Source organism: Microbacterium shimangi, assembly GCF_043556445.1.
Classification (GTDB): domain Bacteria; phylum Actinomycetota; class Actinomycetes; order Actinomycetales; family Microbacteriaceae; genus Microbacterium.
This window is the reverse complement of sequence record NZ_JBIGII010000003.1, coordinates 570818-792629: the sequence shown is the minus strand read 5'-3', so window position 1 is coordinate 792629 and position 221812 is coordinate 570818. Positions and strand designations below refer to the sequence as shown.

General features: G+C 68.2%; 222 protein-coding genes, 3 tRNA genes and 1 pseudogene (2 of these 226 cut by a window edge). 97 read left to right on the top strand and 129 right to left on the bottom strand.

Annotated features, from left to right (window positions below; all coding sequences use genetic code 11):
• A protein-coding gene (locus tag ACFXQA_RS05440) for a metal ABC transporter solute-binding protein, Zn/Mn family (protein ID WP_394518776.1) crosses the window boundary here: on the bottom strand, nt 1-886 show its 5' portion. The gene continues 98 nt to the left of window position 1, outside the view; only the first 886 of its 984 coding nucleotides appear in the window; the start codon lies at nt 884-886; its stop codon lies off the left edge, out of view.
• A 591-nt stretch (nt 887-1477) separates the two neighbouring features.
• On the opposite strand from ACFXQA_RS05440, the gene ACFXQA_RS05435 reads away from it, so the two are divergent.
• Both ACFXQA_RS05435 and ACFXQA_RS05430 read left to right on the top strand, forming a co-directional pair.
• A complete protein-coding gene (locus tag ACFXQA_RS05435) occupies nt 1478-2485 on the top strand; it encodes a DUF1852 domain-containing protein (RefSeq protein WP_394519083.1) in 1008 nt (335 codons plus the stop codon).
• Entirely contained in the window at nt 2482-3510 is a 1029-nt protein-coding gene (locus tag ACFXQA_RS05430) for a methionine synthase (protein ID WP_394518775.1), read from the top strand. The genes ACFXQA_RS05435 and ACFXQA_RS05430 overlap by 4 nt, the downstream gene beginning before the upstream one ends.
• 26 nt (nt 3511-3536) lie before the next feature.
• Here the strand turns inward: ACFXQA_RS05430 and ACFXQA_RS05425 are convergent, their stop codons facing one another.
• The 4 genes from ACFXQA_RS05425 to ACFXQA_RS05410 form a co-directional block, all read right to left on the bottom strand.
• On the bottom strand, nt 3537-4916 hold the full coding sequence (locus ACFXQA_RS05425) for a dihydrolipoamide acetyltransferase family protein (RefSeq protein ID WP_394518774.1): 1380 nt from the start codon (nt 4914-4916) through the stop codon (nt 3537-3539).
• Between the two features lie 102 nt (nt 4917-5018).
• Nucleotides 5019-5984 (bottom strand): alpha-ketoacid dehydrogenase subunit beta, encoded by a 966-nt coding sequence (locus ACFXQA_RS05420; protein ID WP_394519082.1) that lies wholly within the window; start codon nt 5982-5984, stop codon nt 5019-5021.
• Between the two features lie 8 nt (nt 5985-5992).
• Nucleotides 5993-7090 (bottom strand): thiamine pyrophosphate-dependent enzyme, encoded by a 1098-nt coding sequence (locus ACFXQA_RS05415; RefSeq protein ID WP_394519081.1) that lies wholly within the window; start codon nt 7088-7090, stop codon nt 5993-5995.
• A 116-nt stretch (nt 7091-7206) separates the two neighbouring features.
• Nucleotides 7207-8301 (bottom strand): histidinol-phosphate transaminase, encoded by a 1095-nt coding sequence (locus ACFXQA_RS05410; protein WP_394519080.1) that lies wholly within the window; start codon nt 8299-8301, stop codon nt 7207-7209.
• Between the two features lie 96 nt (nt 8302-8397).
• Here ACFXQA_RS05410 and ACFXQA_RS05405 point away from each other — a divergent pair, with 96 nt between their 5' ends.
• Complete coding sequence (locus ACFXQA_RS05405; protein ID WP_394518773.1) at nt 8398-8820, top strand: phage holin family protein; 423 nt, start codon at nt 8398-8400, stop codon at nt 8818-8820.
• On the opposite strand, the gene ACFXQA_RS05400 is transcribed toward ACFXQA_RS05405, so the two are convergent.
• Nucleotides 8762-10078: a hypothetical protein gene (locus ACFXQA_RS05400; protein ID WP_394518772.1), complete on the bottom strand. Its 1317-nt coding sequence runs from the start codon at nt 10076-10078 to the stop codon at nt 8762-8764. The two genes, ACFXQA_RS05405 and ACFXQA_RS05400, sit on opposite strands and share 59 nt — an antisense overlap.
• Nucleotides 10075-10368, bottom strand: a complete 294-nt coding sequence (locus ACFXQA_RS05395) for a hypothetical protein (protein ID WP_394518771.1) — start codon at nt 10366-10368, stop codon at nt 10075-10077. The genes ACFXQA_RS05400 and ACFXQA_RS05395 overlap by 4 nt, the downstream gene beginning before the upstream one ends.
• A 182-nt stretch (nt 10369-10550) precedes the next feature.
• Here ACFXQA_RS05395 and ACFXQA_RS05390 point away from each other — a divergent pair, with 182 nt between their 5' ends.
• A complete protein-coding gene (locus ACFXQA_RS05390; RefSeq protein WP_394519079.1) occupies nt 10551-11003 on the top strand; it encodes a low molecular weight protein-tyrosine-phosphatase in 453 nt (150 codons plus the stop codon).
• Nucleotides 11004-11025: 22 nt separating this feature from the next.
• Nucleotides 11026-12405, top strand: coding sequence for an adenylosuccinate lyase (gene purB, locus ACFXQA_RS05385; RefSeq protein WP_394518770.1), 1380 nt, complete (start codon nt 11026-11028; stop codon nt 12403-12405).
• A 107-nt stretch (nt 12406-12512) separates the two neighbouring features.
• On the opposite strand, the gene ACFXQA_RS05380 is transcribed toward purB, so the two are convergent.
• From ACFXQA_RS05380 to ACFXQA_RS05370, 3 genes are all read right to left on the bottom strand, one after another.
• Nucleotides 12513-12851: an amino acid transporter gene (locus ACFXQA_RS05380; RefSeq protein ID WP_394518769.1), complete on the bottom strand. Its 339-nt coding sequence runs from the start codon at nt 12849-12851 to the stop codon at nt 12513-12515.
• Nucleotides 12848-13480, bottom strand: coding sequence for a DUF308 domain-containing protein (locus ACFXQA_RS05375; protein WP_394518768.1), 633 nt, complete (start codon nt 13478-13480; stop codon nt 12848-12850). Before ACFXQA_RS05375 ends, ACFXQA_RS05380 begins: the two co-directional genes overlap by 4 nt.
• Before the next feature lie 69 nt (nt 13481-13549).
• The gene (locus tag ACFXQA_RS05370) at nt 13550-14254 is read right to left on the bottom strand and encodes a cyclase family protein (RefSeq protein ID WP_394518767.1); all 705 of its coding nucleotides are present in this window, start codon (nt 14252-14254) and stop codon (nt 13550-13552) included.
• Nucleotides 14255-14405: 151 nt separating this feature from the next.
• Here ACFXQA_RS05370 and ACFXQA_RS05365 point away from each other — a divergent pair, with 151 nt between their 5' ends.
• The gene (locus ACFXQA_RS05365; RefSeq protein ID WP_394518766.1) at nt 14406-14831 is read left to right on the top strand and encodes an iron chaperone; all 426 of its coding nucleotides are present in this window, start codon (nt 14406-14408) and stop codon (nt 14829-14831) included.
• Nucleotides 14832-14837: 6 nt separating this feature from the next.
• Here the strand turns inward: ACFXQA_RS05365 and ACFXQA_RS05360 are convergent, their stop codons facing one another.
• The 5 genes from ACFXQA_RS05360 to ACFXQA_RS05340 form a co-directional block, all read right to left on the bottom strand.
• Nucleotides 14838-15050 (bottom strand): putative acetyltransferase, encoded by a 213-nt coding sequence (locus tag ACFXQA_RS05360; RefSeq protein WP_394518765.1) that lies wholly within the window; start codon nt 15048-15050, stop codon nt 14838-14840.
• Nucleotides 15044-16453: an SDR family NAD(P)-dependent oxidoreductase gene (locus ACFXQA_RS05355; RefSeq protein ID WP_394519078.1), complete on the bottom strand. Its 1410-nt coding sequence runs from the start codon at nt 16451-16453 to the stop codon at nt 15044-15046. Before ACFXQA_RS05355 ends, ACFXQA_RS05360 begins: the two co-directional genes overlap by 7 nt.
• Nucleotides 16454-16553: 100 nt before the next feature.
• The gene (locus ACFXQA_RS05350; protein ID WP_394518764.1) at nt 16554-17921 is read right to left on the bottom strand and encodes a hypothetical protein; all 1368 of its coding nucleotides are present in this window, start codon (nt 17919-17921) and stop codon (nt 16554-16556) included.
• A gap of 59 nt (nt 17922-17980) precedes the next feature.
• The gene (locus tag ACFXQA_RS05345) at nt 17981-19321 is read right to left on the bottom strand and encodes an APC family permease (protein ID WP_394518763.1); all 1341 of its coding nucleotides are present in this window, start codon (nt 19319-19321) and stop codon (nt 17981-17983) included.
• An 87-nt stretch (nt 19322-19408) separates the two neighbouring features.
• The gene (locus tag ACFXQA_RS05340) at nt 19409-20002 is read right to left on the bottom strand and encodes a nitroreductase family protein (protein ID WP_394518762.1); all 594 of its coding nucleotides are present in this window, start codon (nt 20000-20002) and stop codon (nt 19409-19411) included.
• A 203-nt stretch (nt 20003-20205) separates the two neighbouring features.
• Between ACFXQA_RS05340 and ACFXQA_RS05335 the strand changes: the two genes are divergently transcribed.
• Nucleotides 20206-21117, top strand: a complete 912-nt coding sequence (locus tag ACFXQA_RS05335; protein ID WP_394518761.1) for a helix-turn-helix transcriptional regulator — start codon at nt 20206-20208, stop codon at nt 21115-21117.
• Here ACFXQA_RS05335 and ACFXQA_RS05330 read toward each other — a convergent pair.
• Nucleotides 21104-22324 (bottom strand): MFS transporter, encoded by a 1221-nt coding sequence (locus ACFXQA_RS05330; protein ID WP_394518760.1) that lies wholly within the window; start codon nt 22322-22324, stop codon nt 21104-21106. The two genes, ACFXQA_RS05335 and ACFXQA_RS05330, sit on opposite strands and share 14 nt — an antisense overlap.
• Before the next feature lie 198 nt (nt 22325-22522).
• Between ACFXQA_RS05330 and ACFXQA_RS05325 the strand changes: the two genes are divergently transcribed.
• On the top strand, nt 22523-23431 hold the full coding sequence (locus tag ACFXQA_RS05325) for a UbiA family prenyltransferase (protein WP_394518759.1): 909 nt from the start codon (nt 22523-22525) through the stop codon (nt 23429-23431).
• A gap of 34 nt (nt 23432-23465) precedes the next feature.
• Nucleotides 23466-24875 (top strand): phytoene desaturase family protein, encoded by a 1410-nt coding sequence (locus tag ACFXQA_RS05320; RefSeq protein ID WP_394518758.1) that lies wholly within the window; start codon nt 23466-23468, stop codon nt 24873-24875.
• A gap of 147 nt (nt 24876-25022) precedes the next feature.
• Here the strand turns inward: ACFXQA_RS05320 and ACFXQA_RS05315 are convergent, their stop codons facing one another.
• The 3 genes from ACFXQA_RS05315 to ACFXQA_RS05305 all read right to left on the bottom strand — a co-directional run bounded on the left by ACFXQA_RS05315 (nt 25023) and on the right by ACFXQA_RS05305 (nt 26989).
• Nucleotides 25023-25670, bottom strand: a complete 648-nt coding sequence (locus ACFXQA_RS05315; protein WP_394518757.1) for a dihydrofolate reductase family protein — start codon at nt 25668-25670, stop codon at nt 25023-25025.
• On the bottom strand, nt 25667-26008 hold the full coding sequence (locus tag ACFXQA_RS05310; RefSeq protein ID WP_394518756.1) for an ArsR/SmtB family transcription factor: 342 nt from the start codon (nt 26006-26008) through the stop codon (nt 25667-25669). The genes ACFXQA_RS05315 and ACFXQA_RS05310 overlap by 4 nt, the downstream gene beginning before the upstream one ends.
• Before the next feature lie 99 nt (nt 26009-26107).
• Nucleotides 26108-26989 carry an SDR family oxidoreductase gene (locus ACFXQA_RS05305; protein WP_394518755.1) on the bottom strand — a complete coding sequence of 294 codons (882 nt, stop codon included), beginning with the start codon at nt 26987-26989 and terminating at the stop codon, nt 26108-26110.
• A 203-nt stretch (nt 26990-27192) separates the two neighbouring features.
• On the opposite strand from ACFXQA_RS05305, the gene ACFXQA_RS05300 reads away from it, so the two are divergent.
• On the top strand, nt 27193-27798 hold the full coding sequence (locus tag ACFXQA_RS05300; RefSeq protein WP_394518754.1) for a TetR/AcrR family transcriptional regulator: 606 nt from the start codon (nt 27193-27195) through the stop codon (nt 27796-27798).
• A 93-nt stretch (nt 27799-27891) separates the two neighbouring features.
• Here the strand turns inward: ACFXQA_RS05300 and ACFXQA_RS05295 are convergent, their stop codons facing one another.
• Nucleotides 27892-29076, bottom strand: coding sequence for an FAD-dependent oxidoreductase (locus tag ACFXQA_RS05295; RefSeq protein ID WP_394518753.1), 1185 nt, complete (start codon nt 29074-29076; stop codon nt 27892-27894).
• Nucleotides 29077-29113: 37 nt separating this feature from the next.
• Between ACFXQA_RS05295 and ACFXQA_RS05290 the strand changes: the two genes are divergently transcribed.
• Entirely contained in the window at nt 29114-29704 is a 591-nt protein-coding gene (locus ACFXQA_RS05290) for a TetR/AcrR family transcriptional regulator (RefSeq protein ID WP_394518752.1), read from the top strand.
• A gap of 15 nt (nt 29705-29719) precedes the next feature.
• On the opposite strand, the gene ACFXQA_RS05285 is transcribed toward ACFXQA_RS05290, so the two are convergent.
• The gene (locus tag ACFXQA_RS05285; protein WP_394518751.1) at nt 29720-30919 is read right to left on the bottom strand and encodes an MFS transporter; all 1200 of its coding nucleotides are present in this window, start codon (nt 30917-30919) and stop codon (nt 29720-29722) included.
• Nucleotides 30920-31136: 217 nt separating this feature from the next.
• Between ACFXQA_RS05285 and ACFXQA_RS05280 the strand changes: the two genes are divergently transcribed.
• Both ACFXQA_RS05280 and ACFXQA_RS05275 read left to right on the top strand, forming a co-directional pair.
• Nucleotides 31137-31835 (top strand): hypothetical protein, encoded by a 699-nt coding sequence (locus ACFXQA_RS05280; RefSeq protein WP_394518750.1) that lies wholly within the window; start codon nt 31137-31139, stop codon nt 31833-31835.
• Nucleotides 31832-32344, top strand: a complete 513-nt coding sequence (locus ACFXQA_RS05275; protein ID WP_394518749.1) for an RNA polymerase sigma factor — start codon at nt 31832-31834, stop codon at nt 32342-32344. The genes ACFXQA_RS05280 and ACFXQA_RS05275 overlap by 4 nt, the downstream gene beginning before the upstream one ends.
• A 218-nt stretch (nt 32345-32562) precedes the next feature.
• On the opposite strand, the gene ACFXQA_RS05270 is transcribed toward ACFXQA_RS05275, so the two are convergent.
• A complete protein-coding gene (locus ACFXQA_RS05270) occupies nt 32563-33105 on the bottom strand; it encodes a GNAT family N-acetyltransferase (RefSeq protein ID WP_394518748.1) in 543 nt (180 codons plus the stop codon).
• A gap of 260 nt (nt 33106-33365) precedes the next feature.
• Entirely contained in the window at nt 33366-34259 is an 894-nt protein-coding gene (locus ACFXQA_RS05265) for a helix-turn-helix transcriptional regulator (RefSeq protein WP_394518747.1), read from the bottom strand.
• Between the two features lie 149 nt (nt 34260-34408).
• On the opposite strand from ACFXQA_RS05265, the gene ACFXQA_RS05260 reads away from it, so the two are divergent.
• Nucleotides 34409-35248, top strand: coding sequence for an SDR family oxidoreductase (locus tag ACFXQA_RS05260; protein ID WP_394518746.1), 840 nt, complete (start codon nt 34409-34411; stop codon nt 35246-35248).
• 232 nt (nt 35249-35480) lie between these two features.
• Here the strand turns inward: ACFXQA_RS05260 and ACFXQA_RS05255 are convergent, their stop codons facing one another.
• From ACFXQA_RS05255 to ACFXQA_RS05230, 6 genes are all read right to left on the bottom strand, one after another.
• Nucleotides 35481-36281, bottom strand: a complete 801-nt coding sequence (locus ACFXQA_RS05255; protein ID WP_394518745.1) for a carboxymuconolactone decarboxylase family protein — start codon at nt 36279-36281, stop codon at nt 35481-35483.
• A 44-nt stretch (nt 36282-36325) separates the two neighbouring features.
• Nucleotides 36326-36886, bottom strand: a complete 561-nt coding sequence (locus ACFXQA_RS05250) for a (R)-mandelonitrile lyase (RefSeq protein WP_394518744.1) — start codon at nt 36884-36886, stop codon at nt 36326-36328.
• 355 nt (nt 36887-37241) lie between these two features.
• The gene (locus ACFXQA_RS05245) at nt 37242-37496 is read right to left on the bottom strand and encodes a hypothetical protein (protein WP_394518743.1); all 255 of its coding nucleotides are present in this window, start codon (nt 37494-37496) and stop codon (nt 37242-37244) included.
• A 144-nt stretch (nt 37497-37640) separates the two neighbouring features.
• Nucleotides 37641-38837, bottom strand: a complete 1197-nt coding sequence (locus tag ACFXQA_RS05240) for an MFS transporter (protein WP_394518742.1) — start codon at nt 38835-38837, stop codon at nt 37641-37643.
• 151 nt (nt 38838-38988) lie between these two features.
• Nucleotides 38989-39390, bottom strand: a complete 402-nt coding sequence (locus ACFXQA_RS05235; protein WP_394518741.1) for a cupin domain-containing protein — start codon at nt 39388-39390, stop codon at nt 38989-38991.
• Between the two features lie 12 nt (nt 39391-39402).
• Entirely contained in the window at nt 39403-39723 is a 321-nt protein-coding gene (locus ACFXQA_RS05230) for a carboxymuconolactone decarboxylase family protein (protein WP_394518740.1), read from the bottom strand.
• A gap of 173 nt (nt 39724-39896) precedes the next feature.
• Between ACFXQA_RS05230 and ACFXQA_RS05225 the strand changes: the two genes are divergently transcribed.
• Together ACFXQA_RS05225 and ACFXQA_RS05220 are read left to right on the top strand one after the other, a co-directional pair.
• Complete coding sequence (locus tag ACFXQA_RS05225; RefSeq protein ID WP_394518739.1) at nt 39897-40508, top strand: TetR/AcrR family transcriptional regulator; 612 nt, start codon at nt 39897-39899, stop codon at nt 40506-40508.
• 22 nt (nt 40509-40530) lie between these two features.
• Nucleotides 40531-42147 carry a Na+/H+ antiporter gene (locus tag ACFXQA_RS05220; protein WP_394518738.1) on the top strand — a complete coding sequence of 539 codons (1617 nt, stop codon included), beginning with the start codon at nt 40531-40533 and terminating at the stop codon, nt 42145-42147.
• A 144-nt stretch (nt 42148-42291) separates the two neighbouring features.
• Here the strand turns inward: ACFXQA_RS05220 and ACFXQA_RS05215 are convergent, their stop codons facing one another.
• The 7 genes from ACFXQA_RS05215 to ACFXQA_RS05185 form a co-directional block, all read right to left on the bottom strand.
• Complete coding sequence (locus tag ACFXQA_RS05215; protein WP_394518737.1) at nt 42292-42786, bottom strand: DUF6644 family protein; 495 nt, start codon at nt 42784-42786, stop codon at nt 42292-42294.
• Nucleotides 42787-42795: 9 nt separating this feature from the next.
• Nucleotides 42796-43557, bottom strand: coding sequence for a hypothetical protein (locus tag ACFXQA_RS05210; RefSeq protein ID WP_394518736.1), 762 nt, complete (start codon nt 43555-43557; stop codon nt 42796-42798).
• 117 nt (nt 43558-43674) lie between these two features.
• Nucleotides 43675-44709, bottom strand: a complete 1035-nt coding sequence (locus ACFXQA_RS05205) for a zinc-binding dehydrogenase (RefSeq protein ID WP_394518735.1) — start codon at nt 44707-44709, stop codon at nt 43675-43677.
• A 24-nt stretch (nt 44710-44733) separates the two neighbouring features.
• Nucleotides 44734-45867 carry a PQQ-dependent sugar dehydrogenase gene (locus ACFXQA_RS05200; protein ID WP_394518734.1) on the bottom strand — a complete coding sequence of 378 codons (1134 nt, stop codon included), beginning with the start codon at nt 45865-45867 and terminating at the stop codon, nt 44734-44736.
• 43 nt (nt 45868-45910) lie between these two features.
• A complete protein-coding gene (locus tag ACFXQA_RS05195) occupies nt 45911-46576 on the bottom strand; it encodes an SDR family NAD(P)-dependent oxidoreductase (RefSeq protein ID WP_394518733.1) in 666 nt (221 codons plus the stop codon).
• 34 nt (nt 46577-46610) lie between these two features.
• Nucleotides 46611-47159, bottom strand: coding sequence for a cyclophilin-like fold protein (locus ACFXQA_RS05190; protein ID WP_394518732.1), 549 nt, complete (start codon nt 47157-47159; stop codon nt 46611-46613).
• A gap of 73 nt (nt 47160-47232) precedes the next feature.
• Entirely contained in the window at nt 47233-48483 is a 1251-nt protein-coding gene (locus tag ACFXQA_RS05185) for a multidrug effflux MFS transporter (protein WP_394518731.1), read from the bottom strand.
• Nucleotides 48484-48627: 144 nt separating this feature from the next.
• Between ACFXQA_RS05185 and ACFXQA_RS05180 the strand changes: the two genes are divergently transcribed.
• From ACFXQA_RS05180 to ACFXQA_RS05165, 4 genes are all read left to right on the top strand, one after another.
• Complete coding sequence (locus ACFXQA_RS05180) at nt 48628-48993, top strand: cyclophilin-like fold protein (RefSeq protein WP_394518730.1); 366 nt, start codon at nt 48628-48630, stop codon at nt 48991-48993.
• A 130-nt stretch (nt 48994-49123) separates the two neighbouring features.
• Complete coding sequence (locus ACFXQA_RS05175) at nt 49124-49687, top strand: Rossmann-fold NAD(P)-binding domain-containing protein (RefSeq protein WP_394518729.1); 564 nt, start codon at nt 49124-49126, stop codon at nt 49685-49687.
• Between the two features lie 98 nt (nt 49688-49785).
• Nucleotides 49786-50667, top strand: a complete 882-nt coding sequence (locus ACFXQA_RS05170) for a helix-turn-helix transcriptional regulator (protein ID WP_394518728.1) — start codon at nt 49786-49788, stop codon at nt 50665-50667.
• A 232-nt stretch (nt 50668-50899) separates the two neighbouring features.
• A complete protein-coding gene (locus tag ACFXQA_RS05165; RefSeq protein WP_394518727.1) occupies nt 50900-51391 on the top strand; it encodes a hypothetical protein in 492 nt (163 codons plus the stop codon).
• Between the two features lie 79 nt (nt 51392-51470).
• On the opposite strand, the pseudogene ACFXQA_RS05160 reads toward ACFXQA_RS05165, so the two are convergent.
• The 4 genes and pseudogenes from ACFXQA_RS05160 to ACFXQA_RS05145 form a co-directional block, all read right to left on the bottom strand.
• Nucleotides 51471-51845: pseudogene (locus tag ACFXQA_RS05160) on the bottom strand (cyclophilin-like fold protein).
• Between the two features lie 200 nt (nt 51846-52045).
• On the bottom strand, nt 52046-52384 hold the full coding sequence (locus ACFXQA_RS05155; protein WP_394518726.1) for a MoaF-related domain-containing protein: 339 nt from the start codon (nt 52382-52384) through the stop codon (nt 52046-52048).
• 28 nt (nt 52385-52412) lie between these two features.
• On the bottom strand, nt 52413-53102 hold the full coding sequence (locus ACFXQA_RS05150; RefSeq protein WP_394518725.1) for an NADPH-dependent F420 reductase: 690 nt from the start codon (nt 53100-53102) through the stop codon (nt 52413-52415).
• Nucleotides 53103-53122: 20 nt separating this feature from the next.
• Nucleotides 53123-53503, bottom strand: coding sequence for a DUF2255 family protein (locus tag ACFXQA_RS05145; protein WP_394518724.1), 381 nt, complete (start codon nt 53501-53503; stop codon nt 53123-53125).
• A 159-nt stretch (nt 53504-53662) separates the two neighbouring features.
• Here ACFXQA_RS05145 and ACFXQA_RS05140 point away from each other — a divergent pair, with 159 nt between their 5' ends.
• The 3 genes from ACFXQA_RS05140 to ACFXQA_RS05130 all read left to right on the top strand — a co-directional run bounded on the left by ACFXQA_RS05140 (nt 53663) and on the right by ACFXQA_RS05130 (nt 57163).
• The gene (locus ACFXQA_RS05140; RefSeq protein ID WP_394518723.1) at nt 53663-54556 is read left to right on the top strand and encodes a helix-turn-helix transcriptional regulator; all 894 of its coding nucleotides are present in this window, start codon (nt 53663-53665) and stop codon (nt 54554-54556) included.
• A 554-nt stretch (nt 54557-55110) separates the two neighbouring features.
• A complete protein-coding gene (locus ACFXQA_RS05135; RefSeq protein ID WP_394518722.1) occupies nt 55111-56181 on the top strand; it encodes an NAD(P)-dependent alcohol dehydrogenase in 1071 nt (356 codons plus the stop codon).
• Between the two features lie 40 nt (nt 56182-56221).
• Nucleotides 56222-57163 (top strand): quinone oxidoreductase family protein, encoded by a 942-nt coding sequence (locus tag ACFXQA_RS05130; protein WP_394518721.1) that lies wholly within the window; start codon nt 56222-56224, stop codon nt 57161-57163.
• 691 nt (nt 57164-57854) lie between these two features.
• On the opposite strand, the gene dnaB is transcribed toward ACFXQA_RS05130, so the two are convergent.
• The 5 genes from dnaB to rpsF all read right to left on the bottom strand — a co-directional run bounded on the left by dnaB (nt 57855) and on the right by rpsF (nt 61614).
• Nucleotides 57855-59222, bottom strand: a complete 1368-nt coding sequence (gene dnaB / locus ACFXQA_RS05125) for a replicative DNA helicase (RefSeq protein WP_394518720.1) — start codon at nt 59220-59222, stop codon at nt 57855-57857.
• Between the two features lie 655 nt (nt 59223-59877).
• Nucleotides 59878-60330, bottom strand: a complete 453-nt coding sequence (rplI, locus tag ACFXQA_RS05120) for a 50S ribosomal protein L9 (RefSeq protein ID WP_394518719.1) — start codon at nt 60328-60330, stop codon at nt 59878-59880.
• A gap of 10 nt (nt 60331-60340) precedes the next feature.
• A complete protein-coding gene (rpsR, locus tag ACFXQA_RS05115; protein WP_116646937.1) occupies nt 60341-60595 on the bottom strand; it encodes a 30S ribosomal protein S18 in 255 nt (84 codons plus the stop codon).
• Nucleotides 60596-60701: 106 nt separating this feature from the next.
• The gene (locus ACFXQA_RS05110; protein ID WP_394518718.1) at nt 60702-61232 is read right to left on the bottom strand and encodes a single-stranded DNA-binding protein; all 531 of its coding nucleotides are present in this window, start codon (nt 61230-61232) and stop codon (nt 60702-60704) included.
• Between the two features lie 4 nt (nt 61233-61236).
• Nucleotides 61237-61614 (bottom strand): 30S ribosomal protein S6, encoded by a 378-nt coding sequence (gene rpsF, locus ACFXQA_RS05105; protein WP_394518717.1) that lies wholly within the window; start codon nt 61612-61614, stop codon nt 61237-61239.
• Between the two features lie 222 nt (nt 61615-61836).
• Between rpsF and ACFXQA_RS05100 the strand changes: the two genes are divergently transcribed.
• Nucleotides 61837-62988 (top strand): hypothetical protein, encoded by a 1152-nt coding sequence (locus tag ACFXQA_RS05100; RefSeq protein ID WP_394518716.1) that lies wholly within the window; start codon nt 61837-61839, stop codon nt 62986-62988.
• Between the two features lie 235 nt (nt 62989-63223).
• Here the strand turns inward: ACFXQA_RS05100 and ACFXQA_RS05095 are convergent, their stop codons facing one another.
• Nucleotides 63224-64666 carry a CCA tRNA nucleotidyltransferase gene (locus tag ACFXQA_RS05095; protein WP_394518715.1) on the bottom strand — a complete coding sequence of 481 codons (1443 nt, stop codon included), beginning with the start codon at nt 64664-64666 and terminating at the stop codon, nt 63224-63226.
• 9 nt (nt 64667-64675) lie between these two features.
• Nucleotides 64676-66199, bottom strand: coding sequence for a DUF7059 domain-containing protein (locus ACFXQA_RS05090; protein ID WP_394518714.1), 1524 nt, complete (start codon nt 66197-66199; stop codon nt 64676-64678).
• A 68-nt stretch (nt 66200-66267) separates the two neighbouring features.
• Between ACFXQA_RS05090 and ACFXQA_RS05085 the strand changes: the two genes are divergently transcribed.
• The 4 genes from ACFXQA_RS05085 (at nt 66268) to trxA (ending at nt 71478) form a co-directional block, all read left to right on the top strand.
• Nucleotides 66268-68442: a DUF6049 family protein gene (locus tag ACFXQA_RS05085; protein ID WP_394518713.1), complete on the top strand. Its 2175-nt coding sequence runs from the start codon at nt 66268-66270 to the stop codon at nt 68440-68442.
• The gene (murJ, locus tag ACFXQA_RS05080) at nt 68439-70037 is read left to right on the top strand and encodes a murein biosynthesis integral membrane protein MurJ (protein ID WP_394518712.1); all 1599 of its coding nucleotides are present in this window, start codon (nt 68439-68441) and stop codon (nt 70035-70037) included. The genes ACFXQA_RS05085 and murJ overlap by 4 nt, the downstream gene beginning before the upstream one ends.
• A gap of 71 nt (nt 70038-70108) precedes the next feature.
• Nucleotides 70109-71095 (top strand): thioredoxin-disulfide reductase, encoded by a 987-nt coding sequence (gene trxB / locus ACFXQA_RS05075; RefSeq protein WP_394518711.1) that lies wholly within the window; start codon nt 70109-70111, stop codon nt 71093-71095.
• Nucleotides 71096-71154: 59 nt separating this feature from the next.
• Nucleotides 71155-71478: a thioredoxin gene (trxA, locus tag ACFXQA_RS05070; RefSeq protein ID WP_394518710.1), complete on the top strand. Its 324-nt coding sequence runs from the start codon at nt 71155-71157 to the stop codon at nt 71476-71478.
• Nucleotides 71479-71580: 102 nt separating this feature from the next.
• Here the strand turns inward: trxA and ACFXQA_RS05065 are convergent, their stop codons facing one another.
• The 9 genes from ACFXQA_RS05065 to rpmH form a co-directional block, all read right to left on the bottom strand.
• Nucleotides 71581-71928 (bottom strand): tryptophan synthase subunit alpha, encoded by a 348-nt coding sequence (locus tag ACFXQA_RS05065; protein ID WP_394518709.1) that lies wholly within the window; start codon nt 71926-71928, stop codon nt 71581-71583.
• Nucleotides 71929-71999: 71 nt separating this feature from the next.
• A complete protein-coding gene (locus tag ACFXQA_RS05060) occupies nt 72000-72962 on the bottom strand; it encodes a ParB/RepB/Spo0J family partition protein (RefSeq protein ID WP_394518708.1) in 963 nt (320 codons plus the stop codon).
• Nucleotides 72962-73816, bottom strand: coding sequence for a ParA family protein (locus ACFXQA_RS05055; RefSeq protein WP_394519077.1), 855 nt, complete (start codon nt 73814-73816; stop codon nt 72962-72964). The genes ACFXQA_RS05060 and ACFXQA_RS05055 overlap by 1 nt, the downstream gene beginning before the upstream one ends.
• A 230-nt stretch (nt 73817-74046) precedes the next feature.
• Nucleotides 74047-74673: a 16S rRNA (guanine(527)-N(7))-methyltransferase RsmG gene (gene rsmG, locus ACFXQA_RS05050; RefSeq protein WP_394518707.1), complete on the bottom strand. Its 627-nt coding sequence runs from the start codon at nt 74671-74673 to the stop codon at nt 74047-74049.
• A 21-nt stretch (nt 74674-74694) separates the two neighbouring features.
• The gene (locus ACFXQA_RS05045) at nt 74695-75195 is read right to left on the bottom strand and encodes a Jag family protein (protein ID WP_394518706.1); all 501 of its coding nucleotides are present in this window, start codon (nt 75193-75195) and stop codon (nt 74695-74697) included.
• 23 nt (nt 75196-75218) lie between these two features.
• Nucleotides 75219-76313: a membrane protein insertase YidC gene (yidC, locus tag ACFXQA_RS05040; protein ID WP_394518705.1), complete on the bottom strand. Its 1095-nt coding sequence runs from the start codon at nt 76311-76313 to the stop codon at nt 75219-75221.
• Between the two features lie 3 nt (nt 76314-76316).
• Nucleotides 76317-76673 (bottom strand): membrane protein insertion efficiency factor YidD, encoded by a 357-nt coding sequence (gene yidD, locus ACFXQA_RS05035; protein ID WP_394518704.1) that lies wholly within the window; start codon nt 76671-76673, stop codon nt 76317-76319.
• Nucleotides 76670-77005, bottom strand: coding sequence for a ribonuclease P protein component (gene rnpA, locus ACFXQA_RS05030; protein ID WP_394518703.1), 336 nt, complete (start codon nt 77003-77005; stop codon nt 76670-76672). Before rnpA ends, yidD begins: the two co-directional genes overlap by 4 nt.
• 9 nt (nt 77006-77014) lie before the next feature.
• A complete protein-coding gene (rpmH, locus tag ACFXQA_RS05025) occupies nt 77015-77152 on the bottom strand; it encodes a 50S ribosomal protein L34 (protein ID WP_394518702.1) in 138 nt (45 codons plus the stop codon).
• Nucleotides 77153-77450: 298 nt separating this feature from the next.
• Here rpmH and dnaA point away from each other — a divergent pair, with 298 nt between their 5' ends.
• From dnaA to ACFXQA_RS04965, 12 genes are all read left to right on the top strand, one after another.
• A complete protein-coding gene (gene dnaA / locus ACFXQA_RS05020; RefSeq protein WP_394518701.1) occupies nt 77451-78896 on the top strand; it encodes a chromosomal replication initiator protein DnaA in 1446 nt (481 codons plus the stop codon).
• 458 nt (nt 78897-79354) lie between these two features.
• Nucleotides 79355-80497, top strand: a complete 1143-nt coding sequence (dnaN, locus tag ACFXQA_RS05015) for a DNA polymerase III subunit beta (protein WP_394518700.1) — start codon at nt 79355-79357, stop codon at nt 80495-80497.
• 28 nt (nt 80498-80525) lie between these two features.
• Nucleotides 80526-81683, top strand: coding sequence for a DNA replication/repair protein RecF (gene recF, locus ACFXQA_RS05010; RefSeq protein WP_394518699.1), 1158 nt, complete (start codon nt 80526-80528; stop codon nt 81681-81683).
• Nucleotides 81676-82167, top strand: coding sequence for a DciA family protein (locus tag ACFXQA_RS05005; protein WP_394518698.1), 492 nt, complete (start codon nt 81676-81678; stop codon nt 82165-82167). The genes recF and ACFXQA_RS05005 overlap by 8 nt, the downstream gene beginning before the upstream one ends.
• 122 nt (nt 82168-82289) lie before the next feature.
• A complete protein-coding gene (gene gyrB / locus ACFXQA_RS05000) occupies nt 82290-84329 on the top strand; it encodes a DNA topoisomerase (ATP-hydrolyzing) subunit B (RefSeq protein ID WP_394518697.1) in 2040 nt (679 codons plus the stop codon).
• Between the two features lie 14 nt (nt 84330-84343).
• Nucleotides 84344-86947, top strand: a complete 2604-nt coding sequence (gene gyrA / locus ACFXQA_RS04995) for a DNA gyrase subunit A (RefSeq protein ID WP_394518696.1) — start codon at nt 84344-84346, stop codon at nt 86945-86947.
• Nucleotides 86944-87348, top strand: a complete 405-nt coding sequence (locus tag ACFXQA_RS04990; RefSeq protein ID WP_394518695.1) for a DUF3566 domain-containing protein — start codon at nt 86944-86946, stop codon at nt 87346-87348. Before gyrA ends, ACFXQA_RS04990 begins: the two co-directional genes overlap by 4 nt.
• 92 nt (nt 87349-87440) lie before the next feature.
• Nucleotides 87441-87514, top strand: a tRNA-Ile gene (locus ACFXQA_RS04985).
• 9 nt (nt 87515-87523) lie between these two features.
• Nucleotides 87524-87596: transfer RNA gene (locus tag ACFXQA_RS04980), tRNA-Ala, on the top strand.
• Between the two features lie 219 nt (nt 87597-87815).
• Nucleotides 87816-88877, top strand: coding sequence for an ABC transporter substrate-binding protein (locus tag ACFXQA_RS04975; RefSeq protein WP_394518694.1), 1062 nt, complete (start codon nt 87816-87818; stop codon nt 88875-88877).
• A 29-nt stretch (nt 88878-88906) separates the two neighbouring features.
• Nucleotides 88907-89917, top strand: a complete 1011-nt coding sequence (gene add, locus ACFXQA_RS04970) for an adenosine deaminase (RefSeq protein WP_394518693.1) — start codon at nt 88907-88909, stop codon at nt 89915-89917.
• A complete protein-coding gene (locus ACFXQA_RS04965) occupies nt 89887-91239 on the top strand; it encodes an NtaA/DmoA family FMN-dependent monooxygenase (RefSeq protein ID WP_394518692.1) in 1353 nt (450 codons plus the stop codon). Before add ends, ACFXQA_RS04965 begins: the two co-directional genes overlap by 31 nt.
• Before the next feature lie 2 nt (nt 91240-91241).
• On the opposite strand, the gene ACFXQA_RS04960 is transcribed toward ACFXQA_RS04965, so the two are convergent.
• Nucleotides 91242-91841, bottom strand: coding sequence for a TetR/AcrR family transcriptional regulator (locus ACFXQA_RS04960; RefSeq protein WP_394518691.1), 600 nt, complete (start codon nt 91839-91841; stop codon nt 91242-91244).
• 35 nt (nt 91842-91876) lie between these two features.
• Between ACFXQA_RS04960 and ACFXQA_RS04955 the strand changes: the two genes are divergently transcribed.
• Nucleotides 91877-92299 (top strand): NUDIX hydrolase, encoded by a 423-nt coding sequence (locus ACFXQA_RS04955; RefSeq protein WP_394518690.1) that lies wholly within the window; start codon nt 91877-91879, stop codon nt 92297-92299.
• Here ACFXQA_RS04955 and ACFXQA_RS04950 read toward each other — a convergent pair.
• Entirely contained in the window at nt 92296-92778 is a 483-nt protein-coding gene (locus ACFXQA_RS04950; RefSeq protein WP_394518689.1) for an aminoacyl-tRNA deacylase, read from the bottom strand. The two genes, ACFXQA_RS04955 and ACFXQA_RS04950, sit on opposite strands and share 4 nt — an antisense overlap.
• A complete protein-coding gene (locus ACFXQA_RS04945; protein ID WP_394518688.1) occupies nt 92775-93356 on the bottom strand; it encodes a DNA helicase in 582 nt (193 codons plus the stop codon). Before ACFXQA_RS04945 ends, ACFXQA_RS04950 begins: the two co-directional genes overlap by 4 nt.
• A gap of 100 nt (nt 93357-93456) precedes the next feature.
• On the opposite strand from ACFXQA_RS04945, the gene ACFXQA_RS04940 reads away from it, so the two are divergent.
• Both ACFXQA_RS04940 and ACFXQA_RS04935 read left to right on the top strand, forming a co-directional pair.
• Nucleotides 93457-94014, top strand: coding sequence for a peptidylprolyl isomerase (locus tag ACFXQA_RS04940; RefSeq protein ID WP_394518687.1), 558 nt, complete (start codon nt 93457-93459; stop codon nt 94012-94014).
• A gap of 10 nt (nt 94015-94024) precedes the next feature.
• Nucleotides 94025-94954: a rhomboid family intramembrane serine protease gene (locus ACFXQA_RS04935; RefSeq protein ID WP_394518686.1), complete on the top strand. Its 930-nt coding sequence runs from the start codon at nt 94025-94027 to the stop codon at nt 94952-94954.
• Nucleotides 94955-95010: 56 nt separating this feature from the next.
• Here the strand turns inward: ACFXQA_RS04935 and ACFXQA_RS04930 are convergent, their stop codons facing one another.
• Nucleotides 95011-95250: a cell division protein CrgA gene (locus ACFXQA_RS04930; RefSeq protein WP_394518685.1), complete on the bottom strand. Its 240-nt coding sequence runs from the start codon at nt 95248-95250 to the stop codon at nt 95011-95013.
• A 53-nt stretch (nt 95251-95303) separates the two neighbouring features.
• Here ACFXQA_RS04930 and ACFXQA_RS04925 point away from each other — a divergent pair, with 53 nt between their 5' ends.
• From ACFXQA_RS04925 to ACFXQA_RS04915, 3 genes are read left to right on the top strand one after another with little or no spacing between them, the layout of a single operon-like run.
• Nucleotides 95304-96104 (top strand): class E sortase, encoded by an 801-nt coding sequence (locus ACFXQA_RS04925; RefSeq protein ID WP_394518684.1) that lies wholly within the window; start codon nt 95304-95306, stop codon nt 96102-96104.
• Nucleotides 96104-96259, top strand: coding sequence for a hypothetical protein (locus ACFXQA_RS04920; RefSeq protein WP_394518683.1), 156 nt, complete (start codon nt 96104-96106; stop codon nt 96257-96259). The genes ACFXQA_RS04925 and ACFXQA_RS04920 overlap by 1 nt, the downstream gene beginning before the upstream one ends.
• Nucleotides 96256-96906, top strand: a complete 651-nt coding sequence (locus ACFXQA_RS04915) for an anthranilate synthase component II (protein ID WP_394518682.1) — start codon at nt 96256-96258, stop codon at nt 96904-96906. The genes ACFXQA_RS04920 and ACFXQA_RS04915 overlap by 4 nt, the downstream gene beginning before the upstream one ends.
• Here ACFXQA_RS04915 and pknB read toward each other — a convergent pair.
• The 7 genes from pknB to ACFXQA_RS04880 form a co-directional block, all read right to left on the bottom strand.
• Nucleotides 96887-98629: a Stk1 family PASTA domain-containing Ser/Thr kinase gene (gene pknB / locus ACFXQA_RS04910; protein ID WP_394518681.1), complete on the bottom strand. Its 1743-nt coding sequence runs from the start codon at nt 98627-98629 to the stop codon at nt 96887-96889. The two genes, ACFXQA_RS04915 and pknB, sit on opposite strands and share 20 nt — an antisense overlap.
• On the bottom strand, nt 98626-100365 hold the full coding sequence (locus ACFXQA_RS04905) for a serine/threonine protein kinase (protein WP_394518680.1): 1740 nt from the start codon (nt 100363-100365) through the stop codon (nt 98626-98628). The genes pknB and ACFXQA_RS04905 overlap by 4 nt, the downstream gene beginning before the upstream one ends.
• Nucleotides 100362-101816 carry a peptidoglycan D,D-transpeptidase FtsI family protein gene (locus ACFXQA_RS04900; RefSeq protein WP_394518679.1) on the bottom strand — a complete coding sequence of 485 codons (1455 nt, stop codon included), beginning with the start codon at nt 101814-101816 and terminating at the stop codon, nt 100362-100364. The genes ACFXQA_RS04905 and ACFXQA_RS04900 overlap by 4 nt, the downstream gene beginning before the upstream one ends.
• 67 nt (nt 101817-101883) lie before the next feature.
• On the bottom strand, nt 101884-103281 hold the full coding sequence (locus ACFXQA_RS04895; protein WP_394518678.1) for an FtsW/RodA/SpoVE family cell cycle protein: 1398 nt from the start codon (nt 103279-103281) through the stop codon (nt 101884-101886).
• The gene (locus ACFXQA_RS04890) at nt 103278-104516 is read right to left on the bottom strand and encodes a PP2C family protein-serine/threonine phosphatase (RefSeq protein WP_394518677.1); all 1239 of its coding nucleotides are present in this window, start codon (nt 104514-104516) and stop codon (nt 103278-103280) included. The genes ACFXQA_RS04895 and ACFXQA_RS04890 overlap by 4 nt, the downstream gene beginning before the upstream one ends.
• Before the next feature lie 16 nt (nt 104517-104532).
• Complete coding sequence (locus ACFXQA_RS04885) at nt 104533-105072, bottom strand: FHA domain-containing protein FhaB/FipA (RefSeq protein WP_394518676.1); 540 nt, start codon at nt 105070-105072, stop codon at nt 104533-104535.
• Complete coding sequence (locus ACFXQA_RS04880) at nt 105072-105806, bottom strand: FhaA domain-containing protein (protein WP_394518675.1); 735 nt, start codon at nt 105804-105806, stop codon at nt 105072-105074. Before ACFXQA_RS04880 ends, ACFXQA_RS04885 begins: the two co-directional genes overlap by 1 nt.
• Nucleotides 105807-106070: 264 nt before the next feature.
• Between ACFXQA_RS04880 and ACFXQA_RS04875 the strand changes: the two genes are divergently transcribed.
• Both ACFXQA_RS04875 and ACFXQA_RS04870 read left to right on the top strand, forming a co-directional pair.
• Nucleotides 106071-106154, top strand: a tRNA-Leu gene (locus ACFXQA_RS04875).
• A 188-nt stretch (nt 106155-106342) separates the two neighbouring features.
• Nucleotides 106343-106684 (top strand): DUF7882 family protein, encoded by a 342-nt coding sequence (locus ACFXQA_RS04870; protein WP_394518674.1) that lies wholly within the window; start codon nt 106343-106345, stop codon nt 106682-106684.
• A 19-nt stretch (nt 106685-106703) separates the two neighbouring features.
• Here ACFXQA_RS04870 and ACFXQA_RS04865 read toward each other — a convergent pair whose 3' ends face one another.
• Both ACFXQA_RS04865 and ACFXQA_RS04860 read right to left on the bottom strand, forming a co-directional pair.
• Complete coding sequence (locus tag ACFXQA_RS04865) at nt 106704-106985, bottom strand: hypothetical protein (protein WP_394518673.1); 282 nt, start codon at nt 106983-106985, stop codon at nt 106704-106706.
• A 53-nt stretch (nt 106986-107038) separates the two neighbouring features.
• Nucleotides 107039-107968 (bottom strand): LysR family transcriptional regulator, encoded by a 930-nt coding sequence (locus ACFXQA_RS04860; protein ID WP_394518672.1) that lies wholly within the window; start codon nt 107966-107968, stop codon nt 107039-107041.
• Nucleotides 107969-108064: 96 nt separating this feature from the next.
• On the opposite strand from ACFXQA_RS04860, the gene ACFXQA_RS04855 reads away from it, so the two are divergent.
• Nucleotides 108065-108889 carry an SDR family NAD(P)-dependent oxidoreductase gene (locus tag ACFXQA_RS04855; protein ID WP_394518671.1) on the top strand — a complete coding sequence of 275 codons (825 nt, stop codon included), beginning with the start codon at nt 108065-108067 and terminating at the stop codon, nt 108887-108889.
• 7 nt (nt 108890-108896) lie between these two features.
• Here ACFXQA_RS04855 and ACFXQA_RS04850 read toward each other — a convergent pair whose 3' ends face one another.
• Nucleotides 108897-109133: a GNAT family N-acetyltransferase gene (locus ACFXQA_RS04850; protein ID WP_394518670.1), complete on the bottom strand. Its 237-nt coding sequence runs from the start codon at nt 109131-109133 to the stop codon at nt 108897-108899.
• Nucleotides 109134-109442: 309 nt separating this feature from the next.
• Between ACFXQA_RS04850 and ACFXQA_RS04845 the strand changes: the two genes are divergently transcribed.
• Both ACFXQA_RS04845 and ACFXQA_RS04840 read left to right on the top strand, forming a co-directional pair.
• Nucleotides 109443-109649 carry a cold-shock protein gene (locus tag ACFXQA_RS04845; RefSeq protein WP_394518669.1) on the top strand — a complete coding sequence of 69 codons (207 nt, stop codon included), beginning with the start codon at nt 109443-109445 and terminating at the stop codon, nt 109647-109649.
• A 167-nt stretch (nt 109650-109816) separates the two neighbouring features.
• On the top strand, nt 109817-111052 hold the full coding sequence (locus ACFXQA_RS04840) for an MFS transporter (RefSeq protein WP_394518668.1): 1236 nt from the start codon (nt 109817-109819) through the stop codon (nt 111050-111052).
• Nucleotides 111053-111081: 29 nt separating this feature from the next.
• On the opposite strand, the gene ACFXQA_RS04835 is transcribed toward ACFXQA_RS04840, so the two are convergent.
• On the bottom strand, nt 111082-112056 hold the full coding sequence (locus ACFXQA_RS04835; protein ID WP_394518667.1) for a LysR family transcriptional regulator: 975 nt from the start codon (nt 112054-112056) through the stop codon (nt 111082-111084).
• Nucleotides 112057-112157: 101 nt separating this feature from the next.
• Between ACFXQA_RS04835 and ACFXQA_RS04830 the strand changes: the two genes are divergently transcribed.
• The 6 genes from ACFXQA_RS04830 to ACFXQA_RS04805 all read left to right on the top strand — a co-directional run bounded on the left by ACFXQA_RS04830 (nt 112158) and on the right by ACFXQA_RS04805 (nt 118367).
• Nucleotides 112158-113168, top strand: a complete 1011-nt coding sequence (locus tag ACFXQA_RS04830) for a VOC family protein (protein ID WP_394518666.1) — start codon at nt 112158-112160, stop codon at nt 113166-113168.
• 69 nt (nt 113169-113237) lie between these two features.
• Complete coding sequence (locus ACFXQA_RS04825) at nt 113238-114206, top strand: fumarylacetoacetate hydrolase family protein (RefSeq protein WP_394518665.1); 969 nt, start codon at nt 113238-113240, stop codon at nt 114204-114206.
• On the top strand, nt 114203-115201 hold the full coding sequence (locus ACFXQA_RS04820) for a cyclase family protein (protein WP_394518664.1): 999 nt from the start codon (nt 114203-114205) through the stop codon (nt 115199-115201). The genes ACFXQA_RS04825 and ACFXQA_RS04820 overlap by 4 nt, the downstream gene beginning before the upstream one ends.
• A gap of 45 nt (nt 115202-115246) precedes the next feature.
• The gene (locus ACFXQA_RS04815; RefSeq protein WP_394518663.1) at nt 115247-116380 is read left to right on the top strand and encodes an FAD-dependent monooxygenase; all 1134 of its coding nucleotides are present in this window, start codon (nt 115247-115249) and stop codon (nt 116378-116380) included.
• On the top strand, nt 116377-117399 hold the full coding sequence (locus ACFXQA_RS04810; RefSeq protein ID WP_394518662.1) for an amidohydrolase family protein: 1023 nt from the start codon (nt 116377-116379) through the stop codon (nt 117397-117399). Before ACFXQA_RS04815 ends, ACFXQA_RS04810 begins: the two co-directional genes overlap by 4 nt.
• Nucleotides 117396-118367 (top strand): fumarylacetoacetate hydrolase family protein, encoded by a 972-nt coding sequence (locus ACFXQA_RS04805; RefSeq protein WP_394518661.1) that lies wholly within the window; start codon nt 117396-117398, stop codon nt 118365-118367. Before ACFXQA_RS04810 ends, ACFXQA_RS04805 begins: the two co-directional genes overlap by 4 nt.
• A 10-nt stretch (nt 118368-118377) precedes the next feature.
• Here ACFXQA_RS04805 and ACFXQA_RS04800 read toward each other — a convergent pair whose 3' ends face one another.
• Complete coding sequence (locus tag ACFXQA_RS04800; RefSeq protein ID WP_394518660.1) at nt 118378-119067, bottom strand: HAD hydrolase-like protein; 690 nt, start codon at nt 119065-119067, stop codon at nt 118378-118380.
• A 224-nt stretch (nt 119068-119291) separates the two neighbouring features.
• Nucleotides 119292-119987, bottom strand: coding sequence for an endonuclease NucS (gene nucS / locus ACFXQA_RS04795; RefSeq protein ID WP_394518659.1), 696 nt, complete (start codon nt 119985-119987; stop codon nt 119292-119294).
• Nucleotides 119988-120125: 138 nt separating this feature from the next.
• On the opposite strand from nucS, the gene ACFXQA_RS04790 reads away from it, so the two are divergent.
• Complete coding sequence (locus tag ACFXQA_RS04790; protein ID WP_394518658.1) at nt 120126-120992, top strand: AraC family transcriptional regulator; 867 nt, start codon at nt 120126-120128, stop codon at nt 120990-120992.
• A gap of 25 nt (nt 120993-121017) precedes the next feature.
• On the opposite strand, the gene ACFXQA_RS04785 is transcribed toward ACFXQA_RS04790, so the two are convergent.
• A complete protein-coding gene (locus tag ACFXQA_RS04785) occupies nt 121018-122451 on the bottom strand; it encodes an aldehyde dehydrogenase family protein (protein WP_394518657.1) in 1434 nt (477 codons plus the stop codon).
• Between the two features lie 56 nt (nt 122452-122507).
• Here ACFXQA_RS04785 and ACFXQA_RS04780 point away from each other — a divergent pair, with 56 nt between their 5' ends.
• On the top strand, nt 122508-123023 hold the full coding sequence (locus tag ACFXQA_RS04780) for a DUF1569 domain-containing protein (protein ID WP_394518656.1): 516 nt from the start codon (nt 122508-122510) through the stop codon (nt 123021-123023).
• Nucleotides 123020-123631 carry a TetR/AcrR family transcriptional regulator gene (locus tag ACFXQA_RS04775; protein ID WP_394518655.1) on the top strand — a complete coding sequence of 204 codons (612 nt, stop codon included), beginning with the start codon at nt 123020-123022 and terminating at the stop codon, nt 123629-123631. Before ACFXQA_RS04780 ends, ACFXQA_RS04775 begins: the two co-directional genes overlap by 4 nt.
• A gap of 17 nt (nt 123632-123648) precedes the next feature.
• Here the strand turns inward: ACFXQA_RS04775 and ACFXQA_RS04770 are convergent, their stop codons facing one another.
• Nucleotides 123649-124437 carry a GAP family protein gene (locus ACFXQA_RS04770; protein WP_394518654.1) on the bottom strand — a complete coding sequence of 263 codons (789 nt, stop codon included), beginning with the start codon at nt 124435-124437 and terminating at the stop codon, nt 123649-123651.
• 117 nt (nt 124438-124554) lie between these two features.
• Here ACFXQA_RS04770 and ACFXQA_RS04765 point away from each other — a divergent pair, with 117 nt between their 5' ends.
• Nucleotides 124555-125766 carry a sensor histidine kinase gene (locus tag ACFXQA_RS04765; RefSeq protein ID WP_394518653.1) on the top strand — a complete coding sequence of 404 codons (1212 nt, stop codon included), beginning with the start codon at nt 124555-124557 and terminating at the stop codon, nt 125764-125766.
• Complete coding sequence (locus ACFXQA_RS04760) at nt 125763-126410, top strand: response regulator (protein WP_394518652.1); 648 nt, start codon at nt 125763-125765, stop codon at nt 126408-126410. The genes ACFXQA_RS04765 and ACFXQA_RS04760 overlap by 4 nt, the downstream gene beginning before the upstream one ends.
• 6 nt (nt 126411-126416) lie before the next feature.
• On the opposite strand, the gene ACFXQA_RS04755 is transcribed toward ACFXQA_RS04760, so the two are convergent.
• On the bottom strand, nt 126417-127655 hold the full coding sequence (locus ACFXQA_RS04755) for an MFS transporter (protein WP_394518651.1): 1239 nt from the start codon (nt 127653-127655) through the stop codon (nt 126417-126419).
• Between the two features lie 57 nt (nt 127656-127712).
• On the opposite strand from ACFXQA_RS04755, the gene ACFXQA_RS04750 reads away from it, so the two are divergent.
• The 7 genes from ACFXQA_RS04750 (at nt 127713) to mnhG (ending at nt 135187) form a co-directional block, all read left to right on the top strand.
• Nucleotides 127713-128783 carry a LacI family DNA-binding transcriptional regulator gene (locus ACFXQA_RS04750; RefSeq protein ID WP_394518650.1) on the top strand — a complete coding sequence of 357 codons (1071 nt, stop codon included), beginning with the start codon at nt 127713-127715 and terminating at the stop codon, nt 128781-128783.
• 100 nt (nt 128784-128883) lie between these two features.
• Complete coding sequence (locus ACFXQA_RS04745; protein ID WP_394518649.1) at nt 128884-131823, top strand: Na+/H+ antiporter subunit A; 2940 nt, start codon at nt 128884-128886, stop codon at nt 131821-131823.
• The gene (locus ACFXQA_RS04740) at nt 131820-132395 is read left to right on the top strand and encodes a Na(+)/H(+) antiporter subunit C (RefSeq protein ID WP_394518648.1); all 576 of its coding nucleotides are present in this window, start codon (nt 131820-131822) and stop codon (nt 132393-132395) included. The genes ACFXQA_RS04745 and ACFXQA_RS04740 overlap by 4 nt, the downstream gene beginning before the upstream one ends.
• Nucleotides 132392-133948 carry a Na+/H+ antiporter subunit D gene (locus ACFXQA_RS04735; RefSeq protein ID WP_394518647.1) on the top strand — a complete coding sequence of 519 codons (1557 nt, stop codon included), beginning with the start codon at nt 132392-132394 and terminating at the stop codon, nt 133946-133948. Before ACFXQA_RS04740 ends, ACFXQA_RS04735 begins: the two co-directional genes overlap by 4 nt.
• Nucleotides 133948-134529, top strand: coding sequence for a Na+/H+ antiporter subunit E (locus ACFXQA_RS04730; protein ID WP_394519076.1), 582 nt, complete (start codon nt 133948-133950; stop codon nt 134527-134529). Before ACFXQA_RS04735 ends, ACFXQA_RS04730 begins: the two co-directional genes overlap by 1 nt.
• Entirely contained in the window at nt 134526-134795 is a 270-nt protein-coding gene (locus ACFXQA_RS04725; RefSeq protein ID WP_394518646.1) for an MrpF/PhaF family protein, read from the top strand. The genes ACFXQA_RS04730 and ACFXQA_RS04725 overlap by 4 nt, the downstream gene beginning before the upstream one ends.
• Nucleotides 134792-135187 (top strand): monovalent cation/H(+) antiporter subunit G, encoded by a 396-nt coding sequence (mnhG, locus tag ACFXQA_RS04720; RefSeq protein ID WP_394518645.1) that lies wholly within the window; start codon nt 134792-134794, stop codon nt 135185-135187. The genes ACFXQA_RS04725 and mnhG overlap by 4 nt, the downstream gene beginning before the upstream one ends.
• A 96-nt stretch (nt 135188-135283) precedes the next feature.
• On the opposite strand, the gene ACFXQA_RS04715 is transcribed toward mnhG, so the two are convergent.
• Genes ACFXQA_RS04715 through ACFXQA_RS04705 form a run of 3 tightly spaced genes read right to left on the bottom strand, consistent with a single transcriptional unit; the run spans nt 135284 to nt 138383 of the window.
• Nucleotides 135284-137179 (bottom strand): YhgE/Pip family protein, encoded by a 1896-nt coding sequence (locus ACFXQA_RS04715; protein ID WP_394518644.1) that lies wholly within the window; start codon nt 137177-137179, stop codon nt 135284-135286.
• The gene (locus ACFXQA_RS04710; RefSeq protein WP_394518643.1) at nt 137176-137769 is read right to left on the bottom strand and encodes a hypothetical protein; all 594 of its coding nucleotides are present in this window, start codon (nt 137767-137769) and stop codon (nt 137176-137178) included. Before ACFXQA_RS04710 ends, ACFXQA_RS04715 begins: the two co-directional genes overlap by 4 nt.
• A complete protein-coding gene (locus ACFXQA_RS04705; RefSeq protein WP_394518642.1) occupies nt 137766-138383 on the bottom strand; it encodes a TetR/AcrR family transcriptional regulator in 618 nt (205 codons plus the stop codon). The genes ACFXQA_RS04710 and ACFXQA_RS04705 overlap by 4 nt, the downstream gene beginning before the upstream one ends.
• Before the next feature lie 285 nt (nt 138384-138668).
• Between ACFXQA_RS04705 and ACFXQA_RS04700 the strand changes: the two genes are divergently transcribed.
• A complete protein-coding gene (locus ACFXQA_RS04700; protein WP_394518641.1) occupies nt 138669-141200 on the top strand; it encodes an Ig-like domain-containing protein in 2532 nt (843 codons plus the stop codon).
• Between the two features lie 190 nt (nt 141201-141390).
• Nucleotides 141391-141819, top strand: coding sequence for a hypothetical protein (locus tag ACFXQA_RS04695; protein WP_394518640.1), 429 nt, complete (start codon nt 141391-141393; stop codon nt 141817-141819).
• A gap of 92 nt (nt 141820-141911) precedes the next feature.
• On the opposite strand, the gene argG is transcribed toward ACFXQA_RS04695, so the two are convergent.
• Complete coding sequence (argG, locus tag ACFXQA_RS04690; protein ID WP_394518639.1) at nt 141912-143354, bottom strand: argininosuccinate synthase; 1443 nt, start codon at nt 143352-143354, stop codon at nt 141912-141914.
• Between the two features lie 365 nt (nt 143355-143719).
• Between argG and chvE the strand changes: the two genes are divergently transcribed.
• From chvE to mmsB, 3 genes are all read left to right on the top strand, one after another.
• Complete coding sequence (chvE, locus tag ACFXQA_RS04685) at nt 143720-144841, top strand: multiple monosaccharide ABC transporter substrate-binding protein (protein WP_394518638.1); 1122 nt, start codon at nt 143720-143722, stop codon at nt 144839-144841.
• A 68-nt stretch (nt 144842-144909) separates the two neighbouring features.
• Nucleotides 144910-146454: a multiple monosaccharide ABC transporter ATP-binding protein gene (gene mmsA, locus ACFXQA_RS04680; protein WP_394518637.1), complete on the top strand. Its 1545-nt coding sequence runs from the start codon at nt 144910-144912 to the stop codon at nt 146452-146454.
• 77 nt (nt 146455-146531) lie between these two features.
• On the top strand, nt 146532-147656 hold the full coding sequence (mmsB, locus tag ACFXQA_RS04675) for a multiple monosaccharide ABC transporter permease (protein WP_394519075.1): 1125 nt from the start codon (nt 146532-146534) through the stop codon (nt 147654-147656).
• 55 nt (nt 147657-147711) lie between these two features.
• Here the strand turns inward: mmsB and ACFXQA_RS04670 are convergent, their stop codons facing one another.
• The 7 genes from ACFXQA_RS04670 to ACFXQA_RS04640 form a co-directional block, all read right to left on the bottom strand.
• Nucleotides 147712-148344, bottom strand: a complete 633-nt coding sequence (locus tag ACFXQA_RS04670; RefSeq protein ID WP_394518636.1) for a peptidylprolyl isomerase — start codon at nt 148342-148344, stop codon at nt 147712-147714.
• 105 nt (nt 148345-148449) lie between these two features.
• Entirely contained in the window at nt 148450-149205 is a 756-nt protein-coding gene (locus tag ACFXQA_RS04665) for an ABC transporter ATP-binding protein (protein ID WP_394518634.1), read from the bottom strand.
• On the bottom strand, nt 149202-149996 hold the full coding sequence (locus ACFXQA_RS04660; protein WP_394518633.1) for an ABC transporter ATP-binding protein: 795 nt from the start codon (nt 149994-149996) through the stop codon (nt 149202-149204). Before ACFXQA_RS04660 ends, ACFXQA_RS04665 begins: the two co-directional genes overlap by 4 nt.
• Nucleotides 149993-150871 carry an ABC transporter permease gene (locus ACFXQA_RS04655; RefSeq protein ID WP_394518632.1) on the bottom strand — a complete coding sequence of 293 codons (879 nt, stop codon included), beginning with the start codon at nt 150869-150871 and terminating at the stop codon, nt 149993-149995. The genes ACFXQA_RS04660 and ACFXQA_RS04655 overlap by 4 nt, the downstream gene beginning before the upstream one ends.
• Nucleotides 150868-151830 (bottom strand): ABC transporter permease, encoded by a 963-nt coding sequence (locus tag ACFXQA_RS04650; RefSeq protein WP_394518631.1) that lies wholly within the window; start codon nt 151828-151830, stop codon nt 150868-150870. The genes ACFXQA_RS04655 and ACFXQA_RS04650 overlap by 4 nt, the downstream gene beginning before the upstream one ends.
• A gap of 96 nt (nt 151831-151926) precedes the next feature.
• Nucleotides 151927-153420, bottom strand: coding sequence for an ABC transporter substrate-binding protein (locus ACFXQA_RS04645; RefSeq protein ID WP_394518629.1), 1494 nt, complete (start codon nt 153418-153420; stop codon nt 151927-151929).
• Between the two features lie 31 nt (nt 153421-153451).
• Nucleotides 153452-154150 (bottom strand): DUF1684 domain-containing protein, encoded by a 699-nt coding sequence (locus tag ACFXQA_RS04640; RefSeq protein WP_394518628.1) that lies wholly within the window; start codon nt 154148-154150, stop codon nt 153452-153454.
• Between the two features lie 202 nt (nt 154151-154352).
• Between ACFXQA_RS04640 and ACFXQA_RS04635 the strand changes: the two genes are divergently transcribed.
• Nucleotides 154353-155639 carry an adenylosuccinate synthase gene (locus ACFXQA_RS04635; protein ID WP_394518627.1) on the top strand — a complete coding sequence of 429 codons (1287 nt, stop codon included), beginning with the start codon at nt 154353-154355 and terminating at the stop codon, nt 155637-155639.
• Between the two features lie 58 nt (nt 155640-155697).
• Complete coding sequence (locus tag ACFXQA_RS04630) at nt 155698-156927, top strand: lactonase family protein (RefSeq protein WP_394518626.1); 1230 nt, start codon at nt 155698-155700, stop codon at nt 156925-156927.
• 24 nt (nt 156928-156951) lie between these two features.
• On the opposite strand, the gene ACFXQA_RS04625 is transcribed toward ACFXQA_RS04630, so the two are convergent.
• Nucleotides 156952-158097, bottom strand: coding sequence for an AI-2E family transporter (locus tag ACFXQA_RS04625; RefSeq protein WP_394518625.1), 1146 nt, complete (start codon nt 158095-158097; stop codon nt 156952-156954).
• 96 nt (nt 158098-158193) lie between these two features.
• On the opposite strand from ACFXQA_RS04625, the gene ACFXQA_RS04620 reads away from it, so the two are divergent.
• The 4 genes from ACFXQA_RS04620 to ACFXQA_RS04605 all read left to right on the top strand — a co-directional run bounded on the left by ACFXQA_RS04620 (nt 158194) and on the right by ACFXQA_RS04605 (nt 162073).
• Entirely contained in the window at nt 158194-158511 is a 318-nt protein-coding gene (locus ACFXQA_RS04620) for a chorismate mutase (protein WP_394518624.1), read from the top strand.
• Between the two features lie 382 nt (nt 158512-158893).
• Nucleotides 158894-160195: a quaternary amine ABC transporter ATP-binding protein gene (locus ACFXQA_RS04615; RefSeq protein ID WP_394518623.1), complete on the top strand. Its 1302-nt coding sequence runs from the start codon at nt 158894-158896 to the stop codon at nt 160193-160195.
• Complete coding sequence (locus ACFXQA_RS04610; RefSeq protein WP_394518622.1) at nt 160195-161124, top strand: ABC transporter permease; 930 nt, start codon at nt 160195-160197, stop codon at nt 161122-161124. Before ACFXQA_RS04615 ends, ACFXQA_RS04610 begins: the two co-directional genes overlap by 1 nt.
• A gap of 46 nt (nt 161125-161170) precedes the next feature.
• The gene (locus ACFXQA_RS04605; RefSeq protein WP_394519074.1) at nt 161171-162073 is read left to right on the top strand and encodes a glycine betaine ABC transporter substrate-binding protein; all 903 of its coding nucleotides are present in this window, start codon (nt 161171-161173) and stop codon (nt 162071-162073) included.
• A 58-nt stretch (nt 162074-162131) separates the two neighbouring features.
• On the opposite strand, the gene ACFXQA_RS04600 is transcribed toward ACFXQA_RS04605, so the two are convergent.
• The 9 genes from ACFXQA_RS04600 to ACFXQA_RS04560 all read right to left on the bottom strand — a co-directional run bounded on the left by ACFXQA_RS04600 (nt 162132) and on the right by ACFXQA_RS04560 (nt 170439).
• On the bottom strand, nt 162132-162827 hold the full coding sequence (locus tag ACFXQA_RS04600) for a hypothetical protein (RefSeq protein WP_394518621.1): 696 nt from the start codon (nt 162825-162827) through the stop codon (nt 162132-162134).
• Entirely contained in the window at nt 162824-163750 is a 927-nt protein-coding gene (locus tag ACFXQA_RS04595; RefSeq protein WP_394518620.1) for an ABC transporter ATP-binding protein, read from the bottom strand. The genes ACFXQA_RS04600 and ACFXQA_RS04595 overlap by 4 nt, the downstream gene beginning before the upstream one ends.
• A complete protein-coding gene (locus ACFXQA_RS04590; protein ID WP_394518619.1) occupies nt 163747-164133 on the bottom strand; it encodes a GntR family transcriptional regulator in 387 nt (128 codons plus the stop codon). Before ACFXQA_RS04590 ends, ACFXQA_RS04595 begins: the two co-directional genes overlap by 4 nt.
• 102 nt (nt 164134-164235) lie before the next feature.
• Nucleotides 164236-164970: a YqjF family protein gene (locus ACFXQA_RS04585; RefSeq protein ID WP_394518618.1), complete on the bottom strand. Its 735-nt coding sequence runs from the start codon at nt 164968-164970 to the stop codon at nt 164236-164238.
• A complete protein-coding gene (locus ACFXQA_RS04580; protein WP_394518617.1) occupies nt 164967-165986 on the bottom strand; it encodes a hypothetical protein in 1020 nt (339 codons plus the stop codon). The genes ACFXQA_RS04585 and ACFXQA_RS04580 overlap by 4 nt, the downstream gene beginning before the upstream one ends.
• Nucleotides 165987-166036: 50 nt before the next feature.
• On the bottom strand, nt 166037-166786 hold the full coding sequence (locus ACFXQA_RS04575) for a hypothetical protein (protein WP_394518616.1): 750 nt from the start codon (nt 166784-166786) through the stop codon (nt 166037-166039).
• Between the two features lie 39 nt (nt 166787-166825).
• On the bottom strand, nt 166826-166960 hold the full coding sequence (locus ACFXQA_RS04570; protein WP_394518615.1) for a hypothetical protein: 135 nt from the start codon (nt 166958-166960) through the stop codon (nt 166826-166828).
• Nucleotides 166961-166970: 10 nt separating this feature from the next.
• Nucleotides 166971-169301: a phosphoribosylformylglycinamidine synthase subunit PurL gene (gene purL, locus ACFXQA_RS04565; protein WP_394518614.1), complete on the bottom strand. Its 2331-nt coding sequence runs from the start codon at nt 169299-169301 to the stop codon at nt 166971-166973.
• Between the two features lie 160 nt (nt 169302-169461).
• Complete coding sequence (locus tag ACFXQA_RS04560; RefSeq protein ID WP_394518613.1) at nt 169462-170439, bottom strand: alpha/beta fold hydrolase; 978 nt, start codon at nt 170437-170439, stop codon at nt 169462-169464.
• Nucleotides 170440-170490: 51 nt separating this feature from the next.
• On the opposite strand from ACFXQA_RS04560, the gene ACFXQA_RS04555 reads away from it, so the two are divergent.
• Entirely contained in the window at nt 170491-170856 is a 366-nt protein-coding gene (locus tag ACFXQA_RS04555) for a bleomycin resistance protein (RefSeq protein ID WP_394518612.1), read from the top strand.
• Here the strand turns inward: ACFXQA_RS04555 and ACFXQA_RS04550 are convergent.
• Nucleotides 170853-172271, bottom strand: a complete 1419-nt coding sequence (locus ACFXQA_RS04550; RefSeq protein ID WP_394518611.1) for an HNH endonuclease signature motif containing protein — start codon at nt 172269-172271, stop codon at nt 170853-170855. The two genes, ACFXQA_RS04555 and ACFXQA_RS04550, sit on opposite strands and share 4 nt — an antisense overlap.
• A 154-nt stretch (nt 172272-172425) precedes the next feature.
• On the opposite strand from ACFXQA_RS04550, the gene ACFXQA_RS04545 reads away from it, so the two are divergent.
• The 5 genes from ACFXQA_RS04545 to ACFXQA_RS04525 all read left to right on the top strand — a co-directional run bounded on the left by ACFXQA_RS04545 (nt 172426) and on the right by ACFXQA_RS04525 (nt 182212).
• The gene (locus ACFXQA_RS04545) at nt 172426-172815 is read left to right on the top strand and encodes an ArsR/SmtB family transcription factor (RefSeq protein WP_394518610.1); all 390 of its coding nucleotides are present in this window, start codon (nt 172426-172428) and stop codon (nt 172813-172815) included.
• 25 nt (nt 172816-172840) lie between these two features.
• Nucleotides 172841-173818 (top strand): SRPBCC family protein, encoded by a 978-nt coding sequence (locus ACFXQA_RS04540; RefSeq protein ID WP_394518609.1) that lies wholly within the window; start codon nt 172841-172843, stop codon nt 173816-173818.
• A gap of 84 nt (nt 173819-173902) precedes the next feature.
• Nucleotides 173903-175150, top strand: a complete 1248-nt coding sequence (locus ACFXQA_RS04535; RefSeq protein ID WP_394518608.1) for an ROK family transcriptional regulator — start codon at nt 173903-173905, stop codon at nt 175148-175150.
• A gap of 298 nt (nt 175151-175448) precedes the next feature.
• A complete protein-coding gene (locus tag ACFXQA_RS04530; RefSeq protein WP_394518607.1) occupies nt 175449-181574 on the top strand; it encodes a ThuA domain-containing protein in 6126 nt (2041 codons plus the stop codon).
• Nucleotides 181575-181660: 86 nt separating this feature from the next.
• Nucleotides 181661-182212, top strand: a complete 552-nt coding sequence (locus ACFXQA_RS04525) for a hypothetical protein (RefSeq protein WP_394518606.1) — start codon at nt 181661-181663, stop codon at nt 182210-182212.
• Between the two features lie 15 nt (nt 182213-182227).
• Here ACFXQA_RS04525 and sufU read toward each other — a convergent pair whose 3' ends face one another.
• The 4 genes from sufU to ACFXQA_RS04505 are packed head-to-tail and all read right to left on the bottom strand — an operon-like array spanning nt 182228 to nt 186084.
• Complete coding sequence (sufU, locus tag ACFXQA_RS04520; RefSeq protein WP_394518605.1) at nt 182228-182662, bottom strand: Fe-S cluster assembly sulfur transfer protein SufU; 435 nt, start codon at nt 182660-182662, stop codon at nt 182228-182230.
• Nucleotides 182659-183957 (bottom strand): SufS family cysteine desulfurase, encoded by a 1299-nt coding sequence (locus ACFXQA_RS04515; protein ID WP_394518604.1) that lies wholly within the window; start codon nt 183955-183957, stop codon nt 182659-182661. The genes sufU and ACFXQA_RS04515 overlap by 4 nt, the downstream gene beginning before the upstream one ends.
• 40 nt (nt 183958-183997) lie before the next feature.
• Nucleotides 183998-185137 carry an ABC transporter permease subunit gene (locus tag ACFXQA_RS04510; protein WP_394518603.1) on the bottom strand — a complete coding sequence of 380 codons (1140 nt, stop codon included), beginning with the start codon at nt 185135-185137 and terminating at the stop codon, nt 183998-184000.
• Nucleotides 185134-186084, bottom strand: a complete 951-nt coding sequence (locus ACFXQA_RS04505; protein WP_394518602.1) for an ABC transporter ATP-binding protein — start codon at nt 186082-186084, stop codon at nt 185134-185136. Before ACFXQA_RS04505 ends, ACFXQA_RS04510 begins: the two co-directional genes overlap by 4 nt.
• 244 nt (nt 186085-186328) lie before the next feature.
• On the opposite strand from ACFXQA_RS04505, the gene ACFXQA_RS04500 reads away from it, so the two are divergent.
• A complete protein-coding gene (locus ACFXQA_RS04500; RefSeq protein ID WP_394518601.1) occupies nt 186329-186820 on the top strand; it encodes a hypothetical protein in 492 nt (163 codons plus the stop codon).
• Nucleotides 186821-186908: 88 nt separating this feature from the next.
• Nucleotides 186909-187373: a hypothetical protein gene (locus ACFXQA_RS04495; protein WP_394518600.1), complete on the top strand. Its 465-nt coding sequence runs from the start codon at nt 186909-186911 to the stop codon at nt 187371-187373.
• A 123-nt stretch (nt 187374-187496) separates the two neighbouring features.
• On the opposite strand, the gene ACFXQA_RS04490 is transcribed toward ACFXQA_RS04495, so the two are convergent.
• From ACFXQA_RS04490 to ACFXQA_RS04450, 9 genes are all read right to left on the bottom strand, one after another.
• Nucleotides 187497-188171, bottom strand: a complete 675-nt coding sequence (locus tag ACFXQA_RS04490; RefSeq protein ID WP_394518599.1) for a response regulator — start codon at nt 188169-188171, stop codon at nt 187497-187499.
• Nucleotides 188168-190687, bottom strand: a complete 2520-nt coding sequence (locus ACFXQA_RS04485) for a DUF4118 domain-containing protein (protein WP_394518598.1) — start codon at nt 190685-190687, stop codon at nt 188168-188170. Before ACFXQA_RS04485 ends, ACFXQA_RS04490 begins: the two co-directional genes overlap by 4 nt.
• A 252-nt stretch (nt 190688-190939) precedes the next feature.
• Nucleotides 190940-191536 (bottom strand): potassium-transporting ATPase subunit KdpC, encoded by a 597-nt coding sequence (gene kdpC / locus ACFXQA_RS04480; protein ID WP_394518597.1) that lies wholly within the window; start codon nt 191534-191536, stop codon nt 190940-190942.
• Nucleotides 191537-191547: 11 nt separating this feature from the next.
• A complete protein-coding gene (gene kdpB, locus ACFXQA_RS04475) occupies nt 191548-193734 on the bottom strand; it encodes a potassium-transporting ATPase subunit KdpB (RefSeq protein WP_394518596.1) in 2187 nt (728 codons plus the stop codon).
• A gap of 2 nt (nt 193735-193736) precedes the next feature.
• Nucleotides 193737-195419, bottom strand: a complete 1683-nt coding sequence (gene kdpA / locus ACFXQA_RS04470; protein WP_394518595.1) for a potassium-transporting ATPase subunit KdpA — start codon at nt 195417-195419, stop codon at nt 193737-193739.
• Nucleotide 195420: 1 nt separating this feature from the next.
• Complete coding sequence (locus tag ACFXQA_RS04465; protein ID WP_394518594.1) at nt 195421-195510, bottom strand: potassium-transporting ATPase subunit F; 90 nt, start codon at nt 195508-195510, stop codon at nt 195421-195423.
• Complete coding sequence (locus ACFXQA_RS04460; protein ID WP_394518593.1) at nt 195507-195659, bottom strand: hypothetical protein; 153 nt, start codon at nt 195657-195659, stop codon at nt 195507-195509. The genes ACFXQA_RS04465 and ACFXQA_RS04460 overlap by 4 nt, the downstream gene beginning before the upstream one ends.
• Before the next feature lie 190 nt (nt 195660-195849).
• Nucleotides 195850-197910: an APC family permease gene (locus ACFXQA_RS04455; protein WP_394519073.1), complete on the bottom strand. Its 2061-nt coding sequence runs from the start codon at nt 197908-197910 to the stop codon at nt 195850-195852.
• 163 nt (nt 197911-198073) lie between these two features.
• Entirely contained in the window at nt 198074-198343 is a 270-nt protein-coding gene (locus ACFXQA_RS04450) for a helix-turn-helix domain-containing protein (protein WP_394518592.1), read from the bottom strand.
• Nucleotides 198344-198387: 44 nt separating this feature from the next.
• On the opposite strand from ACFXQA_RS04450, the gene map reads away from it, so the two are divergent.
• Nucleotides 198388-199161, top strand: coding sequence for a type I methionyl aminopeptidase (gene map / locus ACFXQA_RS04445; RefSeq protein WP_394518591.1), 774 nt, complete (start codon nt 198388-198390; stop codon nt 199159-199161).
• Between the two features lie 11 nt (nt 199162-199172).
• On the opposite strand, the gene ACFXQA_RS04440 is transcribed toward map, so the two are convergent.
• The 12 genes from ACFXQA_RS04440 to ACFXQA_RS04385 form a co-directional block, all read right to left on the bottom strand.
• Nucleotides 199173-200387 (bottom strand): amidohydrolase, encoded by a 1215-nt coding sequence (locus ACFXQA_RS04440; RefSeq protein WP_394518590.1) that lies wholly within the window; start codon nt 200385-200387, stop codon nt 199173-199175.
• A gap of 52 nt (nt 200388-200439) precedes the next feature.
• Nucleotides 200440-202116 carry a glycoside hydrolase family 13 protein gene (locus ACFXQA_RS04435; RefSeq protein WP_394518589.1) on the bottom strand — a complete coding sequence of 559 codons (1677 nt, stop codon included), beginning with the start codon at nt 202114-202116 and terminating at the stop codon, nt 200440-200442.
• A gap of 257 nt (nt 202117-202373) precedes the next feature.
• A complete protein-coding gene (locus ACFXQA_RS04430) occupies nt 202374-202892 on the bottom strand; it encodes a tetratricopeptide repeat protein (RefSeq protein WP_394518588.1) in 519 nt (172 codons plus the stop codon).
• Nucleotides 202893-202915: 23 nt separating this feature from the next.
• Nucleotides 202916-203254, bottom strand: a complete 339-nt coding sequence (locus ACFXQA_RS04425) for a hypothetical protein (RefSeq protein ID WP_394518587.1) — start codon at nt 203252-203254, stop codon at nt 202916-202918.
• A gap of 106 nt (nt 203255-203360) precedes the next feature.
• The gene (locus ACFXQA_RS04420) at nt 203361-203579 is read right to left on the bottom strand and encodes a hypothetical protein (RefSeq protein ID WP_394518586.1); all 219 of its coding nucleotides are present in this window, start codon (nt 203577-203579) and stop codon (nt 203361-203363) included.
• Between the two features lie 81 nt (nt 203580-203660).
• Nucleotides 203661-204194 carry a putative immunity protein gene (locus tag ACFXQA_RS04415; RefSeq protein ID WP_394518585.1) on the bottom strand — a complete coding sequence of 178 codons (534 nt, stop codon included), beginning with the start codon at nt 204192-204194 and terminating at the stop codon, nt 203661-203663.
• Nucleotides 204195-204246: 52 nt separating this feature from the next.
• Complete coding sequence (locus ACFXQA_RS04410) at nt 204247-204543, bottom strand: hypothetical protein (RefSeq protein WP_394518584.1); 297 nt, start codon at nt 204541-204543, stop codon at nt 204247-204249.
• Nucleotides 204544-204687: 144 nt separating this feature from the next.
• Entirely contained in the window at nt 204688-205350 is a 663-nt protein-coding gene (locus ACFXQA_RS04405) for a hypothetical protein (RefSeq protein WP_394518583.1), read from the bottom strand.
• A 35-nt stretch (nt 205351-205385) separates the two neighbouring features.
• Nucleotides 205386-205628, bottom strand: a complete 243-nt coding sequence (locus ACFXQA_RS04400) for a hypothetical protein (protein ID WP_394518582.1) — start codon at nt 205626-205628, stop codon at nt 205386-205388.
• A gap of 2 nt (nt 205629-205630) precedes the next feature.
• Nucleotides 205631-205876 (bottom strand): hypothetical protein, encoded by a 246-nt coding sequence (locus ACFXQA_RS04395; RefSeq protein ID WP_394518581.1) that lies wholly within the window; start codon nt 205874-205876, stop codon nt 205631-205633.
• A gap of 43 nt (nt 205877-205919) precedes the next feature.
• Entirely contained in the window at nt 205920-206756 is an 837-nt protein-coding gene (locus ACFXQA_RS04390; protein WP_394518580.1) for a lysophospholipid acyltransferase family protein, read from the bottom strand.
• Nucleotides 206757-206942: 186 nt separating this feature from the next.
• Nucleotides 206943-209525: a metallophosphoesterase gene (locus ACFXQA_RS04385; protein ID WP_394518579.1), complete on the bottom strand. Its 2583-nt coding sequence runs from the start codon at nt 209523-209525 to the stop codon at nt 206943-206945.
• Between the two features lie 249 nt (nt 209526-209774).
• Here ACFXQA_RS04385 and ACFXQA_RS04380 point away from each other — a divergent pair, with 249 nt between their 5' ends.
• Nucleotides 209775-210101: a hypothetical protein gene (locus ACFXQA_RS04380; protein ID WP_394518578.1), complete on the top strand. Its 327-nt coding sequence runs from the start codon at nt 209775-209777 to the stop codon at nt 210099-210101.
• Here the strand turns inward: ACFXQA_RS04380 and ACFXQA_RS04375 are convergent.
• Nucleotides 210098-210712, bottom strand: coding sequence for a CGNR zinc finger domain-containing protein (locus tag ACFXQA_RS04375; RefSeq protein ID WP_394518577.1), 615 nt, complete (start codon nt 210710-210712; stop codon nt 210098-210100). The genes ACFXQA_RS04380 and ACFXQA_RS04375 overlap by 4 nt on opposite strands.
• A 196-nt stretch (nt 210713-210908) precedes the next feature.
• On the opposite strand from ACFXQA_RS04375, the gene ACFXQA_RS04370 reads away from it, so the two are divergent.
• Nucleotides 210909-211457, top strand: coding sequence for a LysE family translocator (locus tag ACFXQA_RS04370; RefSeq protein ID WP_394518576.1), 549 nt, complete (start codon nt 210909-210911; stop codon nt 211455-211457).
• Here the strand turns inward: ACFXQA_RS04370 and ACFXQA_RS04365 are convergent.
• On the bottom strand, nt 211400-212671 hold the full coding sequence (locus ACFXQA_RS04365; protein WP_394518575.1) for an MFS transporter: 1272 nt from the start codon (nt 212669-212671) through the stop codon (nt 211400-211402). The genes ACFXQA_RS04370 and ACFXQA_RS04365 overlap by 58 nt on opposite strands.
• Complete coding sequence (locus tag ACFXQA_RS04360; protein ID WP_394518574.1) at nt 212668-213216, bottom strand: helix-turn-helix domain-containing protein; 549 nt, start codon at nt 213214-213216, stop codon at nt 212668-212670. The genes ACFXQA_RS04365 and ACFXQA_RS04360 overlap by 4 nt, the downstream gene beginning before the upstream one ends.
• Before the next feature lie 152 nt (nt 213217-213368).
• Between ACFXQA_RS04360 and ACFXQA_RS04355 the strand changes: the two genes are divergently transcribed.
• A complete protein-coding gene (locus ACFXQA_RS04355) occupies nt 213369-213896 on the top strand; it encodes an adenine phosphoribosyltransferase (protein ID WP_394518573.1) in 528 nt (175 codons plus the stop codon).
• Between the two features lie 107 nt (nt 213897-214003).
• Here ACFXQA_RS04355 and pucL read toward each other — a convergent pair whose 3' ends face one another.
• Genes pucL through uraD form a run of 3 tightly spaced genes read right to left on the bottom strand, consistent with a single transcriptional unit; the run spans nt 214004 to nt 215792 of the window.
• Nucleotides 214004-214921 (bottom strand): factor-independent urate hydroxylase, encoded by a 918-nt coding sequence (gene pucL / locus ACFXQA_RS04350; RefSeq protein ID WP_394518572.1) that lies wholly within the window; start codon nt 214919-214921, stop codon nt 214004-214006.
• 2 nt (nt 214922-214923) lie between these two features.
• Nucleotides 214924-215274, bottom strand: coding sequence for a hydroxyisourate hydrolase (uraH, locus tag ACFXQA_RS04345; RefSeq protein WP_394518571.1), 351 nt, complete (start codon nt 215272-215274; stop codon nt 214924-214926).
• On the bottom strand, nt 215271-215792 hold the full coding sequence (uraD, locus tag ACFXQA_RS04340; RefSeq protein ID WP_394518570.1) for a 2-oxo-4-hydroxy-4-carboxy-5-ureidoimidazoline decarboxylase: 522 nt from the start codon (nt 215790-215792) through the stop codon (nt 215271-215273). Before uraD ends, uraH begins: the two co-directional genes overlap by 4 nt.
• Nucleotides 215793-215885: 93 nt before the next feature.
• Between uraD and allB the strand changes: the two genes are divergently transcribed.
• The 5 genes in view from allB to ACFXQA_RS04315 are tightly spaced (at most 19 nt apart) and all read left to right on the top strand, a layout consistent with a single transcriptional unit that may run on beyond the window.
• Entirely contained in the window at nt 215886-217235 is a 1350-nt protein-coding gene (gene allB / locus ACFXQA_RS04335) for an allantoinase AllB (RefSeq protein WP_394518569.1), read from the top strand.
• Between the two features lie 9 nt (nt 217236-217244).
• Complete coding sequence (locus ACFXQA_RS04330) at nt 217245-218444, top strand: acetamidase/formamidase family protein (protein WP_394518568.1); 1200 nt, start codon at nt 217245-217247, stop codon at nt 218442-218444.
• Nucleotides 218441-220036 (top strand): AtzH-like domain-containing protein, encoded by a 1596-nt coding sequence (locus ACFXQA_RS04325; protein WP_394518567.1) that lies wholly within the window; start codon nt 218441-218443, stop codon nt 220034-220036. Before ACFXQA_RS04330 ends, ACFXQA_RS04325 begins: the two co-directional genes overlap by 4 nt.
• A gap of 19 nt (nt 220037-220055) precedes the next feature.
• A complete protein-coding gene (locus ACFXQA_RS04320; protein WP_394518566.1) occupies nt 220056-221297 on the top strand; it encodes a pyridoxal-phosphate-dependent aminotransferase family protein in 1242 nt (413 codons plus the stop codon).
• Between the two features lie 3 nt (nt 221298-221300).
• Nucleotides 221301-221812: the beginning of an allantoate amidohydrolase gene (locus ACFXQA_RS04315; RefSeq protein ID WP_394518565.1), read on the top strand. The gene runs 793 nt beyond the window's last position; 512 of the gene's 1305 nt are visible here — the first part of the coding sequence; its start codon is at nt 221301-221303; its stop codon lies beyond the right edge, outside the window.

Here is a 221812-nt window from a genome sequence, read left to right as displayed (position 1 = left end):
GAATGCCTCGGCCGTCAGCGTCGTCGACGACCTGCGTGGTCTCTGCTCCACCGGTCTGCGCGTTGGTGATGACGACGCGCACACCACCCGATTCGAGGAGTCCGAGCGCCTCGAGGAGGGTTGCGGGCGGCACGTCCTGCCCTTCTTCGACGGCCTCGCTGAAGGCGTCGGGGGTGACGTTGGCGAGGCCGGCGGCCCTGACGAGGTATCCCGGAACGGGTTCGGTCACGAAGACCTCAGCTCCGGCGTCCGACGCCTCGATCTGCCCCAGCGCGTCTTCGATGCCGGCGACCCCGCCGGTGAAGTCGGCCAGATTGGTCGAGATGGCGTCGGCGTCATCGGGCAGCAGCGCGGTGAGCTGTTCGGCGATGGCCTCGGCGACGTGCTCGACGGTGTGCGGGTCGTACCAGACGTGCTCGTTGAACCCCTCGACGTGGTCGTGCCCGGCATGGTCGTGGTCGTCGGTCTCGGGCTCACTGCTCGCGTCGTGTCCGCCGTTCTCGGGCCAGTCGTGCGAGTACTCCACCGCCGTCACCACCGGCGCGTCGACACCCGACGAATCGATGAGCGCCTCGATGAACGCGTCGTACCCCCCGCCGTTCTCGATGACGAGATCGGCGCGGCTGACCGCGAGCTGGTCTTGCGCGCTCGGTTCGAACGAGTGCGGATCCTGCGACGTCGAGGCGACGATCGACGTGACATCGATCAGGTCGCCGCCGATGGCCTCGGCGATCTGCCCGTACACGTTCGTCGACGCGACGACCTGCACCCGATCACTCTCCGACGCATCGCTTCCCGGTGAGCCAGAGGCAGTGGAGCAGCCGGCGAGAGCGAGGGCGGATGCGGCGACGAGCGCAGCGGGAACGAGGAGACGGTTCTTGATCACATCTCGACTGTACTGTTACTGATAATCGTTCTCAACTCGAGTGGTTTGTTTCGGTTGATCGGATGAAGGCAGACGGAGTGGATCGGGGGGCAACCCAGGTCCGATCTGGGAGGCGCCCCTGGTTTCTTGGTAAGGGTGAGTGGGGCGCCCGCGCCCGAGGTAGGCGTCGGAATATCCGTCTGATGCGTAGAGATCGCTATCCCCACCCGTGTGGCGTGGTCGGAACGCGAGGAGGGAAACGACGACCAGCGCGGCGGCCGGTCCGACGAAATGGACCCAAATCGGCCAGCGAAGCGCCGTGGCCGCGAGCAGGAGAGCAAGTCCACCAACGACCGCGGTCGTGACCGCGATTCGACGCCACAGGATGCCCATGCCTCACGGTAACCCCGATCACCGCGGACTACCACGGGGCCTCCGGGATGGGACAAGCTGGCCGCGAGCCGTCCGCTGAGGCGTGAGTGCATCGCGATGTTACGCCGCACTTTGCGGGCATGCGCCGCAGCCGTGAGGATCGGAGCGATCGTCGCCGCGCGAGGCCTCGATTCCGCGGGTCACCCCGGCTCGCTCGAACAAGATCGGTTGATCGTGCGTCTGACTTCTCCGTACTCTCCCGCGTTCTCCCTCAAGCGCACGGCCTTTGACGAGGACTATCAGCCGTCCGGCGATACCCGCATCACGACGAACTTCGCCAACCTCGCCCGGGGTGAGAACCGTCGAGCGAACCTTCGCAATGCGTTCAAGATGATCGACGACCGCTTCAATGAGCTCGCCCATTGGGACAACGAGAACCGGGATCGCTATTCGCTGGATCTCGACATCATCAGCGTGGGAGTCGACATCGACCGAGGAGGCACGGACGACGCCTTCCCCGTCATCGAGGTATTGCAGACGACGATCGTGGATCGACGGTCGGGAAACCGTATCGAGGGCATCGTGGGGAACAACTTCTCGTCGTACGTTCGCGACTACGACTTCAGCATCCGTCTTCCCGAACACAACGAAAGCCGGTCGGAATTCGCCGTCCCGGCCGGTTTCGGAGAGTTGCACGGAAACCTGTTCCGGAGCTTCCTGCACTCGGACACCTACGCGCAGCATTTCAGCAAGCCGCCCGTGATCTGTCTGAGCGTGTCGAGCACCAAGGCCTACCAGCGAACGGACAATCGACACCCCATCCTGGGCGTCGAGTACCGCCAGGACGAGTTCTCTCTCACCGACGACTACTTCAGCAAGATGGGGCTGCGGGTCCGCTATTTCCTGCCCCCGCGCAGCACCGCGCCGCTGGCTTTCTACTTCGTCGGCGACCTGCTCGACGGCTACACCAACCTGCAGTTGATCTCCACCGTCAGCACGATGGAGACCTTCCAGAAGATCTACCGACCGGAGATCTACAACGCCAATTCCCCGGCGGGAAAGAGCTACCGACCGAGCCTGGAAAATCTGGACTACTCCACGACCCGGATCGTCTACGACCGCGAAGACCGCAGCCGACTGGCGCTGGAGCAGGGCAGGTTCGCCGAAGAGAAGTTCATCACGCCCCATAGGGCGGCTCTGGAGGAATGGTCCGCCCAGTACACCGCCCACCACGGGAGCCAGTCATGACGAACTCGCTTCCGACGTCGATCGCGGGGAGCTTGCCGAAGCCCTCCTGGCTCGCGCAGCCCGAGACGCTGTGGTCGCCCTGGAAACTGCGCGATGACGAGTTGGCGGAGGGCAAGAAAGATGCCCTGCGCCTCTCGTTGGCCGACCAGCGGGAGGCGGGCATCGACATCGTGAGCGATGGCGAGCAGACACGCCAGCACTTCGTCACCACCTTCATCGAGCACCTCAGCGGAGTGGATTTCGAGAAGCGTGAGACCGTCCGGATCCGGGATCGCTACGACGCATCCGTCCCCACGGTCGTGGGCGCCGTGAGCCGCGAGAAGCCCGTCTTCGTCGACGATGCCCGCTTCCTACGCGCGCAGACAGACCAGCCCATCAAGTGGGCTCTCCCGGGGCCGATGACGATGATCGACACCCTCTACGACGCGCACTACGGGAGTCGCGAGAAGCTCGCGTGGGAGTTCGCCGCGATCCTCAACCAGGAAGCCAGGGAGCTTCAGGCCGCCGGCGTCGACATCATCCAGTTCGACGAGCCCGCATTCAACGTCTTCTTCGATGACGTGAAGGACTGGGGCGTCGCCGCACTGGACCGGGCCGTCGAGGGACTCACGTGCGAGACCGCCGTGCATATTTGCTACGGCTACGGCATCACCGCGAACACCGACTGGAAGAAGACCCTGGGGTCGGAGTGGCGTCAGTACGAAGAGACCCTGCCGAAACTGCGCGATTCGCGCATCGACATCGTCTCGCTCGAGTGCCACAATTCGCACGTCCCGATGGATCTGCTCGAGCTCATCCGAGGGAAGAAGGTCATGGTCGGGGCCATCGACGTGGCCACCGCCGATATCGAGACACCCGAGGAAGTCGCCGACACCCTACGGAGCGCACTTCGGTTCGTCGAGGCGGACAAGCTCTACCCCTCCACCAACTGCGGAATGGCGCCGCTGGGACGGGGCGTCGCCCGCGGCAAGCTGGCCGCGCTGGGGGCGGGCGCCGAGATCGTCCGACGAGAGCTCTCGGCCTAGTCGAGGCGTATCGACGCCGAGCGACCTCAGTCGAGCAGCAGCGCCGGCTCTTCCAGAATCGACGCGACATCGGCGACGAACCGGCTCATGCCGTCGCCGTCGACCACGCGGTGGTCGAACGAACCCGACACGGTGGTCACCCAGCGGGGGCGCACCTCGCCGTCGACGACCCAGGGCTTCTGGCGGATCGTGCCGAGGGCGATGATGCCCGCCTCGCCGCCGTTGAGGATCGGGGTGCCCGCATCCATTCCGAAGACGCCGATGTTCGTGATCGTGATCGTGCCGCCGCGCTGATCGGCCGGCGTGCTCTTGCCCTCGCGGGCGGTGGTCGTCAGCGTCTGGAGCGCGCGGGCGAGCTCGCGCATGCTCATGTCCTGCGCGTCCTTGATGTTCGGCACGAGCAGCCCGCGCGGGGTGGCGGCCGCGATACCGAGATTCACGTAGTGGTGCAGGCGGATCTGCGCCCCGTCGTCGCCGTCGACCCACGCCGCGTTCACCATCGGTGTGCGGCGCGCGGCCCAGATCACGGCGCGCGCGACGATCAGCAGGGGTGAGACCTTCACGTCGGCGAAGTCGGGCGAGGTCTTCAGACGCTTGACGAGTTCCATCGTGCGGCTGGCGTCGACGTCGGTCCACACCGTGACGTGCGGGGCGGAATAGGCCGTTCGCACCATGCCCGACGCGACGGCCTTGCGGACGCCCCGCACGGGGATCGACTCCTCACGACCGTCCGTCTCGGCGACGGGCTGGGCCCGCGGAGGGGCGGATGCTGCGGGGGGCGCAGCATCCGGTGCACCGGCCTCGACGGGGATCGTCTCTTCGCGCACCTCGCCCCACGCGGGGGTCTCGATGTTGCGGAACACGCTGGCCTGCGAGGCGTGCTTCATGACGTCGTCGCGCGTGACTTCGCCCGAGGTTCCGGTCGGGGTGACCGTGGTGAGGTCGATTCCGAGGTCTCGAGCGAGCTTGCGGATCGGCGGCTTGGCCGTGACACCCGCGACACCCGCCGACACCGCCGCCGGGCGGGCGTCGGGCGCGGCCGGGCGACGGCGCGAGGCCACGTGACCCGTGCTGCCGTAGCCCACGAGTACGGCGCCACCGGGCGCTTCGGGCTCGGGCACCGTGGTCGGCGCGGCTGCGGCACCTCCGGTCGCCGAGCCGGCCGAAGAATCGGCGATCGTGATGATCGCCGAACCCACCTCGACGGTGTCGCCCTCGCCGGCGAGAAGCTCACCGACCGTGCCCGCGAAGGGGGAGGGCAGCTCGACGAGCGACTTGGCGGTCTCGATCTCGACGAGCACGTCGTCGATGGCGACGGTATCGCCCGGGGCGACGCGCCACGAGACGATCTCGGCCTCGGTCAAACCCTCGCCGACGTCGGGGAGGAGGAACTTCTGCGTGCTCATCGGTTGTCCTTTCGGCCCTTCGAAAAGCTCAGGGACCGGGTTGCGGGGGAAAGCTCAGGGACCGGGTTGCGGACGGAAAGCGGAGGTGGTGAGGGGGACGTGTCAGTAGGCGAGGGTGCGATCGACGGCCTCGAGGATGCGGTCGGCATCCGGGAGGTATTTGCCCTCGAGGTTCGCCGCGGGGAACGGGGTGTCGTATCCCGACACCCGCAGCACCGGGGCTTCGAGGGAGTAGAAAGCCCGTTCGGCGACGGTCGCGGCGATCTCGCTGCCGAGGCTGACGAACCCCGGCGCTTCTTGGGCGTAGACCATCCGCCCCGTGCGCTGCACGGATTCGAGGATCGGGCCGTAGTCGACGGGCGAGAGCGACCTCAGGTCGATGACCTCGCAGCTGGTTCCCTCGTTCTCGGCGAGCGCGGCCGCCTGCAGCAGCGTCGCGACCATCGCCCCGTGCCCGACCAGGGTCACGTCGGTTCCGCGCCGGACGACGCGGCTCGCGTGCAACGGCAGGGCCGGTGCGGCGAGATCCACTTCCCCCTTGGGCCAGTAGCGGCTCTTCGGCTCGAGGAAGACGACGGGATCAGGAGAGGCGATCGCCTCCTGGATCATCCAGTAGGCGTCGTTCGGGGTCGAGGGGCTCACCACGCGCAGACCGGGCGTGTGGGTGAAGTAGGTCTCGGGGCTCTCCTGGTGATGCTCGATCGCACCGATGTGTCCGCCGTAGGGGATGCGGATGACGACGGGCATCTGCAGCGCGCCCTCGTGCCGGTAGGTGAGCTTCGCCAACTGGCTGGTGATCTGGTCGAACCCTGGAAAGACGAAACCGTCGAACTGGATCTCGCAGACAGGCCGGAACCCGCCCATGGCCAGGCCGATCGCCGTGCCGATGATGCCCGACTCCGCCAGCGGGGTGTCGATGACCCGCTGGGCGCCGAAGTCGGCCTGCAGACCCTCGGTGACGCGGAACACCCCGCCGAGAGGGCCGATGTCTTCGCCCATGAGCAGAACGCGGTCGTTCTCTTCCATCGCGCGACGAAGCCCGGCGTTGAGCGCCTTGCCGAGTGACATCTCGGTGCTCACGATGCGCCTCCCTCGAACGATGCCTCATAGGCATGGAACCAACGGCGCTCTTCTTCGACGAGCGGATGCTGCTCTGAGTACACGTTCGTGAAGATCTGATCGGGATCGAGACCCCCGAGCGTCGTCGTCCGCGCACGGGTGTCTTCGGCGACGGCGAGAGCCTCGGCCTCGACGTCGGCGAAGAACTCGTCTGACGCACCGAGGCCGCGGAGGTAGGCGCGCATGCGGTCGATCGGATCGCGTTTGCCCCACGCCTGCTCTTCGGCCGTGGTGCGGTACTTCGTCGGGTCGTCGCTCGTGGTGTGCGCGCCCATGCGATACGTCATGGCCTCGATCGCGCGAGGGCCACCGCCGGCGCGCGCCTCGTCGAGGGCCGTGCGGGTGACGGCGTAGCTGGCGAGCACGTCGTTGCCGTCGACCTGCACGCTCGGGATGCCGTACCCGGCGCTGCGCCGGAACAGCGGCGAGCGCGACTGCGTCGCGACGGGCACTGAGATCGCCCACTGGTTGTTCTGGAGGAAGAAGACCTCGGGCGCGGCGAAGCTCGCGGCATAGACCATCGACTCGTGCACGTCGCCCTGGCTCGAAGCGCCGTCGCCGTAATAGACGATGACGGCCTCGTCACGGTCGGGGTCGCCGGTTCCGCTCTTGCCATCGAGGGCCATCCCCATGGCGAGGCCTGTCGCATGCAGCGTCTGGGCGCCCAGGACGAGCGTGTAGAGGTGCGTGTTGCCGTTCTTCGGATCGAACGGATTCCATCCGCCATGGGTCAGCCCGCGCATGAGCCGCACGATGTCGACCGGATCGACGCCGCGGATGCGGGCGACGACGTGCTCGCGGTACGAGGGGAACAAGTGATCCTGGCTGCGGGCGGCCCTGGCCGAGCCGACCTGCGCGGCCTCCTGGCCCCAGCTCGGCGGCCACAGCGCCAGTTGCCCCTGGCGCTGCAGCAGCGTCGCCTGCCGATCGAACGCGCGGATCGACACCATGTCGCGGTAGAACCGCTCGACCTCGGCCTCGGGCAGAGCGTCGATGAGAGGCAGGTAGCGCTCGGCGGCCGGCGTCGGCGCGAGGGATCCGTCGGCACCGAGGATGCGGACGAGCTCCGGGTCGTCGACGGGAACCGAAGCGTCGAGGGTCGCGTCGTCGAGGACTGCTTGTTCGGGCACGGGTGCGGGGGGCACGGTGGAATCGGGCACGGTCACGGTTCCTACGCTAACCCTCGGCCCGAGTGGCCTTCTGGGAGGGTCTGGACAACGGATGCTGCAATCCGTAGGACCTTCTCGACAGACTCTTCTTCACCCACCGAGATGCGGATGCCATCGCCCGCGAACACGCGGACGATGAGGCCCTCCTCGTCGAACGCCTCCGCGAAGGCGGCCGCGTGCTGGCCGGCGGGGAGCCACACGAAGTTGCCCTGCGCATCGGGCACCCGCCATCCCGCGTCGCGAAGACCGGCGACCAACCGGTCGCGTCGCGCGGCGATGACCCGCACGCGCTCGAGCAGCTCCGACTCCGCCGCGAGGCTGGCGAGGGCGGCGGCTTCGGCCTGGCCGGTGACCGCGAGCGGTATCGCCGTCGACCGTGCGGCGTCGAGGACTCGGCGATGACCGACCGCGTAGCCGATGCGGAGGCCGGCGAGACCGAACGCTTTCGAGAACGTGCGGAGCGCCACCACGTTGGGGCGGTCGAGGAGGCCGAGGACCCGCATTCCGTCCACCGCGTCGGGGGCGGTGACGAACTCCGCGTACGCCTCGTCGAGGATGACGAGGACGTCGCTCGGCACGGCGTCGAGGAAGGCCGCGAACTCGTCGTGAGTGACCACGGGCCCCGTCGGGTTGTTCGGACTGCAGACGATCACGACGCGCGTGCGATCGCCCACGCGGGCGGCCATTGCCGGAAGATCGTGCCGAGCATCGGGCGTGAGCGGCACTTCGACGGGGGTCGCCCCCGCGACGCGGACGAGGCCGGGGTAGGCCTCGAACGATCGCCACGCGTACACGACCTCGTCGCCCGGGCCGGCCGCGGCGAGGATCAGCTGTGCGAGCACCGAGACGCTGCCCGCGCCGATGTGCACTTCGTCGACCTCGACCCCGAACCGCGCAGCGAGCCTCTCGCGCAGACGGCGGGCCGAAGCATCCGGGTACCGATTCACATCCACCGCGGCGCTCATCGCCTCGATCACGCCCGGGAGCGGATCGAACGGGTTCTCGTTGCTCGAAAGCTTGAATCCGTCGTCGCCGGCGGGCTTGCCCTGGCGGTACGGCGGGAGGGCGGCGATCTCGGGGCGGATGCGGACGGGCATGTCGTCTGTCACGCACCGAGTCTAGGTCGACCCCCGCGCCCGGGCCGGGAGAACCCGGCCTCGCCCCGCCCCCTGCACCGTGCCAAACTCGGACGCATGGGATTCTTCGCCCGCGTCGTCGTGAACGCGTTCGCCATCTGGATCGTGACGCTTCTTCCGGCGCTGCAGGTCGTGCTGATCCCCTTCGCCCCCGGCGAGTGGCTCCAGGTCGCCCTCACACTGCTCGTCGTCGGTGCCATCTTCGCCCTGGTCAACACCGTCATCGGCACCGTCGTCAAAGTGCTGGCGTTTCCGCTCTACATCCTGACGCTGGGGCTCATCTCTTTCGTCATCAACGGGTTCTTGCTCTGGCTCACCGCGTGGATCACCGGGTTCTGGGACTGGGGGCTGAGAGTCGACGGTTTCTGGTGGACCGTGCTCGCGGCCCTCATCATCGGCGTCATCAACTGGGTGTTCGGCCTCATCTTGCGCCCCCGCCGCCACGACCGGGAACGAGCCGCTCGGCCGCGAACTCGGTGACTTCTGCGCTCTCCGCCGTCGCGAGAGCGTCGAAGATCTCGCGAAGCGTCGCCGCGCGCGGGTCGGGGGAAGCGTCGACCATGGCGGCCGTCTCGGTGTACGACGCCATGCTGTGGGCGGGGATCTTCAGGTCGTGAAGACCCGCCGACGGGTCGTCGAGCCGCTCGACCACGAAGCTGCCGGGTGCCCCGACGCCCGCCGGGTGACCGCCTGACTGCAGCGCCGCCACCGGGTCGTCGGTGTGGCGGAGCGACACGCTGAACGTGTCGGCGCCGACGTCGGCCTGCACCGGGGACCCGAACGAGACCACCGTGCGCGTGTCGTAGGTGCCCTCGAGCGCGAGCCGCTCGAGCACCATCGCGCCCTGCGAGTGCCCGAAGCCGTGCACCACGTCTCCCTCCCGGGCGCCGGCGTTGTGCAGCGCCGCGGTCACCGCCGCGTACGAGGCGCTGCGTTCACCCCCGTAGAGGGAGATGTTCGAGCGGTTGTCGAACGGCTCCGACGCACCCCCGCCCGTTTGCGTCCCGGCGACGTACACCCCGAACTGACGCGTCCCGTCGGGCATCGCGTAGCGCTCGACCCGCACCTGCGCATCCCCGCCCGACGGAATGCGCTGCGCCGCAGCGGCCAACGTCGCCGGCGGCGCCGCAGGACCCGTCGACACCGCGCGCACCCGCACGCCGACGTCCGCGCCCGGGGTCAGCCGCGCTCCCGCGGGAACGGTGCCGTACCGGAGGGCATCGACGATCCCGAACACCGCGGGGAAGGCGAGCCACGGGCCCCATGGGCCGAGCGACTGCGCACCGAGGAACGCCTGCCCGTAGAGGTCGCCATGGCCGGCCGGTGCGTCGTCGAGCGCGCGACGGCCCTCGACGACGGCGCCGGGGTGCAGCGCCGCCAACCTCGCGAGCCGGGCGTCCATCCGGTCGACTCGGGCCTCATCGCCCGCCGCGGCGGCCGCGTCGCGCTGGAGGTACAGTTCGACCGCCTCGTACAGGGCGGCCGCCGCGCGTACCCCCTCGACGATCTCTTCCCCCTCCCGCTCTCCCCTCTCGAGCGCCGAGCGCAGCACCGTCGCCTCCAGAACGGCGGCGAAGGCGGTCGGCTGCGCCTCGGCGGCGAGGTCTGCGGCCGTGGCGACACGGGCCACAAGCGCACCGGCATCGCGGACGACGACAGAAAGAGCCTGCGCCACGCGACGCAGCGACTCGGTGTCGACCTCGACGACCGAACCGCTGCGGATCGTGATCGCGCTCACCGCAGTTCCGCCCAGGCGCGGGCGTGGATCTCAGCGCGCGCACGGCCGAGCGCGTCGCAGACCTCGTCGGTGCGCGCCTGCGCGGTCACCAACGATGCCCGCCATCGATCGAGCCGTTCGTGAAAGGCGGCTGCCGAGGGGGCCTGCCAGTCGGCGTCGATCGCGACGTGTTCGACGCGGGCGGCGAGATCGCCCAGCCGTCCACGCGTATCGCGGAGGATTCGCACCGCCTCGTCCACGGCCTCGAGCGCCCGGAGCGCAGTCGGAGAGAGGGTCACATCGATCGGCATGCGTCGAGGGTCACCCATCGGACGGGCTGCGTCGCGCGCTGCGGGACGGCTCGGGGAGGGCCGGTGCGATACCTCGCCTGTGCAGGAGGCGACGCTCCCGGCAGAATGGAGCGGTGAGTGCACGAGACGGCCAGACCTTTCGCGTCGTGTTCGTGTGCAGCGGCAACATCTGCCGGTCACCGATGGCCGCAGAGGTCTTCCGAGAGCTGGCCGACGCCGCCGGCCTCGGCGACCGCATCGTCTCGACCAGCGCGGGCACCGGCGACTGGCACGTGGGCGAGCGAGCCGACCACCGCACGATCGATGCGCTCGCCCGGCACGGCTACGACGGGGCGCGGCACCGGGCCCGGCAGTTCACCGCCGTTGATTTCAGCGACAACGACCTCGTCGTCGCCCTCGACCACACCCACGAGCGGATCTTGCGGGGGTGGGCCAAAGACGAGTCGGAGGCGGGCAAGATCTCACTGCTCCTGACGTTCGATCCCGCGGCGAAGACCACCGACGTGCCCGACCCGTACTACGCGGGCCCCGCGATGTTCGACGAGGTGCTCGGTATGATCGAGGGCGCGAGCCGGGCGCTTTTCCGCCAGCTCGAACCCGCGATCCGGTCGAGGTCTGAACCCCCGACCCCCTGATCGCACGACTCCGGGAGCCTCCGTGACCGCTCTGCCCTCTCAGCCGCTCAGCCCCCTCGACGGGCGTTACCAGGCCGTCGTCTCACCGCTCGCGGACTACCTCTCGGAGGCGGGGCTCAATCGGGCCCGTGTCGAGGTCGAGGTGGAGTGGCTCATCGCCCTCACCGACCGATCGCTGTTCGGCACCGCCCCGCTCTCCGACTCCGACAAGGAGCGACTGCGGGCCCTCTACGTCGATTTCGGTCAGGCCGAGATCGACTGGCTCGCCGAGCGCGAGGCCGTGACCCGTCACGACGTCAAGGCCGTCGAGTACCTGGTCCGCGATCGCCTCGGCTCGCTCGGCCTCGATGCTGTCGCAGAACTCACCCATTTCGCCTGCACGAGCGAAGACATCAACTCCGCCTCCTATGCCCTCACCGTTCAGCGCGCGGTCACGCGGGTGTGGCTGCCCAAGCTCTACGCGGTCATCGACACCCTCACGGCGATGGCCGCGACCCATCGCGACGCCGCGATGCTCGCGCGCACCCACGGCCAGCCCGCGACCCCCACGACGATGGGCAAAGAGATCGGCGTCTTCGCCTGGCGCCTGCGTCGAGTCGCACGCCAGATCGAAGCATCCGACTTCCTGGCGAAGTTCTCGGGCGCGACCGGAACCTGGTCGGCACACGTCGCCGCCGACCCCGCCGTCGATTGGCCCGAACTCACGACCGCGTTCATCGAGTCGCTCGGCATCGGGGCCAACCCGGTGACGACCCAGATCGAGTCGCACGACTGGCAGGTCGAGCTCTACGACCGCGCCCGCCATGCGGGAGGGATCCTCCACAACCTCGCCACCGACGCGTGGACCTACATCTCGCTCGGGTACTTCACTCAGATCCCCGTCGAGGGGGCGACCGGCTCGTCGACGATGCCGCACAAGATCAACCCGATCCGTTTCGAGAACGCCGAGGCGAACCTCGAGATCGCCGGGGGCCTGTTCGCCACGCTCGCGCAGACGCTCGTGACCTCGCGCCTGCAGCGCGACCTGACCGACTCGACGACCCAGCGCAACATCGGGGTCGCCTTCGGCCACTCCCTCCTCGCCCTCGACAACCTGCAGCGCGGTCTCGGCGAGATCTCACTCGCGCCCGACGTGCTCCTCGCCGACCTCGACACGAACTGGGAGGTGCTGGCCGAGGCCATCCAGACCGTCGTGCGCGCCGAGATCACCGCCGGGCGTTCGCAGATCACCGACCCTTACGCGTTGCTGAAAGACCTCACCCGCGGCCGGCGCGTGGGCGCCGCCCAGCTGGCCGAGTTCGTCACCGGGCTCGACATCGGCGAGGCCGCGAAGCAGCGCCTGCTGGCGCTCACCCCCGCGACCTACACGGGCCTGGCCTCTGAGACCGTCGACCGGCTCTGACCCCCTCGGTCGGCGAGACCGCTTCCCGGCGGCGAGACCCTGACATTCTGCGCGGGTTTCGTCGCGCAGAACGGGTCTCGTGGGAAGGAGGGGGCGGATGCTGCGTGCTACGGGCGCGCGTCGGGCGCGGGGTCGTCGGGCGCGGCGGCGGGGGGCGCGTCGCTCTCGTCGTCGGGGAGGAGCACCGGGCGATCGAGGGTCTTCGTCACCTGGGCCGGATCGACCGCGAGCAGCAGCAGCGCGACCATGACGAGCACGACGATGAAGGTCACGCCGGCGACGATGGCCGCGATGACGAGCGCGCGCTGGATCTGGTCGCCGGGCTTGGACTGGAAGAACCCCATCGACACGAGCGTGACGATACCGGCGAACAGGGCGGCGACGAATGCGAGCCCGAGCAGCTGCACGGGCTTCATGAGGTCGCGACGCGTCGGACGATCGGTCACGGAATGCTCCTGTCGGCCGCGCTCGGGGCGGGTGCCCGGCGAGGCGAGAACCCCGCGATACCGAGGAACACCGCGACGATCGCGGCGTAACCGCCGAACACACCCACGGCGATGACGATCCCGGTGAGGGTGAACGAGCGTCCGGCGTCTTCGATGTAGTAGTCGAGGGCGTACTGCGGCTGCACGAGAAGCAGGGCCAGGCCCAGCACGATCGTCAGCACGCCGATGGTGAGTCCGTCGCGCGCGTTCTGCCGCGACGCAGCATCCGCTCGCCCCCGGAAGGCGACGACGGCCTCGAAGATCCCGCTCACCAGGGCCCACGTGATGACGACGGCGAAGAACGCCGCCGTGCTGCGCCACGGGCCGACGCTCGCGATCAATCCGGCGAGCAACGTCAGCACGCCCAGCACCATCGACGGCCAGCGTCGTCCGGCCGGGAAGACCAGCCACGCGGCGACGCCGAAGACCAGGCCGGTGGCGATCGCGAAGCCGCTGAACACCGACAGGCCGACCGTCGCCGAATGGTCGGGCGAGAAGGTCACCATGATCGCCGCCACCGCCGCGAAGGCGGCGCGGGCGAGCTGAAGGTGCCGCACATCGAGAGTGCGGGCGGGAGCGATCGGGGTCACGGCAGATCCAGGAGAGGTGGAGAAGATGCCCCCAGTCTACGTCGGCGTACCTGCGGGCCCCCGTGGCGGTCAGTCGACGTCGAAGGGGTCTGCTCCGATTTCGGCGAAGGCCCGCACCGGAAACGTGCCGAACCCCTCGAACGCAGGGGGCACGGCGGTGAAGCGGGCGCCGCGCTCCGGCAGATCTTCGAGCCGGGTCAGGTGCTCCACGACGTGGACGCCCGCGCCGAGGAGCAGCGAGTGCGCCGGACGCTCGCCCCCCGACTCGGTGTCGTCGATGTTGAGCGCGTCGATACCGACCAGTACCGCGCCCCCGTCGATCAGCCAGCGCGTCGCGGCCTCGGTCAGGAACGGAGAGCCGACACCGTACTCGGGGGTTCCGAACAGACGGTCCCACCCGGTGTGCAGCAGCACCGCTGCCCCGCGCACGTCCCGGCCGGCGAGCGCCTCGACGTCGATCCCCCGGTTCGCCGCATGCCCCGCGCCATCGAGGTGGAACACCTCGGCCCGCAGGCCCACCAGGGTCGCAAGATCGAGGCCGGCGAGATCGGGGCCGTCGGCATAGCGGTGGAAAGGCGAGTCGAGGTAGGTGCCGGTGTTGCCGATCATCGTCACGATGTCCATCGCGAACTCCGTGCCCGGCGCGTACTTTCCGCGAGAAGCCTCTCGGGTCAGGTGCGACGTGATCTCGGGGGCGGGCAGCCCCGGGTAGGTCACCAGGCCCGCGCGAATCGGGTGGCTGAGGTCGACGATGCGGCGTGCGTTCTCGGGCATGGATCCCACGCTACGGGCCCTCCACCGCCGCATCGGCCGGTGGGGGCGTCAACCTTCGGCAGATGCCTGCCATCGAACCGGTCATGAATCGAGAAGTGCCGACGGATGCTGCGCTCTACCGTGGAACGAAACCCGAGCCGAAGGAGTCCGCATGGCCGAAACGAGAAGCACGTCGAACTTCACCGCGGAAGAGCGCGCCGCGATGAAGGAGCGCGCCCGCGAAGTGAAGGAGGCGAAGAAGGGGGCCGACGCCGAGAAGACCGTGTTGGCGGCCATCGAGAAGATGGCCGACCCCGACCGGGAGATCGCGCAGAAACTGCACGAGATGGTGCGAGAGGTCGCACCCCACCTCGTACCGAAGACGTTCTACGGTTCGCCCGGCTATGCCAAAGACGGCAAGGTCGTCTTCTTCTTCCAAGACAAGGGCAAGTACAAGACGCGCTACTCGACGCTCGGGTTCCAAGAGACCGCGGCCCTCGACGACGGCGAGTTCTGGCCCACGTCGTTCGCGGTGACGGGGTGGTCACCGAGCATCGAAGAAGAGATCGCACGCCTGATCGCACGCGCCGCGGGGTGACGCGGGTCAGCTTCGCCGTGGCCTGGGGGCGGGCGGCGGCGGCACCGCTTTCGCGGCGATGATGTCGGCGACCGCGATGCGCTCCACGCCCCTCTTGCCGTCCACCACGACGAACTCACCGTCGGCACTCACCAGCTCGCCGAGCGCATCGGTCGCCTGACCCGTCGACAGCAGATGACGCACCACCACTCGGGTGCCCGGGGCGGGCAGTCTCACCACGAGCCGGGCGCGTAGTCCTTGAGGAAGACGCCGAAAAGGTCTTCGCCCGCCTCGCCGCGGACGATGGGGTCGTACACGCGTGCCGCACCGTCGACCAGATCGAGCGGGGCGTGGAACCCCTCTTCGGCGAGACGCACCTTGGTGGGGTGTGGACGCTCGTCGGTGATCCAGCCCGTGTCGACGCTCGTCATGAGAATGCCGTCGGTCTCGAACATCTCCCTCGCGCTGGTGCGGGTGAGCATGTTGACGGCGGCCTTCGCCATGTTCGTGTGGGGGTGACCGGGGCCCTTGTATCCGCGCCCGAACACGCCCTCCATCGCGCTCACGTTCACGATGTACGTGCGGCCTGCGGGGCTTGCCGCCAGCGATGCGCGGAGCTTCGAGATCAGCAGAAACGGCGCCGTCGTGTTGGCGAGCTGCACCTCGAGCATCTCGAGAGGATCGACTTCGTCGACGCGCTGCGTCCACGAGTTGATGTCGTGGAGGTCGGGCAGAAGGCCCCCGGCGTCGATGGCCGTGCCCGCCGCCAGCCGCTCGAGCGAACTCGACCCCGCCGCGAGCGCCTGCTCGGTCAGCTCGTCGGCGCGCGACGCGGCGGCGGCGAGCACCGGGTGCGCGGCCACGGACCGCTCGAGGGCCTGCGGGTGCTGGTCGTTGGTGTGCCCGAACGTGATGAGTTCCGGCAGCGGGCCATCGGGCAGCGGGGCGAGTTCGGCATCGACGAGCGGCTGGTACGCGCCGGTGGATCGGCGAACGGTCTGCGTGGCGTTGTTGATGAGGATGTCGAGCGGGCCCGAGGCCGCGACATCGTCGGCGAGCCCGATCACCTGGGCCGGGTCGCGCAGGTCGATGCCGACGACCTTGAGCCGGTGGATCCACTCGGCGGAGTCGGGGAGGCCACTGAACCGCCGCACCGCGTCGCGCGGAAAGCGAGTGGTGATGGTCGTGTGCGCGCCGTCGCGCAGCAGACGCAGCGCGATGTACATGCCGATCTTCGCGCGACCGCCGGTCAGCAGGGCACGACGACCCGTCAGGTCGGTGCGTGCGTCGCGCTTCGCGTGGCTCATCGCTGCGCAATCGGGGCAGAGCTGGTGGTAGAAAGCATCCACCACCGTGTACTGCTGCTTGCAGATGTAGCATCCGCGAGCCTTCAGAAGCGTGCCGGCGGTCGGGGCCGTCGTGGCGGTGCTGATCGGGATGCCCCGCGTCTCATCGTCGATCCGATCCGGGGCGCCCGTTGCCGTCGCGGCGATCACCCCGCGATCGGCCTCGGCGATGGCATCGCGGATCTCGCGGCGACGCTCTTTCTTCGCGGCCTTGAACATCGCCGCGGTGGCACGGCGGATGGCGATGAAATCGGGGTGCGTCTGATCGATGTGCGCCATGCGGGCCAGCACATCCATCGTCACCGCGAGTTCGGCGGGTTCGATCCCGCTCGGCGGGAGGTCGGGGGTCGCGTTGGGCACACGAGATTCTACGTTGCCGCGCGACCCCCTCGTCGGGTCAGTCCCAGCGCACCACGGGCGTGCCCGAGGTGAAGTCGACCACCGGTGCGCCCAGGCTCGGTCCGAACAGCAGGTCGCCGGTGCCGCCGCCTTCCAGACCCGCGGTCACGTTGATGCCACCGATGTAGTCGCCGGGCACCAGGAGGGGTTCGCCGAAGGTCTCGCGCGGCTGGATGTTGTCGAGCTTCGCTTGCGCTTCGGCCGTGAGCGAGCGCGTCAGGGTGCCCTCGGCGAGCCGGTTGCCGTCGTCGAGCACCTGGGGCACGTCGATGCCGCACCCGGCGACGAAGTTCTTCGACGCGATGCACGCGGCGACCGCGTCTTTCACCGCCTGCTGGAAGACGAGCACGCCCTCGGCCGAGAGCGTCACGGTGGTGTCGCTGAGGCTGGGGTAGTCGAAAGGCTCGCGCACCGTCAGGGCGGTCTCACCGGTCACGGCGAAGTGGGGGGTGGTGGTGGCGACTTCGTAGGTGCCGGGGAAAACCACGACAGACGACGACTCGAGCGGCTGCCCGTTGAGAGTCATGTCGAAGCCGTCGAAACGGTCGCCGAACTCGAGTTCGGCGGTGACGGCGGTCATCTTCCACAACCCGTCGCCCTCGTACTCGTTCACCGAGAACTCGGTGGTGACGGGCACGTCTCCGACCGAGTAGCTCGCCGCAACGCGGGCCGAGAAATCGGCGTCCGTGGGCGCTGTCACCTCGATGTCGGTGATCGGGCCGAGGGCGTTGGACGCAGCGAGGGCCTCGTCGGTCAGGAACGGCGAGTCGGGAACGGACTCGTCGACGAACGACAGCGCGGTTTCGGCGTCCGAGGCCGCGAGAGCGTCGAGGTATCCCTGCACGACGCCGGCGGGTGTGGTGGTGCCGGTTTCTTCGCCCTCTCCACCGGCAGCGGGCGCGCCGGCTGCGAGTCGCGAGACGATCAGAACGATCGCGATGACGCCCACGAGCACGACGAGGCCCGCCGCCACGATCGCGATGATCACTCCAGCGCCGAGCCCCTTCTTGGGCGGCTGGCCACCGGTGGGCGGATGCTGGCCCCCGGGATGCGCGGAGGGGTACGGCTGTCCGGGAGCCGCACCCGGGTACCCCGGCTGACCGTATGGCTGCTGTCCGGGGGCTGCGCCCGGATACCCGGGCTGCTGCGCGGAGGGCGGCTGCTGCGGGTAGGGGGACTGCTGCGCATAGGGAGGCAGCTGCGGAGCTGCCGGTTGCTGCGGTGCTGCCGGTTGCTGCTGCGGAGGCTGCGGGGCAGCCGGCTGCGGCGGGGCGTCCGCAGTGGGCTGCGGGACCGGTGGCGGGGGCGGGGGCGGCGGGTAACCGCCCCCGGGTCGCTGTTCGTGGTCGTCAGGTGCGTCCGTCACGATGGCGGCCTCCAGTGTTCGGGTGTGCGCTCAGGCTATGGGCTCGCACCGCATCCGTTTCACTTGTCCGACGCGCGCTCCTCGCGCTTGCGCCCGACCCGCGCGATGAAGAAGAGCACCGTGCCGACCGCGATGTAGGCGAGAGCACCGAGCCAGACGATGCCCGACTGCTGGGTCAGCAGCACGATGCTCGCGATGATCGCGAGCACGGGCACGACCCTCGGGACGCTGAAGTGGGCGTGTTCGACCTTGTCCTTCTTGAGCACCAGAACGCTCACGTTCGCCGCGAGGAACACGAGCAGCAGAAGCAGCACCGTCGTCTCGGCGAGCGTGGCGACGTCTCCGAGGAAGCTGAGGCCGATCGTGGCCGCGGAGACCACCAGGATCGAAACCCACGGGGTGCGGCGCTTCGGCAGAACGCGGGCGAAGGCCCGCGGCAGCAGACCGGAGTCGGCCAGGCCGTAGCCCACCCGGCTGGCCATGACCATGAAGAGCAGGGCTCCGTTCGCGATCGCGACGAGGGCGATCAGACCGAACAGCCAGGAGGGGAGGGCGAACCCGGTTGCCGCGACGACGTCGAGCAGGGGTCCGCTGGAAGAGGCGAGATCCTCGGCCGGCAGAATCATCGCCGCGCCGAGCGCGATGAGGATGTAGACGACCGCGGCCGTACCGATCGCACCGAACAGGGCGCGGGGGTAGGCCTTCGAGGGGTTCTTCACTTCTTCGGCCATATTGGCGGCCGCCTCGAACCCGAGGAAGGAGAAGAACGCGATGATCGATGCGGCGAACACGCCCTGTACGGGCGGCACGTCGGGGGCGAACTCGAAGATGCGTGCCGGATCGCCGCCCCCGCCGCCGAGGAAGAGCGCGGCGAGCACGATCACGATCACCAGGCCCGACACCTCGATCACCGAAGCGACCAGGTTGGCGCCGAGCGACTCGCGCACGCCGCGCAGGTTGATCAGCGTCAGCAGGATGATGAAGACGACGGCCGTCGGTGCGGGCGGTACATCGATGAGTGCGGCGAGGTAGTCGCCGGCGAAAGCGTTGGCGAGAGCTGCAGCCGTCGTGATCCCCGACGCCATCATGAGGAACCCCACGAGGAACGACAGGTACGGCTTGTCGAACGCGCGGTCGACGTAGCGGGCCGCGCCTCCCGCGTGCGGGTACTTCGTGATGAGCTCGGCGTAGGTTCCCGCCGTGAGAAGCGCGATGATCAGAGCGACGACCAGCGGAAGCCAGATCACGCCGCCGACGTCGCCGGCCATCGAACCGACGAGGGTGTAGATGCCCGCGCCGAGAGTGTCTCCGACGATGAACGCGAAGAGCAGGGGGGTGCCGATGGCGCGCTTGAGCCCGCCCTCGGTGCTCGGCGCGGTGGCCTCGGTGTCTTTGGTCATCGCACTACTCGACCCGTCGACGCGGCCGAGCGCAACCCCTTGGCGATCAGGCGCCCCGTGCTTTATGAGGGAAGCAATCCAGACGCTCTACTCGTCGACGAGCACGATCTCCGACAGGGGTCGCCGCACCCGGGGCGCGCTCTCGCGGGCGATGAGGGCCTCGTCGGCGAGTCGTTCCGCGGGAGCGAGCGCTCCGACGGCGGTGACGGTCAACGGACGGATGTTCTCGGGCAGGGCGAAGGTTTCGGCGAGCGCGTCGGCATCGAACCCGCCCATGGTGTGCACGTGGAGTCCACTGCCGTGCGCCTGCACGCTGAAGTGCGCCATCGCCTGACCCAGGTCGTATTGCGCCCAGGGTCGAGCCTCACCCTCGGGCCCCGTCACCTCGTACGCCGCAACGACGAGCGCCCCCGCAGCATCCGCCCACACGCTGTTGAAGCCCTTGAGGCTCGACACGATCCGAGCGAACGATTCCGAGCCTCGGCGGGCGACGATGAAGCGCCACGGCTGCGTATTGGCGGCAGACGACGACCATCGCGCCGCCTCGAGGGCGGCGGTGAGCTTCTGCTCGTCGATGGCCTCGTCGGCGACGAACGACCGGGGGCTCCAGCGTTCGGCGAGAACCGGCAGGATCGGGGTGGCGGTCTGTGCGACGCGATCAGTGGCGGTATCCATGCTCATGGCTTGCTCTTTCCTCGGGAATAAGGGAGTTGCGCGCTTCATCGAGCGACCGGCGCCGGGGCGCCATGAGGCTCAACATGCGGCGGGCGGGTGTATTCCCGCGCATGCACACCTCGAGGGGGATTCCCCCTGCTCTCTTTTGTCACCGACCGCCGCCTCCTCGGCTCAGGAATAGGGGCCCACCGGCGATGGTTGCGCCGATCATGACGACGATCGATGGGGCGGTTCTCGAGCGTGTGCTCTCGGCCGTCGACCTCCGTCTCGGTGCCGCACGGCGTCTCGAACTCGCGCCCCGCGCCCGCGCAACGCTTGCGCCCGACGTGTTCACCCTGGTCTACGTCGCCGCGGGCAGCGCGCACGGGCAGCCGCCACTGTCGGAAGCGTGCGTGTACGACAGTGCGTCTCGCACGGTCGACCTCACGCCGGTCGCGACCCCCCGGGGATTGGTCGAGGGCGACGCGTTCCTCACCCTGGGTCGCGCGCCCGTCACCCTCGAGTCGCAGCCCGGCGCGAGCCTGATGATCGCCGAACTGCATCTCTCCGACGCCGCGGTGATGCTCACCGACGTGCTGCCCGATTTCGTCACCGTCACCGACTTCGCCGCGCTCGAGCCCGCCGCGGCCGCGCTCGCCCGGGTCATGGGGCAGAACGACCCCGACACGCACACGCTGCGTTCCGGTGACCCGGTGATCTGCCGCATGATGCTGACGACCGTGCTGTTGTCGGTGATCCGGGCATGGGCCGAGAACGGCTGCGCTCCAGCCGGATGGCCCTCCCGGTCGAGCGACCCGTTCCTCGACCGCGTCGTGGCCGCGATCCACACCCAGCCCGGACGCGACTGGACGGTCGAGACGCTCGCGGGTGTGGGCGCGATGTCGCGGTCGGTGTTCGCCGAACGCTTCCGCGCGGCGACCGGCCGCTCGCCCGCGAGTTATGTCACCGAGGTGCGGATGGACGAGGCGAAGCGGATGCTGGATTCCGGGCTCTCCGTCTCGGCCACCTCGCGAAACCTGGGTTACGCCTCTGACGAAGGATTCAGCCGGGCATTCCGTCGAGCGACCGGCGTCGCCCCGTCCGCCTGGCGGGCGGCCCACCGCACACTCACGCCGGCGTAGCTTCGACCTTCGCCCGGTTCGATGCGCCGAACAGCGCCGCTCCGATGACCAGGGTCACCGCCCCGATCACGTAGACGACCTCCACCCCGACGTTGTCGACGAGGAACCCACCGAGACCGGCGGCGATCATGATCGCGCCCTGGAAGCCGACCACGACGAGGCTCCCGCCGGCCTCCAGGCGGTCGGGCATGCGGTGTCCGACCCAGGTGTTCGCCACGATCAGCCACGATGCGAAGAAGAAACCCCAGATGAACGCGGCCACCGCGACGGCGGCGAGTGAACCCGAGAGCAGGATCACCGCGGCAACCGTCGCCGCGATCACGAGCGGTGCGATAACGGCGAAGAACGCGAACGAGCGGTCGATGACCATGCCGATGACGACGTTGCCGATCAGCCCACCGGCGCCGAACAATGCCAGCAGCAGGATCAGGGTGCCGCTGTCGACCGGCACCCCCTCGGGGCCGGCCTGGATGCGTTCGAGAGCGAGGCGGATGTAGGTGTAGGCGAGGAAGTGCCCGAGCACCACGAGGATGTGGCCGACCAGACCGAGCGCGATCCCGGGGCGCCGCAGAGTGTCACCGAGGATCGCGAAGCTGGCCGACTCTGCCGGCGGGACGGAGGGCAACAGCATCCGCAGAACGATCGCCAGCAGTCCGGTCGCGACGCCCGCGAGGGCGAACACCACACGCCAGTCGACCAGTTCGCTGAGGAAGACACCGATCGGAACACCGGCCACGGTCGCCAGCGATGCCCCGGCAGAGGCGAACATCACCGCCCGCCCGAGCCGCTCCGGGCCGGCGATCCGCGCGGCCACGGTGATCGACATCGTCCAGAAGGCGCTCAGTGCCGCGCCCAGGAAGAAGCGGGCCAGCAGCACGAGGATCAGGTTCGGCGAGATCGCCACGACGAGGTTCGACAGCGCGGCAGCGAACGCCATCCACACCAGCAGCGTGCGGCGGTCGAGGCGGGGGAAGACGAGCCCGATGGTCGGCGCGACGATCAGTCCGACGAGGGCGGTGACCGTGACCGTCTGCCCGGCCTGACCGGGGGTGACGCCCAGGCCGTCGGCCATCTCGGTGAGCACCCCGTTGGGCAGGAACTCCGCGGTGACGAGCAGGAAGCTCAGCAGCATCATCGCGATCAGCCCGCCGTACCGCGTCCGCTGTGCGGTGGGCGAAGCGACGGGTATGGGTGCGGTCGTTGTCATAGCTCCACGATCCCAGGGAAGACGCGGTCTCGCCCGACCGTGCGTCCGCGGCATCCGACCGATCGTCCGTACGCCCCGGCCCGGACGTGCGGGACCCAGGCTAAAGTCGCGTAGTACGTATCATCGGACGCGCCGTTGATCGAGAGGTCGAGAGGCACGGCGATCGACGACCACAGCGCACCGACAGAGCGCCCATCCGTGGGGGCCGTCGTCACTGATCATTCCGGGGTCACCCCCCGCGCCCGCACCTCCGGGGCATTGTCGAACGTTGCCCGTCTGATACACATCTCGCGTCCCGTGCTGTGGATCAACACCATCGGCACCGGTGTCGTCGGCATGTGGCTGACCGGCCAACTGCTCGACCCGCAGGCGCTTCCGATCCTCCTCTGGCTGACGCTGCCGTTCAATCTGCTGATCTACGGCGTCAACGACATCTACGACCAAGACACCGATGCGCTGAACCCTCGTAAGGGGTCGATCGAGGGCGCGCGGATCGAGCCGCGGGAGGTGCGGCTGATCGCCTGGGCGGTCGCCGTTTCGAACCTCCCCTTCCTGGTCTACTTCGTCCTCGCCCTTCCGCCGGTCGCGGTCGCCCTGATCCTGCTCTACATGGGTGTGTTCGTCTTCTACTCCGCGCCGCCGCTGCGTTTCAAGACGCGTCCGTTCCTGGATTCTCTGAGCAACGCTGCCTACGGGTTGCCCCTCCTCATCGTGCCCGTCGCACTCGGCGAACCACCCGTCTGGCCCGCCGTGATCGGGCTGCTCGCCTGGAGTGTCGCCAAGCACGCCTTCGACGCGGTCCAGGACATCGAAGAGGATCGCGAGTCGGGCATCACGACGACGGCGGTGCGGCTCGGTCCACGCGGGACCGCCCTCTGGAGCGGTGCGTGGTGGCTGGTGTCCACGGTCTTCTTCGCCGTCCTGAGTCTGCCCGTCGCGGCCGTGAACCTGGTGATCGCGGGCGTCTTGATCGTGCTGCTGATGCGGCGACCCACCCCCACGACCGCGCGGCGCCTCTATCCGCTGTCGGTCGCGTTTCCCTACGTGGCGGGCTCCGTGGCAAGTGGGCTTCTCCTCACCGCCATGTTCTTCGGCACGTACCCGTGATGGGGCGGTCGCGCACCGCCGACGAAGGAGCAGCATGAGTCGCGTCGTGGTCATCGGTGGCGGTCTGGGTGGGCTCGCGGCCTCCGCGCTGCTCGCCCGAGCGGGTCACCGTGTCACCCTGCTGGAGTCGGCACCGACCCTGGGCGGCAAGAGCCGACGGATCGAGCTCGACGGCCAACGGATCGACACGGGCCCGTCGCTGGTCACCTTTCCGGGGGTGTGGGACGAACTGCTGCGCCGTTTGGACGAAGGACGCCACCCGATCGCGCCCGTCGGAGGGCTCGATCTGGTGCGACTGCCCGAGGTGGGCCGCTATTACTACGACGGCGAAGTCGTCTCACTTCCGGTCCCACCGGAGCATCCTTGGTATCCCGCCTGGAAGCGGTTCAGCGATCTGCACGCACCTCTCGCCGACGATGTCACCGCGCTGCTGCTCGCCGATCCTCTCGACCGGGCTTCCCTCCCCGCTCTGCGCCGGCTGCTCGCGGTCTACGGCACGCGACTGACCACCCGCGTGTACCTCGACGGCCTCGAGTGGCTGCCCGACGGCCTCCGCGAGATCATCGCGATCCACACGCTCAACGCGGGCGTCTCGCCGGCACGGACCCCGGCGCTCTACGCGAGCATGCCGGCGATCATGGCCGAGAGCGGTGCGTGGGTGCCCCGCGGGGGCGTCTTCGAGGTCGTGCTGGCTCTGCAGAGACTGGCGGATGCTGCGGGCGTCGAGCTGCGCACGGGCGAGGCCGTGACGCGCGTCGAGCGCGGCCGGGTCACGACAACGCTCGCCGAATACCCCGCCGACCTCGTCGTCAGTGCGCTCGACACCGATCGCCTGAGCGCGCTGCTCGGTCGATCCGGTGCCCGAGAATCCCGCACCCTCTCGTGCTCGGCGATCGCGATCTACGGCGTGCTGCGAGACGCTCTGCCGTCCGACATCGCGGCGCACAGCGTGATCCTCCCCACGAAGCCCGCGGCACTGCATCGCAGCCTCGCCGCAGGGGACGAGCCCGCTGACACGATGACGTTCGTCAACCACTACCGCGCCGGTGAGATCTACCCGAACGACCGGAGCACCCTCGGCGTTCTCTTGACCGGCCCGGCGGACGGTGGCGAATACACGCTGGAGCACCCCTTCGTACGCCGCGAGATCGAGCGCGTCTCGACCACGATGGGCCTCGATGCTCCGCTCACCGACGGCATGGTCGAGAGCGTCGTGCTCGACCCGCAGTACTACGGCTCCTTCGGCGAACCCCACGGTGCCCTGTACGGCGCATCACGGCCGCTGTGGATGAGCGGGCCGCTTCACCAACCTGCCTACCGTGACCTCCGCAGGCCCTGGCTCTGGCGGGTGGGAGCGTCCGTGCACCCGGGCGGAGGAATTCCCGCCGTGCTCGGCGGAGCGATGATCGCCGTGTCGAAACTGCTGGCGAAGAACCCCGCCTGACGCGAGCGTGCGACGGTCGAACGTGTCGCCGTCACCGAACCAGTCGCGCTCGTGGTCCTCTTCGCCGAGCGAGCCATACGTCCGCGACCGGTACCGGGAAGTCACGGGTAAGCGTGAAACCGGAGTGGGCGAGACGGCGCTCGACGCTCATCGCGTGAACGTCACGTGGATCGTGCCGCTCTCCGCGACGGAGGTGCTCACGGTGTGCGTGTGCTCGAGTCCGCGGAGGTCCTCCCACACCCGATTGCCGCGGCCGAGCACGATCGGAGCGATCGCGACGTGGAGTTCGTCGACGAGCCCGGCGCGCAAGAAGGCTCGCGCTGTGCGGATGCCGCCGCCGACGCGCACGTCGAGGCCGCCGGCAGCCTCGGCCGCCTCGTCGAGGACGTCCTCGACGGCCGCATTGCGGAAGTGGAAGGTCGTGCCGCCTGCCATCTCGAGGGATGGTCGCGGCACCGAATGGGTGAGGACGTAGACCGGACAGCCGAACGGGGGCTCATCGCCCCACCAGCCCTGCCACGTGTCATCGTCTGGGTGGGAATGGAGTCCGAACATCGCGGCCCCCATGATCTCAGCGCCGATGCCCTGGAAGAACGCGGCAGCGAAGTCCTCGTCGATCCCGGTGGTCCCCGCCCCGCTCGTGTCTCCCAACACAGTGCGGCGGAAGGTTCGCGTCGCCGCATAGGCAGCGGTCAGCGGCCCCCAGTCCTCGCCCATCGGGTTGCTCACCGTGGGGTCGGGTGCGGCGGTGAAGCCGTCGAGCGAGGCGAACAGATCGATGCGTAGGCGGGTCACGTCAGTTCCGTAGAAGGGGTGCGAGCGAGATGACCGCCGAGGCGGTCCGCGCGCTGCTCGGCGGGTGATCGGCGTTGGTCGAGCCAGAGATGCAGCACGTGCAGCCCACCGGGACGGAGAGTCACGGTGCGGACCCGACCTTGCTTGCTGGAGGTGATCACGCGAGCCTCCTCGAGGACGCGCAGGTGCTGGAGAAGGGAGGGCAGCGCCATCGAGAACGGCGCCGCGAGCTCTGAGACGACCGCAGGCGACAGCGAGAGCCGCTCGACGATCGCACGGCGGGTCGGATCCGCGAGTGCGCGGATCACCGAATCCACCTCGTCGGAATAGTTAGGCACATGCCTGACTATTCAGAGGAGGTGGATTCCCGTCAACCCTCCTACCCCGCTGAGTCCGCGCGTAGTCTCGGCTAGACGGACGAGCCGCTGCAGCCAGGCTCAGGAGGTGTAGTAGCCGGCCTCGAGGTCCTCCAGCAGGGTCGGTCCGGTCGGTTCCCAGCCGACGAGCTGCCGGGTGGCGGCGTTGGAGGCGGGCTGGTCGCCGCCGAGCAGTGCGCCGAAGACGCCCAACAGCTCTGGGTCGACGGCGGCGGCGGTCAAGCCGGTTCTCCTGGCGATGGCCTCGGCGACGTCGCGCATCGCCACGCCCTCCTCGGCGACGGCGTGCAGCACGGATCCCGCGGGTGCCGTCTCCAGGGCGATCCGGAACAGGCGCCCCGCGTCACTGATGTGCACCGCGGGCCACCGGTTGGTTCCGTCGCCGACGTAGGCCGCGACCTCCAGCTGGCGATCGATGCCGACGAGCACGGAGATGAGGCCGTTGTGGTCGCCCTCACCGTGCACGGTGCGGGGCATGCGCACGAGTCCGGAGCGGATGCCGCGCTCCGACAGGGCCAAGACCGCTCGCGCCGTACGGGACCGCGCCCCGGCTGGTCCGGCGGGATCGAGTTCGTCCTGCTCGGTGGCCAGCTGCCCGAGGCTCGTGGGGGTCCCGGATGCTGCAAAGAACGCCTTCCCTGTGCCCTCCAGCGCCACGCCCATGCGCTCGAGGAGGCGCACCTCGTTGTCGACGGTCTCCTCGAACGCCTCGAAGTCGAGGGTGAAGGCGAGGTGCGCAGTGGCGTCCGCGTTCCTCGCTTCCTCCACCAGCAGGTCATGATCGGCCATGTCGCCCATGACGGGCGTGACCCCGGCCCGGCGAACCTTGTCGGCGGAGGCGTCCGAGCGGACCAGGCCGCGGACCTCGTGTCCCGCGGCGACGAGCTCGGTCGTGAGGGCGGTGCCGATCCAGCCCGACGCTCCGGTGATGAATACGCGCATGTACGTGCTCCTGTTCCTTGGGCGATCGCCGCACTCTGCGGAGACCCGTCCGAGCACGTCGCGGTGATGTGACTCAGGTGCATGACTCTATACCTGATGTTACAAGGTGTCATCACCGGGTTGCGAGTGAGGCGCCATCCCGCGGTGCGGCCGGACCGCGCCGTACTCCTGATGCAACGCGATCGCATTACTAGACTCATCTCATGGCGCGATGGGAACCGAACACGCGCGGCAGGCTCCTGCAAGCCGCGGTCGAACTGTTCGCCGAGCGCGGATACGACGCCACGACGGCGGCGGAGATCGCCGACCGCGCGAACGTGACCAGGACAACCCTCTTCCGGCACTTCGCCGACAAGCGCGAGATCTTGTTCCAGGGGCAGGATGAGCTGGTCGCTCTCGCGCTCGACGGAGTGCGGAGCGCGCCGCCGCAGAGCACGCCGTTCCGAATCCTTCGCGCCGGAATCCTGCCGCTGTGCGCAGTCCACACCGAGGACCGGCGAGAGATCCGGCAGCGACTCGCCTCCATCATCCCCGCGAGCCTCGAGCTCCGAGAGCGTGCTGCGTTCAAGCGATCCGCCGTGACGGACGCACTCCACGGTGCCCTCACCGCCCGTCTGGGCGACGCCCGTCAGGCGGGCACCCTCGCAGACGTCGGGGTACGCGCCTACTACGACGGCTACACAGCATGGATCGACTCCGACGAGAGGGAGCCGCTCACCGACGTCGTCGGCGCAGAGCTCGAGGCGGCCGAGTCGGCACTTGTCCGGCTGGCGTTCTCGACGCTGGCGGCCACCGCGCCCCGCGGCTGAAGTCAGCCGGCCAGCGAACCCCGTAGCGTCCGCGGCCGAGACCGCGGGCGTGCGGAGAGCGGGAACGCACCCGAGGCGCGCACGCATCGAAGTTCAGCGGATGTGCTCCGGCTGCGCGCCCAATCCGACGAACCGCCCGGTGATCCTCGCCAGAGCGGGGTGGTCACGCAGCATCCGCAGCGGCAACGGTAACGGGGCTCCGGGCGCGTGGGTGGAGAGCAGCGGACCCTGTAGTCGTCGTTGCACCATCTGGGTGACGCGCGCGGGCCATGAACGCCGATGCTGCACACGACGGAGATCGGCGAGGCGAGGCGTGCCGCGACGCAACACGGGGGCAAGGATCCGCGCGCTCGCAACAGCATCCTGAATCGCAAGGTTTATGCCGACACCCCCAGCCGGCGACATGGCGTGAGCGGCGTCGCCGATGCAGATGAACCCGTCGACGCTCCAATGACGCAGGCGTTCCAGTCGCACGTTCAGTAGGTGCACGTCTTCGACGGTGACGGATGCGACGGCATCTGTCATTCGTGGGGAAATGACGGCGATCCGTTGCCTCATCCGGGCAACGTCATCCGCCGAGCCTTCCCAGCTTCCGGCCGGGACCACGTGCGCGATCTGGAGGAAATCGTCCCGGTCGATCGTGATGATCATTCCCGCACCCGCCTGAATGAACGGGTATACCTCGCCGGCCCGCTGGGGGAGTCGAAACCACAGCACATCCATCGCCGCCGCAACCCCGACCGGGGCCAACCCGGCCTCGGCGCGAACAACCGAGTCGCGACCAGAAGCATCGACGACGAGTCGCGCCCGGATGCTCACGTCACCGTCAGGTGAAGAACCTGTCACTCCGACGATCCGTCCGCGCTCGCTGGTCAACCCATCGACCCTTGTCGAGCGAAGGAGCCGGAAACCGGGATGCTTGGCGCACGCGCCGGCGAGCAGATCCAAGAAGTCCCACTGCGGCATGAACGTCATCATCTTGCGGCGAGTGCGCAGATGCGTGAAGTCCGCCAGCACGACCTCGGTTCCGTGCCAGCTCAAGGTCACACGCTCCATGTCTGCGTGAGGGCGGGCGAGAAACTCGTCGAGAAGACCCAGTTCGTCGAGCAGCTCCTGTGTGGACGGGTGGATCGTGTCGCCGCGGAAGTCGCGGAGGAAGTCCTCGTGCTTCTCCACGACGGTGACATCCACACCGCTCCGCAGCAGCAGCAGCGCCGTCATCATTCCGGCAGGGCCACCGCCGACGATCACGCAATCGGTCTCCGAGGTCTTGTCCATGCGAACAGAATCCCTCCCCACGTGCGACCATGCGAGGGTGGTCAATAACGCACGCGGACGACCTCGAGGACCAGCATCCGCCCGTGCACGCCTGCTGGACGCGGCCCATCGCCACTTCGACGCAGGTGACCTCGCTGAGATCTCCTCCCGGGACCTGGCCGCGGAAGTCGGGGTCAGCCACACTTTGGTCAATTATTACTTCGGGTCGCGCAACGCTTTCATCGCCGCAGCCGTCTCGCTGCGAGTAGCTCCTCATCATGTGATCGCCGCGGCGACGATGCTCGACGGCACGCTCCATCTCCCGCGCCTCGCACGCGGACTCATCGCCGTGTGGGAGCACCCGGAACATGGCCAGCTGCTCGCCGGGTTCGCCCGCCAGCTCACCGCGGGCGGCCCGCACGCACAAGCGTTGTCGTCGTACCTGCAACACACCGTTCTCGAAACGCTCACGGCAGAGTTCGGCCAAGAGCGGGCCCGGCGCATGACCACGGCGCTCGTCGGTGTGGTCTTCTCGCGCTATGTGATCAGGCTGCCGGGGATGACGGCATTGACCGCAGACCAGACCGCGACGCATCTGCTGTCGATGATGCGCTCGGCGGGGCCTTCATCGGGCCGCCCGCAGGCATAACGACGCCTGGCTCTGCTATTCGCTGAGCGGCTTCGCGAGGGCGAGGAACATCAGTCCTGCTATCGCGACGACGCTCAAAGCGACGAAGAGGCCCGCGATCTCGGCGAGTCCGCCGATGAGGAGCGGCGAAGCCAGCACTCCGACGCGGAACACCCCAGATATCAGGCCGGTGCCCGAGTCCGCGGGGAGGCCAACACGTGCGGCGAGGTGGCTACTGCGGTCGAAGAGCAGGGGGACGGCGACGCCCGCTCCGACGCCAGATATGCCCAGGCCGATGAGAAGCGGAACGGCGTTGTCGGTTGCGGCGCTGAGACTGAGACCGGCGAGAATACCGGCGGCGGTGGTGGCGCCTGCCCACCGGCTGATGGGGAGCCATCCAAATGCGTTGACCGCGTGGTCGAGGCCGAGCCGTCCTATGAGCACTCCAGCCGTTGCGAACAGTGGTCCGAGCCCGGCAAGCACGGGCCCAGCTGAGAGCTCAGTGGACAGGAGCAGTGCCGACCACTCCTGCGCAGGAATCTCGACCAGCACGGCTGCGAGGCCCGCGATGATCAGCACCGCCCACCACAGCGACCGCTTGCGGGTCTGGCCGTCGGCAGGGCTGGACGCCGGACGAGGGTGCCGAGGTTTATCGGCGTTCGCATTCACGTCTTCGGTCGGGGGCTCAGCCCGCAGCGTGCGTAGGGCAACCAGCAAGACCACGAGAAGGAGAGCGGCAACAACGCAGATGTGAGGCAGGACGGGCACGCTCGCCGCGACGAACGCGCCCACGGCTGTGGCGGCCACCGTTGCGGCTGCAAGAGATGCGTGCAGCCGTCCCATGACAGACGTGCCGTGACGGGTCCGCATCGCCGTGCCCGCCTGGTTCATCGCTGTGTCCACAAACCCGTCGAACAGCCCCAGAGCAACGAAGGCGAGGACGAGGGTCCTCAAGGTCGGGGCCGCGGCGACAGCAACAGCGGCGGCAAGAAAGGCGGTCCCCACGACGAGGAGCGCACGAACCGGCCCGCCCAACAGTCGTATCGTCCGGGTGGCGATGAGGGCGCCAGCGATTCCGCCGACCCCGATGCCTGCTAAGGCGACACCGAAGTCACCGACGGAGGCACCGGCCTGGTCAGCGAGCTGGGGGTAGCGGGGAAGAAGGCTGCCGTACACGGCGCCGTTCATTGCGAAGATCGCGGCAAGGGGCGCAAGCCGCGCGCTGCTGGCAGACAAGGACTGACTCCACTCGTCCGCACGACCTGCCCGGCACACAGCACGTTACCGGTGTCCGGTCTCGGCGGCGAGCGGGACGCCCACGTGGGTGGTTCCTCGAACCAGGTCTCCCAGATGGCATCCGAATCCGCCGCCCTGATCTACTTGACCCCGTCGTGGACATTTCGATCATCGCCGGACGTGTCAGAGGTAAGAGACACCGAAAGAAGGAGCTTCCATGAGCACCCCGCATGATTCCCTCGACGACCTGCTGAACCGGTCTGCACCAGCGCACGGCGAGACTACCGACCTGCATGCGCGGTTCTCGCTGATGGTCCGCGACGCCCAGCGCGAAGCTGCGCCGACGCGCACACCCCGGGCTTGGCGCGCTGCGGTCGGCGCGGGGCTCGGTGTGCTCCTCGTCGGCGGTGCTGGCGCCGCCTTTGCCGGCGGCATCTTCAACTGGGAGCCGTGGGCCGAAGATCCCGATATCTCCTACAGCTTCACTCTCCCCAGCGGTATCGACTGTGAAACGCGAATCCTCATCGATTCTGCGCCCGCTCAGGGCGGGAACGGCATCCCCACGCCCTCAGTCGGCGCTGAGCAGTTCCGTTCCTGGGCTCAAACGACTGACCTTTTCGCGCTGGCCGACGTCGACGCGCGACTTGCTGAGCTCGAGCAGAACGGTGGCATGCCCGCCGACATGGCTCCGATGCAGCCGGGCGAGCAGGAACTCATGGTCGTCGTCGAACCCGGGGGTGGGCTCGACGTCGTTCCCAAGACCGACGGCGGTCCATCCGCCGATGACCTCTACGCGCATGCGGTCGATCTCGCGATGACCGACGTGCTCACGTCGAAGTCCGCTGAACTCGGGTTGGACGGGACCGCCGGCAACGGCTGGAGCACGTCGCAGCAGATGTTGTGCGGCTCGGAGTGAGCAAGGAGCAGAGGCTGAAGGTCGCGCTCCTGGAGGCGTCGCCCGACCTTCTCGCGTACTTCCGACGACGGGTAGCTCCCCAGGATGCGCCAGACCTTCTCGGCGAAGTCTTGGTCACCGCGTGGCGATGCGTGAGAGATGTCCCCGTGCCGGCCGAGGAGGCTCGCATGTGGCTGTTCGGGGTGGCCCGCGGGGCGCTGCGCAACTATGAGCGAGGCGACCGTCGACGATGGGCGCTGGCCGACCGGATCCGGGATCACGCGCCCACCGCGCACGCGCCTGCCGCCGACACCGGAATCGAGATTCGAGACGCGATCTCGCGTCTGCCTTCCGACCTCGCCGAGGTCGTGGCACTCGTTCACTGGGAAGGGATGTCTCTCGCAGAGGCGGCGCAAATCGTGGGGGTGCCGGCCTCTACTGCGCGCGGACGCTACCAACGTGCGAAGGATCTGCTACGCGAAGCACTGTCGGTGAGCACCGCGCCCATATCCACTGACGCCGAGTCGTGAAACGGGTGCTCCGCCATAGTCGTGCGGAGTACCCCGTTTCGGTCACGATCCTCTTCCGGACACTCGTCGAAACCTGTCACCGTCGGGTCTCGTCTGCTTCGGGCCACGACAGCAACCCGAAAATGACCCGACATCCACGCGACAGTGCGCGAAGAGCGGTCGCGGCACCACAACGAAAGTGACGGGAACTGAGCAAGGAGCGCCCGGTGAGGGATCGTTCATTTCAACAGATCAGCACGATGGGGGCCCGCTTGGAAGAGCTGGTACTCCGCGTCGTAGTAGCGAGTCGTCCGCCCCTGGTCCGTCATCCCGAGACGCAGACAGACTCGGCGCGACGCGGCGTTCTCGACATGGGCAACCGCGATGATCCGGTCTAGTCCGGATGCGGAAGCGTGCTGCATGAGTAATTGCGCCGCTTCCGTTGCGCATCCGTGGCCCCACGAATCCGGATGGAAGTGCCAGCCGATCTCGACCTCCGTAGAAGGTTCCCGCGTTCCCGAAAGCCTGATGTGCTGCAGCATGACGGTGCCGACGAGGGTGCCTGTTGCCGTGGCCTCGACCGCCCAGTAACCCAGTACCGGGCCGCTCCGTCCGCGGAGACGATCGATCAAGGCGTGAGCCGCTTCGATGTCCTCCATGACTCTGGGCTCGTGCCCGAGGTAGCGCTGTACTTCCCACCGGGAATACAGGTCGAACACGAAGGCAGCGTCCCCGGCAATCCAGGGCCGCAGGCGGACGCTGCTCCCGGTCAAATTCGGCACCCTCTGAGCCTATTCATCTGCTCGTTGGAGAGCCGTCTCGATAGGTGGTCCACCGCATCGCTGTCGCGAAACACCTGTAAATTCCGCGGACAGATGTCTCAACACGCCGGCTTTGACGCGGCAAATGTCCCGGTGGCAACGCAGAGATTCCGAGGACACATGTCCCAAACGTGCATTCGCGGCATCTCTCACTGAAAATCCGGCGGCCGTCGCCACCGGCTCGAGGTAGCGCGGGAAATTCTAGAGCGCCGGCAAGTGAGTTAAGCGTCCCGGGCCGGGGCGGCCGCCGGGATAGGACTTGGAGTGGTTGCAGCCCAATTGGCGAGCATCTGCAGTCGGTCGTGGGATGCCGACCCGGGTTTGGCGGAGAACACTAGCATCTGCAGCCCGCGGTCAGAGGCGAGATCCATGCTTTGGAACGTGAGATCGAGGTCGCCCACGATCGGGTGGTGAATACTCTTGGTGCCGGTGCGGTGTTCTTTGACGTCGTGGGCGCCCCAGAGTGTGCGGAATAGGTCGCTGCGGGTGGAGAGTTCGCCGACGAGGTCGCTGAGCTGCCGGTCGTAGGGTGACCGGCCTGCTTCGGCGCGGAGGATCGCGACGATCTGGCGGGTGTTGGCTTCCCAGTCCTGGTAGAAGTCCTGAGCTCTCCGGTCGAGGAACAGAAACCGGGCGGCGTTGACTGGGGGCCTGACGTCGTCGAACATCTCGGAGAACAGTGCGCGTCCGAGCCGGTTAGTGGCAACAGCATCGAGTCGGCCGTTCTGGATGAACACCGGCACGGTCGACATGGCATCAATGGTCTGCTGCATGCCCGCCGTCAGCTGCGTCTTCCGAGTGGTGGCTCGGCGCCGTTGCGGATGGGCGCCGGCGTTGGCGGTGCGGATCAGGTCATACAGGTGGGCGTGCTCGGCGTCGTTGAGCTGCAGGGCGCGGCTGATCCCGTAGATGACAGCTTCGGAGACACCGGATGCGTTGCCGCGTTCGAGGCGCTTGTAGTATTCGGCGCTCATGCCTGCCAGCAGCGCGACCTCTTCGCGGCGGAGGCCTGGGACGCGGCGTCGGCCACCAAAGTCGGGTAACCCGGCCTGGATGGGGGTGAGTTTCGCTCGCCTCGAGGTGAGGAACTCGCCGATGTCGTCGTGGGTGTCCATTTCACCGACGGTACGCCGATCACCGGCGTGGTGAGGGTCTCTGATGGGGCACCTATAGGTGGGGCCACGCTAAAGCTCGGCGAACCGCGTTGACTCGAACCATCAGCCACCCGCACGGGTCGGCGAACGACTTCGAGAAGGGCAACATCATGGCCACCAACGTTTGGTTCATCACCGGAGCGGGCCGCGGCCTCGGCATCGACATCGCACAGTCCGCCCTCGCCGCCGGTCACTCCGTGGTCGCCACCGGCCGTAACGCCGCCCAGGTGGAGACCGCGATCGGCGCGCACAAGAACCTGCTCACCGTCGCGTTGGACATCACCGTCCCGGACGCCGCCGAGAAAGCCGCCGCCGCCGCGGTAGAGCGGTTCGGTCGCATCGACGTGCTGGTCAACAACGCCGGCAACTTCTACGCGGGGTACTTCGAGAACGCCAGCCCGGCCCAGGTGCGCGCGCAGATGGAGACCAATTTCTTCGGGCCCCTGAACGTTTCCCGCGCCATCCTCCCCGTGATGCGGAAGCAGCGCTCGGGCCAGGTCATCACGATCACGTCCGCCGCCGGCCTCATGGGCCAGGAGTTCGTCGCCGCGTACGCCGCGTCGAAGTTCGCCCTTGAGGGCTGGATGGAATCCCTGCGGTTCGATCTCGAGCCGTACGGGATCAAGACGATGATCGTCGAGCCCGGGTTCTTCCGCACCGAGCTGCTCGTGGAGGGGTCCTCAACAATCTGGCCCGAGCTAAATGTAGAAGATTACGCCGACCGCACCGCGCAGACCATTGAGGTGTGGAGGGGCATGAACGGCCTGCAGGGCGGTGACCCCCGCAAGCTCGGCCAGGCCCTCGTGACACTCTCCGACTCGGACGAGCTGCCGCTGCGGTTCCTCGCCGGCGCCGATGTGATCGGCGGTCTCGAGCAGAAGATCGCCACCCTGCAGGCGCAGATCGCTGCGCACCGCGACCTGTCCTCCTCGCTCGCCTTCGACGCCTGAGCCGACCCGCCCGATCCCCCCTCGAACCCTCTACGAACGGAAACGCGCAACGAGTGCTACGGATGCCGCTGCGGGAACGCCTGTCGCGACGTATGTGGCGGCTGTAACGGAACCCTCGATTGTGCCTCAGTCCATCGGCTGGGCTGATCCACCGAGGATGCCCCGGCCCTGCTGCGGAGGCCAGGGCATCCTTCTGTTCCGGGCGTGGCGGCACGGATGCTGCAGCGCTGGGTTAGTTGCGTGCGTCCAGGGTGTCTCGGACTACTGGCATGGCGGAGAAGATTCGTGGCCATCCCGCAAAGAAGGCGAGGTGGTTCAACGTCTCGGCGACTTCTTGTTCGGTGAGGCCGTTGTCGACCGCCCGGTTCAGGTGGAACGGGATCTGCTGCACTTGTCCAGAGCTGATCAGAGCGACAACCGTTATGAGGCTTCGGTCCCGGGGGGCGAGGTCGGGACGCAGCCACAGATCTTGGAAAAGGACATCGGTTGTGTTCGCCACGACCCCGGGCGCGGTCGCACCGAAGTCCGATTCCACTTGATCTGCCCGTGCTGCCTCGGCGGTTTCGTCGAGTGGAAGTAGCTCCGGATCGAGTTCGGGGAGCTCGTCGGCTGAGACGCCGCGCCGATCGTAGACGGCCGCTAGCACTGGGACGGCGGTCATGGCGTTCTGCCATCCGCTGTAAAACGCCAGATGAGTCACCGCCTCGGACAACTCGGCCGGCCGCACGCCGTCCTCAAGCGCTCGTTCCACGTAGCGGTCGAGGTCGGTCTCCTGACCTGATGCGACGAGTTGCGCGACGGTGACCAGGCTGCGATCGCGAGCAGAGAGTTCTTCTCGCTGCCAGAGGGCCTGAACAACTTCTGCGTCGTACGCCGCAAGGGCGGGCGACACCGCGGAGAGATCAGCTTCGACGGATCCGGAAGGGGTGCTATTGCTTTCAGGCTGCTGTGTGGCGGTGCAGCCACTGAGGACGAGGGCGGCGGCGAGAGCGGCGCTGGCGAGGTAAGCCGGGTGAGCGGATCGACGTGTCATGGTGTTCCTTTCGCGGGGAGAGTGACGCGGGGTGTCTTCGTGGGTCACGGCGTGCCTGCGTACTCTTCGTCGGTGACAAGGTCCCCCCATTCGGCGTTCACGCCGTCCACCACGCCGGTGAGGGGGATGTGGGTCATCGAGGTGGAGTCGGTGGCTCCGTGCCAGTGTTCGACTCCCGGTGGCGTCCAGATGACGTCGCCGGCATGAATCACTGCACGCGCTTCACCACGGGGTTGGATCCAACCCTCACCCTCAGTAACGATGAGCGTTTGACCCGCAGGGTGAGAGTGCCAGGCGGAACGAGCTCCGGCTTCGAAAGCCACCTCGCCTGTGCTCGCGGGAATGGAATCCGACGCTTCGGACCAGGGAGTGACGGTGACGGTGCCGGTGAAGATCTCTGCCGGCCCGGGGGCAGGTGGGCGGTCGCTGCTGGGGGAGATGGTCATCGATTCGGCCGGCGTCGACGCAGCGCGCGTCGCGGCTTGCGTGGGTGTGTTAGTCGCCATGGTCGAGCAACCAGCGAAGGCCAACGAGCCGCCGATCACGGCAGCAAGAACGGCTAAGGGGCGTAGCCACGGGCGGGAGGTAGCAGTGCTGTCGGTCATGTCGGCTCCAATGGGTCGTTGTGATCGGACGAATCATGCTGCCTAGCCACTCAACCTCTCTTCGTGCCGGTAAAGGAGTCCCTAACGTGGGGTGTACCGACGGGGTACCCCTCAGACAGTCGACCAAGGAAGTCACGACCGCGCTTGATTGAGCGCGTCGGGGTTATCGCGGCTGGCAGCCATTCTCGGGTGCGGTGGCTGTGCTCGAGACTGTCGGGTGCGATGGCGCCCCCTTCTGCAGGTGGGGACCCACCCGGGGTCCACGGCGTTGGAGATAAGTCCGGGTGGAGGCGTGCGATGGCTGCGGCGAGGGTGCTGACGTAGGGCGTGCTGTCGATGTACGACCCAGCGTTGGTCAGCGGCCGACGGTATCGGCGCGATTGATGGCGATGTTGAAGTCGAAGGTGCCGAAGGTGCCGACGATCTGAATCAACAGGTGCGCACACATTTCCGGGCCGAGGGATGCCCGGACCTCGCCGAGGCGGTCCGCCGACCCGAGGTCGTGGAGGAATGATCGGACGGTGTTCTTGGCTTCAGCGTCGTTGCCGGTGACGAGTACGACGTGGTCTCCGGGAACGCGGCTCGGATCAACCTTGAGCGCTGCTGCCATCGTGTTCAACGATTCACCACGTGCACGTCCGGGTGGGCGAGTTGGATCTCGTCGGCGAGGCTGCGCTCTTCCAGCCCGGCCATGCCGGCGGTTAGGCCCTCACAGCGGTTGAGCGGCAGTGCAGTGTCGAAGGGGCGCCGTGCCCTAGCGTGCGAGCGCGCCGGTGCGGGTGATCGCCCAGGTGAGGAGGGCGAATGCGACGACGACGATTGCGGCGATCATGACGGGGATCCAACCGCCGAGCTGCCAGAACGTCCCGGCGAGGGCGGAGCCGAGGGCCCCGCCGATGAAGTTGCCGCCGACGAACGCGGTATTGAGACGGCTGCGGGCGGCGGGGTCGATGGACACCATCCGGGTTTGGGCAAGGATTTGCACCGTCTGCAGGCCGACGCCGAAGATGACGGCGCCAACCAGGAGCACGATGATCGACGTGGATCCGAAGGCGGCGATGACGAGTCCGGTGGCAGTGACGGCTAATCCGAGCCCCATTGCGGGGATGAATAGGCCTCGGTCGAAGAGCACGCCGACGCGTTGCGCGGCGAGGGCGCCGACGACACCGACGAGGCTGACCGCGCCGATGAGCGAAACGGAGTAGTTGAAGGGTGGGGCGGAGAGCAGGAAAGTCATCCCGGTCCAGAACATGGTGAACACTGCCATCGCGCTGGCGCCGATCAGCATGGTGACCTGCACGGTCCGGTTGCTGGTGATAGTGCGGAACACGGAGCCCAGAAGCTGCCCGTAGGGCACCTTTCCGCGGGGCTGGAGGGTGGGGATGCGGGGGCCGAGGATGGCAGCGAGGGCGACCATGATGACTGCGGCCATGAGGAACACGGCACGCCACCCGAAGTGCTCGGCGACGAGGCCGCTGAGAGCGCGAGCGATAAGGAGGCCGATCATGATGCCGGCAGCGACGGTGCCGAGGACTCGTCCGCGTTGGTCGTCACGGGCGAGGTCGCCGGCGAGCGGGATGAGGAATTGTCCCGCGACGGCGCTGAACCCGATTAACCCGAGGGTGGCGAGCAGCACCGGGTAGGTGGGGGCGGCGGCGGTGGCGAGCAGGAACACGGCGGTGAGCAGCATGAGCGCGGGGATGAACCACTTCCGATTCACCCTGTCGCCGAGGGGTAGAAGGAGGAACACGCCGATGGCGTAGCCGATCTGGGTGACGGTGACGATGAGTCCGGTGGATCCGGTGGGGACGGTGAAGTCTTCGCCGATGATGCCGAGGAGGGGTTGTGCCCAGTAGAGGTTTCCGACCGCAGCGCTGGCGGCGATGGCGAACAGGAGGGTGAGCCCGCGGCTCATCCCCGGCGCCCGGGTGCGGGTGGGTGCAGTGGTCATGGGGATGGCGTCTCTCTTTCGTGGCCGGACGGTCGGTTGCGCGTGAGGATGCGTCGGCGGGTGGCAGGTCAGTGGTCGGCGGCACGAGGAGTGTGCGGAGCGGGCCGAGGATGATGTGAGTTAGGGGCGCAAGAGTGCGGGCCGCCCGGATTCAGCGGCCTTCGTATTCGTCGTCGGTGATCTGCTCGCCCCACCAGGAGGCGTGATCGGCGCCGTCGTCGGCTTCCAGGAGCACGAGGTGTTCCATGAACACACCCGGTGCTGCGGCGTGCCAGTGCTGCTGACCCGGGGGCGTGTACAGGGTCTGGCCCGGGTGCACCTCGATGATGTTGCCGTCCCGGTCGCCGAACCGTGCGATGCCGTCGGTGACGTGCAGGTATTGGCCGCGGGCGTGGGAGTGCCATGCGGTACGGGCACCAGGCTGGAACCGGACCTTCGCCATGGTGGCTCGCTGCTCCGGTCCATGCGGGGCGGCGAGGACGTCGAGCCAGACCCCGCCGGGGAACTGTGCTTCGGGGTTCAGGATGGTTTCGCGCTGGGGTTCGATGATCATGGTCGTGTCTCCTTAGTCGGTGAGAATTTTCTGGGCGAGGGTGAGGGCGGACACCGCGCGGGGCCAGCCGGCGTAGAACGCGACATGGGTGATGGCCTCGATGATCTCGTCCTTCGTCAGACCGTTCTCGATCCCCATCGGGATGTGCGCGCTGAGCTGCTCGGTGTTGCCGGCGGAGACGAGGCTGCTGATCGTGACCAGGCTGCGGTCGCGCTTGGACATGTCGGGGCGGGACCACACCTGCCCGAAGAGCACATCGTCGGTGAGGGACACGAAGGTCGGGGCGAAGTCGCCCATCATCTTCTGCATCGGGGTCTGTTCGGCATCGGTCATTGCCAGTCCTTCTCTCTTCATGAGGTGGCCAGTCGCGGACGCTGGAGGCAAGCCTTCGAGGCTCAGTTCTCTCTGTACTTCCAGTGACAGTCATTATCCAACGTTGACGTTGGACTCCAATGTAGTACCGTTAGGAAAAGAAAGCAACGCCAACGTTGGAAGTGGGAGTCGGTATGGCTTGGGATGTGGAGGGCACGAAGCGGAAGATCATTGACGCGGCGACCCGGGAGTTCACGGAGCGTGGGCCTGATGGGACCACGATGGAGCGGATCGCGAAGCTCGCGGGGGTGAACAAAGAGCGCGTCTACAACTACTTCGGCAGTAAGCCGGAGCTTTTCGAGTTCGTGCTGCGCGAGAAGCTCGCTGTTCTCGCTGAGACGATCCCCGTGGACTCGTTTACGCCGGATGGGATCGGGACGTATGCCGGGCAGTTGTTTGACTACAACAGCGAGCACCCTGAGCTGGTCCGCTTGGTGCTGTGGGAAGCGCTCTCGTTCACCTCCGTGGTTCCCGAGGAGCAGCTGCGGCGTGACTACTACGCGCAGAAAGTCGGCTCTCTCGGTGGTGCGCAGGCGGCGGGGACTCTCGCGGGGAGTCTTCCCCCGGATCACCTGAACTTCCTGCTCCTGGCCCTCGCTGGATACTGGTCCGTCGTGCCGCAGGTGGCGCGGATGATGACGGGGGACAGTAACCCAACAGAGCTCGAGCGGCGCAGGTCGAGTGTTGTTGAGGCTGCTCGCCGGCTCGTCGTGATGCAAGAACCTTTGGCGACCGGTCACCCGTGATCTCGTTGGGAGAAGGAGCGCCGTGGAGGGTTTAGAGCTGGTCGTCCTGTTAGGAGCGACCATCCTTATCGGTGCGCTCGTGGCGCCCCGGATTCGCGTGGCCACTCCGCTCTTGCTGGTCGTGTTCGGGCTGCTGCTGGGCTGCATCCCTGCGCTCGGTGCGGTCGAACTGCCGCCCGAGACCGTGCTGCTGTTGTTCCTGCCAGTGCTGCTGTTTTGGGAGAGCCTGACGAGCTCCCTGCGGTCGATCCGCCGGGATTTCCGAGGCGTCGCGCTGATGAGCACCCTGCTCGTGGTGGCCTCCGCGTTCGCTGTCGCGGGAGTCGCGCACCTGATGGGGCTGGCCTGGGGCGCTGCACTTATCCTGGGCGCCGCGGTGGCCCCACCCGACGCAACAGCTGTCTCCGCGCTCGGCAGAATGCTGCCCCGACGCAACTTCATGCTCCTCAAAGCGGAAAGCCTCACCAACGACGGCACCGCACTGGTGATCTATTCGATTGCCGTCGGCACCGCAGTGGGCGGCAACTACACCCCGCTGAACATCACCGGCCTCGTCCTGCTGTCCTACCTCGGCGGCATCGCTGCCGGCGCCGCTGTTGCCGGGATCGCGTTTGTCGTGATGCGGCGGATACGTGATGCCCTACTGATTAACGTGTGTCTGCTCCTCGCCCCATTTGCGGCGTTCCTTCTCGCAGAATCGGTTGGCGCGTCCGGGGTGCTCGCCGTTGTCGTGGCGGGACTCATCATCTCTTTCAGCGTCGCTCGCATCAGCACCGCCGGGTCGCGGCGCCAAACCGAAGCCGCCTGGCCTCTCGGGACCTTCCTTCTCAACGGCGCCCTCTTCGTTCTGATCGGCCTCCAAGTGCCGCACCTGCTCGCAGAGATCAGTGCCGACAGGATCGGATGGCTGGTCCTCATGAGCGTCGCTGCCTGGCTGGTCTTGATCGCTGTGCGATTCCTTTTTCAGAACGCGGCGATTGCCGGCATCCGGTTACTGGAATGGCGATCTTCTCGGCGCACCAACTTCATCTCGTATCGAGCCCGAATCGTCAGCGCATTCAGCGGCTTCCGAGGAGCCGTGTCCCTCGCCATCGCCTTGTCGGTTCCCATGACGGTCGCATCTGGAGACCCGTTTCCCGACCGCAACGACATCATTGTCGTCACGGCGGGCGTCATCATCCTCACCTTGCTCGTGCAAGGCCCGCTGCTCCCCGCCGTCGTGAAATGGGCACGCTTCCCCGCAGACACCTCAGCCGGCGAGGAGTTACGCCTCGCCGAACATGTCCTCCGTCACGCCGCCCGGGATGCGCTTGCTGATGTTGTCGAAGAGCATCACATCGATGACGCCGATCGCGATCGCCTCGCCCGCGACTACATCCACGACGACGGCGACCAGTGGACAGCGCTGCATGGTGCGGACCCAGAGGACACCGCCGGAGAACTACCCGTGGCCCCCACGCGTGAGGATCGCACGAGCCGGTACGCGGCGGCCGGACTCACGCTCATCGACCGCCAGCGCGAAGCGCTTGTCCGATTGCGCCGAGAAGGAACAATCGATGACACAGTCTCTCGCACTCTCCAGAACCGACTCGACGTAGAAGAGATCCGACTCACTAGCGGTGACCCACACCAGTCGTAAGCACGCGCGGGTCATCTGGACAAGCCAGCCAGCAGCGTCGTTTCAGGGCGGATGAGGACCTGCGCACACTTGCGCCCCGGTTTGTTGGCCTCCTCCGGCATGGTGCTGTCGGACTTTGACGCCGCGATAAGCCGCCGTGGCGCGTCAGATGTAGGCGAGGAATCGTCCGGCGAAAATGACGCCCGTCCACGCGGTCAACGACACGCCTCCGGCAATGCGCGCCGCAACGGGCGTCGCATCAGCGTCCGTCCATTCGTGGACGCGGCGGTACACGCCGCGGTGAAACACCAGGACGTTCAGGCCGGCGACGAGCAGGAGACCGAACTTCCAGGGTGCGGCGTCGGACCCGGCGACCACGGTTGATTGCGCGCTGAGCAGCGCAACACCCGTGATGAGGGAGATGACGAGGCCGATGTGGGAGACGGGCAGCAGGTAGCGAGCGGCTGTTGTTACGGGCACGGTGCGGCGCCCGACACCCAGCAGTCGAAGGTCGAAGACGAAGGCCGGCCCGACGAGGACAGCGATCCCGAGGATGTGGACGCTTTCGAGTGTGGGGTACAGGAATGGGGTGCCCCGCACCGCTTCGCCGAGCGCTGAGCTCTGCAGCCAGCTCAGTAACGCTTCCAGCCAGGCTGGCATTGTCCGCTCTCAGCTCTGCCGCGTGCGGCGGCGAAGGTAGAGGAAGCCGACGACGACGGCTGCGACGACGATGGCCCCGAACACCGTCCAGACAACCCATGTGCCGGCGCCTGCGTCTTCGGAGGAGGCTTGTGCGTCTGCCGAGGGTGCTTGGGTTTCGAGGGGGTCTGCCGCCGTGGAGGTTGTCGACGGGGCCGGCGTGGTCGCCTCGCCGGATGGCGCGGCCTCGTTGGGTAGCGGTGCGCGGACCGGGAGTGTGTTGCCGAGCACTTGGTTGACCGGCACGGAGTTCTCCCCGTACCAGAACACGACGGGGCGGAACAGGCCGTCGTCGGTGCGGTTGATGTAGCCGACGGCGTGGAAGCGCTCCTCGGTGGCGAGCGGACGGTCCAGGCCCCACCGGCCGGACCATGCCGGGGGTGCGATGATGACCTCTAGGCCGTCGTGGGGTCCGTCATACGAGAGCGCGGATGCGACCCGGATGCTGTCCTCCGGTCCTTGCAGTTCCTCGGGAATCGCCAGCTCGGGGGTATCAGCGGGGAGTTCGATATCCAGGGTCACATCGAAGTACGAGTGCGGTTCACCCCAGCTGCCGTCGGAGGAGACCGTGCCCGAGAGATAGATGAGGTGGTCGGTGTCGAAGCCGTCCCAGCCGTGGTGCGCGGCGGCCGGCGATGCCGGAATCAGCACGATCGCTGCGATGGCCGCCGCGGTCAGTGCGACGCCGAGGCGTGGTGTGAGGCGGCGCTCGGTGGTGGTGGTGTGTTTCATCGTCAGCCCTCTCTGCGTGAGTTGATCTGAATCAAAGAGGGGGGTCGCGTCGCGAACGCCGACCCGGCGTCTCCGCGGTGGGGGTTCGCGGAGACGCCGAGTCTTCTGGGAGGTGGGTCAGGGGCGGATGAGCACCTTGAGGGCTTCGCGGGAATCCATCAGCCGGTAGGCCTCGGCGATGTCCTCGAGGGGCAGTTCGCGGTCAAAGACCCGGCCGGGGTTGATGGTGCCGTCGATGACCTGAGGGATGGCGGCTTCGAGGTAGGCGCGGACGGTCGCAGGTCCGCCGGTGAGGGTAGCGTTCTTGCCGAACAGGGACGCGAACCCGACCGGGGCGTCCTCGTACTGCGGGACGCCGACGCGGGAAATCACCCCGCCGGGGCGGACGATCCCGTAGGCCTGCTCATAGGCGGGCATGTGGCCGACGGCTTCGAGGACGACGTGCGCGCCCTCACCGCCGGTCAGCTCGAGAACCTTCGCAACACCCTCCTCGCCGCGCTCAGCGACGACGTGGGTGGCACCGAACTCTCGACCCAGGTCGGTGCGGTCGGTGTGACGACCCATCAAGATGATGGTCTCGGCGCCGAGCTGCTTCGCGGCCAGCACGGCGGACAGGCCGACAGCGCCGTCGCCGATCACGGCGACGGTCTTGCCGGCCTCGACACCACCGCGGATCGCTGCGTGATACCCGGTCAGGTACACGTCGGACAGGGTCAGCAGGGACGGCATGAGAGCTTCGTCGGTGTCGGCGGGGATCGCGACAGCGGTGCCGTCGGCGAAGGGGATGCGGAGCTTCTCTGCCTGGGTGGCGGAGGGGGCGGCGTCGAAGAACCCGCCGTGCACGCATGATGTCGTGATCCCGTCGCGGCAGTAGGCGCAGGTCCCATCGGACCAGGCGAACGGCACGATGACGGTGTCCCCGATCGCGAGGGTGGTGACCTCGGCGCCGATCTGCTCGATCACGCCGATGGCTTCGTGTCCCATATGGCGGCCTTCGGGGGTGTCGCCGAGGTCGTGATAGGGGTGCAGGTCGGAGCCGCAGACGCAGGCGTAGGTGACGCGGATGATCGCGTCGGTGGGGGCTTCGATGGTGGGTTCGGGGACGTCGACGACGCGGACGTCGCCGGCGGCGTACATGAGTGTTGCGCGCATGAGGGTGTCTCTTTCTGTGTGGGGTTAGTTGGTGAGGGGGACGGTGAGGAGCCGGTCGTCTCCGTCGCGGGGGCCGTCGCCGTAGCCGTCGGTATTACTGGTGAGGAACCAGAGCGTTCCGTCGGGGGCTTCGGTGACGTGGCGGATCCGCCCGTAGGTGCCGGTGTAGTAGTCCGCGGATGTGCTGGGGTCGGCGACCGGGACCGCGCGGAGGGTCTGCCCGCGGAGGTTGGCGATGAAGACGGTCCCGCCGATCACGGCGATCCCGCTGGGGCTGGCCTGGTCGGGGGTCCACTGCTGGACCGGGTCGGTGAAGTCCGGGGTTCCGCCGATGCCTTCCACGACGGGCCACCCGTAGTTGCCGCCGGGGGTGATGATGTTCAGTTCGTCCCAGGTGTTCTGACCGAACTCGGCAGCGAACAGGGTGCCGTCGTCTGCCCAGGCGATACCTTGCGGGTTGCGGTGCCCATAGCTGTACACGAGCGAACCGGGGAACGGGTTATCGTCCGGCGCGGCACCATCCGGGGTCATGCGGAGGATCTTTCCGGCGAGGCTGTCCAAGTTCTGGGCGTTGTCTCGGCCGCCGGCGTCACCCGCGGTGGCGTACAGCATCCCGTCGGGGCCGAACGCGATCCGCCCGCCGTCGTGGTAGCTCGCCGCGGGAATGCCGTCCAGGATCGTCTCCGGTGCGCCCAGGTTTAGGGAACCGGGCGCTCCGGTGAGGGCAAACCGTTGAATACGGTTCCCGTCGGGGCCGGTGGAGTACGCGTACAGGCGCTGCTGGTCATCGACCGCGATTCCGAGGAGCCCGGATTCTCCCTGCTGGAGGACATCGGCGAGGGTGCCAACCACACGGGTGGTGTCACCGACGAGTTCGAGGATGTTGCCGGTGTTCCGTTCACTGACAACTGCCGTGTCTCCGGTGAACGCGATCGACCAGGGTGTCACCAGCCCACTGGCGAGCACCGTCGGATCACCCTGCGGAGTCACGGCGACTGCGGGGGTTCCGGTAACAGTGGCAGTCGGGGCAGGCGCCATTGTTGGTGAGGTGGGGGTGGGCTGCGCCTGCGGGGTGGGAGCACAGCCCGCAACTAGAAGACCTGTGGCGGCGAGAGTTGCAAGGGTGATGGCGAGCAAACGGGAGCGGTGTTTCGTCATGGGGTGGGTCTCCGAGTTCTGTCCTGAAGGCGCGGGGCGTCTGTCAGCTGTCGAGTGTGTCGGCGTAGCGGCGGAACTCTCCCCGCTCGGTGTGCATCTCCCACAACAGGGCGGCGAGGACGTCGGGGTCGTGGGTGGCATCGCCCGGAGTGATCCCTCGCGGGATGATCAGCTGCCCGATATGGATGCCCTCGGGCTCGAGGGTGTCGTGCAGCATCTGCCCGTACGCGCTCTGCCCGGCGAACGCGATCGACGTGCCCGCATACGACGCGTTGGGTTGGACGGCGCTACCGCCGTTGACGAACAGGATGCTCCCGGTCCCCAAGAACCGCATCCCCTGCAGCACCTGATGGGCGGCGGCGACAGGGCCGTAGAGGGAGAACTCCGCCGCGCCGATGAGGTCCTCCGGGGTTGTCTCCAGGACGGGGCGGAGGAACTCTTTCTGCGGCAGCGGGTTGTAGGTGAGGACCTCGATCGGCCCGAGCTCCTGGCCGGCACGATCGAGCACTTCCCGGATGCTGGCGGTGTCGCGGACGTTCGCGGTGTACCCGCGGGCGGTGATTCCGGTCTGGGTGAGTTCCGCGGCGAGGGCGTTGAGGCGGTCCTGGTTGCGGGCGATGAGGGCGATGCTGTGGCCATCGCTGCCGAAGCGGCGGGCGATCGCTGCGCCGAGGCCGGGGCCGGCGCCGATGATGGCGGTGGTGGTCATGTTGGTGACTCCGTTCTGTTGCGTCGTGCGCGGTTCAGTCGGCGAGGGTGATGGTCACGGGGCCGCCTTCGAGCAGCGAGAGCTGTTCTGCGGTGGCGGCGTAGGTGCCGACGTGCAGGGTGGCGTCGGAGTATCCGACACCGGTGGTGTCGTAGTAGAACGCCACATTTCCCCAGGGGGCGTAGTAGATGAGGTCGCCGTCCTCCGGGTCTGACCCGGGTGAGCCGGCGTAGTTCAACTCACGGGGCAGGTACGCGATCTTCTCTGTACCGGCGAACTCCTCCACCGTCAGCTCCAGCGGGAGCAGGGAGAGGAAATCTCGCACCGCAGGGGTGTCGTCGCCGATGGTCACGTCAACGGAGGTGCGATCGGAGGTGAACCGGACCACCGTGCCGGCAACCTGCTCCGGTGCATCCTCGACAGGGGCGCTTGTCGAGGCGGTTGGTGCAGGGGGCGTGGAGGGCGTCGCGGTGGCGGTGGGGGTTCGTGTGCTGCCCGGCGAGGTCGCGGGAGTCGACGCGCACGCCGTGATTGCTCCGATGAGCAGGACGGCCGCGGCGAACAGGAGCGGTCGGTGTGTCATGGGAAGGTACTCCGTTCGTGTTCGGGTTGCGGCCGGCGTTTGCTTGCTGACTCCACGCATGTGTGGCGGCCTTTCAGCGGGTGAGGTGGGACGAAGGGTGGGTCGACCCGGCGGTCGCGGATGGGGTGTGGCGGCGGGCGAGGAACAGGTAGGAGGCGGCGGCAAGGAGGACGGCGACGGTGGTGACCACTCCGAGGGGCAAAATGCTGAGCGCACCGGCCACCCCGACCAGGGGTGCGGCGATCCCGCCGAAACCGAACCGGACCATGCCCAGCAGAGACGAGGCGGTGCCGGCTATCTGCGGGTATTCGACGAGGGCGAGGGTGGTAGCGGGAGGGGAAGAGATCGCGACACCACCGGCGAGGAGGAACAGGGAGACGATCACCACCCAGAGAGGCATCACGGTGAGCCCGGATGCGAGCAGTCCGAGGGCGCCGATACCGGCGACCAGGATGCCGGTGGTGAGGGTGCCGGGGATGCTCCACTTCTCCGCGGCGCGGCCGGCGAGGTACCCGAAGGTCATGAACCCGGCGGAGTTCAGCCCGAAGGCGAGGGCGTACCCGAGAGGGGTGAGCCCATAGATGTCCTGCAGCACGAATGTCGACCCGGCGAGGTAGGCGAACAGCGCGGCGTAAAGGAAGCCCTGGTTCAGGACCGCGCCGACGAACACGCGGTCGGAGAGCAGGGTGCGGAAGTCGTGCAGCGTGTGTGTGAGACCGCCGGTTGTGCGGTGATCGGCGGGGAGGGTTTCACGGAACAGCAGCAGGGTGATGATCAGGATTCCGGCGCCGATGGCGGCGAGGAAGGCGAACAGTCCCCGCCAGTCAGTGAACGTGTTCAACACCCCGCCCAGCAGCGGGCCGATGATCGCGGCGCATCCGCCCACGACGGTGAGGCGCCCGTAGAACCGGATCAGCGCACCGCCGGTGTAGATGTCACGCCCGGCGGCTTGGGAGATGACGATACCGACGCCGCCGGCCAGTCCCTGCACGAACCGGGCCGCGATAAGCAGTTCCATGCTGGGGCTGATCGCGCACAGCGCGGAGGTGAGGATGTAGGCAATGATCCCGATAAGGAGGATCCCGCGCCGCCCGAACCGGTCGGAGAGAGGTCCAGCGATCAGCTGCCCCGCAGCGAGCCCGATCAGGCACGCGGTGACTGTCAGTTGCGCCACCGAGGTGATCGCGCCGAGGTCGGTAGTCAGGGCGGGAAGCGCGGGCAGGTAGAGGTCCATCGAGATCGGGCCAAACACGGTCAGCAGCAAAAGCAGGGTGGGAAGGATCCGGCTGAACCCGGGCCGCGACGGATCGATCTGGTCGGTCATGTCACCCAGCCTCATCTTCTCCCTTGCTGTGTGGGAGTCCCTGACGAGGGGTGTACCGACAGGGGACCCTTCAAGCGTGCGCTGGTTGCGTGGATGAGAAAAGGTGGATCACCAACCGCTAACTGGACCAGCAGGAGGATGGGTGTGCGTGTTCACGTGACGTTGTCGGTAGGAATCGAATTCGATGCCGAGCTGTATCCGAACCCGGTCGCCGCCGACTTTGCCGCCCGGCTCCCGCTGACAGGGACGTTCGCCGATTTGAACCGGGTTGAGAAGGTCGCGACGCTGGACCGGCCGTTGCGGGTTCGCGGGGTGCCGGAGCGGGACTCCCCAGAGCCGGGTGAGATCGGCTATTACGCACCCTCGCAGTCGCTCGTCCTCTACTACGGGCACGTAGGCCCCTGGCCGGGACTGGTCCGGATCGGCCGGTTCGACCTTGACGCGGACACGTTGAGGGTTCTGCCCGACGGGTTCACCGCCCGTGTCACCCGGCTCGACAGCGGCGGCTGATGGCGCTGATCTTCGTCACCGGCGCGTCCGTCGGTCTGGGACCGCCGCCGCCCTCTCCGCTGACGGCCACGACGTGGTTGTGCATTCGCGGACTGCGGCGCGCATACCGCCCGGACGCTGGTACGGGACGGTGACCGGTGACCTCACTGACCCGGTGCAGACCGTTCGCGCCGGTCACGCGGCGAACAAGCACGGCCGGTTCGACGCGGTCATCCACAACGCCGGCGCCCTTCACCCACCCGACGCCGTGCGCGTCAACACGATCGCCTCGTACCTGCTCACTGCTGTGATGGCAAAGCCCGGCAGGTTGGTCTACGTGAGCAGTTCGATGCACCGGGGCGGGTCCACGGACCTGACGCGGCTGACCTCCGAGGCCGGGTCCTACAGTGACAGCAAACTGTGGGTCACCGCGCTCAACGCCGCGATCGCCACACGGTGGCCCGGGACGAGCAGCCATGCGGTGGACCCAGGCTGGGTGCCCACCAGGATGGGCGGCGCGGGTGCGCCCGATGACCTCACCGAAGGACACCGCACCCAGAGGTGGCTCGCCACCACACCCGAGATCACCGCGTCCACCGGCGGGTATTGGCACCACCATCACACGCAGACCACCGCCCGCGCAGTGCAGGACACCGAATTTCAGAGCAGCCTTCTCGCAGTCCTCGAGGATCTCACCAGGGTCCCACTGCCTTGACCGAAACCTACTTTCCGCCGAAAACCGCGATGGGGTGTGTGGATGGGTGCACTGACAGGGCATCCCTCTTCGCGGGTTCCTCGACCTAGCCTGAGGGTATGGACAATCGAGTGGAGGTTCGCGAGTTCCTCATGACCCGCCGTGCACGGGTGTCACCGGACGCCGCCGGGATCCCCGCCGGGTCAAACCGGCGGGTGGACGGGCTACGGCGCAGCGAGGTGGCGGCCCTCGCCGGGGTGAGCGTGGAGTACTACGCGAAGCTGGAACGCGGAGCCATCGCGGGCGCCTCCGGCGCGGTGCTGGACGCGGTCTCGCGGGCGTTGCAGCTGTCCGACGCGGAACACGCGCACCTGCTTGATCTGGCGCGCAACGCGGATGGGATCCCGTCCTCGGGCCGTCACCGCCGACGCAGCAGCAAGCCCGGACCTCCCCGGGCGAGCCTGGAATGGGCGCTCGCCTCGATCACCGACGCCGTCGCGGTGGTCCGGGACCAGCGGCAGAACCTGGTCGCGTTCAACGACCTCGGAAAGGCGTTCTACTCCCCGTTGATCGGCGACGGCGGGCGGATGCCGAACTTCGCCCGTTTCCAGTTCCTCGACCCCGCAGCCCACGACTTCTACCCCGACTGGGACCTGTTCGCTGACATGTGCGTCGCGGTGGTCCGCGCCGAAGCCGGCCGCGACCCCCACGACAAGGGCATACAGGACCTCGTCGGTGAGCTCTCCACCCGCAGTGACATGTTCCGCACCCTGTGGGCCGCGCACAATGTCCGCTCCCACGGATCCGGCAAGAAGCGCTTCCATCACCCGGTTGTCGGCGATCTGACCCTCGTTTATGAGGAGCTCGCGATCACCGCCGAACCCGGGCAGGTTCTGCTGATCTACTCCGCCGAACCAGGATCACCCTCCGCCGAACGTCTGCGACTGCTCGCCTCATGGGCTGCGGAGTCCGCCACCACCAGCGAGACCGCAACTTCCTGACCTGACTACGCCCACAGCGGCTACCTGTCCAGGTCTGACCTTCGCACGGGATCCGGCCGCATGCCCTCGGCCACCGCCGAGAGGGGCTGCCGTCGTCATTGCAGGCGGCCGGAGTCGCTAGCCACCGTGAAGGGTGCTCTGAGAGTACGTGCCTTGTCAGGGACTCCCGCCGGTGCGGGTGGGTTCGTAGCGTCGAAGCTACGACTCCCCACGAACCTTGAGAGGTCGCACCATGAACAAGAAACTCCGGATCGCCGCACCCACCCTCGCGCTGGGCCTGCTGCTGACGACCACAGCCTGCGCCGCACCTGCCGCGCAGACCACCCCCGCGCCGAGCGAGGTCACCGCCGGGTCCGACCCGATCATTGGTGAATGGACGATGAGCACCCTCGAGTTCGAGACCGACGGCGAATTCGACGTCGTCCCGTTCGCGGGGCAGATCATCTTCACCGACGCGGGCACCGTCGCCGTTCAGGCACAGAACCCCGACACCACCGCCCCCGACACCGCCTACACCGTGCAGGGTTACGAAGCGTTTTACGGGGACGCGACCATCGACCAGGATGCCGGAACGTTCTCCGTGGACGTAGTGTCGGCTGCGGCACGGGACCTGATCGGGCAGACCCTGGTCCGCAACTTCGAGGTCACCGACGACACCCTCGTCCTAACCCCCGTCGACGCATCCGAGGGATGGCGCGTCACCTACGAGCGCGCCACCGAGTAGCCTGCAGCACTGGTCGAACGTGCGCCCCCTTCATTCTCCGGCCGTGCAGGCCGTGCAAATGAAGGGGGCGCTTTCGTGTTCAGTCGGCGACTGTGACCGTAACGTCACCGCTTTCCAGCACGACGAGTCGCTCCGCGGTGGCGTCGAAGGTGCCGATGTGTGCGATCGCGGTAGTGGGTTCTCCTCGGGCCCCGGCGTAGAAGAAGGCGATGTTGCCCCAGGGGGTTTAAATCGCCACGTCCCCCGCGCCGGCCGCTGACGGTGGCGCCCCCGCCACGGTGATCTCCCGTGGCGGGTAGGCGATCTTCTCGGTCCGCGCAAAGTCCTCGAAGGTGAGGGTGAGGGGCAGCATGTTCAGCAGGTCGCGAGTGGCGACGTTGTCCTCATCGATCGTCACCTCGATGGTCTCGTCAGGAGCGGTGAAGCGCAGGACGGTTCCGACAACTGATTCCACGGGTTCCTCCAGAGCGGGGGTAGGCGTCGCCGGGGAGGTGACGCCGGGATTGGCTGCTTGCGGAGTTGGTGTGCCAACGGGTGCGGTGGCGGTGGGAGTGCATCCGGTGAGGACGATGCCGAGCAGGCCGAGAGTGAACGACGTTCTCGCTCTCGGCCTGTGTGCACGCTGCGGGTGCGGGTGCATTGGTGGGTGCGGGGTTAGCGGACTTTGGTCCAGGTGCCGTGCAGCTGCACGAATTCGCCGCCGATGACGGAAGAGGCCATGCAGGCGCCGTTGGTGTAGTCCTCGATGTGGGTGACGTGGTCGAGGGAGTCCGGTTCGGTCCATCGCACTACATAGAGGCCGTCGCGGACCTGGGTGGTGGTGTAGTCCATCGTTTCGGTGCGGCCCTTGATGGCGCCTCCGGTGACGAGGAACGACACTCGGGTGGCAGTTTCGAAGGTGATCTCGACGGTGAAGTGGCCGAGCGGGGTGTTCGGGCCGAGGTCGGCGAGCCAGGTCTCTCCGACGCTGGGCAGGGTGGCGGTGTTATCCATCAGGGTTCCTTCTTGTTGAGGAGTGGGGTTAGCGGGCACGGGTGACGTTGATGTTGAAATCGAACGTCCCGAACGCGTTGTAGAGGGTGAAAAACAGGCGGGCGTACATCTCGACACCGCGGGCGCCGGTGATATCACCGAGATCGATGATCGACTCGGACGGCCACCCGAACTCGGTGAGCAGGCCTTCCACGGTGCGCTTGGCGTCCGCGTCGTTCCCGGCGACGAAGATGCTGTGGGGGCCGGGGACGCGGGTCGGGTCGATCATCACCTCGTAGTAGACGGAGTTCAACGACTTCACGACCCGGGTATCCGGGTAGGCGCGTTGGATCTGCTCACCGAGGCTGTCGGTGTTGGAGACCGTCAGGGTCGGCGGGAACCCGTTCGACAGATCCAGCGGGAGAGCTAGATCCAGCAGCACCTTCCCGATGAGTGGTTCCGCACCGATACCCTCGAGGGCGGCCATCACGTGCTGGCCGTTAGCAGCGTTGATGACGACGTCTCCGTGAGCTCCTGCCTGAGGCAAAGTGACGAGGCTGATTGCGGGGTTGTCCTGCTGCCACTGGGCGTAGGGAGAGGTGCCCAGGGTTCCGGTTTCAGTGCGGGCGAGGGTGTCGGCGGGGTTGCGGGTGCCGATGACGACGTCGTGGCCGAGGTCCGCGAGGCGGCCCGCGAGGCCGCGGCCGACCATCCCGGTGCCGATGACTGCGATCTTCATGGTGATTCTCGTTTCGTTGATCACGCGGTAGCGCGTGGGGTGATCTCGACGGTCGCGGCCTGGGGGCCCGCGGCGAGCATCGGGGGGAGGTAGTTGCTGCCGGCGTACTTCTCCCGGTACGCGGCATCAATGCGGTCCTGTAGAGCTGCGTCGGCGGGGGCGAAGGCGACCTCGAAGGTTTCCCCGGCCGCGGTGATCCGCCCGGCTCTCTGGGCGAACGCGGACCGGTACCAGCGGGAGCGCGTGCCGTTCCAGGCGCGGACGAATAGTCGCTCGTCCACGACAACTGACCAGATCCAGGTGAGTGTGCCGTAGGTGGCGCCATCGGCGCGGAACGGTGCGATGTGCAGATCGTCGGTTGCCGCGATGCGCGTGATGTTCTCAGATGACCAGGACGTCATGATGGGTTCCTCTCTCGCCCGACGGGAACGCGTCTGCCCCTCAGGTGTCGAGGAGGTGGGGCGCGGTGGGCGTGAACCCATCGTGCGTGCGACCGGTGTCCGTGTGGCAGTCCCCGTCAGGGAACCCCACATTCGGAATACCGGTCGTAGCCTGCATACATGCAGATCGAGCAAGAGATCCGGGACTTCCTGATGACCCGTCGCGCGCGGATCACCCCCACACAGGCGGGGTTGCCGTATGTCGGCGGCGACCGGCGGGTGCCGGGCCTGCGCCGCGAGGAAGTTGCGATGCTCGCCGGGCTCAGTGTCGAGTACTACACCCGGATGGAGCGCGGCAAGATCGGCGGCGCCTCCGAGGGCGTCCTCGACGCGATCGCCCGGGTGCTGGAGCTCGACGTGGACGAGCGTGCGCATCTGGATGACCTCGCCCGCAACGTCGCGCCCAGCCCGCGCCGCAAACCACCCGTCCCGGCCTCACCGATCTCCCCTTCGGTGCAGCAAGTCCTGGACTCGATGACCGTCCCCGCGGTCGTGCAGAATGAACGCCTCGATATCCTCGCCGCCAACGCCCTGGGCCGTGCGCTCTACGCCCCACTCTTCGACGGCGGGCAGCGGCCGAACTTTGCCCGTTTCGCGTTCGTGGACAGCCGCGCCGCGGAGTTCTACACGAAACTTGATGCCGCCAGGGACCTGTGCGTGGCCGTGCTTCGCGCGACGGCAGGACGGAATCCGCTGGATCAGAAGACCACCGAGCTGGTGGGCGAGCTTTCGACCCGCAGCGACGATTTCCGGCAACGGTGGGCCAAGCACAACGTGCACCGCCACCTCCGCGGCCAGAAGATCATCAACCACCCCATCGCCGGACGCCTCGACGTCACCTACAACGACTTCGCCCTCCCCGGAGACCCGCACATCTCCATCACCACCTACACCGCAGACCCCGGCACCCCCAGCGCCGACAACCTCACCCTGCTCACCACATGGGTGGACACGCAGGCTGCAGCGCCCGCCACCACCAGCCGGACCCCGACGACTGCGCGACCTCCTCACTGACCGCCCGGTAGGGGGAACGCAGGCACAGCTAATTGTGCAAGCAGACGGTGGGCGACGCGATCTTTGAGCAGCGGATCGAGGAGCTCGAGTGAGTTCTTCGCGAATCTCTTGCTAACCCGATGCGTGGACGGGTCTCGTCGCGTACTTGAAGCGGTCTCTGGAATTGCAGACGCGGGACGTGGGGATGGCGCAGGTGCTGTCCGGCCGGCGGGTTCGTCCAGAACAGCACGACTCGGAGAGAGACCGTCTTGCACCGCCGGTGAATGACCTCATTGAACACGCCAAAGCGCAGGGCGGAGTCCGATCCGCGGCGGACGCCGTCAACAGCTACGCCACCGACCGGCTCGCGCCCGCGCGTGAACTCGTCCAATCAGGGCGCGGCTTTAGTCGAAGCTTCGCCGCGTGACAAGTCTCTCGCGGCCCCTCGTGCTTAGCCGCACGCTGCCGAGAGGTATACCAACAGGGAACCTCTGGGAGGTTCCTTCCGCACCCCGCTCGGCGTACGGTCAGACGCCTCCCCCGTGAAATCTCCCACTACTACCGAAGGACATCTCGTGACGAACATCGGCTACGCAGCGACCAGCAAGACCACTCCTCTCGCTCCTTATACATTCCAGCGGGGCCCTGTCGGCGCGGAAGACGTCCGCATCACCATCGAGTTCTGTGGCGTCTGCCACTCCGACGTGCACCAGGCGCGGGACGAGTTCGGCGGAGCGCTGGGCACCCAGTACCCGTGTATGCCCGGTCACGAGATCGTGGGGACGGTCGCTGAGATCGGGGCAGAGGTCACGCGGTACACCGTGGGGGACCGGGTTGGGGTGGGTTGCATGGTGTTCTGGGGATCCGAACAGCAGCGTGGTGTGGTCGAGGAGCAGTATCAGGTGCCGCCTCCGGTCTTCACCTACAACGCCGCCGACCCGGACACAGGGGAGATCACCTTCGGCGGATACTCCGACGAGATCGTCGTCAATGAGCATTTCGTGCTCCGCATCCCGGAGTCCATTCCCTCCGAACAGGCCGCTCCGCTGCTCTGCGCCGGGGTGACCACATGGTCGCCGATGGAGCACTGGAACGTGGGACCCGGGCACACGGTCGCTATCGCAGGTATTGGCGGGCTCGGACACGTCGCGGTCAAGCTGGCGAAGGCACGCGGTGCAGACCGGGTGATCGCGTTGACCACCACGGCCGAGAAGAAGGACGAGATCCTCGCCCTCGGCGCTGACGAGGTCATCCTGATGACCGATGACGACGCCCTCGAACAGCACGCCGGCACCGTGGATTTCCTCCTGACCACCATCCCTACCCCGTTCGATTTCAACCCGTACATCGGACTCCTCGCTCACGATGGCGCTCTTGTCACCGTCGGCATGCTCGAACCCATTCATGAAGGCGGCATCGACTTCGCCGCTGTGGCGATGAAGCGCGCCACGATCGCCTCCTCGATGATCGGCAGCATCACCGAGACGCAGGAAGTGCTCGACTTCGCCGCCGAGCACGGCACGCTGCCGGACGTGGAGATCATTCCCATCCAGGACATCAACGCCACATTCGACCGGATCGTCGACAACGACGCTCGCTTCCGTTACGTCATCGACATCGCCACACTCGCCTCCGACCGCACCTGACCCAGCCGCAACAAGCGCCGCTCTCCACCTGAAAGGCCCCATGCGCGCCATCATCTCTGATCACGGCACCCCCACCTTTGTGGACCGTCCTGAGCCCACGACCGGCCCTGCACAAGTGCGGGTACGCACTCATGCCGTTGCGCTCAACAACGCTGACCTGACTGCCAGCGGCGACGCCATCGCCGGCTTCGAGTTCGCCGGCATCGTGGAAGCAGCAGGAGACGGAGTTCCCCAAACCCTCATAGGTAGACGGGTGATGGGCATCGCGGAAGGCGCTTTCGCCGAGGTCGTAGCTGCCGACTACAGACACATCCTGACCATCCCCGAAGGACTCGCCTTCGCCGATGCGGCAGCGCTCCCCACCGCCCTCTCCACGGAATACGGAGCGTTGCGGCGCGCCGGGCTGCGAGACGGGGACACCGTCCTGATCACCGCAGCCACCTCCGGGATCGCCCTCGTGGGCCTCCAGGTCGCACAGGCACTCGGCGCCGGGGTCGTTATCGGCACGACTCGCAGCGCGGGTCGCGTTGACCTGCTGCGTCGCGCAGGTGTCGACCACGTCGTCGTCCTCGAGGGCGACGTAATCCTGGCCGACCGTGTCCGAGAGCTCACCGGCGGAGACGGCGCAGATGTCGTCCTCGATCACGTCAGCGGCCCCGGACTCGGCGACGCCATCGACGCCGCGCGGAAAGGTGGCGCAGTCGTAAGCGTGGGACGCGTCTCCGGTCCGACCGCTGAGATCAACCTGTTCCGCCTCGCTCAACAAGGGATCGCCCTGCGGTCGGTGTCCTACGGCCTCAACCCACCAGAAACCATCGGACACCTCATGGCAGGAGTCACGGTCGATCTGATGGAGGACGTCGCAGTCGGCCGGATTCGCCCCATAATCGACGTACAGGTCCCGTTTCGCGACGCCGGCCGAGCATATGAGCGACTTGGCAGCGGTACCGCTGAAGGCAAGGTCGTACTCACTCTGTCCTGAGCTTGCGGCGCCCTACCCCCGACGGGGGCACCACCGCATCGCGCGTACCCGCACCTCGACCATCGAGCTCGCAGGCGAAGCGTAGTTGCGCGATCGGCGGCGTTCTTCCAGGGCCTACAGCGCACCACTCCATCACCGCATCTCCCAACGCGCCCGTCACGCCCGGCACCCTCAGTCCCGCCTCGGGGTCGGGTCGCCCGGTTCCGGATACCTCAACGTTGGCGAGAACTTCGGCGCCGCTTGCAGTTTGCTGAGGCCCATGAAGAGGTCGGACATGGCAGAGCCGCGACACTTGGTGCACGCAACAAAGGTTCGCCGTAACAGTCGCGACCAGCAGGTCAGGCTGTGCCTGCCGCTCGCTCTGGATCAACGTCTCGACGCGCCTGCTGAGCGCGCGACCGACGCAGGCGAGCAAACCACCAGAGCGTAGCTCCTGCAGGCGCTCGTCCCGGATCGCGGGCTGGATGGCGTCAAGCCAGGAAATCGACTGCGCCACGTTGGCGCCGCCACGTGCGGTTATGCAGTGTTTGACCATTCCGTCCCCGGCGACAACGTCCTGCAGTTCTCGGGTCACAAGCCCGGACCGCACACGGCACGCGTGAGGCTGTACTGCCTGAGCCGAGTCGACGAACTGCCGCACCAACTGGCTTTTTCAAAGATCGTTAGCGACCAGCCGGAATTTACAGCAGACCTACATCCCCGCTGCCATGTCGGCGAAGCGGGAGTAGTGGCCCTGGAACGCCACGGTGATCGTGTCGGTCGGACCGTTACGGTGCTTGGCCACGATGAGGTCGGCCTCGCCCGCGCGGGGACTGTCTTTCTCGTAGGCCGCCTCACGGTGCAGCAGCACCACGAGGTCGGCGTCCTGCTCGATCGAGCCCGACTCACGAAGGTCTGACAGCGCGGGCTTCTTGTCGGCGCGCTGCTCGGCGCCACGGTTCAGCTGCGAAAGGGCGATGACCGGCACGCCGAGCTCTTTCGCGAGCAGCTTCAGCGCACGCGAGAACTCGCTGACCTCTTGCTGGCGCGACTCGACGCGCTTGCCGCTCGTCATCAGCTGCAGGTAGTCGATGACGACCATCTTGAGACCCTCGCGCTGCTTGAGCCGCCGGCACTTGGCGCGGATCTCGACGAGCGTCATGTTCGGGCTGTCATCGATGAAGAGGGGCGCCTCGTTGATGCGGCCCCGGGTCGCGGCGATCGTCGTCCAGTCGCGTGAGTCGAGCGTTCCCTTGCGCATGTTCTGCAGGGGGATCGCACCCTCGGCGCTCATGAGACGCATCGCGATCTCGCTTCGCCCCATCTCGAGCGAGAAGAAGATCGTGGGCATGTTGTTCTTGATCGCGGCGGCACGGGCGAAGTCGAGCGCGAGAGTCGACTTACCCATCGCGGGTCGCGCCGCGATGATGATCATCTGACCGGCGTGCAGGCCGTTCGTGAGCTGGTCGAGGCCGGCGAACCCGGTGGGGATGCCGGTCATCTGGCCGTCGCGACCGCGCGCGGCCTCGATCTCGTTGACGGCCGCGTCGACCGCGATCGTCAGCGGTACGTAGTCTTCGGCCGTCTCAGTGCCCGAGACGTTGTAGATCTCGGCTTGAGCGCTGTTGACCAGGTCGAGCGCGTCGCCCTGGCCGTTGTAGCCCATCTGCACGATGCGGGTTCCGGCCTCGACCAGGCGCCGGAGGAGGGCGCGCTCCGCCACGATCGACGCGTAGTACCCCGCGTTCGCGGCGGTGGGGACGATCGACGTCAGGGTGTGCAGGTAGTCGGCCCCGCCGGCTCGCTGCAGCTCGCCCGTCTTGATCAGCTCGTCGGTGACCGCGACGACGTCGGTGGGCTCTCCGTGCGAGTAGAGGGTCAGCACGGCGTCGAAGATGAGCTCATGCTTCGGCACGTAGAAGTCGGCCCCGCGCAGCGTCTCAATCACGTCGGCCACCGCATCCTTCGACAGCAGCATGCCACCGAGGGCGCTCTGCTCCGCGAGCAGATCGTGGGGCGGCGTGCGTTCGTACTGCCGGGGTCCGCCGAGGCGGTCCTCCGAGATGTCGGCAATCGACACGTGGTCTCCGTTCTTCGCTCCGCCGGCGCGATGACCTGCACGTCGGCGCGTGCGGGGCACGCCGAACGGTGTTCGGACACCGTGCCAAATCGTGTCTCGAATAAGACCACGAACCGCCGACACGGTTCCGAACTCACGTCTCGGCGGGTTTCTCCGATGGGTTGCCCCCACGCTATGGAGGGGTTTCCGGCGTCGCAAACCAGCCTGTGGATAACTCTGTGGAGAGAACGAGAGAAACGCCGCACACCCTGTGCACAACGCCTGTGGAGAACGGAGGACGAACTACTGACTTGTTGGCATTTATATCCCTCTCATCAGCACTTTGTATTTCCACACCCTGCGGCTGCGAGAGGACTTGAAGTGTGGGTTTAAGGTTGCGTGTTGAGTGTTGCCGCATGTGCACAACTTCGGGGATAACTTCGGCCAAAACTTGACAGCGGCCCTCCGGGCACTCGCTCGGCGCGCTTCGTGCCGCCGCTCGAGAGAGTCTTCCTTCGCCGGCTTTCACGATCGGCACGACCGCCGACACTCGGCGCCGGAGAGCCGTCGTCCTCCGGTTCCGTCGCCGCCTGGTGTGACCGCGGGTTCCACGTGAAACGACAAATGCCGCGGGCCCTTTCGGGTCCGCGGCATCCGTCGTGCAGTGAAGCGGGTCCTACTTCGCAGCGACCACCTGGAGGGTGATCACGGCGGTGAGGTCGTCACGCAGGCGAATCGTCGCCTCGTGCTCGCCGACGTTCTTGATCGGCGAGGTGATCTGGATCTTGCGCTTGTCGAGGTCACCGAAACCGGCAGCCTTGACAGCATCCGCGATGTCACCGGTCTTGACGGCGCCGAACAGGCGACCCTCGTTACCGGCCTTGATCGCGAGCTTGACCTTGTTGGACTCGAGGGTGTTCTTGAGCGCCACGGCCTCTTCGTGATCGTGGATCGCACGCGAATCGCGGGCCGCGCGGATGGACGCGACCTGCTTCTCGCCGCCACGGCTCCACGACACGGCGAAGCCCTGCGGGATGAGGTAGTTACGGGCGTACCCGTCCTTGACCTCGACTACGTCTCCGGCGCTACCCAGCCCGGAAACCTCGTTCGTGAGAATGAGTTTCGACATGGGTTGCTCCTTAGCGGCCGGCGCCGGCGTAAGGCAGAAGTGCCATCTCGCGCGCGTTCTTGATTGCACGGGCGATGAGACGCTGCTCCTGCACCGAAACACCGGTGATACGACGGGCGCGGATCTTCCCGCGCTCCGAAATGAACTTGCGGAGGGTCGCGACGTCCTTGTAGTCGATGAGACCGACGCGGATCGCCTTCGCGGGGGCCGCGTTCTTCGCGCCCTTCCGCGGTTTCCGGCGGTCGCCGGTGGCTTTTCCAGCCATGTTTCCTTCTTTCATGAACGGATGCTGCACGCATCCGGCAGGTTGTGAGTGAGTGCTTCGTCTCGCCGAACCCGCTCAGCGAGCGGCGGAACGAAGCGCCCGAGAATCAGAACGGAGTGTCGTCGCCGTAGTTGCCGGGCGTCGACCACGCGTCGGCTCCGCCGGCGGCAGGTGCACTGCCTCCGGTGGAAGAGCCCGGCGTCGACCACGGTTCGTCGGCTGCGACCTGGGGACGGGACTGCCCGCCACCGGTAGCGCCGGCTCCGCCGCCGCTCGCCGCGCGTGTGACCTGTGCGGTCGCGTAGCGGAGCGAGGGGCCGATTTCATCGACCTCGAGCTCGATCGACGTGCGGTTCTGGCCTTCGCGGTCTTGGTACGAGCGCTGCTTCAGGCGGCCGGTCGCAACGACCCGCGCACCCTTCGTCAGCGAACCGGCCACGTGCTCGGCGAAATCGCGCCACACCGAGGCACGCAGGAAGAGCGCCTCGCCGTCCTTCCACTCGTTCGCCTGACGGTCGAACGTGCGGGGGGTCGACGCGATGGTGAAGTTCGCCACCGGGAGCCCGCCCTGCGTGTAGCGCAGTTCGGGGTCGGCCGTGAGGTTTCCCACGACGGTGATGATCGTTTCACCGGCCATGGCGCTACGCGGCGTCCTGCTTGGGCGGGCGCGCTGCCTTGCGGGCAGCCTTCTCGTCGGAGCGCTGCTTCTCGGACTCGATCATTGCGATCGCTTCCTCGGCACGGAGAACCTTCGTTCGCATGATCTGCTCGTTCAGCTTCAGCTGACGGTCGAGCTCCTGCGTGGCCTCGCTCGTCGCGGTGAAGCTGACGACGGCGTAGATGCCTTCGTTCTTCTTCTGGATCTCGTATGCGAGACGGCGGCGGCCCCAGATGTCGACCTTGTCGATCGAACCGCCATCGTTCGTGATGACCTTGAGAAAACCGTCGAGCTTCGGAGCGACCTGGCGCTCGTCGACTTCGGGATCAAGGATGACCATGAGTTCGTACTGGTGCGTCACTAACCCACCTCCTTCGGACTAGAACGGTTTCCGGGCATTTCCCGGAAACAGGAGGGTGTGTGCACGTCGTCGGGGCTCATGCAGACAGACTGCTGCCAGACAACCTGAACAGTCTAGCGGATGCTGCCTCTCAGTCCCACCGCGGGGTTCGGGGCGATTTCCACGTCGCCGAAGCGATGGGCAGCCGTGCGATCGGAATGCCGAACGTGGTGAACTGAGGCCATGAGCACCCCTGGCGTCGGCTTCGACGCACGCCCCCTCATCGAACCGGTCGATCCCGCCGCCGCGCGCGCATTCTCGAAAGCCCTGCGCGCGCAGGGCCGCGCACCGAGCTCGAACGCGGCCGGTGTGGTGATCGCGGTGGGTGCGGTCATCGTGGCCGTCTTCGTCTTCCTCAGTGCGGGCGCGGGCGTCATCGTCTCCCTGCTCGACGGGGGTGCCGCCGCCGCCGGCGCCGCTGTGGTCCCCGGGCTCATCATCGTGGGGATCATCGGCCTCACCACGTTCCTGGTGATCTTCGGAAACCGCCGGCGCAATGAGCGGTGGGTGAAGCTCGATCGGTTCGCGCGGGCGAACGGCATGACGTTCGTCCCGACCATCGCCGACCCGCGGTTGCCCGGCATGATCTTCAACCGCGGGAGCAGTCGGGAGTCATCCGACATCGTGCGCGGCGCGCAGCCCCGGTTCGTGGAGTTCGCGAACTACCGGTATACGACCGGAAGTGGCAAGAACCGCACGACCCATGTCTGGGGATACGTCGCGGTGAAGCTCGACGTGCCACTGCCGCACATCATCCTCGATGCGGTCGGAAACAACGGGCTCTTCGGCTCCAACCTGCCCACCATCTACGATCGCGACCAGCGCCTGAGCCTCGAGGGTGACTTCGACCGCTACTTCTCGCTCTTCTGCCCCGCCGGGTACGAACGCGACGCGCTCTACCTCTTCACGCCCGACATCATGGCGCGTTTCATCGACAACGCCGCGCAGCTCGATGTCGAGATCGTCGACAACTGGCTCTTCCTCTACGCCAAGCGCGACGTGTCGACCCTCGATCCCGCCACCTGGGGCTGGATGTTCACGGTCGTCGCCGCCCTCCTCGACAAGCTCGCGCAGTGGGCGCGGTGGCGCGATGATCACCTCGCCGCGACGACCACCGCCCCCGTGCAGGACTCGGTCGCCTCCGGCATCCCCGGCGCCCAGCCGGGCCCGCCCCCCGCTCTGACCCCGCCGCCCCCGGGTGTCGCCGTTCCAGGACGCCGGCTCAAATCGGGCGTGCCGTGGGTCGCCATCATCATCTTCGGCGGCTTCGGGTTGCTCTGGCTGTTCTCGGTCTTCGGCGGCTGGGGCTTCTTCCTCTCCCTCCTCTCCCGCTGATCCCCGCCCTGAGCCCGGGCACTCGCAGCATCCGCACGTCACCGACGCCGGACGACCCCCCGAGAACCCGCCGAGCTAGCAACCTCCTCCGCCGAGCGGAGGGGATATGCGGGGCGGAGGATGCGTGCCCGGCGGGTTCATCCTCCGCCCGCCGTATCCCCTCCGCCGAGCGGAGGGACGAGCGGACGCGGCGGCCACCCAACCCCCGGCCGGGCGGCGAGCGGGGCGCGGGCGCTCAACCGCGCGCAGCCCACCAGTCGCGCAGGCGCTGCTCCGCAGCATCCGTCCCCAGAGGGCCCTCGTCGAGGCGCAGGTCGAGAAGGAACCGGTAGGCCTCGCCGACCTCGCGACCGGGCCCGATACCGAGGATCTCCTGGATGCGGTTGCCGTCGATCTCGGGGCGGATCGCGTCGATCTCCTCCTGCTCGCGCAGGGTGTCGATGCGCGCCTCGATGTCGTCGTAGGCCGAGGCCAGGCGATCGGCCTTGCGCCGGTTGCGCGTGGTGACGTCGGCTCGCGTCAGGATGTGCAGCCGGTCGAGTTCGTCGCCCGCGTCGCGCACGTAGCGGCGCACGGCGGAATCGGTCCACGCACCCTCGGCGTACCCGAAGAACCGGAGGTGCAACTCGACCAGTCGCGACACGACTCCGATGGTGTCGGAATCGAAGCGCAGCTCTTGCAGCCGCTTGCGCGCCAGCCGCGCCCCGCGCACGTCGTGGTGGTGGAAGGTCACCCCGCCGCCGGGCTCGAGGCGCCGGGTCGCGGGCTTTCCGATGTCGTGGAGGAGGGCCGCGAGTCGAAGCGGAACGTCGGGCGCCGAATCGGGGTGCCGCGCACGCTCGAGCTCGATCGCCTGCCGCAGCACGGTCAGCGAGTGCTCGTAGACGTCTTTGTGATGGTGGTGCTCGTCGACCTCGAGGCGCAGCGCCGGCACCTCGGGGAGGAAACGCCCCAGGAGGCCGGTCTCGTCGAGGATGCGGATGCCGCGCACCGGGTCGTCGCTCTGCAGCAGCCGCACGAGCTCGCCCTGCACCCGCTCCGGGCTCACGATCCGCAGGGAATCACCCAGTTCTGCCATCGCGGCGAGAGTCGCCGGGTCGACCTCGAACCCCAGTTGCGCCGCGAACCGGGCCGCGCGCAGCATGCGCAGGGGATCGTCGCCGAAGCTGACCGAGGGATCGGCGGGGGTTCGCAGCATCCGCCCCACGAGATCTTCGACACCGCCCGTCGGATCGACGAGCGTTTGCGCGGGCACCCGCAGCGCCATGGAGTTCACGGTGAAGTCCCGCCGAGCCAGGTCTGCCTCGAGCGTGTCGCCGAATTCGACCGTGGGTTTGCGCGTGACGCCGTCGTAGCTGTCGGCGCGATACGTCGTGACCTCGACCTGCTCGGCACCGCCGCCGGAGAGGGCGATGCGCGCGCCGATCGTGCCGAACTCCCGGCCGATGTCCCAACGGGCGGTCGAGATGGGCGTGATGATGCGCAGGATGTCGTCGGGCCGGGCATTCGTGGTGAAGTCGAGATCGTTCACGGCGCGCCCGATGAGCGCGTCGCGGACGGGCCCGCCGACGATCGCCAGCTCGAATCCGGCATCAGCGAAGGCCCGCGCCAGCGTGGCCACGGTTGCAGACGTGGCGAGCGCGCCCAGGCGCGCCACACCCTCGGCCATATTGAGCATTGGTCGAGCCTATCCGGGCGCCCAGCCGAGGAATCCGGTGAGCACGAGTTCGCGCACCCGGGGCAGCAGGTCCCGGCGAAGCGCGACCGCGTCGACCTCGAGCAACTGGGCGATCGCGTCGATCAGCGGGCCGACCGGCAGGTCTCCGTCGCACGCACCGACGAGGGCGGCAAGGCCCGGATCGACCGACAGCACACGGCCGAACCCGCCCCCCTGGCGCAGCTCGATGATCGTCGGTTCTTCGTCACCGGGGCGATGGTGGCGCGCCTCGGTGACGTCGGGCGCGACGACCTGCCGCGAGGCGGCGAGCACATCGTCGGAGGCGGCGGCCAGCCGGTCGTGCGCGGCCAGCACCGCATCGACGTGGGCCCCGAGCGCGCCGTCGCCCGCGCCGAACGCCGTCTCGTATCGGGAAAGCGTGCCGGTGCCCGATGCTGCGCGCCGCAGGATGATGTAACCGAAACCGATGCCGGTGACCCCGCGCGCGGCGAAATCGTCGAGCCACGCGTCGACGAGGTCGGCGAAGCCCGCCGATCCCGGCAGTGTGCCGCCGTCGCGGATCCACAGCTCGGCGTAGGCCACGGGGTCGAGCCACTCGCGTTCCACGACCCAGGCATCGAGCGCGACCGGCGAGGCGGCGACCCACTCGCGCACCCGGTCGAGCCCCTCCACGCCGTCGCGGGTCTCCCAGTTGCCGAGCAGCTGCGCGATGCCGCCCGGCACGAGGTGCTGCCCGACCCCTCGCACGAACGTCGAGACCAGGTCGTCGCCGACCATGCCGCCGTCGCGGTACTCGTACGCCGGGACGCCGGTGACGCGCGGGGTGATGACGAACGGCGGGTTCGACACGATCCGGTCGAAGGTCGCACCGCGCGCGGGCTCGAACAGGCTGCCGAGGCGCGTCTCGATGCCGTCGATGCCGTTGAGCAGCGCGTTCAGCTCGGTGAAGCGCAGGGCGCGCTCCGACACGTCGGTCGCGACGACCCGGTCGACCACGCGGCGCATGCGCAGGGCTTGGATGCCGCATCCGGTGCCGATGTCGAGACCGGATGCTGCGGGAGCCACCGACTGCAGACGGGCCAGTGTGACCGACGCCCCGCCCACGCCGAGAACGTGGTCCTCGGGCAGCGGACCGCCGACGGCGGCCTCGTCGAGATCGCTCGCGATCCACCATTCGCCGTCGCCCGTGTCATCGGCGAAGGACTGCGGCCGGACGAGGGCTGCGGCACGCACGGTTGCCCCGTCGATCGACGCCAGCCCGAGGCGCTCGAGCCCCGCCGCACCCGCGGTGGGAAGGGCCCTGTCGACGTCGACGAGCGGCTGCGGGACACCGAGGTAGAGAAGTCGGCCGAGCACTGCGAGAGCATCGGTGCGCCCGGCGAGAGCACGCAGTGCGGGGGTCTGGAGGCCCCGAGGAATGGCGGTGTCGGCCTCGTCGCCCCAGGCCGCGCGAAGCGCGTCGGTCGTATATCCCGCCGCCGTGAGATCGGCGGCGAGGGCGGGTGTCGCGACGGGGTCGGGATGCGGCAGCATCCGTCCATTCTCCCGTTTCCGGCCCCGCGCGCAGGGCACGCTGAGTCGCGGACCGTACAATCGCACCGGTGCGGCCTCCATCCGTCCCCGAGCAGAAGCCCCGCATGATCGTGACCTCCAGCGTTCCGCGCTCTCGCGCATCGCGTCGTCGACCGTTGCGACTCCTCGCGGCGACCGGGGCGATCCTCGCCCTCCTCTTCGCCGGGGCTGTTCCGGCGATCGCGGCCGCATCGCCCGCGCCCGACGCGACAGCCACGAGCAGCGAGCCCGCGCTGACCCTGGTTCCCGCGGCGAACGGGGTGCTGCAACCCGGGAGCGACCTCACCGTCTCCGTCACGCTCACCGGCGGCAGCGGGGCATCGACCGTGTCACTGGCGATCGGTGAGCAGCCGCTCGCCGATCGCGCGGCGCTGACCGCATGGACCGCGGGCGACCGCGGCGGCGTCACCGTGACCGAGATCGGGACGGGCGCGCTCGACGCGCCGGCATCGGGCGGCGCGACGAGCGTGTCGATCGGCGTGGTCTCGACCGAACCGGGTCTGCTCGACCGGCCGGCCGGCGTCTACCCGATCGTGGCGACGGCCACCGTGGCCGGCGTACCGCTCGCCTCGACGAGCGCCGTCGTGATCCCCGGGCCCCGCACACCCGTCGACGTGGCTGTCGTCGTCCCGATCACCGCCCCTGCCATCTCGCAAGGACTCCTCCCCGCCGACACCCTCGCCGAACTCACCGCCGCCGACGGTGCGCTCACCGCCCAGCTCGACGCGGTCTCCGAAACCCCGGCGATCCTCGCCGTCGACCCCGCGATCCCCGCGGCGATCCGCGTACTCGGAGACGCCGCTCCCGGCACCGCCCGCGCGTGGCTCGACCGACTGCTCGCACTGCCCAACTCGAGGTTCGCTCTGCAGTTCGGCGATGCCGATATCGCGACCCAGCTGCAGTCGGGTCTCGCTGAGCCCCTGAGCCCCCTCTCTCTCATCTCCTACCTCCCGGCCGGCACCGTGGCGCCCGCCGGCGATCCCTCGCCCGCCGCGTCGGACACCGCGGCGCCGACCGCATCACCCAGCCCGACGCCCGACGCCACCCCCCTCGTGCCCGACCTCGCGTCGCTCACCGACATCGGCGATGACCGGTCATCGGTCTTCTGGCCCGTGGGCGGCACGGCGGGCGCGGGCGTCGTGACCGCGCTCGGGTCCTTGGGCAGCCCGGAAACCCCCGCGTTGACCCTGGTCCCCTCCGCCTCGACGACGGCCGGGGCCGACGGCACCCGCATCGGTGCGCGGGTCGACTCCAGCGGATCCGCTCTCCTGGCCTACGACTCCACCGTCTCCGACCTGCTGCGCTCCGCCGCCGACGCCACCGAGCCCACGAGCCGCGATGCGAGCCTCGCCGCCGTCACCGCGCAACTCGCGCTCGTCGATCCGTCGTCCCCGATCCTCGTCACCGTCGATCGCGGGCAGGACCGATCCCGCACGAACCTTCGCGCGGCGATCGATGCGGCGTCCGGCGCTCCCGCAACGGTCCCCGTCACCCTCGACGACATCGCCGCAGCACCGGCCGCGGCCGCGGTGGACGTGCCGGAGGTCGCCCCCGACGCCGGTCGGGTCGCCGACCTCACCGGCCTTCTCGCCGACGTGCCGGGCCTCGAGCGGTTCGCGACGATCCTCGACGACCCCGCGCTGTTGACCGGCCGCGAGCGCGCCGAGATCCTGCAACTGCTGGGGGCCGGCTGGCGAGCGGATGCCGATGCCGCCCAGGCCGCGGTCACCGCGCATCGCGCGGCCACCGTGACGACGATCGAGTCGGTGACCCTCCTGGCCTCCGACGTGAACCTCCTGAGCTATAACGCCAACTACGGGCCGTTCGTCCGGAATGCGCTGCCCTGGCCGGTGAACGTGACCCTCATCGCCAACCCCAATGACGCCCGGCTCATCGTGCAGACCCGCACCGTCGCCGACTCCCTTCCCGCCAACGCGAACACCCGTGTGGTCGTACCCGTCGAGGCGCAGATCGCGAACGGGCAGGTCGACATCGACATGCGTCTGGTCAGCCCCACCGGAGACCCGATCGGTTCACCCCTGACCGTCGCCGTCGAGGTGCACGCCGACTGGGAGAACATCGGTCTCGCCATCCTGGGCGGTCTGCTGGCGCTCTTCGTCGCCGCCGGAATCGTGCGCACCGTGCTGCGCCGCCGGGCGGCCCGCCGCGCACCGGGCGAGCCCGATGTCGAGGCGACGGCGTGAGCGGGCTCGGCCGCGCGAGTGCCCTGATCGGTGCCGGCACGATCGTCTCGCGCCTCACCGGCCTTCTCCGCACCATCGTGCTCGTGTCGGCCATCGGCAGCGTCAGTAAGGCCGCAGATGCCTGGGCCGTCGCCTATTCGCTGCCCAACAGCGCCTACGCGATCATCTCGACGGGCTTGCTGACGGCGGTGATCGTCCCGCAGATCGTCAAAGCCACCTCTCACGCCGACGGCGGGCACGCCTTCATCTCGAAGCTCTTCACGCTCGGAGCGAGTGTCCTCGTGGCTGCGACGGGCGTCGCCGTCCTCTTCGCTCCGCTGCTCGTGAGCCTCTACGCCCGCGAGTTCCCGCCCGAACAGCAGGCCCTCGCCACAGCATTCGCCTACTGGCTGCTGCCGCAGATCTTCTTCTTCGGACTCTTCGCGCTCCTCGGCGAGATCCTCAATGCGCGACGGGTCTTCGGTCCGTACACCTGGGCACCGATCGTGAACAACGTCGTGTCCATCTCGGGTTTCCTCGTCTTCCTGGCCCTCTTCGGAGGACCGATCACTCTCGTCGAGCAGTGGACGCCGCAGATGATCGCGGTGCTCGCTGGCTCGGCGACCGCCGGCATCATCATCCAGTGCCTGGTGCTGGTGCTGTTCTGGCGTCGTGCCGGCCTGCGGCTCCGCCCCGACTTCCGGTGGCGCGGCGTCGGGCTCCGTCACATCGGTCGCCTGGCGGGATGGACCTTCCTCATGGTCGTCGTCGGCCAGGTAGCGGGCATCGTGCAGTCGAACGTGCTCGCACCGGCATCGGGCGACGCCCCCGCCATGTTCGCCTCCGCCAACGCATGGCTCGTATTCATGCTGCCGTATTCGATCATCGTGCTGTCGATCGGAACCCCCTACTTCACGCGCCTGAGTGAGCACGCGAACGCGCAACGGCACGACGGCGTGCGCGCCGACATCGTCAGCAGCATCCGCACCCTCGGACTCTTCACGGTGGTCGCGACGGCCGCCCTCGCTGTCGCGGCCGTACCCGCTTCGCGCATCTTCACCGACACGGCCGCCCAGGCACCCGCCGTTGCGGCCGTTCTCGTCGCATATCTGGTCTCGCTGGTGCCCCTTGCAATCCTGTTCGTGGTGCAACGCACGTTCTACGCCTACAACGACACCCGCACGCCTTTCTTGTTCACGCTCTTCCAGGGCGCGCTGGTCGTGACAACGGCCCTCGTAGCCGGGGCGACCCTTCCAGCGGAGCAGGTGGCGGTGGGAGTGGCGCTCGGACAATCGCTCGCCAGCATCGCGCAGGTGATCGTCGCCATCTGGCTGCTGAACCGAAAGCTCGGAGGCATCGCTGTCGGATCGTGGATGCTGTCGATCGGCCGCTTCACCCTCGCCGCCCTCCCGGCGGCGGCGGCGGGCTGGGGCGTTTTCCTCCTCACCGGCGGCGCCGCCGGCTGGACGACGGCCGACAGGATCTTCGGCGCCCTCGGCGCCGCTCTCATCGGCACCGTGACCCTCGTCGTGTATGTCGCGGTTCTCGCGATCTTCCGGGTTCCGGAGCTGCGTCCGGCGATCGACATCGCGCGGCGGTTCCTCCCCCGGCGCTGACGCCGACCCGCGGAATACCCCGGGTCTACGATGAGTTCTACGCCGTAGGACCAACGAAGGGGGCGACGCACGTGCGTCACGTCATCATCATCGGATCGGGACCGGCGGGATACACCGCCGCGATCTACGCTGCTCGAGCCAACCTGGAGCCGCTCGTCGTCGCGAGCTCGGTCGAGGCCGGCGGCGAGCTCATGAACACCACCGACGTCGAGAACTTCCCCGGATTCCCGGAGGGAATCCAAGGTCCTGACCTGATGACCAAGATGCAGGAGCAGGCCGAGCGCTTCGGCGCCGAGGTTCTCTACGACGACGTCGTTTCTCTCGACCTCACGGGTCCGGTGAAGAAGGTCACCCTCGGAAGCGGCAAGGAGTACGAGGCCTACTCGGTCGTCTACGCAACGGGTTCGGCGTATCGCAAGCTCGGTCTCGCCGGCGAAGACCGCCTGTCGGGACGCGGCGTTTCGTGGTGCGCCACGTGCGATGGGTTCTTCTTCCGCGACCGCACCATCGCGGTCGTCGGCGGCGGCGATTCGGCCATGGAAGAGGCCACCTTCTTGACCAAGTTCGCCTCGAAGGTCTACATCATCCATCGCAAAGACAGCCTGCGCGCATCGAAGATCATGCAGGAACGGGCCATGGCGAACGAGAAGATCGAGTTCGTCTGGAACAGCGAGGTCATCGACATCCTCGGTGACGACGCCGTCAACGCCGTGGAACTCCGCGACACGGTCGACGGGTCAACTCGCCGACTCGAGCTCGACGGCCTGTTCGTCGCGATCGGCAACGACCCGCGCACCCACCTGGTGCACGGCACGCTCGACCTGACGCCCGAGGGCACGATCTGGGTCGACGGTCGGTCATCGCGCACCTCCGTTCCCGGCGTCTTCGCCGCCGGCGACGTCATCGACCCGACCTACCGCCAGGCCATCACCGCCGCCGGCACCGGCACGGTCGCCGCCCTCGACGTCGAGCACTTCCTCGCCGCTCGCGGCGAGGCCGGCGCACCCGAGGTGAACGCCGACCAGATCGAGAACCTCGCGGGCGCTGACGCGTCCTGAGGAACATTCCGACTCCGACCGGCGTTATTACCGGCAGAACTTCCCACTAAGGAGATGCAATGAGCGCTAAGGCGACGACGTCCGCCACATTCGAGCAGGACGTCTTGAACGCAGAAGGACCGGTCCTGGTCGATTTCTGGGCGGAGTGGTGCGGCCCGTGTCGCATGGTCGGCCCAATCCTCGACGAGATCCAGTCTGAGAACTCCGAGAAGATCACCGTTCTGAAGCTCAACGTCGACGAGAACCCCGATCTGGCCATGAAGTACCAGATCACCTCGATCCCCGCGATGAAGGTCTTCCAGGGCGGCGAGGTCAAGACCACGATCATCGGCGCCAAGCCCAAGTTCGCTCTCGAGAAGGATCTCGCAGCGTTCATCGGCTGAGACGGCACGTGAGTTTCACGTGAAACATGAAATCCCCGGCGACCACATGGTCGCCGGGGATTTCTGCATCTCGGATGCTGCGCCGACTCGGGCCCGCTTCCGTCAGGAAGCATCGAGGCGAACGGCCGCATCCCATCGACGATGCGATTCTTCGCTACCCAGCAGACGCCAGACGGCGCGAGTGAGCGGTGGGTAGTCCAGCGAGATCTGCCGGAGGACGCGGTAGTGGCGCGCGTGATTGGGTCGCGCCCCGCCGTTCTCGGCGATGTTCTCCGCCCGCAGAATCAGTACGACCAGCTCATCGACGGTCGGGAGGTCCTCCATGAAATCCCAGGGATCCTCGCCGTCGCGAAGCCTTTCGTCCACGAGCACCGAGAGCTCATCTGCGGCCTCGGCTCTCAGGAGTTCGAGGCTCGCCCTCCTCCGGGGCTGGTCGTCTTGCGTAGCCATTCATCCAGCGTACGACGACCCGAAACAAGGGGGGCGACGGGGAAGAAAACTCGTCGCAAACGAACTGCTTCTCAGGCGCCGTAGCCCTCTTCGCCGATCTCGGTGAGAATACGATTCAGATCCTGGATCGTCGCGAAATCTATGCTGATCTGGCCTTTACGAGAACTGAGACCGATGCGGACCTTGGTGTTCAGTCGATCACCCAGCCGCTCGGCGACCTCATCCAGGTGGCCACGTCGACTACCGGCCTTGGGTGCGGGTCGCTTCGATTCCGGACCCTTGGCAGCGGCCTCGGCCGCACGCACCGACAGGTCTTCGTTCACGATCTTGTCGGCCAGACGCTGCATCGCGTCGACGCTCTCGACCGACAGGATGGCGCGGGCATGACCCGCGGTGAGCACCCCGGCCGCGACCCTCTGCTGCACCGGCACGGGGAGCCTCAGAAGGCGGATGGTGTTGCTGATCTGGGGCCGCGATCGTCCGATGCGGGTGGCGAGTTCTTCCTGGGTGATGCCGAAGTCCTCCAGGAGCTGCTGGTAGGCCGATGCTTCTTCGAGCGGGTTCAGCTGGGAGCGATGGAGGTTCTCCAAGAGCGCATCGCGCAGGAGGTTCTCATCCGCCGTATCGCGCACCACGGCCGGGATCGTTGCCAGGCCGGCCTCCCGGGAGGCCCGCGTGCGCCGCTCCCCCATGATGAGTTCGTAGGTGCCGTCACCCAGCGCACGGACGACAACCGGCTGCAGCACCCCGAACTCGCGAACACTGTGGACGAGTTCAGCGAGATCGTCGGCATCGAAGTTCATCCGCGGCTGGCGCGGGTTCGGGACGATCTTGTGAGGATCGACCTGGATCAGACGCGCCCCGGGCACAGCGACCAGCTGCGCATCGTCCTCCGCGCGCGCCACTGCCGCTTGGTCGGCGGCGGCCTGAGCAGGACCGTCGGGGAAGAAGACGTCGACCGGACGTGATTCGTTCGGCTCCGCCGTCGGAATCAATGCGCCGATGCCCCTCCCGAGGCCAGTCCTTTTCGCCATCAGGCTTCCTTCCGGTCAACGGCGCTACGCCGGACGATCTCGACAGCGGCCTCGCGATACGCGACGGCACCGGCCGACTGCCCATCGTAAGCGATGACGGTCTGCCCGAAACTCGGCGCCTCTGAAACCCGCACGGAACGGGGGATGACGGCGTTCAGGACCTCTGTAGGAAAATGCTCCCGCACTTCGTCGGCCACCTGCTGCGCCAGGCGCGTGCGTCCGTCGTACATCGTCAGCAGGATCGTCGAAAGACGCAGGTTCGGGTTGAGGTGCTTCTGGATCATCTGGACACTTCCCAACAGTTGACTCAACCCCTCGAGCGCGTAGTACTCGCATTGAATCGGGATCATGACCTCGCGCGCCGCTGTGAAGGCATTGATCGTCAGGAGCCCGAGCGATGGCGGGCAGTCGATGATGACGAAATCGATCCGCCGGGCCGGATCGGCGAGATACTCGTCGAGAGCGGTACGCAGACGGTGCTCTCGCGCGACCCGAGAGACGAGTTCGATCTCTGCCCCCGCAAGGTGGATCGTGCTCGGCGCGCAGAACAACCGCGGCGACTCCGGGCTCTGCTGAATGATTTCGGCGAGCGGCATGTCGTCGATGAGCACGTCGTAGACGCTGGGTACGTCTGCGTTGTGCGGCACGCCGAGCGCGGTTGAGGCATTTCCCTGCGGATCCAGGTCGACGACCAGGACCTCGGCTCCCAGCTGCGCGAGAGCCGCGGCGATATTGACGGCGCTGGTGGTCTTCCCCACCCCACCCTTCTGGTTGGAGACGGTGATCACACGCGTCTCACCCGAGAACTCCACCTCGACGCCATCGAGTACACGCCGGCGGGCGGAGAGGTTCATGATCTCGCGCGCAATGGGCGAATCGTCGAACGCGTCCACTGGCGACCGGTCATCGGGATGTTTCACGTGAAACTTTCTCCTTTACCGCCGGTTCGGCACATCCGCTCGAGTCTACGTCAGCCCCGGCAGCACCAATCAGTCCCGCGATGTTTCTCGTGAAACACCGTGCGATGAACGGCCGACCTCGGGGCCAATCCCGATGCATGTTTCACGTGAAACACACGCAGCCATCATCTGGCGACGCGGGCGCGCACCACTCGGGTAGGTTCATCCAAGATCTCTGCGCCGATCAGCTCCACCCGCACATCCGTCAGGCGGTGAGCCCGGATCTGCTTGGCCGCGGCCGTGATCTCGTTCTGCGCGTTCGCACCCTTCAGGAGGACGAGTTCGCCGCTATCCTTCACCAGCGGAGCCGTCAGGGGGAGGAGGGTCTTGAGGGCGCTCACCGCTCGGGCGGTAACCATGTCGAGCGTCCCCGCGCCTTCCCAGTCCTCGCCGCGGGTGCGGACGATCTCTACGTTGTCGAGCCCGAGGTCGCGCACCTGTTCTGTCAACCACACCGTGCGGCGCTCCATGGGCTCGATGAGGATCCACTCGACATCGGGCCGGGCGATCGCAAGCGCGATGCCTGGCAAGCCGGCCCCGGAACCCACGTCACCGACCCGCCCTCGGAACAGTGGCGCGACGATGGCACTGTTCAACACGTGCCGGGTCCACAGACGCGGTAGTTCCAGGGGTCCGATAAGACCCCGTTCTTCGCCGTGTTCCGCTAGTGCCACGGTGAACTGCCGAGCAAGATCGACCCGGTCACCGAAAACGGCTCCTGCTGACCGTGGTTCCGCCTCGAGCGTCGTCATCGATGTTTCACGTGAAACGGCTTACGCGCGACGGATGACGGGGTGTCGATCCGCGCCCTCGCCGAACGATTCGGACGAGAAACCGCGGTCGGCGGCGATGTCGTGAATCAACTTCCGCTCGTAGCTCGACATGGCGGGGAGGGATGCCTGCGTCGAACCCTCATCCAGCCGAAGGATCGCGCGGTCGACGAGCTGCTCCAACTCGCGCTGCCGCGCATCCCTGGATCCACCCACGTCCAGGATCAAGCGGGAGAAGCGGCCCGTGCTGTTCTGCACCGCCAACCGCGTGAGCTCCTGGAGCGCTCGGACGGTCTCGGGGTCGGCGAGTCGCGCGATCGGCCCCGCCGCATCCGCCTCCACCGAGACGTAGGCGCGCCCGGCTCTGACGTCCATCGCGAGGTCACCATCGATGTCGGCGATATCGAGGAGAGCCTCGATGTAGTCCGCGGCGACGTCACCCTCTTGTTCGAGCTGTTCGTCGGTCGCGGGGGGAGGCGTCTCGAGCTGGTCGGGAGTCGTCATGTTCGTCTTTCCGGAGAAGGCGGTCAGCGGGAGGAAGGTGCGTCAGGCGTGGTGGTGGCCCCGGGGGAATCGGGGGTCGAGCCGGTCGGACGGGGAACCGCTGCTTTCGTCCCCTGCTTCTTCGACCGCTGCTTGCCCACCGGCTGCTGACGCTTGGGTGCGACGGCGCGGGCGCGCTCCGCCTCCTCGAGAAGTCGCTGCTGTTCGGCCTGGTACTTCTCCATCGTGATGACCTTGCCGTTGGCGTCGATCGCCTTGCCCTTGCGCGCCAGACGCTCTTCACGAGCCTTGGCGGCATCGGAGCCGGGCGTCGGCATCTCACGGATGACGATGAACTGCTGCGCCATCGTCCACAGGTTGCTCGCGAACCAGTAGATGACCACGCCGAGCGGGAAGAAGACTCCCGAGAAGATGAATCCGAGCGGCAGGATGAACAGCATGATGCGCTGCATCTGGTAGGCCTGGCCGGTCTTCGCCTCGGGGGACAGGTTCTTCGAGATGATCTGAAGCTGGGTGAAGAACTGCGACGCGATCATCAGCACGACGAGAATGATCAGGATGATGACCGAAACCTGGCCGTCGGGCTGACTCCATGCCGTCGTGAGGTTGACGTGCAGCGATGCCACATCGAAGAGCCTCGCGTCGTAGAACTCGCGGGTGAGCTCGTTGTCGAGAAGCCCGACCCCGCTGAAGTTGGGGTTGGCGGCGATCTTCTGCACGTCGTTCAACACGCTGAAGAGCGCGAAGAACACCGGCATCTGCACGAGGAGCGGAAGGCAGCTCGACACCGGCGTCGTGCCGTGCTTCTTGTACAGCGCCATCGTTTCGCGGCTCATCGCCTCGCGAGAGAGCTGGTCTTTCTTGCCGCGGTACTTCTCCTGAACTTTCCGCAGTTCAGGGGCGATTTCCATCATCTTTCGCTGGCTCTTGATCTGCTTCACGAACAGCGGGATCATCGCTGCGCGAACCACGACCACCAGCCCGACGATCGCGAGCACCCAAGTGATACCCGCCGCGGCGGGCAACCCGATGGCCGTGAACACCCAGTGCCAAGAAACCAGCACGAGCTCGACCAGCCACTTCAGTGGCCAGAGGACGATTCCAATGAGATCCGGCACGGATCAGTCCTTTCCAGGGGGCACGACGAATCCGTGCGGGGTGAGCTCATAACGGAAGGCACGATGTGGCGGCACGTCGTCGATGCCACCCTGAGCCCAGGGATGACAGCGGGCGAGTCGCGCGGCCGCCAGAGCCACGCCCTTCACGACCCCGTGCTGCTGCACCGCACCTACCGCGTATGCCGAACAGGAGGGGTAGTACTTGCACACGTCGCCATAGACGTGAGAGATGGTCGCGCGGTAGCCGTGCAGCACCGAAAGTGCCGCATTGCGCGGAAGAAGAGGGGCAGACCGACCGAGATCGGACGCCAGCCAGTGTGCTGTGCCGGTCGCCGAGGTCGGCAGGGTCGAGGCGCTCACGCGGCTCTCCGTTTCAGACAGCGGACCACGTCGTCGCGCAGATCGGCGAACTCCGCCGTCGCAGAGCCCGGAAGCGCCCGGATCACCACGTCGGCTCCGGGGCGAACCGACGTCAACGCCTCGGCACAGACGGCCTTCAATCTTCGACGCACGAGGTTGCGCGTCACCGCTGAACCGACCTGCCGGCTGACGATGAATCCGAACCGTGCCGGTGCGTCGCCGCCGGTGCCTCCCACGTACGTCACGGTGTGCGTTCCCGCACACCGAGCACCCCGCCGGACAATGGCTTTATAGTCCGATCCGCGGGTGAGTCGGTTCGGCTTCGCGAGCACCGCGTGAGGTCAGGCCGAGAGCTCGGTGCGCCCCTTGGCGCGCCGAGCCGAAAGGATGGAGCGACCGGCACGCGTGTGCATGCGGGCGCGGAAACCGTGCTTCTTGGCGCGGCGGCGGATGTTGGGCTGGAAAGTACGCTTCGTCATGAGATAACTCCGGGATCGGATGCCGCCCGGGCGATCATCCGGGCCGAGACAACGGGGACTGCCTCGAGGGCATAAGTCAACCGACTAAGACTAAGCCCGGCTTCTCGAGAAGACAAACCGACACGAGGCCAAAGAGCGATTATCCACAAGGTCGCGCCCTCGCCCTGGCAATGACACGCCGCACCCACCTACAGTGGGTTTTGCTCTCGCGACGACCGCTGACTAACGTGTCTCCGATAGTTATCCACAGGTTTGACGCGTTCCGTCGATCTGCGAAGCGCGAGTTCCCGGGGGGACGATGTCACCGAACGAGGCCGCCGACGTTCCCATCTGGCCCGCCGTGCTCGAGATACTCGACCGAGACGATCGCGTCACCCCTCAGCTTCGGGGCTTCCTCAATCTCGTGGTTCCGAGCGGCGTGTACGCCGGGGTGCTCTACCTCGACGTTCCGAACGACTTGACCGCCGCCCAGATCAACAAGCGGTTGCGTCTGCCCCTCCTCGAAGCCCTCACCACAGTCGAGGCGCCGGAACCCGCCGCATCGTTCCGTGTTGCGGTGAATCCCGACCTGATCGATGCGCACCTCACCTCGTCGGCCAACTCACCCCACCCCGAGATCGACCACACGCCGCCTCCCGTGCCCGTACCGGTGCCGAACTCGCGCCCGAACATGGACGACACCTCGGAATCGGCGTCGCCGGCGTCGCGGAGCGATACGCGACTGAACCCGAAATACACCTTCGACAACTTCGTCATCGGCCAGTCCAACCGGTTCGCCCATGCCGCTGCGGTCGCCGTGGCCGAGGCTCCCGCGAAGGCGTACAACCCGCTGTTCATCTACGGCGACTCCGGCCTCGGCAAAACACACCTTCTCCACGCGATCGGCGACTACGCGGTGAGCATGTACGCCGGTATCAGGGTGCGATACGTCTCGAGCGAGGAGTTCACGAACGACTTCATCAACTCGATCGTCAACAACCGCGGATCCGCCTTCCAAGCCCGCTACCGCGATGTCGACATCCTCCTGATCGACGACATCCAGTTCTTGCAAGGGCGTGCAGAGACCCAAGAGGCGTTCTTCCACACCTTCAACACCCTCCACGATCACGACAAGCAGGTCGTGATCACCAGTGACGTGCCGCCCAAACACCTCACCGGGTTCGAGGATCGTATGCGCAGCCGCTTCGAGTGGGGTCTCATCACCGATGTGCAGGCACCCGACCTCGAAACCCGTATCGCGATCCTGCGGAAGAAGGCGCAGAGCGAGCGACTGCAGATTCCCGACGAGGTGATGGAGTACATCGCCACCGTCGTGTCGTCGAACATCCGCGAGCTCGAGGGTGCTCTCATCCGGGTCTCGGCCTTCGCTAGTCTGAACCGTTCCACCCTCGACATGTCTCTCGCACAGACGGTTCTTCGCGACATCATCGATCAGGACGACCAGAACGTCGTCTCGCCGACCGACATCATCACGGCCACCGCCCAGTACTTCAAGCTCTCGGTCGACGACCTCTACGGGTCCAGCCGGTCGCAGTCGATCGCCATCGCCCGCCAGATTGCCATGTACCTCTGCCGAGAACGCACGAGCCTGTCGCTGCCGAAGATCGGCCAACTGTTCGGGAACCGCGATCACACCACGGTCATGTACGCCTACAAGAAGATCAGCGACCTCATGAAAGAACGTCGCTCGATCTACAACCAGGTCACCGAGATCACCACGCAACTGGGCCGCTCAGCCCGCTGACTCGCGTCGTCGTCCGTTCGGGCCCGGTTGCGCGCCCCTGGGCGCCGCCCTCGCTCGACGCGCCCGGATGACATCGAGGTTTGACATCGGCACCCGTCCGGCGTCAAAATCGCGCGTTCTACACATGTGGAAAACGTGTGGATAACTTTCGTTTCCGTTGCACAAAATGTGGTTCGCAGACCCGAAGCTGTGGAGAGACGACCGGATGCTGGCGACGAGGCCCCCGACGTCGCCTCACACTTTCCGCAGCGACTGCACATCTCACACGCGTGTAGTTCCCATGCGCTCGCACGCTTCGCCGGAGTTGTCCACAGTTTCCACAGCTGTTAACAAGATGAAGAACAAAATCCTTAATCAAAGCCAGTTCGATGACCTTTACGGCGAACGGTGCTTTTCCGGATCACCCCGGGGCGGGCACTAGCATGAGTAACCCAGGCCCGACGTCGAGGGAGCCGCCCGTGAAATTCCACGTCAATCGTGATGTGTTCAGCGAAGCTGTGTCGTTCGTCGTCAAGCTCCTCCCGCAGCGCAATCCTCAGCCGATCCTTGCCGGGGTTCTGATCGAAGCCGGCGAGAACGGACTCTCCCTCGCAGCGTTCGACTACGAAGCATCCGCCCGCACGACGATCGAGGCCACGGTCGATGAGCCCGGCACGATCCTCGTCCACGGCCGACTGCTTTCCGAGATCGCCAGCCGCCTGCCCAACGCACCGATCCAGATCGCGGTCGACGACGACGGTGGCATCGTGCTCACCTGCGGCTCAGCGCGATTCACCCTCGCATCGATGCCGGTGCAGGAATATCCGGCGATCCCCGAGGTCAACGGCGAATCCGGGCTCGTTCCCGCCGAAGACTTCGCCACCGCGATCGCGCAGGTCGCTTTCGCTGCGTCACGCGACGATGTGACCCCGGTCCTCACCGGTGTGCAGCTCGAAGTCTCCGGCACGCGGCTGAGCCTCGTCGCCACCGACCGCTACCGCGTCGCACTGCGCGAGATCCCGTGGGACGGCGGGTCCGCCGCCTCCGACGAACCGACCACGGCTCTCGTCCCCGCGCGGACTCTGCAGGAAGTCGGGAAGACCTTCGCCCACGGCGGCGACATCTCGATCGCGTTCTCGGGGTCGGGCGACCGCGAGATCATCGCGTTCACCGCCGGCAACAAGACCGTCACCTCGCTGTTGATCAAGGGCAACTTCCCCCCCGTTCGCCGTCTGTTCCCCGAGGCGACCGAACACCACGCCGTGGTGAACACGGCCGAACTCGCCGAGGCCGTTCGACGCGTCGCCCTCGTGCTCGACCGGTCGGCTCCCCTGCGGTTCACGTTCTCCGGAGACGGCGTATCGATGGACGCCTCGGGCACCGAGCAGGCTCGCGCGTCGGAGTCGGTCGACGCGACTCTCGTCGGCGACGATGTGACACTCGGTCTCAACCCGCAGTACCTCCTCGAGTCGCTCGGCGCTGTGCGCAGCGAGTTCGCACGCGTCACGTTTACGTCGAGTGAGAATGCCAACAAGCTGAGCCCCGTGCTCATCACGCCGCAGACGTCGGGTGGCGAGCAATCGTTCAAGTACCTGTTGCAGCCGAACCTCCTCCTCCGCTGAGGTCGGACGTCGCGGGTAGTCTGACCCGGTGATCGTGGAGCAGCTGAGTCTCATCGACTTCCGCAACTACGCGGTTGCCGATGTCACACTCGGACCCGGTGCGAATGTCTTCGTCGGCCGCAACGGTCAGGGCAAAACGAACCTGGTCGAGGCGATCGCCTACCTCGCCACACTCGGTTCCCATCGTGTCTCGAGCGATGCGCCGATGGTGCGAGACGGCGCGGAGTCGGCGATCGTGCGGGCGCGTCTGACGCACGGTGAACGCCGGGTGCTGCTCGAACTGCAGTTGAATCGCCAGGGTGCGAACAAGGCGCGCATCAACGGCGCGGCGGTCAAGACGGCCGAACTGCCGCGCTATGCGCAGGTCATCTTGTTCGCTCCCGAAGATCTGCAGATCGTGCGCGGTGATCCTTCGTCTCGGCGACGATTCGCCGATCAACTCCTCATCCAGCGCACGCCACGGATGGCCGGCGTCCTCAGTGACTACGACCGCGTACTCAAACAGCGCACGGCGCTGCTCAAATCGGCGAGAGCTCGGGGCATCAAAGGTGGAGGCCTGTCGACGCTCGACGTCTGGGACGACAAATTGGTGACGTTGGGCACCGAGGTCATCGAGGCGAGGCTCGCCCTCGCCCGGGATCTCACCGCGCCGGTCGCCGCGGCCTACACCGCCATCGCCGGCGCCGATCACGACCCCCGCCTCGACTGGGCGCTGTCGGTGCGCGGGGGCGACCCCGAAGACGACGAATCGGTCGAAAATGATTCCGGGTCGGCAGGGTCGCTGTCGGATCAGTTCCGTGCAGCGCTCGCGGCGCGGCGTCCGGCAGAGCTCGAACGCGGGTTGACTCTCGTCGGCCCCCACCGCGACGACCTCGTGCTGCGGGTGCGAGGGCTGCCGGTGAAGGGATATGCCTCTCACGGGGAGTCGTGGTCGGTCGCACTCTCTCTTCGCCTGGCGTCCGCCGAACTCCTGCGCGCCGAGTCGAGCCTCGGTGACCCGGTCTTGATCCTCGACGACGTGTTCGCAGAGCTCGACGTCGGACGACGTTCGCGTTTGGCCGATCTCGTCAGCGGGTACGAGCAGGTCATCGTGACGTCAGCGGTCGAAGAAGACGTTCCCGACGCACTCCGTGCCCGAATGGTGCGCGTCGACGCGGGCCGGATCGTCGAGGGCACCGATGGCTGACGACGCCGATCTCCCGGAGTCGATCGCCACCTACCTGCGCCTGCGCGGTCTCGAACCTTCGCCTTATCGCCGCCGCCGGCGTCAGCGCCGCACCACCGATTCCGACGAGAACATCCCTTTCACGTCAGGACGCGATCCTCGTGGCGTGGGCGACGTGCTGTCGGATCTGACGCGCACCGCCGGGTGGAACTCGGTGCTCGCCCGGGAAGACCTGGTGCGCACCTGGGACGACGTCGCCGGAGCCGAAACGGCGCAGCACACCCGCCCCGTCGCACTCGATGCGGGGATGCTGACCGTTCAGGCGGACTCGACGGCCTGGGCGAAGCAACTGCAGCTCATGCGCGCGCACATCCTTTCGGAGATCGTCCGGAAGTTCCCGGAGGCGGGTGTCGACAGCATCCGCTTCATCGGCCCTGACGTCCCCTCCTGGAAATGGGGTCCCAGAGCGATTCAAGGCCGTGGTCCGCGCGATACCTACGGGTGAGCTAGGTCCGATCGAGGTTCCGGTCTTTTGATCGCGTCACAGAGGCGTATAGGCATCGAGATCCGTCTCGTCAGGGTAGAGTGTCTCTGTTATCCCAGACCGATGTGGAGTGCGCGAAACCTATGACGTCCGTGAACCCCGACAGCGTTCCTGAAGAACCCGAATCCCAGCCCGTAGAGAAGGTTCACAACGACTACGGTGCCGATGAGATCCAGGTACTCGAGGGTCTCGAGGCGGTTCGCAAGCGCCCCGGCATGTACATCGGTTCGACGGGTGAGCGCGGCTTGCACCATCTGGTGTACGAGATCGTCGACAACTCCGTCGACGAGGCGCTGGCAGGCTACTGCGACACCATCGAGGTGACCATCCTCGAAGACGGTGCCGTACGCGTCATCGACAACGGTCGAGGCATTCCCGTCGACATGCACCGCAGCGAGGGTAAGTCGACCGTCGAGGTCGTGCTGACCGTCCTTCACGCCGGCGGCAAGTTCGGTGGGGGCGGTTACGCCGTCTCGGGTGGGCTGCACGGTGTCGGTTCATCGGTGGTCAACGCGCTGTCATCGCGCCTCGAGGTCGCGGTCCAGCGGCAGGGATTCGTCTGGCGTCAGGTGTACCGCAACGGCGGCGTGCCCGAAGCTCCTCTCGCGCAGGCGGAGCCGAGCGACGCCACGGGAACGACGATCACCTTCTGGCCGGATGAAACCATCTTCGACACCGTCGACTTCGACTACGAGACGCTCCGCACACGCTTCCAGCAGATGGCGTTCCTGAACAAGGGTCTTCGCATCACGCTGCGGGACGAGCGCGTGAACGCGATCTCGGTGGAAGCCGGATCGGACGGCGAAGAGACTCCCCACCACCCGCACGACAGCTTCCTGTACGAGCGCGGTCTGGTCGACTACGTCGAGTACCTCAACAAGGTGCGCCGTGCAGATGTCGTCAATGACGAGATCATCGACTTCGAGTCCGAAGACACCGAGCGCAAGATCGCCCTCGAAATGGCGATGCAGTGGACGACGAGTTACACCGAGACCGTCTTCACCTTCGCCAACACGATCAACACGCACGAGGGCGGCACCCACGAAGAAGGTTTCCGTGCGGCGCTCACGGCGCTCGTGAACAAGTACGCGCGAGCGAACAACCTTCTGAAAGAGAAGGACGAGAACCTCTCCGGCGAAGACGTGCGCGAGGGTCTCACCGCCGTCATCTCGGTGAAGCTCGCCGAGCCCCAGTTCGAGGGGCAGACCAAGACCAAACTCGGCAACACCGAAGCCAAAGCGTACGTGCAGAAGGCTGTCGGCGATCGGCTGGGTGACTGGTTCGACCGGAACCCCGTGCAGGCCAAGAACGTCGTGCGCAAGGCGATGGACGCCAACACCGCTCGCTTGGCGGCCCGCAAGGCGCGCGAGACCGCTCGACGCAAGAGCGTGTTCGAATCGGCGTCTATGCCCGACAAGCTCAAAGACTGCACGAGCAAAGACCCGAAGATCAGCGAGGTGTTCCTCGTCGAGGGTGACTCCGCCGGCGGTTCGGCCGTGCAGGGTCGCGATCCGCACATCCAGGCCATCCTCGCCCTCCGCGGCAAGATCCTGAACGTCGAGCGCGCACGTCTCGACCGGGCTCTCGGCAACAACGAGGTACAGGCCATGATCCAGGCCTTCGGCACGGGTATCGGCGAAGACTTCGACATCGAGAAGGCGCGCTACCACAAGATCGTTCTGATGGCGGATGCCGATGTCGACGGTCAGCACATCACGACGTTGCTGCTTACGCTCCTCTTCCGCTACATGCGGGGTCTCATCGAGGCGGGTTTCGTCTACCTCGGACAACCGCCGCTGTACCGGTTGAAGTGGTCGAACTCGCCCCACGAGTACGTCTACAGCGACCGCGAGCGTGATGCGCTCCTGGCGGAGGGCGTCGCGAGCGGCAAGCGCATCCCCAAAGACAACGGCATCCAGCGCTACAAGGGTCTCGGTGAGATGAACCCCAAGGAGCTGTGGGAGACCACGATGAACCCGCAGACGCGCACCCTGCTGCAGGTGACGATCGACGACGCGGCTGCGGCCGACGAGATCTTCTCTGTGCTGATGGGCGAAGACGTCGAATCGCGACGCGGATTCATCCAGCGCAACGCTAAAGACGTGCGCTTCCTGGACATCTGAGGAACTGAGAACACATGGCTGACGAAGAACGCCCGACGCCCGAGCACGATCACGGCAGGATCGACCAGGTCGATCTGCAGCTCGAGATGCAGCGCAGCTACCTCGACTACGCGATGAGCGTGATCGTCGGTCGCGCCCTGCCCGACGTGCGCGACGGCTTGAAGCCCGTGCACCGCCGCGTGATCTACGGCATGTACGACGGCGGCTTCCGCCCCGACAAGTCGTTCTCGAAGTGCGCTCGCGTGGTCGGCGAGGTCATGGGGCAGTACCACCCTCACGGTGATGCCCCGATCTACGACGCCCTGGTGCGACTCGTTCAGCCGTGGTCGCTGCGCTACCCCCTCGCTCTCGGGCAGGGAAACTTCGGCTCTCCCGGTAACCAGGGAGCCGCCGCCCCCCGGTACACCGAGACCAAGATGGCTCCGCTCGCGCTCGAGATGGTGCGCGACATCGAAGAAGAGACCGTCGATTTTCAGGACAACTACGACGGTCAGACGCAGGAACCCGTCGTGCTGCCCGCGCGGTTCCCGAACCTGCTCGTCAACGGTTCCGTCGGCATCGCCGTCGGTATGGCGACGAACATCCCCCCGCACAACCTCCGCGAGGTCGCGGCCGGCGCCCTCTGGGCGCTCGATCGTCCCGAGGCAGGCCGCGAGGAACTCCTCGAGGGGCTGATGGAGCTCATCCACGGGCCCGACTTCCCGACGTCGGCGCAGATCCTCGGCACCCGGGGCATCAAAGACGCGTACCGCACGGGTCGTGGCTCGATCACGATGCGGGCCGTCGTCAGCGTCGAAGAGATCCAGGGGCGAACCTGCCTCGTCATCACCGAGCTGCCGTACCAGGTGAATCCCGACAACGTCGCGGTGAAGATCCGCGATCTCGCCCGTGACGGCAAGATCACGGGCATCGCCGACATCCGCGACGAGAGCTCCGACCGCACCGGTCAGCGTCTGGTCATCGTGCTCAAGCGCGATGCGGTGGCGAAGGTCGTGCTGAACAACCTCTACAAGCACACGCAGCTGCAAGACAACTTCGGCGCGAACATGCTCGCCATCGTCGACGGTGTGCCTCGCACCCTGCCGCTCGACGGGTTCATCACCTACTGGATCGCGCACCAGGTCGAGGTGATCGTCCGACGCACCACCTTCCGGTTGCGCAAGGCCGAGGAGCGCGCGCACATCCTGCGCGGGTACCTCAAGGCGCTCGACGCGCTCGACGATGTCATCGCGCTCATCCGGCGGTCGGCGACCGTCGACGACGCTCGAACCGGACTCATCGAGCTTCTCGACATCGACCTCGACCAGGCCGATGCGATCCTCGGAATGCAGCTGCGGCGCCTCGCCGCGCTGGAGCGCCAGAAGATCATCGACGAGGCGACCGAGCTCGAGCTCCAGATCGCCGACTTCAAGGCGATCCTCGCCGACCCGGTTCGCCAGCGCGCGATTATCCGCGACGAGCTCACCGAGATCGTGTCGAAGTACGGCGACGATCGCCGCACCGAGATCTTGCCCGGCTACGACGGCGACATGTCGATCGAAGACCTCATCCCCGAAGAAGAGATGGTCGTCACCGTCACACGCGACGGCTACATCAAGCGCACTCGGAGCGACAACTACCGCTCGCAGCACCGCGGCGGCAAGGGCGTGAAGGGGGCGCAACTGCGCGCCGATGACGTCGTCGAGCACTTCTTCGTCACCACCACCCACCACTGGTTGTTGTTCTTCACCAACAAGGGACGCGTCTACCGCTCGAAGGCCTACGAGGTTCCCGAGGCCGGCCGCGATGCGAAGGGGCAGCACGTCGCGAACCTGCTCGCCCTGCAGCCGAACGAAGAGATCGCCCAGATTCTCGACATCCGCGACTACAGCGTTGCGACCTACCTCGTTCTCGCCACGCGCGGCGGGCTCGTGAAGAAGACGCGCCTGACCGAATACGACACGAACCGTCAAGGCGGGGTCATCGCGATCAAACTGCGCGGCGCCGATGAGGTCGATGGCGACGAGGTGGTCAGCGCGTTCCTCACCAACGAGGGCGATGACGTTCTGCTCATCAGTCGCCACGGTATGTCTCTGAGGTTCACCGCCACAGACGATTCGCTGCGCCCCATGGGTCGTTCCACGGAGGGTGTGAAGGGAATGTCGTTCCGCGGAGACGACAGCCTGCTGTCTGCCTCCTTCGTCAGTGACGACGGATTCGTCTTCGTCGTCACCGAAGGCGGGTACGCGAAGCGCACGGCCGTCGACCAGTACCGCACCCAGAGCCGAGGCGGACTCGGCATCAAAGTCGCACGTCTGAGCGACGATCGCGGCGATCTGGCGGGCGGTCTGATCGCCTCCGCGGACGACGAGATCCTTGTGGTTCTTGCCAGCGGCAAGGTGGTACGCTCTGCCGTGGCCGAGGTGCCTGCGAAGGGTCGCGACACGATGGGAGTCGTGTTCGCCCGCGCCGGGGGCGACGATCGCATCATCGCCATCGCCCGTAACGGTGAGCGCCGCCTGGCCGAAGCATCCGAATCCGATGCAGACCCGGCAGACTCCGCAGACACTGTCACCGAGCCCACCACCGAGCCTGTCGAAGGGCCGACCGAGACCCCCGAGGAAAGCGCGGACGCATGAGCACGGTAGCCGACAAACTCGCCAAGAAGTCGACGCACAAGACGACCGCGAAGCAGGTTCGCCTGCGCCTGGTCTACGTCGACTTCTGGTCGGCCGTGAAGCTGTCGTTCCTCGCCGCGGTCGCGCTCGCGATCGTGACGGTCGTGTCGTTCTTCCTGGTGTTCATGGTCGTGCAGACCACCGGCCTCATCGACCAGGTCGACGAGTTCTTCACGAGCTTCTCCGACGGGGGTGTCTCGATCCGCCAGTTCGTCGGGCTGCCCCAGGTCATGGCATTCGCGGCGATCGTGGCGATCCTGAACCTCATCGTCGTGACCGTGCTCGGCGCGGTCGTCGCGGGCATCTACAACCTCGCCGTGAAAGTCAGCGGCGGGCTGCTCGTCGGGTTCACCTCGAACTGACCGGTCGAGCTCCGCGGCGAGACCGATTCGTGAATTCGCGGGGGGTCGGGTAAAGTCTTCGAGGTTGACCACTTGTCGTGTCAACGAAGATCGGGGCTATAGCTCAGTTGGTTAGAGCGCTTCACTGATAATGAAGAGGTCCCAGGTTCAAATCCTGGTAGCCCCACACAGCCCCGGGGCCTTAACTCAGTTGGTAGAGTGCCTGCTTTGCAAGCAGGATGTCAGGAGTTCGAATCTCCTAGGCTCCACATCCGGATAAGCGACCGGCCCGTCAGGGCAGGTCGCTTTTTCATTTCCCCACGTCGCGCGAACTGTCAGGCGCTCGTTACGGCGCCGTCGAGGCCGCGTCACGCCCGCGTAACACCGGCGGCCTAGCGTGTGAACTGATCGATTCATTTCTGATCGATCTTCCCGGCGGCTCATGCTCCACCGTCCTCTTCGCCGGGCCGACACGAGTGGAGACCCGCATGAAGATCCGCACCGCCCCCCGTCTTACCGCGGCTGCCGCCGTCCTCACCGCGATGGCGACCCTTGCCGCGTGCAGTGGCGGGCCGGCCCCCGAGGCCTCATCGTCCGCCGCATCCAGCGACCACGGAGACCTGACGCTGCAGCTGAGCTGGATCTTGAACGAGGAGTTCGCGGGCGAGTACTTCGCCGACAGCCGCGGGTACTTCACCGACGCGGGTTTCTCGTCGGTGAACATGGTCCCCGGCCCGTCGAGCGGAGTGTCGGAGGTCGCCAGCGGTACGGCCGACGTAGCGATCGGCGACGCCGTCGGTGTGGGCGCGGCGATAGCGAGCGAGGGTGCACCACTGAAGATCATCGGCACCACGTTCCAACGCAATCCGCTGACGATCGTCTCGCTCGCGACGGGCGCCGACATCGCCACCCCCGAAGACATGATCGGAAAGCGCATCGGTGTGCAGGATGCCAACACGTCGTCGTTCCAGGCGCTTCTCGCGGCGAACGACATCGATGCGTCCGAACTCGAGATCGTGCCCGTGCAGTACGACGCCTCGCCTGTCGTCAACGGCGAAGTCGACGGCATGGTCGCGTTCGTGACCAACCAGTCGGTGATCATCGAGGCCCAGGGGGTCGACGTTACCGACCTGCTGTTCGCCGACAACGGATTGCCTTTCGTTGCCGAGAGCTTCGTGACGACCGACCAGGCCATCGCCGAAGACCGCGAGCGGCTCAAGGCCTTCCTGGTGGCCGAGATCCGCGGGTGGACCGACGCGGTCAACGACCCCGCCGAGGGTGCGCGCCTCGCCGTCGAAGAATACGGCGCCGATCTCGGTCTCGACCTCGACACCGCGATCGCCGGGGCGACGGCTCAGGCGGAGCTGCTCGTCGTCTCGGACGACACGGTGGAGAACGGGCTCTTCACCATCTCGGACGACCTGCAGGCAGAGACCATCGACAGCCTGGCGCGATCGGGGATCGTCATCGAGCCCGACGCCCTGTTCGACATGAGTCTCCTCGACGAGGTGTACGCAGAGAACCCCGACCTGATCGCCTACGCCGACTGAACCGGCACGAATTGAACGACGGGAACCCCATGAACGCCCCCACCATGACGAGAGACCTGCGCGCGCTCCCCAAAGGTCATCTCCATCTTCACCTCGAGGCGGCCATACGCCCCGACACCCTCGCCGAACTCGCACGCGCGAGCGGGGTCGACACCCCACCCACCCGCGGCTACGCCGACTTCACGGGATTCGTCGGCATGTACGGCGGTATTGCGGCCGTGCTCGGCGCGGAAGCACACCTCGAGCGGCTCGTCGACGAAGCGGTGGCGGATGCGGCGGCCGATGGCGCGGTCTACGTGGAGTTCGGCGTCAGCCCGCATGCCTATGTCGACCGGTACGGGTCGGTCTTGGCGGCGCTCGATCGCCACATCGAGTTGACGCGCGAGGCGGGCACCCGGCACGGCGTGAGTATCGGGCTCATGGTGACGGTCGACCGCACCCTCGGGCACGACCTCGCGATGGAGGTCGCGCGCGCGGCGTCGCGCAGGGCCGGTGCCGGCGTCGTCTCGCTCGGTCTGGCGAACGAAGAGCGGGGCTTCCCTGCCGCCGACTTCGCCGAGCCGTTCGCTCTGGCCAAGGCCGCCGGGCTTCAATCGACACCGCATGCCGGCGAGCTCGTCGGGCCCCAATCGGTCTGGGAGGCCATCGATGTGCTGCACGCCGATCGGGTGATGCACGGCGTGCGGTCGATCGAAGACCCCCGATTGGTAGCCGAGCTGGCACAACGGGGCATCCCCCTCGATGTCTGCCCCACTTCGAACCTGCTGCTGCACGTCGTCGACGATCTCGCGCAGCATCCGCTCCCCTCACTCCTCGCGGCCGGTGTCCGTTGCTCGATCAACGCCGACGATCCGGTGCTGTTCGGTCCGGGCATTCTCGAGGACTACCAGGTCGCGCGCTCGGAGATCGGACTCACCGACGAGCAGTTGGCGGAGTGCGCGTGGACCTCGATCGAGACGACCCTCGCCCCGGAAGACGTGAAGCGGGCGGCGAAGAAAGGAATCGACGCATGGATCGGCACGACGGGGGAACCGCGATGAGCCTGCATTTCGGCGTCTTCGAGGTCTACGGCCCCCAGGTCGGCGGTACGTTCAGCTGGCCGCACCCGCTCAGCGATTCGATCGATTTCGCCGACCCCGCGCACTGGGTCGAGATCGCCCGCATCATGGACCGCACGGGGTACGACTTCTTGTTCTTCGCCGACGGGTTCGGCTACCCGATCCTGGGTGACGACATCGCCCTCGGCGCCGTCGAGCGCGGCATCAACTTCTCGGGATACGACCCGGCGGGTCTCGTTCCAATCCTCATGCGCGAAACCACCGACCTGGGTTTCGTGATCACCTCGAACACCGGGGTGGACCATCCGGTGCAACTCGCTCGACGCTTCGCGACCCTCGACGCGATCTCGCAGGGGCGGTTCGGATGGAACGTCGTCACCGGGTCGTCGCAGAACGCCGTTGCCGAGTTGTTCGGTCACGACGGCATGGTGCCCCACGACGTGCGGTACGCGATGGCTGCCGAGTACGTCGAGCTCGCCAAGAAGTACTGGGAAGAAGCGTGGTCCGACGGCGCCCTCGTCGCCGACCGCGACCGCGGCATCTACGCGGAGCGCGCCGGCATCAACCGGGTGCAGTACAACGGCACCCATTACCGCAGTGACGGCTACTTCGGTGCACCTCCGACCCCGCAGCGCACCCCCGTCATCTTTCAGGCCGGCACATCACCCGCGGGCCGGGCTTTCGCGGCCACCCACGCCGAGTGCGTCTTCGTGCAGGGGACCGTCCCCGCTCACACCGCGGTGAACGTCGCCGACATCCGCCGCATCGCGCAGGAGCAGGGACGCGCCGATCCCCGCATCATGTCGGGTCTCACGGTGATCGTGGCCGAGACGTCGGAAGAGGCGCACCGCCTCGCCGCGGAGTTCGACGCGATGCAGACCGATGACGTCGTCGCGACGCTCTACGCGGGCAACACCGGCATCGACCTCCTCGCACTCGACCCCGACAAGACGCTCCACCAGGTGCTCGAGGCCGGTGGGCCCGTCGGTCAGATGGGCACGAGCAACATCGAGCGTTTCCTCGGCAAGAACGGGGCACCCGCGCCGACCGTGCGCGAGATCATCGAAGACTTGAAGGGAAAGGGCACCCGCGGGTTCCGCATCGTCGGCGACGCGCACGAGGTCGCCGACCAGGTCGAGGCGCTCGCCGCCGCCACGGGACTGGATGGGTTCCTCATCGAACCGGTATTCGGAACCCGGGATATCGCCGCGTTCGGAGAGCTCGTCCTCCCGCTCCTCCGCGACCGCGGACGAGTCTCCGTACCGACACCGGGTGAGACGCTGCGCGAGAAGATGCGGCGGTGACGTCAGTCGGCTGACGCCCGGCCACGGTCGCCCGTGCCGAACATGGCGGCGATCGCGCGATCGTGGGCATTGTCGAGCTCGCTGACCCCCGATCCCTCCAAGAGGAGGAACTGGAGCCCCCGCCACAGCGCGAGAAGCTGGACGGCGGCGAGCTGTGCTCGTTCGGGGTCATAGCCATGGGTCGCGAAGAGCCGGGTGAGCCCTCGCGGCCACTCGGATCCGACGGCGGCGAGCTGCGTGCTGTTGCTCTCGGGGTCGCGCACGGCCAGGGCGAACGACTCGAAGACCAGCGCGATGTACGGACGGTTCTCTGCGGCGCGGATAGTGCGCCACCCATACCCGACGCGCTCCTCGAGCCCACCGCCGACCTCTTGCAGAGCGGTCATCAGGCCGTGGAGGCCGGGGAATCGCCTGTACGCCTCGAGGATCGCCGCGGTGAACAGCTCGTCCTTCGAACCGAAGTAGTACAGCAGCATGCGGTTGTTCGATCCGATGTCTTTCGCGAGCCTCGACAGTGAGACGCCGCCGATCCCGTGCTCGAGCATGTAGTCGGCCGACAGGGCGAGAAGTCGGGCGGCCTCGGGTGAGCGCTCGACCGTCATGGAGCCAGCTTATGTACCTGAGTAGGGTGAGACGGATGGATACCCGGGTCGCCGCCTACGCCGTCATCATCGACGCCGAAGACCGGATGCTGCTGGCCCACTGGAATGAGGGACGCCGCGCCGCGTGGACCCTGCCGGGAGGCGGTCTGGAGGCAGGCGAAGACCCCGAGCACGCCGCGCGGCGAGAGGTGCGCGAAGAGACGGGGTACCGAGTGGCCCTGCACGGACTTCTCGGCATCCACTCACGCGTCATTCCGGCGTCCGCTCGGCTGAACACCGATGCCACCGGGCCGCTCCACACGCTCCGTATCGTCTACCGGGCGCAGATCGTCGGCGGGCGGCTCCGCAACGAGGCCGCCGGGTCGACCGACCGCGCCGGGTGGTTCACGTTGCCCGAGGTGCGGCGACTTCAGAAGGTCAAGCTCGTCGACATCGGCCTGGGAATGGCCGGACGTTAGCGCGTCGGCGGTTCCGCCGAGATGTCGGCGACCGTTGCTCCGTACGCCTCGATCAGCGCGTCGGCGTCGACGAAGAGACTGAAGCCGTGCGCGCCTGCGCCCATCGCGATGCGCTTTCCGACGATGCGCTCGTCGGCGAAGACGGGCCAGTCGTGGGAACTGCCGATGGGCACGATCGTGCCACGCTCGTACCCTGTCGCGTCCAGCGCGATCTCGGGCTCGGGAAGACGGAGCTTGTTGACACCGACCACCGCGCGCAGCTTCGGCCACGAGATGACGAAGTCACCCGGTACGAGAGCGAACAGAAAAGTGTCGTCCGATCGTTTGACCACCAGGGTCTTCACGATGTCGGCCGGACGGATCCCCAGGAGCGCGGCTGCTTCCGGCAGGGTGTTCGCCGCGGGGCGCTCGCGCACCTCCACGTCGAGACCTCGCTCGGCCGCCGCCGAGCGCACGCGCTCCGTGGGGTCGTCGGTCACGCGTCGGGAGCCCGCAGCGGGTCGTCGGCCACCCAGAGCTCGTCGTCGGCGCGCAGCGTCTGCCATGCCGCGTACGCGACGCCGAGAGCGGCGGCCACACCGAGGATGATGGCGATGACGCCACCGGCGCCGATACCGTCGTTCTGGGGCTTGACGTCGAACTTCTTCGCCAGCTGGCGCGTCGCCTTCTTGCTGTACTTGTCAGCCTTCTTGGCATAGGTCTTCGCGTCGGGCAGCTGGAGGCCGCGACCCTTCGCCAGACGCGTGCGGGTGTCACCCGCGGCATCCCACACCGACAGCGCGGAGCCGACGACGGCGCCCGCGGCCGGTACGACCTTGTCTGAGAGGACGTGCTTGGAGTAGTTCACGCTGCGATCGACGTAGGGAGCTGCGTACTTGTCGTACGAGGTCTGAACGGTCGGTACGACCTGCTCACGACCGAAGTAGCCCAGCTGACGGCCGGCTTCGCGCGCAACGTGGGCGCTTTCTCCGACGAGTACCTGCTGCGACTCCCAGAGCTTCGATGCCTGATCCTGGAGCTTGCGGAGTTGCTTCTTGCGCTTACGGCTAAGGCTCACGATGATGCCCTCCCTGTAGTTGGGACGTGTGCTCCCATACTGTCAGAATCGACCTTCCACGGGCGGAGGGGCTTGCACATAACTCTGCGAGAATGTAGCCATGCCCATCCACAGCGCGGTTGCCACCATCCACACGAACCACGGCGACATCGTCGTCAACCTCTTCGGAGATCACGCACCGCGCACGGTGCAGAACTTCACCGGCCTCTCCGACGGATCGCAGGCCTGGACCGACCCCGCCACCGGCAAGCCGGGCGAGGGTGCCCTCTACACCGACGTCATCTTCCACCGCATCATTCCGAACTTCATGATCCAGGGCGGCGACCCGCTCGGTCAGGGCGTCGGCGGCCCCGGGTACAACTTCAACGACGAGATCAACGCGGAGCTCGACTTCTCCGCTCCCTACAAGCTCGCCATGGCCAACGCCGGACTCCGTCGTAACGCCATCACGGGTCAGGCCGAGGGCACCAACGGTTCGCAGTTCTTCATCACGACCGACCCGACCCCGTGGCTCAACGGCAAGCACACCATCTTCGGCGAGGTCGCCGACGACGCATCGAAGGCCGTCGTCGACGCGATCGCCGCCGTTCCGACCGGCGCCGGGGACAAGCCGGTGGAGCCGGTCGTCATCTCGTCGATCGACGTCGTCTCGGTCTGATCGCACCCCGGTGACCACGGACGACTTCCGTCGCAACCGCGACAACTTCTGTTACCGCCACCCCGATCGGCAGAGCTTCGTGCTGTGCCAACGGTGCATGCGGACGATCTGCCCGGAGTGCCAGACCCAGGCAGCCGTCGGTGTGATCTGCCCGGAATGCATGGCGGAGCAACGGAAGGCGCAGACGCCCGTGCAGAAGAAGGCCGAGCGACGCTGGGCGCGGCGTCCGCAGGTCGTCGCCGCCGCCTCGAGTGGTCGGCCCGTGGTCACCCTGACGATCATCGCCATCACGGCGCTGGTCTACGTCATCACGCTGATCCCGGGCTACGGCCCGGCCATCGAAGCAGCGCTCGCATACAACAGCGTGTTCGTCACCCCGGCGTACGGCTTCGGGATCGAGCCGTGGCGCTTGCTGACGACCGCCCTCGTGCACGGAAACTTCCTGCACATCGCCCTGAACATGCTCACCCTGTGGGTGCTCGGCCGGAGCCTCGAACCACTGCTCGGCACATGGCGCTTCCTCGCGCTCTATCTGATCAGCGCACTGGGCGGATCCGTCGCCGTCACGCTGCTGTCACCATTGACGACGGTCGTCGGAGCCTCGGGCGCGATCTTCGGCATGTTCGGCGCACTGCTCGTCATCGGCCGGCACATCGGGGCTGACATCCGGGCGATCGCCGTGCTGATCGGAATCAACTTCGCGTTCCCCTTCGTCTTCGCGCTGATCAACTCGATCGGATCGGGATCGTTCGCGGCCTCGCTCGATGCCGTGGGCATCTCGTGGCAGGCCCACCTCGGCGGGCTCGTCGTCGGTGCTCTCGTCGGATTCGTCTACGCCCAGACGCGAACGGTCAAGAGACGACCCCTGCAGATCGGGATGCTGATCGGGCTCAGCGTCGTGCTGGTCGCGCTTCTCGCCGTACCGACTCTGGTCGGCTGAGAGTTATCCACAGATTCATCCACACCTGGGGATGAATCACACGCGTGTAATTCGCGTCAGCGCCAGCGGGTCGTCATGAGGAACCCGACGAAGGCGATGCCGAAGCCGATCACGAGGTTCCAGGCACCGATGCCGGGGATCGGGAAGAGCATGCCGCTCAGGTAGAAGAAGATCACCCAGACCAGACCGATGACCATCAGTCCCACCATGACGGGCTTGAACCACACCGCGTTCGGTGCGGCGTCGGTCTCGCTGCGTTCGGCGATCGGGTCTTCGCCACTCGTCGTTCGTGCCATGCCGCCAGTCTAACTCCCCGCTGGCATCCATCACGGTGTGCGAGAATCCGAGCGTGCAGACCCTGGAGGACGCCCCGCCGGCCACGCGCCGCGAGCGCCGCGCGACACCGACCCCGAAACGCCGACGACGGGTGTCGGTGATCGGCGTGATCGGTGAAGTGCTGATGACCGCCGGCGTGATCATCTTTCTCTACGTCGCCTGGCAGATGTGGATCGGCGACCTGATCACCGGGGCGCAGGCGAACGCCGACGCGCACTCCCTCTCGCAGCAGTGGGAGGAGGAGTACGAGGATCAGGCCGATCCCGTGCCCCCGACCGAGCAGTCCGAGACCGAGCCGGTCTTCGCCGAACCGCCCGTTCTGCCTCAGCCCGCCGACGCCGAGACGTTCGCGGCGATGTACATCCCGCGCTTCGGTGCCGACTACACGCGCGAGATCGCGGGCGGGACGACGCGGCCGCGCACCCTCGACACCAACCGCATCGGTCACTACACCGATGCCGCCATGCCCGGCGAGGTCGGCAACTTCTCGCTCGCCGCGCACAGAACCACGTACGGCGCCCCCTTCAATCGGCTGGCCGAGCTCCACGTCAACGACGCGATCGTGATCGAGACGCCCGACGGCTGGTACACCTACCGTTTCCGTACCCTGCAGTACGTGAAACCGAGTGAGGTCGACGTCTTGCTCGACGTACCGCAGGCGCCCGAGGTGCCCGCAGGCGAGAGATACATCACCCTGACGAGCTGCAGTCCGATGTTCTCGCTGGCCGAGCGCATCATCGGCTACGGCCTGTTCGAAGGATTCACCCCGCGGTCGGCCGGCCCGCCCGCCTCACTGACAGAAGTGGTGGCCTGATGTACGGCGCGTTGTGGCGAGTGCTCCCCGGACCCTGGTTCGTGCGGCTCTTCATCGTTCTGGTTCTGGTCGCGGCCGCGCTCTACGGCCTGTTCTTCTACGCGTTCCCGTGGGTGAGTTCTTTCGTCAACCCGCAGGACGCCACCGTCGGGTGAGCGCGCCGCGCATCCTCGTCGTCGACAACCACGACAGCTTCGTCCACACCCTCGTCGACTATCTGGGTGAGCTCGAAGCATCCGTCACGGTCATCGAAGCCGACATCATCGACTCCGCGCGCGAGGTGCCGCGTCACGACGCTGTGCTGATCTCTCCGGGACCGGGCGACCCTTCCGACGCGGGTGCCTCGGTGAGTGTGGTGCAAGACGCTGCCCGCAGCGGCGTGCCGCTCTTGGGCGTATGCCTCGGACATCAGGCGATCGGGGCGGCTTACGGTGCGCGCATCGTGCACGCGCCCGAACTCATGCACGGCCAGACGTCGCGGGTGCAGCACGACGGGAGCCCGCTCTTCGCCGGGTTGCCCGATCCCTTCACCGCAACCCGGTACCACTCTCTGGCCGTCGACGCATCGTCGCTTCCTCCCGAGCTCGAGGTCACGGCGACCACCGAGTCGGGCGTCGTGATGGCCATCGCCCACCGCACTCTGCCCGTCTGGGGCGTGCAGTTCCATCCCGAGAGCATCCTCACCGAGGGCGGCTACCGACTCCTCGGCAACTGGCTCGAGGCGGTCGGCGGTGAGGGTGCGGCGGAGCGTGGACGGATGCTGCGCCCGCGCGGCGCCGAGATCACACGCCCGAGCAGCTGACGAGGACGATCTCGGAATGAACCGGCACTTCGCCCGGGGCGAGTGACTGCGTGCGAACAGTCGGCGGATTGCTGGCGGGGCAACTCGGGTCTTGCTCGGTGCGGACGATCAGGTCGAGCTGAGGACTCTCGAGTAGCCGCGTCGCGGCGTCGACGGTGTAGCCGGTGTAATCGACGATCACGATGCGTCCCGTGGCGATCACGAGATTGACCGTGCTTCCGACGCCCACCTCGGCGCCGGCGGCCTGGTCGGCCTCGAGAACGGTACCGGCGGCGACCGCGGGATCGTTGCGGGAGGTGATCGTCCCGACGTTCAGCCCCGCGTCGGCCAGAGCTGCCCGCGCTGCGTCCTCTGAAATACCCGAGAGGGGCGGAACGGTTGCGGTCTCTTCGCCCTGGGAGACGTACACCGTGACGTCCTGCGAGGGCGCGACCGTCTCACCGACGCCGGGAGAGGTGCGCACGACGTTGCCCTGTGCCACCGTGTCGCTGGGCTCGTTCACCCGGACCGCCGTCAGGCCGCTCTCGGAGAGCGTGACTTCGGCGCGGTCGTAGGCCATATCCACGATGTCGGGCACGACGCGCGCCGTGTCGGGAATGTCTTCGGCCGGCCTGATCGAGAGCACCCAGAACAGGACGGAGACCAGAAGCACTGCCAGCAGTGCGACACCCGCCCAGATCCAGGCGACGGGCGGACCGGGCTGCGTGCGGCGCATCGTCGTGTCGGTGCTGAGCTGGCGCAGCGATCGCGCGGTTTCGGCCGCTTGACGCGGGTTGGGTCCGTACAGCTCGCTCGTGAGTGCGCCGAGCTGACGCTTCGTGGGGGCCTTGCCCCCGACCGCGGAGTCGAGAGCTTCGCGGAACGCCGCAGCATCCGGGTATCGCTGGAAGGGATCTTTCGCGAGCGCCCGGAGCACGACCGCGTCGAGACCGCGCGGCACGGTCTCATTGACCTCCGACGGCGGCAGCGGGGTCTCGCTGACGTGCTGGTATGCCACAGCAACGGGCGATTCGCCGCGGAAAGGCGGACGGCCCGTCAGCAATTCGTAGAGGACGACGCCCGCCGAGTAGAGGTCGGCTCGCGCATCGACCGGCTCGCCTTTCGCCTGCTCGGGCGAGAAGTAGGCAGCGGTGCCGATGATCGCGGTGGTCTCGGCGACCGTCGACGAGGAGTCGGAGACCGCGCGGGCGATGCCGAAGTCCATGACCTTGATCTCGCCGCGCCCGGCTTCGCTGGACGACCCGGCGCTGTGCTCCTCGGACGCGTCGGTGATCATGACGTTGCCGGGCTTGATATCGCGATGCACGACACCCGCCCGATGCGAGTATTCGAGAGCCTCGAGGATGCCGTCGACATAGCGAATGGCGTCGGCCGTGGGAACCGGTCCCTTGTCGATGACGTCTTTCAGCAGGGCTCCGTGAACGAGCTCCATGACGATGTACGGAACGGGCCGGGTACGACCGTCGGGGCCGACCTCGGCATCTTCTCCCGCGTCGAACACCCGCACGATCGTGGGGTGCGCCATACGCGACGCCGCCTGGGCCTCGAGGCGGAACCGCGTGCGGAACGCGGCGTCTTCGGCGAGATCGCGTTTCAGGATCTTCACGGCCACGGCGCGGCCGAGGGTCAGGTCGTACCCCCGGTACACCGTCGCCATGCCACCGCGACCGATGAGGTCGTCGACGCGGTAGCGCCCCGAAAGGATGCGCGGCTCGGGGGTCACGGAAGCGATGCGCTCGGGCTCGGGCTCGGCGGCGCGGTGATCTGGGCGTTGGCTTCGGGAGACTGCCCGGAGTCGCGCTGCTGGTTGTTGCCCGAGCACGAGACCGTGTAGCTGACCGTCAGGGTTTCACCGGCGGCGTTCGCGACCTCGATCTGCGCGTTGCGGTCGTTGGGTCCGAAGACGGCGGTGGATTGTCCGGTCGTGGCGAACGTTCCGTTGATGACCGTGAGGTTGTACGCGCTGACCGAGCCGGTTCCGGCAGGGCAGCTGTACCCGGTCCAGCCGACCTGGGCGTTCGCCGAGGGTTCCACGGTGGCGGGCAGCGTGGGGTTGCCGGGCGTCGGCATCGCGGTCTGCTCGCCGTACGTGGTCACGGTGATCGGAGTGCCCTCTTCGACGCGACCCGTCGGGTTGACGGAGTAGATGACACCGACCTGATCGGCGGACGACGCCGCGTTGCCGGGCTGGCAGTTGGCGACGAGCCCCGCGTTCGTGAGCGCCGTGCGCGCCTCGTCGCAGGTCTGACCCTCGAGGTTCAGGGCGTCGACGTCGACCCTCGTCTCGGTCTGCGTCGGGGTGGGCGTCGGCGTGTTGCTCTGCGGCGGCGTCTGCGTCGGAGCCGACGATGAAGTGGTCGGCGCCGGGTCGGGGGCGCGGTTGACGAACATCGCGATGACGGCGCCACCGATGACCAGCACCAACAGCACGATGAGCGCGACGAGGGGCCAGGTCCACGGGCTGCGCTTCTTCTTCGGCTCGTCGTCGACGAGCGGCTCATCGCCGAGCGGAACCGGCGCCGGGGTCGGCATGAGGCGCGTCGCGGCCGACGTGTCACCGGCGGGGGTGAGCAGCTGGGTCAGTTCATCGGGGCTCGTCGCGCCGGCGATGGCCGGAACGGCGGCGGTGGCCGCGGCGAGGTCGCCTCGACGGAGGGCGGATGCTGCGCGGGCGACCGCCGCGGCGGACGCGGGGCGTTCGTCGGGTTTCTTCGCGATCATCGCCATGACCAGGTTCTGCACCGGGACGGCGACGGTCGGCGGAAGAGGGGCCGGCGTCTCGTTGATCTGCGCCATCGCAATGGCGACCTGCGACTCCCCCGTGAACGGGCGCTTGCCGGCCAGAGCTTCGTAGGCGACGATTCCGAGCGAGTAGATGTCGGTGGCCGGGGAGGCCGCGTGACCGGATGCCTGCTCGGGCGAGAGGTACTGCACGGTTCCCATGACCTGACCGGTCGCCGTCAGCGGCACCTGGTCGGCGATACGAGCGATGCCGAAGTCGGTGATCTTCACACGACCGTCGGGGGTGATCAGCAGGTTGCCGGGCTTGATGTCGCGGTGCACGAGGCCCGCCGCGTGGGCGGCCTGCAGTGCCGAGGCGGTCTGCGCGACGATGTCGAGTGTCTTGTCGGTCGAGAGCGAACCCTCGCGTTCGATGATCGTCGATAGAGCCTCGCCCGGGACGAGTTCCATCACGAGGAAGGCGCTGCCGTCTTCCTCGCCGTAGTCGAAGACGCTCGCGATGCCCTCGTGGTTGACGAGGGCGGCGTGACGGGCCTCGGCGCGGAAGCGCTCGAGGAATCCCGGGTCGCCCATGTACTCGTCTTTGAGGATCTTGATCGCGACCGTTCGGCCGATGACGTGGTCGGTTGCCTCCCAGACCTCACCCATCCCGCCGATCGCGACACGAGAGTCCAGTTCGTAGCGTCCTCCGAAGGTCGCACCCTGTGTTGGTCTCATCTTCCCAGCACCGCCTCCATGACCTTCTTCGCAATCGGTGCCGCGAGGGTGTTCCCGCTGCCCGACTGTCCTTGTCCTCCGCCGTCTTCGACGACTACCGCTACCGCGACCTGGGGATCATCCGCCGGGGCGAACCCGGTGAACCACAGCGAGTACGGCCGATCGCCGTTCTCTGCCGTGCCGGTCTTCCCGCCTACCTCGACCCCGTCTATTCTTGCACCGGACGCCGCGCCATCACTGACATTGGCGACCATCATGCGCGCCATCTCGTCGGCGAGACCCTCGTCGAGAGCCCGGCCGAACTCGGTGTTCTCCGTGGTCCGCTGCACCGACAGATCGGGTGCGATGACGGAGTCGATCATGTGGGGGTTCATCACCAGGCCGCCGTTGGCGATACCCGCGGAGACCATCGCCATCTGCAGCGGCGTCGCGAGCACGTCGCCCTGTCCGTAGCCCGAGAGCGCGACGCGGTCGTCTCCGCTCATCGGGGGGTACTGCGACGCCTCCGAGGTGAGGGGGAGCTCGAACGTCGCGTTGAAGCCGTATTTCTCGGCCTCCGCGCGTACGACGTCCTGACCCAGTTCGACCGCGAGTTCGGCGAAGGGGATGTTGCAGCTCAGCCGCAGGGCGTCGGCGATCGTCACGGTGCTGCCGCCCCCGCAGGTACCACTGCCGGCGTTGCTGATCGACGTGCTGGTGCCGGGGAGCGTGTAGCTCGAGAGGTTCGGCAGGGTCGACTGCGGCGTCCACTCGCCGGTGGCGAGGGCGGCCGAGGCGACGACCAGCTTGAAGGTCGATCCGGGCGGGTTCATGTTGCCGCCGAGGGTGCGGTTGAAGAGCGGATTGCTCGGATCGGCGACGAGCTGGTCGTAGGCGGTCTGCACCGCGTCGGTGTCGTGCGACGCCAGCGCGTTGGTGTCGTAGCTCGGGCTCGTCACCATCGCGAGTACCCGCCCGGTGGACGGCTCGATCGCGATCACCGCACCCTGCTTGTCGCCCAGCGCGTCATACGCCGCGCGCTGCACCGTGGCATCGAGCGAGAGCTCGAGGTTCGCGCCGCGGGGGGCCTGACCCGTCACGAGCTGGTCGATGCGCGAGAAGAACTGCTCGGGCGCCGTGCCGCTGAGCGCTTCGTTCTGCGCCTGCTCGAGACCCGTGCGCGAGTCGAGCACGGGGTTCAGGTAGCCGGTCACGGGTGCCCACATGTCGGCGTCGACGTAGACGCGCTGCCACCGGTAGACGTCTTCGGCGGGCGTCGAGGAGGCGATGGCCGTGCCGTCGACGATGATCGAACCGCGCTGCACCTCGTAGGAGTCGTAGCGCGTGCGCGTGTTCTCGGAGTTCTGGGCGAGAGCGTCGGCCTGCACGACCTGGATGACGCTCGTGGAGGCGAAGAGCGCGACGAACATCAGGAGCATCACGATGCTCAGACGGCGGAGTTCCTTGGTCATCGGGTCGTGCCTCCTTTCGTCTGATCGTGCGAGGTCTGATCGGGTGCGGTCATGGCGGGTCGCGGGATCATCCGATGACCACCCGGGGGCGGCTGCGCACAGCATCCGAGATTCTGAGGAGCACCGCGACGATCAGCCAGTTCGCGATGAGGGAGGAACCGCCGGCGGCGAGGAACGGCGTCGTGAGTCCCGTCAGCGGGATGAGGCGGGTGACGCCGCCGACCATGATGAACACCTGCAGGGCGATCGTGAACGACAGCCCGACGGCGAGCAGCTTGCCGAAGTCGTCTTGTCCGGCGACGCCGATGCGGATGCCCCGGCTGGCGAAGACCATGTAGAGCGCGAGGATCGCGAAGACGCCGATGAGCCCGAGCTCTTCACCGAGGCTCGGGAAGATGTAGTCGCTCTCGGCGACGGGGGTCAGGTACGGCCGGCCACGGCCGAGGCCGGTGCCGATGAGCCCGCCCTGGGCGAGACCGAAGATGCCCTGCACCAGCTGAAAACTGCTGTTGTCCATCAGCTCGGGGTTGAAGGCGTCGAGCCAGTTGTTGAAGCGCGCGCCGACGTAGGGCAGCACTCGCGAGGCGAAGAAGGCGCCGGTCGCGACGAGGACGACGCCGATGAGCACCCAGCTCGTCTTGCCCGTGGCGACGTAGAGCATCGCGACGAACATGCCGAAGATGAGCAGTCCGGTGCCGAGGTCGCGCTGCAGCACGATGATGCCGAGCGAGATCAGCCAGAGGACCAGCAGCGGACCCAGCTCGCGCGCGCGGGGCCAGGTCATGCCGAGGAACCGGGTTCCGACCGAGGTGAGACTCTCACGCGTGCGCACGAGGTAGCCCGCGAAGAAGATCGCGAGGGCGATCTTGGCGAGCTCGCCGGGCTGGAAGGTGAACAGGCCACCGACCGAGACCCAGACGTTCGCGTTCTGGTTCGTCCCGAGGCCCGGAACGAACGGCAGCATGAGCAGCCCGATGCCGACGAACCCGAAGATGTAGGTGTAGCGGAAAAGCACGCGGTAATTGCGGAGCAGCAGAACGACGGCGAGGGCCCCGGCCGTGGCGATCGCCGCCCACGCGAGCTGCTTGGCCGAGAAGGCATCCCAGCCCTGCTGCTCGTTGGCGATGTCTATGCGGTAGATCTCGGCGATCCCCAGGCCGGTCAGCAGGGTCGCGATGGGGAGCACGAACGGGTCGGCGTCGCGCGCCTGGAACCGCAGCACCACGTGCAGGGTGATGGCGAGGGCGGCGGGGATGCCGGCGTAGACGAAGATCTGCGGGTTGAGCGTTCCGGAGGTTCCGAGCTCGACGAGGGCTACGGCCGCGGCGATCACGATGAGCGCGAAGACGAGCAATCCGAGTTCGCGGTTGCGCTGGGTCTGGGGAACCCTCAGGCGTCGGAGCGCCCGCATCACCGTCGTGTCGGTGGTGGGCGACTTCTCCCGCTCGGTCGCGGTGGCGGTCATTCTGCGACTCCCGAGGTCTCGCGCAACCGCGCGACGATGAGCTGGGCGTCGGAGAGCGACCGTGCCGAGATGGTGCCCTCGACGGTCGCGCGATCGACGTCGCGCAGGTCGGCCAGCGCGATCTCCGTGTCTTCGTAGGGTGTCGAGAGAGTCAGGGGTCCGAGCGACTGCTGGATTCCGCGGTAGACCACGACGGTGTCGTCGTCTGCCCCGACGAAGTAGCGCGTCTGGGTCCAGTTGTAGGCGACGAACAGGCCGGCGCCGATCGCGATGAGAACCAAGGCGAACCCGACGAACCAGCCCACGCGGCGCAGGCGCGCGCGGCGACGGTCTTCTTCGATGAGCTCCTCGAGGAACTCGACGGCGGGTTCGAAGTGCGTCGGCTCGTTGGCGGCCTGACGGTTCGGGTGCAGCCAGCCACTACGCCCGACGCGCGCGGCCGGCACCTCGATGCCCGTCGGGTTCGACGCGGACCCGACGATCGTGGGGGTGCCGATGAAGAGCGGATGCTGCCCGCCGACGTCGACGAGCACGATCGTGACGTTGTCGGGGGCACCGCCGTCGAGGGCCTGGCGCAGCAGGAGGTCGGCGGTTCGCCCGGGGGCGAGCCCGCCGGCGAGGGCCTTCGCCGTCTGCGTGTCGTCGACGACCCCCGACAGGCCGTCGGAGCACAGCAACCAGCGGTCGCCGGGCTGGGTCGGCATGATGAACGTGTCGACCTCGGGGTCGGGATCCATGTCGCCGAGCACCCGCATGAGCACGGAACGCCGCGGGTGGTACCTGGCTTCTTCGGGCGTGATGCGCCCCGAGTCGACGAGTCGCTGGACGAACGTGTGATCGGCGGTGATCTGGGTCAGCGCGTCGTCACGGTAGAGGTAGATGCGCGAGTCGCCGATGTGGGCGATCACGGCGTATTCGTCGACCATGATCAGCGCGCTCACGGTCGTGCCCATGCCCGAGAGCTCGGAGCGGCGGGCGACGGTGTCGATCAGCGACACGGCGGTGTCGGCGATGCCGTCGCGGAGAGCGCGCTCGGCGTCGGCGGTCGAGGTGTAGGGCTGGTCGAGGTCGGCGAGGTGCGCGATCGCGAGGCTCGACGCGACGTCACCGCCGGCGTGGCCACCCATGCCGTCGGCGACGACGAAGAGATTCGATCCGGCATAGGCGGAGTCCTGGTTGTTGGACCGCACCTTGCCGGTATGCGAGATCGCCGCGCTCGAGCCCTGAAAGACCATGGTGGGTGCGCCGCCACTACTTCCGCAGCTCGAAGGTCGTCGCGCCGACCTTGATGGGCGCGCCGATCTCGATGGCGACGGGAGACGAGACGCGTGCCCCGCCGTGCCAGCTGCCATTGGTCGAGCCGAGGTCTTGCAGCATCCATTGCTCGCCCCACAGCACCAGGCGTGCGTGGTGGCTCGAGGTGTAGTCGTCGCGGATCACGAGGCCCGACTCGCTCGAGCGCCCGATCGTGAGCGGCTCGTTGCCCAGCGGAAGCTCGAGGCCGGCCTTCGGCCCGCTCGTGATCACGATGCGCGACACCGAGTCGGTCGTGGCCTTGCCGGTCGCTGCGGCGGAGGCGCGGGGGGCGGCCGCGACGATCTCGGTCTTGTCGCCGGGGCGCGAAACCGCGGCCGCAGCAGCCGGGGCGGCGGCCGCCACCGGCTCGGGCATCTTTCTCACCTTCACGCCGAAGAGGTCGGCCCGCAGTGAGTAGACGACGGCGAACACGAAGAACCACAGCAGCACCAGAAAGCCGATGCGCAGCAGCAGAAAGGTCAATTCGCTGGGCATCAGCGGGGGTCCCCTCGTCGGGCGTCGAACGCGCGCGTCGTATCGGGGATCGGCGGCCGGGGCGGCGGTGACGCCTGCGCGACGATGCGGAAGACGATGTTCGTGCGGCCGATCGTGACTGTCGCGTCGGGGGGCAGGGGGGCTTCGGATACCTTGCGGCCCTGCAGCTGCGTGCCGTTCGTCGAGCCGAGGTCGCGCACCATGGCGCGCTCGCCGTCCCAGAGGATCTCGACGTGCTTGCGGCTGGTACCCGCGTCGGGGATCGTGATGTCTGCGTCGCTGCCGCGTCCGATCACGGTGCGGGCGGCGACGAGCGGGTGACGCTGCCCGTCGATGTCGACGACGGCCCGCCACGACACCGAGCCGCTGGCGGTCTCGGATTCGACGCGGAGGGTTCCGGTCGAGAGGCTCTCATCGCGCTCGAGGGTGATCGTGACCGGACCGGCGAAGGAATAGCCCTGGGTGCGCGCGTGCTTCTTCACGAGACCGTCGAGTTCTTCGACGAGCGTGGTGCCGAGGCCCCGCATCTTCTCGTCGTCGGCAGCCGACAGCCGGACGACGAACGTGTTCGGCGTCAAGATACGGTCGCGGCTCACGACGGCCGCCTTCTTGTCGAGTTCGCTGCGCAGCGCCGATGCGATCTCCACCGGCTGGATACCACTGCGGAAGGTCTTCGCGAACGCACCGTTGACGGCACGTTCGAGACCCTTCTCGAAACTGTCGAGTAGCCCCACGAGACTCCTTCAGGCAGGCAGATGGTGGCTTCATCGTAGTTGCCACGGCTGGATGCCCCATGGACATGACCATTTCGACCGCTCGCGCGCCGCTTCGCCGGTGCCCGGGCGTGCGCCCTCGCCGACGATCGAGGGGATCCCGAACGTCGAGGACCGGTGCGCGGGCGAAGCATCCTCGATCTTCGGGATCCCCTCGATTCGCGATGCGGAGTAGCGTGATATTCTCGGCAGGTTGACTACGCAGGATCTCGGATGCTGCGTGACGCGCGAGTGGCGGAATAGGTAGACGCGCTGGCTTCAGGTGCCAGTGCCCGCAAGGGCGTGGGGGTTCAAGTCCCCCCTCGCGCACAGAACGAGAAAAGGGTCCCGAAAGGGGCCCTTTTTGTCGTCCGCCCGAGGAGGTGACGCCGAACCGGTGCCGCAGCCAGCGCACGACGACGGCCTATCACCCGCGGGTCGCGAGAGCCAGCCCTTCGCGCAGAACCGTTTCGAATAGGTATGTTCTTTCGCCGCAACGACATCATGTGGAGGTACCGGTGGGGAAGTTCTTGTTCGAGGGACAGCTGAAGGCCGACTTCGAAGACCGGTTGCTGCTGCACCTGCAGACCGTCATCGGTGCGAAGCTCCGGCGCGGTGAGTCGTTCCATTTCTCGTGGAAGGACGACATCAGCATCGGCGACGGCCGCACGTCCATCTGGGTGCACCCCGGGAGTGTGATCACGTACAAGTACTACGGAGGGCGCGAGCCCGCCGTGAACCGCGCGTGGATCGACGCGCTGATGTACACGGCGAACTCACCGCGCGGGCTCTATGTAGTGCCCGAACCCGCGCCGGCCCAGGTGAGACAGGGCAAGCCTGCGACCGACGAGGCGTACTGACCCGCGACCGTCGGGAGCGTCAGAGCTCGTCGAAGAAGGTGCCGAACGGTGCGTCGACGTCGCCGGTGTCACGGGCGTCGAGCGGAACCGTCTCGATACTGAGGATGATGCTGTCACGGCCGGTCAGCAGTGCGCTGACCGTGCGGTTTCCGACGACGACGAATTCGACGAAGTCACCGCCCGCCTGCACGGCGGTGACGATGTCTTGTTTCAACGCATCGAGATCCGCGTCTTGGGCGAGGAGGAAGTTCGCCTCGCCGATAGCGATGGACGTTCTCACCATTGTCTGCGCAGTGCTCATTCGGCGAAGGTAGACGACGCGCGGCGTCTACCGCGAACGGGTTGACAGCGGAGCTAGCGAGAACCTCCCGCGGCGCCGCGAGCAGCGAGGGCCTCGGCTTCGGCGATCACCGCCTCCCTGACGGCCCCGCCCGCCGGGTCGAGTTCACCGCGCCGGGCGAGCTGCATCGATCGTCCTCGCCAGCCGAGGTCGGTGACCATGACCGTCGTGACGCCCCGAGGGAGCGCGTCGACCGACATCGACGGCACGGTGGTGATGCCGAGGCCCGCTGCCACGAACCCGAGTCTCGCCGACCATTCGCTGAGCTCGGCGACGATACGGGGTTCGCGGATCGTCGGCCAGGCGCCGAACTGGGGTTCGCCACGGGCCCCGCGCCCCGCGATCCAGTCCTCCGCATCCAGATCCGACACGTCGACCCGCACGGCACCCGCGAGGCGATGATCCTCGCTGACAGCCACGACGAGGTGTCCCGACGGGAGCGGTTCGAGTTCGATGCCCGACGTGCCCCAGTCGGGAAGATCGTCGCCCGCGGCGATCACCGCGAGATCGAGGCGTCCGGCGCGCAGCCGTCGAATCTGCACGGGTGTCGACGACTCGGCGAAGTCGACCGCGATCGACGGATGCTGGTGGTGCAACCGGGCGATCGCTCGCGGGATCAGGCCCATCGCCGCGGCCGGGAACCCCCCGAGGACCACTCGGCCGCCGAGCGGGCGTTGCAGTTCGTCGAGCTCTCTGGCGGCGACATCGAGCTGATCGAGCACGGCCGCCGCGTGGATCGCGAGCCGCCGGCCGGCGGCGGTGGCGGTCACTCCCCGTGCGCCCCGCTCGAGAAGCCGCACTCCGGCCGCGGCCTCCAGCACCGCGATCTGCTTCGACAGCGCCGATTGGGTGAAGCCCAGTCGTTCCGAAGCCGCGGTCAACGATCCCGTGTCGAGCACTGCCCGGAGGGCGCGGAGCAGTTGGGGGTGAACGTCGAGCGGCATACCGAGCAGTATTCCATCGGGGAATGCTCATTGTGCCGAACATTCGCTGGTGTCATGGATGCCGCCGGCGCACCGTAGAAGGAAAGGAGGTCGACAATGAGCAAGACCTGGTTCATCACCGGCGCAGCGGGCGGTTTCGGCAGACTCTGGGCGGAGGCGGCGCTGGAGCGCGGGGATCGCGTGATCGCGACCGCTCGCAGCGCAGAGCGCCTGGCCGACTTCCCGGAGCGCTTCGGCACTGCCGTCGTGACGGTCGAGCTGGACGTCACCGACCGGGAGGGTGTCTTCGCGGCGGTCGAGCGAGGACTCCGCGCCTTCGGGCGCATCGACGTGGTCGTCAACAACGCCGGCTACGGACAGTTCGGCATGGTGGAAGAGGTGACCGAACGCGAACTGCGCGAGCAGATGGAGACGAACTTCTTCGGCGCGACGTGGGTGACGCAAGCGGTGCTTCCTGTGTTCCGGCAGCAGCGTTCGGGCCACCTGCTGCAGGTCACGAGCGAAGGAGGCGTTCGCGCGTATCCGGGTATCGGCGCGTACCACGCCTCCAAATGGGCGCTCGAGGGACTCTCGGAGTCGCTGGCGCAGGAGGTCGCGGTCTTCGGCATTCACGTGACCTGTATCGAGCCGGGACCCTACGCCACGCAGTGGCTCTCGCACGGCTCACGCGTGAGCGACGAGCTGCCGGAGTACGCCGAAGCGCGCGCGGCGAACACCGTCGAGTTCGAAGTCGGCGATCCCGCCGCCACCTCGGCCGCTGTGCTCGCGCTGGTCGATACCGAGCATCCGCCGTTGCGCCTCATTCTCGGCCTCACCTTTCCCGAGATCGAGGCCCTCTACGAAGAACGCCTCGCGACGTGGCGTGCGTGGGAACCCGTGGCGCGAGAAGCGTTCGGCGCACCGCGCATCGCGCCCGCCTGAGGCTGCCCTACTCGAGGGTGGGAGGCAGCGCGAAGACGATCTCTTCGTCGGCTCGACCGAGCCCCGGGGCGGAAGCAGGGCCGCGCGAGACCTCGGCGAAGCCGAGCTTCGTCAACAGGGCGAGGGACGCTTCGTTCGTGGCCGAGACGCGCGCATAAAGAGGACGCTCGGCCTCACGAGCGATGAGCAGTCGCACGGCGTCGAGGTCGGCGTTCTCGAGGTCGCGCGGATCGATGTGGGCCACGTCGTCACCCTACGCGGAGGTGCCCGGTGCGGCACTGCGCAAAGCCGCAACAAATTGCTGTCGCGGGAACCTTCAATCATCAGTAGAGTGATCGGCAGTCACGCATCGCGTGGCCTATCCGGGGGGATCCGTCGACGCCCGGGCCTCAGAGCTCTGCTCGGCCCGGGCGTCGTATGGTTTTCGGCGTCGATTTCGCCGGCGTTACTTCGTGCAACGTTTCCGTCACCATCCTTTCGGCGTCGACACGTCGACCATTAGCGTGTGAATCGTTCGGCGTATCAGGCGTCGACACGCACAGAACGGCACGTCATGGCAACGCAGGGCACGGTCAAGTGGTTCAACTCGGAGAAGGGTTTCGGGTTCATCGCTCCCGACGACGGCAGCGCGGACGTCTTCGCGCACTACACGGCTATCCAGGCGTCGGGTTACCGCGCCCTGGAAGAGAACCAGCGAGTCGAATTCGATGTCGCGCAGGGCCCCAAGGGTCTGCAGGCGGAGAACATCAACCCCATCTGAACCCCGCCCGCAGCGCGCGGGATTCATCGGTCCGCACCGCCGCAGAGGCGGTGCGGACCTTCGTCTGCGGTCCCGCGGCATCACCGGGGCCTATGACGTCTATAACGCATCTCTCCTTCACAGGGCGGAAGGTGCGCGGTCGAATGATCGGGAACAAAGGAGTTCCCATGTCGAATTCGACTTCGGTCGGCCGGACCGCCGACGCCACCCGAACAGCCGGCGCCCTCCAGGGCATCCTGTTGCTCGCCGGAAGCTGCATGCCCGTGCTCGGCTCAGTGCTGATCACCCCGGTACTGCCCCAACTCTCGGCGCACTTCGCCGACGTCGCGGGGTCCGAGATCCTCGTGCCGATGATCGTCGCCATCCCCGCGCTGATGATCGCCATCTTCGCCCCGTTCGCGGGTCAGATCGTCGACCGGCTCGGTCGGAAGAACCTGCTCATCGGGGCGATGATCGCCTACGCCCTCGTGGGCACGGCACCCGCCTGGCTCGAGGGGCTGCCCGAGATCCTCTTCAGTCGCGTGCTGGTCGGTGTGTGCGAGGCCGCCATCATGACCGTCTGCACGACTCTCATCGTCGACTACTTCTACGAGGAGCGTCGGCGCAACAAGTACCTCGGCCTGCAGACGGTGACGACGACGCTCGCCGCGACGGTCTTCATCGTGCTGGGCGGCGCGCTCGGCGTCGGCGGCTGGCACACCCCGTTCTGGGTCTACGCGATCAGCATCCTGGTCGCCGTACCCATGATCTTCGCGCTCTGGGAGCCGCGCGGCGGTGCGGAAGGCGACCGTCACGCGGCGGCGGGCGAGAAGGTGCGCATTCCCTGGCGTCAGATCGCGGCACCGCTCGTGGTCACCGTCTTCGGTGGCTTCGTCTTCTACGTCTTGATCATCGAGGTCAGCTACCTCGTCGTCGGTACCGGTGTCGACGCGGGGGACACCCGGGTGATCGGGCTGGTTTCGGCCGTCGCATCGCTCGCGACCGCGGTGGCGGGCTTCATCTTCTCGCGGCTGGCGCGGGTGCGCCCCGGGTCGTTGCTGCCGCTCGCTTTCGCCTTGCAGGCGGTGGGAATGATCGTGATCTGGGTCGTCCCCGCGCTCGGTGGTGTCGTCGCGGGCGCCGTGATCGCTTCGTTCGGATCGGGTCTGCTGCTTCCGTCGCTCGTCACCTGGGTCGTGGCATCCACCCGCTACGAGGAGAGGGGGCGTGTCACCGGATGGTGGACCGCGTCGTTCTACCTCGGCCAGTTCATCACGCCGATCATCGTCGGGATCCTCGCGGGGATCGTCGGCACGCTCAACGCCGCGGTCGGGGTGGTCGGCATCGCCGCGCTCGTCGTCGCCGGCCTCACCATGCTGCTGCTCCGGGCCCGCGCCCGCGAGGACGCCCCCGCCGCACGCTGAGGGAACGGATGCTGTGAGCCGCCGCGTCGTCAGGACGCGGCGGCTTCGGCGAACTGTTCCCGCATCCAGATGTGCTCCGGATCGTGCGTGTGGACGGGGTGCCACCACAGCGCATTCGTGATGGGTGTCGCCTCGAACGGCGGCTCCATCGCCCTGACCCCGCCCATCCCCACGATCAGGTCGGCGAGTCCTGCCTGCGCCATCGCGAGGCGCCGCGTTCCCGCGACGAACGGCGCCAGTGACAGGAAGCTTTCGACGACGGCTTCGACGTGGGGTTCGACCCCGAGCTCCTGCAGCTGCCGACTGGCCGAGGTGAAGGCCGTGCGCGACTGGTAGGTGAACACCCAGGGAGACGTTCTGATGTGCTCCATCGTCACCTCGTCGCCGACGACGTCGTTGGCGGTGGCGACGATCACGACCCAGCGGTCTTTCCGCAGGTTGAGATGCGGGAGGTCGGTGACGAAACCGTGCGGGATGAGAAGCGCGTCGGTGGAGCGGAGGCGATCGTCGACGTTCTCGATGATCTGCGGGGTGTGGAGGAGGAAGCGGAACTTCACGTTGGGTGCGCGCATCGCCGCGAGCTTGGAGACGGCCTGACCCGCGGTCGCGAAGCCGTAATCCGACCCGAAGACCGAGAACTCCCTCGTCGACGTGCTGGGCACCCAGTCGGTCTGGCTGTCGAAGACCCGACGGGCCATCTCCAGCGCGGTCGAGGTGTGCTCGAGCAGTCGTACGGCGAGAGGCGTCAGGTCGTACTCGTTGCCGCGGCGAGCGAGGATCGGATCGCTGAAATGCGTGCGGAGTCGGGCGAGTGAGGCCGACAGGGCGGGTTGGCTCAGCTGCAGTCGTTGCGCAGCCTTGGTGACACTGCGTTCGCTCAACAGGGCGTCGAGGGCGATCAGCAGGTTGAGATCGAGGCGGGAGAGCGGCGGTTCCGCGGTCATGGAGTCCTCTTCGGCGAGTACATCGTCGACGACGGCGTCGACGACACGACTATAAGTCATGTCGATGCGTGGCATAGAGAACCGGGCGTTCCCTGATGGCTAACCCCGACCGATAGTGGGAACAGGCCCGCTGATGGGCCGGTGTTCCTGAAAGGTCGAAGATGATCAAGCTGCTCTCCCACCTGTCGTACGTGGCCATCACGTCTCCCGATGTCGAGGCGTCGGTGGAGTTCTACAAGACGCAGGTCGGCCTCACCGAGGTCGACCGTGTCGACGGCGCCGTCTACCTCCGCTGCTGGGGCGACTACTACTCGTACTCCCTCGTCGTACTCCCGGGCGACGAAGCCGCGCTCGCAACGATGGCCTGGCGCACCTCGAGTGCCCAAGCGCTCGAAGAGGCCGTGAAGAGCATCGAAGCGGCGGGCGTGACCGGCGAGTGGATCGACGCGCACCAGATCGGCCGCGCGTACCGCTTCGTCGGCCCCTACGGCCACGACATGACCCTGCACTGGGACGTCACCCGGCACCGCGCCGAGCCGAACGTCGCCTCGATCTACCCCGACCGTCCCGAGAAGCGCAGCCACGTCGCCGGCGCTCCGCGCCAGCTCGACCACGTGACGGTCGCCGCCAGCGATGTCGACGGCTTCGCGAAGTGGTACAACGACGTTCTCGGCTTCCGCATCATGGCGCGCACCGTGCTGGATGAGGCGCCCATCTCGGTCTTCTCCGTGCTGACGACGAACGAGAAGTCGCACGACCTGGGTGTCGTTCTCGACGGCTCGAGCCGTGCGGGTCGCGTGAACCACTACGCCTTCTGGGTCGACACCCGCGAGGAGCTGCTCATCGCCGCCGACGTTCTGATGGAGCGCGGCACGGGCATGGAGTACGGCCCGTCGATCCACGGCATCGGTGAGCAGAGCTTCCTCTATTACCGGGAGCCCTCGAGCATGCGCATCGAGCTGAACACCGGCGGATACCGCAACTACGTGCCCGACTGGGAGCCGCAGACCTGGAAGCCGTCGTTGGGTTCGAGCAACCTCTACCGCAACGGTGCCATGCCGATGTCGATGACCGAATCGTTCCCGGCGGCCGACGGCCCGAGTGCGACCGAGGAGGGCGTGCCCGACGAGATCAAAGACGCGCTGCTCAACCCCTACACGCAACACGGCTGAGCCGCACGCTTCCCGGGGCGGTCGTCGCACCGCCCCGGGACACCATCTGTCACGACTCGAGGAGGACTCATGACGAACGCCCGCACCACCGCACCTTTCGCCCTCGCCCGCTACCGGCGGGGCGAAGACATCGCCCTCGGTCTCGTCGCGGGGGAGCGGATCCGTCCCCTGGATGCTGCCGACCTCGGCGCCAGCGATCTGAACGCCTTTCTCGCGACAGCCGACTGGGATCGGTTGGGCCGGCTCGCGCAGCAGGACGGACCGTGGTCGCCGCTGGCCGACGTCACGCTCGTGGCCCCCGTCGAACCCCGACAGGTGCTGCAGGCCGGGGCGAACTACCGCACCCACGTCGTGCAGTTGATCATGGGCGGCCTGACCAAGGGCGACCCCACCGGTTCTCCGGAGGAGATCCGCGCGCGCGCCGAGAAGATCATGGACGTCCGCGCCGCCAGCGGCCGCCCGTTCATCTTCTTGGGCCTCGCGCAGTGCGTGGTCGGCGACGATGTGCCGCTCTCGCTGCCGGCGTACAGCGAGGTGCACGACTGGGAGCTCGAGCTCGCCGTCGTCATCGGCCGCGAGGCGTTCCGCGTCTCGAAGGACGATGCCCTCTCCCACGTCGCCGGCTACACGATCTCGAACGACGTCACCACACGCGACCTCGTCTTCCCGCCCGACGTGGGCGACATCGGCGCCGACTGGTTCCGCGCGAAGAACGCGCCGGGGTTCCTGCCGACGGGCCCGTTCCTGGTGCCCGCCACGTTCGTCGACCCGTCGGATCTGTCGATCACCCTCGAACTGAACGGCGAGGTGATGCAGGATGCGACGACCGCCGAGCTGCTCTTCGATGTCGCGTCTCTCGTCTCGACCGCCTCGCAGACGCTGCCGCTCCTGCCCGGCGACGTACTCCTCACCGGCAGCCCCGCCGGCAACGGCCAGCACTGGAAGCGGTTCCTCCGCGACGGCGACGTGATGACGGGCACCGTCGAGGGCCTCGGCACCCAGGTCGTCCGGTGCGTCGCCGAAGAGGTGTCGGCATGAGCTCGCTCACCGAGAACCCGGCCGACCTCGACCGGCAGAACCCCGAGGCCGAGATCGGCGTGCGGGCCGAAGCCTTTCGCAACTGGGGTCGCTGGGGCCAGGATGACGCACTCGGCACCCTGAACTTCATCGACGAGGCCAAGCGCGTCGAGGCGGCGGCACTCGTGACCCATGGTCGCGTGGTGTCGCTGTCGCAGTCGTTCGACACCGACGGCCCGCAGAAGGGATGGCGCCGCCGGATCAACCCGGTGCACACGATGACCGACACCGGCACCGACGCCGAGCGGGGCAACCAGCCGTTCCCGCACGGCATCGGGGGCGCCGACGACTACATCACGATGCCGCTCCAGTGCTCCACGCAGTGGGACGGACTCGGCCACATCTTCGACCACGGGATGGCGTGGAACGGCCGGCGTGCCGGCGACGTCGTCACGAGCGACGGCGACCGGCTCACGGGCGTCGAGCACGCAGCATCCGTCATCGTCTCGCGTGGGGTGCTACTCGATGTGGCACGCCACCTGAACCCCGACACGGGTGAATTGCCCGACGGCTACGGGATCACGGCGGCCGACCTCGACGCGACCATCGCGGCTCAGGGCGGGTCGAGTCGAGTGGGACGCGGCGACATCCTGCTCGTGCGCACCGGGCGGTTGACCCGGGCTCGGCGCGAGGGGTGGAACGACTACGCCGGCGGCGATGCCGCGGGCATCTCGATCACGGCCGCGGGGTGGCTGCACCGCTCGGAGATCGCGGCCGTCGCCACCGACACGTGGGGGTTCGAAGTGCGTCCGAACGAATTCGACGCGCCCGCCTTCCAGCCGCTCCACCAGATCGCCATCCCGAACATGGGTCTGACGATCGGCGAGATGTGGGACTTCGACGAACTCGCCGCCGCCTGCGTCGAGCGCGGGCGCTGGGACGTCTTGCTGTCGGCACCACCCCTCCCGATCACGGGGGCGGTCGGCTCGCCGATCAACCCCGTCGCGGTCTTCTGACGTCCGCAGAGTTTCGAGCAACGAACAGAACAGAGAGGTTCTGACATGACCGCAGTGAAGAAGGTCGCTATCGCCGGGTCCGGCGTCGCCGGGCTGGCCGCCGGCATCCAGCTGGCGAGGGCTGGTGTGGAGGTGGACCTGTTCGAAGGGAAGCCCGAACTGGGGATCGGGGGATCGGGCATCTCGCTGCAGGGCAACGCGCTGCGCGTCTTCGACGCTCTCGGGGCGTGGGACGACATCCGGGCGGCGGGATACGCGTTCGACGGGCTGAATCTGCGGGCGCCGGGCCCCGGGGCGCCGGTCGTCGCGGCGCTCCCCGAGTTGAAGACCGGGGGCCCGGACTACCCGGCAGGAATGGGCATGCCGCGGCGGGACCTCGCCCGCATCCTCTTCGCGCACGCCGAGAAGGCGGGCGTGCACATCACGTTCGGTGCGCACGTGACCGCGATCGAATCGGACGACGACGGAGTCGAGGTCTTCATCGACGGGGTCTCCGCCGGGCGTTACGACCTGCTCATCGGCGCGGACGGGCTGAATTCGACCGTGCGAGCGCTCATCGGCATCGACACCAAGCCGGCCTCGACCGGGATGGGCATCTGGCGCACGTTCGTCTCGCGCCCCGATGACGTCGTCAAGAGCGAGTTGTACTACGGCGGCCCGGCCTATATCGCGGGGTACACCCCCACGGGCGAGGACTCGATGTACGCCTTCCTCGTGGAGAAGGCCCAAGACCGTGTCGGCGTCAGCGACGAGGAGGCGACGCGCATCATGCTCGATGCCTCCCGCGCCTACGACGGCCCCTGGAATGCGATCCGCGCCGACCTCGAGGCGGGAGCCCCCGCGAACTACACCTGGTTCACCTCGCACATCGTTCCCGCCCCCTGGAACCGCGGGCGGGTCGTCGTGATCGGAGACGCCGCGCACAGCTGCCCTCCCACCATCGCCCAGGGCGCAGCGCAGGGTCTGGAAGATGCGTTCGTCCTCACCGAGCTGTTGATCGCCAACGACACGATCGAGCAGAGCCTCTGGGATGAGTTCCACGCGCGGCGGTTGCCTCGCGCGACGGCGGTGGTCGAAGCATCCACCCAACTCGGTCAGTGGCAGCTCGACGGCGATCGCGACGCGGATGCGGGCGGACTCATCTACGGCATCGCGCAGAAGATGGCGGAACCCGCATGACCGCCGGATCGGCGCCCGTCACCGACGTGCACGCGCACCTGCTCATGCCGAGCCTGCACGCCGAGGTGACTCGGCGCGCACCCGACCAGGTCGCGGCGGCCGCCGAGCTGGAGTTCCGCCGCAACGGAGCCGAGAGCCAGGCGGTATCGGGCCCGATGGTCGGGGCCCGCATTCCGAAACTCACCGACGTCGGTGTGCGCCTGTCGGAGATGGACGCTCAGGGCGTCGACGTGCAGTGGGTGAGCGCTTCGCCGAACCACTTCTACCCGTGGGCGCCCGAGGGTCTCGCGGTGTGGTCGGCGATGGAGGCGAACCGCCTCATCGCAGAACACGTCGCGGCCGCCCCCGACCGGCTCCGGGGTCTCGGACTGGTTCCGCTGCAGCATCCGGCCCGGATCGTGGAGTACCTCGACGATGCCGTGCTCGGGCGGGGCCTCGCGGGCGTCGAGATCTCGTCGTTCGCCGGCGACGTCGAACTCTCGGACGAGCGCCTCGAGCCCTTCTGGGCCCGCGCGGCAGAGCTCGGCTGCGTGGTGTTCCTGCACCCCTTCGGGTGCTCGCTCGACGAGCGGCTCGACCGGTTCTACCTCGCGAACACCGTGGGTCAGCCGACCGAGAACGCCGTCGCCCTGTCGCACCTGATCTTCGCGGGGGTGCTCGACCGACACCCGGGTCTGCGGCTGATCGCCGCCCACGGCGGCGGGTACCTGCCGACGGCGATGGGCCGCAGCGATCACGCGTGGCGGGTGCGCCCCGACGCCCGGCGCTGCGCTCACGAACCGTCGAGCTACCTGCAGAAGCTCTGGTTCGACACGGTCGTGCACGACCCGGTGGGCTTGCGTCACCTCGTCGAGCTCGCCGGGAGCGACCGGGTCGTTCTCGGCAGCGACTACCCGTTCGACATGGGGCTCGACGACCCCGTCGGCTTCGTGCGTTCGGCGGGGCTGCCCGACGAGGCGGTCGAGGCGATCCTCGGCGGCAACGCCCGGGCACTGCTGACGAGCGGGGTCGCGGTATGAAGATCGCCCGTTGGACCCACGGCGAAGTCGACCGCGAGGGATTCGTGATCGATCGGCGGGTGGTGCCTTTTCCGGACGGATTGACGGTGGCCGACGTTCTCGCCCGCGGTCTGTCCGCGGCATCCGACCTCTTCGAGACCGTGGCGGATGCTGAGGGCGCGCCCCTCGGCGACGTGCTCCTTCGGGCACCCCTCGCGCCGACCTCGGTCCGCGACTTCGTGGCGTTCGAGGAGCACGTCGAGGGGGTCAGCGCGGGCGTCGAGGGCAAGAGCCACGTCGCCGACGAGTGGTACGAGGCCCCGACGTTCTACTTCGGCAACCCGCACACGATCCTGGGCCCGGTCGACGAGGTCTCACCCCCGGTCACCGAGCGGCTCGACTTCGAGCTCGAGGTCGCGGTGGTCATCGGGGCATCCGGCGACTCGGACGGCGCGAACCTCACGCCGGACGCTGCGGCGACGCACATCTTCGGGTACACGATCATGAACGACTGGTCGGCGCGCGACCTGCAGGCCCGTGAGATGAAGGTGCGGCTCGGGCCCTGCAAGGGCAAGGACTTCGGCACGACGCTCGGGCCCTGGATCGTCACGGCCGATGAGGTCGCCGGATTCGTCGACGACGACGGCTTTCTCGCGGTGCGGGCCGAGGTCTACGTGAACGACCGTCTCGTCGGCGAGGATCTCGTCTCGAACGCCGGTTGGACGTTCCCCGAGTTCGTGGCCTACGCCTCACGCAATTCCCGCGTGGTGCCCGGTGACGTCCTCGGCTCGGGAACCGTCGGCAACGGGGGGTGTCTCGGCGAGCTGTGGGGCCGCAATCAGGGGCTCACGCCGCCGCCGCTGCAGGCGGGCGACGAGGTGCGCATGGTCGTCGAAGGCATCGGCGAGATGACCGGCCGCGTCGGGGAGGCTGTCGTGGCGCCGAAGATCGCGCGCGCCCGGGAACGGTCGCGCGCGCGGCACAGGTGACGGTCGGGCCTCAGGCGCTCTCGACAGGATCGGCGACGAGGAGGAGCGCGCGCAGTTCGTCGGCCGTCTCGACGGCGGCGACCGCGCCCTCGGATTCGTGCGGCCAGCTGAAACCCCACCGCACGAAGATGACGGGCACGTCGTTCGCGATACCGCCCTCGACGTCGTGGTGGCGATCGCCGATCAGCACCGGGCGGCTCGTGTCGACGCCGGCGACCTCGAGTCGGCGCAACGCCTCGGCCACGATGTCGGACTTGGCGCTGAGCGTTCGCTCGTCGGGGCTTGCGCCGACCATGGCGGTGAACGCCGGGGAGAGCTCGAAGAACTCCATGAGCGCCGTGACCTGCACCTCGGGCTTGGAGCTCGCGGTGGCCTGCGGAACCCCCGCGGTGTGCAGTTCGCCGATGAGTTCGGCAACGCCCGGGAACAGCTTCGCGCTCGAGGTGTACCCTTCGGCCTTGTTCAGCCCGCGGTAGAACGTGACGGCCTCGGTCGCCTGCTCGGGGGTCATGCCGACGTTCACCTGGAACGACTCGAACATGGGCGGCCCGATCCAGTGCGACAGCTCGCCTCGGGTGGGCGGCTGCTTCTCGAAGTGGGTCAGGGTCGTGGTCAGACGCCGGAGGATGCCCTCGGATGCATCGACGATCGTGCCGTCGACATCCCACAGGACGCAAGAGAAGGGGGAGCGTTCGGGCATGGTCACCACGCTACCGGCCGCGCGGGGCTGCCAGATTCAGGCTGCTGCGCGTAAAGGGTCGGGCGCTTCGTGTCGCAGCCGAGGGCTCTGCATCCCGCTACATTTCCCGTCATCCGCGCCGTTGATTTGTGGCGCGGATGACGGCAATGCCGCGCTGTCGCGCCGCGGGTGACGGGAAGTGACGCGGATGCTGCGAAGGGCAGCGACCAGGTGGTGCTCCCGCGTCAGAAGAGCCGCGGGGCTCCGGAGTCGATGCCCTTCATCTCGTCGTAGTCGAGGGTGACGCACCGGATGCCGCGGTCGGCGGCGAGCACGCGGGCCTGGGGTTTGATCTCCTGGGCGGCGAAGACGCCCGTGACGGGAGCGAGTCCCGGGTCGCGCCCGAGCAGTTCGAGGTAGCGGGTGAGCTGTTCGACGCCGTCGATGTCGCCGCGACGCTTGACCTCGACGGCGATGGTTCCGCCCGCCGCGTCGCGCAGCAGCAGGTCGACCGGGCCGATCGCGGTCGGGTATTCGCGACGCACGAGGGTGAGGCCCTCGCCCATGAGCGAGACCTGCTCGGCCAGCAGCCGCTGCAGGTCGGCCTCGACGCCGTCTTTGATGAGCCCGGGGTCGATGCCGAGCGCGTGGGTGGAGTCGTGCAGCACCTCGTAGAGGCGCACGACCAGCGCATCGCCCGATTTGGCATGGGTGACACGCCACTGCTGCACGACGCCCTCTTCGGCGGCCTCGGCATCGGGCGTCTCGACCGTCAGCGTGCACGGCGGGCTCATCCAGTTGAGCGGCTTGTACGAGCCGCCGTCGGAGTGCACGAGGAGGCTGCCGTCGCCCTTGTGGACGAGGAGGCGGGTGGCGAGGGGGAGGTGCGCGTTCAGGCGGCCGGTGTAGTCGACCGAGCAGCGCGCGATGACGAGACGCACTGACTCAGCGTAGTAGTTGAGCCAGGCCCCCAGCGCATGGTCAGCAGGTGACAGCGCCCGGCACCCGATCGGATCGAACCGCGATAGTGGGGTCTGAGGATGGACGGCCAGGCAGGCTGGATGTCGAAAGGGGACACCGTGATCGCACACCTCAACCGACTCGTCGAGCTGGTCGAAGACGACCTCGCCGCGGATATCGATCTGGTCGCTCTGGCGTCGAAGCTCGGCACAACCGAGTACCACCTTCGGCGAATGTTCTCGTCGTTGGCCGGCATGCCGTTGTCGGAGTACGTCCGGCGGCGCCGCATGACGGTCGCGGCGGCAGACGTTCTCGGTGACGGGGATCTGTTGGGAATCGCGGTGCGCTACGGGTACGGCTCGGCGGAGGCATTCGGCCGAGCGTTCCGGGCGGTGCACAGCGCCGGTCCGGGCGTCGTGCGGCGAGATGGTGGCCCCCTTCGCACTCAACCGCAGCTCAGGTTCCGCCTGACCGTAGAAGGGAACAGCCCCATGGACACCCGCATAACCAGTCAGAACGCGTTCCGACTCGTCGGACATTCGGCCCGAGTGCCACTCATCCACGAGGGGATCAATCCGCACATCCAAGCCCTGATCGCCTCTTTGCCTCGAGACGAACACTCTCGCCTCAAGAAGCTGAGCGACACGGAGCCCGCCGGCCTTCTTCAGGTGAGTGCCGACGTCGATCCTGACTACTCGGAAGGCAGTGAGCTCACGTACCTGCACGGGGTAGCCGTCAGCGAGGAGGTCGTCATTCCCCGCGACCTCGACGTCATCGAGGTCGCGGCGGGGGAGTGGGCGGTGTTCGGCGCGACGGGCCCGTACCCGCAGACGCTCCAGTCGACGTGGGCGGCCACGGCGACGGATTGGTTTCCGTCCAACCCGTGGCGGCTCCGTCCTGGGCCCTCGATCGTCACGGTGCTCGACCGAGCCGAAGACTTCCGCACCGCAACCACCGAGATCTGGTTGCCGGTCGAACGAGCCTAGGGTTCGAGGTTCGGCGGGCGCTCCGTCAGCGGCGGGCGATCAGGCGCGTGGCGAGGCGACGGGTCAGCGGGGTGAACGGCGGCCGGATCACGCGCAGGGTGTCGAGGAACAGGGGTTTGTCGAGCACCGACTTCTCGTGGCTGAACGTCCGCACGGAAGCTTCGCCGTGGTACGCGCCCGTTCCGCTCGCGCCGACCCCGCCGAACGGCAGCGCCGGTGCGCTGAGCTGCAGCAGCGGAGTGCCGAAGCTGACACCACCCGAAGACGTTTCGGCCAGCAGCCTCTTCTTCGCGCGCTTCGACGCGGTCAGGGCATAGAGCGCCAGTGGCTTGTCGCGCGCGGTGATGAAGGCGATGGCCGCGTCGAGGGACGGCACGGTGATGATCGGCAGGATCGGGCCGAAGATCTCCTCGGTCATCACGGGGCTGTCCGGACTCACGTCGGTGAGTACCGTGGGGGCGATGTATCGGGTGTCGGAGTCGGTGATGCCGCCCGTCACCACGCGTCCGTCGCCCAGCAGGGCTTCGAGCCGCGAGAACTGCTTGTCGTTGATGATCCGGCCGTAGTCGGGGTTGTTGCGCGGGTCCGCTCCGTAGAGCGCGCTGACGGCGTCGGTGAGGGCGCGCTCGAGTGCGGGTGCTGCCTCGGGTGTGGTCAGCACATAATCCGGCGCGACGCAGGTCTGCCCGGCATTGATGAACTTCGCCCACGCGAGCCGAGTGGCGGCCGCGGTCGCGTCGACCGTGCCGTCGACCCACGCCGGGGACTTCCCGCCCAGCTCGAGCGTCACCGGGGTGAGGTGTTTCGCCGCCGCCGTCATCACGATGCGCCCGACCGCGCCGCTGCCCGTATAGAAGATGTGGTCGAAGCGCTCCTCGAGCAGTTCGGTGGTTTCGGGTACGCCCCCTTGCACGATCGCGACCGCGCGGGGATCGAGGTAGAGCGGAATCAGGCGTGCCAACGCGGCCGCAACGGCCGGAGCGAGTTCGCTGGGCTTGAGCACCACGGCGTTTCCGGCGGCGAGGGCGCCCACGAGGGGTGCCAGCAGGAGCTGCACCGGGTAGTTCCAGGGCGCCATGACCAGCACCACGCCGAGCGGCTCGCGCACGATGCGCCCGAAGGCGGGGGCGAGGACCATCGGGATGGGGACGCGACGCGAAGATGTCCACCGCCGCAGGTGGGAGAGGGTGTGGTCGATATCGCGCACGACGAAGCCGATCTCGGTCAGCTGGGATTCGACGCGGCTCTTTCCGAGGTCGCTGGCGAGGGCATCCTCGAGTTCGGATCCGTGGTCGCGGAGGAGGCGACGGAGGCTCTCCAGCTGGCGGCGACGCCAGGCGAGGGGGCGAGTGAGGCCGCGATCGAAGCCACCCCGCAGTCGTGGCACCAGCTGAGCGGGCCGGGCGGCGGACTCGGCGAACGCATCGGCATCGGCCAGGGGCAGCTCGTGACGGGTCATATCTCGATGGTATACGAAACAAGTTGGTTTCGTTTCGTAAGTGTTACGGTGGGTCCATGGATTCCCTCGACACCACCCCCGCGGGTGAGAGCAGCCGCTCCGACTTGCGAATCGTCCTCGACGACCTCGCCCGCGCGATCGCCGCCGACCCCCGCGGCAGTTCGCTGACTTCGGGCGGCACCTTCACTCTGACCGAGACGCTGCAGCACGCCGCGCAGAGCATCGAGTACTCGCTGAGCGGGTATCCCGTTCTGAAGCCCGTGGGTTTCCGCACGACCATCGGGCGGGCGGCGAAGCATCTGTTCCTGCGCCGAGGCGCGATGAAACACAACCTCGCGGCTCCGGTCGACGGAGCTCCCGAGCTCGACCCTCACCTGGCCGTGACCGCGGCGCTGCGCCGGTTGGAGATCGCCGCCACGGCGCTCCTCGCGCACACGGGCTCGCTGCAGCCGCATCCCACCTATGGCGTATGCACGCCCGAGCAGGGCGCGCGCCTGCAGGCGATGCACCTGCGCGAGCACCTTCCCGGCCTCGAGGTCGCAGGCGCAGAACCCGTGACGACCGACCGGTGAGTGCATCGGCCTCCGACACCGTCGCAGACACGCCCCAGGGTCGTCCGCGCGATTCCCGTCTCGACGCCGCGCTGCTCGAGGCGACCGTGCTCCTCATCGAAGAGAAGGGATACGCAGCTCTGACGACTGCCGCCGTCGCTCAGCGTGCCGGTGTGTCGACGGCGTCGCTGTATCGCCGGTGGGCGTCCAAAGAAGAACTCGTCGCCACCGCTGCCGCGGCGCTGATCGCCGACTTCGCCGTCGACCACAGCACGGGAACCCTCGACGGCGACCTGACGGCGCTCCTGGAAACGAAGGTCGCTCTTCTGGGCGGTCGTACGGGCAGCGTGTTGCGGTCGCTGTCAGGGCGCGCGACCCACGATCCCGAACTCGCCGCCATCATCGAGCGGGACGTCTACGGCCTGGCCCGCGATCACGTCGCGGCGGTCTTGGAGCGCGCCGCCGCGCGCGGTGAGATCACTGGAAGCGTGGGCACGGCGGTGGCAACCGATCTCGTGATGGGAATGGTGGTCGTTCCGCTCTTCCTGGCGGCCGACGGACCCGACGCCGTCGCGGCCATCGATGTTCCGCAGCGCGTCGCGGTACTGCGTCGCGCTCTCGGCGCGTAGTCGCTCGGCACCGAGGGTCAGCCGAGCGATCCGAGCCACTCGAAGATGCCGAGTTCTGTCGCCGCGGCGCGCAGCACGAGAAACCCCACGATCCCCAGAATCCACGCCGTGTTCTCGGCTGCCGTGCGCTGCAGCCAGCCGGCGAGGCGGCGAAGCGGTGCGTCGATGACTCGAGCGGCGACGAGGCGGAGGACGAGTAAGAAGAGAGCGGGCGCGACCATCACAGCGCAGTAGCCCGTCAGTCCCGCGATCTGGGCGGGCAACGGCACGGATGCGTCGGCGAGCATCGTCATGCCGACGATGTAGGGCACCATCGTGGCGACCTCGACGACTCCGGCCCCCACGGCGATCCCGACGATCGCGAGGGGCGGGGTGCGGTCCGAGAGCAGGCGTTCCCGCCACCGCGTGAGTCTGCCCGGAGGGTCGGGAGGACCCTCGGCGGCGGGGGCGGATGCTGCGGGGGCGGTCGCTGCGACGCCCTTCTTCACGCGCGGCCCGGTCGGCATCAGCAACGCCGTGCCCAGGAGCGCTGCCCCCGCGACCAATCTCACGATCCGGCCGGGCGACGAGGAAAGGAAGTCGCCCGCGACGTCGACGATGTTGACGAGACCGAAGAGGAAGAGAACTCCGACGAGAAGGTAGAACAGCGCGATGGTGCCGAGGTAGAGCAGCATCCGCCCCCCGCGCACGCGCCCGGGCACCAGGAGGAAGAACAGCGGGATGAGCAGCGTGCCGATGCTGAGCCCGTCGAGCAGCGCGAGAAGGGTCAGGGCGAGGGGCAGCGGAACGCCGGGGAGGATGTCCATGGCACCACCCTCGGATCGACCCGCACGGAACGCATCGGGCGGAGGATGGAGGACCGCGGCTGCTCTCTCGTCCTTTCGAACGAGGACGCCCGCGCCTCGGCATGGTTGCATGAGTCGATGACGACCGGATCAGCGCGAAGGGCGAGGCGAGTGCGTCGGTGGGTGCGGGGGCACCGGTCGGTCGTCGACCCGGTCGTCTACGCACTGTGCGCCGTCGCGTCGGCGGCGCTCGGTGTTTCGGGTCTGTGGAACCTCTTCTCGTTCGTTCCGCCGGACGCCTCACCGTGGTGGACCCTCGTGACAGCGCTCCCCGCCTGCGCGGTGGTGCTCCTGCGCGACCGGTTCCCCCTCGCGGCGCTGCTCGCCGCCACGGCGATCGGGCTCGTCGACCTCGCGACCGTGGGCGGCCTCGTCCCTCTCCTCGTCGTGCTCGACACCCTCTACGTCGCCACCCGTGACGCGGCAGCTCGCCGGCGTCGCATGATCCTGTTCGCGGTGGCCGTCACCGTTGCCGCGATCGGCACCGCCGCGCTCGCCGCCGTGGGGGAGGTTCGCGTCGCGGCCGTCATCGTTCTGCAGGTGGGAGCACTGCTCGGCACCACCTACTGGTACGCCACTGCCGTCGCGCAGTCGCGAGAGCTCGTCGCCCTGCACCGGCAGCGGGCCGAAGATGCCGAGGCGCTGGCCGCACGGGCCCGGGAGGCCGCCGTGCAGGACGAGCGCGAGGCGATGGCCCGCGAACTGCACGACCTCGTCGCCGGGCACGTGTCGGCCATGGCGATCCGGGCGGAGGCGTCACTGGCATCGCCGTCCGATGGCGAGCGCGACCGGGGGGCACTCCGCGCGGTGCGGGATTCGGGGCTCGAGGCCCACGAAGCGCTCCGCTCGATGATCTCTGTGCTGCGTTCGCCGAGCGGGTCGCCTCGCACCTTCGCCCTACCGCGGGGTCGAGACACGGTCGCCGCGTCGGTCGATGCCGCGCGCCTGTCGGGTCTCAGGGTCACGCTGCACGACGAGATCCGCGGCCCGGTCGCCGACCCGGTCGATCAGGCGATCGCCCGGATCGTGCAGGAGTCGCTCGCGAACTGCCTCCGCCACGCGGCGGGCGCCGTCGTCGAAGTCCACCTGTCCGAGGGCGACGGCGAGGTGCGTGTGCGCGTCACGTCGCAAGGCGGGGTGGCTCTGCGGCATCCGCCCCTCGAGGGCAGCGGCTGGGGGCTCGAACTCATCCGAGAACGGGCGCGCGCCGTCGGCGGCGAGCTGCAGGCCGGGGAGGACGGCTCGGGATGGACGGTGCAGGCGCGTCTTCCGAAGGTGGCGCCGATATGACCGCGCGAGAGGATCGCCGGACCACGGTCATGATCGCCGACGACCACGGGGCGATCCGAGAGGGTCTGCGGATCATCCTCGAGTCGCACGGGTTCGACGTGGTGGGCGAGGCCGCCGACGGGGAGGTGGCGGTACGCAACGCCGCGGCGCTGCGGCCCGACGTCGTGCTGATGGATCTGCGCATGCCGGGCACCGACGGCGTGGCGGCCACGGCGCGGATCGTCGACGCCGGGTCGAGCGAAGTGCTCGTGCTGACCAGCTTCGACGAGGACGACCTCGTCGCCGGGGCGCTCGCCGCCGGGGCGGTGGGCTTTCTGCTGAAGACGGCCGATGCCGCCACTCTCGTCGACGCGGTGCGCCGCATCGCGAGGGGCGAGGGGGTGCTCGACCCGCGCGTCACCCGTCGCGCGCTCGAACTCCTCACACGGGAGCCCGAACCGGCCGCCCCCTCGACGATCGGAGGCCTGACGCCTCGCGAGGCGGAAGTGCTCGACGCGATGGCCGACGGCTTCTCGAACGCCCAGATCGCCGAGCGGCTGCGGATCACGGTGCCCACCGTGAAGACGCACGTGTCGAGCGTGCTCGCCAAGCTCGGCGCCCGGAGTCGCTCTCACGCCGTGGCCATCGCCCGATCGGACGGGTGACCGGGCTCAGCGCTTCGCTGGGGCCTTCGGTTCGGAGACCGTCGGCACGATCGGGCGAGCGGCGCCGGAGAAGAGCCCCGACGCGACGATCAGGCCGACGATGATGAACAGCGTGTTCAGCAGCCCGACGTGCTCGCTGATGAAGCCGAGGATCGGCGGACCGCAGAGGAACGCGACGTACCCGATGGTCGCCGCAGCGCTGACGCGAGCGGCGGCATGCGCCGGGTCGTCGGCCGCCGCCGACATGGCGAGCGGAAAGCCGAGCGATGCCCCGGCGCCCCAGAGCGCTGCGCCGACGAAGACCAGTGGCAGGTTCGGCGCGAGGATGAACAGCAGCAGGCCCACCGCGGCGGTGGCGGCGAGCACCCGCAGCACCGGGACACGGCCGAAGCGGTCGACGAGCGGGCCACCGAAGACCCGCACCACCGTCATCGCGATCGAGAAGACGGTGAGGCCGGCGGCGCCGAGCGCCTGATCGGCGTCGTGGCCCTCGACGAGGGCGAGAGGCAGCCAGTCGTTCGCGCCGCCCTCGGCGAAGGCCATGCCGAGCATGACGACGCCGAGCGCATAGGTGCGCGGCTCCCGCCACGCCGACAGCGCGACGTGCAGGCGTTCGCGCCACGCGGTCGGTGCGGCATTCGCCTGATCTTCGTCGGCGATCTCGTGCGCCGGCACGTTCGCGATGCTCACGAAGGCGATCACCACGATCACCACCGCGATGATGCTCGCGTGGGTCACCACGGCGAGGCCGATCGCCACGGCGGCGACGCCGAGACCCGCGCCGATGACGGTGCCGAAGCTGAAGAAGGCATGGAAGAGGGGGAGGATCGTCCGGCCGGTGTGCTTCTCGATCGCCGCGCCCTCGACGTTCATCATGACGTCGACCGATCCGTTGCCGAATCCGAACAGGGCGAGCCCCAGGAGGACGACCGGGTACGAGTGGACGAAATCGGTGCCGACCCCGATGATCGTGACGCCGACCGCCACCAGGAGCAGTCCCGCGAGCATTCCCCGACGTGCGCCGATGCGCGCGAGCACCACCGGAGCCACCGAGAGTCCCACGATCGAGGCGACGCCCATGCCGAGGAGCAGGAGCCCGACCTGGATGTTGTCGATGCCCAGCGAAGCCTTGATCGCGGGGACGCGCGACGCCCAAGTGGCGATGCTGAGACCGCTCGCCAGGAAGATGGCGAAGATGGCGGTGCGCCAGCGCACGATCTGCGATCGGGAGAGTTCGGTGTGCATGCGACGAGCGTACCGAATCGATTCGATGAATGTCACGCCCGGGGGTAGCATCGCTTCATGAGCGCTCGCCGAGCCACTATCGCCGACGTCGCCCGCGAAGCGGGTGTCTCGCCGTCGACCGCGTCGGTCGTCTTCAGCGGGCGCACGCCGGTCTCGGATGCGACCCGCCAGCGGGTGCTCGCCGCGGCCGGTTCGCTCGGGTACACCGGTCCCGACCCGCGCGCGGCGTCGCTGCGGCGGGGAAAGTCGGGCATCGTCGGCGTGGTCTTCGACAGCCCGCTCGGTGCAGCGTTCCTCGATCCGGTGATGACGCTCATGATGGACGGGCTCACCGAGGGAGTGGCCGAGCTCGGAGCGGGCGTGCTGCTGCTGCGCGACAACTCGGCGACCGCCGCCGGCGACTCCGATGCGCAGCCGACCCTGATGACCGCCCCGATCGACGCCGCCGTGCTGATCGGCTGCAGCACCGTCATGCGCGAGTCGCTCGACGTCATGCGCGCCCGCAACATCCCCGTGGTCGTCATCGAGGGCGATGCCGGCGAAGGGGTGCCGCAGATCAGGCTCGACAACCGCGAGGCGCAACGGCAGGCCGCGAGCCACCTCGCCACCCTCGGGCATCGCCGCGTTTCGATCGTGACTCTTCCGAGCGGGCCGGATCGCGCTCGCGGATGGCTGGATGCTGCCGAGGAACAGCGCATTCGGGTCGATGTGACCCGCGACCGGCTGGCCGGGGCGCGCGACGTCTATCCCGAAGCGCCGGCGTACGCCGCCGCCGCGAGCTCGATCGACGAGGGGTTCGCCGCCGGGCGCGCGATCTTCGCCGCCGCCGACCATCCGACGGCCGTCATCGCGCAGAGCGATCTGCTCGCCACGGGGGTCATCCGCGCGGCCGAAGAAGCGGGCCTTCGCGTCCCCGAAGACGTGAGCGTCACCGGGTTCGACGGCGTCGTCGTCGACGGGCTCGCGCCCTACGCCCTGACGACGCTGGTTCAGCCCTCGACCGAGAAGGGGCGCGCGGCAGGAGACGCTGTGGCCGCGATGCTCGAGGGTCGCGAGGCGGCGTCGTTGCGCTTCACCTGCGTCTTCCGCGCCGGCAATACGACGGCGCCCGTCACCCGTTCGCACTGACCTCGCCACCGCCCGGGCGCCGGGTACGGATGCGGCGGGTAGAATAGACCCGACACCCCGAGCGCCCGGGCAACCGCCCGTCGACCCCCGAGGAGGCCGCATGTTGGTACTCCTCGCCGCGTTCGCCGTGGTTCCTCTTCTTCTTCCCTGGCTCGTTGCGCGTCTGGGAGCCCGGGCGTTCTACGTGGCGGCGCTCCTTCCGATCGTCGCGTTCATCCACACTGCTCTGTCGACGTCGTCGGTGTTGAACGGCCAGATTCCTTTCGAGGCATACGACTGGATACCGCCTCTCGGGATCGCCCTGTCGATGCGCATGGACACCCTGGGCTGGGTCATGGCCCTCGTCGTCACCGGCGTCGGGGCGCTCGTGCTTCTCTATTGCCGGTGGTACTTCCGCGGGAAAGACGAGGGGCTCGGCCAGTTCTCGGCGGTGCTGCTCGCTTTCGCCGGCGCGATGTACGGGCTGGTGCTGACCGACGACCTCGTCGTGCTGGTCATGTTCTGGGAAGTCACCAGCATCCTGTCGTACCTGCTGATCGGCTATTACCACCGCCGCGGTGCGAGCCGTCGCGCAGCGCTCCAAGCGCTGCTCGTCACCTCGCTCGGCGGTCTCGTCATGCTCATCGGCGTGGTGCTGCTGGTGGTCGAGTCGGGCACGTCGAGCATCTCGGCGATCCTCGCGCTGGCCCCGACCGGCCCGATCGTCGATGCCGCGCTCGTGATGCTGCTGGTGGGTGCGCTCAGCAAGTCGGCGATCTTCCCCTTCCATTTCTGGCTTCCGGGGGCGATGGCCGCTCCCACCCCCGTCAGCGCGTACCTGCACGCCGCGGCGATGGTCAAGGCCGGGATCTACCTCATCGCCCGTCTTGCGCCGGTCTTCGCGTTCGCCCCGGGCTGGCGGCCGATTCTGCTCGCGCTGGGTATCTTCACGATGCTGCTCGGTGGTCTCCAGGCCCTCCGCGAGACCGACCTCAAGCGCATCCTCGCCTTCGGAACGGTGTCGCAGCTCGGGTTCCTCACGGTGGTGCTCGGGTACGGCACGCGCGAGGCCGCACTTGCCGGACTCGCGTTGCTCATCGGCCACGCGCTCTTCAAGTCGTGCCTCTTCCTCGTCGTCGGTGTGATCGACCGTCAGCTGTCGACCCGTGACATCAGGGAACTCAGCGGGGTGGCGCGTCAAGCCCCCGTCATCACGATCGCATCGACGATCGCGGTGGCCTCGATGGTGGGCATCATCCCCACCCTGGGGTTCGTCGCCAAAGAGGGCGCGCTGACCGCCTTCATCGAAGAAGCGGTGCACGGCGAGGCCTGGGGTCTCGTGGCTCTCATCGGGGTCTCACTCGGTTCGATCCTGACCGCCGCCTACGGGGCGCGATTCCTCTGGGGGGCCTTCGGCACGAAGAAGGACGCCGACGGGCAGGCCAGGGAACGCACCGAGTGGCCGGATCCGCCGATCGGATTCTTGTCCGCACCGGTCGCGCTGTCGGTGCTCACCGTCGCCGGTGGCTTCGGGGCGTCGCTCCTCGACGTCGTGCTGCAGCCCTACGCGATGACGGCCGCCGCGGCGAGCCCGGGTTTGGCCGAGCCCGAAAGCGCACCGCACCTCGCGCTCTGGCACGGTTTCGAGCCCGCCCTGTGGATCTCGTTGGCGACGCTCGCGATCGGCCTGGTCCTGTTCTGGTTCACGCGGAGCGCCACCCCCGCCACGGCCCGCCGCGTACTGCCCTTCACCGCCGTCGACGTCTACAACGCGGTGCTGCGCTTCATTGCACGCGCCTCGGTGTTCGTCACGAGCCTGACCCAGCGCGGATCGCTGCCCGTCTACGTCGGGATGATCTTCCTCGTGTTCGTCGTGGCAGAGGGCACGGTGCTGCTGTCGAACCCGACGTGGCAGGCGAAGCTCGACGCCTGGCAGACGCCCGCGCAGCTCGCTGTCGCCCCCGTGATGATCGCCGCCGGCGTGCTCGCCGTCAACGCACGCAAGCGGTACACCGGTGTCGTGCTGGTCTCGGTCACGGGCCTCGGCATGGTGGTGCTGTTCGCCACGAGCGGCGCCCCCGACCTCGCACTCACCCAGATCCTCGTCGAGACCGTGACTCTCATCGCCTTCGCCCTCGTGCTGCGACGCATCCCGGCGCGGATGGGCGACCACAACGCCTCGGTCTGGCCGCTGGCCCGAGCGGTGCTCGCCATCGGAGTGGGCGCGACCATGGCCGTGGTCGCCATCGTCGCGACCGGAGCGCGTCAGGTGCGGCCGATCTCCGACAGCTTCCCGATGCTCGCCTACGAGATCGGGCACGGGAAGAACGTCGTCAACGTCGCCCTGGTCGACCTGCGCGGGTGGGACACGATGGGCGAGCTGTCGGTGCTGGTCCTCGCGGCGACGGGCGTGGCCTCGCTCGTCTTCGTCACCCATCGCTCCGACACCCTTTCGAAGCTGACCACGCGACTGCCGCGGCTGCACAAGCGCGGCCGCGGGGCTCTCGTCGAGACGACGGAGGGCGTGCGCGCGCGCACCGACGACACCAGCGACAGTCCGCAGGCCTGGCTGTTCGCGGGCCAACGGGTGCGCCCCGAGAACCGGTCGATCATCCTCGAGGTGGTCGTGCGCGTGCTCTTCCACACGATCATCATCGTGTCGCTCTACCTGCTCTTCGCCGGACACAACCTGCCCGGCGGCGGCTTCGCGGGTGGACTGGTGGCGGGCATGGCGCTAGTCATGCGTTACGTCGCGGGCGGTCGCTACGAGCTGGGAGCCGCGGCCCCCGCAGACCCCGGCCGACTGCTCGGCGTGGGGATGGCGCTCGCGGTCGGCTGCGCCCTGGTGCCGCTGCTGTTCGGCGAGGCCCCGCTGACGAGCACCTTCTTCGAAGCCGACATCCCCGTGCTCGGGCACGTGGAGTTCGTGACCTCGACGATCTTCGACATCGGCGTGTATCTCGTCGTGATCGGCCTCGTGCTCGACGTGCTGCGCAGCCTCGGCGCCGAGGTCGACCGTCAGACGCAAGAGATGCGCGCACAGGGGGTCATCGCCCCGTGAACGTCTCCCTCGTCCTCATCATCGTCATGGCGGTGCTCTTCGCCTGCGGCGTCTACGCGATGCTCGAACGAAGCCTGACCCGCGTGCTGATCGGGTTCCTGCTGCTCGGCAACGCCGCGAACCTCCTCCTCCTCATCGTCATGGGCGACCCGGGGGTCGCCCCGTTCTTCGGTGATGCGTCGACGCCCGACGACTACTCCGATCCGCTCCCGCAGGCCCTGACGCTGACGGCCATCGTCATCACGTTCGCCGTCTCGGCCTTCCTCCTCGCCCTGATCTACCGGTCGTGGCAACTCGGCCAGGCCGACACGGTCGAAGACGACGCGGAAGACGTCGCGATGCGGGCACGAACGGCGCAGGACGACGGGGTCATGGACGTCGAGGTCGGTGACGAGGACGACGACGCCACCACCGACTTCGTCGGCATGGCCAGCTCGCCGCTGCGTCTTCTGGGCAACCGGGACTATACGAAGCTCCGCGACGACGCCCCGTCGGACCGCCCCGCCCCCACCGGCAGTCCGACAGCATCCGACAGCCCACCCGATGACCGAGAGAGCGAGGACGACCGATGAGTTCCCTCGTCCCGCTCCTGGTCACCCTGCCGCTCCTCGGTGCGGCCATCGCCCTGATCGCGGGCCGCCATCGGCGCACCCAGGTCACGGTCTCGATCGCCACGCTGACCCTCACCATGGTCATCGCGGCGGTGCTGCTGGTCTACGTCGACGTCTCGAACACCCCGATCGCGGTGTCGGTCGGCGGGTGGCCCGTGCCCTTCGGCATCGTCCTCTACGTCGACCGGCTCGCAGCCCTCCTGGTGCTCGTCTCGAGCGTCGTGCTGCTCTCGGTGCTGCTGTTCTCGGTGGGCCAGGGTGCGGAGGACGGCGACGAAGACACCCCCGTGTCGATCTTCCACCCGTCGTATCTGATCCTCGCCGCGGGGATCTTCACGGCGTTCATCGCGGGCGACCTGTTCAACCTCTACGTCGGTTTCGAGATCCTGCTCGTCGCCTCGTACGTGCTCATCACGCTCGGCGGCACCGAGAACCGCATCCGCACGGGCGTCGTGTACATCGTCGTGTCGCTCGTCTCGTCGATCCTCTTCCTCGCGGCGATCGCGGCGATCTACGGCGCCCTCGGCACCGTGAACATGGCGCAACTGTCGGAGCGCATGACCGAACTGCCGCAAGAGACGCAGCTGGTGCTGCACCTCATGCTCGTCGTGGCGTTCGGCATCAAGGCCGCCGTGTTCCCGCTGTCGTTCTGGCTGCCCGACTCGTACCCGACGGCTCCGGCGCCGGTCACGGCGGTGTTCGCAGGGCTCCTGACGAAGGTCGGTGTCTACGCGCTCATCCGCACCGAGACCGAGATCTTCCGCGAGAACGACATCAACCTGCTGCTCTTGATCGTGGCACTGGCGACGATGATCGTCGGGGTTCTCGGTGCCGTGGCGCAGGCCGAGCTCAAACGCATCCTGTCGTTCACCCTGGTGAGCCACATCGGCTACATGATCTTCGGGTTGGCGATCGCGACCCCGGCCGCGATCGGCGCGACGATCTACTACATCGTCCACCACATCGTCGTGCAGACCACCCTGTTCCTCGCGATCGGTCTCATCGAGCGTCGGGCGGGCAGCACGTCGGTGCTGCGCGTGCGCGGACTGATGCGCGCCGCGCCCGTGATCGCCGTGCTTTATTTCCTCCCGGCGATCAACCTGGGCGGGCTTCCTCCGTTCTCGGGCTTCATCGGCAAGTTCGCGCTGTTCGACGCGGCGGCCGAGGTCGGCACCCCGATCATGATGGTGCTGATCGTCGGCGGCATCGTCACGTCGCTCCTCACGCTCTACGCCCTCATGCGCGCGTGGAACCTCGCGTTCTGGCGAGAAGAAGAAGATTCGGCCGAGACCGATGACCGCATCTCGTACCTCGGCGACTCGCCCGAGGCCGAGGTCAAGACCGAGCGCCGCGCGATTCCTCGCATCATGACGGCGGCGACCGCCGGCATGGTCGTGGTGACCGTCGCCCTCACGATCTTCGCCGGCCCCCTCTACGAGGTCTGCGCCCGGATCGGTGAGACGCTCCTCGACCCGGTGTCGGTCGTGCAGCTCGAGCAGGAGGCGACTCCGTGATGCGCGAGAAAAAAGACGCGTTCCACCAGGTGTGGCGCCAGCTGCCGTTCTTCGCGTGGCTCGTGGCGTTGTGGATGCTGCTGTGGGGCCAGTTCACGGTCGTCGCATTTCTCACGGGGCTGATCGCCGCGGTGATCGTCACGCGTGTGTTCCGGCTTCCGCCGGTGCAGCTTTCGGGCCGACTGAACCTCTGGTACGGCCTCGTTTTCGTCGTGACGTTCTTCGCCGCCCTCGTCCGCGGTTCGCTCCTGGTGGCCTGGCAGGTGCTCGACTTCCGTCGACAGCCCAGCAGTGCCGTGATCGCCGTGCAGCTGCGGACCGACGACGACCTCATCATGACCCACACCGCCGTGACGGCATCGCTCATTCCGGGTTCGCTCATCGTCGAGGCCGACCGAGATCGCCGCATTCTCTACCTGCACGTCATCGGAATCGACAGCGACGACGACGTCGAAGCACAGCGACGGGCGGTCCTCGGCTGGGAGGCGCGCATCGTCCGCGCCGCCGGCTCCCGCAGTCAGCTCGCGATCGTCGACGAGGCCGTCGTCGGCACGCCGCGCCAGGGGGCGACACCGTCATGAACGTTCTGCTGCTCGTCATCTTCGTCGTCTTCGCGGTCGCCGCCATCCTCACCCTGTGGCGGATCGTCGTCGGTCCGTCGATCCTCGATCGCGCCGTGGCATCCGATGTCCTGCTCACCGAGGTCATGTGCGTGCTGGGGGCCGAAATGGCCATCAACCAGCACACCCGCACGCTGCCGGTGCTGTTGATCATCGCGGCGGTGGGCGTCTTCGGCTCGATCTCGATCGCACGCTTCGTCGCGCGGAAGGACAACGCAGACCAGTGATCCTCGCATCCGCCCCCATCGAAGCGACCGTGTCGCCGCTCGACGCGGTGCTCGACACCACCGCCCTCGTGCTGATCCTCATCGGTGCCGTGCTGTGCCTGACCGCGGCGATCGGCCTGCTGCGCTTTCGCGACGTGCCCAGCCGCCTCCACGCGGCGACGAAGCCCCAGGTGCTGGGACTGATCGTCATCTGTCTCGCGGTCGCCCTGTCGCTGCGCTCGTGGGAGGTGGTGGCCTTCATCGTGCCGATCGTCCTCATCCAGCTCGCGACGGCGCCGCTGTCGGCGCACATGGTGGGCCGACAGGCGTATCGCAACGGCACGCTCGATCGGGCTTCGCTGTACACCGATGAGCTCCGCGCCTCGCGCGAGACTCCGCCCGCCGCCGGCTGACCCGAACGTCGGAGAAGACGCCGACGGAGGACGATCCGTGCGCAGACGGCCTACGCCCGGTTCATCTCCTTCGCTCGCGTACCGAGCCGCTGATCTTCAGCCGATGACGCTCGGCTGAAGATCGCGCAGCGTGCGGAAGCGGGTCATGCGACCCACCCCGATCGCCGCCGCGATGCCGGCGCCGACGAGCCAGGCTCCGAGCACGGCCAGGTCGAGCCAGACCCGATCGAGGTCGCCGCCGTACATGACCTGGCGCATCGCGTCGACGACGTAGCCCATCGGCAGCACGTGGTGCAGCGCCGCGAGGGGCGCCGGAAGCGTCTGCCACGGGAAGGTGCCGCCGGCCGTCACGAGCTGCAGCACCATGAGCACGAGGCCCAGGAACTGTCCGACCGAACCCAGCCACACGTTCAGCGCCAGCACGATGGCGGCGTAGGTCGCTGTGCCGAGCAGGAGGATCCCGAGGGTGGCGAGGGGGTTCGCGAACGAGAATCCGAGGGCGAAGGCGAGCACCCCGAAAAGCCCGAGCATCTGCACCCCGCCGAGGAGGGCCGGGGTCAACCAGCCGGCGAAGGCGACGCGGACGGGGGAGTTCAGCGCGGTCACCGCGCGACGCGAAACCGGTTTCACGATGAGGAACAGCGCGTAGATGCCGATCCACGCCGCGAGTGCCGCGAAGAACGGGGCGAGTCCTGCGCCGTAGTTCTGCGCCTGGGTCAGCGCACTGGAGGTGACGGACACCGGGTCGGAGAGCGTCGAGGCTTGGCTCGCCCGGGTGGCGTCGTCGGTGTCGGGAATCTGGTTCACCCCATCGGCCAGCCCCGACTGCAGTTGCGTCGCGCCGTCGGCCAGCTGGGCGATGCCGCTGTCGAGCGAGCCGGCCCCGTCGCGCAATCTCGCCGCACCGTCGGCGGCGGTGGCGGCGCCGTCGGCGAGGGTGGCCGAACCCGAGGCCAGTTGTCCGGCTCCGTCCGAGACCTGTTGCGCGCCGGTGGAGACCTGTTGCGCACCGGCGGCGAGTTGATCGATCTGACCGACGGCCGTCTGTACGCGCGCGTTGGTGGTCGAGAGTCGCTCCGCGACGGGGTCGAGGGTTGCGAGCACCTCGGTGATCTTCTCCGGGGCGACCCCCGCATCGGTCAGCCTTCGTGAGATGTCGGCGCGCACGGTCGGGAGGAGGGAGGTGGCTTCGGTGGATGCTGCGCCCACCCGATCGGCGATCGCGTCGACCTGCTGGGTGCCGGTCGCGACCTGTTGCGCACCCGAGCTGACCTTCGCCGCACCGTCGTCGAGCGCCGCGGCCCCGTCTCGGAGCGTGACGGCGCCGTCGCGCAGCTGCGCGGTGCCGGTCGCCAACTGCCCCGCGCCGTCGGCGAGGCTGGTCGATCCGTCTCGGGCGGTGCCCAGACCGTCGACGAGCTGCTGAGCCCCGGTCGCTGCATCCGTCAGCTTCACGCGGATCGTCGCGAGGGCGTTGAGCAGCGTCAGCCCACCCTGATCGACGACCTTCGCGGCCACCGTCGACTGGATGCGGGCCACGGCCTGCGTGCCGATCGTCGAGGCGAGGTAGTTGTTGGCGTCGTTGGTGCGCAGAATGATGTCGGCCTGGCGGGGCTCGTCGGTCGAGATCGACGCGATCGAGGCGGAGAAGTCCGACGGCAGTTCGACGACGAAGTCGAAGTCGCCGTTCTCGAGACCCGCGGATGCTGCATCGGAACCCACCTGGTGCCACTCGAAGGTGTCGCCGCCGAGCAGTTCATCGGCGACCTCGTCGCCGAAGTTGCGGTCTTGCCCGTTGAGGTTCGCGCCGGTGTCGTCGACGACGAGGGCGACGGGCACCCGCGACAGGTTGCCGTAAGGGTCTTGGTTCGCCCAGAGGTAGAGACCGCCGTAGACGATCGGCACGCAGAGCAGCGCCACCAGGGCGATCAGCGACATGCGAGTAGAGGTGAGCCGCCGCAGCTCTGCCGCGATCATCTGCGGAACCTTCATCGTTCTTCCTCCAGTACCGACTGCGAGGCGCGCCCCGCGATCACGAGCACGGCGTAGCCGCGTTCGGCAAACTCTTTCGCGAGCCGCCACCAGTTCTGGGGCTCGCCGCCGTGCCGATCGGGTGAGGTCAGCACGAGACCCTCGATGCCTTTTCGCAGCGCGGCCAGCTCGAGCAGGATGCGCAGGCGTGCCGCCGGCTCGATGTTGCCGATCGGGGTACCGGCGAGGTCGCCGAGACCGAGCCCGTCGAGCCACCGGCGCGCGGCGAACGGGTTCGGCGAGGCGCCCGCGAACATCAGCTCCTCGGCGACGACCCCGGCGACCGTGACCGCCGCCTCGGGGTCCGAGACGCCGAGCGCATCGACCAGCGCGACCCGCCGCCGGATGCCCGCCGCGTTCTTCTTGCCGTCGAGCAGCACCTCGCCGCTGTCGGCGCGCATGCGCCCCGACGCGAGCAGCCCGAGCACGGTGGGGCGTTGCTCGGTCTCGGCGGCCGCGAGGGTCGCTCGGCCCGTCTCGTAGGTGAGCGCGGTCTCGGGGAGCGCGCGCTCCGCGCGCCCCTTGCTCACGTCGCGCAGCTCGATCCTCATTCGCCCGCCTCCGGCAGCTCGGCCAGCAGCGCGACGGTTTCGCGCCACGAGAGCCCGGCGATGCCGAGAACCGCTTTGACGGCCACCTCGGCCGTGGCCTCGGGGTGTGCGCCCATGCGAGCCACGATCGAGCGGCCGGTGTACTCGATGAGCTCGGCGAGTTCGGGCCCGGGGATGTCTGTGCGCAGCACCCCCGACGCCTGGCCGTGGTCGACGATCTCGGCGATGCGGTGCCGCAACGGCGCGAGGGCCGCCGCGGTGCCACCGACGTGGGTCTCGTCGAGCGCGATGGCTGCCGAGGCACGCACGTGCGAGGCCTCCTGCCAGAGACCGGCGGTGAGGCGAGCGAGAGCCCGACGGGGGTCGGTGTCGGAGACGCGGGCGGCGATCGCGTTGAACCGCGCGGCACCGGCGACCAGCACCTCGGACACCAGAGCGTCGCGGTCGTCGAAGTGTCCGTACAGAGCGCGGCGGGAGAGTCCGGCGGCCCGGGCGATGACGTCGAGCGAGGCGTGGGGGTCGCGGGCTATCTCGTCTGCGGCCGCTGCGAGGATTCCGGCGCGGTTCTCTCGGGCGTCACGGCGCGGACGGCGCACAGGTGAAGAAGTCGGCATCAGGCGATTCTGCCACGAAACTGCACATCATGGTGCAAGTTATAAACCAGTGCCACGGATGCTGGCGGTGTGAGACCGAAATGCGTTACGGTCGCGCATGTTCTGGACCACGCGCAACATCTGAACGGTCGCAAATTTAGATTACGTGTCCAAAAGCTTCGCTTTCGGCGTGTTGATGACTAAAGTAAGACCGACCGCTGGGTATACGCATAGGAAACGCACAGTTCAACTATGCAATCACCCCGTAACCCGACGATCCACTTCCCACAGATACAGAAAGATACGATGACGCCTTTCACCAGACGCACCGCGACGGTGTGCACGACCGCCGTTCTCGGGCTTTCGCTGGCTCTTGCCGGCGCGGTCTCTCCCGCCCTCGCCGTGACGAGCGAATCGACCACCGACGTCGTGGCCCCCACGGCCGCCCCCACGGCCGCTCCTTCGGTCGAGTTGACGACCGAAGCTGTCGAGGCCATCGCTGGAGCGACGGCCGAGTCGGCCGCCGCCACGGTCGCGCCTTCCGCCGAGCCGACCGCCGAGGCTGCCACGCCTTCGGTCACTCCGTCTGCTGAAGCGACCGCCGAGACTGTCGAGACCTTCCCCGAAGCAGCCGAGTTCAACGCAGGGTCCGACAAGTACGAGCTCGCCGCGGCTTTCTCCGGCAACTCGGTCGGCGAGCTGAAGCAGCTCGAGAAGTCCGGCGCCATCGAGATCTCGGAGAACGGCTTCGTCCTCCACATCGACGACGCCAAGACGAGCGGATCGTCCAGCGCCGAACGCCGCGCCGCCGAGGTTCTCGAAGGTGCGATCCCGGGTGACGCGGCCGCCGGTTCACGTCCCGGTGCGCCGGTGACGGTCTACCTCGACTTCGACGGTGAGGTCCTCGAGGGGACCAACTGGAACGCCGAGAACGACGAAGAGACGCTCACCTTCGAGCCGGCCGCCTCGGCGAACGCCGCCTTCCGCGAGCGTGTCTGGGCCGTCGTCGCCGAGGACTACGCGCCGTTCAACGTCAACGTCACCACGACGCGCCCGAGCGACGAAGCGCTCTACAAGACGGCGGCCGACGACAACACGTACGGCTCACACGTCATCGTCACCGACTCCTACACCGACGTGCTGCCCCAGGCAGCCAACAGCTCTGGTGTCGCGTGGGGCGGCGGCGCCGGATCCGAGTTCCTGAGCGGTGCCTTCGTGTTCACCGAGGGCCTCGGTGGCGCGCAGGCGACCTCGAAGACCGTCGGTGACACCGCGTCGCACGAGTCGGGTCACAACTTCGGCCTGATGCACGACGGCATCGAGGGATCCACGACGGGTGAGTACTACTACCCGACCGAAGGCGTGTGGGCCCCGATCATGGGCGCATCCTTCGAGGTGCCGGTCACCCAGTGGTCCAACGGCGGCTACGCCGGCGCGACCGAGCTCGAGGACGACCTTTCGGTCATCACCGACCGATCGGCTGTCTCGGCGATCTTCACGGGCGCCACGACACCCGACGGACAGCCCTACACCGGACCGGTTTGCCCGGTCGGCGACGCCGACCCGAACAACCCGCAGCCCGGCGACCAGTTCATCGTGCCCAACGCGCAGAACCAGTGCGACCCCGCCGGCACGCAGCTGACGCTCATCTTCTCGTACACCGACCGTGCCGACTTCGCGGCCGACCAGGTTGGCAACACGCCGGCTGAAGCGACCACGCTCGAGAACACCACCGGCACCTTCAGCATCGCGGGCGTCATCGAGACCACCGCCGACGTCGACGTGTACGCCATCGTCGCCGCCGAGGGTCCGTTCACGGCCACGGTCGACGTCGCCGACATCTCGCCGAACCTCGACACGAAGCTCACGCTGGTCGACTCGGAGGGCACCGTCATCGACGAGAGCGCGCCGGTCACGACGCGCGCCTCGGACACGACGGCCGCCGGCCTGAACGCCACGGTCACGGCTCCGGGTGGAGTCGACACCGGTGCCTTCTACCTGATCGTCGACGGCGTCGGCGAGGGTGACCCCACCACCGCCACCCCCGAGAACGCCAACGGGTACACCGACTACGGCAGCCTCGGCAACTACACCCTCTCGGGTGCGGCCGTCGAGTTCGTCGCTGAGGAAATCGTCATCGAGACTCCGACCGAGGGCACCGAGGTCGTCGGCGGCTCTGACGTCGCCGTCACCGGTACCGCAACGCCCGGCGTAACTGTCACGCTCACCTTCGGCGGACAGAGCGTCACCACCACCGCTGATGACCAGGGCGACTGGGAGGCGACGATCACGGCCAACGCTTACGGCAACACCGAGATCGTGGCCACGCAGAGCGTCGACGGTCTCGACCTCGCGGGCAGCGACTCCGTCACGGTGACCGCTCCGGTCGACGCGCCGGTCATCTCCAGCCCGGCTGCCGGCACCACGACCGCAGACGTCACCCCGACGATCTCGGGCACCGGTATCGCCGGAGCAACCGTGACCGTCACCGTCACCGATGCGAGCGGCAACGCCACCACCGGCCAGGCACTGGTCACCGACGCGGGAACGTGGGAGCTGATTCTCGGCAACGAGTTCGCCGCCGGCGCCTACACCGTCGCCGCTGTCCAGACCATCAACGGTGTGACGTCCGCCGTCACCGGTCCCATCGCGTTCTCGGTCCTTCCCGCTGCCCCCACCGGCAACGAGAACCCGGGCGATGACGGTACCCTCGCGGCAACCGGTAGCGACTTCGCCGGCGCCCCGTTCGCCCTCATGGCTGCCGGGCTCCTGATGGGCGGCGTCTTCATGACGGCGTTCGCTCTCCGTCGCCGTAACAAGCTGTCGCTGCAGAGCTGAATACCACGGTGAGGCCATGAGAGTGGTCTAACCGACGTGGGGCGGGAATCACGAAAGTGGTTTCCGCCCCACGTGCATTTCCGGCCGCAGCACGCGGTCGCCGGAGGTGTTGTTCAGGAACGGGGCATAGTGTCTGCCGCAACCGGCGTGACACCGTCAGACATCAGGCAGTCCGAAGCTGGAGGGCAAAATGGCCGAGAACATCGAACGCAGAGGCTTCCCGCGGGCGGCCGTCATCACCGCCGGCGCCCTCGCCGTCGCGATCGTCGCCCTGGTCATCGTGGGGGTGGTGAATCTCTCCGCGAACGACTCCGCAACGCCGTCGTCCGAGGTCTCGCCGACGTCATCCTCCGACGGCGAAGCGACGCCCATAGAGCAGCCCACCCCTGAACCGGAGAGCACCGTGACCACGCCATCTTCTTTCCCGTCCAGCGTCTTGCCCGAGGCGATGAGCGGCCAGGCCGCGATCGATGCCCTCGGCGACAGGATCGACGTCGTCGCGAATCGCAACGGCAAGTCGGTCGAAGAGCTGACCGACCTGCTGCTCCGCGACAAGACGGTGCACATCTCGACCACCGGCAACATCTTCTTCCAGGATGACTTCGGCAGCGACGGCTGACACCGCCTGACCCGGTTCCGGGCAGGCATCCGCCTACGACGAGAGCGCCGCACCCCCTCAGGGATGCGGCGCTCTCGTCGTCGTGACAGTGGTCAGTCGGTGCCGGAGTCGAACGCGGCGGCTTCGCCCGCAGCATCCGTCGCCTCTTTCAGGCGCTCGTGCGCGGCATCGGGGCGGAGGGCAGGTTCGGTGATGCCGTCGGCGCCGCCCGCGGTCACGCTGCCGACGAGTTCGGCCGTCGGACCCCCGAGGAGCCCCAGCCCGGCGTACTGCTCGAGGCGCGTGCGCGAGTCGGCGATGTCGAGGTTGCGCATCGTGAGCTGGCCGATGCGATCGATCGGCCCGAAGGCGGCGTCGCCGACGCGCTCCATCGAGAGCTTCTCGGGACCGTACGACATGGTCGGGGCGGTCGTGTCGAGGATCGTGTAATCCTCGCCGCGACGCAGACGCAACGCCACCTCGCCGGTGATGGTCGACCCGACCCACTTCTGGATCGACTCGCGCAGCATCAGTGACTGCGGCTCGAGCCAGCGGCCCTCGTACATGAGTCGCCCGAGCCGGCGTCCCTGCTCGTGGTACGTGGCGAGGGTGTCTTCGTTCAGGATGCTGTTGACCAGGCGCTCGTATGCGATGAACAGCAGCGCCATGCCGGGCGCCTCGTAGATGCCGCGCGACTTGGCCTCGATGATGCGGTTCTCGATCTGATCGCTCATGCCCAGGCCGTGGCGACCCCCGATGCGGTTCGCCTCGAAGACGAGGGCGACCGGGTCGGCGAACTCGACGCCGTTGAGGGCGACCGGGCGACCGCGGTCGAACGTCACCGTGACGTCTTCGGTCGCGATCTCGACCGAGGGGTCCCAGAAGCGCACGCCCATGATCGGTTCGACGGTCTCGAGCGACACCTCGAGGTGCTCGAGTGTCTTGGCCTCGTGCGTCGCGCCCCAGATGTTCGCGTCGGTCGAGTAGGCCTTCTCGACGCTGTCGCGGTACGGGAAGCCATGCTCGACGAGCCACTCGCTCATCTCTTTGCGGCCGCCGAGCTCGGTGACGAAATCAGCGTCGAGCCACGGCTTGTAGATGCGCAGCGCGGGGTTGGCGAGCAGGCCGTAGCGGTAGAACCGCTCGATGTCGTTGCCCTTGTAGGTCGAGCCGTCGCCCCAGATGTCGACGCCATCGTCTTTCATGGCGCGCACGAGCAGCGTGCCGGTCACGGCGCGGCCGAGCGGGGTGGTGTTGAAATAGGTGCGTCCGCCCGAGCGGATGTGGAAGGCGCCGCACGACAGGGCGGCGAAACCTTCTTCGACCAGGGCCGTCTTGGCGTCGACGAGGCGGGCGACTGCGGCGCCGTACTCGAGCGCACGGCCGGGGATCGACGCGATGTCGTCTTCGTCGGGTTGCCCGAGGTCGCCGGTGTAGGTGCAGGGTACGGCGCCCTTGTCGCGCATCCAGGCGACGGCGACCGACGTGTCGAGTCCGCCCGAGAAGGCGATGCCGACGCGCTCGCCGATGGGCAGGGATTGCAGGACTTTCGACATGCGTCGATTCTATCGAGAGTGGGTGCCGCGCCCCGTCTCCGTCGGCGGCATGGCGGCGGTGGGTCCCGGGCCTCTGCGGGAGCGCTCCCGCGTCGCGCCCCGACCGCGCCGAGGTCGTACGCCGATACCAAAATGTGACCGTTCTCATTCGAAGATTTTCGTGACTCATCGGGCGCAGTCCGAGTATGTTGATGCGCGCAACGTACGTCCCGTGGGTGGGGCCGCGGTGCGTTCACAGCAGCAATCCGAAAGACAGCGTCGTTAACGGAAACAGACACCGACGTCTCCTCTCCCGCAAAGCACAGTCGCCAGCGGGGGTGAGCGATGTGGGTCGACGCGGACCCGTATTCCTTGGAAGGACTTTCATGTTCAAAGGCAGAACACTCCTCTCTCTCGTCGCGGTGGGTGGCCTTGTCGCCACTCTCGCCGCGTGTGCCCCGGCGGGCACCGCGGGGGGCGGGGGCGGAGAAGAAGGCGCCGCCGACTGCAACGTGGGCATCTCGATGCCCACCCGCAGCCTCGAGCGGTGGATCAACGATGGCGAGGGACTCAAGACCAAGCTCGAAGAAGACGGCTGCACGGTCGACCTCCAGTACGCCGACAACAAGACCGACCAGCAGATCAGCCAGATCCAGAACCAGGTCGCCGGCGGCGCGAAGATCCTCGTGGTCGCCGCGATCGACGGTCTGACCCTCGGCCCCGTGCTCGAAGACGCGGCTTCGCAGGAAGTCAAGGTCATCGCCTACGACCGTCTGATCAACGGCACCGAAGCGGTCGACTACTACGCGACCTTCGACAACTACCAGGTCGGGACCCTCCAGGGTCAGTACATCGAGGAGCAGCTCGGCCTCGCCGACGGCGAAGGTCCCTTCAACCTCGAGCCGTTCGCAGGAAGCCCCGACGACAACAACGCCGGGTTCTTCTTCCAGGGCGCCTGGGACGTTCTGCTTCCTTACGTGGAGAGCGGTCAGCTGGTCATCCCGTCGGGCAAGCTCTCGGCGACCAACGACGACTGGAAGTCGATCGGAATCCTCGGCTGGGGATCGGATGACGCGCAGGCCGAGATGGACAACCGGTTGCAGTCGTTCTACACCGGTGGACAGAAGGTGCAGGTCGTCCTGTCTCCGAACGACAGCCTGGCGCTCGGCATCGAGCAGTCGCTGCTCTCGGCGGGTTACGTCGCGGGGACCGACTGGCCGATCATCACGGGTCAGGACGCCGACAAGGCCAACGTCCAGGCGATCCTCGCAGACCAGCAGTCGATGACGGTCTGGAAGGACACGCGCGAGCTCGGCGACCAGGTTCAGATGATGGTGCAGTCGATCGTGGCGGGCGAAGAGCCGGAAACGAACGACGACGAGACGTACGACAACGGAGTGAAGGTCGTCCCGGCGTACCTGCTCGACCCCCAGGTCGTGGTGAAGGACGACGTCCAGTCGCTTCTCATCGACTCGGGCTTCCTCACGGCGTCTGACGTCGGACTCTGATCACCTGACCACGATCGGCGGCGGCCTCGGCCGTCGCCGATCGTGGTCCCGTCGCTCGAAGGGGCAGCATGAACAACGCCATACTCACGATGCGGGGCATCGTGAAGGACTTCAGCGGCGTGAAGGCATTGAACGGCGTCGACCTCGAGGTGCAGCGCGGCGAGGTCCACGCCGTCTGCGGCGAGAACGGCGCGGGTAAATCGACCCTGATGAAGGTGCTGAGCGGGGTGTACCCGCACGGGTCTTTCGACGGCACCATCACTTTCGAGGGCAACGAGGTCGCCTACAAGTCGATCAACGACAGCGAACGCGACGGCATCGTCATCATCCACCAAGAACTCGCGCTCAGCCCGTACCTGTCGATCGCCGAGAACATCTTCCTCGGCAACGAGAACGCGCGCGCGGGCGTCATCGATTGGAACCAGACGAACGCGGAGGCGTCCAAGCTCATCGCTCGCGTCGGCCTTCAAGAGAATCCGGCGACGAGGGTGCTCGAGCTCGGCGTCGGCAAGCAGCAGCTCGTCGAGATCGCCAAGGCCCTGTCGAAGCGGGTGAAGCTGCTCATCCTCGACGAACCGACCGCTGCCCTCAACGACGACGACTCGGCGCACCTGCTCGACCTCATCAAGCACCTGCGCGGTCAGGGCATCACGTCGATCATCATCTCGCACAAGCTGAAGGAGATCCGGGCGATCGCCGACACCGTCACGGTCATCCGTGACGGGTCGACGATCGAGGCCTTCCCGGTCGACGACTCGCACGAGATCGAGACGCGCATCATCCGCGCCATGGTCGGACGGTCGCTCGACAGCCAGTTCCCCCACCGCGAACCCGACCTCGGCGAGGAGAAGTTCCGCGTCGAGCACTGGAACGCCTACCATCCCGTCGACACCGCACGGAAGGTCGTCGACGACATCTCGTTCTCGGTGCGCGCCGGCGAGATCGTCGGCTTCGCGGGACTCATGGGCGCGGGGCGCACCGAGCTCGCCATGAGCATCTTCGGTCGTTCTTACGGCAGCGACATCTCGGGCAAGGTCTTCAAGGACGGCGTCGAGATCTCGACGAAGACCGTCGACGAAGCCATCCGCCACGGCATCGCCTACGCGACGGAAGATCGCAAGCGCTACGGCCTCAACCTCATCGGCAGCATCACGGTGAACGTCTCGGCGGCAGCTCTCGGCAAGCTCGCGCGGCTGGGTGTGATCGACCGCAATCGCGAGTATGCGGTGGCCGAGGATTACCGCAAGCAGATGAACATCAAGACGCCGTCGGTGTCGACGCTCACCGGCTTCCTCTCCGGCGGCAACCAGCAGAAAGTCGTCCTCAGCAAGTGGATCTACTCCGGTCCCGACGTGCTGATCCTCGACGAACCCACGCGCGGGATCGACGTGGGGGCGAAGTTCGAGATCTACGGGATCATCAACGAACTCGCGGCGGCCGGAAAGGCGGTCATCGTGATCTCGTCCGAGCTGCCCGAGCTCATCGGCCTCGCCGACCGCATCTACACGATCGCCGAGGGCCGCCTCACCGGCGAGATCGCTCGTGCCGACGCGACGCAGGAAGAACTCATGCGTCATATGACCGCAGGTAGACCCGAAGGAGTAACGCCGTGACCATCACCGCCCCCGAGCAGTCGCGTCCTGCCGAACCGATTCGTCCCGGCAAGGCGCGCCGCCGCTTGCGGATCGACATGCGCCAGTACGGGATCCTCGCAGCCCTCGCGATCATCATCATCCTGTTCCAGGTGCTGACCGGCGGCCGCCTCCTCTACCCCGGCAACGTCAGCAACCTGATCCAGCAGAACGCCTATGTGCTGATCCTCGCGATCGGCATGGTGATCGTGATCATCGCCGGTCACATCGACCTGTCGGTCGGGTCGATCGTGGCGGTGGTGGGTGCGATCGCCGCGCTGTCGATGCAGTCGTGGGGCCTCCCCTGGTGGGCAGCGGTCGTGATCGCGCTCGTCGCCGGTGCCGCAATCGGTGCATGGCAGGGCTTCTGGGTCGCGTTCGTCGGCATACCGGCGTTCATCGTGACGCTCGCGGGCATGCTCGTCTTCCGCGGACTCGCGCTGGTCCTCCTCACCGGCGGCACGATCAGCGGGCTTCCTCCGGAGTTCAACGCGATCGGCTCGGGGACGCTCCCGACCACCGGCACCCCCGACCTGATCACGTTCGCGATCGCGGGAGTCGCCGCCCTCGCGTTGGTCGTGCAGCAGGTGCGCACCCGCGCGACCCTCCGGCGACTCGAGCTGCCGCGCGAGCGCGCGCTCTCGGCGTGGATCAAGGTGGGGATCGCGGTTGCCGCGATCATGTACATCGCCTACCTGCTCGCCTACAACCGCGGCACGCCGGTCATCCTGATCATCCTCGCCGCGCTGATCCTCGTCTACTCGTTCATCCTCAGCCGCACGGTCTTCGGTCGCCACGTCTACGCGATGGGTGGCAACCTCTTCGCCGCCCAGATGTCGGGCGTCAAGACGAAGTGGGTCACCTTCTTCATCTTCGTCAACATGGGGCTTCTCGCCGGTCTCGCGGGCGTCGTCAGCACCGCGCGTGCCGGCAGCGCCGTCGCCTCGGCGGGCGGCAGCTTCGAACTCGACGCGATCGCCGCCGTCTTCATCGGCGGCGCGGCCGTGCAGGGCGGTGTCGGGACCGTCATCGGTGCCGTCATCGGTGGCCTCGTGATGGGTGTGCTCAACCAGGGGCTGTCGATCCTGTCTGTCGACGCCGCCTGGCAGCAGGTGATCAAGGGGCTCGTGCTTCTGCTCGCGGTCGCCTTCGACGTGCTCAGCAAGCGCCGCTCGGGGCGCTGACAGCCAGGAAGAGCGAAGGGACGGCCGCGCGCGGCCGTCCCTTCGTTGTTCCCCGTCAGTCGATCGCGACGCCGGTGATGGTCACCGGGGTCGCGGGCGCGCCGTCGCCGGCGCCGCCCTCTGCGCCGACCGCAGCGATCTCGCGAACGACCTCGAGGCCGGCATCATCCATCTGTCCGAAGACGGTGTACGACGGGGGCAGCTGCGAGTCCTCGTAGACGAGGAAGAACTGCGAGCCGTTCGTATCGGGGCCGGCGTTGGCCATGGCTACCGTGCCCGCGGGGTAGGTCTCCGATCCGTCGACCTCGTCGCCGAAGCTGTAGCCGGGGCCGCCCGTACCCGTGCCCGAGGGGTCGCCGCACTGCAGCACGTAGATGCCCGATGTGGTGAGACGGTGGCACTGCGTCTCGTCGAAGTAGCCCTGCTCGGCGAGCGAGACGAAGCTTCCGACGGTGCAGGGGGTGCGCTCGGTCTCAAGGGATACGGCGATCTCGCCTGCGGAGGTCTCGAGTGTGACGGCACCGACCCCGGTGGGTTCGGTCGGGGGCAGCTCCGCCTCCCGCGCGGCCTGCCCGTCGCTCACGTACGAGCACGCCGCGGCGTCGGGCGTCTCGGCGGGGGCGGTGGTCGAACACCCCGTGAGGAGCAACAGGGCGAGAGCGGCGGGGGCGAGGTGACGGATGCGCATACCTTCAGCGTAAAGCGACCGCACCACCGGCGAGTTGCGTCCAATCGTCGAAATCCGCCCCGAACAGCGGCGGTTCGGCACGATTCACCGCGGGTGGATCGCGTGTCAGCGGGGGAGTCGCGGCACGGCGGCGACGAGCTGTCGGGCGTAGGGCGTTTCGGGCGCGGTGAGGATGCGCGCGGTGGGGCCCGCCTCGACGACACGGCCGTGCTGCAGGACGACGGTGCGCCCGCAGACCGAGGCCACCGCGCTGAGGTCGTGCGAGACCATGACGAGGGTGAGCCCGTTCTCGCGGCGGAGGCGGTCGAGCAGCTCGATGACCTGCACCCGCGTGGTGACGTCGAGGGCGCTGACCGGCTCGTCGGCGAGCAGCACCCGCGGGCGCGACACGATCGCGCGGGCGATGGCGATGCGCTGGCGTTGTCCGCCCGAGAACTCGTGCGGGTACCGGGTGAGGGTGTCGGCGTCGAGGCCGACCGCGGTCACGGCCTCGGCGACACGGGCCGTGGCGTCGGCGCCGCGGGCGAGGCCGAGCGAGCGCAGCGGTTCGCCGACGATGCGGTCGATGCGCTGCCGCGGGTCGAGCGACGAATACGGGTCTTGGAACACCGGCTGCACGCTCGCGCGAAAGCGCCGCATGAGCGCGCGATCCCGAATGTCGAGGGGGGCACCGTCGAACAGGACGGCGCCGTCGCGGGGGGCGGCGAGCCCCAGCATGAGGCGCAGGATCGTCGACTTGCCCGCTCCCGACTCGCCGACGAGTCCCACCGACTCTCCCTCGCCGACGTCGATCGACACGTCGTCGAGCACGCTCTGCGACCCGTAGGCGAAACCGGCCTCACGCAGTTCGATGACGCTCATTCGGCACCTCCGGCGTCGAGGGCGGCGTCGAGCGCGCGGGCGCTGGCGACGAGTGCTCGGGTGTACGGATGCTGCGGGTCGCGCAGCACGCGGTCGACCGGGCCTTCTTCGACCGCGACCCCGCGTTGCAGCACGACGATCCGATCCACCATGCGGGCGACGACCGCGAGATCGTGGCTGACGAACAGGAGCGCCATCCCCCGCTCGGCGATGAGCCGCTCGAGGAGGGTGAGCACCGCGTCTTGCACGGTGACGTCGAGGGCTGTGGTCGGTTCGTCGGCGATCAAAAGCCGCGGGCGTGCGGCGAGGGCGATCGCGATCGCGACCCGCTGGCGCTGACCGCCCGACAGCTCGTGCGGGTAGGCGCGCGCGATCCGTGGCTCGGTGAGCGCGACCTCGGTCAGAGCCGCGCGCACGCCCTCGCGAAGCGCGTCGCCCCGCAGGTGCAGATGCCGCTGCAGGGGCTCGGAGATCTGCTTTCCGACCCGCATCAGCGGATCGAGCGCCGTGAGCGGTTCTTGGAACACGACCTGCGCCACCGGACCGCGGAGCGCCCGCAGTCGTGCGTCGGGGGCACCGACGACCTCGTTGCCGTCGAGGCGCACCGATCCGGCGGCGTGCAACGACGCGGGGAGCAGCCCCACCGCCGCCAGCGAGGTCAACGACTTCCCCGACCCCGACTCGCCGATCAATCCCAGGCGTTCCCCCGCGTCGAGCGAGAACGAGACGCCGTCGACGAGGGGCGCGGCATCCGCCCGCACGGTCAGGTCGGTCACTGCGAGGAGGGTCATCGTGCGCGCCGTCTCGTCGGGTCTGCGATGTCGCGCAGACCGTCGGCCAGGAAGTTGACGCCGAGCACGAGCGCCACGATCGCGAGCCCCGGTGCGATGGCCCCGACGGGCGCGTTGAGTACCGTGCCCTGCGCTTCTTGCAGCATCCGCCCCCACGAGGCGTTCGGCGGCGGAGCGCCGAGGCCGAGGTACGACAGGCTCGCCTCGGCGAGCACCGCGACACCGAACTGCAGCGCGAGGCTCACCCCGAGGGTGGGCGCGATGTTCGGCAGCACGTGGTGCCAGACGATTCCGAGCAACCGCGTGCCGCTCGTGCGGGCGGCGGTCACATACTGCTCCTGCAGGACGCGGCGGGCGAGGATGCGGGTGAGGCGGGCGATGACCGCCGACATCGCGAGGCCGATCGCGAGGGTGGCCGACCACAGCGATGCCCCCTGCACGGCCACCACGAGCATCGCGAGGAGCAGCACGGGGAACGCGATGACCACGTCGAGCGCCGAGGAGAGCGTGTCGTCGAGCCACGGACGCGCGAGCGCCGTCGCCAGCCCGACCAGCGTGCCGAGGATCGCCGCCAGAATCACCGCGCCCGCGCCCACCAACAGGGCGATGCGCGCCCCGACCATCAGCTGCGAGAGCAGGTCGCGGCCGAGGCGGTCGGTGCCGAGGAGGTGCGCCGGGTTCGGCCCGTCGAGCCGTCCGCCGCTCACGTCGCTCAGCGGGTACGGCAGCCACACCAACGAGACCACCGCGGTCAGCACCACGAGCGCGGTCAGGGTGATGCCGACCACGAGCGTGAGAGAACGGCGCCGCGGGGTGGTGGGCGCAGCCTCCGCGATCAGCGGCTTTCCGGTGCCGTCCATCAGCGCCGCGCTCATCGGTTGCCCGAGACGCTCGTGCGCAGGCGCGGATCTATCAACCGCTGCGCGATGTCTGCGGCGAAGCCGACCAGGAGGACAAACAGGGTGCTGACGACGAGCACGCCCTGGATGTTGGCGTAGTCGTGCTGCTGGATGCCGGTGAGAAGCAGGCTTCCCAGCCCGGGGAGCGTGAAGACGCTCTCGACGACGACCGCGCCCAGAAGAGTGGTCGACAGCTCGACCCCGAGAACGGCGACGACGGGCACGGCGCCGTTGCGCACACCGTGGCGCAGCAACGCCTCGGTCATGCCGGCGCCGCCCGCGCGTGCGGTGCGGAGGTAGTCGCTCCCCAGCACGTCGAGCGTCGCGGATCGCACGTACCGGCTGAGCGATGCGCTCATCACGATCGCGACCGTGATGACGGGCAGCGTGAGCGAACGGAGGGCATCGGCCGGGTCTTCCCAGTCGTCGCGAGGAAACCCACCCGACGGCAGCAGCCCGAGTTGGAGGGCGAAGATCCACACCAGGATGACCCCGACCCAGAACACGGGGACCGCGACCCCCAACTGGGAGAAGCCGCTGAGGGCGACCCCGTACCAGCGGTCGGCCTTCACCGCAGCCGTGATGCCGACCACCAGAGACACGACGAGCGCGAGCGCGAAGGCGAGCAGGGTCAGCGGCAGCGTGATCGCGAGCCGCGCAGAGATCTCGGGCCCGACGGGCCGCGAACTGATGTACGACTCGCCGAGATCGAAGCGCACCAACTGCGCCGCCCAGGTCGTGAACTGCTGCCAGAGCGGCTGGTCGGATCCGACCTGCGCACGGGCCGCCTCGATCTGCTCGGGCGTGGCGTCGATCGAGAGCAACGCGTTCGCGGGGTCGCCGGGCAGCAGGCGCAGCAGCACGAAGATCACGACCATGGCGACGACCAGCGACACCAGGAGGAACCCGGAGCGGCGGAGTACGTAGGTGAGCATCGGATCTCGAGACGGGAAGTGATGCGGCGGATGCTGCGTACCGTGGTCGGCCCGCAGCATCCGCCGTCTGACTGGTGTGACTACGACTTCAGGTGCCTATTCCTTCACGATGTCGTAGGCGAAGAACTGCGAATTCAGACCGTTGACCGGGTAGCCGCTGAGGTCGCTGGAGGCGACGACGATCTGCGGGTAGAGGTACAGCCACACGCTAGCCGCATCTTCGGCGATCTGCTCGTTGACCTGCGTGAGCAGCTCGGTCTGCTGCTCGACGGTCTCGGACTGCTCTGCCTCCGACACCCACTGCTGCACCTCGGCGTTGTCGTAGCCCCAGTAGAAGTCGGGGTTGCCGTACCAGACGACGTCGCGGTCGTTCACGTGCTCCTGGAGCGTCGCGGTGAAGTCGCGCTCCTTGAACACCTTCGTGTACCACTCGTCGGCGCTGATCGTGTTGATCTCGACCGTGATGCCGACCTCGGCCAACTGCGACTGCAAGAACTCGGCGACGGCCGGGTGCGGGTCGTAGCTCGGGGTGTCGAGCGTGAAAGTGAATCCGTCGGGGTAGCCGGCGTCGGTGAGGAGCTGACGCGACAGTTCGGGGTCGTAGGGGTTCACCTGCGTGAGGTCGACGTACCACGGGTCGGTCGGGGGCACCATCGAGCCGATGAGGGTTCCGTAGTCGCCCCAGATCGAGGTCAGGAGCTTCTCGGTGTCGATCGCGGAGTAGACGGCCTTGCGCACCGAGGTGTTGTCGAAGGGGGCGACGCGGTCGTTGAACGCGAGGAGTTCTTTCGTCGTCGAGGTGCCTTCGCTCACGACGTAGTCGTCGTTGCCCTCGAACTGGGTGAGCGAGTCGGGGCTCTGCACGCTGGTGATGAGGTCGATCTCGCCGGTGAGGAGTGCGTTGTCTTCTGCGGTGGCGTCGGTGAAGTAAGTGAAGACCACTTCGCCGTTCGTGGCAGCCTCGCCCCAGTAGTCATCCCAGCGGGTGAGGGTCAGGGTGCTGCCCTGCCTCCACTCGTCGAGCGTGTACGGGCCGGTGCCGTCTTCGGACTGGGTGAGGTCGCCCGCCTCGGCGTTGACGATCCACACGTAGCTGAGGTTGTAGAGGAACGAGATCGAACGCTGCGTCAGCGTGAAGACGACGGTCTGGTCGTCGGGGGTCGCGATCTCGCCGATGGTCGCGAAGCTCGACTTGCGGGCCGACTGCGAGTCTTCGGCCGTGACCGCCTCGACGCTGGCCTTGACGTCGGCCGAGGTCAGCGCCTTGCCCGAGTGGAAGGTCACGCCCTCGCGCAACGTGATCGTGTAGGTGAGGCCGTCTTCGCTCACCTGCGCGTCTTCGGCGAGCAGCGGCTCGACCTCGCCGTCGTCGGTGAGCTTGTAGAGCCCTTCGTAGACGTTGCCGTTGAAGGCTTCGGTGACGCCCTGGCCGCCGCCCTGCGTGTTGCTCAGGTTCTGGGGTTCGTAGAGCGAGCCGATCGCGATGGTGGCGTCGTCGGCAGGGGCCGCGGTGTCTCCGCCCGATGCGCAGCCCGCGAGCACGAGGGCGAGGGCTGCGGCGGCGGACACGGCGATGAGGGGTTTTCTCAAGGGGTTACTCCAGGTGCGGTGGATGCGCGGCTCAGGCCGCGTAGATGTCGAAGCCGTCGCGGAAGATGACGGACTTCTCTCCGGCTCGGATCGGGTCGGGGAACCGATTCGAGGCGGGAGGCAGGGGGCAGTTGTACTGGGCCGAGAAGCCGCAGGGCGGCACGAAAGCCCGGTTGAAGTCGAGGATGACGCGCTGCGGGTCGCTCTCATCGTGCTGCACGAAGAGAAAGCGCCCGGCGCCATAGGTTTCGGTGCCGTTCGTCTGATCGCCGAAAACCAGCAGCAGGGTGCCGCCGTCGTCGAAAGCGGCGAGTGAGTACTCGTGACCGTCGAGGGTGAGCGAGATGTCGCCGGGAACGACGAGGTCGCGCGTACCGCCGTTGTCGCGGATGTGCTCGAACGGCACGGTGCGATCCTCTGCCACCGCGGTGAAGCGGCCCTCGAGCACCCACGCCGGGTCGTAGGGGTAGGTGTCGATCCGTTCGAACGAACGGATGGCGGGCGACTCGGCGTCCCAGAACCGCAGACCGTGCTCGACACCCCCGCCGTCGATGGCGGTGCGCTCGATCGGTGTCACCTCGACGGTGGCGGATGCTGCGGCCCGGGCGGCGTCGATGTCGGGGAGCTCGCCGGTCCACCGCGTCTCGATCAGAGCGAGGTTGCCGGTCGCCGCGGCGACGGATCGCTCTCGGTCGGCGTGCCAGAGATCGTGGTCGGTGGGAGTGGGCATGGTGAGAACATTCTCGATCGGGGGGAGGCGGAGACCGAATCGGTCGTCACGAGAAGCAATGCGCGGCGGCCAGGATGTATTCCCCCGCATGCAGAGAAGCCGCGGCGCGGCGCCTGATGACCGCGCCGTCGTCGCACAGGCGGGCCGGCGGCGGGCGCTCGGTAAGATGGACCGTCTGCCCGTACCGACGCGAGGAGCGCACATGCCCGGGATCGTGATCGTCGGCGTCCAGTGGGGTGACGAAGGCAAGGGGAAGGCCACCGACCTTCTCGGTGAACGCACCGACTGGGTCGTCAAGTTCAACGGCGGCAACAACGCCGGCCACACCGTCGTCATCGGCGACGAGAAGTACGCGCTGCACCTGCTCCCGTCGGGCATCCTCTCGCCCGGGGTGATCCCGGTGATCGGCAACGGCGTGGTCATCGATCTCGAGGTGCTCTTCTACGAGCTCGAGGCGCTGAATGCGCGCGGCCTCGACACATCGCGCCTGCGTGTGAGCGCCAACGCCCACATCATCACGCAGTACCACCGCACCCTCGACAAGGTCACCGAGCGCTTTCTCGGAAAGCGCCAGATCGGTACCACCGGGCGCGGCATCGGCCCGGCCTACGCCGACAAGATCAATCGCGTCGGCGTTCGCGTGCAAGATCTCTTCGACGAGAACATCCTGCGGCAGAAGGTCGAAGGCGCTCTCGACCAGAAGAACCACATGCTGGTGAAGGTCTTCAACCGCCGCTCCATCGCCATCGACGAGATCGTCGACGATCTGCTCTCGTACGCCGAGCGGCTGCGCCCGATGGTGGCCGACACCTCGCTGTTGCTCAACGACGCGCTCGACGCGGGCGAGGTCGTCGTCTTCGAGGGCGGTCAGGCGACGATGCTCGACGTCGACCACGGCACGTACCCCTTCGTCACCTCGTCGTCGGCCACCGCCGGCGGCGCCGCCACCGGTGCCGGCGTCGGGCCGAACCGCCTCGATCGCATCGTGGGCATCGTGAAGGCCTACACGACCCGCGTCGGGTCTGGTCCGTTCCCGACCGAGCTCTTCGACGAGCAGGGCGAGTGGCTGCGTTCCCGGGGTTTCGAGTTCGGCACGACCACGGGGCGCCCCCGCCGGGTCGGCTGGTACGACGCCCCGATCACCCGGTACGCCACCCGTATCAACGGCATCACCGACCTCGTCCTCACCAAGCTCGACATCCTCTCGGGGCTCGAGCAGATCCCCGTCTGCGTCGCCTACGACGTCGACGGCGTGCGGTTCGACGAGGTGCCGGTCAGCCAGTCCGACTTCCACCACGCCAAGCCGATCCTCGAATACTTCCCCGGCTGGAAGAGCGACATCTCGGGCGCCCGTACCTTCGAAGAACTGCCGCGCGAGGCGCAGGATTACGTGTTGGCCCTCGAGGCCATGAGCGGCACCCGCATCTCGGTCATCGGCGTCGGTGCCGCGCGCGACGCCGTCATCGTGCGCACACCCCTGGTGGACTAGTGCGTCGGCGCGACGCGCTCCTGGCCACCCGGCGAGCTCAGCGAGCGGAGCACCGACGATGAGACTCTGGGTCGGCGGCAACGCCGCGAGCCGCAACGGCGAGGCCGAGGGCATCGCTCTGCTGCAGGCCGGTGACGCCGAGTCGCCCTGGGCGTCGGGTCCGTTGGGCCTCGGGCCGACGGTGGTCAAGGCCCCAGGCTCGCCGTCGTGGCTCTCGGCGCACCCGTCGCTCGACGTGCTGTACGCCGCACTGGAGGCAGACGGCGACGTGCAGGCCTATCGCCGAACGGGCGAGACGACGCTCGCTCCCCTCGGTCGACCGGTGGCCGCGGGTTCGGGCGTGTGCCACGTGGGCGTCTCGCCCGACGGTGCGTTTCTCATCGCGAGCTGCTGGAACGACGGGCGCGTGGTGCGCATGCCGCTCGACGAGGCCGGCCGGCCGTCGTCGCCGTCGATCGCCCCTCCGGCAGCCGACCCGTACGGCCCTGCCGATTCGGGGCCGCGCGAGGTCGCGGTGTCGAACGAGCTCGCCGATCTCGGGGCCGCCGCCCGCGCGCTGCGTGCCGCCGCGGGTGAAGAGTTCTCGCACCTCGTGCCCGATTACGACGCGACGGATGCTGCAGACCCCCCGCGCGCGGGTGATGACGGGGCGGTTCTGCTGGGCGAGCAGAGCGAAGCATCCGAGGTCCGTCCTTCCCGCGCTCATCAGAGCGTGTTCCTCGGCGGGGGCCTGGTGGCGACGACCGACATGGGCCTGGATCTCGTGCGGTTCTGGCGCGCGACGGGCGGTGGACTCCGGTTCGTGCAAGAGGTCGCGATGCCGAAGGGGAGCGGTCCGAGGCACACGGTCTGGCACCCCAGCGGGTACCTGTACGTGCTCACCGAGCTCAGCTGCGAGGTCTACGCCCTCCGCGCCGGGGTCGACGGGGTCTGGGCGATCGTGTCGGGCGTCGCGCTGTCGCCCGAGGTGCAGCTCGGCTCCGACACGGCCGCCGAGATCACCCCCAGCCACGACCGTGAGACCCTCTATGCCGGCGTGCGCGGAAGCGATGCGCTCGGGGTGGTGCGCATCTCGGGTGACGGCAGTGGTCTCACCCCGGTCGCCTTCGTCGAGGCCGGCACGCACTGGCCGCGCAACCACGTGGTCGTGCGCGACACGGTGCTGGTGGCGGGTCAGCGCGCGAACGAGGTCGTCTCGCTGCTGATCGACGAGCGCACCGGCATTCCCGGCCGCGTGCGCCACCGCACGGCCGTTGCTTCGCCGACGTGCCTGCTGCCGCTGCGCTGATCGGCTTCGGCTCCCGGCGCCGGGCTACTTCTTCTGGTCCTGGCGGGGAATGACGACCTGCTTGACGATGAGCAGGATCGACGCGGTCACCGGGATGGCGATGAGCGCGCCGAGAAGCCCCAGCAGGGTGCCGCCGACGAGGGCACCGATGACGACGAGCGAGCCGGGTACCGAGATCGTGCGGTTCATGACGCGGGGCGTGAGCACGTATGCCTCGAGCTGCATGTATACGAGGTAGGCGCCCGCGAAGACGAGGGCGTCGACCGGGTCGACGAGTAGGACCAGGATGCTGGCGATCGCCCAGAACAGCACCGAACCCACGAGCGGGATCAGCGTGATGCAGAACGCGACGACGGCCAGCAGTACGGGGAAGGGGAAGCCGAGGAGAAGAAGGAGGAAGAACGCCAGCACCGCGTTGCAGAACGCGAGTACCACCATGCCCATGAGGTAGCCGCCGACGGAGTCGGTGATCTGCTCGGTCATATCGGCGACGCCTTCGCGATTGCGGGCGGGGACGAGCCGCACGAAAGAGGTCTTGATCGACGGGAGCGACGCGAGGAAGTAGAGGCTGAGAACGAGGATGATGATGAGGCCCGAGATGCCGGTGCCGATCGTGATGCCCACCTGCAGCACTCCCCCGCCGATCGCGGCGATGTTGCCCGGGTCGGTGAGGAACTTCTGCAGTTCGCCGACGAGGTCGCCCACGCTGTCACCGAAGTTGGCCTGCAGCCACTCGTACACGTCGCTGGCCAAGAAGGCGTTGACGATACCCGGAGCATCTTTCGCGAACTGGATGATCTGGCGGACGACCGTGGGGACGATGAGGAGCAGGACCCCCACGAGCACGAGCGCGAACGCGATATAGACGGTCACGATCGCCCAGGCGCGCGAGAGACCCCGTCGACCGAGGAAGCAGACGACCGGGTCGAGTCCGAGCGCGGCGAACATCGCGAAGGCCACGTAGATGATGACCGTCGAGAGGTTCGAGATGGCGAGGCCCAGCACGATCGCGGCGAGGCCCCCGAGGGTCACGTAGAAGCCGACGCCGAACGGGCTCGCGAGGTTCGCCCACAGGGGGCGGGTGGGTGTCTTGCCCTCGGGCTGCGCGGGCGCGGCGCTCGGGGAGGGGCGTGCCACGACGGGGGCGGTCTTCGACCAGGGAGCGCGCATGCGTCACACTCTAGGGCTGGGGGTCTCGCGGCCGAAGGAGCGGCGCCCCACGGGCGGGCGTACGGCCACGCGGTATCGTCGGAGCGGGAGGAAGCCATGACCGCTGAGACACCGAACGAGTCCGACCCCGCTGCGATCCTCGCGGGGCTTCGAGGAAGCATCGACAACATCGACGCGGCCCTGATCTTCCTGCTCGCCGAGCGATTCCGGTGCACCAAGCAGGTCGGGGTGTTGAAGGCACGGCACGACATGCCTGCCTCGGACCCCACGCGTGAAGAGCAGCAGATCGCCCGCCTGAAGCGCCTCTCCGAAGACGCCGACCTCGACCCGGCGTTCGCAGAGAAGTGGTTCAACTTCGTCGTCGCGGAGGTCATCCGTCACCACCGCAACGAGGCGGCGGCGCAGCAGCCCTGAGCCGCCCGAAGCATCGGCCGGAATTCGCGCGGTCGGGACCGTCGCGGGATGAGCCGGGGAGCTTTCTCAGACGACTTTCCGCGTCGCCGGGGCACTGTCTTAGCGCGCGCGTAACAGGTTTCTCGCGCCGCCGACGCACGCCTGTCCGTGATTTGCGCGAAGCGCGGTGCGCATGAAACGGTAGCCGTTGCCCGTCGTCGGGCACCCGACCAGTCCGCGGACACGGTGACCTCCCGAAGAGTCAGACCGTGCCCGTACGGTCGGCGGTCCGAGACGGTGGATCCGACATCCGCTGCCGAACGTCGTTCCCCCCGGAGCGCGAACGTGTGACCGTCACCCGGGCGTGACTGTTGCGACCCTGCACCGGGCCGCGAGGTACACAGTGACCGTAGTTTCCCCTGCCATCGAGGCGCGCAATCTCTTCAAAGTGTTCGGACGGAACCCGCAGAAGGCCGTCCAGAGACTGAAGCGCGGTGAGAGTCGCTCCGACGTCGTCGACGCCGGAACGGCCGCCGTCATCGACGCGAGCTTCTCGGTCGCCGAGGGCGAGATCTTCGTCATCATGGGGTTGTCGGGTTCGGGCAAGTCCACCATCATCCGCATGCTCAACGGCCTGCACGATGCGACGGCCGGGTCTGTTCTGGTGCACGGCGAGCCGGTGACCGGGGCGACCGCGACGAAGCTCCGCGGCCTGCGCCGCGACCGCGTGTCGATGGTCTTCCAGCACTTCGCGCTTCTTCCTCATCGCAGCGTCGTCGAGAACGTCGCGTACCCCCTCGAGCTGCGGGGAACGGCGAAGACCGAGCGACTCGCTCGCGCGGAAGAGATCCTCACGCTCGTAGGACTCGAAGGGTGGGGCGACAAGCTCCCCGCCGCCCTCTCCGGCGGAATGCAGCAGCGCGTGGGTATCGCTCGTGCGCTCGCCGCGGACCCTGACGTGCTGTTGATGGACGAGGCGTTCAGCGCCCTCGACCCGCTGATCCGCCGGGAGATGCAGGAGCAACTGCTCGCCCTGCAGCAGAAGCTCCAGAAGACCATCGTCTTCATCACGCACGACCTCAACGAGGCCATGATGCTGGGTGACCGCATCGCCGTGATGCGCGACGGTCGGATCGTGCAGATCGGGACGCCCGAAGACATCCTCACCGACCCCGCGAACGACTACGTCGAGCAGTTCGTCCAAGACGTCGACCGCGCCCGTGTGCTCACTGCCGCGAATGTCATGGAGCGTCCCCGACCCGTCGTCACCGAGGGTGCCGGTCCGCGAGCGGCGCTGCGCCAGATGCGCGATGCGTACATGTCGGCGGCCTACGTCGTGGGCAAGGACCGCCGACTGCTCGGCATGGTCACCGACCGGGACGCGATCGCTCTGGTGCGGCAGGGGGTGGGGTCGATCGCGTCGATCCTCCGCCCCGTTCCGCAGAGCGTGAAAGAAGAAGACGTGCTCATGGATCTCTTCGTGCCCGCTGTCGAGTCGCTCGCTCCCCTCGCCGTGACCGACACCGAGGGGCGGCTGGTCGGGGTGATCCCCCGCGTGACGTTGCTGGCGGCTCTCGGGCCGGGGCCGACGGCCACCGACGAGATACCGGTGCCGCTGCAGCCCGTACCCACGACCATCATCGACGAGGTGCTCGCCGCCTCGGCCGACGGTGCACCCGCGTCGACCGGAACGGCGGTGCGCTGATGGACGGCTTCCGCATTCCCGTCGGCTCGTGGGTCGCAGACGGCGTCGACTGGATCCGAGACAACCTCGACGGATTCCTCGACGCCATCGCCTTCATCGTGCGACTGCTCGTGGACACCCTCACCGATGTGCTGGTCAGTGCTCCCATCCCCCTCGCGATCGTCATCGCGGCACTGATCGGCTGGGTGGTGCGCTCCTGGCAGCTCGCGATCGGCACCCTCGTCTCGTTCGCCCTCATCGTGGGGATGGACCAGTGGAGCACCTCGATGCAGACGCTCTCGCTCGTTCTGGTGGCCACGCTGATCGCGGTCGCGATCTCGGTGCCCCTGGGCATCTGGTCCGCCCGGAACGCCCGGGTGCGCTCGGTGCTGAAGCCGGTGCTCGACTTCATGCAGACGATGCCCGCGTTCGTCTACTTGATCCCGGCCATCACGTTCTTCAGCATCGGCGTCGTGCCGGGGCTCGTCTCGACCGTGATCTTCGCCCTGCCGCCGGGAGTGCGCCTCACCGAGCTCGGCATCCGCGGCGTCGACTCCGAAACGGTGGAGGCCGGTCAGGCCTTCGGTGCGACGCCTGGTCAGATCCTCCGCGGCATCCAGCTCCCCCTCGCCATGCCGACGATCATGGCGGGCGTCAACCAGGTGATCATGCTGGCCCTGTCGATGGCGGTCGTCGCGGGCATCGTCGGAGCCGACGGCCTCGGCAAAGAGGTCGTCTCGGCGATCTCGACGGTGAACCTGGCGAAGGGTGTCGAAGCCGGCCTCAGCGTCGTCTTCATCGCCGTCTTCCTCGATCGCGTCACCGCGGCCCTCGGTGAACCGGGCGCCTACCGCGGATCGCTCCTCGGAATGCTCGGTCGCCGCCGGGCAGCGCGGAAGGCGACGGCGACCGAGCCCGCCACGGCACCCGCTCCCGAACCCGTCCACTGAACCCATACGAAACGCAGCAGAACATACGGAAAGGAACACCATGCAGATGTCTCGCAAGATCACATCCATCCTGGCTCTCGGAGCCGCAGCATCCCTCACCCTCGCGGGCTGTGCCGGAGGCGCCGGCGACAGCAACGGCGGCGACTCCGAAGGCAAGGGCACCATCACCCTCGGCTTCCTCCCCTCGTGGACCGATGGCCTCAGCACCGCCTACCTGCTCGAGAACCAGCTCGAGGCGCTCGGCTACACCGTCGAGATGGAGACGCTGACCGAGGCGGGCCCCCTTTACACCGCGCTGGCCCAGGGTGACATCGACATCTACCCCTCGGCGTGGCCGGAGCTCACCCACGCGTCGTACATGGACGAGTACGGCGACGACATCGAAGACCTCGGCGCCTACTACGACAACGCCAAGCTCACGATCGCGGTGCCGAGCTACTCCGACATCGACTCGATCGAAGACCTCGTCGGCAACGCCGACCGCTTCGACGGCAAGATCTACGGCATCGAGCCGGGTGCGGGCCTGACGAAGCAGACCCAGGAGACCATGCTCCCCGGCTATGGTCTCGACAGCGAGTACGAGCTCGTCACATCGTCGACCGCCGCGATGCTGACCGAGCTCGACAACGCGATCGCCGCGCAGGAAGACATCGCCGTGACCCTTTGGCGTCCGTTCTGGGCCAACGACGCGTACGACGTGAAAGACCTCGCCGACCCGCAGGGCCTCATGGGAGACCCCGAGGCGCTGCACTTCCTCGGTTCGGCGGGCTTCGCCGAGAAGTACCCCGACGCGGCGGAGCTCATCGCCTCGATCCAGCTCGACGACGCGCAGTACGGCGCCCTCGAGGACATGGTCGTGAACGAGTACGGCGAGGGCCGTGAGGCCGAAGCGGTCTCCGCGTGGCTCGAGGAGTACCCCGACGTGATCCCGACGGTCGCCGCCGGCTGATCTTTCCGCACGGAACGGGCGGACTCCTCGAGGGGAGCCCGCCCGTTCTTTCGTGCGATCAGGGGATCGCGCGCCGCAGGGTGAGGAACGACGATCCGGCCAACGCCGCCGAGGCGACGAGGCCGATCGCGGCCAGGCCCAGCGCGCTCAGGCCGACGAGGCCCTCTGCGATCGCCTGCCACGACTGGGTGGCCGTGATCAGCCATACGATTCCGACGAGCGCGAGGGCGATGCCGACGAGCACGGCGGTGACCATGAGGGCGCCGAAGCGCTTGTAGATGGTCGCCGCGGCGAACCCCGCCAGGAAGATGAACATGGCGGCGCTGAAGAACGCGAGCGCCGCCCCCAGCGGACCCGCCTCCCACATCCACGGCAGGTAGAAGAAGTAGCCGTTGACGCCCCACCCGCCGGTGGCCTGTTCGATCAGGCCGCCGATGACCACGATGACGGCCTGCGCGAGCGACGAGAGCGCGGCCGTCAGCACCGTGCCGGCGAAGAACTCGCGACGCGTGACGCTCATCGCCTGCGAGAAGGGGAAGGTGAGGGTCAGGGCCTGGATCCCCACGGCGAGGAAGTACCAGAGGGGCGCTTGCAGGCCCCCGCCGTACTTCGGGCCGTCGAGACCCGCACTGTCGAGGATGCCGAAGATCGCGACCGAGATCACCAACGCGCTCCCCATCACCAGCAACGGGACCCAGGCGTACGTCTGCGTGTTGATCAGCTGCATACGGACGACGTTCAGCGTTCGGTTCATCGCACCGCTCCCTTCTCGGCGGCTTCTGCCGGGGCATGTGCGGCCCGCGGCTCGGAGGCGTGCTGGGTCAGCCGCACGATGAGCTGCTGCAGCGAGACCGGTGCGATCTCGAGTCCGCGGGCCGCGAGGCCGTCGCGGTCGGCGGCGGTGAGGGTGCCGAGCACGGTGACCGAGGTGACCCGACCGAGGCTCTCGCGATGGATCACCTCGCGGTCGCGGATGAACGCATCGACCGCCGCGGCGTCGCCGACGACATTGGTGGCGCGGCCCCGCACCGCGTCGGTGTCGTCGTCGAGGAGCACGCGGCCTCGGTCGACCACGATGACCCGCTCGATGAGGTTCGAGACCTCGTCGATCAGGTGGCTCGAGAGGATGACCGTTCGCGGGTGCTGGGCGTAGTCCTCGAGCAGGCGGTCGTAGAAGATCTGCCGGGCTACCGCGTCGAGGCCCAGGTAGGGCTCGTCGAAGAACGTGATCTCGGCGCGTGACGCGAGCCCGATGATCACCCCGACCGCCGACAGCTGTCCGCGCGAGAGTTTCTTGATGGTCTTCTTCATCGGGAGCTGGAACTCCTCGACGAGCCGGTCAGCGAAGTCCTGGTCCCAGTGGGGGAAGAAGAGCCGAGCGGTGCGGAACGCGTGTCGGGGCACGGCGTCGTCGGGGTACTTCTGACTTTCCCGGACGAAGCAGATGCGCGAGAGGACGCCGGCGTTCTCGTAGGGGTTCTGCCCGAACACGCGCACCTCACCCGACGTGGCGAAGTTCTGCGCGGTCAGGATCGACATGGCGGTGGTTTTGCCCGCGCCGTTGCGGCCGAGGAGGCCGTAGATCCTGTCCTTCTGGATGGTGAAACTCACGTCGTCCAGAGCGAGCGTCTCGCGGTAGCGCTTGGTGAGGTTGTTCACCTCGATCACTGCGGTCATGATGCGGTCCCTTCGTTGCGTGCGGCGCCGACGGAGCGGCTGCGGATGAGGTCGGCCAGATCGTCGGGTCCGAGCCCGAGCTTTCGCGCCTCGAGGAGGAGCGGGTCGACGTATCGGTCGGCGAACGCGGTGCGACGTTCGGAGACGAGTCGGTCGCGGGCTCCTGATGCGACGAACATTCCGATGCCGCGTCGCTTGTACACCACGCCCTTGTCGACGAGCATGTTCACTCCTTTCGCGGCGGTGGCCGGGTTGATGCGGTGGAAGGCGGCGAGCTCGTTCGTCGACGGTGCCTGGCTCTCTTCGAGCAGGCTCCCGTCGATGATCGAGTCCTCGACGCTTTCGGCGATCTGCAGAAAGAGCGCTCTGCCGTCGTCGATCACATGTCCCCCGTTCGTGGGTTAGTTACTTGACCAACTAACCATGCAACGGGGGCGCGCCGAATGTCAAGACCTCGCGACGACGAGATCCGGTGACGGGTGCTGTCAGGAGCGGCTGGGGGCCGAGAAGCGCGTCAAAAATCCCGGATGCTGCGCCGGCATCGCGAGCACGGAGTCGGGCGCGCGGGACGCGAGACCGGGGAAACCCGCGTCGGCGAGGAGCCCGTCGTCGAGGGCGAGCAGTTCGCCGTCGACGAGCGGCCATGGTTCGTGTTCGTTCGCCGCCCAGGTGGTGCGACCGAGGTGGGCCTGGTGGAACCCCCATCGCGCCGTGAGGAAGCGCGAGAGGTCGGTGTCGACGGGCGTCGACCCCGGGGCGACCCGCACGCGCGTGCCGGGGTGCACCGCGCCGGTTCCGTGCCGACGCGAGCGGTATTCGATCGCGCGCGCGTCTTGTCGCACGCCCGCGCGTGCCCAGCGGTAGGGCAGGCCGAAGAGGGCGCGGGCGCCGATCACGGGGAGCAGGTGCTCGGCCTCGAGGGTGCGGAACACCACGCTCCGCCGCCCGCGGGAGTCGACGGCGTAGGTGCGCACGTTGATCTCGACGAACGAGCCCACGAGCGGCACGGGCGGCAGCGGGAGGAAGCGGAAGTCGCCGAGGACGAAGGGTACGAGGCCGACCCACGCCGACCCGTCGAACAGATCGGGCTTCGTACCCGCGGGCAGGAAGGGTGCCACGGCGCCGGGGTCGACCCGCCAATGCAGGAAGAGTGCTCTACTCCACCGCTGCTCGATGACGGCGCGGCCGGTCAGACCGGGCGCCGCGCTCTCGATGGTCACCGGGGGCGCTTCGGGCGGTCGCGGCCCGGCACCGGCCAGGTCGGTCCGGGCGCCGGCGGAACGGTGCCGGGGTCTTCGGGAGGAGCGTCGGCGGGTTTCGACGTGTCGCGGCTCGAGTCGTCGCGGGGCTGGGAGCGAGACGAACGCGCCCTGTCGAAGCGGTCGCGCGCGGCTCGTCCGACCGCCTCCGCCGAGCGCGCGACGGCGCGCTGGGCATTGTCGGCGATGCCCTGGGCGACCTGGTTCCACATCTCAGATGCCGCGTCGGGGGTGCGCGGGGGCGTTTCGCCCGCCCGGCGCCGCGCTTCGCGCTCGGCGTCGTCGAAGGCGTGCAGTGCGCGCCGCACGGCGTCGCGATACGCGAGGAACTCCGCCGGGGTCATTCGCGTGGTGCGCGAGGCGGGCCGCAGCCACTGCGCCTGAGACTGCTCGCGGAGGAAGACCGCGAGGTGCGGCGAGCTCACATCGGTCATCGCGGGGTAGGTCAGCTGGAGTCCGGCGTCGGTCTCGTACGCCAGCCACCGCGCGGTGAGCTCGTCGTGCTGGGCCATGAGCCGATCGAGCGGCAGCGGGTCGCGCCCGGCGCGGATGGCGGGCAGCGTCACGCGCGCGGCGCGGACGCCCGCCCGTCGCGCGCGGACGTCGGCGATCGCTGCTCGCACCTGACGCTGTGCCGCCTGCACGCGAGCGCGTGCCGCGGCGACGGCGCCCGGCGAGGTGCGCGAGGTCGCGCCCTCGGCCTGCGCGCGCAGCAGCTCCGCCTGGGCGACTTGCACTTCGGCACGGCTGCGTGAGACCGCATCCCTCGAGGACTGCAGGTCGAGCACCGCGGCGTCGAGCTCGAGTCGTCGGGCGGCGCCCTTGCTCATCGGGCGAGGCCGGAGGTTGCCGGCGAGGGCGGGTCGGCGAGAGCGTTCGCGGTGGGTGACCACACCGATCCAGCCGAGGGTGCCCGCACCGGCCGCGGCGGGGCCGATCCACCACCACACGGCGACAAGCTCCCAGAGCGGATCCACTCCTTCATGCTACGTCTCCCGCCGCGGAGCCGCTCATCACGGGCAACGGGTCAGGCGTTCGCATCGGGCCGATCGGCGACGCCGCTCGGGAGCTCGCGTGCCACACGCTTCTCGAGCACGTCGATCGCGCCGTCGGATAGCGAGAGCAGGCCGTCGAGTTCTTCGCGCACGCGTCGGTAGGCGAGCTGCCGTTCGGCGGGCGTGGCTGCGGTATCCGTTGCCGTGTTGAGCAGCTGTTTGGCGACATCGAGCCGTTTGCGCTCGGCGTCGGTGAAGCCCGACAGCTTGAGCCTTCGCGCGTCGCGCTCTGCGACATCGAAGGCGACCTCGTAGTCGGTGACGGCGTCGCGGTACTCCCTCATCTGCTCGGGAGGCACCTGTGACGTGGGCGATGCGGGGCGCAGCCCGTCGGCCACGCGCTTCGCTCGGAGGAACGCGGCCGTGAGCGGCTGCCGGCCGTCGCTCATGGCCGGAAAGTCGATGGTCTTGCCGACGTCGAGCTCGTACTCGAGCCAGCGCGCGGTGACGTCGTCGTGCGCGGCCATCGCGCGCTCCAGCGGCGAGACGGAGTCGGCGTCGACAGGAAGGGAGGCGTCCACACCGGAGGGGAGTCCGCGATCGTTCCGGCGCGCAGCATCCTGCGCCGCCTTGAGCTCAGCTTTCGCCTTCAGAATCTCGAGTCGACGCTTGTGGCGGTCGCGGCCGGCCTTCTGCCAGGTCCCGGCTGCCGCGCTGAGAAGACCGAAGGCGGGAAACGCCAACCACCAGTAGTCCCTCAGGAATTCGAACAGCGGCTCCACCCCGTAATGCTAGCCCCGCGCAAGCGTGGCCTTGCGGTGTCAACCCAAGAGCAGGGCGAACGCGGTGGCGCCGCCGCCGGTGATGAGGAGTGCGGCGATCACGACCCAGGCGACCACCTTCACACGTCGCTGGCGTGCACCCGCCAGTTCGCCGTAGTCCTCGTCGTTGCTCATACGATCCAGCCTAGGCGGCGGGTTCGGTGACGGTCGGGCCGAATGCGGCGGGGAGCGTCGCCGTCGATACGGACCGCAGCTCGGAGGTCGTCAGCGTGAAGACGTCCTGCACCTCCAGTGCAGCCTCTTCGCCGTCGGCGGCGGGATCGGTGACGCCGATGCGAAGAACCGGGTAGTTGCGACCCGCGCAGAGTCCGCGGAACTTGACGTCTTCTTCGCGGGGCACCGACACGATGACGCGTCCGGTCGACTCCGAGAACAGAGCGGTGGCGGCATCCACCCCGTCGCGCTCCATGATCTCGGTGAGCCACACGCGGGCGCCGACACCGAAGCGCATGACGCCCTCGGCGAGGGCCTGGCCGAGTCCGCCGGACGAGAGGTCGTGCGCGCTCGAGACGAGGGACTGGTCGGATGCTGCGCGCAGCAGCTCACCCAGTCGCTTCTCGCCGAGGAGGTCGACCTGGGGTGGGCGACCGCCCAGGTGATCGTGGATCGTGTCGGCCCACGCCGAGCCGTCGAGCTCTTCGCGGGTGATGCCGAGCAGGTAGAGGTTCTCGCCGGCGTCCTGCCAGCCGCTCGGAATGCGCGCGGCGACGTCGTCGATGATGCCCAGCACCCCCACGACCGGGGTCGGGAAGATGGGGGCGTCGCCGGTCTGGTTGTAGAACGAGACGTTGCCGCCCGTGACCGGGATGCCGATCTCGAGGCAGGCGTCGGCCAAGCCCTCGACGGCCCGCGAGAACTGCCACATGACCTCGGGGTTCTCGGGGCTGCCGAAGTTCAGGCAGTCGGTCACCGCGGTGGGGGCGGCGCCCGTGACGGCGACGTTGCGGTAGGCCTCGGCCAGCGCGAGGCGGGCACCCTGGTACGGGTCGAGCTGGCAGTAGCGGCCGTTGCAGTCGGTGGCGATCGAGAAGCCGAGCCCCGACTCCTCGTCGACGCGGATCATGCCGGCGTCGTCGGGGAACGACAGGGCGGTGTTGCCCCCGACGAAGTAGTCGTACTGGTTCGTGATCCACGACGTGTCGGCGAGGTTGGGGCTGCCGAGCAGGCGCAAGAACTGCTCGCGCAGTGTCGCGGCGTCGTTGGCGCGGGGGAGCGCGCTCGCCGAGTCGGCCTGCAGTGCGTCGATCCAGGTGGGGTAGGCGACGGGGCGCTCGTAGACCGGGCCGTCGACGGCGACGGTAGACGGGTCGACGTCGACGATGCGCTCGCCGTGCCAGTCGATGATGAGGCGGCCGTCTCCGGTGACCTCACCCAGAACGCTGGTCTCGACGTCCCACTTGCCGACGACCGCGAGGAAAGCGTCGAGCTTCTCGGGGGCGACGATCGCCATCATGCGCTCCTGGCTCTCGCTCATGAGAATCTCTTCGGGCGTGAGCGAGGGGTCGCGGAGCAGGACGTTCGAGAGTTCGACCTTCATGCCGCTGTTGCCGTTGGCCGCGAGTTCGCTCGTCGCGCACGAGATTCCGGCGGCTCCGAGGTCTTGGATGGCCTCGACGAGTTCGCCCTGGTAGAGCTCGAGGCAGCACTCGATGAGCACCTTCTCGGCGAACGGGTCGCCGACCTGCACGGCGGGGCGCTTGGTGGGCCCGGCCTCGTCGAAGGAGTCGGAGGCGAGGATGGATGCTCCGCCGATGCCGTCGCCGCCGGTGCGGGCGCCGAACAGCACGACCTTGTTGCCGGTTCCCGAAGCGTTCGCGAGCTTGAGGTCTTCGTGGCGGAGCACGCCGACCGCGAGGGCGTTGACGAGCGGGTTGCCCTGGTAGACCGCGTCGAAGACCGTCTCGCCGCCGATGTTCGGCAGGCCGAGGCAGTTCGCGTAGAACGAGATGCCGCTGGTGACGCCGTGGACGACCCGCGCGGTGTCGGGGTGGTCGATGGCGCCGAAACGCAGCTGGTCCATCACGGCGACGGGGCGGGCGCCCATCGAGATGATGTCGCGGACGATGCCGCCGACGCCGGTCGCGGCGCCCTGGAAGGGTTCGATGTAGCTCGGGTGGTTGTGCGATTCGACCTTGAAGGTGACCGCCCAGCCCTGGCCCACGTCGACGACTCCGGCGTTCTGGCCCATGCCGACCATGAGCCGTTCGCGCATCTGGTCGGTGACCTTCTCGCCGAACTGGCGCAGGTAGATCTTGCTCGACTTGTAGGAGCAGTGCTCCGACCACATCACCGAGTACATGGCGAGCTCGCCGCTCGTGGGGCGGCGACCGAGGATCTCGCGGATCTGCGCGTACTCATCGGGCTTGAGGCCGAGCGCGCCGAACGGCTGCTCTTTCTCGGGCGTCGACTCGGCGTTCTGCACGGTGTCGGCGAGGGATGCTGCGGGGCTGGTCACGCGGCTGAACTCCAGAGATCGCGGGGATCGGGGGTGGTCCTCATCCTATCCGCGCGCGTCACACGAGCCGGGCGGGTGGGCCGTAGGCCGCCACCGCCTCGTCACGCGTCAGGAGGGTGAGGTCTCGATGGGAGCTCGGGCGACCAGCATCCGGTCGAAGCTAGCTTCCGCGGGGTGAGTACGCGCGCCAGAGCAGGCGTGCATGTTCTGCTTTCGCTCGGGCGACACCCATCTCGTCGCCGCGGAGCGCGCTGACCCACTCGGCGGCGCGGGAGGCCAGCGCGCCCAGGAACATGCGGAGGTCGGCGTGGCGTGCCGGCGGTACCTCGGCCTCTTCCGACGACATCTGACCGCGGCGGGAGAGGCCGTCATCGAGATGGCGGAGCACGAGCTTCGCGACGCCGACGGCGTGACCGTTGATGATCGAGTGCGCGGCACCCTTCATCTCCCAGCGCCAGGGGTCGGGCAGCGCTTCGGCGAGCCGAGTGTGGAACCGGCGGGGTGACGAGCGGTCGTATTCTCCGCGGATGAGGAGCGTCTTCGTCTGCACGTGGCGTACGCGGTCGGTGATCCGATAGCGCAGCATGTGCGGGAGGACGGTGAGGAAGTAGACGACCCCGCAGAGGATGTACGCGGAAAGGGCCGTCATCGCCAGGTGGAACGACTCCCGGGATGCCGACTGCGCGAAGCGCACGCCCTGCACCAGGGGGGCCGATTCGGCTTCGTTGACGACGGGACTGACGAGCACGCCGTGGCGGAGCGCCGGGCGTCGAAGCAGCACCTCTGTCACGACCTGGGTTCCCATGGAGTGTCCGATCAGCACCGGGTCGTTCAGCGCGAAGTGGTCGAGGACCGCTTCGACCTGGTCGGCGAAGAACGCGGCGGTCGGCGCCACGTGCGGGCGCCGAACGCCGGCGAAGCCCGGTAGGTCGAGGGCGTACACCGCCCCTTTGCGCGCGAGCAGGGGCGCCAAGAATTCGAAGTAGGTGGCGGCGACGCCGATGCCGGCCACCAGGACGAATGCCCTCGTGTCACCGCCCGTCGAGGTCGTCATGCGGGTGACCCGCGTGACGGCGCCGTCGGTGTGCACGTGGTCGACGGTGACCTCGATCTGGTCGGTCGAATCGTCGTCGCTCATCGATAAAGGATGCCAGGCCGGAGCGCCGGCGGCCTTCGGTAGGCTCCGACGATGACCGACCGCGCGGTGCCCAACCTGCCGTCCCGTGAGTTCGACGCCACGGTCGCGTTCTACGGCGGGTTCGGTTTCGAGCCGACCTATCGGGATGACGGCTGGCTGATGCTTCGCCGCGGGGGACTGGAACTGGAGTTCTTCCTGTTTCCCGACCTCGTGCCGGATGACAGCTCGTTCATGTGCAGCATCCGCGTCGACGACGTCGATGAGTTGTATCGGCTGATCCGCCAGGCCGGAGTGGAGGAGAAGGCGACGGGGCGTCCGCGGCTGCTCCCCGTCGAAGTGCAGCCGTGGGGGCAGCGGGCAGGGTTTCTGGTCGATCCCGACGGGACGCAGCTCCAGCTCATCGAGAACCTGGCTTAGCGCTGGCCGCGGGCGGCTACTCGTCTTCGCCGCATCGTCGGAGATGTGGTCACCGGGCGCCACTGCAGGAACGGCTCGCGCCACTGCGGAGCGCGGACCTCTGGCACGCCGTCGTTCATGCGGATCTGCCAGCCGCTGGTGTCGATCGTCCGATGATGGTGCCAGCACAAGAGAACGCCGTTGTCGGTGTGGGTGGGCCCGCCGCGGGCGGCTTCGGTCACGTGGTGGATCTCGCACCAGATGGCGGGCACGCGGCACCCGGGAATGATGCAGGTGCCGTCGCGGAGGCCGATCGCTCGGCGTTGGTAGGCGTTGAAGACGCGATCGGAGACGTCGATCGACACGACGCGGCCCCGGGCGTCGTGGGTGACTCGCTGCACGCCGCCGGTGCAGGCGATCTGACGGGCGACCCGGATGCTGAGGGGCTCGTCGACGCCGTCGATGTGCGCGAATCCTGTGCCCTCCGTGACGTCTTCGGCCAGGGCCGAGACCACGAGGGTCGGCGCGGCTCCGCCGATGGTCGGCATCTCGCCTGATCGCGCGGCGACCGTCAGGATCGTGGCCAGCGCGTCGTGGCGCTTCTGCGGCGTCGTGCGTCTGTCGGCGCCGGCCTCGATGTCGGCCTCGCTTTCGACCGATCCTTCTTCGACGAAGCGGGGCCCCACGAGTCGGGGGTTCAGGATGCTGTCGTTCAACCGTTGCCATTGGGCGGCCACTTCGGCGAGCAACTGCCCGCGCACGGCGACGAGCCCGTCGCGGCACTGCCCGAATGTGAGGCCCCGCTTTCGGGCAGCCCGCGTATCGCGCGGCTCGGCGCCATCGGGATCGAGCACCATCGCCCACACCTGGGCCTGCAACCGCAGTTCGTCGGCCGAGGCCGGTGGTGCACCGTCGACCCCGTCGCCGCGGGCGGACGCGGCGAGCTCGGTGTCGGCTGCTTCTCGCGCGGCGTCGATCGGCAACGCGGAACCCAGGACGCTCGACACGGCGACCACCGCATCGACGCCGATGGCGCCCTCGGCCAACGCGGCGCGCAACGCGGGGAACTGCGGAGGGAGCACTGCGCCACTGGTGGGCGCGATCGGTTCGTGCACGGACGTGCCGGCCGCCAGGTACTCGCCCGCCCGTCGACCCGATATGCGGGTCACCCGCTCGATCAGTTCGCGCGAATTGCGGCACCCGTAGCGTGCGGTCATTCGCTCGCCGGGTCGAGGGGAATCCGAACGCGCGTCGACCTCGCCGGTCGCCTCGACCAGCAGGGCATCGAGGGGGCGCAGGGCTGCGGCCACAGCATCCATCATCGCGACGATCTCGCCCTCGGAGGCACTGCGCATCGCACCCGCGGCGAAGACCTCTGCCGCGGTGTCGCGCGCCTGCGACGCGAGGTCGCGGAGGCGGGCGATGTGGTGCTCCATGCCTCCATTCTGACGAGGGGGTCCGACATTGCAGGCCTGATCAGCGGGTGAATCGCGGCGTGTGGATGAGTCGCCGAATACGGCCGGATCCGGAGCCTGGGGAGGAGTGCATGACTCTTGACTCCCGCCTCGAACCGCGCTAACGTACAACCAAATGGTTGCACAAGCGGAAGCCCAGGACGCGCAGCTCGACCGGATCTTCCGGGCGCTCGCCGACGCGACGCGCCGAGACATCGTGCGGCGCACCATCGGCGGTGAGCAGTCGGTGTCGGCGCTCGCCGCGGACTACGACATGAGCTTCGCCGCCGTGCAGAAGCACGTCGCGGTGCTCGAAGCGGCCGAGCTCATCGTGAAGCGGGCCGACGGGCGGGAGCGCCTCGTCAGGGCGAATCCCGCCACGATCGCCCGCGTCCGCGAACTCCTGACGCGATACGAGGCGCTGTGGCGCGCGCGAATCGATCGACTCGAGGCCCTGCTCGCCGAACCAGACCCCGAACCGAACCCCGACCCGCGTCCCGAACCAGACCCCGAACAACGACCCTGACAACACCGACACGAAGGAGACAACGATGCCTGTAACCGCCGTCACCACCGATCCCGAGTCGCTGACGATGACCCTCGTCGCCGAGGTCGACGCCCCGCCCGCTCGCGTGTGGCGCGCCTTCACCGAGCCTTCCCAGCTCGAGCGGTTCTGGGGTCCTCCCGGGTGGCCCGCGACCTTCACGACCTTCGACTTCACGGTGGGCGGACGCGCGGAGTACGCGATGACGAGTCCGGCGGGCGAGAAGGCGCGGGGAACATGGGAGTTCCTCTCGATCGACCCCGAGACCGGGTACGAGGTGCTCGACTCGTTCGTCGGCGACGACGGGCGCGTCGACGAGAACCTCCCGTCGACCCGCATGCGGTACACCTTCGAGCAGACCGCGTCAGGGTCGCGGGTCACCAACGTGAGTCACTTCTCGTCTGCCGAGGCTCTGGATCAGATCGTCGAGATGGGGGCGGTGGAGGGTTCGACGATGGCGTTCAACCAGCTCGACCAGGTCGTCGCCGATCTGCGCGAGTATGCGCTGGGCAAGGGCACCCGCACCGAGATCCTCGACGACGTGCACGTGCGGATCACCCGCCTCATCGAAGGATCTCGCGACCTCGTGTGGCGCGCCCACAACGATCCCGACCTGATGCGTCGGTGGCTGCTCGGGCCCGACGGCTGGCGCATGACCGTCTGCGAGATCGATCCGAGCGTCGGCGGCCGTTACCGCTACGCGTGGGCCCCCGAGGAGGGCACCGAGGGCGAAGAGTTCGGGTTCGACGGCGAGACCCTCCTCTCCGAACCTCCCGTGCGCGCCGTCACGACCGAGCACATGACCGGCACCGACTTCCCCTCGACCACCAACGACCTGTCGCTCTACGAGGAGGACGGCGTCACCCTCCTCACCCTGCTCATCGAGTATCCCGACAAGGAGACCCGCGACATGGTGCTCGCGACGGGCATGACCGACGGCATGGAGGCGAGCTACCGGCGACTCGAGGGCGTCCTCGCCGCCTGACACGACTCCGGTCGTCCCCTCGCGCGTGCGAACGGCGCGCGAGGGGACGGATACGCTGTTCTCGGGGCGGTAAGGGGTTGGGCCATGGATGCTGCGCGTGCCATGCCGGCGGCTTCGGGTGCCCTCGCACAGGGGAAGAACCTCGACGACCTTCGCAGGAACAACCTCGGGTCGGCCCTCGCGCTCATCCACGCCCGCCGGTCGTTGTCCCGAGCCGACCTGACCCGGGCCATGGGGTTGAACCGATCGACGATCGCGTCGATCGTGGCCGACCTCGAAGCGCGCGACCTCGTCGTCGTCGGTGAGGCGCGGGACACCAAGCGGATCGGACGCCCGAGTCTCGAGATCTCGACGTCGGACCGGCACGTCGTGATCGCCGTCAACCCCGAACTCGACGCCACGACGCTCGGAATCGTGGCGATGGGCGGCCGCGTGCTGCGCGAGGTGCGTTTCGAGCACGAGCGGCCCCCGACCGCGCGGGAGGTCGTCAACGTCGTCACCGCCCTGGTTGCCGGTATGCAGCCCGAGCTGGGCCAGGCCCACGAGATCGTCGGCGCGGGAGTCGCTGTGCCCGGGCTCGTGTCGGCGGCCGACGGATCGGTGCGGCTCGCCGCTCACCTCGAGTGGGTCGACGAGCCCATCACGGCCATGATCTCGGACGCGCTCGGCGTGCCGGCGTGGGCTGCCAACGACGCCAGCTGCGGAGTCGTCGCCGAGGTGTTGTTCGGCGCCGGCGTCGGGAGCGGCAACGTCGCGTATCTGAACGGCGGGGCGAGCGGCATCGGCGGGGGGATCGTCGCCGAGTCGCGCCTGCTGCAGGGGCGCGGGGGGTTTGGTGGGGAGATCGGACATACTCTCGTCCGTTCCGGCGGGACCATCTGCCGGTGCGGTGCGGCGGGGTGCTTCGAGGCCGAGGTGACCCGCGACGCGCTGCTCGAGATCGCGGGCGTCGGGGTCGAGAATCCGCACGAGCTCGAGGCGCTGCTCGCCCAGGGGTACGCCGACCGCGATGACGTGCGCGCACTCGCCGACCTGCAGATCGTCCACCTCGGAATCGCCCTGCGCACGATCGTCAATCTCATGAACCCGGAGGTCGTCGTTCTGGGCGGATTTCTGGGGATTCTGGGCCAGCTGGGCGGAGAACGCCTGGAGCGGATGCTGCGCGCCGCCGCCCTCCCCGGACCCGCCGGACAGGTGCGCCTCGAGCGCTCGCAGCTGGGTCGGGTGAACCTCCTCATCGGCGCGGCCGAGCTCGCCTTCCGCCCGTTGCTGAGCGATCCGACGGTCGTGCCGCTCGGCACGCGACGCGCGCGGCTGACGGATCGCCCATAGGCCCGCTCCGCCGCATCCGTCCGCCCTCTCGCGCCCTCTGACAGGCCGGAGGGTCTGTCGATGTCGGCTATTTGGCGAGTATGTATTGACAGGCAACAAAAGGCGCTCATAGGATCGCGGCAACCCCGTGGATGCACCGTCGCTCCGTGGGTCTCGCCCTGAGGTGAGAAGCACGGCCACACCGACGGTGGCTCGGCTCGAGAGGAACCCCGCCTTGTACACAGCTGTACGAACCCGCCGACGTTCACGGATCATCGCGAGCGTGTTGTCTGCCGCTCTCGCGATACCCCTCGCGCTGATGAGCTCCCCGGCCGCCATGGCCGCGCCGCCCGTGCCCGCGGCGGTGGGCGCCCTCCCCGCTGCCGCCGTCGAAGAGGCGGGTGAGTTCCGCGTCCTCGTCTTCTCGAAGACCGCAGGCTTCCGTCACGGCTCGATCCCCGCGGGTGTCGCGGCGATCGAGAAGCTCGGTGTCGACAACGGCTTCGACGTCGACGCGACCGAAGACGCCACGACCTTCACCGACGACAACCTCGCCCAGTACGACGCGGTCATCTGGCTGTCGACGACCGGCGACGTGCTGACCGCCGATCAGCAGGCGGCGTTCGAGCGGTACATCCAGGCGGGTGGCGGCTACGCCGGTATCCACGCGGCCTCCGACACCGAATACGAGTGGCCCTGGTACAACGAGCTCGTCGGCGCCTACTTCCAGGGGCACCCCGCACCCCAGAACGCCGATCTCAAGGTGGAGGACCACGCGCACCCGTCGACGGCGCACCTCCCCGAGGTCTGGTCCCGCTACGACGAGTGGTACGACTTCCGCACCAACCCCCGCGACGACGTGCACGTGCTCATGTCGCTGGATGAGTCGACCTACACCGGCGGCGGCATGGGCATCGACCACCCCCTCGCCTGGTGCCAGACCTACGACGGCGGCCGCGCCTGGTACACCGGCGGCGGCCACACCGACGAGTCGTTCACCGACGCGCCGTTCCTCGAACACCTGCTCGGCGGCATCCGCACGGCCGCGGGCGTCGAAGACGCCGACTGCAGCGCCACCCAGAGCGACAGCTTCGAGCTCGTGCCCCTCGACACCAACACCGGCAACCCGATGGCCCTCGAAGTCGCCGCCGACACCACGGTGTTTTACGCCGAGCGCAACGGCCGCGTGCAGCGCATCGATCCCGTCACGCAGCAGACCACCACGGCGTTGAACCTGCCCGTGACCCTCGGCAACGAAGACGGCCTGCTCGGACTCGTGCTCGACCCCGACTTCGCGACGAACAACTGGCTCTACGTCTATTGGGCCCCCTCGACGGTCACCCCCGCCGACGGCCCTCACAACCGCATCTCGCGCTTCACCTACGACCCCGCCACGAAGAGCTTCGACATCGCCTCCGAGAAGGCGCTGCTGAAGATCACCACGCAGCGCAACACCTGCTGCCACGCGGGCGGCGACATGGTCTTCGACCTCGACGGCAACCTGATCCTCGCCACGGGCGACAACACCAACCCGTTCGAGTCCGACGGTTACAACCCGATCGACGAGCGCGCCGGTCGCAGCGACTACGACGCGCAGAAGAGCTCCGCCAACACGAACGACCTGCGCGGCAAGATCGTGCGCATCACCCCGCAGGACGACGGCACCTACACGGTGCCCGAGGGAAACCTGTTCGCCCCGGGCACCGCGAAGACGCGCCCCGAGGTCTACGCCATGGGGTTCCGCAACCCGTTCCGCATCGGACTCGACCCGATGACCGGCAACGTGCTGGTCGGTGACTACGGGCCCGACGCAGGGGCTGCGAGCTCGACCCGCGGACCCGCCGCCACGACGGAGTGGAACATCGTCGACGAGCCGGGCAACTACGGCTGGCCGTACTGCACCGGAGTCACCTGCTACCGCGACTACAACTTCGGCACCCGCGTGTCGGGCGCGGTGTTCGACCCGCAGAATCTCGTCAACGACAGCCCGAACAACACGGGTCTGACCGAGCTTCCCGACGTGATCACCCCCGAGTACTGGGGAAGCAGCGGCACCGATACCAACCCGTTCAAAGAGATCGGCAACGGCTCGGGCTACACCGGAGCGCCGATGGGCGGCCCGGTCTACCAGTACGACGAAGAGCTCGACTCCGACGTGAAGTGGCCCGCCTACTGGGACAACAAGGCGATCCTCGGTGACTGGAACGCCGGTCAGATCTTCAGCGTGCAGTTGAACACCGATGAGACGGATGCTGCGCGCAACAGCGAGATCGTCGACATCAACCGCATCCTCCCGGGCATCTTCGACCCGTCGAAGGGCTTCTACCGGGCGATGGACATGACCTGGGGTCCTGACGGCGCGCTCTACGTCATCGACTGGGGCGAGGGCTTCGGCGGCGACAACGCGAGCTCGGGCATCTACCGCATCGACTACGTGCAGGCGAACCCGTCTCCTCTCGCTCGGGCCAGCTCCGACGTGACCAACGGCGCCGGGGAATCGCTCTCGGTGAACTTCTCGTCCGAGGGCACCCGCCACCCGGCAGGCAAGCCCTTCACGCTGGAGTGGGACTTCGGCGACGGTTCGCCCACGACCGACGAGGCAGACCCCTCGCACACCTACACCGGCATCGGCCAGTACACCGCGACCCTCACGGTGACCGATGAGGACGGCCGCACGTCGATCGCGACGATCAACCTCGTCGTCGGCAACGCCGTTCCGAAGGTGCAGATCGTCTTCCCCGAGTCGGGAGGATTCTTCAACTGGGGCGACGAGGTGGCGTACGAGGTCATCGTCACCGATCCCGACGCCGATGGTCCGATCGACTGCAGCAAGGTGCAGGTGCTCCCCGCTCTCGGCCACGACTCGCACCAGCACCCGGCGGGTGAGCTGAGCGGTTGCTCCGGCAGCATCCCGACCGGACGCGACGGCGGCCACGGCATCACGTCGAACATCTTCTGGGTGGTCGACGTGCGGTACACCGACGACGGCGGAGCCGCCGACGTGCCCCTCACGGGCTACAGCACGAACGTGCTGAACCCGAAGCACTTCGAGGCCGAGTTCTTCACCGAGACCGGCAACATCGACGGAGCCGGCGGTGTGCAGACCGAGACCACGAGCGATGCCGGCGGCGGTCTGAACCTGTCGTACGTCGATCCCGGCGACTGGTGGTCGTACGAACCGGTCAACTTCACCGGCATCGAGGGCGTGCGTGCGCGCATCGCCTCCCCGAACGGCGGCGGCTCGCTGTCTATGCGGTGGAACTCGCCCACCGGCCCCGAGCTCGGGCGGATCGACTACACCAACACGGGTGCTTGGCAGACCTACCAGGACTTCGACGTCGCACTGAGCGACCTGCCCGACGAGAGCGGCACGCTCTACTTCGTGGTCGTCGAAGGAACGATGAACCTGAACTACTTCGAATGGGCCGGTGAGGGCGTCGAGAGCAATGGCCTCCCCGTCGTGGCGCTCGATGTCGACGCCCGCTCGGGCAGCGCACCTCTCGTGGTGAACGCCCTCGCTTCGGCGACCGATCCCGAAGGCGGCGCCGTGACGCTGCAGTGGGATCAGGGAACCGGCGATGGATTCGTCGCCGGCGACACGCAGCGGCAGTTCATCTACGACACGCCCGGCACCTACCTGCTCACCGTTCGGGCGACCGACGAGCAGGGCGCCTACCGCGACGAGGTGGTGCAGATCACCGTTTCGTCGCCCGGCGGTGAGATGTGCTTCACCGGACGCTCCGACGGTTTCGACGGCACGGTGCTCGATACCGAGCGGTGGAACCGCATCGTGCGACCGAACCAGGACGCACGGGTCGTCAACGGCAGCCTCGTCATCCCGGCGAGCAAGACCGACATCTACGGCGGTGGCGGAGACACGCCCAACATCGTGCTGCAGGATCTCCCCGCCGGTGCCTGGCAGGCCACGGCGAAGGTGACGCTGCCGGCGCGGGCGAGCTACCAGCAGGCGGGTCTGATCGTCTACGGCGACGATGACAACTACGCCAAGATGGTGCTCCAGGCGCGGGACGCCAGCGCCGCCGGACGCGTGTTCCAGTTCGTCCGCGAGGAGAACGGCACCGCGAACGAGGTCGCGGCGTCGAACACGTCGCCACTGGGCGATGCGTTCCCCGACACCTACTTCGTGCGGTTCACCAGTGACGGGACCACCCTGCAGGCCGCCTACTCCGCCGACGGATCGACGTACACGTCGATGCCCGAGACGAAGCAGCTGGCAGGCATGACGAACCCGCGTATCGGGCTCGCCGCATTCTCGAACAGCGGATCGACGCCGAGCGTGATCGACGCCCAGTTCGACTGGTTCCACATCACGCCCGACGACACCGCCACGGCCGAGACGCCCGACGACGAGTTCGACGGAACGTCGCTGGACGCCTGCCGCTGGACGGTCGACAACCCGCAGCCCACGGGCTACCGGGTCGCCGGCGGCGAGCTGCAGATCGACACGACTCCGAACGACATCTACGGTGCAGACACCGGGGTGCCGAACTTCATCCTGCAGCCGCAGCCCGGTGAGGACTGGACGGTCGAGACCAAGATCGACGCCTCGCGCCTGGACCGCTCGTTCCAGCAGGCGGGCCTGATCCTGCGGGCCGACGACGACAACTACGTCAAGCTCGACATCGTCGCCACCGGTACGGGCGGGGCGAACCCGCCGCGGAACCTCGAGATGCGCAGCGAGATCGGCGGGGTCGTGCAGAACCCGCAGCCGAACGCCGTCGCACCGTCGAACGGCGAGGTTTGGCTGCGTCTGACCAAGACCGGGACGACCGTCACCGGCTGGCACAGCGCCGACGGCACGACGTGGACACCGTTCGCCGAGACCTTCGTCAACGCACCGGCGGCCGCGGGGCGGGTCGGCCTGTACGCGCTGGGCAACTCCTCGCAGGGTCAGGTCTCGCAGACGGCGCACTTCGATTACTTCCGGGTGATCGGCGACGAGGCGGAGCCGATCGCGGTGAGCGCCACGCTCGACCCGGCGACACCGTCGGGTGAGAACGGGTGGTACTCCGACGCGGTGACGGTCTCGGTCGCCACCACGGGCGGCGGCGACAGCACCGTCTACCGCGAGGTCAACGTCGACGGCGCCGGGTGGGTCGAGTACACCTCGGCCGTCCGGGTCACGACCGATGGCGACCACACGGTGCAGTACCGCGCATCGGCTCCGGGACAGGAGACGGTGAGCGACTCGGTCTCGTTCAAGATCGATGCGCTCGCCCCGGTGAGTGCGGCCGTCGTGGACTCCGCGGTGAGCCCCCGAACGCTGACGCTGACGGGTTCGGATGCGACCAGCGGGATCGCCCTCCTGGAGTACCGCGTCGGCGAGGGTGCCTGGACGACCTACAGCGCAGCCGTCGCCCTGAGCGACGAGGCGCAGACCGTCTGGCACCGGGCCGTCGACACCGCGGGCAACGTGTCGGAGCCGCTCAGCCTGCAGGTGCCGGCCGTCTCGGAAGAGGCGCCCGTGCTCGCACTCGAGGTCGACCTCGACCCGGCGCAGCCGACGGGCGCCGGCGGCTGGTACCTGGACGACGTGACGATCACCGCGACCGGCACGACGACGGGCGAGGCGCCGGTGACGGTGGAGTACTCCGCCGACGGCACGACGTTCACCGCACTGGGCGAATCGCTGGTGGTCGACGACGAGGGTACGACGACCCTGTGGATCCGCGCGACCGATGGCGAGTACTACTCCGTCACCGAGCAGCACGTCATCCGCATCGACTCCGCTGTGCCGACGGCATCCGCGATGGTCGATGGGCGCACCGTGACCCTGACGGCGACGGACGCGACCAGCGGGGTCGACCGCATCGAGTACCGCCTCACGGCGGAAGCCGCCTGGATCTCGTACGCCGAGCCGATCGTGGTGCCGGGCACCGCGGCGGCGACGGTCACCTTCCGGGCGGTCGACGAGGCGGGCAACGTAGGCGTCGAAGGGGCGGCCGAGGTCGCCGAGGTGATCGTCGATCCCGAGCCGCAGCCCGACCCGACCGTCGTGGTGAGCCCCACAGGGGTCGCCGTGGGCGGGCAGGTGCTCGTGACGGGTGCGGGCCTGCCGGCCGACACCGACGTCGAGATCTGGATCTACTCCGACCCGCAGCGGTTGGCCACGGTTCGGACGAACGCGAGCGGAACGTTCTCGGTGAACGTGACGATTCCCGCCGGGGTCGACCCGGGTACCCACCAGATCGTGCTGCGGGTGCAGGGCGAGGAGGTCGCCCGCAGTGGTGACCTGACCGTCACGGCTGCGCCGGTCACCGACGGTGGTGGATCGGGCGATGGCGGACCGGGCGGTGGGGGCGGAAACCTCCCGGCGACCGGTTCGGATGCCTGGCAGCTGCAGCTCCCGTTCGGAGCGGCGTTCCTGCTGGTGGGCGCGGCGGTCTACCTCATCGCCCGGCGTCGCCGAGAAGCACGCAACTAGATGAATCGGACGAGGACCCCCGGGCGCAGTGGCGCACGGGGGTTCTCGTTCCTCCCGTATCGGCACAGCTCGAGAAGGACGACAGCATGACCCGCACCGCTCACACCCTCTTCGGCACGACGCTGGCATTGCTCCTCGCCGTGGCCTTCGTCCTGCTGGCACCGGCGACCGCGCGGGCGCACGGTGGGCCTTTCCAGATCGTCGTCACGCCCGACGGCGCCGGAGGCGTCTCGCTCTACGCCCAGTACGTCAAGGACGGTCACCTGGTCGAAGAGATCATCGACCCCGTCGTGACGGCCAAAGCATCCGACGGGCGCACCGCCGGCCCGGTGTCGCTCGTATCGTCGTCGGAAGGGGTGGGGCGCTGGGTGAGCGAGTCGCCGTTCCTCGCGGATGGCGACTGGTCGGTCACGGTGCGGACGACGACCCCCGAGGTCGCAGAAGCAACGGTCGACTTCACCGTCGCTCCGCTCGAGGCCCCGGTCGAGGCCGGCGCGACGACAGCTGTGGCCGAGACCTCGGAGGCCTCACCGGCGATGTGGATGGGCTTCACCGGACTCGGGGCGGGCGTCCTGCTGGTCGGGGGCGTGGTGGCGGCGGTCCTTCTGCGCCGCCGCACCCGGGAGCACGTCGCCTGAGAGGCGCAGCGCCGATCAGGCCCGGCGCAGGGCGTCTTCGAACGCGACCCACGCGAGCATCGCGCATTTCACCCGGGCGGTGTACTTCGACACCCCCGAGAGGGCGGTGGCGTCGCCGAACTCGTCTTCGTCGAGTTCGAGAGTGCCCTTGGACCGCATCGACTCGCGGAAGCGTTCGACGAGGTGCTGCGCCGCTTCACGATCGAGGCCGTCGGCGAGTTCGGCGAGCATCGACGCCGACGCCTGCGAGATCGAACACCCGGCGCCTTCCCACGTGAGGGAGGCCACGTGGTCGCCCTCGACGCGCACGCGCACGGTGATCTCGTCGCCGCAGATCGGATTGCGTTGGTGAGACGTCGCGTCGGCGTCGGAGCCCGCGAGGCCGAAGCCGCGACGGTTCTTCGCGTGGTCGAGGATCAGCTCCTGGTACAGCGATTCGAGCCCGCTCATGCGCCCGCTCCGAAGAACGGGCGGACGCCCGAGAGAGCGTCGAGGAAGACGTCGATCTCGTCGGCCGTGTTGTAGAGCGCGGCGCTCGCCCGCACCGAGGCGGTCATCCCGAACCGGCGGTGCAGGGGTTGGGCGCAGTGATGGCCGACGCGGACGGCGACACCGCGGGCGTCGAGGAACTGCCCGACGTCGTGCGCGTGCACGCCGTCGACGTCGAACGCCCAGAGCGCGACCCGCTCCGCATCGGCGGCCTCTCCGAGTAGCCGGATGCCGGGAATCTCGCGCAGCCCTCGCAGCATCCGCCGCTCCAGGTCGCTCTCGTGCGCGTGCACGGCCGCCATATCGAAATTCGAGAGATAACGGGCGGCGGCCGCGAGGGCGATCGCCTGCGACACCGGCTGGGTGCCCGCTTCGAACCGCTGCGGCGGGGGCAAATACTCGGCGCGCTCGAGGGTGACGGTCGTGATCATCGACCCTCCCGTGAGGAAGGGCGGGAGCGCGTCGAGTACCTCGGCGCGTCCGTACAGGGCTCCGATGCCGTAGGGCCCGAGCATCTTGTGCCCCGAGAACACGGTGAGGTCGACGCCGAGCCCCGGCAGGTCGAGCGGCAGGTGCGGTGCCGATTGGCAGGCGTCGAGGAGTGTGAGCGCGCCGACCGCGCGGGCGAGCGCCACCAGCTCGGCCACGGGGTTCACGATCCCCAGCACGTTCGAGACGTGGGGGAACGCGACGACACGGGTGCGCGCGCCGACGACCGAGGCGGCGACCTCGAGATCGAGCGTGCCGTCGTCGCGGACGGGAATCGTGCGAAGGACCGCACCGGTGCGGGCGGCGAGTTCTTGCCAGGGGATCAGGTTGGCGTGGTGCTCCGACTCGGTGACGACGATCTCGTCGTCGGGGGCCAGAGCGAGGCGCCGGGCCTCGGGTCCTCCGCGTCCGAGCGATGCATTGCCCAGCGCGTAGGCGACCAGGTTGATACCGGCCGTCGCGCCGCTCGTCCAGACGACCTGCTCGGGTTCGGCGCCGACGAAGGCCGCCACGGTCGCCCGCGCGTCTTCGAAGAGCTCGGTCGCCTCGGCCGCGAGGGTGTGGGCGCCGCGGTGCACGGCGGCGTTGGCTCCGGTCAGGAAGGCGGCCTCCGCGTCGATCACGGCCCGCGGTTTCTGACTCGTCGCGGCCGAGTCGAGGTAGACGAGGGGTGCTCCGTCGATGTCGCGCGCGAGCAGGGGGAAGTCGCCGCGGACGCGCGTGGGGTCGAAACCGGCGGCCAGGGTCGCACCGTCAGGAATGCTCATCGTTCCAGGCTATGCCGCAGCATCCGTTCGCGGGTCGCGCTCAGGCGATGCGGGTTCCCGGCGGCAACCGCTTCGCCGGGGTCTTCGTGCGGGCGGCCGCCCGCCACATGAGCAGCCCGGCGAGCAGCACCTGCACCGCGAGTCCGACGAACCAGCTCGGCACCGTGCCTTCGATCCGCTGCTCGGACGAGGTGTTCGGCACACCCGATGCGCTCACGTCGCACCCGTCCCATTCGGCGGCCGCCTCGGGCGAGAGCTGGGCCTGGCGCACGAAGACCTTGACCGAACCGAAGACGTCTCTCGGCTCGCCGTTGACGAAGCGGGCGGGGGTGGCATCGGCGAGGATCACGAAGGGGTTGGCCGCCAGCATCCACCACAGGTGGTCGGTGCGGGTCGTCTCGTACCGCTGGGTCGACCACTCGCCGCACTCGTACTGCGGTTCACTCACCGCGCCGCTGCCGGTGCATTGCGGCAACGGCTCGGTCTGCCCGGGGTCAGCCGTCATGCACTCGGGGGCGACGGTGGGGCGGGGCGTGGACATCACGGGCTCGAGGACTCTGCTCCGCGACTCGACCTCGGTGCGGCTCGCCGAAGCGCTGAGCCCGAACGCGATGACGGTGCCGAGCACGAGGGCTGCCACCGTGAGATAGGTCACCGCGACCGAGAACAGGGGGCGCGCGAGGATTCCGCTGAGCCCGACGCCGACCGCCGCGACCACGCCGACCTCGACGACGAGGACGAGGAGCGACACCAGCAGCACGTCGAGGGGCACACCCCCGGCGGCGGTGGCGATCACGAGGAACGGCACGGCGACGGCGAGGAAGGCGAGCCCGGTGACCCACGCGGCGAGCAGCTTGCCGACGAGGATGTCGCCGGTTGTCGCCAGCGTCACCTGCACGGGAGCGAGTGTGGCGGCATCGCGGTCGCCGTTGATCGCGTTGCCGCTGAGGGTGGGCGAGACGAGGACGACGAGCAGCAGCACGAAGTAGACGATGAGCGAGAAGACGTTCGCGCCGGCCGTGTCGTCGCCGTCGAGCGACGGTGAGACGGCCTGGAACGACAACAGGGTCACGCCGAGCAACAGCAGAGCGAACACCGCGAGCAGCACGAACCACGCGACGCTGCGGATGCGCTGCGTCAACTCGAGCCGGGCGATGACGCCGATGCGCGTGGCGTTCATGTCGGGCTCCCATCGCGGAGGTCGAGCAGCGTGTGTTCGAGGCTGCCGGTCGCCGGTGCGAACTCCACGACGGCGAGGCCGGCTTCGACGAGCGCGCGCAGTGCTGCCGCCGCGTCGCCGTCGGACCCGAGGGGCACGAGCACCCCGAGCCGTTCGGCGGTGAGGTCGGCCGGATCGAGGTGCAGGGCGTGCGCGACGGCGGAGACGGATGCTGCGGGGGCGGCGTCGGCGAGACGCACCCGCCAGGCGCGCCGGCGGCGGGAGGCCGCGGCGACGCGGTCGGGGGCGACGGTGGCACCGTCGAGCAGGAACACCGCGTCGTCGGCGACCTCTTCGAGTTCGGAGAGGACGTGGCTGGAGACGAGCACCGCGCGTCCCTCGTCGGCCAGACGGCGCAGGAGCACGCGGAGGGCGACGCGCGCCTCGGGATCGAGCCCGGAGGCGGGCTCGTCGAGCAGCAGGACGAGTGGATCGTGCACGAGGGCCCGTGCGAGCCCCAGGCGCTGCTTCTGCCCGCGCGAGAGCACGCGGGCGGGGGCTTCGGCGAGCGTCTCGAGGTCGACGAGACGCAACAGGTCGTCGGCGCGCTCGCGCGCGGCGTCGCGGGTGGCGTCGTAGAGCCGGCCGGTGATGACGAGCGTCTCGCGCGCCGACAGCGAACCCCATGCGCCGAGCGAATCGGGCATCCACCCGAGGATCCGCCGCACCTCCTGCGGGTGCTCGACTGGGTCGAAGCCGCCGATACTGATCTCGCCCGCGTCGGGGGCCAGCAGCGACGACAGCATGAGCATGAGCGTGGTCTTGCCCGAGCCGTTGGGCCCGACGAGCCCCGTGACGCGGCCGGCTTCGGCGCGGAGACTGACGTCGCGCACCGCGGGGACGCTGCCGAAAGAGCGACGCAACCCGGTCGCGACGATGGTGGCACTGACGGCGGTGGTGGCGCTCACGCTGCCAGCGTAGGGGTGGCGGCGCTCGCCCGCATACCGCTCGCGCGTCGAGACCGCACCGCGCGCGTCGAGACCGCACCGCCGTGGCGAGACCCGCGCAGAATGTCGGGGTCTCGCCGCGCCGAAGCGGTCTCGCGGCGGCGTGTCAGGCCGGTGCGAGTGATCCGTCAGGTTCGGGGTGAGACCCGTACGGGGATCGTGAGGGCGCGCGCGACGACGCGGACGTCGGCGTAGACCGGAACCCATGACCCTCACGTCCCTCCTTCCGACCCTTCGCGACAGCATCCCCTCGCCCTTCGACCGCGATATCTGGCCCGCCGGCACGCACCCCACGCTCGACGACGTCGTGGTCTCAGGGGTGTCGATGCTGCGGATCGTCGACCTGTGCGCGACGCCCTGCGTCTACACCGGAGCGGCGATCGTGCCCGTGTCGGGCGGCGTTGCCTCGCCGACGGAGTCGACCACGGTCGTGGTGGCACGGATCGTCGACGCGGATGCGGGCAGCATCCGTCTCGACGCGACATTCCGCGCGCACGCCCCGCTGTGGCGGGAGGCGCGGTTGCTCGGACGCGTCTCGCACGCATACGAGGAACCCTTCACGGTGCTCGACGCCGCCACGGGAGCGGTCACCGGCGTCGTGCGGATCCCGGCCGACCCGCGCGTCGGCGACCTCATCGCGGTTCCGTGCGCCGGATGCTTCAGCGTCGGCGACGTGCGCCCCGGTCGGGGGCGGTGAGGATGCTGCTGCACTCGATCGTCTTCGCGACGCGCTGCGCCCGCATCGAGGCCGCGGCGACCGAGGCCCGCGACGAGGACGAGCGCGAGTGAACACCATCGGCGATGCGGCGGTTCTCGAGCGGTTCGTTGAACAGGTGACCGACACGATCGGCCACACGGCGGTTGCCGGGGTCGACCTTTCGGGGCTTCAGCGCCCGCGGGCAGCGCGCTCCCGCCTGCAGCACGCGATGACGCGGCTCGCGTTCACGCTCTACGCCGACCGTGCACCGCGCGCATTGATGCTCGTCTGGACGGGGCAGGAGCCGGCGACGGCCGCGGTGAGAACGCTCACCCTGGCGACCGGGGAGTCGCTTCACCGGCACAGCGAGATGGTGCGCGGGTGTCCGCTCGGGCTTTCGCTGGTTTTCGCAGACGCGCACACGCCGGCCGAGATCCTCGCGGTCCACCTGACCTCTCCGGGCTCGCTCATGGTGGACGGCGTCGCGGCCGTATCGTGGATCGACGCGTGCGGGTGCGGGATACGCCAGGCTGCGGCCGCCGCCCGCATCTGAAGCCGGCCCGCACTGCGGACGCGGTCTCGCGCTCGTGGCCGTGGCCGAGAATCGGTCAGGCGACGCGGAATCCGCGCGCCGCGCCGAGTGCCGGACGCCGCACGGATTCTCGGGACTGCGCGGTCAGTCGGTCAGCAGGCGGTAGCCCATGCCCGACTCCGTCAGGAGGTGCGCGGGATGCGCGGGGTCGCGCTCGAGCTTCTTGCGCAACTGCGACATGTAGAGGCGGAGGTAGCCCGAGTCGCTCACCTGCTCGCTCGCCCAGATCTCTTTGAGCAGGGTCTGCCGTGTGACGAGGGTGCCGGGGTTGCGCGCGAGGAACTCCAGCATCCGCCATTCCGTCGGGGTGAGGTGCACGCGGGCGCCGTCGCGGGTGACGGCTTTCGCCGCGAGGTCGACGACGACATCGCCGAAGCGCACGGTGGGCTCGCTGCCGGGAGCCCCGTGGCGGCGTGACAACGCCCGCAACCGCGCGAGCAGCTCGTCGATCTGGAAGGGCTTCGTGACGTAGTCGTCGGCCCCCGCATCGAGCGCCTCGACCTTGTCGGCCGATCCCGTGCGGCCCGAGACGACGAGGATCGGCACGCTGGTCCAGCCGCGGAGGGCCTCGATCACCTGCACGCCGTCAAGGCGAGGCATGCCGAGGTCGAGGACGACCAGGTCGGGGTGCGACTGGGCGGCGAGCGTGATTGCTGCAGCACCGTCGGGGGCGGCGACCACCTCGTAGCCGTGGGCGGCGAGGGTGATGCGCAGCGCACGAACGAGCTGCGGATCGTCGTCGGCGAGCAGCACCTTCATCGGGGCATCGTCTCGGGCGCCGTGGTCTGGGCGGGGGCGACGGGAAGCGCGATCACCATGGTGAGGCCTCCTCCGGGTGTGTCCTCGGGCGTGAGCGTACCGCCCATGCCCTCGGCGAACCCCTTGGAGAGAGCGAGGCCCAGCCCGAGACCCGTGGTGTTGTCGACGTCGCCGAGGCGCTGGAACGGGGCGAAGATGTCTTCGCGCCGGTCGGGTTCGACCCCGGGGCCGTGATCGACCACGCGGATCTCGGCGATGCCGCCGAGCCGGCTCGTCGCGATGCGGGCGCGGACGCCGTCGGGAGAATGACGCGAGGCGTTCGCGAGCACGTTCACGAGCACCCGCTGCAGAAGCACGGGGTCGGCCGAGATCGGCGGCAGGTCGGGGTCGAGGGCGAGCTCGACCTGGTCGGGGCCGAAGCCCAGTTCGTCCACGGCGGCGAGCACCACGTCGGCGGCGTCGGTCGGCGCGAGCGAGACGGCCAAGACGCCCGCCTGCACGCGGCTCACGTCGAGGAGGTCGGTCACGAGCGCGGTCAGGGTGCGGAGGCTCTCGTCGGCCGTCTCGATGAGCTCGGCACGATCGGCGGGCGAGAGCTGCACGTCGGCGGCCCGCAGGCCCCCCACCGATGCGACGGCGGCGGCGAGAGGTCGGCGGAGGTCGTGGCTCACCGCCGACAGCAGAGCGCTGCGCACCTGATCGGTCTCGGCGAGGATGCCCGCCTCGCGCGCCGTCTGCGTGAGGTCGGTGTGTTCGAGAGCCGCCGCGAGCTGCGCGACGATGACGTCGAAGAGGCGCCGCTCGGCAGCATCCAGGTCGCCGCCGTGCAGTTCGAGGGTCGCGCGCCCCGCGCCGACCGGGATCGCGACCGCCGACCCGTCTCCGCCCAGCGGTTCGCCGTCGGTCGCGAGCACCGTGCCGTCGGCCGCGATGAGCCGCACCCCGGCCAGGCCGAAGGCCTCGCGCGTGCGGCTGACGAGGGCGGGCACGGCGCTCTCGCCGCGGAGCACGCTGCCGGCGACCGTGGCGAGGAGCTCCGACTCGGCCATCGCGCGCCGCGCGGCGCGTGCCCGCCGCGCGGCCTGGTCGACGATGTAGCTCACGAGGATGGCGATGATGACGTAGAGCACCAACGACAGCGCGTGCGCGGGGTCGTCGATCGTGATGGTGTTGAGGGGCTCGACGAAGAGGAAGTCGAGCGTGAACCCCGAGAGCACCGCAGCGAACAGCGCGGGCCAGATGCCGCCCACGAGGGCGACGATCACGACGAGCAGTTGGTAGGCCAGCACGTCGGAGGTGATCGACTCGTCGGAGCTCGTCGACAGCAGCAGCCACGACAGCAGCGGACCGCCCGTCACCGCGACGACGAAGCCGAGCACCCGGCGCTTGACGCTCAGGGCTCCGCCCGAGAGCCGGGGGAGGGCGAAGCGTCCGCCGGCGGCGGCGTGCGTGACGATGTGCACGTCGATGTCGCCCGACTCCCGCACCACCGTCGCGCCGATGCCCGGGCCGGTCAACGCCGCCGCCAACCGTCCGCGACGACTCACACCGACGACGAGCTGCGACGCGTTGACCGATCGGGCGAAGTCGACCAGGGCGCGGGCGACGTCGTCGCCGACGACCTGGTGATACGTGCCGCCGAGCGACTCGACCAACGCGCGTTGCGCCGCGAGGGCGCCGGGAGCGCCCTGGCGGAGGCCGTCTTGGCTGGTGACGTGCACGGCCAGCAGCTCGCCGCCGGCCGCGCGCGCGGCGATGCGGGCGCCGCGGCGGAGCAGCGTCTCGCCCTCGGGGCCGCCGGTGAGCGTCACGACGACCCGCTCGCGGGCCTGCCATGCGCCCTCGATGCCGTGCTCGGCGCGGTAGGACTTCAGCGCGCTGTCGACCTCGTCGGCGAGCCAGAGCAGTGCGAGTTCGCGCAGCGCCGTCAGGTTCCCGAGGCGGAAGTAGTTCGACAGCGCCGCGTCGATGCGCTCGGCGGGGTAGACGTGGCCCGCGGCCAGCCGGTCGCGCAGCGACGCGGGAGCCAGGTCGACGACTTCGATCTGATCGGCGCCGCGCACCACAGCATCCGGCACCGTCTCACGCTGTTCGACGCCCGTGATCTTCTGCACGACGTCGTTCAAAGACTCGATGTGCTGCACGTTGACGGTGGTGATCACGTCGATCCCGTTCGCGAGCAGGTCTTCGACGTCTTGCCAGCGCTTCGGATGCCGCGACCCGGGGGCGTTCGTGTGTGCGAGCTCGTCGACCAGGGCGAGCGAGGGCCGTCGCTCGAGGATCGCGTCGAGATCCATCTCGCTCAGCTCGACCCCGCGATGCTCCACGATGCGGCGGGGGATCTCGGGGAGGCCGACGACCTGCGCGGCGGTGGCCGCCCGCCCGTGCGTCTCGACGACCGCGATGACGACGTCGCGGCCGTCGCCCTGCAGCCGCCGGCCTTCCTGCAGCATCTCGTAGGTCTTGCCCACGCCCGGGGCAGCCCCCAGGAGCACCCGCAACCGCCCGCGCTTCATGTCGTCACCCTATTCGTTGGTCTGGCTGTGGCGTCTTCCGGACGCGGACGCGGGCATGCGCGAGGCATGTCCCAATTTCCGCAAGGAATGCTCCGGATCCTGGCGGAATTCGGGACACGCCCGGGAGCGCGTCCCCATTTCCGCAACGCAGCTGGCGAATCCTTGCGGAATTCGGGACATGCGCCGGAGCGTGTCCCGAAAACCGCCGGGCAGAGGCCCCATCGTTGCGGAATTCGGGACATGCCACTCGGCCTAGAGCGCGTCGAGCGCGCGGTTGAGCTCGAGCACGTTCACACGAGGCTCGCCGATGAAGCCGAGGTCGCGGGGGCGGATGCTGGACTCCACCAGTTCGCGCACCTCCGCCTCGTCGAGTCCCCGCTCCGACGCCACTCGGGCGGTCTGCAGCAGGGCGTAGTCGACGCTGATGTCGGGGTCGAGGCCCGACGCCGAGGCGGTGACGGCGTCGGCGGGGATGTCGGCAACCGACACTCCGTCGAGGTCGGCGATCGCCGTCTGGCGCTCTTCGATCGCGGCGATGAGGTCTTCGTTCTCGGGGCCGTAGTTCGAGCCGCTCGAGGCTCCACCGTCGTACCCGTCGCCCGCGGCCGAGGGGCGCGACTGGAAGTACTCCGGCCGTGCCGCGCCGTCGGCATCGGTCCACGACTGGCCGATCAGCGACGAACCGACGACCTGGCCGTCGGCGTCGCGGACGAGCGAGCCGTCGGCCTGGCCGGGCAGCACGAGCTGGCCGACCGCGGTGATGAGCAGCATGTAGCCGACACCGAGGACGGCGGTGAAGACGAGCATCGCGCGGAGGGCGACGCCGGTGGTGCGAAGGGTGGTGCGCATGTCAGGTCCTTTCAGAAACCCGGGATGAGGCTCACGACGAGGTCGATGAGCTTGATGCCGATGAAGGGGGCGATCACGCCGCCGAGCCCGTAGATCACGAGGTTGCGGCTCAGCGTCGCCGAGGCGCTCGCCGCCCGGTATTTGACGCCGCGCAGGGCCAGCGGAATCAGCACGATGATGACGAGGGCGTTGAAGATGATCGCGCTCGTCACCGCCGATGCGGGCGAGCTGAGCTGCATGACGTTGAGTGCCGCGAGGCCCGGGAAGACCCCCATGAACATCGCCGGGATGATCGCGAAGTACTTCGCGATGTCGTTCGCGAGCGAGAACGTCGTCAGGGCGCCGCGCGTGATGAGGAGCTGCTTGCCGATGCGCACGATGTCGATGAGCTTGGTCGGATCGGAGTCGAGGTCGACCATGTTGCCGGCCTCTTTGGCCGCCGACGTACCAGTGTTCATCGCGACCCCGACGTCGGCCTGCGCGAGCGCGGGCGCGTCGTTGGTGCCGTCGCCCGTCATCGCGACGAGGTTGCCCCCCTCTTGTTCGCGCTTGATCAGGGCGAGCTTGTCTTCGGGCGTGGCCTCGGCGAGGTAGTCGTCGACACCGGCTTCGGCCGCGATCGCCTTCGCCGTCAGCGGGTTGTCGCCGGTGATCATGACGGTGCGGATGCCCATCGTCCGCAGTTCGGCGAACCGTTCGCGGAGGCCGTCTTTGACGATGTCCTTCAGGTGGATGACGCCGAGCACAACTCCTGCATTCTGCGGGCTCAGAGTGGCGACGACCAGCGGGGTTCCGCCCGACTCCGCGATCGCGTCGGTGGATCGCAGGAGTTCTGCGCGCGGTTCCGCCGGCACAGCAGCGCCGGATGCCTCCAACCACGCCAGCACGGCCGAGCTCGCGCCCTTTCGCACCTGGGTGCCGTCGGCCAGATCCAGGCCGCTCATGCGGGTCTGCGCGGTGAATGGCACCGAGACCGCCCCGTCAGGGAGGGTCGCGACCACCCCTTGCGCGGCGGCGAGCTCGACGACCGAGGTGCCCTCGGGCGTCGGATCGGCGAGAGAGGAGAGAGAGGCGGCGCGGGCGATCTCTTCGGCCGAGACACCCGGCATGCGCACGAAGTCCGACGCGCGGCGGTTGCCGTAGGTGATCGTGCCGGTCTTGTCCAGCAGCAGCGTCGTCACGTCGCCCGCTGCCTCGACGGCACGCCCCGACATCGCCAGAACGTTCCGCTGCACGAGGCGGTCCATGCCCGCGATGCCGATCGCGCTCAGCAGCGCGCCGATGGTCGTGGGGATGAGGCAGACGAGCAGAGCGATGAGCACCGGGATGCTGACGGGTGACGCCGCGTACGAGGCAATGGGGTTCATCACCAGCACGACGATCACGAACACGATCGACAGGCTCGCCAGCAGGATGTTCAGCGCGATCTCGTTCGGCGTCCGCTGACGCGAAGCGCCCTCGACGAGCGCGATCATGCGATCGACGAACGTCTCGCCGGGCTTCGACGTGATGCGCACGACGACGCGGTCGCTCAGCACGCGGGTGCCGCCCGTGACCGCGCTGCGGTCGCCGCCCGATTCGCGGACGACCGGGGCCGACTCGCCCGTGATCGCCGACTCGTCGACCGTGGCGATGCCCCACACGATGTCGCCGTCACCCGGGACGAGTTCGCCCGCGGTGACCACCACGACGTCGCCGAGGGTGAGATCGGCCGAGGGGACCTCGACGACGGATGCTGCGGTGGCCGCCGCATCCGTCGTCGCGTCGTACGACACCACCCGCCGGGCGTTCGTCGTCGTGCGGGTCTTGCGCAGAGCCGAGGCCTGCGCCTTGCCGCGGCCCTCGGCGACCGACTCCGCGAGGTTCGCGAAGAGCACGGTCAGCCACAGCCAGACGGCGATGCCCCAGGTGAAACCCGCGGGGACCGACGTGCCGCCCGACGACTCGGGGCCGCCGAGGAAGGGCTCGGCGACGGCGATCACGGTGGTGAGCGCCGCGCCGACCCAGACGAGGAACATGACGGGGTTCCGCCACAGCGCGGCGGGGTTCAGCTTCTTCAGGGCGCCGGGGAGCGCCTCGACCAGCTGCGCGAAACCGAGGGCGCGCGGTGCCGGGCGGGTGCCCGACCCTTCGACGGGGTCAGGGGCCGGCGCTCGTCCTTCGACGGGCTCGGGAACCGGGATGGTGGTGGTGGACATGATCAGGAGAGTCCTTCAGCGAGGGGTCCGAGGGTGAGGACCGGGAAGTAGGTGAGGGCGGTGATGATGACCGCCACGCCCGCGAGGAGCCCCGCGAACTGGGGCCGGTGCGTCGGCAGCGTTCCGACGGTCGACGGCACCTTGTCCTGCGCCGCGAGCGAGCCCGCGAGCGCCAGCACGAGCACGATCGGAATGAATCGTCCGAGCAGCATCGCGACACCGAGCGCGGTGTTGAACCACGGGGTGTTCGCGGTGAGTCCGGCGAACGCCGAGCCGTTGTTGTTCGCGGCCGAGGTGAAGGCGTAGAGCACCTCGCTGAGGCCGTGGATGCCCGGATTCCAGATCGACGTGGTCTCGACGTCGGCGCGGACCGACGGGATCGCGAAGCTCAGGGCGGTGCCCGCGAGCACCAGAGTGGGGGTGACGAGGATGTACAGGCTCGCGAGCTTGATCTCGCGGGGCCCGATCTTCTTGCCCAGGTACTCCGGGGTGCGGCCGATGAGCAGGCCGCCGACGAACACCGCGATGACGGCGATCACCAGCATCCCGTACAGCCCCGATCCCACGCCGCCCGGGGCGATCTCGCCCAGCATCATGTTGATCATGGGGAGCATTCCGCCCAGGGCCGTGTAGCTGTCGTGCATCGAGTTGACCGCACCGGTGGAGGTGAGGGTCGACGTCGAGCTGAACAGCGTCGAGCCGAAGAGCCCGAACCGTGCTTCTTTGCCCTCCATCGCCGCACCGGCGAGCTGCGGGGCAGTGCCCCCGGCGGCCGCCTCCGCCCACGTGACGAGCACGAGCGAAGCGAGGAAGATGCCCGCCATGACGCCGACGATCGCGTAGCCCTGGCGGTTGTCGCCGACGATCTTGCCGAAGGCGCGGGGGAGCGAGAAGGGGATGACGAGCATGAGGAAGACCTCGAACAGGCTCGTCCACGGTGCCGGGTTCTCGAACGGGTGCGCGGAGTTCGCGTTGAAGAACCCGCCGCCGTTCGTGCCGAGCAGTTTGATGGCCTCCTGGCTCGCGACCGGCCCGCCCGGGATCGACTGCGTGGCACCGGCGAGGGTGGACGCATCGGTGAACCCGTTGAAGTTCTGGATCACGCCGCCGGCGAGCAGCACGACCGCGGCGATGATCGCGAACGGGAGCAGGAGACGGTACGCGCCGCGCACGAGGTCTACCCAGAAGTTGCCGATCGTGCCGGAGCGCCGATATGCGAAGCCGCGCACGAGCGCGATGGCGACGGCGATGCCGACGGCGGCCGAGACGAAGTTCTGCACCGCGAGGCCCGCGAACTGCACCGTGTAGCCGAGGGTCAGGTCGGGGGAGTACGACTGCCAGTTCGTGTTCGTCACGAACGACACGGCGGTGTTGAACGAGAGGTGCTCGCTCGTCGCCGGGAGGCCGAGCGAGTAGGGCAGGATTTCCTGCAGCCGCTGGAGCGCGTAGACGATTATGACGCCGACCACCGAGAACAGCAGAACACCGCGGAGGTACGCCTGCCAGGTCTGCGCAGAACGCGGATCGACGCCGATCAGGCGGTAGGTGCCGCGTTCGACCGCGAGGTCTTTCGGTGAGGTGTAGATGTGCGCGATGTAGTCGCCCACGGGGCGGTACGCGAGCGCGAGGAGGAGTGCGAGGGTGCCGCCCTGGAGGACGGCGAACAGGATCTGCTCGGCGGACATGTCAGAACCTCTCCGGTCGCACGAGGGCGACGACGAGGTAGACGACGGCGGCGAGAGCGAGCACGCCCGCGATGAGGGAGAAGAGGATCACAGCTTCTCGACCCCTTTGCCGATCAGGGCGACGAGTGCGAACAGCACGATCGTCGCGGCGATGTAGACGACATCGAGCACGGAAGCTCCTTGGGAATGATGCGAGCCCGCGCGACCGATGAGGCACGGGGCACCCGCTGGAGCGGGCACGAGACTCGATGCAACACCCGTCGCGGGCAGCATCCGTCGGTCCTCACGGAATCCATACGGGTGCGGCCGGTCTCCTCACAGGACGCGCACGACCGCGGCTCCTCACGGCTTGCGCACGTGAGGGTGACGGGCGTGCTTCAGGAGGAGGGACCGGGATGCTGCGCGCAGCGCAGCGGCCCGCAGTACCTGCTCAGGCCTTGTCGCCGGGCTCCGTGGCCGCGTCGTCGGGGCGCGACGCGTGGTGGGCGCGATGTTCGGGGCCGGGGGTCCACTGGCCTCCGCGCTGCTGCCCCGGCAGGGGGCGCGAGCGGCGTCCGTAGATGATCTCCGACGAGTCGAGCAGCCACGGCACGAGGGTGATCGAGACGCCGTGCAGCAGCATGAGCTGCTGGGCGAGACGCCGCGAGCGGCGGTTGTGCAGGAAGGTCTCCCACCAGTGCCCGACGATGTACTGCGGCAGGTAGACCGTCACGACCGCGGAGCCGTGCTTCTCGCGGTACTTGTTGATGAAGCCGGCGACCGGCGAGGTGTATGCGCGGTACGGCGATTCGATGATGACGAGGGGCACCGGCACTTCGTGCTCGACCCACTCCCGCTGCAAGCGCTCGGAGTCGGCGTCGTTGATGGCGACGTGCACGGCGAGCGTCTTGTCGTGCTTGGCGGCGAGGGCGTAGTCGATGGCCTTCACGATGGGCTTCTGCAGCCGATTCACGAGGATGACGGCCACGTCGCCCTCGGAGCCGAAGTGCACGGTGTCGTCCATCTCGATCTCGTGCTCGACGTCGCGGTAATACCGGTTCACCCCGATCATGAGCACCGCCAGGACGGGGATGGCGAGGAAGACCAGCCACGCTCCGTGGGTGAACTTCGTGATCGTCACGATGATGAGCACCACGATCGTCATGCCGGCGCCGATGGAGTTGATGACGAGTCCGCTGATCGCCGACCGCCGTTCGTAGCGGGCGGACTGCTGCGCGGCGGCGTCGGGTGTCAGCTCGCGCAGGCCTCGCAGCGAGCGTCGCCAGTGGCGCACCATGCCGATCTGGCCCAGCGAGAACGAGACGAAGACGCCGATGATGTAGAGCTGGATGAGGTCGGTCGCGTCGGCCTGGTAGACGATCAAGACGACGATCGCGACGATGCCGAGCACGATCATGCCGTTGGAGTAGACCAGCCGGTCACCGCGGGTGTTCAGCGCCTTCGGGGCGTAGCCGTCGCGGGCGAGGGTCGAGCCGAGCAGGGGGAACCCGTTGAACGCCGTGTTCGCGGCCAGCAGCAGCACGCACGCGGTCGCGGCCTGGATGACGAAGAAGGGGATGCTGCCCATGCCGAAGGTCGCCGCGGCCACCTGGGCCATGAGGCTCGGTTGCGGTTGGTTGCAGTCGAAGCCGATGAGGTGGCACGGGTTCTCGGCGTAACGGACGCCCGACACGAGCGCCACGATCGTGAGGCCCACGAACAGCACGATGGCGATGATCCCCATCAGGCTCAGCGTCGTCTGGGCGTTGCGGATCTTGGGCTTGCGGAACGCGGGAACACCGTTCGAGACCGCTTCGACGCCGGTGAGGGCGGAGCAACCGCTCGAGAACGCGCGCAGCACCAGCAGAATCATGGCCGCCTGCGTGAGCGACTCGGCCTGCACCTCGTACTCCGCGCTGGAAGCCACCGGCGGGTCGCCCGCGAGGGTGCGCGCGAGTCCGACCACGATCATGATCGCGACGGAGGCGATGAAGAGGTAGGTCGGGATCGCGAAGACGGCGGATGCCTCGCGCACCCCGCGGAGGTTGACGATCACGATGAGGATGACGAAGCCGACCGCGAACTCGATGCGGAACGGGTTCAGCTCGGGGATGGCGGAGATGATGTTGTCGACGCCCGAGGCGACCGACACCGCGACGGTCAGCACGTAGTCGACCAGGAGAGCCGCACCCACGATGACGCCGGGGATCTCTCCCAGGTTGGTGCGCGCGACCTCGTAGTCGCCGCCCCCCGAGGGATAGGCCTTGATGAGCTGCCGGTAGCTCGTGACGACGACGACGAGCACGAGCACGACCGCCCCCGCGACCCAGGGGCTGAACGTCAGCAGCGCCGTGCCGCCGATCAGCAGGATCATGAGCAGTTCCTGCGGCGCGTAAGCGACCGACGACAGCGCGTCGGAGGCGAAGATCGGCAGTGCCATCTTCTTCGGCAGCAGCTGATCGTCGAGCTTCTCGGACGTCAGCGGATCGCCGATCAGCAGCCGCTTCGCCATGGGGGTCTGCGCGATCGGCGACTCATCGCCGGCATCGCGACGTTCATCAGTCACGACGCGCGACACTACGCCCGTTAGCAACCCGTATGCAACGCGGCGCGCCTCACGTTCATTCCCGCGTCTTCTATTTGTTCAGAATCCAGTGCCCCGTGTCGCGCCTGGGTCAGGACGCGAGCTGCCCCGCAGCGGCGGGCGCGTTGACCTCGGCCCAGACCGCGTCGAGTGAGAGGTTCAGAACGCCGGCGATGGCGGCGATGGTCGGGAACGCGGGGGTCGCGATCCGACCCGCCTCGATCTTGCGCAGGGTCTCGGGCGAGACCCCGGCGTCGAGCGCGACCTCGAGCATCGAACGGCCGGCCCTGGCCTGGCGCAGCACGGTTCCGAGGCGTCGTCCGCGCTCGATCTCGTCGGGTGACAGGGGAAGTCTGACCATGGCCCGATTCTAGACCGGGATGATATGGCCGGTATAGTTATTGGGTGATCGAGATTCTGAGCCCCGCCGAGATAGACCGTGCACGCGTGACCGGTGCACTGGTCGCCGACATCCTGCACACCCTCAAAGGCCGCGCGCGGGTGGGGACGAACCTGCTCGAGATCGACCAGTGGGCGAAAGAGATGATCCTCGAGGCCGGGGCGACCTCGTGCTACGTCGACTATGCCCCGTCGTTCGGTCGCGGGCCGTTCGGCCGCTACATCTGCACCGCCGTGAACGACGCGGTGCTGCACGGGCTGCCGCACGACTACGCCCTCGCCGACGGCGATCTGCTGACGCTCGACCTGGCCGTGGTGAAGGGCGGGGTCGCCGCCGACTCCGCGATCAGCTTCGTCGTCGGCGACGCGCAGCCGGCCGAGAGCCTCGCCCTGATCGACGTGACCGAGCGTGCGCTCGCCGCGGGCATCGCCGCCGCGCGTCCGGGAGCCCGCACCGGCGATATCTCGCGTGCCATCGGCAAAGTGCTCGGGGCCGCCGGATACCCGATCAACGTCGAGTTCGGGGGTCACGGCATCGGCTCGACGATGCACCAGGATCCGCACATCGCGAACACCGGTCGACCCGGCAAGGGCTACGTGCTGCGCCCCGGACTCATGCTCGCGCTCGAACCGTGGGTCATGGCCGACACCGCCGAGCTCGTCACCGACGCCGACGGGTGGACGCTTCGCAGCGTCACCGGGTGCCGCACCGCACACACCGAGCACACGATCGCGATCACCGAGACCGGCGCCGAGATCTTGACCCTGCCGACGCTCTAGGCCGGCCGGCCTCAGCCCAGGAACTCCCGCGCCGCGACGACGAGGTTCTCGACGCCCCGGTCGAGGGTGGGTTGCAGCACCGGCGCGTAGTAGGGCGAGTGGTTCGTGGGGATGTCACGGTCGATCGTGCCGCCGGCGACAGCATCCGCATACTTCTTCGGATCGGCTCCGCCCCAGAACCAGAACACCAGCGGTACACCGGCCTCGCGGGCGAACCACGACACGTCTTCGCTGCCCGTGAACATGCCGGGGTCGATGACGCTGTCGGCGCCGAACGCCCGCTCGAAAGCGCCCGTGAGCCGTGCGGTCGCCGCGTCGTCGTTGATCGTCGGGGGCAGAGTGTGGTCGGTCGTGATCGTAGGCGTCTGTTCTGCGCCGGATGCTGCCGCCTCGGCCCGGATGACGCGCTCGACCTTCTCGAGCACCTTGTCGCGAGCGGCGTCGTTCGGGTAGCGGAGGCTCAGCTCGAGCGTCGCCTCGGCGGGGATGATGTTGTTCTTGAGACCGGCGTGGATCGACCCGACCGTCACGACGGCGACGTCTCGCGGATCGATCTCGCGCGACACGATCGTCTGCAGGCGCATGACGGTGGCCGCGGCCATCACGATCGGATCGATCGTGGAGTGCGGGCGCGAGCCGTGCCCACCGCGGCCGTGCAGCACGACGGTGAGTCCGTCGGACGCCGCCATTTGAGTGCCGGGCCGCACGCCGATGATGCCGGCGGGGAGGGGCGTGACGTGCTGCCCGAGCACGATGTCGGGTCGCGGGTAGCGGTCGAGCACGCCGTCGGCGATCATCGCCTTCGAGCCCGCGCCGTACTCCTCGGCGGGCTGGAACACCGCGACGACCGTGCCCGACCACTCGCTCTGGGTCGCGACGAGCCGTTCGAGCGCGCCGATGAGCGAGGAGACGTGCATGTCGTGGCCGCACGCGTGCATGACGGGCACCTCGTGGCCGGCGGGATCGGTGCCCCGCGCCGTGCTGGCGTAGTCGAGGCCGGTCTGCTCCTGCACGGGCAGGGCGTCCATGTCGGCGCGCAGCCACACGGTCGGCCCGTCGCCGTTGCGCACGGTCGTCACGAGGCCCGTGCGCCCGACACCCTCTTCGACCTCCAGCCCGAGTTCGGTGAGGTGACGCGCGATCACCCCGGCGGTGCGGGTCTCTTGGAACGACAGCTCCGGGTGCTTGTGCAGGTCGACGTACAGGGCTTCGAGGTCGATCGTCATGCCCCGAGCCTAGGGGTGGGCGCGCGGATGCTGCGAGGACTCGGGCCGAAGGTCAGGCGAGCCAGACCGTCGTATCGGGAGGCAGCACGCGGCCGTCGAGGGGCTCGCTCGCCGCGATCACCGTGCCCGCGGGCAGGTCGACCGGGGTGGATCCGAGGTTCGTCAGCACGTGCACACCGGCGTTCCGGAACGACACGACGTCGGCACTGCCGCCGTCGACCCACTCGAGGGCGCCCGCGCCGAGGCCCCGCGCGCGACGTTCTGCGAGCAGTGTCTCGTACAGCGACAGCGTGGAGGCCGGATCGCCCTGCTGCACGTCGCGGGCGAGCGACGCCCACTCCGCGGGCTGGGGCAGCCACGAGGCGCCGGTGTCGTTGAAGCCGTAGCCCGGTCCTTCGGCCGTCCACGGGAGCGGTACGCGGCATCCGTCCCGCCCGTACTTCTCGCCGTTCGTGCGGAACCAGGTCGGATCCTGCCGGGCCTCGTCGGGCAGCTCGATGACCTCGGGCAGGCCGAGCTCCTCGCCCTGGTAGACGTACGCCGACCCCGGAAGGGCGAGCATCAGCGCCGAGGCCGCGCGTGCGCGGCGGAGTCCGAGCGCCGTGTCGGGCTTGCCGACCGTGTTCGGTCCGACGCCGAATCCCTGGGGGATGTCGGCGGTCAGCGCCAGGCGCGACGCGTGACGCACGACGTCATGGTTCGACAGCACCCACGTGCTCGGGGCACCGACCTCGCCGTAGGCGCGCAGCGACTCGTCGATGACGAGGCGGAGGGCCGCGGCATCCCACTTCGTCTCGAGGAAGACGAAGTTGAACGCCTGGTGCATCTCATCGGACCGTACCCACATGGCGGTCTTCGCGATGGTCGGGAGCCAGGCTTCGGCGCAGAGCGCCCGGTCGCCGTCGTACTCGGCGAGCAGCTCGTGCCAGTCGCGGTAGATGTCGTGCACCCCCGGCTGGCCCCAATAGGGCACCGCGGCCTCGTCGCCGCCCATCGAGCCGCCGTCGGCGGCGGGCGTGTAGTCGGGGAGGCCCTCCTGCTTCACCAGGCCGTGCGCGACGTCGACGCGGAAGCCGTCGACACCCCGGTCGAGCCAGAAGCGCAGGATGCGGCGGAACTCCTCGCGCACCTCGTCATTCGACCAATCGAAGTCGGGCTGCGACGAGTCGAACAGGTGCAGGTACCACTGTCCGGCCGTGCCGTCGGGCTCGGTCACCCGGGTCCAGGCGGGGCCGCCGAAGACCGACTCCCAGTTGTTCGGGGCCTCTTCGCCGTTCTCGCCCTTGCCGTCGCGGAACATGTAGCGGGCGCGCTCGGGGCTGCCGGGGGCAGCCGCGAGGGCTTCTTGGAACCAGACGTGCTGATCGCTGGAGTGGTTGGGAACGAGGTCGACGATGATGCGGATGCTGCGGGCGTGCGCCTCGGCGAGCATCCGGTCGAAGTCGGCCAGAGTGCCGAACAGCGGGTCGACGTCGCAGTAGTCGGCGACGTCGTAACCGGCGTCTTTCTGGGGCGAGCGCTGGAACGGGCTCAGCCAGATCGCGTCGACGCCGAGCGACTGCAGATCGTCGAGGTGCGCCGTAACGCCGGGAAGGTCACCGATGCCGTCGCCCGAGCTGTCGGAGAACGAGCGGGGGTAGATCTGGTAAATGACGGCGGTGCGCCACCATTCCGACCCGGTGTCGGACGGTCGTGCGTCGGCGGGAGTCGCGGTCTCTACGGTCGTCATGCGTCCAGGCTACCGAATCGGTTCGATGCGCCGACTGTGCTCGTGGCGTAGCAGCATCCATTCCGCGGCACTTTCCGACATCGGCGCCATTTCTCGACGGCGCGGATGCCGGAAAGTGCCGCGGTCGGGGGCTGCGCGGCTGGCCGCGCCCGCCCGCGTTGAGAGAGAGGTGCCGCACGAGCCAAGGTCGGATGAACGACCGATCCGAGCGGACCGGGGGGTTGACACCGCTGGCGCGGGTGCGGGGAAGGGCTCCGCTACCGCGCCCCGCCCGATGTCGGGTCGTCCAGCGAAGCGAGGTAGTCCGCGTTGCCGCGGATCGCGGGTTTGTAGCGGTTGAGGTCTTCCGTATCGACGTGATCTGCCAACAACATCAGGAGGCTCGCCAAAGCGGAGTCGCGACGACCCGCGGCGTGCAGGCTCAGAGCTTCGAAGGCGCCCAGCGCGACGGAGTCCGGAAACTCCGCGCGAGCCCTCGCGAAGACGGCGAGCGAGTCGTCGAGGCGCCCGACGTTGCGCAGGGTGCTCCCGTACTGCAGAAAACATCGCCGCCGAAGGTCGCCGTCGAGGCCTTCTGCGATGGCGCGCTCGTAGAAACCGAGCGCAGTCGACTCGTCGCCGGCGGTGTCGTAAGCGCCCCCGGTCTCGTAGAGCACTCGTGCGTCACGGGGATGCTTCTGGTGGATCGGCTGCAGCGCAGCGATCGTCGGCGCCATGTCGTCGCGATCGCGGGCCGCGAAGATCCGGTCGAGTTCGTCGTACAGCTCATCGGTCACAGCATCCTCACCCCCCAACTTATTCACGAAACGTCTGTGCGCGTGTTGATTGCTGCCGACCTCCGGTGACGCACCGACCTGGCATTGACCACGACGATCGCCACGACGGTCGGCACGAACGCGACCAGGACGATCACTGCGCTCAGCACCGGCGTCTCGGCTCCTAGTCGGACCACGCTCGTGCCGAACCAGGTGGCCCCCGTTCCCAGGACCAGCCAGAGGCGAGTGCTCAGTATTCGGCCGTTCACCCATCCCAGCGGATAGCGCTCGCTCGGGTGGGATCGTGCCCACGACATGACCGTCGTAATGCAGACGACTTGCCCGAAGACCGCAACAGCGATCCATACCCAGTTCGTGTGCACAGAGCGATGCAACCACTCGCGTCGCCTCCAGAGCAAGCGGGACGAGGCGATTCAACGCGCAGCATGAAGAGGGGGCCGGCCGGCAGAGCGTCCCCGCAGTCAGGGGCTATCCGGGATGCTTGTCGCGCCAGGCCCAGTAAGCGCCGTACAGCAAGAAATACACACCAAAAGCAGCGAGGACGACGTCAAGGAGCACGACCGGGATGCCGCGGGGCGAGGTGTCGAAGGGGTCGGCGAGCACGAGGGGCAGCAACGCTAGCGACACGACCAGAAAGACCACGCCGAACGCCAGCGGCGCCATGGGCTTCTCAGGCCTCTTGAACATGACCATGACACTGGCACTTCGCAGATGGGGAGTGCAACCACGCCGACAGTCTGTGTCTGCGAAGCCGGTCACGCTGGTACTTCATGGGGTGGTGTCGAGTGCTGACTGAATGGCGCGGATGTTCTGCCCCAGGAGACCTGAGGCGAGGAGTCCGGGGCCGAGCGGCCCGGACGAGTCCTGTCCGAGGGCCGGCAGGCGCTTGAGCGCGGTTCTCACGGGCTCGCTCATGTTGGCCAGTTGCCACGCGATCTCCGCTTCGCCTCCGCGGCCTGGGTCGGATATTTCGGCTGCCTTTGCGGCGTAGGCGGCGGCACCGAGGGCGTGCGCGCCCATGTGTGCAACACCCGCTGCCTGGCCGGCTGCCCACGCTGCCGCTTTGCCCTGCGGAGAGGTGGCTGCTTGGGAGGCGCGCCCCGCGACGAAGCGGCGACGAATCTCGCCCGCTGCGTCCCGTTCTCCCCGGGCGAAGGATCGGGCGCGGCTGATGCCGTCTCTCGCCCGATCATCACCAAGAACTTCTGCCTCGAATAGCGGAAGAACGCGTTCAGCGCAGTCCGCTGCCCATTCGGCCACGACACGACGGTCGTTCTCGCTCAGCGCTTGCGGGGAAAGCATGTCTGCACCTTCGCACACGGTCTGAGGAGAGGGTTGCTGAACGCACCTGCAATCACTGGACCGTGAAGTCGCCCGTGGCGGACGCGCAGCTTCCGTTGTCCGAGCAGAACGAGTAGTCCCAATTCTCGATGCCGGCGTATGCGTCGCCCTCCGGGAAGTCGGCGGGGAGGTCGATCGTCACCCGAAACGACCCGTCGAACTCGCCGTTGGTCTTCACCGTCACGGCCGCTTGCTGATCCCCGACAGGCGCCGCGACGACGACCCACCCGCCTTCGGGTGTCTCGTTACCGCAGGCGGTGTCGGACGACAACGTGATCGTCTCCCCCGGCGAGGCGATCCTCGGGTCCACGATGATTCGCGGCACGCATGCCGATGAAGGCGGAGGGCTGCTCATCGTGCACCCGCCTAAGGGCGCGATAGCGACGACGATGAACGCCGTTGCCCACTGTCGCAGGTGCATGGCCACAGGATTATCGCCGAACCGCCGCCGCTATCACCAGGATGCGGGGAGTGGCGCTCCCGGTGCGGGTGGGTTTTCGACCAGAGCGATCGCGTCGTTCCGGTCGATATGTCCGGGGAAGTTGAAGCGCGCGAATCTTCCTGTCGGGTCGTCCGCAGAGGAAGGCATGGCAATAGCCGTGCGGCGTAGTGCTTCTGCGAGGACCTGGGTGGATGAGCGGTCGAGGCGGGGTCCGTTTCGGTTGCGCAAAATGATCTCGACGCGAGCGTCCACCGCGATCAGGCGCAGTATGAGGGTGCCATTCGTGAGCGACGGGTCGGTCGGGACAACGGCGTGGTGGATGCTGTTCAGCGCGAGCGTGCGGCGGTTGCCGGCGCGAAGCGTGTCGGTTTCGAGGTTCACGTAGGGCTGCGGGTATCTCGCATTCCGGATCACAGTGATCAGAGCGAGGACGCCCCCGGCAGCGATTGCTCCGAAGATGACGGCGACGGGCAAGGGGACGACTGCCCAGAACAGCCGGCCGAGTTGAATCGCTAGGTAGAGGCTGCCTAACACAAAGAACGCGGTACTCACCCCCGCCCACGTCGACCACCACCTTCGGTTGCCGATGCGCACCCAGCCTGCGGGTAACCCGACCGCCTCATGTTCCGCGGAGGGCGGGGTGTCGCTCGGAGAGCCGGCCTCGGATGTGCTCACGGTGTGAGGCTAGCGCGAGCAGCGAAACCGACTCGTCAACTCGCTGCTTCGGTGTCTTCGTCCCCGGTCGGAGGATCTTTCCTTTCGTCCCTGACCAGCTTGACGACCCCGATGACGATGGCGATGACGCCGATGGGCACACCCACGACCGCGAGCGTCTCCCCGCGCCCGGACGTGGGACCGAAGATCTGGAACATGAACACCAGGCCGAGGGCGCAGAAGAAGATGCCGAGTGCGATGAAACTCCAGCCCTCAGGTCGTTTCTTCGGGATGAACATGGTTACAGCCGCCGCTTTTCCATCCACCGGGCGACGGGGATGGAAACAAGACCCAGCAGAACCAGGGCCAACCCGCCGACGAAAAGCCAGGTGCTCTCCGAGCCCTCGCCCCATCCGTTAGCGGAGCGGACCGCGAGAATCACCCCGCCGACGATCGCGCCGACCGAGGAGATGTATCGAATGCCCGGGATTCGACGGTGCCAAACGGATTCCGGTTCCCGCGGAGCCGGGTCATTCGGTTCGCTCATGCGGTACAGACTTCTCGAACTTTCGGTTTCTGCCAAATAGACGTCAGTCGCGGGTCGTCTCTCCGCGATCGGCCGCCCTCCGCCGCTGGCGCTCCGCTTCTGCGGCTGCTGCGGCAGCGGGGGTGGGCGCAGAGCCGCCGAGATGGGCTGGTTGCCACCACTGACCCGCCCCCGACATCGGATACGTCTCCTGTGCATCGTCGAGGAGGGTCTGCAGGTGAGAGTGAAGCTCGGCGGTCTTCTCCGCGGGATCGTCGGACGGGTCCACCTCGATGGGGAGGCCGACCGCGACGCGGATCGGCGCTTTGAAAGCCTCCCGGATCTGCGCCTTATGATTCTTGGTTCGCAGGAACTGCCCACCCCAGACCACGACAGGGATCACGGGAACGCCGGCGGCAGCGGCCATACGCACCGCGCCGGTCTTGAGCTCCCGCACGGTGAACGAGGCGCTCACGCCCGCCTCGGGGAAGACTCCGACAAGCTCGCCGTCCTGCAGGGCGCGAACCGCGTGCGCGTACGCGTCGCGACCGGCTCCGATCTCCACGGGGATGTGCTGCATCTGGCGGAGCAGCCAGCCGACCACGGGTTTGTCTGCCGCCCGCCTCGTCACCATGAATCGGATCCGGCGCCGTGTTCTCAACCAGGCGACCCACTCGACCAACGCGAAGTCCATGTAGCCGAAATGCGTGATCGCGACCACGGCCGCGCCCGATGAGGGGATCCGCTCCGTCCCCGACAGGGTCGGTCGCAGTTGGAGGATTCCGCCGAAGAAGAATCGTCCGACGGCGACTGCGGACGAATAGACCGGCTCGAAGCGGCGCCTCGCACGCGGTGTGGGCGCCGTCGGACGGGCGTTGCGAGGGTCGTCAGTCGTGTCCATGCGTCATACCTACCTCCCGGACCTGGACTTCGCTTCGCCCTTCCCGAAGTGGCCGTCATGAGGTAGCGACAACCTCGCTGGCACCGCGCCGCCTCGGCCATCGAGGATGAACCCCGGAATCGCTCGAAAGCGGGGGCGGACACCGTGTTGGTGTCCGCCCCCGCCGAGGTGACCGGCGTCGAGCGGTCAGCTCAACGCAGTCAGGGTGAGCGTGGCGAGATACGTGCCCTCAGCGACATCGACCGGCAACTTGAGGTCGAGGTCGGCCCCGAGGAGAGCCGAGCCGAGCTCGTGCCCGATCGCCGCGGTTCCGAGGGTGGACGAGACGGACAGGCCGTCACCTCCGGTGAAACCGGAGGCGACGCTGGCGCCCGCGGTTGCACCGCCGCCTGCTGCGAGCAGTTTCGGCGTCCAGCCGAGGTACTTGCCCGAGAACGACTGGTCGTCGGCCTTGAAGTCGCCCACCTGTGCACTGATCGCCCACGTCGCGCCGGGGACGCGCGTGTCGGTGACGCGGATCGGGTTGATCTCGCCTGTCGCCTGGTAGTGATCGCCCTCGCGCTCGGCCGTACCCAGATCGACCAGACCATTCGTGCCGTCGATGCTCCACACGAACTCACCAGGCTCGGCATCGGCCTTCACCGTGACCGAGATCTGCTGGTCATCGGTGTCTGCGGGGTTCGGGTCGACGAATCCCAGGTTGTCGAAATTCCGCTCGACGCTGTAGGCCTGATCGGTGATCGGGACGTAGAACTCGCTGCTGACCGTTCCCTCGGCCGCGTTGATCTCGACGAGCTGCACCGGGTTGGTGTTGCTGCTGTGGATGGTGCCGAGGATCGACACGATCTTGTTGCCGTTCACGCCGGTGTCGACGCGGCTGCCGGTGAGGCCGGTGTGGCCCGAGAACACGAGCTTGATGTTCGGGTACAGCTTGACCAGGTTGTCGAACACGTACTGCGGGGAGTTCTGGCCGTAGTCGCTGTTCTGGTAGATGCCGCCGTTGTCGCCGTCGAGGTACGAGTGGGTCGAGACGATGACGTTGTAGTCGGCGTGGCTCTCCACCACGGTCTTGGCCCACTCGACCGCCTCGGTACGCGGCCAGAGCTCGAGCGAGAGCACGAGCCACTTCTTGCCGCCCGCCTCGAAGGTGCGGTACGCGTTGTCGATCTTGTTCGGCTCGAAGGTCTGGACGCCGGGGTAGCGCGAGACGGGGAAGTAGCTGTTGAAGGTCGTGGTGTCGCGCACGAGGGCCCGGGTGTTCGTCGGGTCAGCTGCGGAGCCACCGGGGCCGACCGCTGCGGTGTCGTGGTTGCCGATGGTCAGCAGGCTGGGGATGCCTGCATCGTCGATCACCTTCATGGCCTCGTCAGCGATCTCGTACTGGTCGTGATCGGGGGTGTCCCAGTTGACGACGTCACCGGTGTGCAGAACGAATCGCATGTCGAGGTCGTCGGCGTTGTCGGCAAGCCACTGCGTGCGCTGCTTGAAGTGCTTGTTGGTGATGGCGCTCGTGACGACCACTTCCTGCTGCGTGTCGGGAAGGACGGCGATCGAGAACGTCGCCTCGTCTGTCAGCTCGGCGATGGTCGCTTCGGCTGCGGTCAGCTTGGCGAGGTTCCCGACGCGGGTCTTATCGGCGTCGGTCAGGCTGTTGTACAGACCGCGCGCGGCGCGCACGGCGGCCTTGTCGGCCAGTGTGACCGTTGCGGGCAGCGCGTCGATCGCCTCGACGACGGCGGCAGGGTTCGCAGCGGTGCCGGCCACGAACGCCATATCCGAGAACGTCGTAGCCAGTTCCGGCCAGGCCTGGTTGTTCGCCGGGCTGTAGTACCGAGTGCTGGCGGTGTTGTCGATCGTGTTGATCTCGATGAGCTCGACCGCGTTGACGCCGGCGCTTCCGAAGTTCGCGCGGACGGCGCCGATCTTGTTGCCCTGCTCGCCCGTCAGTGTCGTGCTGTTGGCAGTTCCGCCCCCGTTGCCGCTGACCACGAACTTGATGTTGGGGTAGAGCTTGACCAGGTTGTCCCAGACGAAGCTCGGCGCGTTGGCGCCGTAGCTCTTGCTGGTCGAGATGGTGCCGTTCGACGACAGGAACTCGTGCGTGTTGACGATCACGTTGTGGTTCGGGTGCGCCTCGACGACCGTCTTCGCCCAGTCGACCACCTCGGTACGCGGCCATACCTCCAGCGTGAGCACCAGCCAGTCCTTCCCTTCGGCGGAGAAGACCTGGTAGTTGTTCTCGATCTTTTCGGACTGGTACGTCACCACACCGGGGAAGCGCGACTCGGGGAAGAAGCTGCTGAAGTTGCTCGTATCGCGCAGTCCCACGCTCACGTCCACGCCGGGCTTCGCCGCGCCACCGGGGGCCACGGCGCCGGAGTCCACGCCGCCGAGCGCCAGCGCGCTGGGGATGCCCGCGTCGTCGAGTTTCTTCATCGCGTCGGAAGCCACCTTGATGTAGCTGTGGTCGTCGGGGTCGCCGTTGATCACGTCACCCGTGTGAGCAACGAAACGCAGATCGAGAGCGGCCTTGTTGTCCACCAGCCACTGCGTGCGGCCGGGGAAGAGGTTCTTCGACGTGTTGATCGGAAGCACCTCGCCCTGGGTGTCGGGGATGACGGCGAACGTGAACTTTCCGTCTTCGACGGGGTCGGTCGCGGCCGCGTGTGCGATCGCCGGCCCCGATACGGCGATCGTGCTGGCCAGAAGGCCGATGCCTGCAAGGGAGGCGATTCGGCGTCTCCAGTTTCCCGCTGAGCGTGAACTCATGTGCTGCTCCTTCGTACGTCGCTGATCGCAGACGTGCGCGTCTCGGGTGGTAATACGTACCGGCTTGCGACGCGTCGGCGCTGTCAGAACGAACCTTCTCGCGGCGACCGACGCGGGTCTGTCGCCGCGGTGAACGAGCCATGGCCTCCGCGGCAACGCCGGACGGCACTAATTGCGGTCGTTCCGGCCCGGAAGAGATTGCGTCTCTCGCGGTGATCTGCCGGCCGTCGGCATCTGCATACTGGGAGCATGTCCCGCGTCCCGCGCATCATCTTCGCGTCCGGCCTGCTCCTGATCGCCGTGTTCGCTCTGGTCGTCATCGCGAGCCAGACCACCATGACGTGGTACACGGGACCCGACGACACTGGCTTCGCCACGAGAAAGGTCGCCGTGTTCGAGATGGCGGTCATCGGCGCCGTCGTGGCCGCTCTCGCCGTCCTCGCGTTGCTCGTGCACCTGATCGTCGTCGCCCGGCGTGCCGTGTCGCGCTGGGCGTGGGCGGCGGCTGTCGTTGCCTCGAGCGTCGCCGTGGGTGCAGCCGTCGTCGTCTCGACGGCGAGTCGGCCGGTGGGTTAGCTCGAGCCGCCGACTCCCGGCGTCATCGACCCGGATCGCGCTGTGGATCGGCCCGCGGGGGCTGAGCGTTCACGAAGGCGGGCCTTCTTCTCGCGGTTTCCGCACGTATTCATGTCGCACCATCGTCTGGTGCCGCTTCTGCTGGTGTCGAAAAATGCCGCCCGGCACGTGGGTGACGCGCAGAGGGCGAAGGTGCCGGGTCGTGCGCCCGAAAGAAGGCCGACGGCGTCTGCGGCGATAACACTGAGCGCAGCGTCGATCGAAGCGGGATGACCCAGGTTCCAGTGCAACGATCCGTCGGGCATCAGAACTGGCGCAACAGACCCGCGAAGGCTGAAACCGTTGATGCGCCGCACGTCCTGTTCCGGAAGCGCAGCGCCGGTCGCTGCGGCCGTCGCCGCCGCGTGGATCGCCTCACGCAACGTCCAAGCGTCTTGTAGTTCGGATGCTGCGCACTGGGTCACAGCGAGGTCGCGCTGCGCAAACCATTCACAGAGTCGCTCGGTCGTGGGGATTCGCTCCACGGGCGAGCCGTGCCGTTCGGTGAGCGTGCCCGTGAAGCTTGTGGCGAGCACGGTGCCGGGGCGGAAGCTGGGCGGTCCCGAGATCATAGAACCACCATAGGTGGTTCCGTTATGAGCCGGATGAGTGATAGAACCAGGTATGCCGGTTCGTTCGCGGAGAACCAGGACTAGCTCGAAGTCGGCCGCGACGAAAGGTTGATCGTTGGTCGATATCGGCGTTCTGCCAGCATTCATCGCCGTCGTGTTGCTCTTCCTCATCCCACCGGGACCGGACATGGCTTACATGATCGCAGTCGGCCTCGAAGGCGGTCGCCGTGCCGCGATACAAGCCATCCTCGGCATCGGCACGGGGATGAGCCTCTACGCCGGGGCTGTCGTCATCGGTGTTGGCGAGGTCGCGCGCTCCTATCCTCTGGTGCTGGTCGGTCTGAAACTCGCAGGGGCGATCTACCTTCTGTGGCTGACCTACTCGACGATTCGCAGCGCGCGCCTGAATGCGGAAGACGAGCCTGTACCCGTCGGCCGCTGGTACACGCGAGGCGTTCTCGTCAGTCTGACGAACCCGAAGGTCATGCTGTTCTTCCTGGCGGTGCTGCCGCAGTTTCTCGGAACCGCCGCGCAGCCAACGGCGCAACTCGCGATGCTGGGCACCGTGAACGTCTTGATGGAGGTCGTGCTCTACGGCGCAGTCGGACTGATGGCGGGGACACTGCGCGCACGTTTCGCACGCTCGAAGCGAGCTGCGCCCCTGCTGCACTACCTCGCCGCGGGCGTCTACTTCATCCTCGCGGTGCTCGTGATAGCGGAGACGTTGGCGTCTCTTCCCGTCTGAACTCGTCTGCTCCCGGGGCTCCATCCGTACCTGGGGTGTTTTCTGATTAGTGGAATGGCTGCGGCTGCCAGAAGGATGAGGGCTATTACGGCGCCGAGGAGGAACCCGAAGCGGGGTTCCAAGGCATCGACCGTGAACCCGACGACCACGGCAGCGGCGGCTGCGCCGGCGTTGACGGCGGTGTTGATCCAGCTGGATGCCTCTGTGCGCACCTCTGCAGTGGTGAGGTCATCGGCGAGCAGGTATCCGGTCACGAGCGAAGGCGCCAGGAAGAATCCCACCGCAGCGAGTCCGGCGCCGAGAACTACGACAGGTCCAACGATCGTCAGGACCGCACACAGTACGGTCATGATCGTGCCGGAGATGAGGAGTCGTTTCGCGAGCGAGGTTCTCCAGGTCCGCTGGCCGTAAATCAGGCCTCCCGCTGCGCTGCCCGCGGCGAAAGCGGCAAGAAGGATGCCGGCCAGTCCGATGGAATTCTGACTGTCGGCGATGGCGGGCGCGACCACCTCCACGGTTCCGAGCACGACGCCCACGCCGAGCAGTGCGATCAGGACTGCGAGGAACCCGGCCTGCTTCAACGGCCGTGAGTTCTTCTGCGGGGCGGAGGTGGCGGCAACGTGCTGTCGCGAAAGCGGGCTACTCGTCATGCCGATGGTTCCGGCCAACGCGACGGCGGCGGTTGCCAGCAATCCGACCGGCGGTGACGCCGCAGCGACAATGGCCGCCGCGATCAGTGGTCCCGTCGTGAACGGCAACTCCTCGCACACGGCGTCGATGCTGTATGCCTTCGTCCGCGGTGCTCCCGGCGGGGTGAGCGACCCCCAGAGCACACGCATGGAGGCGCCGAGCGGGGGCGGGAAGAAGCCGGTTATTGCCGCCAGTCCGATGAGCAATCCTGCTGACGGCTCGGGCTGGGCTGTGAGCGCAGCGATGGCGCTGAGGCCGGTCGCGAAGGCGATGGCCAGCGAGTTGAGTGCGAAGCGTTGCCCGCGCCGGTCGACGAATCGTGCGCGGTACGGGGAGGCGATCACATTCGCGAGCCCGAACGCCCCGGTGGCCGCGCCGGCGACGGCGAACGAATCTGTGCTCTGCTCTACGGCGAAGAGCAGCACCAGGGTCACCATGGCGAAGGAGAGCCGCCCGAGGAGCGCGGGGACGAAGACCCTCAAGGCGCCCTTCATGCGCAGTACCTCGAGGTAGCTGCTCGTCATGGCGTGAGGCCTTGCTGGGGGCTGCTGACCTCGAACATCGCGAGCGTGGCACTGATCCGGATGCCTTCTGGCGTGGCAGCGGGTACTGCTTCGTCGTGGATCAGTTTTCCGATCTCGCGTGCCTTTTCCTGGATGCGCTTCCAGGCTTCGCGGGAGACAGTGACTTCCGCCTCGGTGAACACGAGTTCCGATCCCGATGCGTAGCGCGCGCTGCGCGCAATCATCTCGGCGGCAAAAGAGCTCATCAAGGCCTGGTGCTCCTCCACGCCGCCCGCCGAGCCGAGAGCCTCGCCGCTTTCAGGGTCGTGCCGGTAGCGTTTGGCGGTTCCGCCCCGAATACTCGTTTCTTCCACGAGCTGCACGAGACCCACCTGCGCCAAACGACGCAGGTGGTAGCTCACGTTCGCCTGGCTCTCGCCCAAGACCCGCGCCGCTTCCGTGGCGCTGAGGGCCTCCGCGGTCAGGAGCGACAGCAGGCGTAATCGCAGCGGGTGGGCCACGACCCGCAAGCCAGCGAGATCGTGGGGGTTGGTGGCTTCGGGCATGCCCACACAGTAAGCCGAAGAAGCGTCAACCACAAAACGTTTCTTTTGGGGTCTAGCCGCGATGCCTCCTGTGCGTCTCGCAGCCTCGATGTTCAGGCCGCCCGCCCGCCTGCTCGCGCTGTGCTCGTGCGCCGCTCGCGTAGGGTCGTTGGGTGCCCGACGCCTCTGCTCTCGCCCGCGCCGAATCGCTCATCGGTTCGATTCCCGACTACCCGCAGCCGGGAATCGTCTTCCGTGACATCACCCCGTTGCTGGCGGATGCTGCGGCCCTCCGCGTGACGATCGATGCCCTTCTCGAGCCCTTCGCCGGTCAGTTCGACGTGGTCGCGGGCATCGAAGCGCGCGGGTTCCTCCTCGCGGGAGCCGCCGCGATCGCCGCGGGAGTCGGACTCGTGCCGATCCGCAAGGCCGGAAAGCTGCCGCGCCCCGCAGCATCCGTCGCCTACTCCCTGGAGTACGCCACCGCGGCGATCGAGATGCACGACGACCTGACGAAGGGCACGCGGGTGCTGCTGCTCGACGACGTGCTCGCCACCGGTGGCACACTCGCCGCGGGGCGCGAGCTCGTCCACACCCTCGGCAGCGAGGTCATCGGCACGGCGGCCTTGCTCGAGATCGACGCCCTCGGGGGTCGCGCCGCGCTCGGCGACGCTCCGCTGCACGCGCTCTTCCACGTCTGACCCGCACCAGGCCACCGGCCCTACCCGAGACCCCGTTCTCGCGGCGAGACCCGGGCTTTCTGTCGGGGTCTCGCCACGGGGAACGGGTCTCGCGGCCGGGCCGCGGTTCAGATGAACGCCGGGACGTCCGTCCAGGCCTCGGGCGCGGGAGCTGCGCCGTCGCGGGTGACGGTGCCCTCGATGAGGCCGTAGGGGCGGTCGGCGGCGATGAAGACCTCGTTCGGGTTCTCGAGGTCGAACGCCGAGAGGTCGACGACGAAGTGATGCTTGTTCGGCATCGCGAAGCGCACCTCGGCGATCTCGGGCCGTGCCTCGATGACAGCCTTGCCCATCTCCCAGAGGGTCTGCTGCAGCGCGAAAGAGTGCACCGAGGCGAAGGTCGAGAGCAAGAGCTCTGAGACCTCGGTGTAGAGCCCGTGGTAGTCGATGCCCGCCTCGACCGCTTCGGGGAGGAACCGCCAGCGCCCCGTCACCGAGGTCGCCATGATGCGGTCGTTGGTCTCGGCGAGCGTGGTGTAGCGGTCGCGGGGGAAGCCGGCGAACTCGCTGCCGGTCGACTTCAGCACGGTGAGGTCTTTCACCCCGCCGGTCACGTGCACCGCACCGTGGATAGCCTGCACGGTCGCCAAGCGTGTGCCCTGACCCTGCCGCACGAACGAGTGGTCGTGGGGCACGCCGTCGACGGCGATGCGCTCCCACGCATACTGCTCCGCCTGGAAGAGGCCCCCCTCGATCCACTCGAACGACGAGGTGAAGTGGTCGGCGAGCGAGAGGAGGAACTCCTCGGGCGAGCGGATGCCGTGTTCCTTGGCGAACGCGAACACCGTGTTCTTCTGGGTGTCGGTCGCCACGATGAGCGAGTTGTCGCCCGTGAGATAAGCCCCCGCGAGGGCCGCTCCGCGCAGTTGGGTGGTGACGTTGAGGTCGATGATCTCGTGTCGGGCGGTGTCGCGCACGATCCGGACGACCCGGTTCTCGGCCTTGCCGTACTTGTTGGCTCCGAGGCTGACGGTCACGTCGCTCATGGTCAGCTCCCCCGGTAGGTCGAGTAGGCGAAAGGGCTCAGCAGCAGCGGCACGTGCAGGTGCCGGCCCGAGCTGTCGACCGTGAAGGTCACGGTGACGTAGGGGTGGAAGGTCGGGGTCTCACGGGCGGCGAAATACTCGCCCGTGAGGAAGGTGAGGGTGTAGTCGCCGGGCTCGAGAGCGTCGGGGCCGAGGGCGAGTCGGCCGTCCTCGTTCGTCGACCCGTGGGCGACGATCGCGCCGGCGGCCTCGGCGGTGACGGCTCCGCCCGACGCGTGGGCGAGCACGATCGAGACGTCGGCGGCGGGGTCTCCCGTGGCGGCGTCGAGCACATGCGTGGTGATGTGGGTCATTCGTTCTCCTCCGGAAGGGTCGGCGTGGCGAACGTCTCTCGCAGGCGCAGCAGCGCGATCTCGGCGAGCTGCGCGGTAGCCTCGCGGGTCTCGGTCTCGGGGTCGTTCCCGAGGCGCCGTTCGAGCTCGGCGAGCATCTCCGACGGCGTGCGCCCGGCCGCGCGGATCAAGAAGACCCGCCCGAAGCGCTGCTCGTAGCGCGCGTTCCCGGCGGCGATCGCGCCGACGATGTCGTCGGCCGCGGTCGACATCGAGGCCTGTTCGCGGCGCGAGGCCGACGCCGCAGCATCCGCCCCCTCTGCTCGCGAGCCGATGCGCGGATGATGCGCGAGGGCTGCCTCCAGGTCGGCGGGCGTCCACTGCGCAGCGAGCGCGCCGGCGTACGAGGCGAGGGCGTCGACCGAGCCGAAGGGGCGCCCGGTGACGATCGCATTGACCCACCCGGGCACTTCGGCCCACACCCGGGCGGTCGCCGTCGCTCGGGCGTCGTCGGCCGCGTCGAAATCGCTCAGTTCCATGCCGTCACCGTACCGACCCCGCATTTCGGGCGCGGGACGAAAATGTTGCCCTGGGTAACATCCGGGAAACGCGGCGCGCATAGCGTGGGCGTCATGACCGCGTTCTCCGCCTCGCCCGCCTCGGTTGCCGCGAACCGCGTCTGGACGGGCGCGGCCTTCGAGCCGGCGACCGTGCGGATCGCCGACGGGGTGATCGCCGCGATCGACGTGTTCGACTCCCGCGCCGACCTCGTGCTCGACGACGGACGGATGCTGCTGCCCGGCCTGGTCGACTCGCACGTGCACCTCGACGAGCCGGGGCGCACCGAGTGGGAGGGGTTCGCGACGGGGACGGCCGCCGCTGCCGCCGGCGGCGTCACGACCGTGCTCGACATGCCGCTCAACAGCGTTCCCGTCACGACGAGCGTCGAGGCTCTTGCCGCGAAGCGCGCCGCGGCCGAGAGGAAGCTCGCGGTCGACGTCGGCTACTGGGGAGGCGCGGTGCCCGAGAACCTCGGTCGCCTCGCCGCGCTCGATGCCGCGGGCGTCGTGGGGTTCAAGTGCTTCCTCTCGCCGTCGGGGATCGACGAGTTCGGGCACCTCGACGCGGTTCAGCTCGAGGCGGCTCTCGGCGAGATCGCGCGGCTCGGCAGCATCCTGATCGTCCACGCCGAAGACCCTGCGCACCTGCACGCCGACGGCCCGCTCGGCGAGCAGTACGCCGACTTCGTCGCTTCTCGCCCGCCGCAGAGCGAGCTCGAAGCGATCGTCACCGTCATCGAGGCCTCCCGCCGCACCCGCGGGCGCGCCCACATCGTGCACGTCTCCGACGGCGGCGCGCTCGACGCGGTACGCGCGGCGAAGGCCGACGGCGTGCCGCTCACGGTCGAGACCTGCCCGCATTACCTGACGCTCCGGGCCGAAGACGTGCCCGCCGGAGCCGCGCAGTTCAAGTGCTGCCCGCCCATCCGCGACGCCGCGAACCAAGACCTGCTGTGGCAGGGAGTGCTCGACGGCACGATCGATGCGATCGTCAGCGACCACTCGCCGTCGACGCCCGACCTCAAGTCGTCGTCCGACTTCGGCCTCTCGTGGGGCGGCATCTCGGGTCTGCAGACCGGGTTCCGCGCGGTGTACACCGAAGCCCTCCGCCGCGGCATCGCGATCGAGCGACTGCTGCCGCTGTTCACCACCGGGCCGGCGCGCATCGGAGGCCTCGGCGGGCGGGGGCGTCTCGCCGCGGGCGAGCCAGCACATCTCGTCGCCTTCGATCCGGATGCCGCGCACCCGGTCGACGCGGCGAAGCTCGAGTACCGCAACAAGATGTCGCCCTGGCACGGGCAGACGCTCCGCGGGGCGGTCGAGGCGACCTACGTGCACGGCGGACTCGCGTACAGCGCCACCGACGGTGTCGCCGAACGTCGGGGCCGTGAGATCCTGGCCGAATCCGCGACCGAAGCCTGAGGGAGAACGATGACCGTCGAGATCCTCCAGCCCGGCATCGGCGCGACGCCCGGCGACCACTACCTCCGCTCGGCGCCCGACACCGTGCTGTGGGGCAGGCTTCCCTGCGAGACGGATGCGGCGGTCCTCACCATCTCGCCCGGTCAGACCGTCACGATCGACACCGTCTCGCACGAGGGCATCCTCGAGGACCAGGGCAAAGATCCGCGGGCGTTCTTCGCGTCGCACGGGGTGCCGGCGTCGGAGGTGCTCGATGATGCGGTCGAGATCGCCGCATCCGTCGCCCGCGACCCGGCCGTCGACGGCCCGCACGTGGTCACCGGGCCGATCCGCGTCGAGGGGGCGCGGCCCGGCGACCTGCTGAAGATCACGGTGGTGTTCCTCGTACCGCGGGTGCCGTACGGAGTGATCTCGAACCGCCACGGTAAAGGTGCCCTCGTGGGTGAACTGCCGCGGACTCCCGGCAACGTGAGCGTCTTCGCCCCGGTCGTCGAGCGCGACGGCCGACTGTACGGCGCGCTGCCCGTGGTCGAGGGCGGCGAGCCGGTCGTGACGTTCCCGCTCGCGCCGTTCCTCGGCACGATGGGGGTCGCCGTCGCCGGCGGCGCCCGACCCCACTCGGTGCCGCCGGGCTCCCACGGCGGCAACATCGACATCAACCTCCTCGTCGAGGGGACGGTGCTCTACCTGCCCGTGCAGGTCGACGGCGCACTGGCGTACATCGGCGACCCGCACTTCGCGCAGGGCGACGGCGAGGTCGCGCTCACCGCTCTCGAAGCCTCGCTGCGGGCGACGCTGCGGTTCGAGGTCGTCGCGCGCGACGAGGCTCTCGCCGAGTTCGGCGAGATCACCGGACCCCTCGTCCGCACCGACGAGTACCTGGTGCCGACCGGACTCGACCCCGATCTCGGCGCCGCGATGCGCGCGTGCGTGAGGGCGGCGCTGTCGCTGATCCGGGCGCGCTGGGGCCTCGACGAGCACCTCGCCTACGCGTACCTGAGCGCGGCGACCGACTTCGACATCTCGCAGGTCGTCGACATCGTCTCGGGCGTCCACGCCCGCATCCGCGAGGCCGACTTCGCCGCGGTGCCCCGCGCGGTGGTGTCGGGCGGAGGAGCCGGTGCCGACGTCGGAGCATCCCGGGCGGATCGTCCTACGACGGCGTCACCTCCTACGCCGGATGCGCCCGGCGCGGAGGCAGCGCGATGAGCGAGATACCCGCCGACCTGCGCGCGGCCTTCGAGGCGTACGAGAGCGCGCTCATGGTCGACGACGTCGCGGTGCTCGACGCTACCTTCGCGTCGGGACCCGACGTGATGCGGGGCGATGCTGCCGGACTCCTCGTCGGCGACGAAGCGCTGCTCGCGTTCCGCCGGCTGCGGGGAGGGGTGCCCGCGCGCACGATCGAGAGCATCGAATACCGCCCGCTCGCCCCCGACGTCGCCCTGCTCGTGTCGGTGTCGCGCTACCGCGGCGGAGGGTCGGGGCTGCAGACCCAGGTCTGGCAGCTCATCGACGGGAGCTGGCTCATCACGGCCGCCCACGTGACCGGTCGCGCCCAGGCGCTCGACCGCACGGTGTGGCGGAGCGTCGGAGACCCGTTCTTCCAGGGCGCGTGGGAGGGGCCGCTCGTCGGCCTCACCGTGGCGGTCAAAGACCTCTTCGCCATCAAAGGCTTCCGCATCGGGGCCGGGAATCCGACCTACCTCGAGGGCGCCCGCCCCGAGACCACGACCGCCGCCGCGGTCGCCGATCTGCTGCGCGGTGGCGCGTCGCTCCGCGGCATCGCGCGCACCGACGAGTTCGCCTATTCGATCGCGGGCGACAACCCGCACTACGGCACCCCGCCCAACGGCGCGGTGCCCGGCGCCCTTCCCGGCGGATCGTCGAACGGCCCGGCGTCGGCCGTGGCGACGGGCCAGGCCGAGGTCGGCCTCGCCACCGACACGGCGGGCTCGATCCGCGTGCCCGCGTCGTACCAGGGGCTCTGGGGTCTGCGCACGACCCACGGCCTCGTGCCGCGCCAGGGCCTGCTGCCGCTCGCGCAGTCGTTCGACACCGTCGGCTGGCTGACCCGTGACGGCGACACCCTGCAGCGGGTCGCCGACTGGTGCCTGAGCTACGACGGGTCGGAGTCGACCGAGAGCGTCTGGGGCGAGTCGACCACCGACCTGCCGTGGCGCTTCCGTGTGCCGACCGAGGTGCGGGCGAACGCCGACCCCGGCACGCTCGCCGCCTTCGATGCGCTCCTCGCCGCCCTCGCCGGCTCGGCCGACGCCCCCGCCGTCGACGACGTCTCGATCGGCGAACTCGACGCGCCGGCCGCGGCGTTCCGCGCGGTGCAGGGCGCCGAAGCGTGGCGCAACAACGGCGAATGGCTCACCGCGCACCCGGGTGCCGTGGGGCCGGCGGTCGCCGAGCGCTTGCGGGCAGGAGCCGCCGTGACGGCCGACGCCGAAGCATCCGCTCGCTCGTCACTCGTTCCGCTGCGCGCCCGCCTCGTCGATCTCGTGCGCGACGCGGTGCTGATCTTTCCGACGGCGCCCGGGCCCGCCCCGGCACGCACGGCCGAGCCCGCCGACGTCGATGCCACGCGGGCGGCGACCCTGCGCATGACCGTGCCCGCCGCCGTCGCCGGGCTCCCCGCCGTGTCGGTGCCGCTCCTCACCGTCGCCTCTCCCCTCGGCGACGCCCCGGTCGGCGTCTGCCTCGTCTCGCGCGCCGGCACCGACATCGCCCTCGTGCGCCTCGCCCGGCGCCTCGCCGCCGCAGTGCTCACCCGCACCGAACCCACAGCCTGACCTCTCGAACGGAGACACCATGAACCTCCCCGGTCCGATCGACCCACCCCCGCGCCTGCTCATGGGGCCCGGTCCGATCTCGGCGTACCCGAGCGTGCTGCGGGCGATGGGCGCGCCGCTCGTGGGTCAGTACGACCCGTTCATGACGGCGACGATGACCGAGACGCAGGAGCTCTACCGCCAGGTGTGGGCCACCGAGAACGACGCGACGGTGCTGGTCGACGGCACTTCGCGCGCCGGCATCGAGGCCGCGATCGTCTCGCTCGTGCGCCCCGGCGACCGCGTGCTGGTGCCGATCTTCGGCCGGTTCGGCCACCTGCTCGCCGAGATCGCCGAGCGGGCGCTCGCCGAGGTGCACACGATCGAGGTGCCGTGGGGCGAGGTGTTCCCGGTGTCGGCGATCCGCGAGGCCATCGAGCGCGTGAAGCCGCACCTGCTCGGCCTCGTGCAGGGCGATACCTCCACCACGATGCTCCAGCCGCTCGACGAGATCGGCGAGATCTGCCGCGCAAACGGCGTGCTGTTCTACACCGACGCGACCGCCTCGCTCGGCGGCAACGAGTTCGAGATGGACGCCTGGGGGCTGGATGCGGCCACCGCCGGACTCCAGAAGTGCCTCGGCGGCCCGTCGGGTTCGGCGCCGATCAGTCTGTCGGGCGCGGCGGTGGAGGTCATCCGGTCGCGCGCGCGTATCGAGGCCGGCATCCGCGAGGCGGGCGACCCCTCAGCATCCGACTTCGTGCGATCGAACTACTTCGATCTCGGCATGATCCTCGATTACTGGGGCCCCCGGCGACTCAACCACCACACCGAGGCGACCACGATGCTCTACGGGGCGCGGGAATGCGCACGGGTGCTGCTGCTCGAGGGCCGCGCGGCCGTCATCGCCCGTCACCGTCTGCACGGTGACGCGATGCTCGCCGGTGTGCGCGGGCTCGGGCTCACCGTCTTCGGCGACGTCTCGCACAAGATGACCAACGTCGTCGGCGTCGAGATTCCCGAGGGGGTACCCGGAGACGCGGCGCGCGCCGCGATGCTCGAAGACTTCGGCATCGAGATCGGCACGTCGTTCGGCCCGCTCCACGGTCGGGTGTGGCGCATCGGAACCATGGGCTACAACGCCCGCACCGACGCGGTGCTGCAGACGCTCGCCGCGCTCGAGACGGTGCTGCGCCGATTCGGCGTCGCTGTTCCGGCCGGCGGCGGGGTCGAAGCGGCGGCCGACGTCTACGCCGGTACCGACCTCCCCGGGGGCGACTGAGGCGTGCAGACCCGACTCGAGGTCGATTCCGAGCGCATCGTGGCGGCCGCGCGCCGGGTGATGCAGCGCTGCGACGAACTCGCCCGCGTGACGGCCACCCCCGGACGGATCGAGCGCGTCTACCTCTCGACCGAGCACGCCCGCGTGAACCGGCTCGCGGCCGAGTGGATGCGCGAGATCGGCATGACCACGCGACAGGATGCTGCGGGAAACCAGATCGGGCGGCTCGACCCTGCCCGGTCGGCGACCGTGGGTACAGGCTCAGGCGCCGGTCCGGCGCTCATGATCGGGTCGCACCTCGACACCGTTCCCGACGCCGGGCGGTTCGACGGCATCGTCGGCGTTCTGATGGGCCTCGAAGTGGTGCGGATGCTGCGAAGCATCGGCGACGACGGGCTCGCCTCGTCGCCCCTCCCGTTCGCGTTGGAGGTCGTGGCGTTCTCGGACGAAGAGGGGACCCGCTTCGGCAAAGCCCTCCTGGGTTCCTCGGCCGTCGCCGGCACCTGGAACGACGA

Excerpts from the sequence above, each read along its gene's own strand:
- ACFXQA_RS04785 (WP_394518657.1), bottom strand. The coding sequence starts at position 122,451 with ATGACCCGTCACGAGCTGCCCCTGGCCGATGCCGATGCGTTCGCCGAG.
- ACFXQA_RS04540 (WP_394518609.1), top strand. The coding sequence starts at position 172,841 with ATGCCTGTAACCGCCGTCACCACCGATCCCGAGTCGCTGACGATGACC.
- ACFXQA_RS05345 (WP_394518763.1), bottom strand. The coding sequence starts at position 19,321 with ATGACCAAAGACACCGAGGCCACCGCGCCGAGCACCGAGGGCGGGCTC.
- ACFXQA_RS04380 (WP_394518578.1), top strand. The coding sequence starts at position 209,775 with ATGTCCCGCGTCCCGCGCATCATCTTCGCGTCCGGCCTGCTCCTGATC.
- kdpA (WP_394518595.1), bottom strand. The coding sequence starts at position 195,419 with ATGTCCGCCGAGCAGATCCTGTTCGCCGTCCTCCAGGGCGGCACCCTC.
- ACFXQA_RS04860 (WP_394518672.1), bottom strand. The coding sequence starts at position 107,968 with ATGCCGCTCGACGTTCACCCCCAACTGCTCCGCGCCCTCCGGGCAGTG.
- dnaA (WP_394518701.1), top strand. The coding sequence starts at position 77,451 with ATGTCACCGAACGAGGCCGCCGACGTTCCCATCTGGCCCGCCGTGCTC.
- ACFXQA_RS05210 (WP_394518736.1), bottom strand. The coding sequence starts at position 43,557 with ATGAAACACACCACCACCACCGAGCGCCGCCTCACACCACGCCTCGGC.
- ACFXQA_RS05090 (WP_394518714.1), bottom strand. The coding sequence starts at position 66,199 with ATGCTGCCGCATCCCGACCCCGTCGCGACACCCGCCCTCGCCGCCGAT.
- ACFXQA_RS04845 (WP_394518669.1), top strand. The coding sequence starts at position 109,443 with ATGGCAACGCAGGGCACGGTCAAGTGGTTCAACTCGGAGAAGGGTTTC.
- ACFXQA_RS04895 (WP_394518678.1), bottom strand. The coding sequence starts at position 103,281 with ATGACCGCCACCGCGACCGAGCGGGAGAAGTCGCCCACCACCGACACG.
- ACFXQA_RS04825 (WP_394518665.1), top strand. The coding sequence starts at position 113,238 with ATGACGAACGCCCGCACCACCGCACCTTTCGCCCTCGCCCGCTACCGG.
- ACFXQA_RS04865 (WP_394518673.1), bottom strand. The coding sequence starts at position 106,985 with ATGAGCACTGCGCAGACAATGGTGAGAACGTCCATCGCTATCGGCGAG.
- ACFXQA_RS04715 (WP_394518644.1), bottom strand. The coding sequence starts at position 137,179 with ATGAAGGTTCCGCAGATGATCGCGGCAGAGCTGCGGCGGCTCACCTCT.
- ACFXQA_RS05150 (WP_394518725.1), bottom strand. The coding sequence starts at position 53,102 with ATGAAGATCGCAGTCATCGGCACCGGGATGGTCGGCCGCGGCCTCGCG.
- ACFXQA_RS04450 (WP_394518592.1), bottom strand. The coding sequence starts at position 198,343 with ATGGTCAGACTTCCCCTGTCACCCGACGAGATCGAGCGCGGACGACGC.
- ACFXQA_RS05420 (WP_394519082.1), bottom strand. The coding sequence starts at position 5,984 with ATGTCACTCGGCAAGGCGCTCAACGCCGGGCTTCGTCGCGCGATGGAA.
- ACFXQA_RS04525 (WP_394518606.1), top strand. The coding sequence starts at position 181,661 with ATGACCCGCACCGCTCACACCCTCTTCGGCACGACGCTGGCATTGCTC.
- ACFXQA_RS04610 (WP_394518622.1), top strand. The coding sequence starts at position 160,195 with ATGGACGGCTTCCGCATTCCCGTCGGCTCGTGGGTCGCAGACGGCGTC.
- ACFXQA_RS05250 (WP_394518744.1), bottom strand. The coding sequence starts at position 36,886 with ATGACCGACAGCACTGCTACCTCCCGCCCGTGGCTACGCCCCTTAGCC.
- ACFXQA_RS05295 (WP_394518753.1), bottom strand. The coding sequence starts at position 29,076 with ATGGACAAGACCTCGGAGACCGATTGCGTGATCGTCGGCGGTGGCCCT.
- ACFXQA_RS04370 (WP_394518576.1), top strand. The coding sequence starts at position 210,909 with ATGATCGCAGTCGGCCTCGAAGGCGGTCGCCGTGCCGCGATACAAGCC.
- ACFXQA_RS04595 (WP_394518620.1), bottom strand. The coding sequence starts at position 163,750 with ATGACCGCAGTGATCGAGGTGAACAACCTCACCAAGCGCTACCGCGAG.
- rplI (WP_394518719.1), bottom strand. The coding sequence starts at position 60,330 with ATGTCGAAACTCATTCTCACGAACGAGGTTTCCGGGCTGGGTAGCGCC.
- ACFXQA_RS04560 (WP_394518613.1), bottom strand. The coding sequence starts at position 170,439 with ATGAGCGACGACGATTCGACCGACCAGATCGAGGTCACCGTCGACCAC.
- ACFXQA_RS05320 (WP_394518758.1), top strand. The coding sequence starts at position 23,466 with ATGAGTCGCGTCGTGGTCATCGGTGGCGGTCTGGGTGGGCTCGCGGCC.
- ACFXQA_RS04890 (WP_394518677.1), bottom strand. The coding sequence starts at position 104,516 with ATGGTCTTTCAGGGCTCGAGCGCGGCGATCTCGCATACCGGCAAGGTG.
- pucL (WP_394518572.1), bottom strand. The coding sequence starts at position 214,921 with ATGAGCGACGTGACCGTCAGCCTCGGAGCCAACAAGTACGGCAAGGCC.
- ACFXQA_RS04975 (WP_394518694.1), top strand. The coding sequence starts at position 87,816 with ATGAAGATCCGCACCGCCCCCCGTCTTACCGCGGCTGCCGCCGTCCTC.
- ACFXQA_RS04365 (WP_394518575.1), bottom strand. The coding sequence starts at position 212,671 with ATGACGAGCAGCTACCTCGAGGTACTGCGCATGAAGGGCGCCTTGAGG.
- ACFXQA_RS04840 (WP_394518668.1), top strand. The coding sequence starts at position 109,817 with ATGTCGAATTCGACTTCGGTCGGCCGGACCGCCGACGCCACCCGAACA.
- ACFXQA_RS04530 (WP_394518607.1), top strand. The coding sequence starts at position 175,449 with ATGAGCTCCCCGGCCGCCATGGCCGCGCCGCCCGTGCCCGCGGCGGTG.
- ACFXQA_RS05235 (WP_394518741.1), bottom strand. The coding sequence starts at position 39,390 with ATGATCATCGAACCCCAGCGCGAAACCATCCTGAACCCCGAAGCACAG.
- ACFXQA_RS04490 (WP_394518599.1), bottom strand. The coding sequence starts at position 188,171 with ATGAAGGTGCTGCTCGCCGACGACGATCCGCAGCTCGTTCGTGCGCTG.
- ACFXQA_RS04635 (WP_394518627.1), top strand. The coding sequence starts at position 154,353 with ATGCCCGGGATCGTGATCGTCGGCGTCCAGTGGGGTGACGAAGGCAAG.
- ACFXQA_RS04545 (WP_394518610.1), top strand. The coding sequence starts at position 172,426 with ATGGTTGCACAAGCGGAAGCCCAGGACGCGCAGCTCGACCGGATCTTC.
- ACFXQA_RS04820 (WP_394518664.1), top strand. The coding sequence starts at position 114,203 with ATGAGCTCGCTCACCGAGAACCCGGCCGACCTCGACCGGCAGAACCCC.
- ACFXQA_RS04570 (WP_394518615.1), bottom strand. The coding sequence starts at position 166,960 with ATGAGCAACGACGAGGACTACGGCGAACTGGCGGGTGCACGCCAGCGA.
- ACFXQA_RS04600 (WP_394518621.1), bottom strand. The coding sequence starts at position 162,827 with ATGAACCGAACGCTGAACGTCGTCCGTATGCAGCTGATCAACACGCAG.
- ACFXQA_RS05240 (WP_394518742.1), bottom strand. The coding sequence starts at position 38,837 with ATGACCACTGCACCCACCCGCACCCGGGCGCCGGGGATGAGCCGCGGG.
- sufU (WP_394518605.1), bottom strand. The coding sequence starts at position 182,662 with ATGAGCGGGCTCGAATCGCTGTACCAGGAGCTGATCCTCGACCACGCG.
- ACFXQA_RS04805 (WP_394518661.1), top strand. The coding sequence starts at position 117,396 with ATGAAGATCGCCCGTTGGACCCACGGCGAAGTCGACCGCGAGGGATTC.
- gyrA (WP_394518696.1), top strand. The coding sequence starts at position 84,344 with ATGGCTGACGAAGAACGCCCGACGCCCGAGCACGATCACGGCAGGATC.
- ACFXQA_RS05145 (WP_394518724.1), bottom strand. The coding sequence starts at position 53,503 with ATGACGTCCTGGTCATCTGAGAACATCACGCGCATCGCGGCAACCGAC.
- ACFXQA_RS05065 (WP_394518709.1), bottom strand. The coding sequence starts at position 71,928 with ATGGCTACGCAAGACGACCAGCCCCGGAGGAGGGCGAGCCTCGAACTC.
- ACFXQA_RS04730 (WP_394519076.1), top strand. The coding sequence starts at position 133,948 with ATGCGCGAGAAAAAAGACGCGTTCCACCAGGTGTGGCGCCAGCTGCCG.
- ACFXQA_RS05340 (WP_394518762.1), bottom strand. The coding sequence starts at position 20,002 with ATGAGCATGGATACCGCCACTGATCGCGTCGCACAGACCGCCACCCCG.
- ACFXQA_RS04755 (WP_394518651.1), bottom strand. The coding sequence starts at position 127,655 with ATGCACACCGAACTCTCCCGATCGCAGATCGTGCGCTGGCGCACCGCC.
- ACFXQA_RS04930 (WP_394518685.1), bottom strand. The coding sequence starts at position 95,250 with ATGGCACGAACGACGAGTGGCGAAGACCCGATCGCCGAACGCAGCGAG.
- rsmG (WP_394518707.1), bottom strand. The coding sequence starts at position 74,673 with ATGACGACGCTCGAGGCGGAACCACGGTCAGCAGGAGCCGTTTTCGGT.
- ACFXQA_RS04660 (WP_394518633.1), bottom strand. The coding sequence starts at position 149,996 with ATGACCCTCCTCGCAGTGACCGACCTGACCGTGCGGGCGGATGCCGCG.
- ACFXQA_RS04765 (WP_394518653.1), top strand. The coding sequence starts at position 124,555 with ATGACGACCGGATCAGCGCGAAGGGCGAGGCGAGTGCGTCGGTGGGTG.
- ACFXQA_RS04435 (WP_394518589.1), bottom strand. The coding sequence starts at position 202,116 with ATGACGACCGTAGAGACCGCGACTCCCGCCGACGCACGACCGTCCGAC.
- uraH (WP_394518571.1), bottom strand. The coding sequence starts at position 215,274 with ATGACCCACATCACCACGCATGTGCTCGACGCCGCCACGGGAGACCCC.
- ACFXQA_RS04810 (WP_394518662.1), top strand. The coding sequence starts at position 116,377 with ATGACCGCCGGATCGGCGCCCGTCACCGACGTGCACGCGCACCTGCTC.
- ACFXQA_RS04990 (WP_394518695.1), top strand. The coding sequence starts at position 86,944 with ATGAGCACGGTAGCCGACAAACTCGCCAAGAAGTCGACGCACAAGACG.
- ACFXQA_RS05185 (WP_394518731.1), bottom strand. The coding sequence starts at position 48,483 with ATGACCGACCAGATCGATCCGTCGCGGCCCGGGTTCAGCCGGATCCTT.
- ACFXQA_RS04500 (WP_394518601.1), top strand. The coding sequence starts at position 186,329 with ATGACCCTCACGTCCCTCCTTCCGACCCTTCGCGACAGCATCCCCTCG.
- ACFXQA_RS05430 (WP_394518775.1), top strand. The coding sequence starts at position 2,482 with ATGACGAACTCGCTTCCGACGTCGATCGCGGGGAGCTTGCCGAAGCCC.
- ACFXQA_RS04815 (WP_394518663.1), top strand. The coding sequence starts at position 115,247 with ATGACCGCAGTGAAGAAGGTCGCTATCGCCGGGTCCGGCGTCGCCGGG.
- ACFXQA_RS04735 (WP_394518647.1), top strand. The coding sequence starts at position 132,392 with ATGAGTTCCCTCGTCCCGCTCCTGGTCACCCTGCCGCTCCTCGGTGCG.
- ACFXQA_RS04400 (WP_394518582.1), bottom strand. The coding sequence starts at position 205,628 with ATGTTCATCCCGAAGAAACGACCTGAGGGCTGGAGTTTCATCGCACTC.
- ACFXQA_RS04710 (WP_394518643.1), bottom strand. The coding sequence starts at position 137,769 with ATGAGGATCGAGCTGCGCGACGTGAGCAAGGGGCGCGCGGAGCGCGCG.
- ACFXQA_RS04750 (WP_394518650.1), top strand. The coding sequence starts at position 127,713 with ATGAGCGCTCGCCGAGCCACTATCGCCGACGTCGCCCGCGAAGCGGGT.
- ACFXQA_RS04665 (WP_394518634.1), bottom strand. The coding sequence starts at position 149,205 with ATGAGCGTCATCGAACTGCGTGAGGCCGGTTTCGCCTACGGGTCGCAG.
- ACFXQA_RS04800 (WP_394518660.1), bottom strand. The coding sequence starts at position 119,067 with ATGCCCGAACGCTCCCCCTTCTCTTGCGTCCTGTGGGATGTCGACGGC.
- add (WP_394518693.1), top strand. The coding sequence starts at position 88,907 with ATGAACGCCCCCACCATGACGAGAGACCTGCGCGCGCTCCCCAAAGGT.
- ACFXQA_RS05200 (WP_394518734.1), bottom strand. The coding sequence starts at position 45,867 with ATGACGAAACACCGCTCCCGTTTGCTCGCCATCACCCTTGCAACTCTC.
- ACFXQA_RS05365 (WP_394518766.1), top strand. The coding sequence starts at position 14,406 with ATGGCCGAAACGAGAAGCACGTCGAACTTCACCGCGGAAGAGCGCGCC.
- ACFXQA_RS05300 (WP_394518754.1), top strand. The coding sequence starts at position 27,193 with ATGGCGCGATGGGAACCGAACACGCGCGGCAGGCTCCTGCAAGCCGCG.
- ACFXQA_RS05260 (WP_394518746.1), top strand. The coding sequence starts at position 34,409 with ATGGCCACCAACGTTTGGTTCATCACCGGAGCGGGCCGCGGCCTCGGC.
- gyrB (WP_394518697.1), top strand. The coding sequence starts at position 82,290 with ATGACGTCCGTGAACCCCGACAGCGTTCCTGAAGAACCCGAATCCCAG.
- chvE (WP_394518638.1), top strand. The coding sequence starts at position 143,720 with ATGTTCAAAGGCAGAACACTCCTCTCTCTCGTCGCGGTGGGTGGCCTT.
- allB (WP_394518569.1), top strand. The coding sequence starts at position 215,886 with ATGACCGCGTTCTCCGCCTCGCCCGCCTCGGTTGCCGCGAACCGCGTC.
- rpsR (WP_116646937.1), bottom strand. The coding sequence starts at position 60,595 with ATGGCTGGAAAAGCCACCGGCGACCGCCGGAAACCGCGGAAGGGCGCG.
- mmsB (WP_394519075.1), top strand. The coding sequence starts at position 146,532 with ATGCGCCAGTACGGGATCCTCGCAGCCCTCGCGATCATCATCATCCTG.
- ACFXQA_RS05330 (WP_394518760.1), bottom strand. The coding sequence starts at position 22,324 with ATGACAACGACCGCACCCATACCCGTCGCTTCGCCCACCGCACAGCGG.
- ACFXQA_RS04390 (WP_394518580.1), bottom strand. The coding sequence starts at position 206,756 with ATGGACACGACTGACGACCCTCGCAACGCCCGTCCGACGGCGCCCACA.
- ACFXQA_RS05355 (WP_394519078.1), bottom strand. The coding sequence starts at position 16,453 with ATGGATGTGCTGGCCCGCATGGCGCACATCGATCAGACGCACCCCGAT.
- ACFXQA_RS04745 (WP_394518649.1), top strand. The coding sequence starts at position 128,884 with ATGTTGGTACTCCTCGCCGCGTTCGCCGTGGTTCCTCTTCTTCTTCCC.
- ACFXQA_RS04885 (WP_394518676.1), bottom strand. The coding sequence starts at position 105,072 with ATGCCCAGCGAATTGACCTTTCTGCTGCTGCGCATCGGCTTTCTGGTG.
- ACFXQA_RS04965 (WP_394518692.1), top strand. The coding sequence starts at position 89,887 with ATGGATCGGCACGACGGGGGAACCGCGATGAGCCTGCATTTCGGCGTC.
- ACFXQA_RS04550 (WP_394518611.1), bottom strand. The coding sequence starts at position 172,271 with ATGGAGCACCACATCGCCCGCCTCCGCGACCTCGCGTCGCAGGCGCGC.
- ACFXQA_RS04700 (WP_394518641.1), top strand. The coding sequence starts at position 138,669 with ATGACGCCTTTCACCAGACGCACCGCGACGGTGTGCACGACCGCCGTT.
- ACFXQA_RS05305 (WP_394518755.1), bottom strand. The coding sequence starts at position 26,989 with ATGCGCGTATTCATCACCGGAGCGTCGGGCTGGATCGGCACCGCCCTC.
- ACFXQA_RS04630 (WP_394518626.1), top strand. The coding sequence starts at position 155,698 with ATGAGACTCTGGGTCGGCGGCAACGCCGCGAGCCGCAACGGCGAGGCC.
- ACFXQA_RS04605 (WP_394519074.1), top strand. The coding sequence starts at position 161,171 with ATGTCTCGCAAGATCACATCCATCCTGGCTCTCGGAGCCGCAGCATCC.
- ACFXQA_RS04360 (WP_394518574.1), bottom strand. The coding sequence starts at position 213,216 with ATGCCCGAAGCCACCAACCCCCACGATCTCGCTGGCTTGCGGGTCGTG.
- ACFXQA_RS05005 (WP_394518698.1), top strand. The coding sequence starts at position 81,676 with ATGGCTGACGACGCCGATCTCCCGGAGTCGATCGCCACCTACCTGCGC.
- ACFXQA_RS04855 (WP_394518671.1), top strand. The coding sequence starts at position 108,065 with ATGAGCAAGACCTGGTTCATCACCGGCGCAGCGGGCGGTTTCGGCAGA.
- ACFXQA_RS05410 (WP_394519080.1), bottom strand. The coding sequence starts at position 8,301 with ATGCCCGTCCGCATCCGCCCCGAGATCGCCGCCCTCCCGCCGTACCGC.
- ACFXQA_RS04960 (WP_394518691.1), bottom strand. The coding sequence starts at position 91,841 with ATGACGGTCGAGCGCTCACCCGAGGCCGCCCGACTTCTCGCCCTGTCG.
- ACFXQA_RS04900 (WP_394518679.1), bottom strand. The coding sequence starts at position 101,816 with ATGACCAAGGAACTCCGCCGTCTGAGCATCGTGATGCTCCTGATGTTC.
- ACFXQA_RS04420 (WP_394518586.1), bottom strand. The coding sequence starts at position 203,579 with ATGTTCAAGAGGCCTGAGAAGCCCATGGCGCCGCTGGCGTTCGGCGTG.
- ACFXQA_RS05405 (WP_394518773.1), top strand. The coding sequence starts at position 8,398 with ATGGGATTCTTCGCCCGCGTCGTCGTGAACGCGTTCGCCATCTGGATC.
- ACFXQA_RS04330 (WP_394518568.1), top strand. The coding sequence starts at position 217,245 with ATGACCGTCGAGATCCTCCAGCCCGGCATCGGCGCGACGCCCGGCGAC.
- ACFXQA_RS04650 (WP_394518631.1), bottom strand. The coding sequence starts at position 151,830 with ATGCTCACCTACGTACTCCGCCGCTCCGGGTTCCTCCTGGTGTCGCTG.
- ACFXQA_RS05130 (WP_394518721.1), top strand. The coding sequence starts at position 56,222 with ATGCGCGCCATCATCTCTGATCACGGCACCCCCACCTTTGTGGACCGT.
- ACFXQA_RS05045 (WP_394518706.1), bottom strand. The coding sequence starts at position 75,195 with ATGACGACTCCCGACCAGCTCGAGACGCCTCCCCCCGCGACCGACGAA.
- ACFXQA_RS04440 (WP_394518590.1), bottom strand. The coding sequence starts at position 200,387 with ATGACGATCGACCTCGAAGCCCTGTACGTCGACCTGCACAAGCACCCG.
- ACFXQA_RS04535 (WP_394518608.1), top strand. The coding sequence starts at position 173,903 with ATGGATGCTGCGCGTGCCATGCCGGCGGCTTCGGGTGCCCTCGCACAG.
- ACFXQA_RS05060 (WP_394518708.1), bottom strand. The coding sequence starts at position 72,962 with ATGGCGAAAAGGACTGGCCTCGGGAGGGGCATCGGCGCATTGATTCCG.
- ACFXQA_RS05165 (WP_394518727.1), top strand. The coding sequence starts at position 50,900 with ATGAACAAGAAACTCCGGATCGCCGCACCCACCCTCGCGCTGGGCCTG.
- ACFXQA_RS04725 (WP_394518646.1), top strand. The coding sequence starts at position 134,526 with ATGAACGTTCTGCTGCTCGTCATCTTCGTCGTCTTCGCGGTCGCCGCC.
- ACFXQA_RS05230 (WP_394518740.1), bottom strand. The coding sequence starts at position 39,723 with ATGACCGATGCCGAACAGACCCCGATGCAGAAGATGATGGGCGACTTC.
- ACFXQA_RS04320 (WP_394518566.1), top strand. The coding sequence starts at position 220,056 with ATGAACCTCCCCGGTCCGATCGACCCACCCCCGCGCCTGCTCATGGGG.
- ACFXQA_RS04940 (WP_394518687.1), top strand. The coding sequence starts at position 93,457 with ATGCCCATCCACAGCGCGGTTGCCACCATCCACACGAACCACGGCGAC.
- ACFXQA_RS05095 (WP_394518715.1), bottom strand. The coding sequence starts at position 64,666 with ATGCTCAATATGGCCGAGGGTGTGGCGCGCCTGGGCGCGCTCGCCACG.
- ACFXQA_RS04485 (WP_394518598.1), bottom strand. The coding sequence starts at position 190,687 with ATGAAGCGCGGGCGGTTGCGGGTGCTCCTGGGGGCTGCCCCGGGCGTG.
- ACFXQA_RS05170 (WP_394518728.1), top strand. The coding sequence starts at position 49,786 with ATGGACAATCGAGTGGAGGTTCGCGAGTTCCTCATGACCCGCCGTGCA.
- ACFXQA_RS04655 (WP_394518632.1), bottom strand. The coding sequence starts at position 150,871 with ATGAGCGCGGCGCTGATGGACGGCACCGGAAAGCCGCTGATCGCGGAG.
- mmsA (WP_394518637.1), top strand. The coding sequence starts at position 144,910 with ATGAACAACGCCATACTCACGATGCGGGGCATCGTGAAGGACTTCAGC.
- ACFXQA_RS04955 (WP_394518690.1), top strand. The coding sequence starts at position 91,877 with ATGGATACCCGGGTCGCCGCCTACGCCGTCATCATCGACGCCGAAGAC.
- ACFXQA_RS04510 (WP_394518603.1), bottom strand. The coding sequence starts at position 185,137 with ATGAACGCCACGCGCATCGGCGTCATCGCCCGGCTCGAGTTGACGCAG.
- ACFXQA_RS04555 (WP_394518612.1), top strand. The coding sequence starts at position 170,491 with ATGACCGACCGCGCGGTGCCCAACCTGCCGTCCCGTGAGTTCGACGCC.
- ACFXQA_RS05195 (WP_394518733.1), bottom strand. The coding sequence starts at position 46,576 with ATGACCACCACCGCCATCATCGGCGCCGGCCCCGGCCTCGGCGCAGCG.
- ACFXQA_RS05055 (WP_394519077.1), bottom strand. The coding sequence starts at position 73,816 with ATGAACCTCTCCGCCCGCCGGCGTGTACTCGATGGCGTCGAGGTGGAG.
- ACFXQA_RS05265 (WP_394518747.1), bottom strand. The coding sequence starts at position 34,259 with ATGGACACCCACGACGACATCGGCGAGTTCCTCACCTCGAGGCGAGCG.
- ACFXQA_RS05215 (WP_394518737.1), bottom strand. The coding sequence starts at position 42,786 with ATGCCAGCCTGGCTGGAAGCGTTACTGAGCTGGCTGCAGAGCTCAGCG.
- ACFXQA_RS05425 (WP_394518774.1), bottom strand. The coding sequence starts at position 4,916 with ATGAGCACGCAGAAGTTCCTCCTCCCCGACGTCGGCGAGGGTTTGACC.
- argG (WP_394518639.1), bottom strand. The coding sequence starts at position 143,354 with ATGTCGAAAGTCCTGCAATCCCTGCCCATCGGCGAGCGCGTCGGCATC.
- ACFXQA_RS05155 (WP_394518726.1), bottom strand. The coding sequence starts at position 52,384 with ATGGATAACACCGCCACCCTGCCCAGCGTCGGAGAGACCTGGCTCGCC.
- ACFXQA_RS04830 (WP_394518666.1), top strand. The coding sequence starts at position 112,158 with ATGATCAAGCTGCTCTCCCACCTGTCGTACGTGGCCATCACGTCTCCC.
- ACFXQA_RS05335 (WP_394518761.1), top strand. The coding sequence starts at position 20,206 with ATGACGACGATCGATGGGGCGGTTCTCGAGCGTGTGCTCTCGGCCGTC.
- ACFXQA_RS05280 (WP_394518750.1), top strand. The coding sequence starts at position 31,137 with ATGAGCACCCCGCATGATTCCCTCGACGACCTGCTGAACCGGTCTGCA.
- uraD (WP_394518570.1), bottom strand. The coding sequence starts at position 215,792 with ATGGAACTGAGCGATTTCGACGCGGCCGACGACGCCCGAGCGACGGCG.
- ACFXQA_RS05110 (WP_394518718.1), bottom strand. The coding sequence starts at position 61,232 with ATGGCCGGTGAAACGATCATCACCGTCGTGGGAAACCTCACGGCCGAC.
- ACFXQA_RS05140 (WP_394518723.1), top strand. The coding sequence starts at position 53,663 with ATGCAGATCGAGCAAGAGATCCGGGACTTCCTGATGACCCGTCGCGCG.
- ACFXQA_RS04385 (WP_394518579.1), bottom strand. The coding sequence starts at position 209,525 with ATGAGTTCACGCTCAGCGGGAAACTGGAGACGCCGAATCGCCTCCCTT.
- ACFXQA_RS05255 (WP_394518745.1), bottom strand. The coding sequence starts at position 36,281 with ATGACACGTCGATCCGCTCACCCGGCTTACCTCGCCAGCGCCGCTCTC.
- ACFXQA_RS05225 (WP_394518739.1), top strand. The coding sequence starts at position 39,897 with ATGGCTTGGGATGTGGAGGGCACGAAGCGGAAGATCATTGACGCGGCG.
- ACFXQA_RS04640 (WP_394518628.1), bottom strand. The coding sequence starts at position 154,150 with ATGCCCACTCCCACCGACCACGATCTCTGGCACGCCGACCGAGAGCGA.
- ACFXQA_RS04780 (WP_394518656.1), top strand. The coding sequence starts at position 122,508 with ATGGATTCCCTCGACACCACCCCCGCGGGTGAGAGCAGCCGCTCCGAC.
- ACFXQA_RS05100 (WP_394518716.1), top strand. The coding sequence starts at position 61,837 with ATGAGCACCCCTGGCGTCGGCTTCGACGCACGCCCCCTCATCGAACCG.
- ACFXQA_RS04375 (WP_394518577.1), bottom strand. The coding sequence starts at position 210,712 with ATGATCTCGGGACCGCCCAGCTTCCGCCCCGGCACCGTGCTCGCCACA.
- ACFXQA_RS04760 (WP_394518652.1), top strand. The coding sequence starts at position 125,763 with ATGACCGCGCGAGAGGATCGCCGGACCACGGTCATGATCGCCGACGAC.
- ACFXQA_RS04695 (WP_394518640.1), top strand. The coding sequence starts at position 141,391 with ATGGCCGAGAACATCGAACGCAGAGGCTTCCCGCGGGCGGCCGTCATC.
- ACFXQA_RS04415 (WP_394518585.1), bottom strand. The coding sequence starts at position 204,194 with ATGCTTTCCCCGCAAGCGCTGAGCGAGAACGACCGTCGTGTCGTGGCC.
- ACFXQA_RS04835 (WP_394518667.1), bottom strand. The coding sequence starts at position 112,056 with ATGACTTATAGTCGTGTCGTCGACGCCGTCGTCGACGATGTACTCGCC.
- ACFXQA_RS04325 (WP_394518567.1), top strand. The coding sequence starts at position 218,441 with ATGAGCGAGATACCCGCCGACCTGCGCGCGGCCTTCGAGGCGTACGAG.
- ACFXQA_RS05395 (WP_394518771.1), bottom strand. The coding sequence starts at position 10,368 with ATGCCGATCGATGTGACCCTCTCTCCGACTGCGCTCCGGGCGCTCGAG.
- ACFXQA_RS05190 (WP_394518732.1), bottom strand. The coding sequence starts at position 47,159 with ATGACACACCGACCGCTCCTGTTCGCCGCGGCCGTCCTGCTCATCGGA.
- ACFXQA_RS05390 (WP_394519079.1), top strand. The coding sequence starts at position 10,551 with ATGGCCGCAGAGGTCTTCCGAGAGCTGGCCGACGCCGCCGGCCTCGGC.
- ACFXQA_RS05205 (WP_394518735.1), bottom strand. The coding sequence starts at position 44,709 with ATGCGCGCAACACTCATGTACGCCGCCGGCGACGTCCGCGTCGTCGAC.
- ACFXQA_RS04455 (WP_394519073.1), bottom strand. The coding sequence starts at position 197,910 with ATGGCGAAGCGGCTGCTGATCGGCGATCCGCTGACGTCCGAGAAGCTC.
- ACFXQA_RS05245 (WP_394518743.1), bottom strand. The coding sequence starts at position 37,496 with ATGGCAGCAGCGCTCAAGGTTGATCCGAGCCGCGTTCCCGGAGACCAC.
- kdpC (WP_394518597.1), bottom strand. The coding sequence starts at position 191,536 with ATGCGCACCACCCTTCGCACCACCGGCGTCGCCCTCCGCGCGATGCTC.
- ACFXQA_RS04625 (WP_394518625.1), bottom strand. The coding sequence starts at position 158,097 with ATGCGCGCTCCCTGGTCGAAGACCGCCCCCGTCGTGGCACGCCCCTCC.
- ACFXQA_RS04620 (WP_394518624.1), top strand. The coding sequence starts at position 158,194 with ATGACCGCTGAGACACCGAACGAGTCCGACCCCGCTGCGATCCTCGCG.
- ACFXQA_RS04905 (WP_394518680.1), bottom strand. The coding sequence starts at position 100,365 with ATGAGACCAACACAGGGTGCGACCTTCGGAGGACGCTACGAACTGGAC.
- ACFXQA_RS04705 (WP_394518642.1), bottom strand. The coding sequence starts at position 138,383 with ATGCCGACTTCTTCACCTGTGCGCCGTCCGCGCCGTGACGCCCGAGAG.
- ACFXQA_RS04670 (WP_394518636.1), bottom strand. The coding sequence starts at position 148,344 with ATGCGCATCCGTCACCTCGCCCCCGCCGCTCTCGCCCTGTTGCTCCTC.
- rpmH (WP_394518702.1), bottom strand. The coding sequence starts at position 77,152 with ATGACGAAGCGTACTTTCCAGCCCAACATCCGCCGCCGCGCCAAGAAG.
- ACFXQA_RS04515 (WP_394518604.1), bottom strand. The coding sequence starts at position 183,957 with ATGAGCATTCCTGACGGTGCGACCCTGGCCGCCGGTTTCGACCCCACG.
- kdpB (WP_394518596.1), bottom strand. The coding sequence starts at position 193,734 with ATGTCCACCACCACCATCCCGGTTCCCGAGCCCGTCGAAGGACGAGCG.
- trxA (WP_394518710.1), top strand. The coding sequence starts at position 71,155 with ATGAGCGCTAAGGCGACGACGTCCGCCACATTCGAGCAGGACGTCTTG.
- ACFXQA_RS04920 (WP_394518683.1), top strand. The coding sequence starts at position 96,104 with ATGTACGGCGCGTTGTGGCGAGTGCTCCCCGGACCCTGGTTCGTGCGG.
- ACFXQA_RS04770 (WP_394518654.1), bottom strand. The coding sequence starts at position 124,437 with ATGGACATCCTCCCCGGCGTTCCGCTGCCCCTCGCCCTGACCCTTCTC.
- ACFXQA_RS05370 (WP_394518767.1), bottom strand. The coding sequence starts at position 14,254 with ATGCCCGAGAACGCACGCCGCATCGTCGACCTCAGCCACCCGATTCGC.
- ACFXQA_RS04395 (WP_394518581.1), bottom strand. The coding sequence starts at position 205,876 with ATGAGCGAACCGAATGACCCGGCTCCGCGGGAACCGGAATCCGTTTGG.